Raw genomic sequence first — 169,055 nt, forward strand, 5'->3', positions numbered from 1 at the left:
GTTGTAGCATGTCTTTAACCTCGTTGGTTTGGTATTTATGGCGTCTTGACAACACATATATATCTGAATCAACGGGGTTTTTCAATGTATTTCTCTTGCAATATCCACTTTAATCGCGGATTTTGGGTTATTAACTGTCTTTGCACTGGTTTAGGTGGATTTTTTATGATGAATGATTTATGTATGCCCCGGAAAAACAAGGAGAATGATTTGAGGATACTGGCGTTGGATTACGGGGAAAGAAGAGTCGGCGTTGCCATCTGCGATGAACTCGGAATCGCGGCTCATGGCCTGGCAACAATTGTCAGGAAGAATCGTGAAACCGACATGGCCGCAATATCCGCTTTCATAAAGCGCTTTGACGTTGACCGGATCGTCATTGGGTATCCCATACGCATTGACGGCAGCGAAGGGATACAATGCGAAAAGGTAAACAGATTTATCCACCGGCTCGAAACCTGCCTTAAACTGCCGGTGACCCGCTGGGACGAAACCCTTTCCACAAAAGATGCAGAAGCCATCATGAAAAACAACGGCAAAAAGAAAAGGGGAAAGATGGATATTGATCGAGTGGCCGCGAGCGTTATCCTGCAGAGTTACCTCAATTCCCCCTCCGGCAAACTGCTGAAGACCGACGAGGAAAGCAGATAAACCCCCGAATGTTTGATTGGATTAATATGGCTTTTTTATACAGATCAAAAAAGTTTTTTTTAATTGCATTGCTCCTGTTATTTCTGGGGATAGCTTTTTTCAGGTACGCCGTTCAATCTGTTAGCGACAATGACACGGCAACAACGGTCGATATTCCCAGCGGCACGGGCTTTTTCAAGATAACAGCGATACTAAGCGATGCAAAGCTGGTTCACAATCGCCCCTTCTTCTGGGCGCTCGCCATCGGCAAGGGAGCGGCAAGACGCATCAAGGCAGGCGAATACGAATTTTCCGGCAGGCTTTCTCCTTCGGAAATCATCGACAAACTTATCCGGGGAGAGAAAAAGTATTATGATGTTTTTCTTCCCGAAGATCTTAACGCCCGGGAGTTAGCGCAACGGCTCTTATCCTTCAGGCTTATCAATGAGGAGGAATTCATGAACCTCCTGTCCGACCGAAAATTTATCACCTCCCTTGGCATAAAGGCGGAAGGCCTCGAGGGCTACCTTTATCCGGACACCTACCGCCTGGACCGGTCGATGACTACAAGGGAAATAACCCGCATCCTTGTAAACAACTTTTGGAAGAAAATAACCCCGGAAATCCGAAAACGAACGGAGGAAATGGGGATGACAATCCATCAGTTGCTTACCCTTGCCTCCATCATCGGCAAAGAGTCGGGAGTCAGCTCCGAAAAACCGCTGATCTCCGCTGTATTCCACAACCGGATGAAGCTCGGCATGAAACTCCAGAGCGATCCAACGGCAATCTATGGGTTGCCGGAAGACGTAAAAGTAGTCCTGTCAAAACACCTGAAGCTGGACAATCCCTACAACACCTACAGGATCAAAGGCCTTCCCCCCGGCCCGATTGCCAACCCCGACATAGATTCCATAAGGGCGGCATTGTACCCGGCCAAGGTTAACTACCTCTACTTTGTTGCTAAAAATGATGGAACTCACCAATTCTCAACAGATCTCGCAAGCCACAACAGAGCTATTCTAATATACCGCAATAACAAATAAAAAATAACTAAAAAATCTCTTGACAAAAATAAAAAACCCCTCTATCTTCGCCCCAAAGTGGAGCATGTTGGTTTGTAGTGGAGGAAATTCCCAAATGTCTGTCTTTCGGGGCCAGTATTACCATACGATAGATGATAAGGGTCGGATAATTTTCCCCTCCCGACTTCGGGAAGTCTTTTCCGAAAAAAAAGACAATCGAATTGTTATAACTAACTGGGAAGGTTACCTGATGGTCTTTCCCTTCGACGAGTGGCGCATCATCGAGGAAAAGGTCTCCCAGCAGCCATTGATGCGCAAAGAGGTTCGTTCTTTTCAACGTTTTTTCATGTCCGGCGCGGTAGATTGCACGATAGACAGCCATGGCCGGGTTCTTATCCCCCCCCATCTGAGAGAATACGCAAAGCTGGAAAAGGAGATCGTGCTGGCCGGCATGATCAAGATTATCGAAATATGGAGCAAGGAGCGATTCGAGATCGAAATGAAGAAATCGTCTGAAGGCATTGACTCCTTCAGCGGCTACATGGCTGATCTGGGAATATAAAAGCCACAAACCAGCCGGGCAGGATGATGATGGAAGCAGCGGACAAAGACGTTTTCCATAGGCCGGTAATGGTCGCAGAGGTGCTCGAGGCGCTTCAATGTCGTCCCGGCGGCGTCTATCTGGACGGCACGGCAGGAGGAGGCGGGCATTCTTCGGAAATCCTGAAAAACTCCGCTCCCGATGGGTTGGTTGTTGCCACGGACATCGATGGCGACGCCATTGAGGCGACAAAAAAGCGACTGGCCTCTTTCGGCAGTCGGGCTATCGTCGTGAATGACAATTTTTCTGCCATGCGCACCGTATTGACTGGACGGGGCATAAGCAAGGTGGATGGCATCCTCCTCGATCTCGGCGTTTCTTCCCATCAGTTGGACAGCGCCGTCAGGGGTTTCAGTTTTACCCTGGAAGCTCCCTTGGACATGCGGATGGATAAAAGCAGGGGACCCAGCGCCTATGATCTTATCCATTCCCTTTCCCGGGAAGAACTGGAGAAAATCATCAGGGAGTATGGCGAGGAAAAAACGGCGCGGCGAATTGCCACAGCGATAACAAGAAGAAGAGCTATTTCAAAGATTCGCACAACAACAGAACTGGCAGCCATTGTAGCCGGGGCATTTCCTAAAATAAGGACGGCATCCAGAATACACCCGGCAACCCGGACTTTTCAGGCCATAAGGATCGCCGTAAACAATGAACTGCGCAACCTTAAACTGGCCATGGAAGACGGCGTAGGACTTCTCCGGAGCGGCGGACGCTTCTGCGTCATATCGTTCCATTCGCTGGAGGACAGGATCGTGAAAAATAGTTTCAGCGAACAGGCGAAAGGGTGCATCTGCCCCCCGGATTTACCCCTTTGCGCCTGCGGCCGAAAGCCTACGCTGAAAATCATAACAAAAAAACCCCTTGTTCCCAATGAAACCGAGATTAACGAAAACCCAAGGGCAAGAAGCGCAAAACTAAGAGCGGCTCAGAGAATCTGATTATGCAGGCAACAGAGGTTTTAAGACATAACATCCCCCACGAGAACGACTCCTCCGCGGCGAGGATTGGCTATTCCACCTGGGTATTTGTCGCCTCCGTGATTATGGCGGTCGCACTAATTTATGTATGGAGTCATATCCATATGACGGAGCTGGAATATCGGATTGCCGGGGAGATCACCAGCCGGGAACGGCTTGTTGAGGATCAAAAAAGGTTAAAACTCGAACTCGCGACGCTTAAATCCCCACAGAGGATAGAATCCATCGCCCGGGAAAAATTGCAGATGATATATCCGGTAAAAGAACAGGTGATATTGCTGAAATGACATCTGAATCGAGAAAATGGATGAAATTCAGAATCGCCACCCTGCTGGGCTTGGCGCTGCTCATGTTTACAGCGCTGTTCTGGCGCGCCTTCGACCTGCAGATAATCTCGGCAAAAAAACTGAACAATCTTGCTCGCAAGCAGCATACCCAGACCCTGATGTTGCAACCGGAAAGGGGAATTATCTTGGACCGCAGCGGCGAGAAACTGGCAGCGACAATAATGACTGACTCTGTCTGCGCCGATCCTTCCAAAGTTAAGAATCCTCTTGAAACCGCCGGCAGGCTCGCCGCGATTCTCAACGTTGACAAAAAAGTCCTTGTAAAAAGGCTTTCCACGGAAAAAAATTTCTGCTGGATTGGCAGAAAAATTGCGCCCGAGCAGGCTAACCTCGTGCGCAGTCTAAAGATGGCGGGAATATTTACCGTCAAGGAACCCATGCGCTATTACCCTGCAGGCGAGCTTGCCGGGCACCTTGTGGGATTCGTCGGAATGGACGCCAAGGGCTTGGACGGACTGGAATTTCAATATGAAAACTACCTGCGGGGAGCTCCTCAAAAGCTGCTCTGGAACAGAGACGCCAAAGGAAAAAGGCTCTATCCCCAGATGGCAGCAAACGAAACCATTGATAACTACAGAAACAGCGATGCCCATAACTACAGTCTCGTTTTGACAATAGACAAACGTATCCAGCATCTTGTCGAATCCCATCTGAAAAAGGCCGTCCTCGAAAAAGGCGCGAAGGGCGGCTATGCGATAGTCATGGATCCCCGCACGGGTGAAATCGTTGCCCTGGCCAATGAAATGGCCTTTGACCCTAATAATTTCAAGACTATTGCCCCGGAGTCAAGACAAAACAGGGCCATCGCCGATGCCTGGGACCCTGGTTCAACATTCAAACCTTTTATGGTTGCCGCCGCTCTCAATGAGGGGGTTGCCCAGCCAACAGATATGTTTTACTGTGAAGATGGCCACTATGCAGTCGCTAACCGCACCATCCACGAGGCAAACCGGAAGCGTCACGGCATGCTTTCACTGCACGACATTATAAAATATTCAAGCAATATCGGCTCCGCAAAGGTTGCCGAAAAGCTCGGCAAAGAGAAGTTTTACGAGTATATAAAAAAATTCGGATTCGGCGCTAAAACTGGCATCGATCTCCCCGGCGAGGCAAAAGGGCTGCTCCGGCCTGTCGAACGGTGGACCAAAGTGGACACGGCAACCATCGCGTTCGGACAGGGAATATCGGTGACAGGCATTCAGCTCATAACCGCGCTCTCCAGCATCGCCAACGACGGCATCCTCATGAAACCTTTTATGGTCAGGGCCATGCTGGGCAAGAACGGAGAAATTGTTCAGAACTTTCACCCCACCCAGGTACGCCGGGTGATCTCCTCGGAAACGGCAAAAAAAATGACTTCAATCTTAACCGACGTGGTCGGCATGGAAGACGGCACCGGGAAAAACGCACGGATCGCCAACATTTCGGTGGCGGGAAAAACCGGCACGGCCCAGAAATTCGACTTTAAAGCGGGCGCTTACTCCTCGCAAAAAGTGCGAACGTCCTTTATGGGGTTTTTCCCCGCCGAAGCTCCCCAGATCGCGATGCTGATCGTCCTGGACGAACCGCAGAAGGATCGCTGGGGAGGGGTCGCCGCTGCGCCCGTTTTTAAAAATATTGGCGAACAACTCCTCACTGCCTTTAAAACAAACATTCGTCGCAACCCCGAACCGGAAGAAATCAATCCGCTCGATAATAACCTCGGCCTCAAATTCGTTTCCGCACCAGCAACGCTTGCCAATGCGGCGGACACCGAGACCGAAGAAGGGATAATGCCCAATTTCAGCGGTATGACTATCCGAGAGGCGCTAAGAAAGGCAAGAGAAAGGGGGCTTGACATCCGTGTCGTTGGCAGCGGCTGGGCGGCAGGGCAGACGCCGGCAGCGGGGATGCCCTTGCCGGAGAATAGCATCTGTACGGTTACCTTTAGGGCAGGTTCGTGAGCCATTGCGATGCAACTTTCACAAATTTTAAAAGAAGTCGAAATTCTCGACGGGGCAGAAGAACCAAGCGGAAATTTCGCAAGAGATGATGTCCTCTCAATCTGCTACGATTCAAGCAAGTGTAAGCAAGGGAGCCTCTTCGTCGCCATCGCCGGCCTGCAGACTGATGGCCATCGGTTTATTGAAAACGCGATAAAAAATGGCGCCTGTTTTATTGTTCATGAGCGGCCCTTCGCTTCCCCCGCCGGCATAACCGCAATCCGCGTCAGGGACAGCCGCCGCGCCCTCGGGCAAATCGGACGTAATTTCTTTGGCGATCCCTCTGCAGCCCTCTGCCTCATTGCCGTTGTCGGCACCAACGGAAAAACCACCACGACCTACCTGCTGGAGTCAATCCTGCAAAACGCGGGATGCTCCGTCGGGGTTCTCGGCACGATAAACTACCGTTACGGGAAAAACATTTTTCCTGCCCCGAACACCACCCCGGAATCCTTCGAAATGCAGAGGATCCTCCGGGAAATGGCGGACAATGGAGTTACCCACTGCATAGCCGAGGTCTCCTCCCATGCCATCGCCCTTCACCGCGTTGACGACTGCGCATTTGACATGGGAATTTTCACCAACCTTACCCAGGACCACCTTGACTACCACAAAACCATGGAAAACTACTTTCACGCCAAACAACGGTTTTTTTCGGAGGTACTGCCCGCCGGAGCAAAGAAGGGAACCGGCGCCATGGTCATAAACGGCGACGATCCCTGGGGACAGAGAATCATCCGGGAAGCGGCAGGCAAATATACAACGTACGGCCTAAACAATGCTTGCCATATATCAGCAAAAAAAGCCCATTTTTCCCTTGAGGGGATCACCGCAAAAATCACCTCCAAGAATGAAGAATTTGCAATAGCCGCGCCGCTTATGGGGAAATTCAATCTCTACAATATCCTGGCGGCGGTTGCTGCCTCTCTGGAATTGGGGATTCCGGCGGAGGCTATCCAAAAAGGGCTTGCCCTGCTCCCCCAGGTGCCGGGACGGCTGGAAAAAGTTAATATTCCCGGTCAACCCTCAGTTTTTGTTGATTACGCACATACCGACGATGCACTGAGACGGGTGCTCGAAAACCTGACCGTCTTTCGGCGGGGAAGGCTGATTACCGTTTTCGGATGCGGCGGCGACCGGGATCGGGGCAAAAGACCCCTTATGGGAGAGGCCGCCGCCCTCTACAGCGATTTGACAATTGTGACCTCTGATAACCCGCGCAGCGAGGATCCGGCAGAGATAATAAAGGATATTGAAAGGGGAATTAATCTGCCGAAAATGGGATCTGACGTAACTGAACCCGCCTCTGTTCGCGCCTCTTTCGAAAACAACATGGGAAAGAAATACATCGTCATCCCCGACCGAAGCGAAGCCATCCTTGCGGCAATTGCGCTTGCCGAAAAAGAGGACATCGTCCTGATTGCGGGGAAGGGCCATGAGGATTATCAAATCATCGGCGACCGGCGGTTTCCGTTTGACGACCGTGATATTGCCCGCAAGGCATTGGCAAGCCGCCGCGACGAGGAGAAGACCGTATGAACGTTGCCTTGCCTGCCTTCTCCGCTATGGAACTGCTTGAATCAACCGGGGGTACGCTGCTCCGGGGAGGAATTCGGTGGGAATGCCACGGCATTTCCACCGATACCCGCACACTGGAGGCGGGGAATCTTTTCGTGGCCCTGCAGGGGGAGAATTTCGACGGCAGCGACTACCTGACCAAGGCTGTACAAAAAGGGGCAGCGGGACTGCTCATCCAGATTGATCGGCAAAGCAAGCTCGCTGCCGTGCCGGAGAATGTGCCGGCGCTTGCGGTCGAGAGCGCATTGCAGGCTTATGGGGCAATAGCCAGCCGCTGGCGGAAAAATTTTACTATCCCTCTCGTCGCGGTCACGGGTAGTTCCGGCAAGACCACAACCAAAGAGATGCTCGCGGCGATCGTGTCCCGAACAATGAAGACTCTGAAAACTGAAGGCAATCTTAACAATCAGATCGGCCTTCCGCTCACCCTGCTCAAACTTCGGAAAGAACATCAGCTTGCCGTTGTGGAAATGGGCACAAACAGTCCGGGAGAAATCGCAAAGCTTGCCGCGATAGCAACGCCGGACATCGGTCTGATTACCAACATAGGACCGGCGCATCTCGAAGGATTCGGTTCCCTGCAGGCAATCGCTGAGGAGAAAGGTTCGCTCTGGGTGATGATGGCCGGAAAAGGCACGGCAATCATCAATAACGATGATCCGGCGGTTGCCTCCCTCGCCCTTCGCTGGGGGGGAAAGCGCCTTTCCTTCGGCCTTGACGATGGCGCCGATATCACTGCCCGCAATATTGGAAACGCTGGAGAAGAAGGGGCCCATTTCGATCTTTGCCTCGACGGGATCGCCGTTCCTGTTTTTCTTGCCGCCACTGGCAGGCATAACGTCAAAAACGCCCTGGCCGCCGCGGCAACGGCATGGGCGCTCGGTCTTGGCCGTGCAGAAATAGCGGCAGGGCTTGGCGACTTCCGCCCGGTCTCCGGCAGGACCGAAATCTGCAAACTTGCAAACGGGGCGCATCTGATCATTGACACATATAACGCCAATCCCGGCTCTGTAGCGGAGGCATTAAGAAATTTGCAGGAGCTGCAGCAAACGGGAAAGGCGGTAGCGATCCTGGGCGACATGCTGGAACTTGGCAAAGCATCGGAAAAGTGGCATAGGGAGATCGGGACGATCGTGGCAGCGGGAACGATCAATTCCCTCTTTCTCAAGGGAGAACTGACGAAAGCGCTTGCGGAAGCGGCGATAAAGGATGGTTTTCCCGCAGATAATATCACATTTTTCGAAAAGCCGGAGGAGGTTGTTTCCCGCCTCCGGCCCATCCTGAAAAAAGGCGACTGGGTGCTTGTCAAGGGCTCAAGAAGGATGAAAATGGAGACAGTTGCAGAAGGAATCATCAAGGCGGCGGGCGGAATCGCTCAACCGGCAAAATAAAGAACAGTGCAGGTTTGACAACAACAAAAGGAATAGCAAATGCTTTTTCATCTTTTATATCCGCTGCATACGGCATACTCATATTTTAACGTCTTTCGCTATATCACCTTCCGGACGATCTACGCGGCGATCACGGCGCTGCTGATCTGTTTTGTTTTCGGCCCATGGATGATCCGCAAACTGCAGGAGCTTCAAATCGGGCAGACCATCCGCGAAGACGGCCCCGAATCCCATCTTGTCAAGCAGGGAACCCCGACGATGGGCGGCATCCTGATCATCTTCGCCGTGATCATCTCGACGCTGCTTTGGGCCAACCTCTCGGTCGTTTCCATCTGGATCGCGGTGATGGTAACTGTCGGGTTTGGTTTGATCGGGTTTATCGACGATTACCGAAAAATATCCCAAAAAAACAGCCGGGGTCTGCCGGGCAGCGTCCGCCTGACGGCGGAAATCGCCATAGCGCTTTTTGTCAGCATCGTCATGTATTTCAAAACCGGGTTCAGCCCCAATGTCACTATCCCCTTTTTCAAGACGGCGCTTCCGAATTTAGGCTGGGGATACATCATCCTTTCCACCTTCATCATCGTCGGCGCGGCCAACGCGGTCAACCTGACCGACGGCCTGGACGGCCTCGCGATCAGCCCGGTCATAACCTGTTTCATGACCTACCTGCTGTTTGCCTACTTTACCGGCAATATCAAAATTTCTTCCTATCTCCAGATACCCTATGTTGCGGGCGCCGGTGAACTGTCGATCTTCTGCGGGGCGGTTGTCGGCGCCGGATTGGGATTTCTCTGGTACAACACCTATCCGGCACAGGTATTTATGGGCGACGTCGGCTCCCTTGCCTTGGGAGGCGCCCTCGGGGTTACGGCCATTATGACAAAACAGGAAATCCTGCTGGCAATCGTCGGGGGAGTTTTCGTGCTGGAAACATTCTCGGTAATTTTTCAGGTAGGCTGGTTCAAGCTCTCCGGGGGTAAAAGGATCTTCAGAATGGCGCCCATCCATCACCATTTTGAACTGAAGGGCTGGGCGGAACCCAAGGTGATAGTTCGTTTCTGGATCATCTCCATCCTGCTGGCCTTAGTTGCCATCAGCACCCTGAAACTAAGGTAAGAAAAAATGCATGTAAAAAAAGCCGCCATTATCGGCATCGGAAAAACGGGATTGGCAACAGCCGCCTTCCTTGCGAAACAAGGAATCGACATCGCAGTTACCGACGAAAAACCGCCTGCACAGTGGGGCGACGCCCTGACCTTTTTGAAAAATCTCCCTGTCGAACTGACCATCGCCCCTTATGGACCGGAGATTCTCGCCGATGTCGATCTCGTTGTTCCCTCTCCGGGAGTTTATCCTGGAAATCCGATACTTGCGGAGGCCGTGCGCTCTGGCATTGACGTTTTGAGCGAGCTGGAGCTCGCCTCTCGCTTTCTCAAAACCCCGATGATCGCCATTACCGGCACCAATGGAAAAACAACTACCACCTCGTTGCTCGGGGCAATCCTCCGCCAAGCGGGGAAAAAGGTCTTCGTCGGGGGGAACATCGGCGAGCCGCTGATCGGCTATGTCGCCGGGCCCCAGGACGCAGACTGGGCCGTGATCGAGGTGAGCAGCTTCCAGCTGCAGTGGGTAAGAGAGTTTCATCCGGCAATTGCGCTCCTGCTGAACGTTACCCCCGATCATCTCGACTACCACGGAAATCTCACCGGTTATCGGGAAATAAAAGAAAGAATCTTTGCCCGACAGACCTCCGAGGATTTGGCGATCCTGAATGGAACCGAAGCCGCTTTGGTTGCTCTTGGCAAGCGCCTGACGGCACAAACCGAGTTTTTTTGTTACGACGATTCCTTTAAAAATAATGCTTCTGAACCTGGAACCGTCGCCTCGCAAGCGGTCATTAGCGGGATGTTCCGAGACAAAAATATTCTCGTCCACATCCTGCCGGACGGGAAGCGGGAAGAATACCCCGTCGGCATGATCAAAATACCCGGAAAGCACAACCTCGAAAACGTTATGGCGGCGATAATGGCGGCCAGGGGTTGCGGCTGCCCTTCCTCTGACATCATAACGGCAGTAAAGGAATTCCGTGGCCTGCCCCACCGCATTGAGTACATCCTTGAAAAGAACGGCATCCGGTTTTACGACGATTCCAAAGGAACAAATGTTGACGCGGTTTTACGGGCGATAGAGAGTTTTTCCGAGCCGCTTATCCTGCTTTTGGGAGGACGGGACAAAGAGGGGGATTTTGAGACGCTGATCCCTTCCCTAAGAAAAAATGTAAAGGAAACCGTTCTTTTCGGAGAGGCTAGCGAGAAGATTAATCGCCTGATCGGTAAAAAAGTTAAAACAACTATGCAAAAAACATTAAATGCAGCTCTGCTGGCGGCATTTGAACACGCGGCGCCCGGCGATGTCGTCCTGCTTTCCCCCGGATGCGCCAGTTTTGATGAATTCAAAAACTATAAAGACCGCGGAAATCGCTTTCAGGAATGGGTAAAACAACTCTGATATGAAAAAGCAAAATGCGACAGAGAAAAAACCTGACTTGCTTCTCCTTTTGGCGACACTGCTGCTGGCGACAATCGGCACGGTCATGATCTACAGCGCCAGTTCCATCCTTGCCATGGAACGCTTTCACGACGGCCAGTTCTTTCTGAAGAAACAGCTCCTTTTCCTGGCTCTCGGTTTGGCAGGCATGGCTTTTTCAACGCGAGTTCACTATTATAAACTCCAGAAACTGGCTTGGCCAGGCATCATTTTCTCGGCGTTCCTGCTTGTCCTGCTCAAGGTTCCCCATATGGGAATCAAAGCGGGCGGCGCAGTCCGCTGGCTCAACCTTGGCATCTTCTCCTTTCAGGTTTCCGAGATGGTCAAGATCGTCTTGATAATCTTTTTGGCCAGTTATCTTGCCCAAGCCGCAGGACACGTCCGGGAGTTCAAAAAGGGGATACTTCTTCCGCTTGGCGTAACCGTGGTTATGATCGGACTGATTTTTTCCCAGCCAGATTTCGGCACAGCGGCGATTCTATCCGGGATCGCTTTCATTATGATTTACCTGGCGGGGGGGCGGATCATTCATCTGGCCGGCCTCGTTTCCCTTTTTATCCCCGTGGCTCTTTGGATGCTTTTTCACCAAAAATATCGCATCGCCCGGTGGACCGCCTTTCTCGACCCCTGGAAAGACCCTCAGGGCTCCGGCTTTCAAATTATCCAATCCATGATCTCCTTCGGCTCGGGCGGCGTCTTTGGCGTCGGGATCGGCGACAGCATGCAAAAGCTTTTTTATCTTCCCGAACCCCATACCGACTTCATTCTTTCGGTAATCGCCGAAGAGGGCGGGTTTTTGGGGGTAGCCGCAATCCTTTTGCTCTATATAATTATAATATTGAGGGGTTTCAAAATAGCATTAAAGGCGCCGGACGTGTTCGGCAATCTTTTAGCGGCGGGCTTGACCATGCTAATCGCCCTGGAGGCCTTTATCAACATTGCGGGGGTCATGGGGATCGTGCCTCTGAAAGGGCTCGCCCTCCCCTTTCTCAGCTACGGAGGCACTTCCCTGATCATGTCCCTCATACTGGTGGGGATACTCCTGAATATTTCGTCGTATGAGGATTGAGCAACCGGGGGCGGGTAAATTTTGAACATTAGAGCCAATTGCAAAACTATTTGTCATTCCCGAAAGCGGAGCTTAATGTACACAATGCTTCTATCGGGAATACGGTTTTTCAAGCAGTTAGAACCAGATTATGAACATTAAACTTCGTTTTCCCGCTTAAAATCATTGCGGGAATGACAGAATGTGAGAGTTTTGCAATTGCCTCATTATTTTTTACAACGCAATTACCGGGGTTGAATTTGCGATGACCAGACAGGCAATAGCCATGACAATTGCAGGCGGCGGAACCGGCGGGCACCTTTTCCCGGGAATTGCCATCGCCGAGGAGCTGCTGAAGCGCAATCCTGCCAATCGCGTCCTTTTCATCGGCACAAACCGGGGGCTTGAAAAAAAAATCCTGGGCGAACTCGGGTTCGCGCTGGAGACGATAAACGTCGAAGGGCTCAAGGGACGAGGCCCCCTGAGGGTTTTTGCATCCCTGTTGAAAATACCGGGCAGTCTGCTGGACTCATTGCGGATAATCCGCAGCTTCAAGCCTGACATCGTGGTCGGCGTGGGCGGGTACGCCTCCGGTCCCGCGGTCCTGGCCGCCCGGATTATGGGAATAAAAACGGTCATTGCCGAACAAAACGCCGTTCCCGGTCTGACCAACCGAATTCTCGGGCATTTCGTCGAGCGCATCTTTGTGACCTTTGCCAAATCGCAAACGTTGTTTCCCGCAGGCAAGACGGTTGTCACCGGGAATCCCATAAGAACAGCGTTTCTCGCCGGGGGAAAAGCCGCAAGGAAAGAGGGACAGCCATTTACGGTCCTGATCTTCGGCGGCTCTCAGGGTGCCGGCGCAATTAACAAGATGGTCATGGATTCCTTAGACAGCCTGGCTCATCTACGCGAAAAGATTTGTTTTATTCATCAGACCGGGGAACGTGATCGGCAGGCTGTTGAACAGGCTTACCAAAAAAAAGGATTTACGGCGGAGGTCCACCCCTTCATCATCGAAATGGCGGCAGCCTACAAGCGGGCCGATTTGCTTGTGTGCCGCGCCGGCGCTACCTCGATCGCGGAGATAACAGCCGTGGGAAAGGCGGCTATTTTGATCCCGCTCCCCTCGGCCGCGGGCGATCATCAGACAAAAAACGCTGCTCTTCTTGCAGATGCGGGAGCGGCGGAAATGCTCTCGGAGAAGGATCTTGATGGGAACAGACTCGCATCAGCAATAGAAAGGTTGTATATGGATCCGGACGCACTCAGGAAAATGGAAGTTGCCTCGGCAGAACTGGGCAATAAGAACGCGGCAGCGGCGATTATAAACATTATTTTTGACGAAATTTTAAACAGACGTTGATCGCCAATCAGTTGCGAAGGAATTGTAAAATGAAAGCAAAGCTTAATGTCAATAGATACATCAGCACAACAAGCAGTATGGAACGCAATATCCGGAGGATTCATTTCGTCGGCATCGGCGGGATAGGGATGAGCGGCATCGCCGAGGTGCTCCTGAACCTTGGCTACGAAGTAAGCGGTTCGGATTTGACCCCTTCCGACACAACCAGCCGTCTTGATAACCTCGGGGCCGCAATTCACATCGGCCACGCAGCTTCCAATATAGGCAATACCGATGTGGTAGTTACTTCCACTGCCGTTCGGCCTGAGAATCCGGAGGTCATCGAGGCCCACCAAAGAAATATACCGGTTATCCCGCGCGCCGAAATGCTCGCCGAACTGCTCAAAATGAAATTTTCGATAGCCATTTCCGGCAGCCACGGCAAGACCACCACAACCTCCATGGTTGCAACCGTCCTGGCCCGGGGCGGGCTGGATCCGACTATGGTGATAGGGGGCAAGCTTGCCAGTATCGGCGGCAACGCCCGCCTGGGCGACGGAGCGACAATCGTGGCGGAGGCTGACGAAAGTGACGGCTCTTTCCTGAAATTGAGCCCCTGCCTGGCGGTTATTACCAATATAGACCGGGAACACCTCGATCACTACCAAGACATCGAAGAAATCAGAGCGGCTTTTCTGCAGTTCGCAAATATTGTGCCCTTCTACGGCGCCACGATCCTCTGCGCCGACGACCAGAACGTTCAGCAGATTCTTCCTCTGATCAAAAGACGGATGCTCACCTATGGTCTGTCGCCTGCAAACGATTATCGCGCTGCGGAAATATCTTTTTCCGGAGGCGCCACCGTTTATTCGCTCTACGAAAGGGATGTCCTGCTGGGAACAATAAAGCTTCATGTTCTCGGCACTTTCAACGTATATAACTCCCTTGCGGCCGTTGCCGTCGCCCGGGAAATGGATATTTCCTTTCCGGTCATCAAGAAAGCGCTGGGGGAATTTGCCGGCGTTCACCGCCGCCTCGAGGTCAGGGGGAAGGAGCGGGGCATTACCGTCGTCGACGATTACGGCCATCATCCGACAGAGATCAGGGCAACGCTCTCGGCAGCCCGGCAACTGTGGAAGGAGCGGCTGATCGTGGTCTTTCAGCCCCACCGCTACACCAGAACAAAGGCGCTTTTCAAAGAGTTTTTAACCGCTTTTGCGGAAGCCGACATGCTGATTGTCACCGACATCTACGCGGCAAGCGAAGAACCTATCTGCGGGGTAACGGCGGAGGTATTGTGTGAAGGAATAAGACAATCCGGGCTAAAAGATGTCATCCATATTTCCGACTTTGACCGTATTGTGGATCATCTGGTAGAGGTGGCCCGTCCTTCTGATGTCATACTGACTCAAGGGGCAGGCAATATCTGGAAGATCGGGGATGCTTTTATGAAACGCCTCGCGGAGAAGCAGAAAAATGAGCTGGTCTGAAGCGGTTCGCAACGAATTGCGTCTTAAATTTACCGGCCTGGCTCTTTTTGACGAACCGGCGGCGGCCCATGCCTGGATCCGCGCCGGCGGGAAAATAGACGCCCTCGTTTTCCCGGAAAATATCAGCGAACTCGCGACCTTACTCGAGTTTGTGCACAGCCGGAATCTACCGTTCCTGCCTGTCGGCAACTGGACCAATCTCCTCGTCCGGGATGGGGGTTTCCGGGGGGCTTTTATCTCCTTGTCGCGGCTGCGCAAGCTGAGTTTGAGATATCAGGGGGAAGCCGCCCTTATCCTTGCCGAAGCAGGCTGCCCGCTGGCAGACCTGGTAAAAATGGCGGCGGCAGAATCGCTCTCCGGGATGGAGTTTTCAGCAGGCATACCCGGCAGTGTCGGCGGGGCGATCCGGATGAACGCCGGCGCCTATGGCGGAGAGATAAAGGATATTGTCGAAGAGCTCAGGATTATGGATTTAGCAGGGGAAATCAGTACCGTGACAAGTGAAGAGTTAAAATCGCCATTTAGCGTTTATAAATTTTCTTACAGAAATTTTGCCTTGCCTGCAGATTCGCTTATTCTGGCGGGGATGTTTCTCCTCCGCCGTGGCAAGACTGAAGAGATTTCGACGAAAATAGCGGAGATCCTCAAGGCAAGAAGAGAAAAACACCCGCTGGAATTGCCGAACGCCGGCTCTATTTTTAAAAACCCCGCCGATTGCCCTGCGGGCAGGATGATCGAAGCATCCGGCCTTAAAGGAAGCAGAATCGGCGACGCCCAGATTTCTGAAAAGCATGGCAATTTCATAGTTAACCGGGGGCAGGCAACAGCGAGCGAAATTATTGACCTGATCACAATGGTCAGGGAAATCGTTTTTCAAAAAACCGGCCGCCTCTTGGAAACAGAGGTAAAGATAGTGGGAGAATCATGAAACCGGATGTTAATGTCCATAAACCGAAGTTTAATGTGCATAAGGAGTCATTGCGTTTGCACATGGAGGTTAAAAAAAACCGCCTAAAAAGACATGCTGGCGATATTGCAAAAGAAATAGGAACGAGTGCCCTGATGCTTGCATTAGTAATATTGGTTACAGCCGCGCTATTGTTTGGTTGCGATCTCGTTCTCCGCGCTTCTTTTTTTTCAGTTCAGGAAACATTGGTAAAAGGCTGCAGCGAGTTAACGGAAAAAGACGTCCTTTCTTTGGCCAAGGTAAGCTCCGGGGCAAACCTGCTGACAATCAACAAAGAGGCAATTATCCGCCGGATCAGCGGGAATTCATGGGTAAAGGATGTCTTTGTGGGGCGAGAATTCCCCAATCGCCTGGTAATCTGGGTGCAAGAAAGAAATGCCGTCGCCTTGATTGAGAAGGAAAGCATGCTTTATCTGATTGACAGCAAAGGAGAAATATTCAAGAAACTCGAATCCGACGAAAAAGCTGACCTTCCTGTTCTCACTGGATTTTTTTCAGAAAATATTTTAAACAGGGAACTGGTTAGCAAGTCGCTTGCCCTCCTGAACCATTTAAAGGAGGCAAAAGAAATACCCGACATCGGCATGGTTTCCGAGGTTCATGGAAATGAAACCTTCGGTTTTTCTCTGTTTACAAACAAGGGTCTTTGTCTGCAGCTTGGGTTTGAAGGCTATGAAGCAAAACTGAAGCGGCTATCCTTGGTAATGGATGACATGAAGAGAAAGAATCTTCAACTCGGTCTCATGCTGATAGATTTGAGCAATCCCGAGAAAATAAATGTGCAATCGCGAACGGCGCTTCACCCGGCAGGGGCGGGAATGCCGATGGCTAAAGGGGAAAAGCTAAGGATTTAGAACTATTAAAGAGTCACCAAGACTGGAGCATTAATATCCATGGGTAAAAAGGAAAACGTTATCGTCGGGCTTGATATCGGAACAACAAAAACATGCGTGGTTGTTGCCGAGTTGCGCGAAACGGGAATAGAAATCATGGGCGTCGGCTCACATCCCTCGGAAGGTCTTCGCAAGGGCGTCGTCGTCAATATCGAAAGCACTGTGGAATCTATAAAAGGGGCGGTGGAAGAGGCCGAGCGCTCCGCCGGCTGCGAAATCAGTTCGGTTTACGTGGGGATCGCCGGGGCGCATATTCATGGTCAGAACAGCCTGGGCATTGTCCCTGTCAAGGGCCGGGAGGTGCGCAACGAAGATGTGGAACGGGCCATCGAAGCGGCGAGGGCCATTGCAATTCCTCTTGACCGGCAGATCCTCCACACCATTCCCCAATACTATCTCGTTGATGAACAGGATGGAATTATCGATCCGGTGGGAATGGCCGGTGTCCGTCTCGAGGCAAAGGCGCACATAGTAACCGGCGCCGTAACCTCTATTCAAAATGTCATAAAATCGATAAACAGGGTTGGACTGGAGGTAAAAGAACTGGTATTGGAACAGCTTGCCGCGAGCGAGGCGGTGCTCAGCAATGATGAAAAGGCGCTCGGCGTAGCCCTGATCGACATCGGCGGCGGCACGACCGATATCGCCGTTTTCTCGGAGGGAAGCATCAAACACACCGCCGTGCTGCCCGTCGGCGGCCAGTACGTTACCAGTGATATATCCACAGGACTCAGAACCCCGATCGCCGCAGCCGAGAAGATAAAAATAGAATACGGATGCGCCTATATGCCGCTGATCGCCAAAGACGAGATGATCGAGGTGCCCAGCGTGGGAGGCAGGGAACCCAGGGATGTTTCCCGGCAAATCCTCGGCCGGATAATAGAGCCGCGCATGGATGAGATTCTGGTAATGGCGCAAAAAGAGATCAGCCGCTCCGGATGCGAAGACATCCTCGCCGCCGGCATTGTCCTTACAGGTGGAGGATCCATTCTCGAAGGCATCACCGAACTGGCCGAACAGATCTTCAATATGCCGGTCCGCAGGGGGCTGCCGCTGGGAATTGGCGGGCTGACCGACATCGTCAACTCTCCGCAATACGCAACCGGAGTGGGGTTGGTCCTGTACGCCAGCCGCAATATAGCCAGGCAGAACCTTATACGGATGGAAGGAAATTATATGAACCGCCTTTACCGGCGGTTGCGACAGTGGCTTCTTGATTTCTTTTAGCGGGGGGAGGAAATTATGTTTCAATTAGCGGAGAAAGATTTTATGAAAACTGCCAAAATCAGGGTTATCGGGATAGGCGGAGCCGGGGGAAACGCAGTCAATACCATGATTGCGGATAACCTGCAGGGGGTTGACTTTATAACTGCCAATACCGACGCCCAGGCGCTTACCGCGTCATACTCCCCCATCAAGATACAGCTTGGCGCGGAACTCACCAGGGGGCTGGGCGCCGGCTCCGATCCGGAAATCGGCCGACAGGCAGCCGTTGAATCAACCGAACAGCTTAGGAAAAACCTGGAAGGGTCCGATATGATCTTTATCGCCACGGGCCTGGGCGGCGGCACCGGCACCGGCGGAGCGCCAATAGTCGCTGAGATCGCCAAAGAGCTGGGCGCCCTGACCGTGGCGGTGGTGACAAAACCGTTCCAGTTTGAAGGGAAAAAACGGAACGATCAGGCGGCAACCGGGATCTCCGACCTTCGCAAGACAGTGGATTCCCTGATCATCGTCCCCAATCAGCGACTACTGAGCGTGGGAGGGACTGATCTTTCTTTTATAGACGCCTTCCGCAAGGCGGATGACATCCTCTACCACGCCGTAAAAGGGATCTCCGATCTGATCATGGTTCCCGGACTGATCAATCTCGACTTCGCCGATGTAAAGAAAATAATGTCGCAGATGGGCATTGCCCTCATGGGAACCGGAGCAGCGGAAGGGGCCAACCGGGCGGTTGAGGCAGCCCAAAGGGCGATCTCTTCCCCCCTGCTCGAAGACAACACGATCCAGGGAGCGCGCGGCATCCTTTTGAACATAACCGGGGGCCCGGGAATGACCCTCGTTGAGATCAACGAGGCATCTTCGATGATTCAGCAGGAGGCGCATGAGGACGCAAACATCATCTTCGGCACAGTCATCGAAGAAAATATGGGCGATACAATACGGATAACGGTAATCGCCACCGGTTTTGAAACGGGCGAGTCCAGGGCCAAAGGGAATGTTACCCAGTTTCCCGGCTTGCGACGCGGCAGCAATATCTCGATTCCTACATTCATCAGGGATGAAAAATCGGCAGACATGTTGTTCGACAAAGAAGAAAAAACCGAATCCGACGACGTGGATGATCTGGAAATCCCCACCTTCCTCAGACGCCAGGCTGATTAGAGACGCAAGACGTCCTTCGTGAGGGATTAGTCGAATATCTGAAAGTCAAAGAAATTTGTGAGGCGCAGGATGTCCTGGAAACAAAAAAAACGAATCCTTGACCTCCTGGCCGCGGAAGAGGGATGCACACAAAAACTTTGGGGAAATACCCTGAGCGTCTGCCTCGTCTATCCGAACCTCTATCGCATCGGCATGTCCAACCTTGGCTTTCAGGCTGTTTACCGGCTGATCAACAACCACCCGGCTTGCCTGTGCGAACGGGCGTTTTATCCTGAGCCTGACGACTTGTCTGAAACAACCGAGGGCTTTTCCCTGCTCAGCGTCGAATCCCAGAGGCAGCTTACAGAGTTCGACATCGTTGCCTTTTCCCTCTCCTTCGAAAACGACTATCCCCATATTCTGCAGATTTTGGAGTTGGGAGGAATCCCCCTGGCAACGGAAAACAGGAATGAAATGTATCCGCTAATCCTGGGCGGGGGCATTGCCGTTGCGCTAAATCCCGAGCCCCTGGCCGACTTCTTCGATCTGTTTCTCGTGGGCGAGGGAGAAGTTATTATTCCCCCTTTTCTTGATCTTATCGTCTCTCTGCGCGGAAAGCTGGAACGCGAAGAGCTGCTTTCCGAAATCCAGAAGCGGATCGCCGGCGCTTATGTACCCCGCTTCTACCAAGTCGCAAGAGGAGAAACCGGACAAATCATTTCCCGGAAATCCGTCAACGTCGAGTTTCCCCGAAAGATAGTGCGCATGCGTTCCCCGAATATTGACGCATTTACAACGGAGCAGGAAATTATCACTAAAAACACGGAGCTGGGCAACATGTACCTCGTCGAGGTCAGCCGGGGATGCGGCCGGGGATGCCGTTTTTGCGCCGCCGGCTTTGCCTGCCGCCCAGTGCGTTTCCGCAGTTTCGAGGTGCTCCGGCCCTCCTTTGAAAGGGCGCTGCAAAAGAAAAAAACGATCGGCCTTTTGGGAACGGCTGTCTCCGACCATCCGGACCTTGTCCAGCTTTGCCGCTTTGTGCTCGATGCCGGTGGTAAGGTGGCCATAGGCTCACTCCGCATGGACCGCCTCAGTCGGGAAACGGCTGCCATTTTGAAGGAAACAGGGGTGGAAACCGCCACCTTCGGACCGGAGGCCGGTTCCCAAAGACTGCGCGAAGCAATCAACAAAGGGATAAATGAAGACGACATCCTTTCCGCGGTTGATATCCTGATGGAATATGATATAGAGAAAATCAAGCTTTACTTCATGGTTGGACTGCCCACGGAAACGGATCAGGATATCGAGGCGATCATTGATCTGGTAAAAAAAATGCAGTGCCGCGCCCATGCCTCGTCGCCAGGGAAGAAAGGGTTTCGCTTGATCACTCTGAGCGTCAATCAGTTTATCCCCAAGGCGGCTACCCCTTTTCAGTGGCATCCGCTCGTGAATATCGCCGTAGTCCGGAAGCGTATCCGCCGTCTTGAACAGGGCCTGCGTGATGAAAAATCGGTGCGCGTCACCCACAAATTGCCGAAATGGAATTATATCCAGGCTCTGCTGGCACTCGGCGGCCGCGAGGTCGGAAAACTTCTGCTTGCCGCCCACAAGCTGGACGGCAACTGGGCGCAAGCCTTTCACGAAACCAATATTGACGCCGATTTCCATGTGTATCGGAGAAAAAAAACCGATGAAATACTGCCGTGGGATTTCATCGAGCAAGATATTCCCAAGTCCTCTCTAATCAGGGAGTACGATAAAGCGGCGCTCAGCCATTCGCTGCCTGCCGAAAACACAGAAAGGGAGAACAGAAAATGACTCCAATTAGCACCTCCAGTCAGCAATCCGGGCAGAAGATAGGGATCGCTGTGGTTGTCGCCGCCATGGTTTTATTCCTGATGTTGACAAAGATTATCTCGCTTGTAACCGATTGGCTCTGGTTTCAGGAAGTCGGCTATCAGACGGTATTCAGCGTGACCATCCTGGCAAAGCTCAAGGCCGGGGCAAGCTTCGGGATCCTTTTCTTCCTCATCGTTTATATAAATTTCAGAGTCGCGCTGCGCCTCTCGGAAAAGCCCCTTTTTGCCGATCCCGCCGGCGGCTTTCCCCTCCCCTTCCGGGACATTGAAGCAGGCGCCCTGAAGGCGCTGCTTTTGTCCGGCGCCCTGCTGCTGGCCATCTTTGCCGCCCTCAACGGCGCCTCTCAATCGGAAAACCTGCTGCTCTTTCTGAACGCCTCCCCCTTCGGCCTTTCCGACCCGCTTTTCGAAAAAGACATAAGCTTCTATGTCTTTAAGATTCCCCTGCTGCTTTACATAAGGGGCTGGTTGAGTTTCATTCTCATCCTGACTATCGCTGCGACCGGCTTCCTCTACCTGCTGCGCAAATCGTTCCTCTTCATTCCGCCGCGCATCTGGCGCATGTCCCCAGCGGCCCGCACCCATCTTTCGCTGCTTGCCGCCATCTTTTTTTTCTGGGGAATATTCGGCGCCTGGCTTGACCTGAATGAACTTCTCTTCGCCAAACGGGGGGTAGTCTTCGGCCCCGGCTACACAGACGTAACCACCCAGGTGTGGATTCTCAAGCTGATGATGATTCTCTACGCGCTCGCCGGCCTGGCGATGCTCATCTACGCCTTTCGCCCGGACTGGCGGATTCCGGCAGCCGCAGTTGTTCTTTTAATCGCCGTTTCCTTTCTGGGACGGGGGATATACCCCACGCTGGTGCAGAAATTCCAGGTCATTCCTAACGAGATTGCGGCAGAAACCCCGTATCTCGAAAAAAACATCCGGTTTACCCGTTTTGCCTACGGCCTTGACAACATAGAAGAGAAGGAATTCCCCACCGAGGACAGCCTGACGGCGCAGGACATCATCAACAACAACCTCACCATCAAGAACATCCGGCTCTGGAATCATGGGCCGCTCCTGCAAACCTACAGCCAGCTTCAGGAAATGAGAACCTATTACAAATTTACCGGCGTTGACAACGACCGTTACACTATCAACGGCGAATACCGGCAGGTTATGCTCTCCCCCCGGGAAATATCCTACAAGGCTCTCCCCTCCCGCACCTGGGTAAACGAACATCTGACCTACACCCATGGCTACGGGGCGGTTATGGGACCGGTGAACAGCATCTCCCCCGAGGGACTCCCGGATTTTTTCATCAAGGACATCCCGCCCGTCGCAACCGCCTCTATCCGCATTACCCGCCCGGAGATTTATTTCGGAGAAAACTCCAACGAATTCGTTTTTGTCAAGGCGAAGGCGCCTGAATTCGACTATCCGGTGGGCGACAAAAATGTTTACAACCGTTACGAAGGCAAGGGGGGAGTGCCCCTCTCCTTTTTCAAAAAGGTCCTGTTTTCAATCCGTTTTGGCTCAGCCACCATGCTTTTATCAGACGACATAACCTCCACAAGCCGTGTGCTGTACCACCGCAACGTCCTGGAAAGGGCCGCGATGATTGCGCCTTTTGCCCGCTTTGACGATGACCCGTATCTCGTAATCTCGCCGGAGGGGCGTCTATTGTGGTTTATTGACGGCTACACGACCACCAACCGTTTCCCCTATTCGGAACCGATCCCGGCTATCGGAAACTATATCCGCAATTCTCTCAAGGCCGTCGTCGATGCGTATGATGGGACAATCAATCTCTATATCAGCGACCCGGCCGATCCGATCCTCAAAACATACAGCAGGATTTTCCCGGGCATCTTCAAGCCGATGAACGAACTGCCGGCGGAACTGCGGAGTCATATCCGCTATCCGGCGGGGATGATGTCGATCCAGGCCAGCATGTACCGCGCCTACCACATGCAGGACCCGCGGGTATTCTACAACAAGGAAGACCTTTGGTCCATCCCCGGCAAAAAGACCTCCGGCAGCAGCAAAGCCATGGATCCCTACTACACGATCATGAAACTCCCGGATGCCGTCAAAGAAGAGTTTGTCCTCCTGTCGCCCTTTACCCCCAGTCTGAAAGACAATATGTCCGCCTGGATGGCCGCCCGCTGCGATGAACCCAACTACGGCAAGGTAATAGTCTATAAATTCCCGAAGCAGAAACTCGTTTACGGCCCCAGCCAGATTGAGGCCCGAATTGATCAGGACGCGGTAATCTCGCAACAGCTTTCCCTCTGGCATCAGCGGGGGTCAAACGTCATCAGGGGGAGCCTGCTGGCTATTCCCATCGAAAAATCAATACTGTATGTTGAATCTCTCTACCTCTCCGCCGAAAACGGCCAGCTCCCGGAACTGAAACGGGTAATCGTCGCCAACGGCAACAACATCGCCATGGAGGAGACGCTCGATGCCGCCCTGCGGAAGATCTTCGGGGGAGGAGTGGCAAAGGACAAAAAAGCATCCCCGGAAACAACCAAACCGGAGGCAGCAGGCGACAGGACTTACCGGCAACTCGCCGCTGAGGCGCTCGGTCATTTCCTGAAGGCGCAGGAACTGCTCCGCCAGGGAAATTGGGCGGCCTTCGGCGAGGAACTGAAAAAAACCGGCGAACTTCTCAAAAACCTGGAGAAAAAATAGCGACAGCATATTAAAAAAGGAGTGATCCATGAAGAACGTAGAGATGAAGGTTGAAGGCAACGTCCTTACCATTAAAGTTGATTTGTCAAAAGATTTTGGCCCGTCATCGTCAGGAAAAACCGTCATTATTGCCTCTACAGAGGGAAATATCTCTGTTGACGGGCACGAAGAGGCCAAGGTCGGGTTGAACGTTTACCGGAAAAAATAGCCTTGGGGCGTTGCTTTCGGGTTGAAACGTGCAATTTCGGGATGATGATTTTTCAGATGAGCGAAAGCAAGGGCAACTTCCTAGAAGTCCACAAATAAGTAACATCGAAGAAAATGTTTGGTTTCAATTGATTATCAATAACTTGTTACTCCGTTACCTTTGATAATTGCAGAAGATAAAATCCCATGGTATGGTCGTACTGAAATTATGGAGGTGTTTTATGCACAACACAGAGGACATCCTTCAAGAGGCCACCTCGCTCCCGGTGGAAGAGCGCATCATAGTGATTGACTCCCTTCTTCGCACCTTGAATATGCCAGACCCGGACATTGATAAGGAATGGGCAGTGGTTGCCAAACGTCGGCTTGCCGAACTCCGGTCCGGACGAGTCAATCCTGTTCCAGGTGATCAAGTTTTTGCGCGAATCAGAGAACGGTTCGGACGATGACGTTTGATTTTCATCCAGAAGTGAAACTGAATTCCTTGAGGCCATCGAATATTACGAAAGCTGCTCACCGGGACTTGGAGAAGATTTTTTTCTGGAGGTCAATTCCACAGCACAGAACATCCTATCCTATACGTACGCGTGGCCAATTGTGGAAGATGATATCCGCAGATGTTTAACCAATCGCTTTCCATACGGTGTTCTATACAGCATTGAGTCCGATCGCATCTACATCCTTGCGGTCATGCATCTTCATCGGCACCCGGACTACTGGAAGTCCAGACGATAGCGTTGAAGTAAGGACAACTTCCTGAAGTCAGTAAACCGTCGCCCTTGAAAAAAATGCTTGATTACGACCGGAAATAGCGGGTCTTGTTCTTTTCAAAAGGAGGGTACGACGATTTGCGTATAGCTTCCTGAAGTCAATAAAGCGTCGCTCTTGGCAGAAATGCATGTTTCCAAACGGTATTCATCGATTTAAAATGCCTTGAATTTTGTCCTTGTCAAATATACAAAAACTTATATAATGCCTCCATGAAGATAAAGCCGCTGAAATTTATCGCATCAAGCCTCGATGATCTTAGTAACTTTCCTGATGAAGCGAGACGTGCTGCGGGTTTTGATCTTTACGCGATTCAGTCAGGACTTGAGCCGAGTGACTGGAAGCCGATGCAAATTGTAGGAGCCGGTGTAAAGGAAATTCGTATCCACATACTTGGAGAGTGGCGGGTTCTCTATGTTGCGAAGCATCACGAGGCGGTTTATGTGCTTCATGCATTTCAAAAAAAATCGAAACAAACGAGTAAACAAGAAATTGATTTGGCTCGCCAACGTTACAAGCAAATAGGAGGATAATCTATGAGCGAGACAATTATTAAGTCATCCGGCAATGTATTTATTGATCTTGGATATGCTCCGGAAGAGGCGGCAATTCTCCAGATGCGTGCTGATCTTATGGCCAATCTCCGCAAGTTCATTGAAACCAAGAAACTTACGCAGGCCAATGCTGCGAAAATTCTGTGTGTCAGCCAATCGAGAATATCGGACCTGATTAGAGGAAAATGGGAGAGGTTCAGCCTTGAAATGCTTGTCACTCTTGCCACGAGGGCAGGCATGCATGTCAGACTGAAAACGGCGGCGTGAAATAGGAAGGCCGGCGCAGAGAGATTGCCTCATGGTCATTGACTTCGGGATGAATCATGTAAAAACTTGACGGCTCATTTCGTGGTCGGGTAAGGTGTAGGCGTGCTTCCTGAAAGGACGTATGTCCTGCATTCCGAGGGGATGCACGCTTTCAAACGGCATTCATTTTTTTGATGCACGAATTTTGCCATATTTTACCAACTCGGTACATTAATTGTTGGCTCTCACCTTGTAGGTGTTAGACACTAATCAGGAAATTCCATTTTTCCGGGAACAGTTCTGTTCGCTTCCAACTGAAAGCTACAATAAAAGCGTCTTTATGAATTTTTAAGTGCGAGGCGTGTCTATGCTCCCTGCTCATTAGAAGAACAGTTTGTATTGACAACCAATCCCGTTCTACCTATAACGAGTTCGCTGTTTGTTACAGACATGGGGTTTTGCGGATGGACCATCGGGATAGCCCGCGGCGGATTCGTTTCGCGAAAATTCCCGACAGTGAATAAATCAAGCAACTGGAGGCTACGAATGATGATCGATAATAATGTCCCCGCTTCTGCGGCCCGCAATAAAAACCGGAAAGGCAGTTATATCTTGTTCGCCATCCTTTTCGGGATGACTCTGCTAACCGGTTGTGCGCCGAAAATATACAATGTTGATCTGCGCTATCAGCCAACCAGGCAGCTTGTCCCGGCCGTGACGGATGGTCGGAAATTCAGCGTTACCGTTGCAAACTTCATTGATCGCAGAAAGATTGACGACACCCTGCTGCTCGGCCGGGTAATTCGCTCCGGCGCCTCCTCCATCCCGGTTCTGCCGAGATACGTCAAAGCGCCGGACGCGGTGGCCGAGGCCCTGCGCAAGCTGCTTGCGCAATCCGGGTTCAATGTCTCTCCGGAAAAGACCGCCTGGGATCAGAGTGAAAAAACTATTCTGCCGGGCTGGGGAACCATCCTCGTCGGCGGCGCCATCGACGAACTGGACGTCACCTGTCTGGACAACGTACCGATAAAAAAATACTCCGCGAAGGCGCGGATCAGCCTTGTTTTTGCAGACGTTCAAAAGAAAAAAATCTTCTACCGCGTCAGTTCGGAAAGCAGTTCCTCGCTGGAACACGTTGTTTTCTCGGAGGGAAAGCTGGAAGATCAAATCAACGGCGTTCTTGCCGAGGCGATGGAGAAGATATTCGAAGGCCCGCAGACAGTTAGACAAATAAGGGAAGCGCTGAAACAATAACTTCCCCTAGCAGACCGACCCTAAGCAAAAGGATGCAGTGCGTATGACGGCTGAAATAGAGCAAACCGTGGATTTTCTTCATGCCAAAGGGATTAAAGATCCTGAAATAGGCATTGTATTAGGCACCGGACTGGGTAAATTATTGAACTTCATCGAGGTTGAATCAGAAATAAATTACGGGGAAATCCCTAACTTTGTGAAGTCAACGGTTGAATTTCACAAAGGAATACTTTTCTGCGGCGCCCTTTGCGGAAAAAGGGTCATCGCCATGCAGGGCCGTTTCCATTATTATGAAGGCTATTCGATGCCGCAGATTACCTTCCCCATAAGGGTCATGAAAGCTCTGGGCGTCAAGCATCTGCTGCTTTCCAATGTTGCGGGGGCAATAAACCTGAATTTTAAAAAGGGAACGCTCCTGCTTATTGAGGATCATATAAACCTCTTGCCCGAAAATCCCCTGCGGGGGGAAAACGATGAAAAACAGGGGCCCCGGTTTCCCGACATGAGCAGACCCTATTCCAGCAAAATGAATGAAATTATTATAAAAATAGCCAAAGAAAAGAAGATCGTTTTACATCAGGGTGTTTATGCAGCGGTGCAGGGGCCGAATCTGGAAACGAGAGCCGAATACCGTTATCTGAAATCCATTGGCGCAGATGCTGTCGGCATGTCCACTGCCCCCGAGGTCATTGTTGCCAATCACGTTGGCCTGCCCTGCGCCGCGCTTTCCATAATCACCGATGAATGCGACCCCGATCACCTGGAACCCATTGACGTAAACGACATCATTGCTGTTGCGGTAAAAGCGGAAGACAACCTTGTTGAAATATTTACTGAACTGGTAAGGCAATTGTAATTTGAGCAGGCAGGCTGAGGTAATTGCAAAACTCCGTGTCATGCCCGAGTGCTTTTGTCGGGCATCCATGATTTCAAATAGTAAAAAAATGGATTCCCGCCCAGAAGCGTTGCGGGAATGACAGCGTTGGGAGTTTTGCAATTGGCTCAGGCTTTTAAAAAAACAACCAGGTACGCGGGAAAATCCATAAAAATAAAATCGGCGTTGACAAGTTGCGTTGCATTTTATATAGGAAACGCAAAAGATATATGGACATACAAGGCCCGCTGCTTGGGTCGGGCACAACGAACGCGGGAAATGAATGGACACGCTCCGCAACGTCCGCGGGTCCCAAAAGTGCCATGATGTAAGATACAGATATTGTTTATACAAATTCCATTTTCCCATAAGTGTAGGGAGCAATCTAAGTGAGTTATTCATTGCAATTATTTACCCCGTTAATATGAGGCGCTGAAAGAGGACCCGGGCGGTCCTTCGAAAAACGCTGCTCTGCCGTCTCTCCCCCCTGACCCCTTGTCCCCCTGAGGGTCATACCCGCGGAGACCGCGGCATGACTAATTCAGGAGGCAACATTGGTCAACCTGTCTTCAAAAAAATCGAACCCTTCCCAAAAAATCAGGGATATTTCCCTTCAGGCGCCGGTCTATCTTCTGCCCTGCTGGATTGTCCACATGGGAAGCGACCCCTCTCACCTTGTTCCCTTCCATCCCGGGCGGACGGCATCCTCATGAAAAAGAAAAAAAATAAAGGGCGGCTGTCCATGGCCAGAACATAAATAATTATAAGCAACTATTCAAACACTATCAGGAGGCATAACATGTCGGATTACACAAAAATGTGGTCGGAACTCGGTCTTGATCTTAAGGGTCATGACGCGCTCCTTTCCTTTCTTGGAGAGGCATATGCGAATATTTTTCTTTCGCAAAAGAACCGCCCGGAGGGAATGAAGTACTTTGATTTCGTCATGAGTGAAGTGCATGGCCTGCGCATCAAGGAGCTTATGGACGCGAAAGCGCAGGGCCGGAAAGTAATAGGTTCGTTCTGCGTTTTCGTTCCCGAAGAGTTGATTCTTGCGGTGGATGGAGTTTCGGTCGGATTATGCACCGGGGCGGAATTCAATTTTGAAGGCGCCGAAACGCTGTTGCCCCGAAATACATGCTCACTCATCAAATCTGCTTTCGGCTTCAAGCTTGGGAAGGTATGTCCCTATATGGAATCAAGCGACGTCATTGTAGGAGAAACTACCTGCGACGGCAAGAAAAAGTCGTATGAGCTTCTGGCCCCGCTGGTCAAAGACCTGTACATCATGGACATGCCCCAGATGAAAACCGCTATGGGCAAGGCTTTGCTGAAGGAAGAATACCGCAAGTTCATCGAAAAACTTGAAGAGGTAAGCGGTAAAAAAATAACCGTTGAATCGCTGAGAAAGGGGATTGAAGTCGTTAATGCAAAACGAAATGCCGTTAAAAGACTCGCCGCGATCCGCGCCGCCGACCCGGCACCGATATCCGGTCTGGACGCTTTGCTCGTGAATCAGGTGTTTTTCTATGATGACCCAATTCGCTTTACCGACTCGGTCAATAAACTTTGCGACGAGTTGGAAGACCGCGTGAAAAAAGGAACTGGCGTTTTCGCGAAGGGGACAACCCGTCTGCTGGTTTCCGGATGTCCAATGGCCGTTCCCAACTGGAAACTGCCCATGCTCATTGAAGCAAGCAACGCGGTCATTGTGGGCGAGGAATCCTGCGTGGGCGAACGCGGCGTGCGCTGGCTGACGGAGCCCACGGGGAAAACGGTGGAAGAGATCCTTGATTCAATCACCGAACGATATTTCAATATCGACTGCGCTGTTTTTACGCCGAACCCGTCGCGGGTCGAGTACGTAAAGGAAATGACGAAAAAACTCGGGTCGCATGGCGTCATTCATTATAGCCTGCAATTCTGTCAGCCTTACATCATGGAAAGCGGTCCCGTGGAAAAAGAGCTGGAAACATCGGGCGTGCCGACGTTGCGTCTGGAAACCGATTACAGCCAGGAAGACGCGGGCCAGCTAAAGACAAGGCTTGAGGCCTTTGTCGAGCGGTTGAAGAAAAAATGAGATATGCAGGCATTGATATAGGATCACGGACGATCAAGCTTGCCGTGCTTGAACGCGGCAAGCTTGTCCTTTCCCGTAAATCATTAACGTCGCACAACCCGCTGGAAACGGCGCAGGAACTTATGAACGGCGTCGCCTTCGATGTCATCGCCGCCACCGGATACGGCCGCCATCTGCTCGGAGGACACCTTAACTGTCCGGTGATCAGCGAGATCACTGCCTTCGCCTCGGGCGCCCGCTTTTTTTCGAGCGGCTGCAGGTCAATCCTTGACATCGGAGGACAGGACACGAAGGCCATTTCGCTGGATGACGAAGGCCGCATGAATAAATTCGAAATGAACGACAAGTGCGCTGCCGGGACAGGCCGTTTCCTTGAGATCATGGCAACTGCGCTCGGTTTCACACTTGATGAATTCTCAAAGGCGGCTCTTTCAGCCGGTAAAGCCGTGAAGATCAACAGCATGTGCACTGTCTTTGCCGAATCCGAGGTTGTGTCTCTGACTTCACAGGGCGCGATGCGCGACGAGGTGGCGCTGGGTATTCACAAGGCTATCGTCAGCCGTTCGGCGGGCCTCCTGAAAAGAATTGCGCAGCCGGGGAAAATATTTTTTGCCGGCGGCGTTGCGCTGAACGATTGCATGAGAATTATTCTCGAAAACGAAATGGGCAGACCCGTTTTTGTGCCACCCGACCCTCAGATTGTGGGAGCTATCGGGGCCGCGTTGAGCGCATCAGCCGATATATAGATTCACACCCCATTGGAAGAGGGTCTCTACGTTCCTTTTGATATTCTACAACCGTTATTCACTGACCCGCCGGTCAGTCGAAGCAAAAATCAGTGGAAAGAGGCAATTGCAAAACTCTCACATTCTGTCATTGCCGCAATGATTTTAAGCGGGAAAACGAAGTTTAATGTTCATAATCTGGTTCTAACTGCTTGAAAAACCGTATTCCCGATAGAAGCATTGTGTACATTAAGCTCCGCTTTCGGGAATGACAAATAGTTTTGCAATTGGCTCGAAAGAAAAAAGAAATTGTGATTGTTCCGTACTGTATAAACCCAAAAGGAGGCTGGAAAATATGAAGAAAACCATTGACGCTCGCGGGCTTGCCTGCCCGCAGCCCGTGCTGTTGGCAAAAAAGGCGCTTGAGGAAAACGCCGAAGTGACCGTCCTGGTGGACGATGACATTGCCGTCGAGAACATCAGCCGCTTGGCCGCCAAAACGGCCTGCAGCATCTGTGTGACTAAAAAGGAGGGAGGAGTTCGGGAGATAGAGCTGACGAGGACTGGCGCTGCTGCCCCTCCCCCCGTGGACGACGCCGCTCTCGCCGCAGAGCTGACCTGCGCAGTTTTGCCGAAAAAGGAAGCCGGCCCCTTCGTGGTGGTCCTTTCCGACAACCGCATGGGGCGCGGAGACGACGTCCTTGGGGATGTCCTGATCCGGGCCTTCCTCCACACCCTCGGGCAGCTCAAACCGTTGCCGGCGAAGATCATCTGCTACAACGCCGGGGTAAAGCTCGCAGTGCAGGATTCGGCGGTTCTCGATGACCTGCAGCAACTGGCGCAGGCCGGGGTGGACATCCTCGTCTGCGGAACCTGCGTGAACTATTTCGGGCTAGGCGAGCAGATCGCGGCGGGACGTATTTCCAATATGTACGAAATCCTCGAAACGATGGCGGACGCCGCCCAACTGGTGCGCCCGTGATGGAAGCGCCGCCGTACGCCGTATTTCTGTTTCCTTCGGTTAACCATGCGCTGAAGGCGGAGAAGATTCTCAAGGAACAGGGGATCGTCCATAAATTGATCCCCGTTCCTCGCCAGATCAGTTCTGACTGCGGCGTCTGCCTCCGTGTTTTCGTGGAGCAGCAGGGACTTGTGGCAGAAACATTGAAGAATTTGGTGACCTGGGAAAGAACGGTGCTTCTATAACCCCCTTGCCCGGAGCGGGCGCAACGGACGATCAAAGCGAAGCTTAATTTTCATAAAGCAAAGCTTGATGCCCTCGTCAAACTGGAGGGACGCGCTTTGTCGCTTCCGGTGCGGTTGCCTAAAGCACCAAAAACACTCGCAATGTAACACAGCGATATTGTTAATACAAATTCTATTTTAATCTACACAGGAGGCGAATGATGCAACCCGCTTCGAGAGAAAACCGGCTTATCTATTTTGATAACGCCGCCACTACCTGGCCCAAACCACCAGAAATGATTGCGGCGATGGGCCATTGCAACGAAATGGCCGGCGGCAGTCCCGGTCGGTCCGGTCACCAGCGCTCGCTTGCTGCGGGGCGAATCATCCTGGAGGCCCGGGAGGCGCTGGCGGAGCTTTTCGGAATCGGGGATTCACTCCGAATCGTCCTCACCAAAAATGCCACGGAAGCGCTGAATATCGCCCTGCTGGGGCTCCTCCATCCGGGCGATCATGTCATAACCTCCAGCATGGAGCACAATTCCGTCATGCGGCCCCTGCGCTTTTTAGAGAAGCAGGGGGTGAGCCTGTCTGTCGTTGCCTGCTCAAGGGCAGGAAGGCTGAATCCCGAGGATGTCCGCGCCGCGATTCGGCCACAGACCCGCCTGCTGGTTGTCGCCCACGCCTCGAATGTCACGGGAACCGTCCAGCCCCTTGCCGAGCTGGGACAAATATCCCGGGAACAGGGACTGCTGTTTTGCGTGGATGCTGCCCAGACGGCAGGAGCATTGCCCATCCATGTTGAAGACATGGCGATCGACCTGCTGGCTTTTTCCGGCCACAAGTCCCTCTTCGGGCCTCAGGGAACGGGCGGGCTTTACATCCGGGAGGGAATGGAAAAGCAGCTCCCGCCTTTAATGATGGGCGGAACGGGAAGCCGCTCGGAGTTCGAAGCGCAGCCAGATTTCCTGCCCGACAAATACGAGTCGGGCACCCCGAACACCATCGGAATCGCAGGCCTGGGCGCCGGGGTTAGTTTTGTCCTCGCGACGGGGATAGAGGCAATCCGCCGCAAAGAAGAAAGACTGACGCAGAAATTTCTACAGGGACTTGCTTCTCTCAAAGGCATCACCGTTTACGGGCCGCCCGACGCCGCGAACCGCACAGCCGTCGTCGCTTTCAACATCGCCGGCGTTTCTCCCTCCGAGGCGGCGCTTGAACTCGATGAACGTTTCGGCATCCTCTGCCGGCCCGGGCTGCAATGCGCCCCTGCCGCGCACCGGACAATCGGCACCTTCTCCCAGGGAACAATCCGCTTCGGCTTCGGCTACTTCAACGAGGACGAGGAAATTTATCTCGCCCTGGAGGCGATTCGCTCTCTGGCGGCGGGAACTTGACATTCACGGATAGAGGGTAATAAGCATGCAAATCAATGATTTAATACAGAAGTCCCTGGATGGAGGGAATTTCTCCAAGAAAGAGCTGGTAGAGCTGTTGAGTTATCCCCCTGCTTCCGGGGCAACCTATCAGATCATGGCGGAAGCCAATCGCCTCTCAAAGGAACTTACGGGAGGCAAGGCGGAAGTGCATGGCCCAGATCACCGCCGTCACGCGTCTCGGAACGCCCAGGGATGTTCCGGGAAACTGCATCCACGAACCCTGCACACTGGGGGCTATTGCCGGCGCCAACCTCTTCTGGGCAGAAATGGGAGCAAATCCACGCGATACGGCGGAACGAACCGAATCGGGGCGAGGAAATGACGCTCAAAAATGCCGCACCCTGTTTCAGGAAAACGATTGGGATATCCTCGCGGGTCCGTCCCGATTCTATCGAGGCATCACTGCGGAATAATCCTATCCCCGTTCGGCGCTTCAATTTTTTTAAAAACCGCACGGTTTCGTCCCTGCCGTTTTGCCTCATACAGAGCGGCGTCGGCTGCGCTAAACAGCGCCCCGGCAGTAAGTTCAATCTTTACCGGCGGCTCAATTTGCGCTATCCCCAGACTAAGAGTAACGCAGGAGGCGGCTGGCGAATCTTCATGAGGAAGGCAGTATTTCTCGACAGAAGTGCGAATCTTTTCGGCGAGATGAACAGCTCCCGCTGCCTTCGTCCCCGGCAGAATGACGGCAAATTCCTCTCCCCCGTAACGCGCCACAAAATCGCCCGGCCGCACGGCCAGCGGCGGCTGGTCAAGGCGTTTCGGATCGCCGGGCGGCAGGCGCCCATCCACCAACTCCTCACAGATGCGGCCGCTCATATAAACCTGCGACAGGGCCGCCCCCCCCTTTTACCAGCTCTCGCCAATGCGCGTGAGAGCCGCAACAATAACACTCTCCACAAGCTCCAGCGGTATCAGTTGCTTTGCGGCATGGGCTACAAGTTTTCTTGCCTGCAGGCGATCAAGGGATAAAAGGGCCTGCTCAAATTCCCGGGAAAGGTCAGTCATAAGTCCTCCTCCGCCATTGTAAATATCTACTGAATATTATTCATCTCAGAAGTCCGATTATCTGTCTCATTCCAAAATCATGCCTGCTGTCTGCCTGCCGGCGACACAGGGGCGCCTTTTCCGACAAAGATGACCGAGGGGCTCAGACCGATCCTGGTTCCGACATCATCGAGCATCTTTTGCAACTCCTCCCGGCTCACGACAATGCCCTTTCCCCCCTTCGGGGGATACGGGTCGTTCAAGACTACCCGAGCATCTCCGATATCCGTCACCACAACCCAATGAGGGATATCCAACTGATGCACCACCCCCATGTGCACCAGCGCTAGCGGGATTAGACCTTCGCGGCACCCCCGGACTACCCGCTCCACCGTCAATCGCCCCTGCTCCACGGTCAGACCGCGGCCCAGGGCACGTTTTCTATTCTCGGCAATCCCGAAAAAAGCCAATTCCTCCTCTTCCGGGGTAAATTCACTTTCCTGCAGCCGTCGTCTCCACAAATCAGCGTCGATCATCCGCCTGCGTTGCGTCGCGAGGTGCACACGGTAACCGGCATTCAGCAACGGAACGCTCATTCCGAAAGGGTCGGCACCTCTTATCCCTATCATGTTGCACTGCCGCCACACCTCAAACTCCAGGGAGCGGTTCAGCTTCAGATGGGGGTCAAAATGCTTTAAAATCATCAACACACAGGCGGGGCCGCAGGTAAATTCGGCGCTTTGGGCGTAGTAAGGTATTTTGAACATCATAAAATGCTTTCCTTTGTTCCGAGATCAAGGATCAATTTTTATTAACATTGGAAAAGGAGACTTTTGCGCCCGTCACCAGTGCGCCTGATTGCCGATGCGGTTTCCCATGACCTCCGCGGTATCGGAAATAACGACAAAGGCTTCAGCATCCTCCTGCCGGACTATGTTCTTCAGAACGGATAGCTCCTGAAAGGTAACAACCGTGTAGAGGATCCTCTTTTCCCTTTCCGAATACGCCCCCTGACCGTGCAGAATGGTAATTCCCCGCCCGATTTCCGCCAGGATTCGGGCTTCTACCTTCTCCCAGCACGGCGTAACGATAAAAACCGCCTTTCTCTGGCTCAAACCGGTAACAACGAGATCGACAATCTTCGTCACGACATAGAGATAAAGCATCGTGTAAAGCGCATCTTCCAGAGAAAATAAAAATGCGGCAGCGCCCAGAATGAGAGAGTTGAAGCTCAGAATGGTCGTTCCCAGGCGGATGGAAAAGCGGTTGTGAAGGATGACCGACAGGATGTCCGTGCCTCCGGCTGATCCCTGTGATTTCAGGATAATCCCGGAACCAAGGCCCTGAATCAGCCCGGCCAGCAACGCGGCAAGCAGTTTGTCATAGACCGGAACCGAGATTTGGACGAGAGAAACGGCCGTCGTGAAGATAATCATCCCGATTATGCTGTAGAGAAAAAACCGGCGGTTGACAAAGAACCAGCCGGCTATGAACAGGGGAATATTCAGCAGAAAATAGATGGCGGCTACCGATAAAACCGGCCAGAGGTAGTGGCTCAGGATCGAAAAACCCACCACACCGCCGCTGACAAAACCGCGGGGAATCAGTATCCCGTTGATCGCAATGCCGCAAAGGATGCCGCCTGCCGCCATCAGCAAAAGGTTCCAACCGGCGGTCTTCAAAAATGACCAGCTCGCCTGCCAGGAAAGACTCTTCATTGCCATTTTCTCCCAATTGCCCGACGGATAAGATACCCTCGCTATCTGTGAAAATCTTTTAGCATCATGCAAAGCCTTTTTCAACGATATTGACGACAATCGGAAAAGGGATGTTTTGAAAGTCATTGACATAGCACAACAAGACGTATAGAAATGAGCCAGGGTTATCGAGCAACTTCACAAAAGGCGCTCACCGATGAATGACCACCCCCATGGGCACAGGTCGTCGATAAATAACAAGGAGGATAGAAAGATATGCAGGCTCTCTTCACATTAACATCTTCGGAAGCAAAAAGGCTGATTGGCAAGGCGGTTGCAGCTCTGCCGGAAATTCAGCAGGCGAAAGGAAACGGGTATCTTGTTGTCTCCCGCGGTTCGACAAACGCCTTCATCCTCGAAGAACTGCTCGGGGAAAAAATCGCAAAGGAACGATACGCGGCAGGGATGGTTATAAAGGGGGTGCTTTGCGTTCTGGGACAGGGGCTGCGAACAAAACCCGTCGTCTTTCATAAAGGTGAAATACTGAACGTGGACCCGGGCGCCGTTATAGAAAAGATGACCCCCGGCGATCTCCTCTTGAAAGGAGCCAATGCGGTCGATCCCTACGGGAATGTCGGCGTTGCGATGGCGGGCAAGGGAGGTGGGACGATGGGGCAGTTTTACATGGCGCTGAAGGCGATGGGTGTGGAAACGATCTACCCGGTCGGCCTGGAGAAGCTTATCCCCTCGGTGCCCGAAGCGGCCAAATACGGAGGAACGCTGAACCTGGATAAATCCATAGGCGCCGTTGTCGGCATGGCCTGCGTCTCCGACAGTCGCATCTTTACCGAAATCGAAGCGCTCGATTCTCTCTTCGGCGTCGAGGCGATTCCTTTTGCCGCCGGCGGATGGGGGGGAGCAGAAGGCGCCGTTACGCTGATTGTCGAAGGGACCGATGATGACGTAAACGCCTGCATGGAGTTCATAAGCGGCATCAAAGGAGAGCCGCCGCTTGCCGCCGTCAAGGGGGCCTGCAAGGATTGCGGCATAAAGTGCAGCTTTGCCGGTCTCGCAGACGATAAACTGCCTTCCTGGTTGAGATAAGGAAAGAACAACACAATGGGATCCTTTAAGGTCGCCACCTACAACGTTAACTCCATCAGGAGCCGTCTGCACATTGTCATTCCGTGGCTCCGGGAAAATTCTCCCGACGTCTTGTGCATGCAGGAAACGAAGGTGGCAGACAGCCAGTTTCCCGTTTCCGCCTTTGAGGAGGCTGGCTACCAGGTGGTCTTCCGGGGCGCCAAAAGGTACAACGGCGTTGCTATCGCCTCCCGAATCCCTCCCGACGAGGTCATTCATGGCCTTGGCGATGACGGCCCCCCGGACGACGACCGGCTGGTCGCCGCCCGCTTTTCCGGGATTGTCGTCGTAAATTCCTACGTCCCGCAGGGCCGGGAAAAGGAATCCGTCCATTTCCGCTACAAGCTGGAATGGTTCAAACGGCTGGGAATTTTTTTTAACCGCCGCTGGTCGCCGGATACTCCGCTTCTCTGGTGCGGCGATTTGAACGTTGCCCCTGAGGATATCGACGTTCACGATCCCAAGCGGCTTCTCGGCCATGTCTGCTTCACCCCCGAGGTATGGGAGGCGTACGGCGCCGTCCGGTCGTGGGGGCTGGAAGACATTTACAGACGACATCATCCCGGCGAGGCGGGCCGCTACACCTTCTTCGATTATCGGGTACCGAACGCAGTGCAACGCGGTCTGGGCTGGCGGATAGACCAAATTCTCGCTACCTCGCAGCTTGCCGCCCGTTCACTTTCCTGTGAGATAGACCTGAGTCCCCGCACCGCCGAAAAACCCTCCGACCACACGATCCTGGTGGCGGAATTTGCAAAAACATAGGAACGGCTAATGGACAATATTGATATCCTGAATATGAATAACGAAATAGCCATCAAATTCAGTAAATTGGAGAAGGATATCGTTGCCTGTGAAGGGCTCGGGGAGCTCTTCGCAAAACTGGTTTTCGACAGCGCCGCGGCCTTCGACATACCGGCCGTCTGGATATCGCTTTTGCGCCTCCCCGAAACCTGGCCGATCGTCTATGCCCTGAATAACGAACCGGCGCTGAAAGACCGCCTGAACGTGATCGAACAGGCGTCTTTTTCCGAGCTCTGTCCGGAGGGTCCCACCCCTCTGCTTGCCTTTGCCGATGTCAGGGCCTTCTATCGCCTGATGCCGCCCAGGTTGAAGTTCATCATCCGCTCCATCGCCGTGGCGCCGATCAATTTGCACGGCTATACAATCGGAAGCATCAACCACGGGGATCCGTCCCCGGAACGCTACCATCCCGGCATGGATACCACGATGCTCGAACAGCTTATGGCCGTATTTTCACAGAGGCTTTCCGAACTCCTCATGCGGTAAATTAACATCAATCCCAGGAAACTAAATGCCCCCAAAAACAGACAACAGAAACACCCCGCAAAAAAAGCCGGTTTTTCACTCCAGAAAACGTCGGGAAGAGTCCTCCCGCCGTTTGGGCCATGAAAGGCCGCATCCCCGGATGAAACCGGAGGCAGAGCCGCTTTTGAAACCTATCTTTGCCAAAATAGGCAAGCCCCCTGCCGCCGAATTCCGCCCCGACCCCTTTCAACGGGAGGCAATCGAGGCGATCCGGGAGGCGGACTGCCTCGTTGCCGCCCCGACCGGCTCCGGAAAAACATGGATCGCCACCGAGGCGATGCGCACCGTGTTCGCAAACGGCCGCCGCTCCTGGTACGCCTCCCCTTTGAAGGCGCTCAGCAATTCCAAATGGGTGGAATTCGGCGAGCTTTTCGGAATGGAAAACGTCGGGATCGTAACCGGCGATACCAAGGAAAATACCGCCGCCCCCGTTATTGTCGGCACCACCGAAATACTGCGCAACCAGCTCTACGACGCAATGCACAGCGGGAAGGACCTCAATTTCGACCTCGTCATCCTCGATGAGGCCCATTTCCTCGGCGATCGCGACCGGGGGGTCGTCTGGGAAGAGATCATGATCTACCTTCCTTCGCGCATCAACCTGTTATTGCTTTCCGCAACGATCGGCAACGCTGAAGAAATAGCCGGCTGGCTGTCCTCCATCAGAAACAAACCCTGTCGCGTGATCCGGGAGGTCAAGCGGCCGGTTCCGCTCTATCCTCTTTTTCTGCACCCCTCCGGCCGTCTGATGCCGCTCATCGAGGGAAATCGACTTTTCGCCAAGATCGATGAATTCGTCAACCAGCGCCATGGACGTTGGGGGCGGGGTCTGCCGAGTTTTGGCGAGATGCTGGAGGTGCTCGAACATCACCATCTGTTGCCGGCGATATTTTTCCTTAAATCACGTTCCGAATGTGACGCCGCCCTCGCAATGTGTTCCCCCGCGACCGACTCGTCCGCTGATTTCGAGCGCGACCTCGCCGCCAGTCTTGAGGGCGCTCCCTACCTTCAGAACCATCAACAGCTCCATGAGCTCAAAACGGCCCGCGTCGCCGCCCATCATGGCGGGCAGCTCCCCGCCTGGAAATTTTTTGTCGAAACAATGATGAAAAACGGTCACCTGCGGGCGATTTTTGCGACATCAACGGTCGCCGCAGGGGTAAATTTCCCCGCCCGGACGATTGTCCTGCTGAACTCTGACCTCTTCAACGGCAGCGAGTTTTCCCCGCTGAGCGGCACGGAATTTCACCAGATGACCGGGCGGGCCGGAAGGCGCGGCCAGGACCGAATCGGCTTCATGCTGACCATTCCCGGACGCTTCATGGACATGATCCACGTGCGCAAGCTACTCTTTCGCGAACCGGAGGCAATCGCAAGCCAGTTGCGCAGTGACTTCTCGATGGCTCTGAATCTGCTGCTTTCCCAGACGCCTGAGGACATTCGCAATATCTTTTCTCACTCCTTCGCCGCGTATCAGCGGAAACAGGGGAGAAAAGAACAAGGCGAACAAACTGATCTCTGGAGCGACTTCCAGCGCCACCTGAAGATGCTTAAGGATGAAGGGTTCGTCGGCGGCGATGAGCGCCTGACTGAAAACGGAGTCTGGGCCTCCAAATTGCGGCTCGACCAACCGCTCTTGATCGCCGAATGCCTGCGGCAGGGAGTCCTGCCGCGGAACGACGTGTATCTCTTTGCCGCCGCCATTGCCCCGTTCGTCTATGATGGCGATCAGGAGGCAACGTTAATAAAAAAGGATCTCCCCGGCCGGCTGACCCGCGCCTGCAACCGTGTTTTCAAGGCCGTTTCGCCCCTCTCGGAACGTCTGAAGGAGCGCGATTTTCCTGTATCTACGCTGACGCTCTGGCCGGCGGTGATCATTTATGAATGGGCAATGGGCGGCGCCTGGGACAGAATAGTCAAGAGAACGGGGATCGCCGAAGGAGACCTGGCGATGCTGATCCTGCGGACAGCCGACAACCTCCGCCAGTTGATGTCGCTGCGCGAGACACACCCGGAAATCGCGGCGCTCGCAGCGGGGGCAAGGGAGGCTATTCTCCGCGAACCGGTAATTTTTTAATTTGTCGCTTGACATCTCCCTGAAGTGCATTGTATAAGCCCCGCTTTCCGGACGGCTGCGGATGGTCGGGTTAAATTAATGAGACCAAGCCGATAAAGATAGATTGTCCCCATCGTCTAGAGGCCTAGGACATCAGCCTTTCACGCCGGTAACCGGGGTTCGAATCCCCGTGGGGACGCCAATATGTGCGGGGGGTTATAAACATAACCCCTCACCTTTTCACCCGGACGCAAGTCCGGACGCAAAACGCCCCCGAAGATGCCCTCTCCGGGGTTTTTTATCTCTTTGATTTTGCCGCTATCCAAAATGCAGTTCCGTAAGTCAAAAGAGAGGGCAGGCCCTGACATGAGAAAAACCTTACCGTCCATCATCCTCTTCCTTCTCATGTTCGTTCCCGGTGCCGATGCAGGCTTCCATGAGGAACTCCGCATGGAAAACAGCCATTTCGTCATCCGTTACACGGCGGGCGACGAAGGGCTTGCCGGGAAGCTGAAGCGCGAATCCCTCCGCATCCGGGAGAGGGTCATCGCTGATATCGGCAGGGATTTTACTGAAAAGACGGAGATACTTCTCTGCCCTACGCTGGAAACATTTCGGGAAGTCCAGCCGGGCGGGGCCTCGGTTCCGCTCTGGAGCATTGGGGTTGCCTATTTTGCGGAGAATGTCATTGTCCTGCTTTCGCCTCGGGCAATCAAGGGGAGCAGGATCGACCCCGTCGCTGTCTTTGCCCACGAGTTTAGCCACATAGCGCTGGGACGAGCCCTCGCGGGGGTGACTGTTCCGACGTGGCTGAACGAGGGACTGGCGATGTACGAGGCAAGGGAGTGGACCTTTTCCCGAACCTCTGTCCTGACAAGAGCCGCCCTGATGGGCCGGCTCATACCGCTGCGTACTCTCACCCTGTCGTTTCCCTCTGAGCAGGAGCCGGCAGAGCTGGCCTATGCGGAGGGCTTCATGTTTGTATCCTTTCTCATCAACAAGTTGGGGCAGGAGGCATTCCAGCGGCTGATCCGGGACTACACCCGCTACGGGGATCTGGAGGGGGCGCTCCGGCGGGGGACCGGAATGGACATCGCCACGCTGGAGGAACGTTGGTTAGTCTATCTGAAACTCCGCGTCTCCTGGATCCCGATCATCACGAGCGTTTCGACGTTCTGGTTCATTGCGGCGCTCATCTTCGTTTACGGGTACGCACGGAAAAAGCGACAGGCAAAACTGCGCCTGAAAGAAATGGAAGAGGAAGAGGAATCAGAAGAGTGGCCTCCCGGCGGCTGAGCAACGAGCCTCAATTGCAGTTACTGCTCAATCTCCATGATCTTTATGCCCTTGCTCCAACCTGCTTTGCCAGTTCTGACATTTCTGCAGGACTGGCTATGCTGGAGCTGGAAGACAATCTTTCCCTGATATTCGCCATCCGGCTGAATCCTGTATCCGAGTATTGTTCCTCCATAAAACGATGGCTCCTGACGCTTTTTGTGAAAATAGATTTTGCCGCCAACCAATTTTTTCGCTTGCTCATCAGCCACTCCCCACGAACCGCTTTCCCATACGTCGTCTTTCAGCTTTACAAAGTGATTCAACGGTTCAACCAAATGGATATTCATTTCACCCTCCTTCACAAACCGATACAAAAGCCAATGCCCGTCATTTTCCTCCGTCAAAAAACGAAAAGCCCCGTCACATCATAAGAGACAGGGCCTGGAAGTCATTTTCACTTCCCTATTTGGGAAGCACTATTATTCAGCATTATTAGCCAATCAGTATGTTGACTGAAGCGTACTCCCATTCTAAACAAAGTCAAGGAATATTATCCTCATCAGTGTCCTGATTCTTCAGGGGTAAATCTTGATAGATATACAAAATTATTTCTTTAAAAGTTTCAGGCGCCATAACAACGCCCCAACCCTTCTGGGCTTGATAGATTCCATCGTATGCTGAATCGTGATAGCTCTTGATGCGATGAGGAATGTCTCGCTCGGCAAGAATGGAATCGAGAAGCTTTGCTTCAATTTCGTTATCCAAGATCAAAATCTTCTTAAACTGTTCCATCAATAGCTCCGTCAGATTGCCATTGTTAGAGTATCGGCCGATTCACACAACGATTTGTTCATATCATTATTACAGTCCTTTCCGCAATTATTCTTTCTCTATTCTTTCGTTTTATGCTATTGGTGAGTCGGCAAGGTTTTAAGCGCCATGACAAAGTCGGAGAGCCAAGCGGCAAAAGTGAAAGCCATCAAGCTAAATTATCGGGGGAAACAGGCCTGCTTGCCTAAAAAATATGACCAGCCTCTCTGAGATGCACAAACGCCTCGCGAGCGTCGCCGGGCTCCTCGTCTTCACCCTCTTGGCCGGAACAGCCGGATACAGAATCATCGAGGACTGGGCGCCTTTCGATGCGTTCTACATGACGGTGATCACCCTCGCCACAGTGGGCTACGGGGAAACGCACCCCCTCACCCCCGCAGGCCGGGTTTTCACCTTGTTTCTTATCTTAAGCGGCGTGAGCATCGTCGCCTACGCGTTTTCGACGCTCACCTCCATCATCGTGGAGGGGCAGCTGTCCGTTGTGCTAAAAAGGAGGCGTATGGAGAGGGAAATCGCAAAGCTTTCCGGTCACTACATCGTTTGCGGCGCGAGCCATTCCGCTCGGGTGATCATGGATGAACTGGGAAAAACGGGGAGAACTTTCGTCGTGGTTGAACAGGACAGGGAGACCGCAGAGAGGCTAATCGCTGACGGCATCAAGGTTGTGGAAGGGGATGCGACGGAGGAGGAAACCCTGAAGCGCGCCGGGGTGATGAAGGCGACCGGAATCTTCGCTGTGCTGTCCACTGACCAGTACAACGCCTTTTTGGCGCTAACCGCCAAGGGCCTCAATCCCAATATCCGGGTAGTCAGCACCCAGAGAGAGCTGACGGTGCGTCACCAGCTCCTGCGGAGCGGCGCCGACAATGTCATCAATCCCCAGTACATCGGCGGACTGCGCATGGTTTCCGAGATGGTCCGCCCGGCAACGGTCGGCTTTCTGGATGCCATGATGCGGGAACGGAACAGCGTCGTCCGCTTCGATGAGGTTGCCGTCCCGGAAGGCTCTCCCTTTGTGGGAAGGCCAGTCCGCGACGTGAAGGGAGCCGAGGGCCATGCCCCCCTCCTTGTGGCGGTGTTGGAACAAGCGACAGGCAAGTACGATATCAATCCGGACTCCGAACGCCCCATCAAGGCAGGCGACCGGCTCGTCATGATCGGAGAGTCGGCGCAGCTCTTCGAGCTGAGGAAGCGTTTCGGCTAAAAAGGTGACAGATTAATTTTTATCTATACTTTGACCGTGAACAGGAAACGAAGAAAAAAGGACTGCGTGCCTCAATGCTAAGAAGACGCAACACGAAGAAATTTCTGGTGGCGCTTTCCCTCTGTTTGGCCTTCGCGACAGGCTGCGACACGCTGGAAACAACGGCTCCGCCAAGGCCCCTTCAGGGAGAGGCTCTCAACATCGGGCTGCTTCCCGAACACAACATCTTCAAGCAGATCAGGCGATACGAACCCGTCACCAACTATCTGGCAAAAAAAACAGGCGTCCCTATCCGGCTGAGGGTTCTCACGTACCGCGGCAATGTCATCGAAAACTTCCAGTTTTTGAAACTCGACGGCGCCTTTTTCGGGAGTTTCAGCTATTTGCTGGCACACGCGCAACTGGGCGTTACAGTCCTCGCCCGACCGGAATACCCCGACGGGACATCCTCTTATAATGGGCTCATCTTCGTCCGGAAGGACAGCGGCATACGCACGGTCCGGCAGATGCAGGGGAAACGGCTCGCCTTGGTGGCACGGGCAACCACTGCCGGGTATCTTTTCCCGTCGGTTTTCCTGAAGAGAGCAGGGGTCCGCAACCAAGCCGCCTTTTTCAAGGAAATCTACAATGCCGGAACCCATGAAGGAACGATCGACGACATCCTCGATCGCAAGGCGGACGTCGGGGTATCGAAAAATACCGTCTATCAACGGTTCGCCGCGGAGAATCCGCGGGTACACCGTGAACTGTTGATCCTGGAAAAATCCGACGATGTGCCGGAAAATGCGTTGGCCCTGCGGCAGGGGATCGCAGACTCCTTGAAAAAAAAGCTTGTTGACGCGCTGCTTGCCATGCACGCCGATCCGGAAGGGGCTAAAGTGCTCAAGGCCTTCGGGGCACGCCGATTCATCGTGACTACCGATGCCGACTACAAACCTGTAATGACATACGCGAGCGAACTGGGGATTGACCTCGCAGGCTTCAAATTTCCCGCAGAAGAATGAAGAAGCGAATACTTATTGGACTGGGGATCGGATCGCTCCTTTTCATGTTGCTCGGCGCCTACATCATCGTCACCGTCGAAAGGGCAACCTCGCGACTCGACCAACTGGTCCAATTGCATCAAGTCGAAATACTGCGGGAGCATCTGCTGCTGCAAATCAAACGGGTGCAGACCGACCTTGCCTGGCGCGGCACCCGCTACGCCAGTGGCGTCAACACCATCGTTGCACACGGCATCCAGATGGGAAAGATGGTCGACCGTTGCTTCCAATGCCACCACTCGCCGCAGGTCATGGAAGATCTGGTCGGCCTGAAGGGTCAAACGGAGCAATATGAGGACTTTCTGAGCCACGTTCTGACGCTCGACGCGAGCCGCGCCCGGCGGGAAGCGGAGCAGGACGAGGCTGTCCGGAGGGGCCGGGAACTGATCGCAAAGGTTAACGGCATCATCGCCTTGACGAGCAGAAACCTTGAGTCGAGCACCCGGGAGGTATTCCACCAGATCGCGATTACCAAAGCCATGCTCTTCATCCTGATCGCCATGGCCCCCCTCATCCTGATGACCCTTGGTTTTCTCTTCGTTCGGGCGCTGACCAGCCCTTTGAACATCTTGCTGGCTGCCGTACGGCATCTGAAGGGCGGCTCTTTGGACCATAGAATCGATGGTTTGAAGGACGAATTCGGAGAACTGGCGACCTCCTTCAACGAGATGGCGGGCTCACTCAAGGAGCAGATGCAGAAGATGCAGCGAACGGAGCAGATGGTGGTCGTGGGAGAGTTGGCGGCGGGGTTCGGTCACGAGGTCAGGAATCCCCTGGCGGGGATCAAGGCGGCGGTGAACCTGCTCTCGGAGGAATTGGTTCTGAACGAGGAGGACCGGGACATGTTCGCCCAGATTGTGGAGCAGGTAGGAAAGTTGGATACCCTGATGAAGGGCTTCCTGAACTTTACCAAACCTCCCAAACCGCAATGGGAGATGGTGAGTATCAACGGAGTTATGGAAATGACCATTGATTTTTATCTGGTTTCGCACGGCCCTTCCTCGCCGGCATCCTGCGGTATTGACATACGAAAGAGCATGGGAGATTGTCTTCCCCAGACAATGGCCGATCCAGTCAAGTTGCAGCAGGTATTTTTGAATCTGTTCCTGAATGCGGGCGACGCAATGCCGCAGGGAGGAACCTTGGCGGTGAGAACTCGGTACGATGCGTCCAGTGATTCGATCTGCATCGATATCAAGGATACGGGCAGGGGGATCGAACCGGAGATGTCGGCGCGGATATTCAGCCCCTTCGTAACGACTAAAGCTAAAGGCACCGGGCTCGGACTGGCGATCTGCAAGCAGATCATCGAGCAGCACGGCGGCGCCATTTACGCACAGAACGATCCCGCGGGAGGCGCCCTCTTTTGCATCGTCCTGCCCGTCAGGAAAGGTGAGGAGGAGGTGCGGGCGACATGGCAGTGAAGGGGAAGTTATTGATCATAGACGACGACGGCCTGATTCTCTCAGCCCTCACACGGTCGTTGAAGAAGCAGGGGTACGAAATCCTTGCCGACCAGCGGGGCCAGGACGCATTGGCCCTGGCCAAATCCTTCCAACCCGACGTAGTCCTGCTGGACATTAAACTCCCCGGTAAAAACGGGATTGAGATTCTGCAGGAGTTCACCGAAAACCGGATCACTGCGCAGGTCATAATGCTGACATCCGACGACACCGCCGAGACGGCAATCAAGGCGATGAAGCTCGGCGCCGTGGACTATCTGACCAAACCCTTCGACCTCGAGGAGGTTGAGATCGTTGTCCACAAAGCCATCGAAAAGGATCGGCTCGAACGGGAAGTCCAATGCCTCCGGCTGGCCAGCTCCGATTTTTCCGATAACCATTTCATCGGAAACGCAATTGCCATACAAGAGATCAAGGCGGAGGCAGCGAAAATGGCGGCCGCCAAGGTTTCCACGCTGCTGATCACCGGGGAAAGCGGCACAGGGAAGGAGGTTCTCGCCCGCCATATCCATCGGCTCCGTCACGGGGAGGAGGGAGCGCGTTGCGCCCCGTTTCTCCCGATAAATTGCAGCGCCCTGCCTGAATCCCTCCTGGAGAGCGAACTTTTTGGATATGAAAAGGGCGCCTTTACCGATGCCAAAGCCGAGAAAAAAGGCGTGTTCGAGCTGGCGAACAAGGGATCGATCCTGCTCGACGAAATCGGCGACATGAAGCAGGATCTCCAAAGCAAACTGCTGCGGATCGTCGAGCGAAAGGCGGTCCGGCGCATTGGCGGCGGGATGGAAATACCCGTCGATGTCACGGTTATGGCAACTACGAACCGGGATTTGACCAGGGCAATCGCGGCGCAGGAGTTTCGAATGGATCTCTATTACCGCCTGAATGCCTTTTCCATCCACCTTCCTCCCTTGCGGGAAAGAAAAGAGGACATCCCGGCGCTGGCCGGGCATTTCCTTTCCTGGTTCTGCAGGCGCTACAACAATACCTCTTTGAAAGGATTTTCGCGAGAAGCCGAGGAGCTGATGAAGGACTATCGTTGGCCCGGCAACGTACGGGAGCTGAGAAACGTGATCGAACGGTTCGTCGTGCTGGAAAAATCAGAGCTGATAAGGCCTGAGCAACTGCCTCAGGACATGATTCGACCTGCGGCAGCGGCAGAAGATCGCACAAAAGCAGCGTTTAGGCTGCCCGAAGGAGGAATTTCCCTCGACGATGTGGAAAAAGATTTCATCATCCAGGCACTGGAACGGGGAAACCGGAACAAGGTTGTCGCCGCGAAACTCCTGAACATCACGTATCAGTCCTTACGCTATCAGATTCAGAAATTTGGACTGGAGTGAGTTTTCTTTCCGCCCGGAGAGCAGGAGGGCGGCTATTGCCCTGGCAGAACCGCTGCGAGCGCTGTCATCAACTCTGCGCTGTCGAAAGGTTTCTCCATGAACCTCAGGGCGCCCGCCGCGAGCGCCCGCCGAACATTATCTTCCGACCCGTCCGAACTGATAATGACCACCTTCGTGCCCGGCGAGATCCTCCGGATTTCCTGCATCAGATCAAGACCGTTCGCATCCGGCAAGTGGATGTCCAGGAAAACGAGATCGTAAAAGGTTGCGCGCAGCTCAGCCAGCGCGTTCTTGCCGTCCTCTGCGATCTGATGGGCAACGTTCCTCTTTTCGAGCATCCGCCCCATCCCCCAGCATAACAGTTTATTGTCGTCCACGATCAGGACCTTCAGGGAAGCCATGAAGGTGATGACGCAATTACCATGCCGCCCTTGTCATCTCCTTTTCGATACTCTCTCCAGTCCAACCGACAACTGCATCCATCACGCAAACGCTATAACGTCGCTTGTTGAAATCAGCAAGTTGCTGGTTCATTTCAACAGGTAAAAAGCGGCGGTGACGACATCCATTTATGAACATCAGGTTTCGCTTTCAGAAACTGGCGTATAACCGACCGCTTCTTGACATCTTTGCATAGAGAGAAAACTGGCACGCCGGATGCATTGAGGGCCTTGATGTCGTTTGAGGTGGAGCGTCCACCGTCAGCGCAAAACTAAGATGAGGAGAATAATTATGAAAAGAAGAATGGCATTTTTTATCGCTATTGTGGGTATCTTCCTTGTAACCTCCACTTATACCGCCTGCACAATGGTAGCGAAATCCGATTCTGCCGCACCCGCGCCTTCCGCAAACGCCAAGTGCTTCGCCTGTCACAGCAACAAGAATCTGGCCATGAAAGTCGGCAGCGAAAGCGTGCCGCTTTACGTGGATGCGGCCGCCTACGCCGCGGGGAAGCACGGCAAGGCCGAATGCCTCTCCTGTCACACGGGAATGAAACCTACGCCGCCGCACAACGCCAAGCGCACTTACGGCAGTTGGGCGCGCTTCAGCGCCAAGAATGCGGACACGACCAAGACGCGCAATTTCTACGTCGTTGATGGCAGCGCCTGTCTCGCGTGCCATAAGGATGCCCGCTACGCGGCCTTCATGAAGAGCGAACATGCGACCATCAAGGATATGATATTCGAGGCGGACGGCAAGCCGCGCGTCGCGCAAAAAATCAAGGGTACGGACGGCAAGGTTTATACCATTAACGAAACCTTTGCCGGCAACGAAGCCGACTGCAGTCGCTGCCATATTCGGACCAATTGCGGCACCTGCCACTGGAAAACTCAGATCAAGCAAAAGAAGGCAGGCAACGTCATCGATCTGTGGACAAAGTACGACAAGGAAAGCGACACTGCCAAAGCCGCGATGACCGAATCGGCAATGGACTGGACCGTGAATGTCGCCTCGCATGAATTCCTCGGCAAGGCCGCGCTGACCAAATCCAACGACATCTGCGCCGCGTGCCATGTCGGCTACTACCAGGGCGACAAAACCAAGGCCGCAATTGGCGTCCACGGCACAGGCATCCGCCGCCACCCGCAGGTGCCGGAGTTGCAACTTTCAGCCAAACGCGGGGTGCATAAATCCATGCAACTCTGCACGGATTGCCATACCGAACTGCACGATATCCTGCTCAAGAATACGGAACAGGGCGGCCGAACGGGCGGCAAGACGCAGTGCGTGAACTGCCACGCGGACAAGGCAATGAAAACCCTCCACAAGGATGTTACTTGCGCGGGGTGCCATGACGCGGAGTTGGGCGTCCAACGCGACGCTGAAACTAAGATGGTTGTCCCGATGGCGGTCAAACACCTGGTAATGGAGTCGTGGCCTTCCCACAATCTGACCAGAGAGGTCAATTGCCAGAAGTGCCATGTTGCCGGCAACAAGGTCGGCGCATCACAGAAAGTAAGTCCGATTAAGATACACTGAGCGCTTTGTATTTTATAAAGGCGAATGGCATCAACCCCACGGGGCGGGGGAGAACTCCTGCCCCGTGGGGTTTTACCGACGGCGCGAAAAAGGGATCATATTTGTTATTATCCCGCTGACGTAAAAAACGGAAATTAAAAGTTCCTCTTGCGCCTCCGCTCGCATCACTGATTTTTCTCCTCGGCATCATCCAAAAGGAGATCGGTTGCATCCGCCGTTGGCATAACCTCCACATCCTTAAGCTTTCTTCCGATCGCCCTCGACCGCGTCTGCGCCTGCTCGATCGTCTCCGACGCCTCGTGGATCTTCTTTTGCACCCGGGACAGTATCTCCCCGTATTTAGACCACTCCGTCTTTACCGCCGCGAGCAGTCGCCAAACCTCCGCCGAGCGCTGCTGGATCGCCAGCGTTCGGAAACCCGCCTGCAGGCTGCTGAGGAGTCCCCAGAGGGTGGTCGGGCCGGCAATCGCCACCCGGAATTCCCGCTGCAACTGTTCGACAAGGCCGCCCCGGCGGATCACCTCGGCAAAGAGCCCCTCCGTCGGCAGAAACATGATTGCAAAATCGGTCGTTTGCGGCGGATTCAGATACTTTCCCGCAATGTCGGCGGCGCAGCGCCGGACGCTGCTTTCCAATTGCTTTCCGGCAGCTTCTGCGGCTTCGGCGTTGCCCTCCTGCTGGGCGTCAACAAGTCGCTGGTAGTCCTCAAGGGGAAATTTCGCATCGATCGGAAGCCAGACAATCTCATTTTTGTCAGCGCTTTGCCCGGGCAGCCTGATTGCGAATTCGACCCGTTCGCCTCCGCCTTTTGTGGCCACATTGGCTGAGTACTGATTCGGGGCGAGCGCCTGCTCCAGCATCGCCCCCAACTGCACCTCGCCCCACGTCCCCCGCACCTTGACGTTCGTCAGTGCCCTTTTCAAATCGCCGACGCCGGCGGCCAGGGACTGCATCTCGCCCAAACCCCGGGAGACCTGTTCGAGACGCTCTCCCACCTGCTTGAATGACTCGCCCAGCCTCTTTTCCAGGGTTCCCTGGAGCTTTTCGTCCACTGTTTCCCGCATCCGCTCAAGCTGCCGGGCGTTGTCCTCCTGAATTGTCCCCAAGCGCCTCTCCACCACTTCCCGGAGCAGCGTGAGCTTCTGCTCGGTTGTCCGAGTTAACGTGTCGAAATGACCATACAGCGTATCTCCGACCCCTTTGAGCGTGCCCGCCATCTCCTCCCGCGCCTGCCGAAGCGCCAGGAGCGTCTCCTCGCGATTTCGACCGAGCTCGACGCCTACGGCCCGCTCGGCCCGCTCCGACAACTGTGAAAGCAGGAGGAGTTCCTGTCTGAGACTGACAATTTCTCCCGAGACTTTACGAAAAAGCAGAAAAAACAAAACGAGGATGATTAAAAACAACCCCGCGCCGCTTGTGAGCATCAAATCCTCCATAATCTCTTCATCACCGCCGTTTTAATGAATTCTCTAACTGCAATCCCCGACTAAGCAAGGGGGAAAGCCAGGTTATTTTCAATCTGCCGGTCGGGCCGGCGCCTCGCCTGGCCTGTTTTCACACTTCTTTGTGACGGCGCACCACCGTGGCTGTTTCATCGTTTCGTCATGCGCCGCACTGCCCAGCGGACAAGAAATGCCAGGGCAACCAAGATAAAGGCAAATAATGCGACGGCGCTTACGGTGATCCAGCCGGCGCCCTCCAGGAGGCGGACGGGGTTCCACGACGGCGCAGAAACGCCCCGCCGGTCGGGATTCCGGTATTCTCTCGGCAGCTCCCCTACCCCGTCTTTGTTGCTGTCCGGCAGCGATTGGAAATAGGAAGTCAGAGCCGCCCATTCTTTCAGTTCCTGAACGCCGGTTTTTTCGGCATCTGCGTCTATTCTCAGCAGTTTCATATCGGATACCGGCTTTCCGGCTGCGTCCTTCGGCGTCAGTTTTATCAAACCGTGCGACGCCCGGGTCACAAACCCGAGCATTCCCGCCGTATAGGCATTCACGCAGATGCGGTAGAGCTTGTCGGCAACGAGCGGAACGAAAGCGCCGTTTTCGTCCTGGACGGCGATCGAGACTACGCGGTCAAAGGGAACGCGGTGCGGATTCCAGGAAAACCGGACGCCGGCGACCTGCATATAGGCGTCGGGCTTCAGCGACGCTATCGTCGGCTGCACCTCGAGCATGCTGGCGATCTCTTTTCCGGTCAGATAAACCGACAAAAGCGGGTAGCCGGGCCGGCCATCCATCCCCAGTCCCAGGGGCAAAACCTTGAAGACATCGGCAACACTGATTTTTCCTGCCAGAAAAGTATCCCTGATCTGGCCGTCGGTGGTCAGCGCGATATCAATATGCCGGTAATCTTTACCCTCCGCCTGCCGCACCGCAAAACGAAAGGCGTCCGCGATCATGTTCCCGATCCCGTTTTCCTGAAGCCTTGTCTGGTGATAGGCGGGAGAGGCCATATCGTAAGCGGTTTCGGCAACTATCTGGTCATGACTAAAATTGAACGAAGCGAAATACCGCTGATCGACCAGTTTTTTAAATATCTCAATTTTTCCGGCAATCGCCTTGTCTTCCGGAATCTCGGCGGAAGTTTTCTCCAAACGATAGGAAGAGACGACGACGCCCGTTTCCCGGGAAATGTCCAGATCAAGCGCCCCGAGATAGGCGCCGGAACTCCCTGACGAGACTATGACCGTCTTGCCGACGACTATCGGTTGCGGCAGGGTCGTATGGGTGTGACCGCTGATGACGACATCAATCCCGGGAACCTTTTCCGGCAGGAGCTCGTCCTCGGAATGCGACTTCACGGACTTTGTCCCGGAGTGGGAGAGGCAGACGACCAAATCAACCTTTTCCCTGGTGCGGAGAAGTTCAACCATTGCCCGGCTGCGCTCCACCGGGTCGGCGAAAGAGACAGGCTTCGCAAAGGGCATGTCATCCGCGGCGTCGCGCCCCATTATCGCGAAAAATCCAATCCGGATTCCGTTTATTTCCAAAACATTGTACCCGGAAACGGGGTATTCGCCAAAGGCAGCCTGCAGACTGTCATCCCGGTTGTCATCCTTGGCAAACGCCACATTGGAGGCGACAAGCGCCGGGAGCCGGCTTCCTTTCGCGCGGGCTGACCGGAGCATCGCGGCCAGCCCCGCCGGGCGAAAGTCGTAGTCGTGATTGCCCAGCGCGACGACATCGTATCCCATCTCCCCCATCAGGCGCAGCTCCAGGGCCTCCTCGCGAAACTCCGTATGAAAAGCCGTCCCCATCGAGAAATCACCCGCATCAACAAGAATGCTGCGCCCGGCCGCCTTTCCCCGTTCGCGCCCGATCAGGCTTGCCAGACGCGCGTAGCCGCCCTGCTTTTTGCGGCCGCCGTTTTCAGGAACAATATCAGGGAGAAAATGGGAATGGAGATCATGGGTAAACAGGAAGGTAAGCTTCTTTGCCTCTTTGCCCGGCAACCCGGCATCCCCGTAAAGCGCGCCGGGGAAAAATGACGGGACAAGAAACAAAACCAACAGGACGATCAAGAAACCGAATCTTTTCATGGCTTTTCTCTTTTCTGCAAATAATTGCCGCAAGATAACTTGCTCAGGTTGTTTGGACTGATAGCGCAACTTCCTTAGGGATGCAACTGCGATTTTAAGAAAACGGCGGAACTCTGAGTTTTGTGTGATCTCGCGTAGTTATTCACCGCCATCCCCCTAACCGCCTACAAAATGCCCATCTTCGCAGTTAAAAATCTCTTTTCGTACATCCCTTTGTCATTGACAGAACTTAACAGCAACCATATAGTACATTGGTTTTTTACGAAAGAGGGAAAGTCCGGACGGATGCGTGCAGGATGAACCAGAAAATTTTTAACCGGAGGAGCCAATTGCAAAACTCCCACATTCTGTCATTCCCGCAATGATTTTAAGCGGGAAAACGAAGTTTAATGTTCATAATCTGGTTCTAACTGCTTGAAAAACCGTATTCCCGATAGAAGCATTGTGTACATTAAGCTCCGCTTTCGGGAATGACAAATAGTTTTGCAATTGCCTCAGGGGAAAACGAGATACAGCATGATAGATTTTCTTTTCAATTTTATCGACCTCTTCCTGCACTTAGACAGGCATCTGGCCGATGTCCTGCAGTATTTCGGGGGCTGGACATACCTTGTCATCTTTCTTATCATCTTCTGCGAGACCGGCCTGGTCGTGACGCCGATACTTCCCGGCGACTCGCTGCTCTTCGGCCTCGGCGCCTTCGCCGCCAACCCCTACCTGAAGGGACCTCTGGGAGTGGAACTGCTCTTTATCGTCCTTTCCCTCGCCGCAATCGCCGGCGATTCAGTGAATTATGCAATCGGCCACTACCTTGGGCCGAAGGTGTTTCAGAAAGAGGACGGCCGTTTCTTCAAGAAAGCTTATCTCGAAAAGACCCATCAGTTTTATGAAAAACACGGAGGAAAAACGATCATCATCGCCCGCTTCATGCCGATTATCCGAACCTTTGCCCCGTTCGTCGCGGGCATCGGGCGGATGAGCTATTCCCGCTTCATCTCCTATAACGTAATCGGCGGCATCTCGTGGATTTCGCTGTTTATTTTCGGGGGCTATTTCTTTGGAAACATCTCTTTTGTAAAAGACAACTTCACGCTGGTTATAATCTCGATAATCATCATCTCCGTACTGCCCGGGGCAATTGAGTATTTCCGGCAGCGGCGCAAAACAGCATGAAAAATAAATATGAGGCTGCCTTCATGACAATCAAGACCAATCTTCAACGCGCCTTTTTTTTGCTGCTTGTCTTAGCGACGATGCTGTTTGTTACAGCGCCCGCCTTTGCCGCCAACGACAAAAGCGTCATCCGCCTCGGCAAAGACATCACGATAGAAAAAGGGGAGAAAGTCAGGCGGATTATAGCAATCATGGGTCAGATCACCGTAAAAGGCACGGTTGACGACAGCGTCCTGGCAATTGGCGGTTCGGTCGTACTCACAAAAACGGCTGTCGTAAAAGGAGATGTCGCCTCCGTCGGCGGTGTGATAGTAGTGGCAAAAGATGCCGAAATCGGCGGCAATCTGACGGAAATCAACTCCACAAACATCTACGAAACATTAATAAATTCAATAAACAGCCAATGGGATGGCTGGTCCTGGGTCTTCGCGCTCATTTCGCTTTCCATGCTGACTGTCATCCTGTGCATGGCGCTGCTGACGGCCGCGCTCTTGCCAAAGCAGGTAATAATGGTTTCGGAGGCAATCAGCGAAAACACCCTCAAGGTCATCCTGACCGGAGTTCTTGCCCTGATTGCGATCGCCCCGCTGGCGCTGCTTCTGACCATCTCGGTCATCGGCATCGCGCTGATTCCGCTGGAGGTGATCCTGGTCGTACTGACGGCCTTGCTCGGCTTCATTGCCGTAAGCCGTCTCATCGGCGCCTGGGCGCTGCGCCTCGCCGGCAAGGGAGACGCGGGCGTTGTCCGGCAGACATTCTGGGGCCTCGTTATTATCTGGATTATCGGCTGGATCCCCTATTTGGGCTGGATGATAAAGGCGATCTCCATCGTGATCGGGCTGGGGGCGGCATTGATAACCCGCTTTGGCACCCATCAGGGCTGGAAGGGCTTGCCCCAAAACTAAAAAAAAGCGCCTTTCGTAAGAAGGGGCGATAACTTTATAAGTTACTTAATTGAAAGGAGATTTCTTATGACAACAACTTTAAAGAACGAGGAAACAGCACGTCTTCCCAGGGGGGTTGCCCTGCTCCGGGAGCCAATGCTGAACAAGGGAACATCCTTCACCGCGGCAGAACGCGAAACTTTCGGGCTGCGGGGGCTGCTGCCGCCGAAGATTTTCACCCAGCAAGAAAGGGTTGACCAGGTGCTGGACCGTCTCCGAAAGAAACCCAATGATCTGGAAAAATACCTGTGCATTTCCGATCTCCGGGACCGTGACGAGCAACTGTTCTACCAAACCCTCATCAATCATGTCGAAGAAATTGCCCCCCTCGTTTACACGCCGACCGTGGGCCTCGCCTGCCAGGAATTCAGCAATATTTTTAGTTCCCCCCGCGGCATATACCTTACAAAATACGACCGCGGCCAAATCAAGAAGGTCCTTCAGAACTGGTATCGCGCCGTGCGGGTAATAGTCGTAACCGACGGCGAGCGCATCCTCGGCCTCGGCGATCTGGGGGCGAACGGCATGGGAATCCCGATCGGCAAATTGTCGCTTTACACGGGGTACGCCGGCATAGATCCCGACGGCTGCCTGCCGATTACCATCGACGTCGGCACAAACAACCAGGAACTCCTGCAATCGCCAAACTATATCGGGCTTCAGGAACCCCGCCTGCGGGGAGCAGCCTATGACGAACTGATCGATGAATTCATGGCGGCCGCGCACGAGGTTTTTCCGGAGGCTTTAATCCAGATGGAAGATTTCGGAAACGTTAACGCCTTTCGCCTGCTGCAAAAATACCGCGACCAATACCCCTTTTTCAACGACGACATTCAGGGAACGGCTTCCGTTGCGCTGGCTGGCGTTCTCTCTTCTCTGAAGATAACTGGGGGAAAATTAAAGGAACAGCGCCTGCTTTTTCTCGGCGCGGGAGAAGCGGGAATCGGCATGGGCAGCCTTATTGCCTCGGCAATGGCCCTGGAAGGAATGTCCGAGGAGGAAGCCCGGCGCAACTGCTGGTTTGTCGATTCCCATGGACTGGTCGTCAAGAGCCGCCATGATTTGGCCGAGCACAAGCTTCTGTTCGCGCATGACTATCCTTTCCAGCCGGATCTGCGGTCGGCTATCGAGTCGCTCCGGCCGACGGCGCTCATTGGCGCTTCCGCTCAAGCAGGCGCTTTCACGGAGGAAATTCTGCGCCTCATGGCAAAAATCAATGAAAGGCCGATTATCTTCGCGCTTTCCAACCCCACATCCAAGTCGGAATGCACCGCCGAGACGGCCTATCGTTGCACGGACAAACGCGCCGTTTTTGCAAGCGGAAGTCCCTTTCCACCTGTCGTGATCGATGGCCAGACATTCGTCTCGGGACAGTCCAATAACGCCTACATTTTCCCCGGAGCGGGCCTCGGCATCGTCGCCTCGCGGGCCACCTCCGTCACCGACGAAATGTTTGCCGCGGCAGCGCGTTCGCTGACCGACCAGGTCACGCAGGCGGACCTGGACATGGGACGTATCTTTCCCTCCCTGGCGCTTATCCGCGAGGTGTCGTTCAATATCGCAGTGGCCGTCGCGAAAATCGTCTTTGCCCGCGGCCTGACTAAAATGAAGGAACCGGATGACCTGGGCGGCTTCATCAGGGCCTCGATGTACGATCCGACTTACCGGCAGTACGCATAGAAAGAGAACAGGCACAAGCGCATGAGCAAACTTTTCGGCACCGACGGCATTCGGGGGGTGGCAAACAAAGCGCCGATGACGGCGGAGATGGCGCTGAATATTGGCCGCGCCGTCGCCCATCTGCTTGACAGGGAAGGACATGCGCCCCGCATTGTCATCGGCAGGGACACCCGCATTTCCGGGGACATGCTGGAAAATGCGCTTGTCGCCGGGCTCTGCTCCATGGGCGCGGATGCAATAGTCGCCGGGATTCTTCCCACCCCGGGGGTAGCTTTTCTTGCCGGCAGTCTCCGCGCCGCTGCGGGAATTGTCATCTCTGCTTCCCATAACCCCTACGAAGACAATGGGATAAAGATATTCGGCAAGGGCGGGTTCAAGCTTCCCGACGAAACGGAGGCGGCGCTCGAGGAGCTGGTATCCGCCGAAAAAATCCCGGCCCTCGTCCCCTCCCCCGCCAAACTTGGCAGGGTCTCCCGAATGGACGATGCACCCGGCCGCTATACGGCCTTTCTGAAACAATCCTTTCCCCGCGAACATTCGCTCGCGGGGATGAAGCTGGTTCTGGACTGTGCAAACGGGGCCGCTCATCGCGTTGCGCCTGACGTCTTTTCCGAACTGGGCGCCACAACGACAACCCTGTTCAACACGCCGGACGGCAAAAACATCAACCTCCGCTGCGGCTCCCAGCACCCGGAAAAACTGGCGAAAAAGGTAGTGGAAGAGGGCGCCGACGCCGGGTTTGCCTTCGACGGCGACGGCGATCGCGTGATTGCGGTGGACGAAAAAGGCCATGTTCTCACCGGGGACCGCATGCTCGCGATCTGCGCCAAGGTCATGAAGAATGAGGGAAAATTGACCAATAATATCGTCGTTCGGACGGTGATGAGCAATACCGGTCTGCGGATCGCCTTGGAATCCTTGGGGATAGACTCCGTCATCACCGGGGTCGGCGATCGGCTCGTTATCGAGGCGATGAAAGCGAAAGGGGCAGCGCTGGGGGGAGAGGATTCCGGCCATCTGATCTTTCTCGAACACCACACAACCGGCGACGGGATTATCACCGCCCTGCAGGTGGCGGCGGCAATGAAAAAGGCAGACCAACCCCTCTCCCTGCTTGCTGAAATAATGCATGTATTTCCCCAGGTTCTCGTCAATGTGCATGTAAAATCCAGACCTGAACTAGAAACAGTCCCGGCGATCGCCGCCGCGATCCGCCAGGCGGAGGAGCGTCTCAGGGATCAGGGCCGCGTGCTTGTCCGCTACTCCGGCACGCAGCATATCTGCCGGATCATGGCAGAGGGGCCAACCCAGGAAGAAACCGAGCAGATCTGCCGCACGCTCGCCGCCGTGATTGACCAAAGCCTGAACGTTTGACTCCGGAATCCCTCCGGGGTGCATTTCCAACTTGAAGAAGCAGTTTCATCTTTCCCCGTCGCCCACAGTATTTTATTGGCAGCGGGCATATCTTATGCCTGGAAATATCGGAAAAGCGATGAGCAAAGGGGAAAATTGTCAAAGATTAATGCGGGCTAATTAGCGTAAGGAACCAGCCATGAAGGAAGCACTGAACGCACAACAGCGACACTGGGACAAGACATTTTCCGAGACAGCCGACATGTTCGGGGCCAAGGCCAGTGAACCGGCACAAGATACCGCAGAGCTTTTAAAAAAAGAAGGGAAGCAAAGAATCCTCGAATTAGGCGGAGGCCAAGGCAGAGATACCCTCTTCTTCGCCGGAAATGGTTTTCACGTGGATGTCCTCGATTATTCCGAGGCCGGCGTAAATGCCATCATGGACAAAGCCGCTCAGTCAGGCTTATCCGCGCTCGTTTTCGCCCAAAGCCACGATGTCCGCAAACCTCTCCCCTTTGCCGACGAGACATTCGATGCCTGCTACTCGCACATGCTTTATTGCATGGCGCTTACAACCTCCGAACTCGAAGCTTTATCCGGCGAAGTGCTGCGAGTGCTGCGCCCGAATGGGCTTCATGTCTATACGGTGCGCAACACGAACGATTTTCATTATGGCAAAGGCATTCACCGGGGCGAGGATCTGTACGAAGTTGGGGGTTTCACAGTCCATTTCTTCAGTATGCAGAAGGTTGAGCAATTGGCGAAGGGCTATGAACTGCTCAACGTTACTGAATTCGAGGAAGGAGCCCTTCCCCGCAAGCTTTTCCGCGTAACGCTCAGAAAGGGGTAACGTTCTATTTGTTTTTTGCCCTCCCATCTGATATTGAAAACGCGTTTTTGAATGAACCAAAAACAGACGAAAAACGGGGTTTGAACATGCTCAACCGCATCGAGATTGGTTTTAAAAACGGGATCCGGGAAGCCCTCGGCGAGAAGATAAAAGAGAGAATTATCAGCCACCTGAGGATAGACGTCGCCTCGGTGCGGACGTTCGAGATCTACACGCTCGACGGCGAGCTGGACCAGGAAGAGCTCGAAAAAGCGGCGGGCGGCCCCCTGTCTGATCCGGTAGTTCAGAATTATGCGATCAACAGCTCAAAAACAGCCGGCTGCGACTGGTTCATCGAGGTCGGCTTCCGTCCCGGCGTCACCGACAATGTCGGGAAGACCGCCGGCGAGGCGCTTGCCGTTCTCACCGGCAAAAAGGTGCGAGTCTATACGTCGCGACTGTACGCAATCAGCGGAGTCCCCCTGTCCGCTCTTTCCCAAAAAGACGCCGCCAGGATTGCCTCGGAACTCCTCGCCAACGACCTCATCCAGCGTTACGATATCTACCCCGGGACGGCCGGAGAACCAGGCGCCCGGATAAAGCCCTATATCCCGCAGGTAATAGGCGCCGACCTTCCCGGAACGACGGAGATAGACCTGAACATTTCCGACAGCGAATTGGCGAAGCTCAGTCAGGAACGGCTCCTGGCGCTCTCGCTTGAAGAGATGAAAATCATCCAGCGCCATCTGCAAGACGAGACCTTTGTCGCCCGCCGGGAGGCATTGGGACTCTCCGGCAAAATAACCGACGCGGAGCTGGAGTGTCTGGCGCAGACCTGGTCCGAGCACTGCAAGCACAAGATATTCAACGCCAAAATTATCTATGATGACGGAAGCGGCGCGCCCCGGGAGATAAATTCCCTTTTCAACACCTGCATCAAGGGCTCGACCAACGAGATCAGAAAACGGATGGGCGCAAACGACTGGTGCCTCTCCGTCTTTTCCGACAACGCCGGGATCATCCGCTTCAATGACGACTGGAACCTCGTCTTCAAGGTTGAGACGCATAATTCCCCCTCCGCCCTCGATCCGTACGGCGGGGCGCTCACCGGCATCGTCGGGGTAAATCGCGACCCGTTCGGCGCCGGCCGGGGGGCAAAGCTGATCTTCAATACCGACGTCTTCTGTTTCGCCCCGCCCGAATACGAAAAACCCCTGCCGGCCCGGATCCTTCACCCGCGCCGGATCTTCGAGGGGGTGCGCGAAGGCGTCGAGCACGGCGGCAACAAAAGCGGCATCCCGACCGTCAACGGCTGCATCGTTTTCGACGAGCGCTACCTCGGAAAACCGCTGGTCTATTGCGGCACGGGGGGAATCATGCCGGCCCGGATCCAGGGGGAATTGAGTCATCTGAAGACAATCCTGCCCGGCGACATCATCGTGATGACCGGCGGCCGCATCGGCAAGGACGGCATCCACGGGGCCACCTTCTCCTCCGAGGAACTGCACGAGGGCTCCCCGGTAACGGCGGTGCAGATCGGCGACCCGATTACCCAGAAAAAGATGACCGACTTTCTGCTTATCGCCCGGGATCGCAGCCTCTATCGGGCGATCACCGACAACGGCGCGGGGGGGCTTTCCTCCTCCGTGGGCGAAACGGCGGGAATCTCCGGCGGCTGCGAGCTCGACCTGGCCCGGGCGCCTCTCAAGTACCCGGGACTCGCCCCGTGGGAGATTTTGATCTCCGAATCCCAGGAACGGATGACGCTCGCCGTGTCGCCTGAAACAATTGATGAATTTCTCGCCCTGGCCCGGAAAATGGACGTCGAAGCCACGCCGCTCGGGCGCTACACCGATTCGGGATGGTTCCATGTCCGTTACGGGGAAAAGACCGTCGCCCTGATCGAGCTCCCCTTTCTTCACGACGGCCTGCCGCAGATGAACCTCCGGGCCGCCTGGAGGGCGCCGCGGCATCCGGACCCGGATTTCCCGCTCCCGGAGAATTTGGGCGCGGAATTGCGGAAAATGCTGTCGCGGCTGAACATCTGCTCGAAGGAGTTTGTTATCCGTCAGTACGACCATGAGGTGCAGGGGGGAAGCGTGGTCAAGCCGCTGACCGGCGTCTGCAACGACGGCCCCAGCGACGCCGCGGTTATCCGACCCCTGCTGGACTCCTTTGAGGGGATTGTCGTCGCCAACGGCATCTGCCCCCGCTACAGCGATCTCGACGCGTACGCCATGGCGGCGGCGGCCATCGACGAGGCGGTCAGAAACGCCGTCGCAACCGGCGCCTCGCTCGACATGCTGGCCGGCCTGGACAACTTCTGCTGGTGCGACCCGGTGCAGACCGCAAAGAATCCCGACGGGGACTACAAACTCGCCCAGCTCATTCGGGCCAACGAGGCGCTCTACGAACTGACTACGGCCTACGGCGTCCCCTGCATCTCGGGCAAGGACAGCATGAAAAACGACTACCAGATCGGGGATGTGCGCATTTCCGTTCCGCCGACGCTCCTTTTCTCGACGCTGGGGAAGATCGCCGATGTTCGCCAGGCCGTGACGATGGATGTCAAGAAACCGGGCGATCTGGTCTATATTTTGGGGAAAACGTATCGGGAGCTGGGCGGCTCGGAATGGTACGCCCAGCATGGGGCAATCGGCAACAGCGTCCCGCAGGTAAGGCCAAAAACGGCAAAATTGCTGTACCGGAGGCTGAGCCTGGCCATCCGGGAAGGACTGGTCGCCTCCTGCCACGACTGTTCGGACGGCGGTCTCGGCGTGGCGCTCGCCGAATCGGCTTTCGCGGGAGGTTTGGGTATTGACCTCGAGCTGGCAAAAGTTCCCGCAGAGGGGATCAGCCGCGACGATGAACTCCTTTTTTCCGAATCCCAGAGCCGCTTCGTTACGACCATCCATCCGGAGCAGCAAGAGGCCTTCGAAGCCATTTTGGGGGATTCCATCTTCGCCCTGATCGGGAAGGTTGCCGGGCAGGAACTGTTGACGATCAAGGGACTGACCGGAAACGCCATCGTGGAGGAAAAACTCTCCGTTCTGAAGGAGGCCTGGCAACAGCCGCTTGCCTCTTGACGGCCAGATCCTCCGAATGGCTGCACAATTCATCCGCCAAACGGAAACGACAGGCAGTTTGGCGTTTATAAATGACTTATTTACCCGAAAGGAAATTATAAAATATGCCCCGGCAAATAAAGGCTATCGTTATTACCGGCAATGGAACCAATTGCGAGATGGAAACGTCCCGCGCCTGCCGGCTGGCCGGCTTCGACACGGTTGAGATCGTCCATATCAGCGACCTTCTGACCGGCGCCAAACGACTCGACGATTATCATTTTCTGAATTTGCCAGGCGGCTTTCTCGACGGCGACGACCTCGGTTCCGCCAAGGCCGGCGCCAACCGGATTCTCCACGCCCGGGTATCCGGGAATGGCGAGCGGCTGTACGATCAACTCCAGCGTTTCATAGAAGCGGGAAAACTGATTCTGGGAATCTGCAACGGCTTTCAGCTCCTCGTCAAGCTGGGAGTTCTGCCCGGACTGGACGGCGACTACGAGCGGCAAACAGCAACGCTTACCCACAACGATTCCGGCCGCTTCGAGGATCGCTGGGTTTACCTGCGCGGCAATGCGGCCTCGCCTTGCATCTTTACCCGCGGCCTCTCCGGCATCTACCTGCCGGTACGGCACGGGGAAGGCAAGTTTATAACTGACAACGAAACAACCCTGAAAACAATCAAAAGGAAAAATCTGATCGCCCTGCAGTACAGCGATCAGACCTGCCGGGATGCAGCAAGGGACTATCCGGCGAATCCGAACGGCTCAATAGACGCAATTGCCGGGATATGCAATGAAACGGGCCGCATCTTCGGCCTGATGCCCCATCCCGAGGCCTATCTGCACCGGACGAACCACCCCCGCTGGACGAGGGAGGAACTCCCCGAAGAGGGCATGGGGCTTTTGCTGTTCCGTAACGCCGCCGCCTTCCTGCGCAGCGAGGAATTCTCTTAAAAATTTTTATCCACCAAGATGAGGCGAAAAAATGGCAAATGTTATAAAAGTCCTGGGGATCTATGGGAGCCCCCGCAAGGGAGGAAATACCGACGTTCTGCTTGCTGAGGCGCTTCAAGGGGCTAAAGCGGCAGGCGCAAGGGTCGATTCGCTGCGGGTCAGCGACTTTAAAATCACCCCGTGCCGGGGCTGCCACGACTGCACCCGGGAGGGAATATGCCGAATCAAAGACGACATGCAGGAGATCTATCCGCGCCTGCTTGATGCGGATATCGTCATCCTCGCATCACCGATATACTTTTACGGGGTAACCGGCTGGACCAAGGCGCTGATCGATCGCTCCCAGGCGCTCTGGGAGCGAAAATATACGCTTCACGACCCGGCGCTGGGCGATACGGCGCAAAAGAAAAAGGGGTTTTTCATCTCCGTCGGGGGAACAAAGGGGCAGAAGCTCTTCGAGGGAACCTCCTTGACGGTAAAATACTTTTTTGACGCCTTCAACGCCGCCTACACCGGCGATCTTCTCTTTCGCAAGGTTGACGCAAGCGGAGACATCCACAAGTATCCGGAAGCCTTTCCCCGGGCTTACGCCGCCGGCCAAAAGCTGGTTGCCGATTTCGCCTCGGAGAAATGATGATCAGCCAATGAAAAAATTTAACCTGAAGATCCTGCTGCTGCTTTCGTTGGGGCACCTGGTCACCGACATCTACCAGGGGGCGCTGCCGACCATACTGCCCTTCTTGAAGGAAAACCTGTCCCTTTCCTACACCATGACCGGCGTCATCCTGATGGCGGCGAATTTCACATCCTCCTTTATTCAGCCCCTCTTTGGCTATTTTTCCGATATAAAAGAAAAACCGTTTCTTCTGCCTGCCGGCTGTCTCTGCGCCGGCCTCGGATTCTCCTTGTTGTCCTTGCCGTCAATTTACTGGATAGTGTTGGTGCTGGTGGGCCTAAGCGGCCTCGGCGTCGCCTCGTTCCATCCTGAGGGGTACAAGACCGCGGCCGGTTTCACCGGGGAAAAACCGGTCATGGGCATGGCGATATTTTCGGTGGGAGGAAATCTCGGCTTTGCCCTGGGGCCGATAATTGCCGTTTTCATCATCAAATACGGCGGTTTTTCGTCATTGCCGTTCATCATCATCCCTTCTTTACTGGCTACCGGAATCATCCTGTTTTACTGGGGAGAAATCACTACCGGCCAGGCCGCCCGCAAAGCCGTAAAGGATTCCTCCTACAAGATTTCGCGCACTACTTACATCTCGGTGATTCTGCTGATCGGCATCGTCATGATGCGCTCCTGGATACAAATGGGCCTGATGACCTACATCCCCTTTTATTACATTAATTATCTCAAGGGTGATCCCCTTTACGCAAGCGCCCTGGTGTCCGTCTTTCTTCTGGGCGGGGTACTGGGAACGTTAGGCGGCGCCTCTGTCGCCGACAGAATGGGCCACAAACGCTATCTAACCTTTGCCATGTTTCTGACGGCGCTTACGCTGCCGCTGATTTTCTTTGTCCACGGCACGGCTTTATTCCTGGTTCTGGGAGTGCTGGGCATGATCGTGGTTTCCACCTTCACCGTCACCATTGTCATGGTGCAGCGCCTGCTTCCCCATAACCTCGGCATCGCCTCCGGGCTGATGGTCGGCTTCGCCATCGGGGCAGGCGGCATTTGCGTAACGCTGCTGGGGGTGCTGGCCGACCATTTCGGCGTGCCGTTCGCCCTGAAGTCGATAGCGGTTCTGCCCTTCCTTGGTCTTATCCTGAGCCTGCTTCTGCGCTACCCGGAACATAGTATGCCCGAGGAACCTTCTCCAGCCGATAATTAAGTAGCCAATATCGCTAATTCCTCAGCACCCTTTTATTGCGAGTTCCTCTTCTGCAAGCGGCAATCTTTCCCCCTGTTGAGCGCTTTGAAAGGATTTCGCCTGTCAACCATGAATAAACGCGAAAATACAAAGCCGAAAAAGCGCCGTTCTTCAAAAAACAAAACACGTGAAAACAATTTTGTGAAAAGCAGGCAAGTGGTTATTGACAGCAAGGCGCAAAAAAGGATAGTTTACCTACAATAGGGGTAGCGCGTACGGATTCTTTAAAAAAAGACTTAAGCGGGGCAAAAACCTGAACGAAAAATTCATCAAGGTGTTGGCAACCGGTTTGGGAAGCGGGTTTGCGCCTTTTATGCCGGGAACCTTCGGAACGTTTGTCGGGATTCCTCTTTATCTGGTTTTTTCGTCCCTGTCCTGGCCAATCTGGCTGGTTACGACTCTGGCCTTCTGCTTTCTTGCCTGGTATGTCGCAAACGAGGCGGAGAGGCTTTTTGGACAAAAGGACGCCCAATGCATCGTGATTGACGAAATAGCCGGCCTCCAGTGGACGCTGTTTCTCGTTGCGCCGACGTTATCCCATATAGCCATAGGCTTTGTTTTGTTCAGGATTTTTGATATAACCAAGCCGTTTCCCGCGCGGTTTTTTCAGGACAGGCTCCAAGGCGGCGGCGGGATAGTGGCGGATGACCTGGCCGCGGGGGTTTATGGAAATATCGTCCTGCAGCTTCTGATTTATTGGTTCAAATTATAGGAAAGGCAATGGATGAAGGTCGGCATACTGACAATCGGCAACGAATTGACAAGCGGCAAGATACAGGACACTAACTCCGCGATGATCGCCCGGGCGATCCAGCTCCAGGGCTGGGTACTGATGCGGATGATGTCCGTCGGAGACGACAACGACGCGATTCATGACGCGCTTTCCTACATGCTTTCCCATGTCGAGGCGCTGGTCGTAACCGGCGGCCTGGGACCGACCGCCGACGACATTACCACCGCCGCCGTCGCCAGCTCCTTCGGCCTGGAATTGCAGACCGATGAAGCCGTTCTTGCCTATGTCCGGAGCATTTTTGCCAACCGGGGGCTGCGCTGGACCGAAAACAACGCCAAACAGGCGGTCTTCCCGGCGGGAGCAAGGATCATCGCCAACCCCTCCGGAACCGCGGCCGGCTTCGCCCTTTACCGGGCAGGAAAGATCATCGCCGTTATTCCCGGCGTTCCCCGCGAAGCCCAAAAGATGCTCTTCGAGGGGGTAATCCCCCTTTTTCGGGAAACCTTTCCCGGTTCCTCACTCCATGTAAAAACAAGCATCTTCCGGCTCTCCGGGATTGCCGAATCGGCCGTTGATGAAGCGATTGTTGGCGATAATCTGGCCGAAGCAGGAATCGGCGTGGGATTCTATCCCAATTTCCCCGAAAACCAACTGGTGCTGACGGTGCGGGAAAAATCGGCGGAGGCGGCATCGGAAAAACTCGCAGCCGCCTGCAAAACGGTGGAAATGAGGCTGGGGAAATACATCTTCGCGCGGGGCGAGGAGTCGCTTGCCGGAAACATTGCGAAAATATTGACAGAAAAAAAACTTACGCTTTCCACAGCCGAATCATGCACCGGGGGACTGATCGCGAACCGGCTGACGGACATCCCCGGCAGCTCCGTGTTTTTCGAGCGCGGCGCAGTTTCCTACAGTAATGAGTCCAAAGTCGCCCTGCTGGGTGTCCCGGAGGGGGTGATCAACGCCCAAGGTGCGGTAAGCGAGGAAACGGCGCGCCTGATGGCCGAGGGAATCCGCCGGTCGGCGGGAACCGATCTGGGGCTGTCCGTGACGGGGATCGCCGGTCCCGACGGCGGTACAGTGGAAAAGCCCGTCGGCACAACCTTTATCGCCCTGGCAACCGGCGACCAGACCTTTTGCCGTCATTACGCCTTCCGCTGGGACAGAAGGCGCAACCGAACAATCGCCTCCGAATCCGCCCTGTTGATGCTCTGGCGATATCTGACGGGGGGGCTCGGCGATGCGGGATAATGGGACATTGCGCCTCTTTCTGGCAATCGTTCCGCCGGACGGGCTCAACCGGGAAATCGCGCGGCTTCAAGGACGTTTGCAAAGAATCGTCACCGGGAATATCCGGTGGGTAAAGCCGGAAGGCCTGCACCTGACGCTGAAATTTTTTGGCGATGTCTCCGCAATGGCGGTTGAGCAGATATCCACGGCAGGCAAGCAGGCGGCGGACGCGGACGCTCCCTTCACCCTTTCGCTTTGCGGACTGGGGACGTTCCCCTCGGCTAAACGTCCCCGAGTTGTCTATCTGGAAATGGAGGGTGATACAAAGCGGCTGACAGTGTTTCAAGCCAAACTCGAAAAGAAGCTTGCGGAAATGGGCTTCCCCGGGGAGGAGCGCCCGTTTTTGCCGCACCTGACCCTGGCCCGGATAAAAACCTTGGCGGAACCGGAAAGTCTTCTCAGGGAGTTATCGGCAAGCAGCGCTTACGAGGCAAGACAGTTTACCGCCTCCGAACTCTGTCTGTTTAAAAGCGACCTTGGCCCCGGCGGGGCGCTTTACACAAAACTTGCCGCCTACCCGTTCGCCGGAAGCGCGGGGGAAAGCCTTGCCATTTGAAGTTGCAATTTTAGAGTGGATTAGCGGAGCTTAATGTTCATAAATGGAGAAACAATAACCAATAGGGGAATATCATTGATAAAGGAAAAAAAGGAGGCGTCTATGGCAGCAGATACGGAACGGGCACGGGCGGTTGATCTGGCGATCTCGCAGATTGAAAAGCAGTTTGGCAAGGGAGCGATCATGCGGTTGGGGGGAAACGAGGTGATATCCGATATCCCCGCCATCCCGACGGGTTCGATCAGCCTCGATATCGCCCTGGGCACGGGCGGCGTCCCCCGGGGGCGGATCATCGAGATATTCGGCCCCGAGTCCGGCGGAAAGACAACCCTCGCGCTGCACATCATCGCCGAGGCGCAGAAACTGGGCGGGCTGGCGGCGTTCATTGACGCCGAGCACGCCCTCGACGTCGTCTATGCGCGCAAGATCGGGGTAAATACCGACGATCTGTTGATTTCGCAACCCGACACGGGGGAGCAGGCACTGGAAATTTGTGAGACCCTCGTCCGCAGCGGGGCGCTCGATATTCTGGTTGTCGATTCAGTCGCCGCGCTGGTGCCGAAGGCGGAGATCGAAGGGGAAATGGGCGACGCCCAGATGGGCCTTCAGGCGCGGCTGATGTCGCAGGCGCTCAGAAAATTGACCGGCAGCATCAGCAAGTCAAAAACAACCGTGATCTTCATCAACCAGCTCCGGATGAAGATCGGCGTCTTCTTCGGCAACCCGGAAACGACGACCGGCGGGAACGCGCTCAAATTCTACTCCACGATGCGCCTTGACATCCGCAAGGTAACCGCGCTCAAATCCGGGCAGGACGTCATCGGCTTCCGCACCCGCGTCAAGGTGGTTAAAAACAAGGTTGCCCCGCCGTTCCGGGAAACGGAATTTGACATCATTTTCGGGGAGGGAATCTCGAAAGAGGGAGACTTGATCGATCTCGCGTCCGACAAGGGAATCATCGAAAAAAGCGGCGCCTGGTACTCCTACAAGGGTGACAGACTCGGCCAGGGAAGGGATAACACCCGCACCTTCCTGAAGGAAAACACAGACATGATGAGCAAAATAGAAACCGAATTATTAGAGAAGCTCGGCATCGGACCTAAAAAAGCGGGCGTCGGGGAAAGCGCCAAATAAGAATGGACGAAGAGCGCGAGTTCGCAAAGGCCAAAGAAAAGGCCTTCCGACTATTGGGAATCCGGGCTCACAGCGAAAGGGAACTGCGCCTGAAACTGAAGTCGGGGAATTTTGCTCCGGCCGTGGTCGAGGACGTAATCGTTAGATGCCGGGAACTTGGCTATATCAGTGACGGGGAGTTCGCCCGGCAGCGGGCAAGGGCGCTGGCGACAAACCGGCTGGCCGGAAATCGCCGGATAGCCTTCGACCTGCAGGAAAAGGGTGTCGCCGCTGATCTCCGGGCAGCGGCAATCGCTGCGGTTGACGAAGAGCTGGACGAAGCAAAACGAATCAGGCGCATACTGGAGAAACGTCCCTCGGAACGAATGACCGGGAAGTCGGACGAAAAGGAAAAGGCACGATTAATCAGGAACTTGATGGGCAAGGGGTTTCCCCTGGAGCTTATCCTGCGCACAATCAACGAACAGGAGGAAGAAGCGGTTCATGACGATGACGGGCAATGAAATACGGGACAGTTATCTGCAATTCTTTAAAAGCAAGGGGCACACGATAGTCGGCAGTTCCCCGCTTGTCCCCAGGGACGATCCGACCCTCCTTTTTACAAACGCCGGGATGGTGCAGTTCAAAAACAGTTTTCTGGGGCTGGAGGAGCGGGGCTACACCCGGACGGCCACCTCGCAGAAATGCGTACGGGCGGGCGGAAAACATAACGACCTGGAAAATGTCGGCGTAACAGCCCGTCATCACACATTTTTTGAAATGCTGGGGAACTTTTCGTTCGGGGATTACTTCAAAAAAGAGGCGCTCGCCTGGGCGTGGGAATACCTGACCGAGGTGATCGGACTGGACAAGGAAAAACTTTGGGTGACGGTCTATCAGGATGACGAAGAGGCGCGGCTGATCTGGCGCGACGACCTGGGGGTCCCCGAAACGCGGATCGTCCGGATGGGGGAAAAAACCAATTTCTGGACAATGGGGGATACCGGCCCCTGCGGCCCCTGCTCCGAGATCATCTACGACCAGGGCGAAGGCGCCGGGTGCGGCCGGCCGGAGTGCGACATCTACTGCGAATGCGACCGCCACCTCGAGCTCTGGAACCTTGTTTTCACCCAGTTCGACCGCGACCAGTCCGGGGCACTCACCCCGCTGCCGCGGCCCAATATCGACACCGGCATGGGGCTCGAACGGCTCGCGGCGGTCGCCCAGGGGGTAAAAAGCAACTACGATTCCGACCTCTTTGCCGGCATCATCCGCTTCATCGCCAAAATCAGCGGCCGCACTTACGGCAGCAACGAGGAGTCCGACATCTCGCTCCGCGTCATCGCCGACCACAGCCGTGCCGTTGCCTTTTTGATCGGCGACGGGGTCATCCCCAGCAATGAGGGACGGGGCTACGTCCTGAGACGAATCCTCCGCCGGGCGGCGCGCCACGGAAAACTAATCGGCATGAACCGCCCGTTTTTACACGAGGTATGCGGGGCAGTTATTGACGAGATGCAGGGAGCCTACCCCGATTTGCTGGCCAGGGCATCGTATATCCGGAAGGTAGTTGAAAGCGAGGAGCAGCGATTCATCGAAACCCTCGATGCCGGCCTCCGCATCCTCCAGGAGGAGACAGCCGCCCTCAAAACGGCTGGCAAAGTTATAATCCCCGGCGAGGTAGTTTTCAAACTTTACGACACCTACGGTTTTCCCGTTGACCTGACAGAGGATATCGTCCGCCGCGACGGCCTTTCGCTCGACATGGAGGGTTTCGAACAGGCGATGAACCTCCAGCGAAAAAAGGCCCGCGAGTCGTGGAAGGGAAGCGGCGAAGCGGCCATTTCCGACATATATCGTCAACTTACACTGGAGGGAATCGTGTCGGAATTCTCCGGCTACGAGGGCGTGACAACGGGGCGCTCCGCAATCAGCGCCATCCTGGTCGCCGGCCAGAGGGTGGAAGAAATAGCTGAAGGAACGGAGGCGGAGCTCATTGCCGCGCAAACGCCTTTCTACGGGGAGGTCGGTGGGCAAATCGGCGACACGGGGCTCATCACGGGGGAAGGATTCGAATTTGCCGTGACCGATACAAAAAGACCGCTCGACAACCTGGTCAGCCATGTCGGCCGGGTCGTCAAGGGCAAGATAAAAATCGGGGATCAGGCCGATATGCTCGTAGATGCGGCAAAAAGAAGGGATACGGAGGCCAACCACTCCGGAACCCACCTGCTCCAGTCTGCCCTGAAAGAGGTGCTGGGGGAACACGTAAAGCAGTCCGGGTCGCTCGTCAGCCCGGAGCGGCTGCGCTTCGACTTCACCCATTTTTCGCGGATTTCCGAGGCAGAACTGGGCCGGGTGGAGGAGCGGGTAAACGCGATGATCCGGGCAAATGTCCCGGTGGAAACCCGGGTGCTGCCGCTTGCTGAAGCCATCAAGACCGGGGCGACCGCGGTCTTCGACGAAAAGTACGGCGACCGGGTCCGGGTTCTCCAGATGGGCGCCTTCAGCCGGGAGCTCTGCGGCGGCACGCATGTGGCCCGAACCGGCGATATCGGATTTTTCAAGATCATCCACGAATCGTCCGTTGCGGCCGGGGTGCGCCGGGTTGAAGCCCTGACCGGACGGGGCGCTGCGGCTTATGCCGGACGCCTCGAGGAGGAACTCCGCCGGTCGGCGGCTCTTTTGAAATGCAGCCCCTTCGAAACGGCGGAAAAGACTGAAAAACTCCTGCACATTCAGCGTGATCTGGAAAAAGAAAGGGATGCGTTGAAGGCCAAAATGGCGGCGCAGGATTCCGGAGAGCTGCTGGAAAAAGTCCGGCAGGTAAACGGGATCAACATGCTTGCGGCTGTCGTGAATGCCTCCGATGCGAAGGCGCTCCGCGATTTCGGCGACAAGCTCAGGGATCGCCTCCGCTCGGGGGTAATCCTGCTCGGCAGCCGGGTTGACGATAAGGCAATGCTGCTGTGCCTCGTCACCAAGGACCTGGTCGAACGTTGCCACGCAGGCCGGATCATCGGGCAGATCGCCCCCACCGTCGGCGGCCGGGGCGGCGGCCGTCCCGACATGGCGCAGGCCGGCGGCCCCCACCCGGAATTTCTGGAACAGGCGCTGGAAAAGCTGGCCGGACTGCTGTAACGAAGCGGACGGACTGGCTTTTAATAAACGCCCCGTTTTGTCATTTCCGTAAAAGCAGTAATCCGCAAGCTCATACAAGTTCCAAAACTCCAAATGATTGCGGTAGATGAAAATTCGGTTTTGAAGAGCAATGGAGGTAAGAGTTGATAAAATTTAAGAATCTCAGGCTGATGCAAATAGTTGCTATCGGCATCGGGATTATTTTTCTTATCGGGGCTTCAGCAATTATCCTGATGGTCCAGCGCACCATGAAAGAGGAATCCTTGCATGAAGCGGAGTCCAAGGCGCGGCTGCTGCTTGACCGCAACCTGGCCACTCATATGTATTTTTCGCAAAATTTGAAGCCCAGGCTTTTTGAATATACAGCCCCTTTTAGCTCCAAGGATTATTTTGAGCCTTCCTGGATGTCCTCAACCTATGCCAATCGGGAAATCAATAAATATTTCCAATCGCTTAATCCCTTCGGATATTACATAAAAGATGCCGCGAGCGATGCAAGAAATCCCGAAAACGAGGCCGATGCCTACGAGCTGGATTTTCTCGCAAAAATGAAAAAAGATAAAAAGCTCAATGCCCATTCAGATGTTCAGATAATTGCCGGCAAACCCTATCTTGTTGTTTTGAAAAGGGGAGAAGTCATTGAAGGCGCCTGTCTGCGCTGCCACGGCGAACCGGGGGCTGCGCCGGCCGGCATGTTGCGGCTGTACGGCGTGGATAAGGCGTTTCACCGCAAGCTTGATGATTTAGTAAGCATCATCTCCATCCGGATACCCCTCGCCGAAGCTTATAAAGGGGCATCGAATCTCTCGCTTAAATTATCTATTATGCTCGTCGCCGTTCTGGCAATTGTCCTGGCGGTTCTCTTTGTTCTGTATCGTCACTTTGTCGTCGCCCCTATCGGGGCAATCAGCGCCAAGGCGCGGGAGCTCTCCGGAATGGAAGGGCGTCTCGGGGAAACCATTCCTCAACAGGGCAGTCGGGAATTAAATGAATTATGCGCTGCGTTCAATGAGCTGTCTCAGAAATTGCGGATTGACAGGGATGGCCTCGAAAAACGCGTACAGGAGCGCACCCGCGAACTTGAAACCGCCAACGAACAGCTCGCCCGGGAGATCGTCGAACACAAACTGGCCACTGAGGCGCTAACCAAAAGCGAGGATAAATTCCGCAGGGCCTTCTATATCAGCCCCGATGCCGTGAATATTAACCGCCTCGCAGACGGCATGTACGTCTCAATCAATGCGGGATTCACCAAGATCATGGGATATACAAAAGAGGATATTATCGGCAAGACCTCCATAGAATATGATATCTGGGACAATATTGAAGACCGGCAAAGGTTGGTCGCCGGATTGAGAAAAAATGGAGAGGCAACCAATCTTGAAGCCGCTTTTCGAACGAAGGACGGTAAGCTCCGGTACGGGTTAATGTCGGCCTCTGTGCTCACTCTTGACGGGGCGCCCCATATTCTCAGCATAACCCGCGACATCACCGAGCGCAAGCAGGCGGAGGCGGAAAAGAAACTTCTGGAAGAGAAGCTGCAGCATGCCGACAAGATGGAGGCCATCGGAACGCTGGCCGGCGGCATCGCCCACGACTTCAACAACCTGCTTATGGGGATTCAGGGGTACGCTTCCCTGCTGTTGATGCACATCGATTCCTCGCATCCCCATTATGAGAAGCTCAAGCGGATTGAGGAGCAGGTGGGGCGAGGTGCGGATTTAGCCAAACAGTTGCTGGGTTTTGCCCGGGGGGGACGCTATGAGATAAAGCCTACCGATATGAACGACCTCCTCGAAAAGAGCTCCTCCCTGTTCGGCAGAACCAAGAAGGAAATCTCCATCTCCCGGAAATATGAAGAAAATCTCCTGCCGGTCGAGGTTGATCGGGGGCAGATGGAGCAGGTGTTCCTGAATCTCTATGTGAATGCCTGGCAGGCCATGCCGGGGGGCGGGGAGCTCTATATAGAGACCGGGAATGTTTTCTTTGATGATGCCCAAGCGGCGATCTCTGCGGTCACGCCGGGAAAATATGTGAAAATAACAATTGCCGATACCGGCATCGGGATGGACGAGAAAATCCGGGCGAGGATTTTCGAACCATTTTTCACAACGAAGGCCATGGGAAGGGGAACGGGGCTGGGGCTGGCGATGGTCTATGGAATCATCAAGGGTCACAAGGGCGCAATCACCGTGGACAGCAAACCCGGTCAGGGAACTACTTTCACCATCTATCTGCCCGCTTCGGAGCAGGAAGCGGCAAAGGAAAAGGCGGCAATCAAAACAATCGCCAGAGGCACGGAGACGATCCTGCTTGTGGATGATGAACAGATGATTCTGAAGGTGAACAGGGAACTGCTGGAATTCCTGGGCTACCGGGTCTATGCGGCGGGCAGCGGCCAGGAGGCGCTCGCCGTTTACATGGAAAAGCAGAAGGAGATTGATCTGGTCATTCTGGACATGATCCTGCCGGGGATCTCGGGGGGAGAAACCTTCGATCGCCTGCGGGGCTTCAATCCCGCTCTCAAGGTTCTTCTGGCCAGCGGTTACAGCATTAAAGGCGAAGCCCAAGCAATCATGGAGCGCGGCTGCAACGGTTTTATCCAGAAGCCCTTTCGTCTGGAGATCCTCTCCCGGAAGATCAGGGAAATGCTGGACTGAATCCGCAAGATTAAAAGGCAAAGCAGAATTATGCCGCCTCCCGGCGCTTAAAACAATCCGGGGTTCTTTACAAAATCAGCGGACTGCAACCGTGCTTTTTGTGATATCTCGAGTTATCATGGCGGCATGATAAAGGATGGGTAGGAAAAACGTAGGGTGAAATGCTGATTTGCCCGGTTCGGATCAAGCAAATCAGTACCCGTCCCCGATATTGCCTAATTCTCTTTCTTCTGCACTTGTTTTGCTTTTTTTTGACGTGCAGGTTCAATAGAAGCAGCCGCAGAACTGGCATTCCAAATCATCTCGTCGCCGGCGATGTTCCGGAACTTGATGCGGAAATTGCTGGTCGGCAAGGCGTAGCGGCCTTTGATCTTTTCCTTCGGGCCGGCCTTGTCTTCCAGCGCGGGATTGCTGACCCACACGCCGTCGTCCCGAAGCGCGGTATCGAATTGAATGGCTTCGATGAGTTCCAGGCCGGTATCGCTGATTTTCACTGCATGGAAGGGGACAGATGGTTTGGCGGTCTGCCCGCCGTTCGTGTCGCTCTCGCCGTTTCCATTTCCGTTCTCGCCGCCGTTGCCGTTTCCGTTCTCGCCGCCGTTGCCGTTTTCCTCCAGCAGATTCATGCCGCTGCGTTTGCCACGCTTGGCGTTAAACTCGTCAATCTTGGCCTTGAGATAGGGGCTGAAATACTGTTTCACGTTGACTTCCCAGCGGCCTCTACCGACGGGTTGGACCTCCACAACGGCACTGTCCGGGGTGAAGAGGCTGGCGGCCTTCTTGTCGAGGAGCTGGTTGAGACTGACCAACTCCACCTTGAGTTGCGTCTTCCCGCTTTCCCGAAGCCGTTTATCGACGCACCCCTGATCCACTTCCAGGTCGCGGTGGGCATAGAGAATCCGCACACCCTCGGCGCGGTCGTCGGATTCGAGCTGATAGATCTCCTCCAGGTACACGTCCAGCAGCGCGGGCGTGAGGCGTTCGTGGAGGCCGACGAACTTGAGCGGGATGTAGCGCCCCGACGCTCCCGGCAAGCCGCCGTCCCAGAACTCGCCAAGCTCCAGTTCCTCGCGCTTTTTGAACCCTTCGACGAGACTGAATATCTTCGCCATTGTCTGCGCCGGGTTGCGGAAAAGGCGAATGCCATCCTGAATTTTCAGGATGTCGAAAGATGCGCCGGCGGCAACAAGTCGGTCGCGGGTCGTCTGAATGGCATTGAGGCCAATGTCGCAGGCGATAAAACGGCGGCCCAGTTTGTGCGCTACGGCCGCGGTGGTGCCGCTGCCGCTGAAGAAGTCCGCCACGGTCATGCCGGAGTTGGAAGATGCGTTGATGATCCGTTCCAGCAAAGCCTCGGGTTTTTGCGTTGTGTAATCGTAACGTTCGTCTGCTTGTGAGTTCACTGAATCAATATCTGTCCACAAACTGTGAACTGCAATTCCGGGCAACTCATCAAGGTATCGTTTCACCCTTGGCATACCGGTTCCCGTGAAAACAATGCGCCCTTCCTCCATGAACTTATTAACGTTTGCCTGGCTGTAGCGCCACATAGCTCCGGATGGAGGCGCAATCACTTTATCTCCAAATTTGAGAGGCTGGCCTTCGTGGCCATGAGCAGGAGCGGTCGGGTTGTCTAAACTGAAAATCCGGTTGTCTGGGTCACGCCCGGTGAAATGACTGTCAATATAGGATTGTGGAATAGGTGTGTGGATTTTGTTGAAAAGATAGTCTTCTCCGCAGGCATAGAGAAAGATGCTTTCGTGAACAATACCGAACTTGTTCGCGTCTGCATGAAAGTTAAATCGTTTCCATACGATTTCGTTAAGGAAATTGTCTTCGCCAAGCACCTCATCCAATAGAACCTTCACGTAGTGTCCGATATGCCAATCGAGATGGACATAGATGGACGCTGTTTCGTTCATCACCTCGCGCATGGCCAGCAGACGTTCGTAAAGCCAGTTGAGGTAATCCTCCTTCTGCCAGATGTCCCCATACATGATTTCTTCGCCGATGGCGCTATCGCTGCCATCGACTGCGGTCTCACCGTTTTTCTTCCCGTTCCGCAAGAATATTTTCTTCGCATAGTTCGCGCCGCTGGCGAAGGGCGGGTCAATGTAGAAAAGGTCCACCTTGATGTTGTTGGCCTTCAGGTAAGCGCAGGCGGAAAGTGCGTCGCCGTGCAGGAGGAGATTCGGGCCGACAACGGTCGAAACCTGCTCCATGCCGGGGAGCAGCTCGCTGGAGGCCGGACGGACTTCCTCCACCGCAACTGTCTCATAGAGCGGCAGATGATCGGGCATGCGGCGGCCCGGGAAACTGAGCAGCGCCTGTCCGCGCGCCGGGCTGATGGTGTATGGCAGGGGTTGATAGGGTGGCTTGATCATAGGTTCCATATCTCCTTCTTCACGTCCTCAAGGTGGCGGGAAAAGTTGTTGTCGTCATCGTCCACAAAACAGCGATACCGAAAGTGCGGGTTGTGCTTCAGGAAGACGTCGTTGACGAACTTTTCCTTGGCTTTGAAGTCCGCGTCGTAGAACTTCTTTCCCTTCGTTTCGAGGATCAGGACGCGGTCAATCCGGCCGGCGTCCGCGTCCGGGGCATAGTCCGGCTGCCGGCGGTAGGGCTTAGCCTGGTTGCGCTTGAGAATGAGAAAATCAGGCGTGTAGTTCCCGTAGGGGGTGCGAATCACCAAAGACTGAAGCGCGCCGCTGCGGTAACCGTTATAGTAAAACTCCAACCCGCGCAGGTCGGCGAGTTTCGTCAGGTCGCGCAGCGCCGCCGCTTCGTACCGGGAAGCGAAGTCATAGGGCGCGTAGTTGAAGGTTACGTCGCCGGGGTCAAGCGAATAATCCTCGATCCGGTCTTCGAGGTAGTTGGGCCGTTTGTTCAGCGTGGGCAACTCGGCGGCGGTGAACGACGGCAGAAACAGGCCGCCCGCGTAAGGGATGGATGGGGGCGGGTCCATGCGCCAGTCGAGTAGTTCGATTTCGACTTCTTCTTCCACATCTTCGTGGGTGACGCGGATATCTTCCATCAGGAGAGAGGCGGTAAAGGCCATGACTTCGTCCAGCGCCAGGGTGGGATGGAGCGCGAGCCACCCGAGTTGGTCCCGAATCTGGGCGCAAATGCCGCGTAAGGCGGCGTCGTGCTTCTCGGTCAAGTCGGCTTCGGAGAATCGGCCCCAGGAGGCGCGGGCCAGTGCGGCCAGGAAATCACCATACCCGAACGGGTGCTGAACGGCGGCAGCGTCAAGGATGTCGGTGCGTTCGTTCGACAGTCCGCGTTTGCCAACCGAGGCTTCCGTGACGGTCGGCGTAAAGGGATAACGGGTCTTGAACATCCCGAAATCGAAACTGTCTAATTGAGCGGCGCTGTCTCCCGCCCGCTCTTCCCGGACAATGGTGTAACGGCGGCGAATGTTCCGGAAGCGAACCCGGCCCAGCCGCGGTTTGCGGATAAGAACGTTGATCGCCTGTTCGGCATGGATCTGCAGGTCGGCGATGGAAAGCGCGTAGTTCTCCTTCAATTCCTTGTCGAGCGTCTCGTAGTTCCCTTCGCCGAGGGCGATGAGGGCGGTTTCGTCCTTTGCCGATACCACTTCACGCAGACAGCGGCAGGTGGTCTGTAGAACAAAGTTCTTGGTCGTTTCGCGGCGCGGCAGGGCAACGGCGGTCAGGCTCTTGCAGTCCCAGCCCTCCGTGCCGATCGCGACCAGAAGAATAACCCGCTTGCCGATATGGGGCTGATCCAGATTGTGGAAGATCGCCTCCGAGTCTTTCGGGAGAGCCCATTGCTTCTGCGTCTTCTTCACACCCCGGTAGAAACGGAAAATCTCCGCGTCTTCACGGCCGGGCCGGTGGGCGGCGTACCAGGCGTCCACGGCGGGCAGGATCTCGGTATTCAACTTCTCAATGCTCGGGCAATAGAAGGCGATCTTGCTGGGCGTGCCGCCGGGATAGATGCGGTCGTAATCGTTGAAAAAACTCGTCAGGGCGGCGCTGACAAACTGGTCGCCTGCCATGTTCTGCCCGATGACCCGGGGCGCCTTCAGGAAACGGCCGATGCCGTCGGCGAGGGAATAGTGATAGACGATAAGCTGGATCTGACTGAGTTTCACTTTTGAATCGGCAAAAGGCACTTGATGTTTGAGGTAGGGGGTGCCGGAGAATCCCAGTACGGTGCAGACATGACCGTGCTGGTTGAGTATATCCACCGCCAGTTTCAGCTTTTTTTCGTCATCGCCGGAACTGCTGAAGAAGTGATGCGCTTCATCGAGGATGACCGAAAGCCCGGGAATCTGTGAGAGTTTTTCGCGAAGGGCGTTGATCTTGACGACTTCTGTCGCCTTCTTCTCGTCGTAGAACAGGCTGCTTGGGTCGGCTGTCTGCTGGTCTTCCGGAGAGAGTTTCTCCATGACGACTTTTTCGGCGTTGGTGATGAATATCAACCCGAAATCGCTGGTTTGCGTAAGGCGATTTACCTTCTCCAGATTGGGGTTGTTGCCGTGGAGTTTGTCCCGGCGCTTGGAGCTCTGGCTGTCCAGAATCTCGAAATGCACATGGCGGCGCAATTCGGCGGCATCACTGGCGGGCAGAACCCATGACGGATCAAAGTTCCGTATGGTTTGCAGGGACGGCAGGATCGCTGTTTTCGACGCTTGCGGGGCGAAGACAACGAAGTTGCGGGAGAATCGGGGATCATGGGGATGCAGTCGCGCAAAGTGCAAATCCAGATAAATGAACGCGGCCATCAGGTACGTCTTTCCGGCGCCCATCGGCAAGCTGAACAGGTAGTTCGGGTACGTAAAATCGTGGAGCAAGGCATTGAGAAAAACGTCCCAGTTCGTTCGGCAACTGAGGGGATCGTCCTTCACCATTGCGGCAAGCTTCGGCAATTCATTGACTTGGGCAAACCGGTAGAGAACCTCGGCGGTGGCGTTTCCGCACAGAGCCGGCTGTGGTTCGGCGAGACTCTGAAGCGCGCCGGAGCGAACAATGTCGCCCAAAGAGCGATTGCGGCCGACAAACTTAAGCCATAGGAAGACTTCAATCGCCTGGCGTTGCGGCAGGCGAAGCTTGCCGTTCCTTTCGAGATGCGTGGCAATCTGGCCGGGCAACGACTGAGTATTGGCTTTCTCCTGCGCGATCCACGCGAAGGCAGCCTGTTCAACAAGGTCGTGCAGATTCAGCAAGGTGGACGGGGCGACGGCACTCCCGCGTGTGATGTTTATCTTTTTGTTTCTATTTGCCATTCTTCATTAAATCCGGAATTGTCACTTAAACTCGCCGGGATTTCCAGCAGGCCAGAAGACCTTGCACCAGGGCCATCTGGTTAAAATTTCCCCGCTGGAGGTTCTCGAACAAAGGCGGCAAGAGAGCATCCCGCTGCCTTGGGAGCTTAGGAATCACCCGGCTTGATGAACAGATAATAAAGACTCCCCTCGCGGTATGTCCCGCCGGCAAGTTCTCCGGCCTTGTCGCCGACCCCCATATAGACATCGCAGCGGCCCGCGGCCCGGATCGCCCCGCCTGTATCCTGATCCAGAACAAACCCGACGGGACTGTCCAGCTCAACCGCGGCAAAGGCAAACATCGCCCGCGGGTAAATGGATTTATCCGTCGCAATCGTGCGGAAGGGGATTACCGGCTCATTGAGCGAACCCCGGGGCTCGCTTTCCTGAGACCGGAAGAAGACAAAGCGGGGGTTTTTATTTACATACTTATCAATTTCCTCAGGATGGGTCTTAAAATAATCAATCATCGCCTTGAGGTTGATATTTTTATTGGCAAACTTGCCATCGGCCATCATTTTCTGCACGATCCCCTGGTATTCCCAGCCGTTATGAGCGGCATAGGCAACCGTCTCGATCTGGCCGTCCGGGAGGCGAATTTTGGCTGAACCCTGCACATGCACTATATAAACCTCAAACGGGTCGCCGAGCCAGACCAGCTCATTGCCGGCCATGATATTGGACTTTTGTATCTCTTCCCTGCTTGGATATTTCCGGAACTGGCCATCCGGAGTCCTTTGGCCCAGAATTGTCCCGTCAGCCCCTTTTACCAGATCGGCCGGCGGCTTATATAAGGGATACCGGAAACGGTCGGTGCGCACCGGCGAACCGTCAAAAATAGGCGTATAATACCCCGTAAACAGTACGGTTCCCTGGTCATCGCAGCCGACCGAAATATACGTGTCGAATCGCTCCCGCAAAACCGCGTTCATCTGCTGCGGAGACAATCTCGCCGCAATCAGCTTTTTCAGCTCCTGCAGGCTGCTTTTCGCCTGGTCGTAGGTAATGTCGCCATAAGGATAGAACTTTTTGCTGGAAGGCTTTGCCAGATAGTTCAGACTGTTGGCGATTGCTTCCTGCAGACGGTCGGTATCAGAGCAGGCCCGCGTGTAGTCGGGAATCTGGCCGGGATCGGTAATCTTTCGCAGGGCCAGCTCCCCGGGCGGCAAGAGACGATAGTAATCCCTGGGGGGGGTTGGCTGCACCGTCAGCACTGCGGGGGTGCGTTTCTGGCAGCCGGCAAGAACCAGAAAAGCAATCAACAATAGCAATAAAGAAATAATTTTGGTTTTCATGGCGGGTTTATAAGACAAGCGACTCTCCTCTGTCAAAGAAAATTTTGCGGCAAGAACGTTTAAGCAAGGCGCCGTCCGCATATTCCCTCCCTCAATCAGCCTCTGCCTTTAGCAACAGCCCCGGACGCGACAAAGCACGTCCCTCCAAATTTGCTGAACATTAAGCTCCGCTTTCATCGTTCGTTGCGCCTTGCAAGGCATGGGGATTTATCCAGAATAAAGTTTATCGGATGAGCGATTCGGAAATGAAGGTCAATTAATCTACATTCCCATCTTTTTCTCTATATTCTCTATCTCTTTGCTGAGCTCTGCCCGCTCATCGCCGCCGAGATCGGCCTGATTCAGTCTTCTTTTGAGGCCGAGCAGAATCATCTCTTCCCGATAATCACGGCAGGTGTATTTCCCTTTTTTTGAGTTCATAGTTTAAGTTCTTGATAGTTTAAGATTTGGGCCGCGGCCTTGGCGGCGGTTACATCAGACCGTATTTTTTTAGTTTTTTATGGAGAGTTCTCCTGGTAATCTGCAATCTGCGGGCTGCCTCGCTCTTGTTCCCGCCCGCGGCGGCAAGCGTCCGCAGGATCATCTCCCGCTCCACATCCTCCAGGGGCGACGTCCCTTCGGCAAAGCTGCCCGCGCTGTTTTCTTCCGTTTCCCCCGTATTCATAATTCCGACAGCACCGTCTTGTCCCGGTGCGCCGGATGTCCGTTTGGGCATATTCTCCTCAAGCAAAACCGCTTCATCCGGCCTGCGGGCAGCAGGAGCCGATATCGACGCCGCATCGCCATAACCAAGGTAAGCCCCCCCCACGCGCTGTCCATTCTCGGCAAAGTTGAGCAGGGAAATATCTCCCTCATCGAGGCAATCCCCGCGGGAAAGGACCACGCCCCGCTCGATCGCGTTCATTAGTTCGCGGACGTTTCCCGGCCAGGGATGACGCAGCAGACGATCCATCGCTCTTGGTGTGAAACCGCTGATATTTTTATGATTTTTCTCGGAAAACCGCAGGAGGAATTCCTGGGCAAGCAGCGGAATATCCTCCACCCTTTCTCGGAGCGGCGGGATGACGAGGCTTACGACGTTCAGCCGGTAGAAAAGATCCTCCCGGAAGCGTCCCGAGGCTACTTCTCTGAACAAATCCCGGTTTGTCGCCGCTATCATGCGCACATCGATCGGCAAAACATCCTCGCCGCCGACGCGGGTAAGCTCGCGCTCCTGCAATACCCGCAGCAGTTTTACCTGCATTGTCAGCGGCATCTCCCCGACCTCGTCCAGAAAAAGGCTGCCGCCGTTTGCCTGGAGAAACTTCCCCTCCTTGCGCCGGTCGGCCCCGGTGAAGGCGCCCCGCTCGTGGCCGAACAGTTCCGACTCCAGCAGGTTTTCCGGTATAGCGGCGCAATTCAGTTTGACAAAGGTTTTTTCCCGGCGCGGGCTGTTGAAATGGATCAACTCGGCGATCAGCTCCTTGCCGGTTCCGGACTCCCCGGCCACAAGAACGGTAGCTTCCGATTGCGCCACCTGCGACGCGGTTTCAAGCAGGCGGCTCATTGCCAGGGAGCGTCCGACAAGATTTTTCCGGTCGAAGCGGTCGCCCAGTTTTTCCCTGAGCATCCGGTTTTCCTCCTTCAAACTGCGGTGTTCCATGGCCCGCTCCATGGTCAGGCGCAGCTCGTCGAAATCAAGCGGCTTCGTCAGGTAGTCGTAAGCCCCCTTCTTCAGCGCCTCAACCGCCGTTTCGACCGAGGCATAGGCCGTCATGATAATGATCGGCAAGGCGGGATTGAAATCCCTTATCCCTGCCAGAGCCTCCAGACCGGACATCTTGATCATCCGGACATCCATCAGGATCAGATCGAACGGCCGGCTGCGCGCCAGGGCGACGGCGCTCCCGCCGTCATCCGCCTCCGCAATCTCGTATCCCCAGTCGCCAAGCAGGGTCTTCAACATCGTTCGATGGGAAACATCGTCATCCACTACCAGGACATTGCGTTTTTCTTTAATCATTTTCTATAATTTCTTTCATTTTTCGTCATCAACAACCGTTCCGGACGCGAAGGAACGCCGGGGAAGAATCAGGACAACCTTCGTGCCTTTTCCCGCCTCGCTCTCCAAAAATATCTCTCCATGGTGCGCCTCGACTATCTTGTGACAGATTGCCAGTCCCAAGCCCGTCCCCGCCGCGCGGGTGGTAAAATACGGGTCGAAGACCCGGGGAAGATCAGCCGCGGGGATGCCTCTGCCGGTATCGGCAATCGTTACCCGGATCGCCTTTTCTTCCTGTCCAAAGAGCGATACCCGCAGCTCCCCGCCCGTCTCCATTGCCTCCAGCGCATTCAGGAACAGGTTGAGAAAAACCTGGGTCATCCGGTCGGCATCGATGGATATTTCCCATTTCCCGGCTGGCACTTCGGTTTGAACGGCCACCCCCTTTTTCGCGGCCTCATTTTCAATCAACGCAAGCGCCTGGCGAATCACCACCGGCAATGAAACCGGAACAATATTCATCTTCAAGGGTCTGGCCAATTCAATCAGTTGCGTAATCACCCGATTTATTCGGTCAACCTCGCGAATCATCACCTCTGCCGCCTCGCGCTCGCCCGGGGCGTCCACAAATCTCTCCCGGAAGTGCGTTGCGAAACCCTTGATCGAGCTTAAGGGATTTCTGATTTCGTGAGCGACTCCGGCGGCAAGACCCCCCAACGACGCAAGTCGCCTGCTCCGCTCCACCTCCGCCTCAAGCCGCTTGATCTCAGTAATATCCCTGAAAAGCAGGATGCTCCCCAGAAAGCTGTCTTCCTGCTCAAACAGCGGCGCGGCGACAACTTCCAGCGTCATTGTTGCGCCCTCCTTCATGGCACAGGGCACTTCCTTGTCAAGCAGCAGCGCCGTTTTGTCCCTTGGCATGCTAAAATCGCCTAATTCCGGCGGCATAACATCAACCGCCCGCTTCCCGACGGACTCGCCGGGAACCAGACGCAGGATCTCCTCCGCCGTCCGATTGCAGGCCGTCAGGATTCCCCCGGCATCGATCGCAATCAGCCCCATTGGCATGTTCTCGACCAGACTGTCGGAAAAAACCCTGATTCGGGCAAGGGAACTCCGCGCCTCCTGGTAGCCGTGAGCGAGCATCAGCGAAACAATCCCGGCCAAGCCAATGAGCAGGAAAAGCACCGCGCTCCATATCGTCCGGAAGATATCCTGCCTGCGGGCTTCCTCGATCGGCGACATATCCAGGCCTGCAAAAACGACAAGGCCCCGGGGAGAAACATTTTTTTCAGTTGGCTCCAGTTGTTCGCCGCACTGATTGGTGAATTCGTACCCGGACACCGCCGTCGGCGAAAGCCCTCGATAAACCTCAAAGGTATCCCCGCCCTGACTGTTTTCAACCAGGCGCCATGACAGCTTTTTCGAAACGGCGATCTGCCCCATTTCCAGATTTGTCTCATAGACGGCCCCGATGCGCAGAGGATCGCTGTCAGCCAGGATCATTCCGCTGGCATCGGCAACGATCAGATAATCGATATCCGCCTGTTCGGCAGTTTCCATCAGGAGTTTCTGGAGCTGGAATTCTCCCCAGTGCATGCCGATCCCTGTCCGGGCACCCGCTTCAAAAGAGCGGATGATGGCCTCGCCTTTTGCGACAAGCAGCCGTTCAGTCTGCTCTTTCTGGCGGCTTATCGCATCCATCGTCATGATGATGAAAACAGGGACGAGAATTGCAACGGCCCCGATGATAAGCCAGGGGGGAACGACAATAAACCGTTTTTTATTTTTGTGAAAGCTGGTCAAACCAAGCCTCGCAGGTGGATACTTTAAAAGACGGCGGCGGCTCTTCCGATAATCGGGCTCGCCGCCGCCAGCTTCTTTCATTCGGCATCAATGGAAAACCTGCCTGCACGCACAGCCAAAAAAGCGGCTACATAATGGATAATCAGGGCTTTACGACCCGGACGCCGCTTGCAAAAAGTATCTCATCAAAGGTGCGGTTCAAGGTCTTGCTCGTAAACTTTACCATCACCGGCGATTCGGGAATTTCAACAATATCGCCTTTTTTGACCTCTGCCTGCATGACGGCTACCCAGAGCTTTTTCCCCTTTTCCTCTACCTCCAGATAGGAATAGCCGGCGGCATCGATCTTCTGCAACACCTTTCCCTTATGAGCGACCCCACCCTTGGTAAATTCCGCCGCCGGCAAGCCCGCATGCGGATCGCCCCCTGCTTTCGGCGCTGCGGCCTGCGACGTCCACGGATTGGGAGCAGCCGGCTGCGTAAGAGCGCCCTGGGGAGAAGCCGGCGCCGGCTTCTCTTCCTTCTTTTGGCAGCCAACCGCGAAAATCAGCGCCAATGCTGTAATCAATAATATTTTTTTCTTCACAATCATCCTCCTTGTTGTAGTTTTTGCGCTTCTATCATGCCTTTTTTTATTTGCAAAGGGGTTTTTGAAAATTACGCCCCCCTCTGAACTTATTGACCTCCATCAGGTGGAACGGATCTCCTGCCTCATAAAGACCGCATAGCAGATTCCAAAGCAGGCAAATGTTATCGCCGCCAGTGAAACCAGAAAGGGCATAACAATAACGATGCTCTGACCAAGCGGCAGCGGATTCTGGAAACGGGAAAGAGAAATCCTCTCCAGTGGTCCCAAAATAATAAAGGAACGCGGCGTCCGGCGGAGCGGATCCAGAATCGTCGCCGTAGCGTCTGCATAAAGCGTCGCCGGGGAGAAAAATGAGACGGCCCGCTGAACCTCTGCATTTCTGATAAGGGCATCCTGGGCCTGGTAAGTGTCCGCGGTGTCTTTTATCGGCGAAATCGCATCGGCAAGCAGGCTCCCACCCAGGCCAACAAAGAACGACAAGCCAATCCATACGGCAAGGGACGCCAGCGCCGAGGTGGCAGTGCTCCGAAAAACAACGGAAAAGAGGAGCGCCGCGCCCAGCCAGAAAGAGATGTAGAGTATCCCCAATGCGAGGTATATGAAGAGCCGCCAGATTTCCTCCGGACCAGGCACTACCCCGACCAGCGTGATGCCAAGTCCGGAGATAACCAGCGCCAGCGATACCATTACTATCGAAATCATTGTCACGCCGGCCAGAAATTTCCCGTTGATGATCGCATCCCGATAAATCGGCTGGGCTGCCAGCTTGCTGAGCGTCCGACCGGTCCGCTCGCGGCTGATTGCGTCAAAACCGAGAATGATCCCGAGCAGCGGCCCGAAAAAACCAATGAACTGCACAAAAGAAAAGAGCTTCCCGGTCGAGGTGAACAAAAGCAGGAAGATAAAGTCCGGTTTTGCCATCCCCCTGAGTTCGTCCCGCATCGCCATTCCGGAAAGGGACGCGATAATCACCCCGACCATGAAAATCAGCGCCGTGATCAAAAGAAACCGGGTGGAGCTGAAATGATCCTCCATCTCCTTGCGGTAGATCGTCAATACCCCGTGCAAAATTACGCCTCCCTGAAATATTTCATATAGATGTCTTCCAGCGTGAACAGCTCGCCTTCCTTGACGCCAAGCCCTTTTTCGGCAAGTTCGGCGAGCGGGCCGACAGCAACGAGCTTCCCGCCGATCATGATCCCGACCCGATCGGAAATGCGCTGCACCTGCTCCAATAGGTGGGATGAAAAAAAGATCGTCATGCCCTGCTTGCGGCTGAGATTCCTTACCATCTCGAGCATCCGGTTTGTTCCCTCCGGATCGAGACCAACCGTCGGTTCATCGAGAAAGGCAAGGCGCGGTTCCTTGATCAGCACCTCGGCGATGCCGAGGCGCTGCTTCATCCCCTTAGAATAGCTCCCCACCTTCTTGTCCGCCTCTTTTGCCAAATCCACCTCTGCAAGCAGGCGATCTATCCTTTCCGCAGAGACCCTGTCCGGGATGTTATTCAGACGGGCGATGAACCGCAGGTTGGCGCGCGCATCCATGTCCTCGTAAAAACCGACATTTTCCGGAAGATACCCGATCACCTCCTTGACCTTCAGCGCCTCGCGCGCCGGATCGAAACCGCAGACCCTGACCATTCCGGAAGTCGGCTCCGTCAGACCTAGCATCATCAGCATTGTCGTGGTTTTACCCGCTCCGTTCGGTCCGAGAAATCCGAAAACCTCTCCCTCCGTCACCTCGAGATTCAGGTTGCTCACCGCCACCTGAGTCCCGTAACGCTTGGTAAGATTCTCTATCTGGATAATGGCCTGTCGCTCCACGTCAGCGTCTCCCCATCTTCACGAACAGTAAAGCCAGCCCGGCAATAACCAGGACAATGAGCCCGATCCCGATCCACCCCCAGGCGGAGGAGGCATTGACCGTCACCCTCATCTCCACCGTTTTCTCCGCCTTTTCCCCACTGGTCAGCACGCCCACGGAATAATCGCCGACCAGCGTCTGCTGCCCGGGTTTTATCGTTACTTCGACCTGCTTCATCTCGCCGGGGGCCAGAACATCGATCTTTTCCGGTTTGAAGGTTGTTCCCCAATTCTCCGGCTTGAACGAGGAAAAGGCAATGTTGCGGTTGGGGGCGGAGCCGTTGTTCTTCACAAAAAGCGAAAAGGAAACTGTCTTGCCGGGAGACGCCTCCAGCGAGAGAATCCCGTTGGGCGTCCCCGCGTCGAGCCGGTAGGTGCCGGTCAGAACAGCCGTCAGCTTCGCCTCGGCGCTGCTCTCCTTGGCGCTGACCCGCACGACGACAGGGTATTCCCCTGCCCCGGCGCCCGGCTTCGGAGAAACCTCCACGGCTATCGTCTGACTCTGTCCCTCCTTCACCCGAATTGTCGAGATCTGTTTGGGCTCATAGGCGGGCTTGAAATTTATCTCCCATCCCTCCGGACCGACCGCAGAGAGATTAAAAGAACGTTCCATCTCGCTTTTATTGAGCACGTCTATGGAAAATTCGAACTTGGAATCGGTCTGCCCGCGGAGCACCGGATAGGCGGCATTTAGCTGGATATTGTCCAGCCCCACCTTCCTTCCCTGTACGCTTACATTCAGGGTATGCGTCGAACTGAATTTGCCATCCGCCGTTTTCGCGTCAAAGCGGAAGGAGTAGTTGCCGGGGCCGCTGCCCTTTTCCGGTTCGAGGTTCAGGGAAAGGGTTTTTGTTTTTCCGGCCGGCACATACACCCCGGTCACCTGATAGCGGGCGCCCTTCAAGGTTGCCTTCCATCCCCGGGCAACCTCCGCCAGCGCCACAGCGATATTTTCGTCCGCTTTCCCCTTGTTCTCCAGGGTAAGTTCCATCTGCACGCTTTCCCCCGTTGCCACCGCGATGCCGGAGTAGTCAGTATAGACAGCAATCCCTCGCGCGGGGCGGTCATCCGGATTATTGCCCTCCGCCGCAAAGCCCGCCGCCGCAATCATCAAAAACAAAAATGAAAAACAGACAAAGGCCCCTGTAAATAATTTTTTCATTCGTTTCCCGCCAACCATTGCAACCTCCTCGATTATTCCTTACTCTTTGTTGGACGCTATTCTTTCCAATTCTCTATCTTCAGGTTTTTAATTCTTATAAATTCGTTCGTATTGTTGGTAACAAGGATGAGATTGTGCGCAACTGCCTGAGCTGCGATGAGCATGTCGTAAGGGCCGATAAGATTTCCTTCTTTTTTTAGCTGTGCTCTTATAATTCCAAATTGTTCAGCGTCGGTATTGCCAAAATCGATAATTACAAAGGGAGTCAGAAATTCAGTTAAGGATATTCTGTTTTTCTGGATGTTTTGACTGTTGTAAACGCCAAATTGCAATTCTGCTACCGTGATGCTGGATAAATAAACGGTTTGTTCGAGTACATTGTGCAATCTTTCCAGGACATGCAGCGGCTTCCTGTTCTTGATAAAAATACAGATATTTGTATCAAGCAAATACATTACAGATCCTTTCGCTCCTGCATTTGCGGCTGTTCTCTCCCGTTTTCCATGAAATCATCGGTAAACCCATTGAGGCCATGGAGAAATATTTCCCACACGCGATTTTTAGGAAAGAGAATGACAGAATCGCCAATCTTTTGAATTAGCACATCTGTCCCTTCAAAATTGTATTCTTTGGGCAGACGAACCGCTTGACTGCGTCCATTCTGAAATAATTTAGCTGTTTGCATGTTGCACCTCCACAATTGATATATATCTTGGTATATATCTTGTCAAGCTGCAAAATCATCTCCCCCAGATGCTATTTTTTTAGGTTGCACCAACGAAAAAATCAGCCAGAGCGGAGGGAGAATCAGGAGTGAGCTGCTTAACTCGCGCGTTCCCCCCGGAGCGTAGGGGGGCAACGCCAGATATCGCCGGAAGACCGGCTTTATGGCCGATCCGGTGGATGCCGCAGTTATGCAAGTTTCTTTTGCCTTCTAATGATTTCCACCAGCGATCTCAGTGCCTGATTCACTGAATCATGACCTTCGCAACGTCTGGCTCGATGACTACAACGTTCGTGCCTTCCGCATATCTCTTTGCGTATTTGCCCTGAACGCCTTTGCTGAAATCGTACTCTTCAAGCATGTCCGGATTTTTTTGCATTCTCTTCATATTGGTTCCTTTCTTTTTTTGATGCCTTTCTTGCGCTAATCAGTCTGATGTTGTCGACTCTTTCCGTGTAAACAACTACCATAAGACGGTCTTTGTTAGAGTTTCCAATCAAGACGAATTTTACAACAGAGCGGATTCTCGTCATGCAACGAAAAAGATGAGTGGAGGCGGCCAGGGATTTTGCCGCGAAGCGCCACCGCCCGCTTTCCGCCGTCCACTCAAGCGCCTGATTCGGCGGTTTTTGCCGTCATTCTTGATAACCTCGTCAAAAGTCAGAATTGGCCATTTCGATGTTTGTAAATATATGAATTTGTTGACTGCAAATATTAAAAAAGGGCAATTTGGCGACTTTTGACGAACGCATCATTCTTAGAAAAAAATAAATCTCTCCCCTTTTCTCCCTTAATTTTTTTACGCAAGAGCTAATTGCAAAACTCTCACATTCTGTCATTCCCGCAATGATTTTAAGCGGGAAAACGAAGTTTAATGTTCATAATCTGGTTCTAACTGCTTGAAAAACCGTATTCCCGATAGAAGCATTGTGTACATTAAGCTCCGCTTTCGGGAATGACAAATAGTTTTGCAATTACCTCGAAATTATTTCATTTAGCCCTTCTATGGCCTGATTCAACTCTTCCATAGATGCTTCACCAATGACTTTACCAATCCGCTCAATAGACAATGTTCGGATTTGACTGATTTTGAGCCATGATTTCTTGGGTAAATTGGGAGATTTCAGTTCAAGAGTTAACGGGAATCCAGCCGTTTGTGGCTGGCTTGCAATAGCCACAGCGATAACTGTACCTGATCGTTCATTGAAAATATCGTGGCTTAAAATGAGCACGGGGCGCAAGCCGGCCTGCTCATTCCCCCGCACGGGATTCAAATCCGCCCACCGAATTTCACCTCTCAATATTCTGGCCATTGGCTCACATCCTCAGCTAATCCTTCTTCCGCAATAGCTTTTTCAAATTTCGGATCGAGTTTTGCACATTCCATCGATAGCCGACTACGCTTCATCCGGGCGAGTCATTCATAAAATTAAGCTCGTACACTTGCGCCAGTATCCGCACAAGCCCTGCCTGCACATCACGGTAATTTTCTGCTGTCCGCAACAAGCGGGAAATAGCGCGTTTTCAACTTCAATCCTTCATTTAAAATCAGGTACTTGCATGGAGAACAAAATCACCGTGGCCGGCACATATTTCCCTCTGTACATTTCAAAAAGCTTATCGTATAAACCCCCATCCCGTTTGTTCTGTAAATTGGCAGCCATTGAAATAGCGAAACAGAGGGGTGTAAATCATTAACTTAAGTTTTGCCTGACTTGGGTACAAAGCCGGGCTCAGGCCAACTGAAAAAATAAAAAGGGGGGAATTTATGTCGTTATGTTTTGAGCTTTCACCGGAACAGAAAATGCTTGAAGATACCGTCTGGCGCTGGGCCTCGTCCTGGCTGGAACCGCAGATGGAGAAGCTCTACGAGGAGGACCGGATGCCGCCGGATCTCTTCCGGGAACTCGGCAAAATAGGGGTAAACGGCATAGCCTATGAGGAAAAATACGGAGGCGCCGGCCTGGGGTATGTGGACACGCTGCTTTTATATGAAACCATTGCCCGGGTCAGCAACGCCTTGGCGATGACCGTCGGCGCCAGCCAGACCCTCTGCTTCGATAATTTCCGCCGGAATGCGACAGAAGAGCAGAGAATGGAGATCCTTCCCAAAGCTTGCAGCGGCGAATATATCGGCTGTCTGGGGATCACCGAACCCAATGCCGGCTCCGACGCCATGGGGATGACAACAAGGGCGCTCAAGGTGGGCGACCGCTACGTAATCAACGGAAGCAAAATCTTCATCACCAATGGACCAGTTGCCGATTTGATGGTCTTCTACGCCAAAACCAAGCCTGTCCTCGGGGCCCACGGAATATCGGCATTTTATTTTCTGACCAAGGATGTGAAGGGTTTTTACCGGGAAAAAATCCACAAATGGGGGATGAAAAGCTCTCCGACCGGACTGCTCACCTTTGACAATATGGAAATACCGGAGGAGAATCTGATCGGCGGCTTGAATCAGGGGGTTTCGGTACTGACCAACGGGCTTTGCACGGAACGGATAACCTTGAGCGGCTGTTCGCTCGGCTCCCAGCGGGCCTGTCTGGAACTCAGCATCAAATACGCCAAGGAGCGGGTGCAGTTCGGAAAGGCCCTCGCCTCGTTCCAGTTTATCCAGGGAAAACTTGCCGACATGTACACAGGATACAATGCCTCAAAATGGATGGCTTACAGCGCCGCATCCTACTGTGATTCACTCCTGGTAAAGATCGGCGGCAAGGGAACCGAACTTGATCGCAAGGCGGCGGCGGCCCTCCTTTTCTGCGGGGAGATGGGGACGAAGATTGCCGACGCCGCTGTGCAGATTCACGGAGGATATGGGTATTGCAGTGAATACCCGGTTTCCCGTCACTATCTTGACCAGAAGCTCTGGGATGTGGGTGCCGGAACAGCGGAGATCCGCAGGATTATCATCGCCCGGGAACTGCTGCGCGATAATTTCCAGAGTGGTCAATAACGAACAATCGGCCTGCGGACCTCCCGGACAGGACGGGGCGCGTCCCGTACATATTTTGTGAACATCAAGCCCCGCTTTCATCATTCGTTGTGCCTCCCGGGGCATGGGGGTTTATAGAGAAATGCCGGGCTAAAAAAGGAAAGTCTATGAAAAGTCGCGCTTGCCCGCTCACTGCTGGAAACAACCAAAGCAGCGGCCAGGGGAAAACCGCCCAAAAGCATGGATTTCACAAAAGAACCGGGCTGCCGGGCAGGGGATCTTTAATTATTTTTCTCCTGCTTCTTCTTGCCTTTTTACCCTCGTCTTTCCTCGATGCCAGACAGGACGGCGCCCGCTTGAGTTTTCAAAAAACCATCGGCAGAGGCGCCGGTAAAATCCATGTGGTCAAAAAAGGCGAGTCTCTCCTCGCAATCCTCAAAAAAATACCCGGCGGCAAACCGGTTTCCCTGTCCCTGGTTAGACGTTTGAATCCCGGATTGCGGGATATCAATAAAATATATCCCGGCCAAAAGATCGTTCTGCCGTCATCCGAACAAGCCGACTTTCCCTTGGCAAACACACACCCAAAACAACAGAACGGCCAGAAACTGTCGCCCTATTTGATCAAGGAAAACGACTCTATCAGCAGGATACTCCTTGCCGAACTGAAACCGGAAGGCAATGGCCGCCCGTTGACGCCGGAGGAGATAATTGAGACATACCGCAAAATCCTCAAATCAAATCCCGGTATAGCGGATATGAATAATCTCCCGGCCGGACAGACGCTGCTTTTGCCCGCCGAGATGATCAGGGCTGAAGGAGCGGAATCCAAGCAATCTGCCCAAGAAACGCCCGCTGCCAAAACCCATCCGGCCCTGCAGGCGCTTCTGCTCGAGATTAAACCGGTAATAGAGGGGATTAACGGCTCTCTCAACACTGCGGGAAGTTATTTCATTCCGCTACCGGGCGCCACTCAGATAAGCATCGACTCCTCGCTGATTCCTTCTGTAGAACTTGATGATGGAACAATAGTTTTTCTCGACTATGAAAACATACTGCCTAATGAAGTCAGGCAGTTGATCCACCAGTACTGGCGCAGCCATTATTTTCTGACAAACCTGGAAATGCAGAACCCAGCCGAAACATTGCGGGGAATCATCGGCCATGCGCAGAATTACCGGATGACGCGCGTGGAAAAACCCTTGCTGGTGACAGCCAAGCCGGAGATCGCCGTCTTTCCCGACTGGCTCATCTCCGGCAACAGAAAAACGGATGGCGGCAGCTACCGTCAGGGTATTTTCCTGCTCGCTTTGGGCGAGCCGCCCTTGCCCGAAGCGGCAAAACTTTTTCTCGAACAAAACGGCCTTGCCGTCACACAGATCGCCAAAGAGAAAATCCTGCCTCATAGTCCCCCCGATAATTTACAGATAATCCGGGAAGATTTAAGCGGTCTTCAGGGGATCGCCCTTGCGGAGAGACTGCTAAAGGCTCTGGGAGAGCCAACCCAGCGCAAGGCAGAGGTGGCAATCTTCAAACAGGCCGAAAACGGCTTCAATCTTTTCATAACGGCAGATCTTCTGCTGCGCAAAGGCGAGCAAAAGCTGATATTGCATCCCCAAAAACTGCCCGACCAGTTCATGAAAATCCTCAAAAATTCAGGATTTGAGCTTCTTACAATCGGAGAAAACGACAAGGGCCGGTCTCTTATCGAAGCGATGCTCCGGGGGGCGGGGCTGCCTGCCTCCTTCGGCTATTTTTCTTCCCGAATCCCCATGGAGGGGGTGAAAAGCCGGCTCAACATTTCGTTTTCCGCCATCAGCAGCGTAAAAGATGGCGAACAAATATATCTGACGGATTTCGACTTGCCTGCCTGGATCTTGCCGATAATCTATAGCGGCCCCAAGGTTCTGGTCATCCGCTATTAAAAACAAATTTTAATCTTCATGAAAGGAACTGACAGCTTGAGCACAAAGGCAATTTTACTTTTCTCCGGGGGCTTAGACAGCATCCTTGCCAGCAGGATCATCGCCGACCAGGGAATAGAGGTCACCGGACTGACCTTCGAAACCCCTTTTTTCAGCGCCGCCCGGGCCAAGGCAACCGCCCTTCGGCTCGGCATCCCTCACGTGATTATGAACATAACGCAAGCGCATCTTGACATGCTCCACGCACCGCGTCACGGCTACGGCAAGAATATGAACCCCTGCATCGACTGCCATACACTTATGTTGAAAATCGCCGGACAGTTAATGGAAGAGACCGGGGCGAACTTTCTGTTCACCGGGGAGGTTGTGGGGCAAAGACCCATGTCCCAGGGGAAACAAACCCTCATCATGATAGCCAAAAACGCCGGTCTTTCCGGCCGCCTGCTTCGCCCCCTGTCTGCAAAGCTCCTTCCGGAAACGGAACCGGAACTTACCGGCAAGGTGGATCGCAACCGTCTTCTTGATTTCCAGGGAAGAGGCCGCAAACGGCAGATCGAGCTGGCCAACAGTTTAGGCATCGCCTCCTGGCCGTCGCCGGCCGGGGGCTGCCTGCTGACAGACCCGATATTCTCCAAGCGGCTGCGCGACCTTTTCGCGCATGCTCCCCAATACCGCATCCGGGACATAGAACTGCTGAAAACTGGCCGGCACCTGCGGCTGCGCGACAATATAAAGGCCATAGTCGGCAGAAATTCAAGCGAAAACGATCTGATCGAGGGTATGGCGGAACCGGAAGACGCGCTCATCCGCGTAAATGACTTTCCGGGGCCTACCGTCCTTGTACCCTACGGAGGCGATGCAGAAACGCGCTCCCTCGCCGGTCGGATTTGCCTCCGCTACAGCGATGCGCCTCGCAACCAGGAGATTTTCGTCACCTGCCTGCAAAATGGAATTTCATCGTCGTTAAAGTCAATCGCCCTGCCGCCGGAGGCCTCGGCAGGGATGATGATCTGATCTTCCGCAATCATTCAGCAGACGGCTGATGGGAGGGGCGGAGCAGATCCCTGACCCTTTTAATCGGGGCAAACGTGGCTGGTGGGACCTCGAGAAAAATTGTATTCCAGAAGGCCATGGAACCATTCCAGAGTCCCGGTCTTTCCAATGCAAGAATGTCCCTTCCCTTCTCCGCTTTTCTGGTGATAATGGATGTTTCCTGATCGACAAAATCGGCCAGCCTGAATTTGCGCCCCCGGTAATCACGCAGTCCGCAGACGAGGTCCACCGGATTAAAATGGGTTGAGGAAGACCAGACAGCCAACTGTTCTTGATCCTCCCTGTCTATCTGCACCTCTTCCACAATTTGCAAGGAAGGAACGCAGGCGCCTCCCCGGCTTTCCACCCAAAAAGGGCCGCCGCCCGGTTCGCCCTCGTTTTTTACCATCCCGCAGACACGCAGCGGCCGGTTTAATTTATCGAACAGGAAATGGCGTTTTTCGCCCTCCGTCAGACTCCCGAAAACAGACGGCAGGGGGATATTCAACTTTTCCCGGCAGAATTCTGCGATCCCGGGAATTTCTTTCCCGGCAGGATTGGGATTTTCGAGAACCAGCAAATTGTGGAACAACTCCGCCTGCACAGTAAGCAAGTAACCGGCCAGCAATTTTTTCCAGAGAACCGTCTCTTCCTTATAACGGTCAACTACGACATTATCGATATTTTTTATGAAGACGATATCCGCATCCAGGCTGTCGAGATTCATCAACAGCGCCCCGTGCCCCGACGGCCTGAAGAGAAGCTCCCCTTTTTCATCACGAAAAGGGCGCCCGGCAAGATCGACGGCAAGCGTGTTGGTGGCAGGATTCTGTATGGAGATATCAAAATCAAACACCGTGTCAAAGCGGACCTCGTAATCCCGGATGACCTGCAGAAGTCTTTCCCGCACCATCTTTTCGTGGTCGCCGGAGACGGTGAAATGGATGCGGGCGATCCTGTTCTCATCCCGCACATACAGAGCCGCCTCGACTAAGTGTTCCTCGATGGCGGTTCTTGTGCAATCGGGGTAATGGTGAAATTTGAGGAGGGCCTTGGGAAGGCTCCCCAAATTCAACCCCTTGTCAGTCAGGATGCAGTCAAGTAACTCCGCATACCGGCAGCTTGTAATCATTTGCGCAAGGGACATGCCTATATCGGCAAGAACTTTTTCCAGATCCGAAGAAAACGCGTAACTGTTGAGGGAGAGACGAAAGTTTTCCTCTTCCTCTCGCTCCCCAAACCCCCCCTTCGCCAATGCTGCGTGCCACTCATGAAACATCCGGCTTGCCGCCCCGGAGGCAGGCACAAACTTCAACAGGCGGCCATCTTCCCGCGCCGCTTCGCAGACCTCCATTAGCCGGGGACGCCCTTCATCGGCAAGGACAGCGATCCCGTCTCCTATGGTGCAGGGCCTGAGCAAACGCACCGGGGAGACCCCTTCGCGAAAGATTGCGAGCTGCCTTTCGACCGCTTCAATGGTAAGCCCCGCAGAGGCAATTGCCCCCCGGTCCTTCTCTGACCAGCCGCCGCTCCTCTGTTCTCCGGTCATTTTTCCCCCTTTGCCCTTTTCCTGCAATTTTTTCCGCTACCGACCAGTTCTGACGGCGGCGCCCATTGCCCGATCCAACCGCGCCTTCGCCATGTTAAGATCGCCGAGATAGTTCTGATAATCGGACAGGGCCGCAGTCAGAATGGTCTGGGCGTCTATCACATCCGTGGCGGTTCCTACCTGCTCGCTGTACCTTTCCGTGTTGATCCGAAAGTTTTCTTCCGCCTGCTCGATCGCTTTTTTTGCCACCGGCAACTGTTTTTGCGCCTCGCCGAATAAAAGATAACTGCTTTTTACCTCCAGGGCTATCTGCTCCCGCAGACCGGCAAGCAGATCAGCGGCCTGATTTTCACGACTTTTCCCGGCGTCAACGCGGTCTTTGGTTTTTCCCCACTCCCAGAAAGTCCAGTTCGCAACCGCCATGACGTACCAGTTTTCCTGATCGCGGTAGTCGCTCCCTGCCACCCCCGGCGTGTCCCCGTACCGTGCGTAATTTCCCGAAAGAGATAGATTCGGGTAGTATTCGCTTTTGGCCTGTTTTACCAGAATTTTCGCCTGATTCCACCTGAGTTGATAAGCTTGTATCTCCGGACGGCGCGCCAAGGCGGCGGCTATGCAGGCATCAAGGGGTTCAACGGCAACGGCTTTTGTCAAGCTGTCCTCGATAGTTGCCGGGGAGTTGATCTTCCTCCTGAGCAAGGTGTTGAATCTTGCTTTCGCCAACTCCACGCCGTTTTCTGCCCGCAGCAGGGATTGTCTGCCCGCCGCCAGTTCAACCTCCGCCCGCAGCAGATCGTTGCGGGGAATAATTCCGGTCTCGTAAAAAGCGCTGGCGGCGTCACGATGGGCGGTCAACCTTTTAAGCGCCTGGACCGCAACCTCCACCGCCCGCTGAGCCTTCAGGATGTTGAAGTAGGCGATCCTTACCTCGTAAACGACATCCAGAATCGTCTGCTGCTCGTTCAGGCGGGCTATTTCAGCGCCGACCTGACTGGCCTCGTAACCGGCAGCAATCCCTCCCCCCGCGTAAAGAGGTTGCCTGACCTCAACGTTCCAGTTGTAATTGTTTTTCGTGCCGGTGGCAAGTCTCTGGGCAGGCGGCGCGCCGGGCAGGGTGAAGGAAAGGTCCGGGAAAAGAAAACTTGGCTCTTCGTTTAACCTTGTATAGCTGTAAGAAGTGCTGAACTTCGGAAGAAACCCGGTAAAAGCCTCCCTCTGCACAGCCTCGGCCCCGAACACCCCTTCCTTGGCCGAGTTGACTCGCAGGCTTTGCTTTATGGCGATTTCAACGCTTTCGGAAAGCGTCATGAATCCGGCGTCAGCCGCGTCAGCAATACCGCTCGTCAATGCGACAAACACGATATAAATAATGGTTCTCCCCCAAAAACAGCAGCTCCGCATCTTTTCTGTTCCCCTCAAAAACGTGATTGCCTATAACGCACGGGTTTTTCATGCGTTCAAAACATTTTTTTGTCAAGCTGAAAAACTGATGAAATTTTTGCTTGACAAGACGATAACCTTCGGTGTAGCAAGGCACCGCTTTCAGGTGGGAGCAGCCGCTCCTGATGATTGGGAAAAAGCGATGGTCTCAAGCAATCGCCTTTCTGTCATCCGCGACCTGAGATATGCGATGAAAACCCGTCCGGCGCCAGTTCGATATTTCCTGCGCTGAACTTTTACAAAAGGGGTTCTAAAGCATGGCCGATTATATTCCAATTCTGATAATTATCGTTTTTGCACTTCTGATCGCATGCCTCATTGTCGGCGCTTCCTTCATCCTGGGAAACAAAATCTCTCAAAAAACAAAACTTGACACATATGAATGCGGAATGCGGACAGTCGGGCCGACCCGCATGAAGATGAATATCCGTTATTATCTGACCGCAATGCTGTTTTTGATCTTCGATATCGAAATCATGTTTCTTTATCCCTGGGCCTTGGTTACAGGGAGTCTCAAGCTGTTCGGATTTCTGGAGATGCTGTTTTTTGTAGTCATTCTCCTCGTCGGTTATCTGTATGTATGGAAGAAAGGGGCCTTGGAATGGGAGTAGAAGTTGCCGCGCCCGCCACTGTGCAAGAAGTTATCAACTGGGCAAGGAAAAATTCAATCTGGCCGGTTACGTTCGGGCTCGCTTGCTGCGCCCTCGAAATGATGGTTGCCAGTTCCGCCACCTATGACATCTCCCGCTTCGGCGCCGAGGTTTTTCGCCCCTCCCCCCGCCAGACGGACCTGATGATCGTCGCCGGAACACTAACCAAGAAGATGGCGCCGATTCTGAGGCGGATTTACGAACAGATGCCGGAGCCCAAGTGGGTCATAGCGTACGGCGCATGCGCCTGCAGCGGCGGGATATTTCAGTCCTACAGTGTTGTGCAGGGGGTCGATCAGATTGTCCCCGTCGATGTTTATGTGCCCGGCTGTCCGCCCCGCCCGGAGGGATTGCTGAAGGCAATAATCGAACTGCAGAAAAAGATAGCTGTGGAACCAGCCGGACAGAGAAATCTGGTCAGCTTGCCTTGGGGGAACAATGGATAGTCGCTCAGCCGGTAATCTGTTAAAGGAAAAATTCCCGCAGGCAGTCGCGGGAATCGAGGAGTTCAGGGGGGAAACAACCGTTACTGTTGAAGCGCCAAATCTCTTCGAGGTCATGACGTTTCTCCGGGAAAATACCGAGCTTGCCTATGACATGCTCATCGACCAGGCGGGGGTTGATTTTCCCGGCCAGAGTCCCCGTTTCACCATTGCCTACCTGCTGCACAGCATGAAGTTCAATAACAGGCTCCGGATAAAAATAAAAGTAGCCGCAGACGTTGCAGTTGATTCAGTCAGCGCTATCTGGAAGGCGGCAAACTGGATGGAACGCGAAACAGCGGAGATGTTCGGAATAACATTCAAAAATCATCCCAATCCGCAGCATATCTTATTGCCCGATGACTTTGTCGGCTACCCTTTACGGAAGGATTACGACGTCAAGGGGCCCAATTTCGATCAACCGTTCCAGGTCTGTTTGGACGAATAAAAAGAGACTTTTTGAGGACATCAAAGCGATGGCTGAATCACGCACCATGACAATCAATATGGGACCGCAGCATCCTGCAACCCACGGCGTGCTGAGGGTGCTTGTGGAGCTTGACGGGGAGAACGTCGCCAAGTCGGAACCTCACATCGGGTATCTGCACCGGGGAATCGAGAAGCTCTTCGAAACGATGACCTGGCGTCAGGGACTGCCGCTCACGGACCGGCTGGACTACACCAGCGGCATCTCCAACAATCTCGCCTATTGCCTCGCAGTAGAAAAACTCCTTGACATCAAGATTCCCCCAAGAGCCCAGTATTTAAGGGTGATGATGGCCGAGCTGCAGCGAATCGCCGCTCATCTGCTGTGGCTGGGAACTCACGCCCTTGACCTCGGGGCCATGACTGTACTTTTCTATACATTCCGGGAACGGGAGACCGTCCTGGAGATCCTGGAACTGGCAACCGGCGCGCGCATAACGCCGAGTTTTATCCGCATCGGCGGGCTTGCCGACGACATTCCCGATGACTTTCTTCCCCGCGTGACGGCGTTCATCGAGGAATTGCCGAAACGGATCGATGATTACGAAACCCTGCTGACCAAAAACCCGATCTGGAAGCGGCGGACGATGAATGTCGCGGCGATGTCGGCAGAGGATTGCATCAACTACGGGGTGACCGGCCCGGTGCTGCGGGCCTCCGGCGTCAACTACGACGTCAGAAAGGCCTATCCCTATTCGAGTTACGAGGATTTCGACTTCGAAGTGCCGCTGGGGAAAAACGGCGACGTCTATGACCGCTATCTGGTAAGGCTCATCGAGATGCGTCAGTCAGGGCGGATCGTCAAGCAGGCCGTCGAGAGACTCCCCGCCGGCCCTGTCGGCGCCGTGGACGCGCTTCAGATCGTTCCCCCCGCCAAACAGGATGTGCAAACTGATATAGCGTCTCTCATCAGACACTTCAAGATCATGCAGGAGGGCTTTGAACCGCCTCCCGGAGAGGTTTATGCATCCATTGAATCATCGAAGGGCGAGCTGGGCTTTTACGTTGTCAGCGATGGCTCCAACAAACCCTGCCGGGTAAGGATAAGGCCGCCTTCCTTTATCAATCTCGCCGCCCTGCCGAAGATGATCGACGGGGTTCTGGTAGCGGATATTGTCGCCGCCATCGGCAGCATTGACATCGTTTTGGGTGAGATCGACCGGTAGGGCGTAATAACGGGTTCGCTACCGTAAAGCTTCGTATTTTGAGAGAGCAATGACTATGGCAGACGTAATTTTCAGTTCCTGGCAGGACGAAGTGATCGACAACCGCGGAGTCGCGGCGGACGCTAAGGCGTCTGCAAAGACCAAGCTTCTCGACGAATTCAGCCCGGGAGAGCCGATAAAAGCCTTCCTCGGCTGGGATGGAATCGTCATTCGCGATGCTGACGTTGACATTGTCGGCATGTGCGCCAGGTACGCCCGGGCCGTCCAGAGCGAATCCTGCGGCAAATGCTTTCCCTGCCGGGTAGGAACCGGCATCATCAGCGACATGTTAAAAAAGATAGCCGCCGGCGAAGGCACGCATGCGGATATCGATAAAATAAAGGAACTGGCGCCCTCGATCCGGGATGGTTCCAAGTGCTCCATCGGCCAGACCGGCCTGATTCCCATCCTGCACGCTCTCCAGTATTTTCCCCGGGCCTTTGCCGAGGCAATTGCCGGCAAGAAGAAGTCGCCGGACGCAAATTACCGCTATTCTGTCACCGCCCCCTGCCTGAGCGTCTGTCCGAGCGGGCTTGATATCCCCGCTTATATTGAGGAGATCAGCGAGCAGCGTTTCACCCAGTCGCTGGCCACCATCCGCAAGAGCATCTGCCTTCCCGGGACGTTGGGACGGGTTTGCGTGCGCCCCTGCGAATCAAGCTGCCGCCGGGCCAATGTGGATGACTCCCTGTCAATAAAATATCTGAAGCGGTTTGTCGCCGATTACGAAATAGACACGAACCGCCATCAGGAAATCCCCACCGCGGCAAAATCAGGCAAAAAGGTTGCAATAATCGGGGCCGGTCCCGCCGGCGTCTCCTGCGCCAACTATCTGATCCAGATGGGGCATCAGGCAACGATCTTTGAGCGGCACCCCGAGCCGGGCGGAATGGCGGCAATGGGAATCCCCGATTACCGCCTGCCGAGGGATATCCTTCATCGCGAGGTGGAACTGGTGCAGGAGTCGGGGGTGGAAATCCGCTATAATGTTCAGGTCGGCAAGGATATCTCCTTCGCCAAGCTTCGCGAGGATTACGATGCCGTCTTCATCGGCGTCGGCGCCCAGGGCAGCATGCCGATGGGGGTGGAAGGCGAGGATCAGAATTACGACGGTTATATCCCGGGTATAAAGTACCTGCTGGACATCAATCTCGGTCGCGATCCCTATCCGGCAGGCAAGAAAGTGGTCGTTGTCGGCGGCGGCAATGTGGCAATCGACTGCGTGCGCTCCTCCTTCCGCATCGGAAAGCCGGATGTAAACCTGGTTTACCGCCGTTCCAAGGCGGAAATGCCGGCTGATCCCGTGGAAATCAAGGATGCCGAGGATGAAGAGGTAAAATTCCACTACCTCTGCAACCCCACAAAAATCATTGCCCAAGAAGGAAAGGTTGTCGGGGTTGAGCTTATTCGGATGGAACTGGGCGAGCCTGACCAGAGCGGCCGGCGCAGGCCTGTTCCGGTAAAGGGTTCCGAGTTTGTTATTGATGCAGACATCGTCATTCCGGCAATCGGGCAGCAGCTTGATTTGTCATTCCTGAACGAAGCCGATGGCATAAAGGCCACAAAGCGCAACACCGTAGTTGTTGATCCCGAAATCTTTGAGACGTCGCAGCCAGGCGTTTTTTCCGCCGGCGACTGCGTCACTGGCCCGGACGTTTTGGTCAGGGCAACCGGCAACGGCAAGCGGGCCGCGGAAAAGATCGACCTCTATCTAAAAGGGGAGAAGGCGGCGCCCTCTGCGAACGAAAATTTCCGCAACCTCTTTGCCACGTTAGGCGTTTACAATGAAAAGGAACATATCGGTATAATCGGCGGGTTGCACAAGTCTCACCTGCCGATGCTTGACCCTCTGGAAAGAAAGTGGAACTTCGCCGAAGTGGAGGATGGTTACACAACGGATGTAGCCATAAAAGAGGCCGCCCGTTGTCTGCGCTGCTACAGAATAGGCATGATCGCCCTGGGATAAACGGTAAGGAAAAGACATGATTAGCTTGATTATAGATGGAAAAGAAGTTTTTACCGAGGAGGGGAAGACGATCCTCGAGGCGGCTCGCGCAAGCGGCATCTACATACCTACCTTCTGTTTTCATGAAAAGCTCTCTCCCATCGGCTCCTGCCGCCTTTGCCTCGTCGAGGTGGACGGCTGCGACAAGCCGATGACCGCCTGTACAACCCCCGCGCTTGCCGGCATCAAGGTTACGACCCAATCCGATAAGCTTCTCCGAATGAGGCGGCAGTTTTTGCAACTGATCCTCACCTCGCACCCGCTCGACTGCCCCCAGTGCGACAAGGGCGGGGAATGTCAGCTTCAGAACATCTCCTATGAACATAAAATCGAAAAAGCCGAGTACGAAGCCGTTCGCAAGGAGCACCGGGAAGAATACGCGACGCCGCTTATCCGCTACTGGGAGGCGCGGTGCGTCCTGTGCGGCCGCTGCTTCAACGCCTGCCGGGAGGTATCGGGACGGGCGGCAATCGATATCGTCGGGAACGGCTTTGAAGCGAGGATCGCGGCCAGCAACGCGGGCGACTGCATCTCCTGCGGGGAGTGCCTCTCGGTCTGTCCGGTCGGCGCCCTGACCGAAAAACTGAGCCCCGTTAAAGCAAGAACATGGCAAAGCCAGCGGGTTGAGACAACCTGTCCCCACTGCGGCTTTGGCTGTCAGTTGACATTGAACGTCCTGGACGGAAAGATCATAACCAAGGTCGTAACCGAGAAAAACCTCCCGCCCAATCACGATTCGCTTTGCGTAAGAGGGCGTTTTGGTTATGATTTCGTCAACAGCGACCAGCGGCTCCGGGAACCCTCGCAGGGCAATCAGAAAAAGACGCTCACCAAAGAAGAGGCGTTGAGCTATACAGCGGAAAACATGAAGAAACTCTCTGCGGAAGGCAAGGGCGTCGGGTTTATCGTTTCTCCCCGGGCCACCAACGAAGAGCTGTTTCTCATCTCCCAAATCGCCTCTACGCTCAAAAATTCCCGGATCGCTTCGGCTGCGGTTTATCATACCGGGAAAATCGCCTCCGCCTTTGCGCGCATGGGGATAAGCCCGGTTTATGATTACGAAAAGATCAAGAGCTGCAAAACAATCGTCGTTGCCGGCGCCGATTTGCTGATCAACAACCATCTGCTCGCCAACAAGGTCAGAGAGGCGGTAAAATTGACCGGCGCCCGGATTGTGAGCATCGACCCCCTTGACAATTCGCTCGCCCGCATTGCCAGCGCCCATCTGCAACCGCTTCCGGGGAGTGACGCCGGGGTTTTCAACGCACTTTCCGCCCGGCTCCTCAAGGACGGCAAACACGATAAAGCTGCCGAAGCATTTGCCGGTTTTGCAGAATTAAAACAGTCGCTTTCCGGGATTTCGGCAGAAGCATTGCAGACCCCGGCCGGCGTCGACGCCGGCCTGCTCGATAAGGCGTATCAGCTTATTGCCGATGCCGACAGCGTCTGTGTAATTTTCGCCTCCGGGATCACCGACAATGAGGCGAGTCTGACTGCGCTTTTGAATTTCTGCCTGCTGAAGGGCCTCCCGGAACGGGGACTCGTCATGGCGACAGCCCTTCAGGCAAACGCCCTCGGCGCCGTTTCGCTGCTGAAGGAAATGGCCGCCCCGGACAGTCTCCTGGACGATTCCGGCATCTCCGGAATCTTTCTCTATGAAGACGACCCCTTCCAGTATCTGAACGGCAAAATGGTGAAAAAATCCCTCGCCCGGCAAGAGTTTGTAGCCGTTTGCGATATATTGCCGACCAGGGTTATGGAGGGCGCCAGCATCGTCATCCCTTCCGCCGGCTTTGCCGAAAAGGATGGCTCCTTCATCTCGGGAAACGGCGCCGTAAGCACTGTGCATAAGGCTTGCAGCGGGCCCTCCGCCGGGTTTGACTTCTTAAGCAGCCTGCTGGGGCTGCTGGGCGGGAAGAGTTATGAGAATTCCCCAAGCGTTACCGCGGAAATTCGCCAAACCGGTCTGTTTGCAAAAGGTGGGGACGGGGTTGAAACGCTGGCTGTAAAAACCGACAAACCGGCCTTTGCCAAATTTGGCAGTGGAGAGGCCAACCAGCCTGCTCATAAAGAAACCGGCAGGTACAAGCTGATCCTCCGCGATCTGTTCATGAATCACCAGCTTGCCGACGTGACGGTTTATGGAGAAGGCGTTGGGCAAACTCAGACCGATCTGTTGCGGATCTCCCCCGAGGATGCAGCGGAACTGAATGTTTCGACCGGAGATGTCGTCGCGCTCGCGGGCGACGCCGGGGCAGCGACCAGCCCGGTTGTCGTCAAAAAGGGCATCCGGAAGGGTTCGCTGGAGTGCATTCTTTTCAGTAAACATGTTGAAATGATTTCCCTCTTTGCGCGACCGGCCAAGGTAAACGATGTTACCGTAAAAAAGGCTTGATTGTGAAGAAAAAAGAAGTTTCTGAACATAAAAAAAGCTCCCTCGCCAGGCAAGACAACAGGCTCGTTGTTCCTGGGCGGCGGACGCAACTCTTTTCCAAGGGCTGAAAATGGAACCTTACTACTACACCCTCGAATCTCTGATAAAAATCGTGGTGGTCGTGACCATCCTCATGCTGTGCGTCGCCTACCTGACCTTGGTCGAACGCAAGTTCCTCGGTTACCTTCAGGTCAGGGTCGGCCCCAACCGGGTAGGCCCCTGGGGCCTGCTGCAGCCGATCGCGGACGGGATAAAATCCTTTGTCAAAGAGGACATTATTCCCACAAACGCCGACAAGACGGTTTATGTGCTCGCCCCGATGATTACGTTCGTCACAGCCCTTTCGATGTTCGCCGTCATCCCTTTCGGCGACAGCGTAACCATCTGGGGCCGCGAAGTTAAACTGGTCATTGCCGACATTGACATCGGCCTTCTCTACATCTTCGCGCTGGGCACCCTGGGAGAGTACGGCATTGTCCTCGGCGGCTGGGCTTCGAGCAACAAGTACGCCGTATTGGGCTCGCTCCGGGCTGCGGCGCAGATGATCAGCTACGAGGTAGCCCTGGGGCTAATCCTCATCGGCACGATCATCCTTGCCGGTTCGCTCAGGCTGACGCAGATTGTCGAAGCGCAGAGGGATGGCTGGTTCATTCTCTACCAGCCGTTCGCGTTTCTGCTGTACGTTGTCGCGGCGCTGGCCGAGATCAACCGTACGCCGTTCGACATGCCGGAATCGGAAAGCGAGCTTGCCTGCGGCTTCAACATCGAGTACAGCTCCATGAAGTTCGCCATGTTCATGATCGCCGAGTACGCGCATATTGTCACGGTTTCCGCCCTGACGATTACCCTCTTCTTTGGCGGCTGGCTCGGCCCATTTCTGCCGGGCCCGGTGTGGTTCATCGGAAAAACATTTGCGATGGTGTTTATCTTCATCTGGATCAGGGGCACCTTCCCGCGGATGAGGTATGACCATATCATGAAGCTGGGCTGGAAGTTCCTTTTCCCGGCGGCGCTCGCCAATGTCGTCGTCACCGCTTTAATTGTAGCGCTTAGATAGATGAGGCAATTTTTATGATAATTCCGTTGCTGAAAGGTCTCAAGTTAACGTTAAAGGTCTTTTTCTCGAAGTCGGTGACGATCCGCTACCCGGAAGAGAAAAGGGCTGTCTCGCCGCGCTGGCGGGGCATGCACTATTTCGAAAAGAACGATCAGGGAGAAACGGCGTGCGTCGCCTGCGGCCTGTGCGTCGCCGTCTGCCCTTCTCACTGCATCAAGCTGGAAATCAGGGAGCGGGAGGATGGCACGCGCTACCCGGGGAGCTATGATATTGACGCCCTGCGGTGCGTCTTTTGCGGATTCTGCCAGGAGGCGTGTCCGGTAAACGCGATCAGACTGGGCGGGGATTACGAATTCATACACTATTCACGGGCTGATTTTAAACTGACGAAAGAGAGCCTGCTTTCCGCAAAAAGGATAGGATGATGGGTGCAATAAGTTTCAAATTGATTGTTTTTTTCGTTGCGGCGCTTGTGGTTATCGTCTCGTCCCTACTGATGACGACAAGAAAAAATCCCATCCACAGCGCCCTGTGGATGATCCTGACCTTCTTCGCGATGGCCGTCATTTACCTGCTTCTGAATGCCCAGTTCATCGCGGTGGCGCAGGTTATGGTTTATGCCGGCGCGATCATGATGCTGATCCTCTTTGTCATCATGATGGTCAGCCTCGATAACGGCGCGCAGAGCGAACAGAAAAAAATATCCATGAACTTCACGAAAAAGGCAGCCTGGTCATTGGCGGTGATAATTCTTCTGCTCGAACTGATCTTCGGCGCCCTTTTTTATCAGACCACAGCGAAAATCGGCTCTTACCCGGCAGAGGCGGTGACCAGCCTGGGAAACGCAAAAACAGTCGGAACCCTGCTTTACGGTCAGTACCTTTTCCCGTTCGAGATCGCCTCGATTCTTCTACTGGTAGGGATTATCGGGGCCGTTGTTCTTTCCCGGAAAAGCAAATGAGGCACGGGATGACTTGGGGGCGCCGTTCATAATCAAACATACCGACAGGAGTTAGACATGTTGCAGGAAATTCCAGCAAGTTACTGTTACATCTTAAGCGCCATCGTCTTTGTAATCGGGGCAATCGGCGCCATTACCCGCAAAAACGCGATCGTCATTTTCATGTCGATAGAGCTGATGCTCAACGCCGTCAACCTGGTTTTCATCTCCTCCGGCAATGCCTTTTCCTCAATGGACGGCTCGGTGTTTGTTTTTTTCGTGATGACGGTAGCTGCCGTCGAGGCAGCGGTTGGTCTGGCCATTTTTGTAATGCTCTTCCGGATCAAGGGCGCCGTCAATGCTGATGAGGCAAGCCTCCTGAAGGGCTGAACGGGCATTGCCGGCTGGAATGAGAAGGACTGCGGGAGTAAAATTTTTTAACAACGCTTTTTAAAGAAGGAAAGATAAATGGCTGACTACATCTGGCTGATACCACTTTTCCCGGCAATCGGATTCATTTTCAATGGTTTTTTCGGCGCCAGAATGTCCAAGGGCGCAGTTTCCTGGATCGCCTGCCTGGCGGTGTTTCTCTCCTTTCTCACCGCCGTCGCCATCTTTATCGAATTTCTGCAGATGCCCGCGGCAGCGAGGATCTTCGAAATCAATATCTACAACTGGATATCCTCCGGTGAGCTTTACATCCCGCTGGGATTCAAAATTGACGCGCTTTCCCTGGTCATGTCCCTGACCGTCACCGGCGTCGGCTTTCTTATCCACGTTTATTCGATAGGCTACATGGCGCACGATCCCGGCATCAAGCGGTTCTTCGTCGAACTCAACCTGTTTGTCTTCATGATGCTCGTGCTGGTTACCGGCAACAACCTGCTGATGATGTTTGTCGGCTGGGAGGGGGTCGGGCTCTCCTCATATCTGCTGATCGGCTTCTGGTATGAGAAGGACTCCGCGTCGGATGCCGGCAAAAAGGCATTTATTGTCAACAGGATCGGCGACTTCGGCTTTCTTTTGGGGATCTTCCTGCTTTTTTTGAGCCTCGGCGCCCAAGGCGTCTGGACGCTTAATTTCGGAGAAATAAAGACTAACGCCCACCTCCTCAACGGGAGCTTGGTCAGTATAATAACCTTCCTGTTTTTTGTCGGCGCCGTGGGCAAGTCCGCGCAGCTTCCCCTTTATGTCTGGCTCCCGGACGCAATGGAAGGCCCTACGCCGGTGAGCTCCCTCATCCATGCGGCAACGATGGTGACCGCCGGGGTCTATATGATCGCCCGTCTCAATTTTCTCTACAGCATGGCCCCCGACACGATGATGATCGTCGCAATAATCGGCGTTTTGACTGCGTTTTTCGCGGCAACGATCGGCTTTGCCCAGTACGACATCAAGAAGGTGCTTGCCTACTCGACGATCAGTCAGCTCGGCTACATGTTTGTCGCAGTCGGCGTCGGCGCTTATTCCGCCGGCATCTTCCACCTGATGACCCACGCCTTCTTCAAAGGTCTGCTCTTCCTCGGAGCCGGCAGCATCATGCACGCGATGAGCGGCGAGCTGGACATGCGCAAGATGGGCGGACTGAGAAAAAAGATTCCTGTCACCTTCTGGACATTCTTTATCGCCTGCCTGGCGATCGCCGGGATCCCGGGCTTTTCCGGCTTTTTCAGCAAGGATGAAATCCTCTGGAAGGCCTTCAGCTCCCCGCACGGCCACATCCTGATCTGGTTTCTGGCCGCGCTTACAGCCGGAATGACGGCATTTTACATGTTCCGCCTTCTCTTCAGGGTTTTCTACGGCGAAAGCCACGTCCCGGAGGAGATCAAGCACCACATTCATGAATCGCCCAAGGTGATGACGGTTCCGCTGATGATCCTGGCCTTTTTGGCCATTGCCGGCGGTTATGTCGGGATACCCCATGTCCTGGGTGGAACCAATCTTTTCGACCAGTTCCTTGCCCCGGTCTTGGGCGGAGGTACAGCCCATTCGGGAGCGGCAGCCGCCAGCTTCAGTCTCATTAGCAGCGCCTGGGCTTCCGGAGCGGAGGCGGCAGGCGAAGCCTCTCTGGAAATTACCCTCATGGTCGCCTCGGTTGTAACCGCGCTGATCGGCATCCTCATCGCCTATTGGCTCTATGTCAGCAATACGAAACTCCCCGAAAAGTTCACGGCGGCGTTTCCGGGCCTCTTCAAGGTTGTCAATAACAAATACTACGTTGATGAACTCTACGATTTTGTGTTTGTCCGCGGGATCCTGAAAGCGGGGGCGTTCCTCCTGAAGGTCGTGGATATCGGGATCATCGAAGGAATCGTCAACGGTACGGGCAGTTTCCTGCAATGGGCTGGCGGTCATTTGCGTAAGTTTGAATCCGGCGTCGTGCAGCAGTATGCGTTCGGCATGATTCTCGGGGCGATTATCGTCGTCGGCTATATCGTCTTTGCGCCACTTTTTTAAGGCGTTTGGTCAACATTGAACAGATGTTTTTTTATTTTATTACACTGGATTGGTGAATGAACATGACATATCCCCTTTTGAGCGTACTCATTTTTCTCCCACTGGCCGGGGCCATCGTCGTAATGCTGCTGCCGCGAAACAACCCCGCGCTTGCCAAGGGATTGACGCTTGTCTGGACGATCATCGAATTTGCGCTTTCTCTGCCGCTCTTTTTCAGTTTTGACGAAACGACCGCCGGGATGCAGTTCACGGAAAACGTCTCGTGGTTTCCGGAGCTGGGCATCAGCTATAACCTGGGAATCGATGGGTTCAGCATGCTGCTGGTGATGCTCACCACGTTCCTGACGGTGATTTGCGTACTGTCATCCTGGGATGCCATCAAAGACAAGGTAAAGGAGTACTACTTCGCTTTTTTGATTTTGGAAACGGCGCTGGTCGGGGCGCTCTGCGCGCTTGATCTCGTACTTTTCTACATATTCTGGGAACTGATGCTGGTGCCGATGTATCTGCTGATCGGCGTCTGGGGCGGGCCTCGCCGGATCTACGCGGCGGTAAAGTTTTTCCTCTACACGATGGCGGGCAGCGTGCTGATGCTGCTGGCGATCATGGCTCTCTATTTCCATTACGGCGCCGAGTCCGGTTCCTACACCTTCAACCTGTTTGAACTCTACAAGGCAAATATTCCGCTTGCCAAACAGTACTGGCTTTTTGCCGCCTTCGCCCTTTCCTTTGCGATCAAGGTGCCGATGTTCCCGTTTCACACCTGGCTGCCGGACGCCCATACCGAGGCGCCGACTGCCGGCAGCGTGATCCTGGCCGGGGTCATGCTGAAGATGGGAACTTACGGATTTCTGAGATTCGCCATTCCGCTGTTCCCGCAGGCAGCCTTTGCCGCGGCGCCGATCCTCTCCACACTTGCCCTCATCGGGATCGTTTATGGGGCGATCATGTGCATCATGCAGAGCGACTTGAAGAGGCTCATCGCCTATTCCTCGGTCAGCCATCTCGGCTACGTGATGCTTGGCCTCTTTGCCTTCAACATGCAGGGTCTGGAGGGCGGCATGTACCAGATGCTGAACCACGGGATCAGCACCGGCGGCCTCTTCCTCGCGGTAGGCATGATCTATGAAAGAAGACATACGCGGATGATCGCCGAGTTCGGCGGACTTGCCAAAACCATGCCGATCTTTGCCGTATCCTTCCTGATCATCACCCTGTCCTCGATCGCCCTGCCGGGCACAAACGGCTTTGTCGGCGAGTTTCTCATCTTGCTGGGGACCTTTCGCAGCAACGTGAGCTTCGGCGTTATCGCAACTACCGGGGTCGTTCTTAGCGCCGTATATATGCTCTGGATGTTTCAGCGCGTCATGTACGGGGAGATAAAGAAAGAGGAAAATCGGAAATTAAAGGATGTCAACAAGCGCGAAATAACCATTCTCGTGCTGATAATTTTTTTCATCTTCTTCATGGGCATTTACTCCCAGCCGTTTTTCAAGAAGATGGACGTCTCGGCGACTAATTATCTTCAGTATATTCATGCCAAAGCCGCTGCTCCCGCCATATCGGTAAAGGCTCAGTAAAATGAACGGATTTCATAAAGTTTTTTCGACTAATACGAAAAGGTAGGAAATTATGGTTGTACAGATACCTGAAATGGACTTTGGATGGCTCATCCCGGAGATCGTCATCACCGTCTTCGCGATCGCCACGCTCCTTTTGACCCTGTTGCGCAAGAAGAACGGCACCTGGTTTCTGGTGGAGGCCATGCCGCTTATCGGGGCCATCATCGCGCTTTATTACACATTTCAGTTATGGAACGGCAATCTGGACATCTTCAATCATCTTTACACGATCGACAATTTCGGGGTATTTTTCCGGGGAGTCGTTCTTGCGATCCTGATCCTCGTCACCCTGCTTTCCTATCGCTATGTTGACCGGGAGGATATGGCCCGGGGGGAATATTACACCCTGCTTCTCTTCGGAACGCTCGGAATGATGATCATGGTGTCATCGAACAACTTTATCACCATCTTTATCGGGTTGGAGTTGATGTCAATCTCCATCTATATCCTCTGCGGTCTGATGGGCGGGAACGCCAAATCCGTGGAAGCCTCCCTCAAATATTTCCTGCTCGGCGCCTTTGCCACCGCCTTTCTTCTGTACGGCATGGCCCTGATTTACGGGACTACCGGCATGCTCGATATCCGGGAAATCGCCGGATATTTGAACAGCGGCAACTTTATGGCGACGCCCACCTTCATGGCGGGTCTGGCCCTTTTGATTGTCGGTTTCGGCTTCAAAACAGCCTCCGTGCCTTTTCACATGTGGACGCCTGACGTCTATGAGGGGGCGCCGACCTCGATCACCGCCTATATGGCAACCGGCGTCAAGGCCGCCGCGTTCGGCGCGTTTTTGAGGGTGCTGTACACGGCTTTTCATCCCTTTCTGCCCGGCTGGACATTCATGTTATGGATTCTCGCCGTCGCCACGATGACTTTGGGAAACCTGACCGCACTGCGCCAAAACGACGTCAAAAGAATGCTCGCCTATTCGAGCATCGCCCACGCCGGATACATCCTGATCGCCATGACCGTAGGCGACCGCTCCCTTTCCTCCACTGTTCTGTATTATCTGCTTGTCTATAGCTTCATGACGATCGGCGCCTTTGCGATTGTAATGATCCTGGGACGCAAGGGCTTTCCGAACACCGGCATCGAATCCTACGCCGGTCTCGCCGGCAGACATCCGGTGATTGCAGCGGCAATGGCTGTCTTTCTCCTCTCCCTGGCAGGCATTCCCCCGCTGGCCGGCTTCATGGGCAAGTTCTATGTCCTGACCGACGCGATCCGTTCCGGTTATTACTGGCTTGCGGTAATCGGGGTGCTCAACAGCGTGGTGGCCGTCTATTACTACCTGCGGGTCATCATGTACATGTACTTCAAGGAACCGGAAGCGGAGATCGGCATCCCCGATTTTTCCATCGGCTCCACGGTTGCCATCGCCATCAGCGTTGCGGCGGTTTTCTATCTCGGCATATTCCCACGCGTGTTTCTAATGATTGCGCACAGCTCGACCAATATTTTCATGTAAGCAGGAAGCCGAAGATAAACGCGCGCGCCCGAGTCAGTCATTGGCAAGACGAGTTGCGTCTCAAACGGGCATTTATAGGGTTTCAGGCTTTATAAGTGTGATGTAGGCCATGGTCCTGGCTTGCCTGCATTGCGTCGGCCATCTCGCCGACCATGGGCACGCCGTTCCGGTATTGGAACGGCCACATGCTCCGGGGATCAAAAAAGGCCACACGGTCGCCGTCGCCCAAAACGTGGTTCAAATCCGGCTGCAGACCGGGCATGGCGCTCAACTTGCCGTTGATGAACGTAATCCCCCGCTCCGCGGTCGGCATTTTCAGGCGGGCCATTAAATCATTAACCGTGCTTCCCGAAGGCAGGCGCACCTGCAGGTTGGCGTAGCTCCTCCCCTTGCCCGACTCTCCGCCGTAAAGCGCCAAAGCGCCATAGAGCCAGGCATCTATTGCAACCTCCACGCTATCCCCCTCCAATCAGCGGAAATATCCCGACTTCACTGCCGGCTTCCAGCGGCCAATCCACAGGCCGGGCACGGGCATTGACGTAAACCATCTTCACTTCTTCAGCAGGCACGTCCAACTGACGGAGCAAATCCGCTACGGTAGCTCCCTCGGCCAAGTCAACTTCAAAGGGACGTCCCGGCGCGCCGGGAGCGTAATGGCGCAAGGTGGCAAAAAGTTTCGCTTGAACGCGCATATTCGCCTCATGAGCATCTGACAATCGCGCTCGTCCAGCCAGTATTCCCGGTGGGCGGCAAGGCGGCGGCGTTTGATAAAATCTTCGGGCAGAGCCAACCGGCAGTTGCTATCGGTTATAATTCTGGGCATCTTGCCTCGGAAGCAAACGGGCAGGGCAGTTGTTGACCCGCCCGTACTTATGCTGCAATCTGCTACAGCTCTGCAAAGACCGAATCCAGGGCGCTGGCCGGCACATCAAAGACCTGATTGTGCGGCGGCAACGGCTCCATTGTCATGAACTCGGGGACACGGTCGGCGGCCTTGCCGATGCCGGCTGCCTCGTTAAACGCGCGCTCCTTCTTCAAGATGGAAACGCCCAGGGCAAGGATGTCGTCCGCGCTCCAGTTGGTGCCCAAAACGCCGTTGGTCTCTTCGACCATGCCTTCATAGCCACTGGCAATGTCGAGAATGGCGAAGGCGATGAATAAACAGTGGCCGCTGGAATCAATGAAGGCCGTGGTCGCCTGAAACGCGCGACTCAACGCGGCTTTGCCCTCCGGGCTGAGCGGGTCCTGCTTGCCCATGACGCCCAGAATTTCGGGCGCGACGGTATAGCCGGCGGTGTGGTCGGCGCCCATGGTGGTGGTGGCGTAGGTTACGCCCATGCCCTTGACGGCGCGCGGCTCATAGGCAGGCATGCTCTGACCCTTGACCGTGGGCACATGGATCACGCCCAACGCCTTGCCGGCAAGCTCCGTACCGCCGCCCAGGATCCGGCCCATCGGGGTCGCTTTGCCCATCTCCTCTACCAAGTTGATCGCCCCCTTGCCGTCGCCAAACTTGAGCACGCCGCCCTCCATCGCAACAGCGATGGCAGTGCCGGTTTCGATCGTGTCCAGACCATAGGCATTGCACAGATGAACCATCTCCGCCACATCGTCCAGATTGTCGATGCCGCAGTCGGCGCCCAACGCCCAGGCCGACTCGTACTCGACGCAGGAGGTGTGCTCCGTGCCATCGGGTTTGTACCAGGTGTTCGAGCACTGGATCACGCAGCCGGGGCTGCAGCCATGGTTGTACGTTTCCTTGCCGGTACGTTCCTTGACCCCATCAAAGATGGCCTCGCCCGCGATGCTGCCGGCGCCTTCAAAGCGGCCGCTGGAAAAATTGCGAGTGGGCAGACCGCCGGCCTCGTTGAGAACATTGATCAAAGCCGCCGTGCCGTAAGTGTTCAGGGTGCCTTTGGGCTTGGTGATGTCGTGGGTCAAAAGGGCATTCACCAGCTTCTTCCGTCCCTGATCAAACAGGGACTTGTCGGCAATGGACACGCCGGGAGCTCCGTCGTTGTTGATGACGATCAGTTTGAGTCCCTTGCCGGCCATGACAGCGCCCAAACCGCCGCGCCCGGAATAACGGCTGGGACGGCGGAATTCATCGTTATAAGCTATGCCCGAGTTAGCGTAGCCATATTCACCCGCCACGCCGCATCCGGCGATGACAACCTTGTTCCCGAACCGTTCGTAAACCTTCGGGAATACCTCGTACAGATTCTTGCCTGCATATTCAGCCGCGTCGAAGAACTCAACTTCAGGCTTGCCCGCCGTTGCGTCCCAGGCAAGATGGACGCCCCAGAACTTGTCTTTTCCCTTGGGCTGGCCCTCGACCACAATAGCCTTGACCTGCAGCTTCGCCAGGTCGCGCGCCCACGAGGTGCCGGCATTGGACTCCTTGATGCCGCCGGTCAGGGGCGACTTTGCCCCGGCCGAGACGCGAGCCGACGTGGGCGCAACCGTGCCCGTCACCATGCCCGGCGCAAAGACGAGCTTGTTGTTGGGGCCGAGGGGATGGCACAGCGGCGGAACCTCGTCGGCGACAATGGACGAAGTCAGTCCGCGCCCACCCAGATTCTTGTAGGCTTCCGGGACGTCTTCGACGCGATAGGTCAGATCGGTCATGTTGATGCGCAAAATACAAGCTGTCATGATGATTCTCCTTTCTTTGATTTGTGAGTTAAGTGAACTGTTTCGTCCGGTTCCGGCGTGCGGGGCTGATGGTTGTTCCTATTTGTGCAGCCACAATGAATGGTTATGTTTTTTCTACGCTGATAAATACCGGCTGTCAAGACCTTTGTAGGAGCCTTTGTAGGAGCCTTAGATATGCCTTGACAGACAAAAACAGCCCTCATATACTCCCTCAGCCAAGGAAGGAATTTGCGTCAGCTCGAAATCATGCAAATTATGAAAACAAGTTTAAATATCTAACAGTAAAACTCTACCAAGCGAAAAGGAGAAGAAGGTTATGGCAATTTTTGAATATGGCAAGTATGACAGCACATTCGAAGCCCCGGACAATTTGGTGGAGATTTTTGAAAACAGCGCCGCCAAGTTTGCCAACAACCCGCTGATCGGCGAGAAAAACGCAGCGGGAGTTTATCAATGGGCAACATATAGTCAAATTGCAACAAGAGTGGATAATTTGCGGGCGGGATTAGCGGCGATCGGCGTCAAGCGGGGGGACAAAATCGGGATTATTGCCAATAACCGGAGGGAATGGCTGATCGGCGAGATCGCCGTCCAGGGAATGGGCGCCGCCTATGTGCCGATGTACGAAAAAGAGCTGGTTTCGATGTGGAAGTATATTGTCAAGGATGCCGGGATAAAGGTTCTGCTTGTATCGAAACCGGAAGTTATGGCGAAAATCAAGGATTTTCCGTCAGAAATTCCCACTCTGGAAAAAATTTTCCTGCTTGAGGGTTCCGGCGAAAACTCACTGGAGGCACTGGAGAAAAAAGGGGCGGCCAGACCGGTTGCCTCGCTTCGTCCGAAACCAACCGAGCTTGCGGTATTGATATACACATCCGGAACAACCGGAGAGCCCAAGGGGGTGCTTCTTTCTCATGGAAATCTGGCCGAAAATGTCAAGGCAGGTCTGGCCTGGTTTCCAAATCTTAGCGAGAAGAGCCGCTGCATATCGATGCTGCCGTGGGCGCATACTTTTGGAATGACCGCCGACCTGCACGCCTTCATGCTGCGGGGAGGCTCCATCGGCATCATGGGGTCGGTAGAAACGCTGATCGACGATCTTCCCAAGGTGCAGCCCTCCTTCATGATTACCGTGCCGCGCATTTTCAACAAGGTCTATAACGGGGTCTGGGCCAAAATGAGGGAGGAAGGCGGATTGAAGCTGGCCCTCTTTGAAAAGGCCCTCGAGGCAGCAAAAATTAAACGGGAAACGGGCAAGGCGGGCTTGAAATACAAAATCCTCGATGCCCTCGTCCTGAAAAAAATCCGCGCCCGTTTTGGCGGGTGTCTCGAAAATGCCGTCACGGGAAGCGCCCCGATGAACATTGAGATAGCCAAATTCTTCATCGATGTCGGCATCCCCACCTATGACGCCTATGGTCTAAGTGAAACATCTCCCGCAATCACCATCAATTCCCCGATGATGGGAAATCGTCTTGGTTCGGTAGGCAAACCGATCAATAAAACAAAAGTAGTGATCGATCGTTCCCGGACAGGCGAGCAAAGCGACGATGGCGAGATCCTCTGTTTCGGACCGCAGTGCATGCTTGGCTATCACAACAAGCCGGAAAAAACGGCCGAAGTAATTGTCGAGCTGAATGGGATGAGGGGGGTGCGCACGGGTGATCGGGGCCGCCTGGACGATGACGGATTCTTGTTTATAACCGGCCGTTTCAAGGAGGAATACAAACTGGCCAACGGAAAGTATATCCATCCGGAGACCATTGAGCTCGAAATGAAGGTGATGCCCTGGATTTTAAATGCGGTCATCTCCGGGGCCGGGCATGACTACAATGTCGGACTGATTGTGCCCGACATGAAATTATTGAAGAATTTGGCCGCGGAGCTGAATTTGTCGGTCGAGCCGAAAGACCTTTTTGAGCCAACCTCTGCCGCCGGGCAAAAATTCAGGGAACTGTTAACCGCCGAGGTGCAGAACCATCTCAAAAAGACCATCGGTTCCTACGAAATTCCCCGTAAGTTCGTTTTTATTCTGGATGATTTTACTCTGGATAACGGCATGCTCACCCAAACCATGAAACTCAAGCGCCTGCTGGTCATGGAAAAATATGGAGACCTGCTGGAAAACCTCTACAAAAAATGAGTCGCAAGGAAAGAAAGCAGCCGATATCTTATAAGGGAATATTACATGCCAGTCTATGAATTTGATGGAAAAATACCGCGCATCTCCGCTGCGGCTTTTGTTCATCCCGAGGCCGTGATCATCGGCGACGTCGTTGTCGGAGAAAGTTGTTTCATCGGCCCGGGGGCTGTGCTCAGGGGGGATTTAGGCCCCATAACCCTCGGCGAGGGGGTGAGCTTTCAGGACAACGCCGTCATCCATGTCGATATCGGATCCGAGGTTGTGATCGAAAACGACGTCATTGTCGGGCATGGGGCGCTGCTGCACGACGTACATATCCTGCCGCGCACGATAATCGGCATGGGGGCGGTGCTGATGTTTCATGTGATCTGCGAGGAAGACTCTTTCGTTGCGGCGGGTTCGGTAGTTCTTCAGGGAATGAGGGTTCCCGCCGGAACAATCGTCGGCGGCAATCCGGCAAAAATCATCAAGAAGGCCTCCGCAAAAAATATCATCGCTACCGCTGAAGGCGTCATCCTCTACAGGGAACTCGCCGAGAAATATCGAAAGACGATGAAAAAGCTTGCCTGATGGGAAAATCCTTGCGCTTCCGTCTAAATGACGGGATTGCCTGATGTAAAATTGTCTTGACAACAGGGCCGGCTTCTTTTAACATCCATTCGCCTCTGCACGTGTCCCACAGTCAGGGGGCTGCAAAAGGGAAGCATAACCCATCCAATAACAAAATCAGGAGGTTGCCATGCGCGTACAACACATCATGTCTACACCCGTAGTGACCGTTACCAGCGATACCCCGGTGCTGGAAGCGGCCAAACTCATGAAGGAAAGAAAGATCGAACGACTTCCGGTAGTTGACAAGGGGAAGCTCAAGGGTATCGTCACCAAGGACCGGGTGCTTCATTCCTCGCCGTCCATGGCGACAAGCCTGAGCATTGGAGAAATCCACTACCTTTTCGCCAGGTTGACGGTAAATGACATCATGCAGAAGGATGTGGCCACCGTCACCCCCGAAACGACGATAGAAAATGCCGTCCGCCTGGCTCAGGACAGGCATGTCGGCGCCCTGCCCGTCATGGAGGACGGCAAGGTCGTGGGCATCGTCACTACCAATGACTTTTTCTATATGATTCTGAACCCGATTCTGGGAATCGGCGAGGAGGGATCGCGACTGATTGTACGCCATTGCGAATCAACGGGGCAGATCGCCAACGCCTTCCGTTGCGTGGCTGATAGCGGTCTGCACGTATTGAACGCCTCCTACATAAGGAGCCGCAGGGGCTCGGAGAAGGACCTCATCATCCACGTGACAGAAGAAGACACCGGCAAACTTTCCGTGTGTTTGCATGAAAAGTGCCAACTGGATGTGGAGCCCCGCGAAAGGTAGGTTTCCTAGATAATCCAACAAGCGAGAATTATGTTGCAGGCGACAGGTTTTCCTGCAAACGGAGATAGACTGAAAAATCAGCAGTTAAGCTGCTCCAGATGCCCCTCCCTCTTGGCACAGGGGGCGTCTGGATGCTTTTAATCGCAAGGCCCGTTTTGTTTCCACTCGCCCGGTTGCCCGAAGTGAATTTTTCGAAAAACTGCTGTTTATTGTCACAACGGCAAAAGCCCGATCGTAGAACATGATGCGGCAAGAGGGGATAGTCTGCATTGCAGAATTAATGCTTTGAAGCATACGGCCCCGTTTCCCACACAAAAAAATAAATGACTCGCCAAGCTATGGATGCCTGGAACAAAAGCGCTTGAGGTTTAAACATGATTCTTACGGACTCATTAAAGAAAGCCTGTCTGTTTTTCCCCGAAAAAAAGGCCGTCGTCTGCGGAAACAATAGCTGGACCTACCGGGAATTTTTTGCTCGCCTCCGCAGTATTTCCGCTTTCATGCAGGCGGAGGGCATAAAAAAAGGCGACCGGGTAGCCATTTTGCACCCCAATTGCCATTATTACCTTGAATCCTACTACGCCATCGCCCTCATCGGGGCAATCGCCGTCCCGCTAAACTACCGGCTGTCCGCCGCCGAACTCGCCTTCATCCTGAATGACGCCGGCGCAAAGCTCCTTATTGCCGCTCCGCAGTTCGCAAAAACAGTTGAGCAAATCAGCGGCAATATTTCCTCGCTGGGAAAGATTGTCTGGACCGGCAATGCGTCCGGCGGGTTTCCGGAAGGGAAAAACGACCGCTCGTATGAAAAACTTGTTTCTGACAAAGACGCCTTCTGCGCAGATGTTGCGGTAACGGAGGATGATATCGCTCAGATCTACTACACGAGCGGGACGACGGGGCGTCCGAAGGGGGTAATCCTTACCCACAAGAATGTTACGGTTCATGCCCTCGGAACAATCGCCGAGTTGCAGCTCACCGACCGGGATGTCTGGCTCCATGCCGCGCCCCTGTTTCATCTGGCGGATGCCTGGGCAAGCTGGGCGATAACCTGGGTCGGGGGCACGCACGTTCTTGTCGGCGAATTTTCTCCGCCGCTGGTTTTGTCGGCTCTGGAAGAAAAGAAGGTCACACTGACCAATCTCATCCCCACGATGCTCAACATGCTGATCAATTATCCGGGGGTCAAAAAATACGACTTCCGCAGCCTGCGGGTGCTGCTCAGCGGCGGCGCCCCGATCGCCCCGGAGGTTGTCCGCCGGATCGTGGAAACCTTCGGGTGCGACTACATCCAGACCTACGGAATGACCGAGACGTGCCCCTACCTGACCTTTTCCCTCCTCAAGGAGCACCTGCGACAACTGCCGCCCGAAGAACAGCTCCGCTTCAAATCAAAAACCGGCAGGGAGTTCATCGCCGTCGCTCTGAAGGTGGTAACCGATGCCGGCGGTGAGGTCAAAAAGGATGAAAAAGAGGTCGGCGAAATAATTGTGCGGGGTGATACCGTGACTCCCGGCTACTGGCAGCTCCCGGAAGAAACGGCCAAGGCCATCCGCGACGGCTGGCTCTATACCGGCGACATGGCCGTGATGGACGAAGAAGGCTACGTAACGATCGTGGATCGGAAGAAAGACATGATCGTAACCGGCGGCGAAAACGTCTATTCCACGGAGGTCGAAAATGCCCTCTACATGCACAAGGCCGTTCTGGAATGCGCCGTAGTGGGCGTCCCCGATGAAAAGTGGGGCGAAACGGTCCATGCTATTGTTGTTTTGAAATCGGGGATGGATGCAACGGCGGACGAGCTGATCTCGTTTTGCAAGGAGCAGATAGCGCGTTACAAAGCACCTAAATCAGTAGAATTTTTACCGTCGCTCCCCAAGACAGGTTCCGGAAAAATCGAAAAGAAAAAGTTGCGGGAGCGCTACTGGACCGATGAGCGGAAGAAAATCTGACGTCAAGAGCAGGCGCTGCACAATCCCGGCCGATGTCCAAACTGTCAAAATGAGACATATTGTTGTTGACAAAGGCTGCCCCGTTGTTTTAGAGGTCGCCTATACCTGATCTACGCATAAACAACCTCCCGGGTGAGGCATATTCCTCCCAGAAAGGTAAAAACGCATGCACGACGAGCCAATCAGCCAGGAAGACAACCTGGGGCGATTTGTCATCAAGCCCCTGCTGGTAATCGCCAGTATCTACAGCTTGTATCTGGTTATCCATCCCCATACGCCCTTTTCCGGATTGTCTATAGGCATCCTCGATTTAACCGAGCTGCAGCGCTCCACTCACGTTTTATTTCTGCTTTTGACCGGCTACCTTATCTCCTCCCAGCGCCTTCCCGGAAGGGCCGGAGTCGGGGCCTTCGTGTTTGCGCTCATGGCCGCCTTTCCGCTTTATTCCTTCTGGAAAATTGGTCTGGACATTAAATTCAACCTTGCCGCGACAATCTTCTGGATGGCGGCGGTGCTGCCTACTATTTATCCCCGTTCCAGCAAAATAGCCGACAAGCTGGCGGCGCTGCTGGTGATCATTCCCTATGTCTATCATGTTGTTTATTTTCATGACATTATTGATCGGGCGATGATACCCGAAGCATGGGATCTGGTGCTGAGCTTCGGACTTACGCTGCTGCTGCTCGGCCAGGTGTACCGCTACATCGGGGCTATCCTGCCGTGCCTGGTACTAACCTTTCTTATCTACAATCTGCACGGGGACCTGCTGGGAGGCGTATTTTCCCACGCCGTTTTCGGCTTCGATTTGCTGCTCGCCAAGCTCTTCAGTGAGACGGAGGCCGGACTTTTCGGAATGATTACCGGTGTCTCCGCCAAATATCTCGTTTATTTCACGATCATGGGCGGGATTATCGGTGTTTTGAACCTGGGAAAAATCATTGCCAATATCGCCTCGCTCGCCTCCCGCGGCCGGGCGGACGGCCCCGGGATCGTGACGACGCTCGCCTCCATCTTCATGGGTATGTTCAGCGGCTCCGGCGCCGCCGACACCCAGTTCGTCTCGACCATCAGCAAACCGATGTACGAAAAAAGCGGGTATGACAAGTACACCGCCGCCGGAATCGCCGCCACCTCGGGCACGATCGCGATGATCACCCCCCCGGTGCTGGGATCACTCGCCTTCGTCATGGTGGAAATCCTCTCCATTCCCTACCTGTGGGTATGCATTATGGCGATTGGCCCCATGTTGCTCTATCTGATCGCGATTCTCGCCTACAACTATTTTTACGTCAAAAAGATGGGGCTCAAGCCGATTGAACACGGCCAGAATTACGGCTGGGAATATTTCCGGCGCTATTCCTATATCTTTCTGCCCCTTTTAATCATCGTGGGCTTTATCTACTGGGGATATTCAATCAGCCTTGCCGTCGTTCTGGCGATTTTTCTCTTCGTCATTCTGGCTTACATAGACCGGACGATCCGCCCCAAAAGCCCGAAGGTGCTGTTAAACGGATTGGCAAAAGGATTTTCCTCTCTTATCCCAATAGGTTCTGCTGTTGTCTGCGCAAACCTGATTTTGACCTTGATGGTAATGACCGGTCTCTCCAGCAAATTTGCCCAGCTCCTGTCGATGATTTCCGGCACAAGCATCCTTGTCGCCTCGCTTTTTACTGCCGTCTTCACACTGATTCTCGGAATGGGAATCCCGCCTACGGCCTCTTATGTGGTGGCATCATCGCTAACGGCCCCGGCCATTCTGAGCATCGCCATGGCCAATGGCATTCCGCAGCAGGCCGCGCTGCTTTCTGCGCATATGTTTCTTATGTACTACGCCATCCTCGCCGACGTTACGCCGCCGGTGGCGCTTTCCGCCTACGCTTCGGCTTCGGTTTTTATGACCGATCCACTCAAGACAGGCATCTACGCCGCAAAGGTCGCGCTTCCCAAATACCTGCTTGGGTTTTCCTTCATCCTGACCTACCAGGGAACATCCCTGCTGATTATCCCGATGTGGACCACCACCAGCGCCACCATGGCCATCTCGGGATTTCTCATCCGGCTGGCGGAGGTGTCGATCGGGGCGATCGCCATGGCTGCAGCAACGGCAGGCTATGCCCGGCGGCCGCTGCGCAAATGGGAATCCTGGGTTCTGGGGATATTTTCGGTGGGGCTGTTCATCCCCAATTACTGGTTCGATCTGGCAGCCCTGCCGGTCTTGATCTGGTTTTTTCTCATCAGTAAAACCAAAGCGCCGCTTAATTTCGATGCATCAGGCGGCAAGGCTTAAGAAATGGCGTTTTTTAGAAGGCAAATCATTAACTATGGAGGTATGAAAATGAAGAAGCTCATCGGTATTATGTTGGCTGTTTTTCTGTTATCGGCGGGAACCGCGTTTGCCGAGGAAAAACCTAAAATCATCATTACCACGGGCGGCCTGGGCGGGGTTTATTTCTATTACGGGACAACCATGGCCGAAATCCTGACGAAACACGCCGGGGTTGACGCGACCGCCATTCAGACGGCCGCCTCGGTGGATAACCTGCTTTTGATCCAGCGCCGCACCGACCCTTCCAAAAACACCTACTACATGGGCCTGGTTCTTCCCGATTCCGCATATCTTGCCTATACCGGCAAGCATAAGCGTTTTGCGGATAGACCGGCAAAAGAGACCCGCATCATGTGGACAATGTATCCCAATTACCTTCACCTGATCACCGCCTCGGGGTCAGGGATAAAAACCGTTGCCGATCTGAAAGGGAAACGGGTCTCCACTGCCGCGCCCGGGTCCGGCACCGAGGTTGAGGCGTTTCTGGTACTGGATGCCGCCGGGATTAAAGCCTCCGACTTCGCCAAGCAGGAGCGTCTGGGCGCCGCAGAGTCGGCAGAAGCGCTTTCCCAGGGGACGATTGACGCCTATTTCTGGTCCGGCGGCCTCCCGACGGGTTCGGTTGTCGAGCTATCGACAACCCTGGCGCGCAAGGGTAAAAAGATCGAATTCGTTGACATGGATCCCCAGAGCGCCCTAGTCAAGGAGCTGCTTAAAAAGTTTACCGGGGTAATGAATTCAGGCGCCATTCCCAAGAATGTTTACAACACTGAAAAAGACGTAAATACGCTGGTTTTCTGGAATCTTTTCATGGGCCCGGAAAGCCTGCCGGAGAAATACTCCTACGCAATCACCAAGGCGCTGTTTGAAAATGTCAGCCAACTCCAAACTGCCGTTAAGGCGGCAAAGGATACAAACCTCGGCAATGCGACAAAGTCTTACGGCGGAGTCATCCCCTACGATCCGGGCGCATTGAAATATTACAAGGAAAAGGGCGCTATAAAATAACGCCTCGCTGTTTTCTTGCCGGAAGCGGCGGTTAGACAGTTTTTTCGGGCTGCCGCTTTCGGCATGTTTTTCCCTGCACTTCTTCCGCAACGACTAAGCTCGGCAAAAGGGAGCGGGTTGCTTGCCTGCTTAAACACAAACATGCGAGCCAATTGCAAAACTATTTGTCATTCCCGAAAGCGGAGCTTAATGTACACAATGCTTCTATCAGGAATACGGTTTTTCAAGCAGTTAGAACCAGATTATGAACATTAAACTTCGTTTTCCCGCTTAAAATCATTGCGGGAATGACAGAATGTGAGAGTTTTGCAATTGCCTCATACTTTAAAAAATTATACCCGGCGGATTTATGACCAAAGTTGGTTGGGCGAAGATTTCATTGGCGTTGCTGATTGTTGTTCTCTTTTTTTTGGCCACCTTTATCCGCCCCGTCAGAATCGCCACTGAAAGGGGCAACTCCACCCTCCTTCTCTGGGCCTGGCAAAAAGGGCGGATCGAATTCATAAACTCCATAACCGGCCATCCGGTTGTGATGCGCTTCTCTGTGCCCTGGCGTTTCTCCGGCTTCTTTGCCCGGACCGACGCCGGAACAGAGGAGTACTACACAATGGGACTCTATCGCTGGAACGATCAGTTGGCAAAGGAGAGCACCCGCAATATCAACTACTGCTCCGAAGTCGGGGTTGCTATCACCTTCGGCAAACAAATCATCCGCACCCAAGGCGGCTGCATCCGCGCCGCCCTCCTCTGGCCTCCCTCGTAGCGCCCGGGAAAGCCATGTTCCTGCCCTGAATAAAATAAATGGGGATAATCTTGTTTATACAAGACGCAGTACTTGCCTTGCGGGATTGGCCTATCCTTCTTTTTGACTTCCATCCATTTTCCCATCCTTGGCGGCGACAGGATTTTTGGGGTTGATGGAAGCGAGTTCTGAATTCATCCGTTTGGTTAATTGGTGGAAGGCGACCAGCATTGGTTCGGATATCGCTGCGCTGCGCGGAATCTTAATTGACATTGGATTGATCGGCCGGTCATCGATCCTCATTTCGTAATGCAGGTGGGGACCTGTGGCAAGCCCGGTTGCGCCGACATATCCGATAACCATGCCCTGGCTTACCTGCGCGCCGCTCTTTACACCCTTGCCGATCTTCGATAAATGCCCGTAATAGGTGTCGTACCCGTTTCGATGTCTGATGATTACCAGTTTTCCGTATTGTCCCTTGCTCCCGGCAAAGCGCACCTTTCCGTCACCGGCAGCAGAAACGGGTGTTCCCTTAGCCGCAGCATAATCGATGCCTTGATGGGGACGCCGGATTTTCAGGATCGGATGATACCGTCCCCCGGAAAAACCCGAGCTGATGCGCCTGAAACTAAGCGGCGACTTCAAGAAGCTCTTTTGGAGGGATTTTCCGTCTTCGTCATAATAATGTATTTTGCCATTCTGTTCAAAGGCATAAGCCCGATAGACGGCGCCGGCGCTTGTGAACTCGGAGGCAAGAATCGCCCCGAATTTTTTGAATTGGCCATCACGGTAGAGTCCCTCAACAACGATTTTGAATGAATCGTTGTTCCTTAGATCGGTCGTAAAATCGATGTCCCAAGCAAAGATGTCGGAGAGTTGAAGGGCCAAAAGAAGATTTTCATTGCCCTCGCCCAAAGAAGCGATCAGATTGTTTTTAATCGTTCCCCCGAGACGGAGGATTCTCTTTTCATAAAGGACGGGAACCTTTTCGGCGCGGTATCCCTCGTTCGTCCGGTTGATGCTCAGAAAGGAGTCGTCATCGATCCCGTAAGCAAAGGAATGAATCTGCGAACCCTCGCCGAGAACAATCTTGTAGGGGCGCCCCGGATATAGTTCCCGTAATCGGTGGATGTTCGCAGAGGCCTCGCGTATTTTGTACAACTCACTGATATCAAGTTTGTATGTTTTGAAGATGTCAAAGAGCGTTTCGCCCTTTTTGATCTTGCCGCTGATTTCGCGAAACTGCTGATTTTGGGGTTGCGGCGCCTCCTCGGTATTGGTGAAGAAACTCACAGAACCGACAAGGACAATAAGAGCAGCGACCACCATCGCGGTCTTTAAAGAAGCCATCTTTATCAAATTTTTCCCTTTTGATTCAAGCCTGAAGCTCTGTTACATTTCAATTTTTGGCGCGATATCTATCACAGGCGCCCTTTTCTTGTCAATAAAACTTGATCATGAACCGCACCTTCATTCCGCTTGAATCGTTGTTCCTTTCATGCTACCGGGGGCGGCATGAAGGCATTTATAATGAAATTTCTGCACACATCAAGCCCCGCGTTCGGGCGCCTGAAGACCTTATTGAATTCCACCGATAACCATGTTAATTATTTGCCCACATTACTGCGTCTGCTTCTCGTATTTGCCATAATCTTCGCCGTCGCAATTTTTGATCCGAAAACGATCTCCAATCCGGCCGCCTTGCCGGAGGACAAGGCCAATGAAGACCTGAGCCGGTACGAATATCCCAGCATCAGGGAAATAGGATGGAAGGGACACTTTGTCCGGCCGCAGGAAAGTCTGGAGAGGCTCTTCGGCAAAGACTGGCTCGCCATTGCCCGCTTCAACCGGATAGACCGCCGCCACGTTTACCCCGGCATGACGATAAAAGTCCCTGAAAACATAGACAAGATTAAAGATTACACCCCGATGCCCGCCCAATATGAAAAGGCAAAAACGCACGCAAAATACATCCTGCTCGACATAACGGAGCAATGGATCGGGGCCTACGAATATGGCCGCCTCGTTTTTTCGATGCCGGCGGCAACCGGAATGGAGGGGCACCTTACCCCGGTCGGAATGTTCAGCATTAATGCGTACCATCGGAAGCACACATCGTCGCTTTATAAAACCGACACAGGAACACAGCAGTACCCGATGGACTACGCCCTGCTTTTTCATATCGATAAAGAAAACGTATTATATTGGCTGCACGCCCGCGATTTGCCCGGGCGGCCGGCCTCTCACGGCTGCGTCGGCCTTTCCGACGAAGATATGCAGTTGCGCACCTACGGCGTCCCCGAGAAGCCTTTGATTAATGACGCAAAAAAGCTTTACGCCTGGACGATCGGCGAGGAACTTTTCGCCCTTGACAACGGAAGCGCCCACCCACTTGCCGACAAGGCGCTGCTGGAAATTTTCGGCGACCTGCCGAAGAAGCTTCCCCATACCCGTTCATGGGAAAACTAAATGTATCTACTTAAGGTGGATAGTCCGCTGACAGCTAAAAATCATTGGCATTGCAGAATGAAATATTATAAAGATACCGATCTTTTAAAGGAGGCAGTAAAAAGAATATGGACAATGACCAACAATTCAAAGGATCTTCAAAATATGTACTTGACGACGAACTTGCCAAGATCGTCAATGTTTCAATGGCGCTGGAAATGCCGCTCTTGCTGAAGGGCGAACCGGGCACCGGGAAAACGATGCTCGCCCACGCGATCGCCGAAAACCTCGGCATGCCGCTGATCGTCCTGAACGTCAAATCAAGCATGAAGCTCCTCGACGCGCTTTACCTTTACGACACGCTGACCCGCTTAAACGACAGCCGTTTTGGTGATTCCAAGCGGGATGTCAGCGATATCGGGGAGTATATCCGAATGGGCAAGATCGGCCAGGCCTTCGTCGCCGAAAACAGGACGGTGCTCCTGATCGACGAAATCGACAAGGCCGACACGGACTTCCAGGACGACATGCTCGACGTCCTCGACCAGATGCAGTTTGACATCATGGAGATAGACAAAACCATCACCGCCCGGAACCGCCCGGTGATCATCATCACCTCCAACGCCAAAAAGGATCTCTCCGATCCCTTCCTCGGACGCTGCAATTTCCACCATATCGCCTTTCCCGATCCGGATATGATGCGGATGATTCTCAACGTTCATTTCCCTGCTCTCTCCGAAGAACTGGCAAGGGCGGCGCTTACGACCTTCTACCGCCTCCGGGAACTGCGGGGAATCGAGAAGAAACCGGCCACGCGGGAGCTGATCAACTGGGTGCGCGCCCTCAAGCTGGATCCGGATTTCAATATAGAGAATCTCGAACGAAGCCGGGAGATACCTTTCCTCGGCATTCTCTTCAAAAAGAGTTTGGATTTGAACACCGCCCTTCAGCAGACGGGAAAAAACCCGCGGCAACCGAGATCCTGAATTGCCGGCAGAGGGTTTCTCGAAGCTCGCTGCCAATAATTTGCAAGGAAGAATGATTGTTTATCAATTTTTTCTATATGCTCAAGGAAAAGGGGGCGCCCGTCTCCCCCACCTCGTTTCTGCGCCTGCACCAGGCGCTTTCCCTCGGCCTGATCGACACCCTTGACGATTTTTACACCACGGCCCGTTCCATCCTTATCAAAAGCGAACGCTATTTCGACATCTACGATCAGGTATTTGCCAACTATTTCAAGGGAGTGTCCATACCGGAAGGAGAAGACGCCGAAATTAACGAGGTCATGAAGGCGCTGCTTGAAGAATGGCTTAAAAACCCCAGGGAACTCGCCGATATGCTCGGCATCGATGAAAAGGAGCTGGAACGCTTTACGCCGGAGGAGCTGCTCAAGTACTTCATGGACCGCCTGAAGGAGCAGACAGAGGCCCATCATGGCGGCCGCAAATGGATCGGAACGGGCGGCACATCCCCCGTGGGGCACTCCGGGTATCACCCGGGCGGAATGCGCGTGGGCGGGGTTTCCCGGAACAAATCCGCGATAAAAGTGGCAATGGAGCGGCGCTATAAGGATTATAATCAGGAAGGCCCGATCACCGAGCTGCAGATGAATGAGGCCCTCAAGAAGCTCCGGATGATGCTTCCCCACGGACCGCGCGACGTCGTCAACGTTGATAAAACCATCTACGAAACAATGAGAAACGGCGGCGAGATAACCCTTGTCTTTGACCGCCGCCTGACCGACCGCCTGAAAATCGTGTTGATGATCGACAACGGCGGTTGGTCGATGGACCCCTATATCGAGATCATCCAGACATTGTTCACCTATGCCCGCTCCCAGTTCAAGGAGCTGAATATCTACTTTTTTCACAACACCATCTACAGCCACGTCTGGTCAGACCCCCAGCGTCACCTCCGGCCGGAGTCGCTCGAGGAGCTCGCGCGGCTCGATCCGGAGACCAGGCTGATTATCGTCGGCGACGCGGCGATGGCCCCCTCGGAGCTTTCCTGGGCCAATGGCGCCCTCTATATCGACCAGCATGAAAACCGCAGCAGCGAGGAGCGGCTGAATCTGCTCGCCCGCACCTTTCGCCACTCCGTCTGGCTGAACCCCCAGGAGGAAGCGAGCTGGGGCTATACCTGGACGATCGGCAAAATCGCCAACATCTTCCCCATGTTCGAGCTTACCCTGGACGGCTTGGACAAGGCGGTGCAACACCTGATGAAACGCAACTAAAAGGCTTATGGAAAACAAGGAATATCTGGATCTTAAGGCCATCGCCATTCTGCTTGCCCTGACGCTGCTGTGGGGTTTGAATTACCCTGTCATCAAATATACAAACCAGGGAATATCTCCGGTTTTTTCCTCGGCCATCCGGTCGGTCATTGCCTCCCTCTTTGGCATCGCCTACTGCATTCGGAAAAAAGAAACGCTGTTCCACACCGACATCAGACTTTTTCATGGGTTCATGGTGGGGCTGCTGTTCGGGCTGGAATTTGCGTGCGTTTATTTTGGGATGCTCTACACCGATGCGGTCCGTTCGGTGCTCTTTGTTTATCTGAGCCCCTTCGTGGTGGCCGCCGGCGCCCATTTCCTTCTCAAGGGGGATCGTCTCACCTTTTTAAAAACCGCGGGACTGCTGCTGGCCTTTGCCGGCGTTTTCGCCGTTTTCTGGGGAAAACCCAAAACTGCCCGGCCAACAATGCTCCTCGGAGACATTTTAGAGATCACCGCCGGTTTTTTTTGGGGGGCAACCACCTTGTACATCAAAAAATTCATGGCCCAGAAGGTCGAGCCGATCAACACCTTCCTGTACCAGCTCTTCTTTTCGATTCCGATTCTCTTCCTGGTGAGCCTCATCCTGGAGCCCAGATGGATTTACAAAATCGACTTTTTCATCATCCTGGCCCTCTTTTTTCAGTCGTTTATCGTTGCCTTCATCTCCTACCTGATCTGGTTCAAACTCATCCACCAGTATTCGGTAAGCAGACTTTCCGCCTTCACCTTTTTCACCCCCCTGTTCGGGGTGCTCTTCGGGGTGATCTTTCTCAATGAAGAATTGACGCCTTCTTTGATGATCGGGCTGCCGCTGGTTTCGCTGGGAATCTTTTTGGTCAACTGGAGAAGGCGAACGGTTTAAAGAAGCGTTTTTTAGACGATCCGCTGAAATAGCTATTGACACCTCATACAGATTGTCTTATGGAAAACAAAAGTTTACTTGTTAACTGATTCCTTTAAAAGATTGGTTTGCACCATGATTCCCTATCAAAAAGAAAAAATCGAAAACGCGATTTGCTTTTTCGCCGGCGAACACCAGAAGAAGACCAAGCATCCTCTTTATCAGACATTTTTATATAAATATCTTGCCTTCCTTGATTTTGAAATCCTGAGCGCAACCGGAAGGCCCTGCCTCGGACTGTCCTATAAGGCCATGGAGCGCGGGCCCGTCCCTATGGAAATCTACGGTCAACGCGATAAAATAAAATCACCCCTCTTTGAATTCAGAAGCGTTCAGGATGACGTATATAGTATCCATCCTAAAGGAAAACCCGATCTTGCCTACTTTTCAAAAAGAGAAATACAGCAAATGCAGAGGCTTATTGAAATTTACGCAAAGGATTATATCCCTGCCAAACTGATCAGCGACGCCACTCATGAAGCTGTCCTGGCTTGGAGAAAGACATGGAAGAGTCATCCCAACGGCATGATCGATTACAAATCAGAATTCGATCATGGTCTGTTGAATAAAAAAGAGGAAGATCTGACTTATCCTGAAGAAAGTTACCTGATCTATAGGGCGCTGGAAACTTGACGCTTGAAATCGGCACGGTGTTCAGATGGGACAATTTCCCGTTGCCGCGATACGGCGATGAAACAAAAGCGCGCTGGTTTATCTATCTTGGAGAAACCGGGCCATTTGCACAAATAGCCATTATTTATCTTGTCACAACGACTACCCAGACAGCCCATTTTCAGCCCGGCGGCAATCGGTACGGTCATAGTCATTTCCAGTTTGAAGCCCGACAATTCCCGGCATTTGAGAAAGACTGCATTATCGACTTTAACGACCCTCCCTATCCTATTGAAAAGGCAAGGTTTGCAAATAAACAAAGCGATCTGTCTGTCAAAGGCAAGCTGAGAGAAGACGCAATGAGAATGATTTACAATAGATTTCTTCAGGCAGGTTCCTGCTCTAAAATGGTCATGCTGGATATTCACGAAAGTTTCAATAAGGCTGGCATTGCCGCTTTGAAGAAACCGAAATGAATGCAATCCTTTTCCTATACGAAGATCTTTTGAAACAATTCCGCCGGCCAATCCTCCTGATCCTCCAGAAACAAAACATGGTTTGCCTTGAATTCTTCTTTGGGTTCGGCTGAGGTTCGATCTTTTTTAATAGACTCGTAAGAAGTCTTCGACAGAATAAATGAATCCAAGGTTATTTTCCTGTCTCCAAGCTTTTTTTCCAGTTGCTTAATATCCTTTGACAACTGTATTTTCTGATTGTCTAATGATTTATCATGCTCCAGCCCATGAGGATCAAGGAACACGATACGCTGCCTGTCTTTGCTCTTTATCCACATAATGAAATCCGGATAGAAATTGCTTAGATTGAAAAAGCCCACCCCCGTTTTCGGAAAATTCCTTAATAAATAGATTTCACAACCCCTGAATTTCTTTTTTTTATCTTCAAGGTATTGCTTCAAATTCACAAGGAAATCCTTTTCGCTCTCCTCCAAGCCGGCCGGGGATATTTTATCGATCTTCCTGTTTATGCCTTTCAGAAGGATGGGCAGATACAGGTGGCGATCAAAATAGACCCTGGGCAGGATCTTCTTCTCCTCCTGCTTGAGAAGCTTCTCGAGATCCTCCTTGAGTTTTTTCACGTCCTCGATGAGTTTTGTCTCTTTCTTGTCAATCTGGACCGTATAAGCATATTGATTTTCACCCTTTTCGAAGAGAGGCAGCGCGGTCTGCCGTTTCATCATCTCATAACGCATATATTTGGTTTCATAGCGTTTTCTGTGATGCACATAAAACTGGTCTATGTATTTCTTGAGAAGCAGACAGGCAATGCTATCGATCCTTTCCAGATCAGGTCTGGTCTTTATGACCAATGTATCGGCAAGGGCAATAATCCTATACCGATTGGACAAAAGAATATTTTTTAACCCTTCGATGCTGAAAACCAGATTCCAATAATTTTTTGAAGCCTTGAATTCCTGGATTTCTTCAAAGATTTTCTTCCAGTTGAGCAGCGAGATTTCATTATCAGATAACCTTCTTTGGGTGTCCTCGGCTTTCATCTCGTGAATCTTAACGGCGTCGGCTTTGTCCCTTTCTTTCCCCACAAACAGCGTTACTCTGGGCAAAAGATTCAGGGAGACATGAATGTTTGTATTGAAAGCCAATGGCAATATAACGTCTTCTTCAAATCTCTTGCTTTCATCTTTGGACAGCCACCAGAGCTGTCGCCATTTTTCCTCATGCTGAAGCGCCACAGGAATATCGATACTCTCGAATTCCACTTCTTCTTTTTTAATGGCCGCCAAAAAACGGCTTAGATAATCCGCCTTCATGCCATAGATATGCAGCATCTCCAGATATTTCACCGGCCCCTTGTCAGCGCTCCTCTTGAGGGAGTAATCCTTGCCCTTCAGCCGGATGCCTCTGCCAAAGAGCTGAATGATCTGCGGACCCTGGCCGGTTCCAATGTTCAACAACCCCATGCTGGAGACGCGCCACGTATCCCAGCCTTCAATGAACTTTTTCGATCCAATCAGAACCTGGATGGGCGATCCTTCCTTCTTGATGGCGTCAAACAGGGAAGGGCTGACGGCATCCGGTTCGACGGAGATCCCTTTCTTAACTAATTCGTTCTTGAATGCGGAGACATCGCCGATATTGACGACCCCGAAGTAGTCGTTTTCCCCCACCCGCAAGCCAAACTCGCCATCGGCGTTCTTGATCTCATGGACGCGGAATTGCCCCCGTCCACCGAAAACCTTCTTGTAAAGGTCATCCATGTTCAAGCCTGATTCAGTAATGAAATCGTAAGAATCGCTGAAGGCATCCCCTTCATTCTCGTCTTTCAGACCCGACTCCCCGCTCAGGACTGCATCGGCCTTTGTGCGCACCCATTGTTCGTCATCTAAAAGCCTTTTGAAGAAAGCGACGATCTGAATGACATCCGATTCTTCCTCCCTGCCTGTCACGGTTGTGCCCACGAAGATCCACAGGGGCTTTTCGAGATTGTATTGCCGGGCCAATGGCTGGTGCTGCTCATAAATCAGCATTTGCTGGAAATAGGACAGAAGATTGGCCACGAACATCATTTCCTGGAATACCTGTTCCCCAACACCGCCCTGCTTAACATTCAGGACTGTAAAATCCTTACCGTAGCCGTCCAGATAGAAATAGCGATAGGAATAATCAAAAATGATGGACTTGGCGTATTCTTGAAGTGTTTCTTCTTGCTTTTCACTGAGAATCTGTCCGAAAGTGGCGCTATATTCAAAGGTAAAACCTGTTACCGCAAGCTTATTTCTGAGCTTCGCCCATTTCTGCTCTTCCGACCTTTTCCCCTTGTGGCCTTCGTCCACAAAAATGAGATTCCGGCCTTCAAATACCTCAATGGGCAGCGTGACGCCGCCACCTTTCTTTTCTTCCACCAGTTTCGTCATCTCGATAATCAGGATGGGCTCCTCGCCGGGCAGGTTTCCGGTATTCCCGAGATTCCCGGCGTATAGCCGGCAGGGGATGCCGCTTTTCTGGAGTTCTTCGAAATGCTGTCTGGAAAGGCCCTCATTGGGCGTGATCAGGAGAATATTATCGGGAGAAAAAAGCTTGTAGCGCTGGAATTGGTGGTAATTGATATGCATCAGAAGGGTTTTGCCGGAACCTGTGGCCATCCAGAAGGCGATTTTCCTCAGGTTGTCTTCGGTAAATTCGTCAAGCAGGTCAATATCGTGTCCCTGCTTATAGGCTTTCAGGAATTCGTTCAGATCGTGGAGAAATTCAGCCTTGCGATTCTTCAATGCATCGAGGACGATCTCCGTAAAAAGGAGTGCGAGGTACTGGAAGTATTTCAAGACAATTTTCGGCTCACGCCGGTGATTGATCTTACCGACGCAGATGCGGATTTGCTCATCATACTCAAGTAACCTGTCTTCAGGCAGTCGGCTTTGCTTCAAACCGTCCAGGGCGCAAAGGACTTCGACAAAGTAACTCCTCCCCTCGGGGTCGTAACCCACACGCTTATCCGCCAAAGCATTCTGGAGTTTCTTGAATTCATCGACGCCGAAAAGAGACAGGAGATACCTGTTGAGGACAAGATATTTCTCGATCTTCATCAGGCGTTCACCATTCGTTTCCTGAATTCCGGCTCAATGGCCAGAATATCTGTGGTGTGACTGCCTATTTGGGGAGTGAGGGCGCTTTGACCGTTGACATAGACAACCTGAGGCGCCCAGGCCTCAATCTCCTGAATGATGAACTCCTTGTCCCGCTTGAAGTCCCTTTCGGCCCATGCGTCATCGTACTCGCGCCAGACGACGGCGACATTCCGGCCCTCTTTTTCGCCCAGGGTGAAAAGGTATCTTCTGCCTTTATCCTCGCGAACCTTGATCTTTTTGGCCTTCAGACCGAGGAGATAATGGAAGGTTTCCGGCAGATCGACGACGGCCTCCTGAGGTTCACCCACCTCCTCGTAATTGACCTTGAGCCGGTAGGAAAAGGGCTGTTTGAATTGTTCGAAATTCACCCAGGCGGCATCGTCCTGAGTCTCGAAATCCAGGAAGTATTTCAGGAGATAATCGCTGCCGAAAAGGTTCAGGGCATTGCCGTTCTCTTTGAGTTCCAGATTGTCGAGGGTATCCTCATATTGTTCAAGAACCTGGTATTTGAAGAAAACACCACTCCCGCCGCTGTCCTGCGGTTTCCCGTCTTTCCAGTTAAAGGAATAGGCCACTTTCTTGATCCGGGGGATGATGACGGTATCGAAATAATTGGCCATTTCGATGAGGATGAACTTGCGCTTGCCGCCGTCTTCGTTATTCAGATTCATAACCGCATGAGCTGTGGTGCCGGAACCGCCGAAGAAGTCGAGGGCGATATCTTTGTCACTCGATTCTCTCAGCGATATGCAATGCTCGACAACTGCACAAGGCTTTGCTGTATAAAATGTTTTTTCACCGAATAAAGATTTCAGCTCTGATGTTGCAGTTGCAGAACTACCGCACTTGTCAAGAATGTTGGAAGGGGCCGAGACTGTCACAGCCCCTTCCCGAATCTTACGGTAAACAGTAATTTCTCCGGGCGCAGGATCATTCAAAAAATCAAGATCTCCGGCAGCCAGCATTCGTCCTACGTTTTCTCTGTTTGCACGCCAGCAACCGTCCGAACCGTCTGGTCTCTTCGGATACACTTCGGTGCCAAAGGGCGTGGGTATCGCGAAATAGAGCGTGGGGCGTTCCTCCCGACGATCATGTTGTCCGCCCCATTGACGCAATTGCTCCCTACGATATGGACCTTTTTCATCGCTGTAACGGCAGTTCTCTACTCTTTTTTCGATCAGCTTTACCTTGAAATCGGCTGCAGATTTGCATGCAGATTCTATGCTTTCATGGGCCACCTGAATGCGTCTTTCCGTAACGGCCTTACCTGTACGCGCAAGCCACACAAACGGTGCCAAATAATTCTCTTCGCCCATAACCTCAATAATTAAGTGTGTTAGCCTGTAGTGTTCCCTCTCATCTATGTGAATGAACATAGCGCCATTTGCTGACATCATCCACTTGGCAAGGCAGAGACGCTCATACATCATAGCCATCCAGGAGCTATGTTGATAACTGTCTCTGTAAATGAACTCGTCTTGTCCCGTGTTGTATGGTGGATCAATACAGACAGAACCTATCTTCTCCCGGTATTTCTCCACCAGCACATTCAACGCCTGCCAGTTCTCGCTCCTGATCAGCAACCCATCGAGAAGCTCATCCAAATCTGAATTTTCCGTAAGCCGCTCCAGCAGCCTTTCTTTGAAATCGCAGGCGAAATGCCTCGTATCAATGGGCAGCTTCCTTTCTTTAAGCTCCGCCTTCGACGGCGCCGCGCCGAATCCCAGGGCCTTCCATTCTTCTGTCTGCTTCTTGTTCTTCAGGATTTCCTGATGAAAATCATCAGGCACACGGTCTGTCGTAATGACGTACTCCGTACTGAGAACGAATTTTTGCTTCTCCCACAGCTTCTTCTGGAAATCCTCAATCTGCGCCAGAAAAGCGATGATCCTTTCCCCGATCTCACGGACCGCCTTGGCGCGCGTGATGTGTTTGTCCAGAAACCGCTCCTTCTCCAGGGTTTCGATGGAAATGACATCGGCCTTGATGAAATAGTCGAGTTGGCCGGAGAGAAATGTTTTCAGATTCTTATGGATGAAGAAATCCCGGCTGTTCTTGGCGCTGAAGCGGGAAAGCTGATAGAGCAGAAGCGGCTTGTCATTCTTGTATTCTCGTCCCAGGGAGGTTTTAAGGCCGGGATCTCTTATTTCTTTGAGGACGGTTGCATGGATATATTGATTAATCTTCTCCTGTTTTGCCGCATTGCTGCCGCCGCCGGCCTCGAATTTTCTCACTTCCTCGGCAGTCAACTCCCGATGTTGGAAGCGGATCACCAGGGTTTTCTCATCGCTTAACTCCGAGGGCTTTTCATCATCCAGGACAAAGAAGCGGGTTTTGGTTGCCTTGTTGGAACCGAGTTCGTCCCTGGCGGCGACGGTGCGGAAAATGATTTTGCAGGACTTGGCAGGGTCGGTGAAAAAGGCGTAATCGCGGAAGAGGATGCCCGCTTTTACGTAGTACTGGTCGCTGTTAGCCCAGTAGAGCTTCACTTCTTCGCCGTTGTAAGGGATGGCGTATTTGTGGCCCCTGACGGAGTAACGATATTGCGGCGCAAAGTCGCCCTCGTCATAATACCGGGAGAAGAAGTTGTAGAGGTCGTTGAAGACCTGCAGCTTGATTTCCTCGATAGCCGCCGCCTCGTCCTTTCGCGCCCGAATCGCCAGATAATCGCGCCCCACGGGCGTATCGCGGAATTCCTCTTTCAGGTCTCCCGTTGGCAGGAAGGCGCCGGCGCTCAGGTTCTGGACAATCTTCAGCCTTGCCTCTTCAAAGAGCTGCCCGATATTGTCCAGCCGTTCATCCCGGTATTTGGCAAAAGCTTCGTCGGCGATCCGGCCAAGGTCTTCGTGAATGAAATTCCGGATCTGCTCCCGTTTGACATTCAGAATTCGGTAGATGCCGAAGTCCAGATCAGCGGCGTTAAATTGAAAAAGTTCTTCAAGGAGTCCCTGAAATTTCTTAAGGTTGTCCATTTTCACCTCTTTTAGTGGATTCATCCTGCAAACCTGATGGCTGTTTTATGTCAATCTCAAGTTGAATGCAAACACTTACTCAACGGTTGTTTTATTTTTTTATTGGGATCTGATATCTGCCGCCCGCAAGCTCCCAACCCCCTACTGAAGGCGCTTTTGGACAAAAAAACCGCCCGGGCGCTTGGGAAAAATGGCCGGGCGGCAGTACAGACGGACTAAATGCTAATTGACGATCAGTGATGATCGGAGGGCACCTCCCCTCCGCAACGGGATATCTATCTTACGAAAACTGTTTTCCAGCGCCTTACAGGACCGATGAAACAGCGGCGGGAACATTTCCCAACGCTCCGCTGCCGTTCATTGCCATAATCGGCTTCACTACGCCGCGGAAGGCCTGCGCCGCTTCAGTTTCGCTAAAATGGGAAACAAACGGTTCCCCGTTGTCCGAGGTCTCGACGATGCGCGGGTCAAGCGGGATCGTTCCCAAAAACGGCACACCCATTTCGTGAGCCATCTTTTCTCCGCCCCCGGTTTTGAAGACGTTGATAAGCTTGTTGCAGTGCGGACAGATGAGGCCGCTCATATTCTCGACGACTCCGGTCACCGGAACCTTTACCTGCCTGCAGAAATTTATGCATTTTCGGACGTCATTGAGGGACAGATTCTGCGGGGTCGTAACAATGACGGCGCCGTCAATGCCGGGAATAATCTGCGCGACGGACAGGGGTTCATCCCCTGTTCCCGGGGGGAAATCCACTATCAGGTAATCCAGTTTCCCCCATTCCACGTCAGTAAGAAGCTGTTTGATGACGCCCATCTTCATCGGCCCCCGCCAGATTACCGCATCATCCCTGTTCGGGACGAGCAAGCCTATAGACATTACCGACAGGTTCTCGCCGTACGGAACCGGCAGCATCTTTTCCCCCTTCACCTCCGGAACGACGCCCTCAAGCTTCAGCAGGGTCGGGATGCTCGGCCCGTGAAAATCGGTATCCAGCAGGCCCACCTTCTGCCCCTCCATTGCCAGCGCCACCGCGATATTGGCGGCGACCGTGCTCTTGCCGACCCCGCCCTTCCCGGAAAGCACCATGATCTTGTGCTTTATCTTATTCAAGCTGGTATTGAGCTCCATTGATTCTGTAAGCGACTTGAGGCTGTCTGCTCCCTGGCTGTTTTCTTCACTCATTTATTCTGTCCTTTCATAATTTTTTGGTTTCCGCCCTTCTTTATTCCTGTGAGGCAATATAGATATCGTGACACGGAAAAGCAAGCATGAAAAATAAAAAAACGGCTTTTGTGCGTTTCCCGCCCTCACATCCAGACCTCTTCTCAGATAGCGCTTTGCCTAAGGGCCTGTCCACAAATAATCTGGGCAAGATTGCGCTCAGATTTGGGTTGGATTTGGTTGCGGCGATTGAACAAAACCGCAAACGTAGCAGCGCTACGTTGAGGATTTTGTGATTGAGCCACAGCCAAAGATGGCCCAAAGATGAGATGCAAGATGTTCAGGTTATTGGTGGACAGGCCCTAAGCTTGAAGACAAACCGCAACCATTCGGGGAAGCGCGGCTCTTTGATCTCCGGATAGATCCCCGCGTATGGTTTTATGTCTATTATCGGGCTGCCGTCAACCGCTTCGAGCCCCTTCACCCTCAAAATGTTGCCGGCGCTTATTCCTCCTTAATATCCAGGCGGGCAATAAGCAAAAGGCTCGCCAGCACGGCGCAGCCGACAATGATAAAGGCCAGTCCGAACCTGCCCGCATCGCCGAATATTCCCAGGAAAACAGGGATCAGCCCGGCGCCGACCAGGTTGGCAATAAATACGGTAATCGCGACGGCCAGACTGCGGGCGTTTACGGGGACTATCCGCGAGAGGGCGGCAAATCCCGCCGGGAAGAAGCCCCCTGCAAGCGCCGGCTGCAGGAAAACCATTGGGGCAACCCATCTTCCCGGAATGATGCCCAGGAGGATCACTGCCAGTCCGTTAAAAAAAATTACGAAGGCCATCGTCGGCTTGGCGCCAAACCGATCGACTATCCAGCCGGTAAAAAGGGCCGCCGGGATGGCAGACATCCGGGACAGCCCCGCCAAAGCGTTCGCTGCCTCCCTGTCCATGCCCCTTTCCGCCGTCAAATAAAGCGGCAGCATATTGTAGATGCCGACGCTGATGGTAAGCGCCGCACAAAAAAGGGGAACCATCCTCCAGAAATCCCTGTTGCCAACTACCAGGCGGATGTTGCCAAACGTCGGGGCGTCTCCTTTGAAGTTGCCGCCCGGAGAAAAACGGGGGAAAATCAAACCCATGACCATTACGGCAATCCCGATAAAGACAAGGATAACCCTCCAGGGCAGTATCAAAAGCAGGCCTTCGGCCAGAAGCGGAACGGCAATGAAGGCAAGGATCGGGGCAAATTCGTGGACGGCAAGCGCCTTGCCCCAGTGCCTTGACTCAAATGACGAGGTGACTGTTGTGATTCCGGAGGGGAGGTAAAAACCGGTAAATATCCCGACAAGAAACAATCCCCCGCGGATCATCCACAACTCGCGACTGGCGGCGATCAACAGCAACGCGCAACCGGTGATAATTGCGGACAGAGAAATGGTGCGTCGATGCGTCAACCGCGAAGAGACCAGCCCGGAAACCATAAGCCCAATCGAATAACCAATGGCAAGCATCAGAAAGAAAAATCCGGCGCCGGAGTGACCAAAACCCAGTTCCTTCTCAATCACCGGCATCAGTGGCGCAGAGATAAGGCGGGAGACAAAATTGGCAAAAAACATCCCCGCCAAAAAAAATAAGGGAAAAATCTTCGCTTTAACTGAAGTGGGAGCAGTTGTCATGAGATGTCCTTATTGCGCTTTTGCCTTTTGCAGGCATTGATCAAGAGCGGAAGGAAGAGCAGCAGATCCTCAACGATGCAGACATCCGCCGCCTGGAAGATGGCGGCGCGGGGATCGCTGTTGACGGCGACTATAAACTGCGAGCCGCGCATCCCCGCCAGGTGCTGAAGGGCGCCGGAAATTCCGCAGGCGATATAGAGGCGGGGCGTTACGGTCCTTCCGGTCTGCCCAATCTGCAGGCGGGTGGGAAGCCAGCCCGCATCGCACACCGTTCGGGAGCCGCCGACAGCGGAACGGGAAAAAAGCGACGCCAGATCGCGAACAAGGGACAGATTCTCCTCTTTTCCAATGCCCCGCCCGGCGGCAACAACCACCTCCGCCGCGGCAAGGTCGGCATCCTGCTCCGGCGCCGCCAAAAGGCCAAGGGGACGGCTCGCAAGCGCCATCTCCAAAACGGGACTGATCTTTGCCTGCACGGCCAGCAACCGCCCCTCGCTTAACACATCCTCCGGCTTCTGTGTTGCCAGGCCAGCGTCCCGGCAACGGTACGCCCCGGGAAGAAGTGTGAGCACTGTAGTTTCCGCCCGCGAAATTACCTCTGCCGTTATTTTACCGTTGAGCAGCGACCGGCGGAAGATTACATCCTCCCCCTCAACCCGGGCGCTTTCGCCCGCCGTGATGCAGCCGGCGCCCAGACGGACGGCAAGCCCCGGAGCAAAGTCAGCGCCATTTGCATTGTGGGCAATGCAGACAAAACGGGGTTTCATCTCAGCGAGAAGCGGGGCCAGAACGCCCTTCCACGCCTCGGCGCTGTAAGCGGCGAGGGAAGCTCCGGAAAAGCCGACAACGGCAACAGCGGGAATTGCGGAAAGCAGGGCGACGGCTTTTGTTATCCCCTCTCCGAGGACAAAGACGCGAACCGGGACGGTCTGATCGCTACGGAGGGCTTTTGCAAAAGCGATCAGCTCGATCGTGACCGGAGCGGGGAGACCGGCGGCAAGTTCGGCAACAACAACTATTTCCTGAGTCTTCATTTTACAACCTGATAAAAATTTAAACGCCGATTAAACTGTTAAACCCTACAGAAACGCCCGTTCGCGGAATATTTCGGCCAGACGCTCCGCCTTCCCTGCTGCCGTTCCTTCCAAAAAGAATGACTTGCCCGACGGCGCGGGCCAAGACAGGTGCAAAAGCTCTTCGCGCCGGGACGCTTTCGGCAGGGTGTCAGCCGGGATGACAAGCAAGGGCTGGGTGCGCGACCGCAAAACGTGGGAGAGGGCGGGATAACGCGGACGGTTGATCCCCGACTGAACAGTGAGCAAGGCCGGAAGGGGCAGCTCCAGCCCTTCCCGAAGCCCGCCTTCCAGTTCCCGCTCAACCCTCAAACGATCATTTTCCGAAGACAGCCGCTCTTCCACGACGGCTGTCGCACAGGGGATGCCCAGCAGTTCCGCAAGCATAGCTCCTGTCTGCCCGTACATCGCATCCTCCGACATCACCCCGGCCAAAATAAGGTCATAACATCGCTCACGGACAAAAGCTGCAATCAAAAAGGCCGTCTCACTGGGGAAGAGTTCCTGCTTTTCTTCGTAAAGAATATGAATCGCCGCGTCAGCCCCCATTGCCAGGGCTCGGCGCAAAACTGCGGCAACGCGGGGGGGGCCAACCGAAACCGCTTCCACAGAGCTTTCCGGCAACGCCTCGCGTATCCTCAGCGCCTCCTCTACCGCAAACTCGTCGAAACGGTTCATCCGCCAGTCATTTTCCCCCACTATAAGACAAGAACCATCTTCGGAAATTCCGATATCCGCCTCGCCAGCGGGAGTTTGTTTCACCAGAACCAGTATTTTCATGATCAATACCCCCGGAAAACAAAGGTCTCACGACAAAAAAATGCGCCCGGAAATGCGTGCATAATCAGAAAAACGCTACGGCCGCGCCGGAGCGCGGCCCTCCCTTTCATGAACATTGAACTGCGCATCACCTGAAAATACGATCTCAACTTATTGAAACCATTACACCCAGTTTTCCTCCCCGGCAAGGGTGGCGCAACGTCATTCCCGTGCCGTTACGGGCCGGTTCATCGCCAGGAGTTTCCTGCCCTCACGAAAGAGCACCTCCATTTTATCCATCGTCGTTGACTCGACAAAGCCGCGGCCAAAGTGGGGGTGCGCGATGACGTCCCCCTGCTCGTAGAGCTCAGTCATGCCATAATCCCAGACGGCCACATCCTGACCAAGTGCGGCATTTTTTAACTCCCACAGCCTGTTTGCCTCCGGGCGAACCGGTTTCTGAACAGGCGCAAGCCATCCCCGTATCCTCCTTATCTCGGAAATCTCCTTCTTTTTTACCGGCGCCGGCCCATGATGACGATGTTCGGAGCCACAAGTCCGGCACTTAACCCCGGAAACCACCTCGTTCACCTCGAAAAGAACGACATGAGCCAACGTCAAACGACAGCGCGTACAATAGGAATCAATAAATTTTCCAACCAGAGTAGCCAAAATAACCTCCCCCTTTTTCTTATCCGCGCCGCCTTTACCACGATGGGAACCATTTGCAAACCTGATTTTCGCGACGGCCAAAATGCAGAACACCCACTGAATCACCTCGTTCACCAAGGGATTCAGGGGGCGTTCGTATTTTGTTATCAATATCTTGCGGAAAACTATTGCGTAGCTGCGTTTCCGTCCGCCGGGACTTGCAACCTCGCTATTTGACTACCCCCGCCGCCGTGCCGGAGAAGGTTCCAGTGGTCGTTGTCGTAGCGCTGATGCTGCCGGCCGCGCCTCCCTGGAAGTTGAGACCTGTGGTTGCCGCATTGGGATAGGTAAAGGTTACTGTGTTGGCCGGCACGGAACCGCTCGTCACCGTGGCGCCCCACTTCGTTGCATCCCAGCTCTGAATATTGAAAGTGGCGGTGATCCCATTGGCCACCCCCGTCCCGACCTGGTACCCGGCAAGAGACACGCTGGTGCTTCCCGGCTCCGGGGTTGTTGTATAGGCGCCGTTCACATTTCCCGACGCCCAGAGCTGGGGCCGGCCTCCCGTGGAGGCGGCAAGGAACGTGGCGTTGACAATTCCCCTGCTGGCATCGCTTACGCCCATATCTATTACACTTCCCTGCCCCCGCAGATCCGTCGTCCCCACGGTGAAAGCGGGGATTTTCGTTGCATCATAAAATGCCTGTTTCTGCGCGTCATTCATGCTGCTGACCTTAGTGAGGAAGGCCTTCGTTTCCATCCCCGTCAGCAGGGCGGCCGCCCGCCAGGTCGCGGTCACGGGGTCGAAAGAGCCCTTCACGACACCGCCGGCGATGCTGGTGAACCCGCCATTCCCCTCGTCCGGAACGATCCGGGCCGCGGCAGTGGTCGCGGTGAATAGTTTATTCGCCTCATCCACCCCGGTAATCTCCGTAACGTCATATCTGAAGCCATCAGCCTGATTGAACCTGGCCCCCGCCTCGGGCGGAACAACGCTCTTGTAGCCGCCGCCGGTCAGCTCGGCCACCACCGTCAGGTCAGACAAATCCGCAATCCTCATCTCTCTGGCATGCCTCTCCCATAACTTCCAATACCCATTTGTCATCTTCTCGGTAATCTCTGCCGATAAGTTGGAGTTGTCAAACATCCCGATGGCGTTGTCGCTCAACACCGGATCCGCGGTGAAACTAAGCCCGCTGAAAAGGGAATAGGCCTGCAGTTTTGTTTTCGGGGCAAGCTCCCACATGCCATTGACGTCGGCTACCCCCATGTAGTCAAGGTTGGGGTGGGGATAGAGGTTTGCCATTGCGCCGCTCCCGACAGAGAGAACCCCCAGTTCATATTTCCCGTCGTCGGGATTCTTTTTCCAGTACAACCCGCCCATGTTGCCGGCGAGCGACGTCGGCACACCATCGGCATCGAAAAGATTGACGCCGCTGAAGAAGAGGACATTGCCATTGGTTGCGACTGTTTCATCTATCATATTTTTCCCATTAAACCTGGCAAGGAAAAGGGGAAACTTCTCTGAATTGCCGTAGATTCCGATCCCGGCCAAGGTTACTGCCGGATAATTTCCGAGGGCGGCGTCGAAGGACCCGAACAGCGTATCCGTCCCGCCGATCAGACCCTGTAAAAATCCCTGGCTCATCAATTGCCCGCCGTAGGTGAGTGAATCCAAAGGAGGATCTTCGGGATACCCGGGATACCGGTATTGCCAAAAGGCGGAGGACCAACTGTCTTCCTCGCCGCCAAAGGCCAGCGGCGTTCCGCTCCAGCTCCCGAGAGAAACCGCCTGCCAGGTGTCATCCGCCGTGTTGTAAGTCCCCAGCAGATCGCCGGTTATGCCTGTGCCGAAAAGTGCGCCCGCCGTCACAGACGCGTTGCCCATCTTGGTCCGGGTGATAAATCTGCCGTTTACCGTCCCCGTCAGTTTGTTCCCCTCCGCCTTGCCGTCCGTAATCTCGGCCAGCCAGTAACCTTCGTCAGGATCGTGGACGCCATTCTTGCTCTCACTTTCAAGAGTGGCGTTCAAAGGATCTTCCGCTGTCCTTATAGAGGACAATCCCGCGTCAGGAAACCCTGTGCCCGTAACAACTTCTGTCGGATAATAGTCGATACCTCCGATCTCGGGCACTTCGCCATAGGTGTAATAGATCTTCATGTAAGAGCCATCGTGATTGTAGGTAATCTCATAACTTGTGATCGCTGGATCAGGTATCATGTAGGCAACATGCCCTGAACGGTTGTCTGTATAATAATTGTAGGAGTAGGATCCGCCGTCCGTGTAACCGTAACTGCCATAATAATTATTGGCAGCATTGTAGGCCCCGAAATTCCCCCGGCCGCCCGCCTTTGCCGCCCACGCTGTCCACGCGGCCGGCGCTTCCAAGAGACCGCTCATCCCCAAACCGTAGATCCCCCACGGCTCCGCCCTGTTCATCTCATGGTTCACCAGCGACATCGTCTGGAAACCGCTCTCATAGCTGTAATTGCTGTCGCTGACGATCTTGCCGCCCGTATCGAAGGCCCCCGCGAGCCCGATATCGTAATAAGAATAATAACCGCTCTCAGTCAAATGGCTGACCATCTCCCCGGGAGCAATTCCCGGATCGGCTGTCATCTGCGTCGGATAGGCGCTGCCATCCATCGCCAACATGCCGATCTCCGGATAGGCAGTGCCGGCAAGCGCCCCCTTTAAATAACCCGCATTGCCCGCCGGGTCTATGTAAAGCGCAACCAGTCGGGCATCCATCGCCCTGTTAATCTCGGTGCCCGCCAAGTAGCCTGTGTAGGCTCCCCCGTCATAAGTGACGCCGCTGTCATTCATGTAATTGCGGCTGGCTATGTTGCCGTAGCCGTAACCGCCGCCCCAAATGTGCGGCAGAGCGCTTGCCGAGGAATATGTCCCCATCATCGTGAGCTTCGCCGGTGTTGCCTGCGCGGCAGTCCAAAGCGTATCGGTTCCACCCAGGAGGGCAGTCAAACTGCCGTCATTATATTGGTATGGATAATTGTTGCTCGATGCTGAAGCATAATTGGCATCCGCCGCCGCAGCAATGAAGGAAATGTCTGTGCCCTGGGTCAATGTCCCAGTTTCCGTACCCGTCGCAGTATAACCGGAAGCAATGCTATAACTATATAGCGTTTTTGTCCAGGTACCATCCTGATTGTAAGTAACGTCATAGCTTGTTATCCCTGGATCGGGTCTCCGGTAGTAAATATGTCCGTAATGATTATCGGTGTAGTAATCGTAAGAGTAATAACCATTATCCTCATACGAATAGCTGCCCGTATAATGCCTTGTCTGTGCCATCAGCCCGGAATAAAAATCACTGACATGGCTCAGTTCCGTCCCCGTCCAGGTCCCCAGGGAAACCGCTTCCCAGGTGTTGTCCCCCGTGTTGTAGGCGCCAAGCAGATCGCCGGCCATTGTTCCTGCCTTTGCATGAGTGAGGAATCTTCCGTCCACTGCACCGGAAATTTTGCCATCCGCCCAGGCGCCGTCATTAATTGTTGAAAGGGAGTAGCCCCAATCTCCATCAAGCAAGGGATAGGTTGTCCCCGCGGAAGTGTACGGATAGGCGCCAAACGCCCCCTCGCCTCCCATGCGCGCCCCCCAAACTGCCGCAGGGGTTTCATAGCTGCCATAGAGGGTCAGTCCGTAGATGCCCCAGTTCTGGGCCACGTTCGTTGTCCAGTTGGCGATGGCAAATGTTTCGGAATAATTATTACTGGCCGTCAGAGAACCAACGTAGGCGGAACCGTCTTGAAAAATTCCCCCCAAGGATGCATTCATGTATCCCCAATACTTGCTGTTCATCAATTCAGATGCTGCCACCCCGACTTCGGCAGCCGGCTTGATCTGCTCGCGTGCGAGAGAACCATCCATTGCAAACATGCCTATCGCCGGATAGGCGTTCCCTGTCATATTTCCCTTCAGATATCCGGCATTGCCCAAAGGATCTATATACAGGGCAAGCAGTCTGCCTGCCAGCAACCGGCTGCTCTCAGCCGCTGAGGAAGTTTCTGTCCCGCCCATCAATCCCAGATATGATCCGCCGTCGGAAATTGTATTGGTGGCGCTTTCGTAGTTGTAGCTGTTCAGTACACTTGTCGAGTACCAAATGTTGTTTGCCGGATTTTCGACCTCTAAAGCATGCTCGTAAGTCCCCATGACTCGGAAAGGCATTCCCGTCTTGCTTGCCCCAATCGTTGCGCCGTCGGCATCATACCAGAGGGATTGGGTTCCCCCGATCAGGATATCCCAAAGATCGCCTATATGGTCCGCATATGCAGCCTCGGAATAGGTCGTTTTATACCGGCCGGCATCGTCAAGATAACTCACAAATGCCAGGGGTGTTTGCGCATAGCTCCCGATTCCGATATCGGAAAGCTGATAGTTGCCAGCGTCGTCGTATGTCCCGGTTATCGTTCCGGCGCCGGAACCAAGCCGTGTTTTTGAAAGATAATCCAACTGCGAGGTTCCCGAGAGGGTCTCGGCGCCGGCATCAGCGCTGACGGAGGCGATACCAAGCCAGTAGCCGCTTTCTGCATTTCCGCCGCCGGCGTAGATATTTCCCGTTTCATTCGGCGGGGGATTTCCACTGCCGGTCATGGCAATATTCCAGCCGCCCCAGTTATCGCCGGCAACTCCCACGGCATCGCCAGCGGCAGTTCCGGAAACACTGCCCGAGAAACCGGTAATTGTGCCGTCAAGGGAATAAATATCCAAAGTAAAGGAAACATCTTTTGAACTCTCATTGCCCGCCGCATCCGTTGCCGTCACGAGCAAGGTATGGGGCCCCTCGCTCAGGGCGGTCAAAGCGGTAGAAGCTACCACAACTCCGTCAAGTATGTAGGTGGTGGCTGTAACGGCGCTTGCGTCCGTCGTCGCTACGCCTATGTTCGCCGCCTTGATAGTCGAAAGGGCAGCCGGCGTTCCCGAAAGGGTAATTGTCGGCGCCGTGTAATCCGTCGTCCATGCATATTCCTTGGTTCCGGTGTTGCCCGCCGCATCCGTCGCCGTCACAACGAGGGTGTGAGACCCTTCGCTCAAACCGGTCAAATCAGCCGACGCCACTGGTTTTCCATCAAGCTGATAAGTGGTGGCAACGGCGCTTGCATCAGCCACCGCCACGCCGATGTTCGCCGCCGCTGCATTGGTCAGGGCCGCGGGCGTTCCCGAAAGCGTGATCGTCGGCGCCGTGTAGTCTGTAGTCCAGGCATATTCCTTGGTTCCGATATTGCCCGCCGCATCCGTCGCCGTCACCAGCAGGGTGTGAGGGCCTTCGCTCACGGCAGTCAAATTGGTCGACGTTACCAAAGCTCCGTCAAGCTGGTAGGTGGCTGTAACGGCGCTTGCGTCCGTCGTCGTCACGCCGATGTTGGCCGCCGCTGCATTGGTCAGGGCCGCGGGCGTTCCCGAAAGCGTGATCGTCGGCGCCGTGTAATCCGTCGTCCAACTGTAAGTCTGGGTCGCAACATTCCCCGCCGCGTCCGTCGCCGTCACCAGCAGGGTGTGAGCCTTCTCGCTCAGGGCAGTCAAGTCGGTCGAAGTTACCGAAACCCCGTCAAGCTGGTAGGTGGTTGTAACGGCGCTTGCGTCCGCCACCGCCACGCCGATGTTCGCCGCATTCACTTTGGTTACGGCTGAAGGCGTTCCCGAAAAAGTGATTGTCGGCGCCGTGTAATCCGTGGCCCAAGCATATTCTTTGGAGGCAGAGTTGCCCGCCGCATCCGTCGCCGTCACAACGAGGGTGTGAGACCCTTCGCTCAAACCGGTCAAAGCGGATGACGCGATCGCAACCCCGTCAAGTCTGTAGGTAGTTGTGACGGCGCTTGCGTCCGCCACCGCCACGCCGATGTTCGCCGCCGCTGCATTGGTCAGGACCGCGGGCGTTCCCGAAAGCGTGATCGTCGGCGCCGTGTAATCCGTTGCCCAGGAGTACTCCTTCGTTGCGGTGTTCCCCGCCTCATCCCTTGCCTCCACGATCAGCGCGTGGGCCTTTTCCGCAAGAGTCTGAAGATTGACGACAAATTCCGTATCGTACTTGGTATCTTCAACCCATCCCCCATCATCAACGCGATATTTAATGGCAGCCTTCTCATCCGTTTTAAAAATGAAGGTCGCCGAATTGTCGTTTGTAAATTTGTCCGGATTCACCGTCATTGTGATCACGGGCGGGGCAGCGTCTGCTATTGGCGGCACAATTGGCACATCCGGGATCGTCGGCACCGGCATTGGGGCAAGTGTCGGCTGTAGAAATGACGAAGCCGTGGAAGTCTCGTTCGTAGTCCGCCCAACAATATCTACGATCGCCGACTGCTCTCTCTGAGCTGCGTTATCCGAAGCTAAAACGATCTTGGGCGCCTCTTCCGTCGGTTTATTCGCCTCCGGCGCGGGTGTACCCGCCCCAAGCGGTTGGGAGTCTTTTTGAGTCGTGCTTTCCTCCGCTTTTGTCTCTAAAGGCTCATCCGCTGCCTTGGTCTCGGCGGGCTTCTCATCCGCCTTTGCCTCGGGTTTCTGTTCTTCCTTCTTTTCCTCTTGCTTTGCCTCTTCTTTCTTCCCCTCTCCCGTCTTGGCAGCTAACTCCTCCGGCTTCTTCTCTTCATCCTTTTTTGCTTCTTCCTTTGCCTTTTCCGCCGGTTTGGTATCTTTTTGATGTTGTTCAACCTCTTTCGGCGTGGCTTTTCGCACCGTCGGCGGCGTATTGGCATCCTTCACGACCATCGCCTGACCGACGCCGATCATTCGCACCTCGCCCGGCTTGTTGGAACTGTAGGCATAGACCGTCCCCTCCGTCACCACCGCCCCGCTCACCCCCGACTGATAGTAGGTATAAAACTGGGTGCCGCGGACGCCGCACACGGCGGTCGGGGTGCGAACTTCGTATTTCGACTGGCCGCCTACCGCTTTGACGATGTTATGCACCTTTCCCCGAAAGAGATCGACGGTCGCGTTCCTTTTTTCCTTTTCCTGGGAAAATTCCGTAACGCGCAAACGACTGCTTTCGGCAAGGCGCAGAATGCTCCCGTCCATGAAGGTGATTTCGCACTTGGACTTGCTTTTCGTGCGGATGATATCCCCCACATTCAAAGGGTCTCCCATATTGGCCTTTACCGCCGCCTTTCCCGGAGTTGTCACATCGACATTGCCCTCTATGCTGGTAAACTTGGCGACTGGAGCTGCCTGGGCGAAACCGGGCAACACAACCAGTAAGGCCAAAAGTGACAGGATCACGGATATTCTTTTCATGGCGCTACCTCCCGCTGTTTGCTTGTCAAGTGCTGTTAATACCTGAACTCGCAACCAAGCGCATATTGGTCGCGGTTGTATTCGTACATCCAGACGTTCGAGTCGCTTTGCGTTCTCGTATATTGGGCGATCAGACTGGCGTATTTCCAAAACCGCCAGGTCAGGCCTGCGGAGGCGGTATAAACATTGTCGCTCCTCGTCTCCAACGGCGGCCAATTAATTTCATAGCTGTACCGCTGAAAATAGGCGCTGCCGGTAAGCTGCAGCGTGATTGGGCCGAGACGTTTGCCCAGCTCTTCCGAAGTGACCGGCAAACTGAGATTTAACGTGAGGCGATGGCCGTTGTTGTCCCATTTCCGCCCGTCGGCATGTTCCCTGGCGAAGTCGTAACGGAGATTGAGGAAGGAGTTCTCCTTGAAGAGCCAAATCCAACTTACGTACTCCCTTAAGCCCACGGTGTCGCGTTCGTCGTCGGGCAGATTAACAGTCTGGTGGTGGTAATTCTTTTTGTCGTAACCGAAAAATACTTCAAGGATATGCTCTTGATTCATAAAATAGCGGAAGGCCGGTCCTACTGAAAGGTAATCCAGATATCTCTTATAGCCCGGGCTGCTCCTTTCCGGGTCAAGATACATGTACGGGTCGGTCCGCAACAGGACGTTTGTGTAACTCGCGTTCAGATTAAAGGCGAAGCGGCCGAAATTGTATCCCGGAGAGACGGAAAAACTGTTGGCCAGCGAATCATGGGAATGGGTGAACTTGGAATATACCGTGGAAGCGGCGGAATACTGGGCGTTGAAAAGCCATGGTTCCGTAAGCCTTGGGGTATAATCGAGACGCACGTTCGAGGAGAGATACTCCCCTTTCGCGTCCGTAACATTTACAGCCGCCGGAGAATCAAGAGGGTTCGAAGCGATGTTGGTGTCATAGCCGCCCATTACGCCCACGGTCAAATGCAGAGGCCTTTCCTGATAGAGTCGCTCTTCCACCATGGCCTGGTACTGGCGGGCAAAGCCAGCCAAATCGGACAGCGGATCCTGCAGGATGATTGCCTGAAAGCGGGCCTTGGCTTTTTCCAGTTTTCTCTCCTTGATGTTGATAATCCCTATCTGAAAATCTGCGGCCTGCGCAAGAATCGGTTCAAGCTGCTTGGATTTTTCAAAGGCTGTAATGGCTTCCTGGTTGTTGTTCGCCTTGGCAAGGATGAGGCCTTTCAAGAAAGCCACGCGGGGAGGGGAAACGCCAGCGCTTTCCGCCGTCCCGACCCATTTTTTGGCCTCGGCCAGTTGGTCTATCTGGTAGAGGGCGTCGATAAGATCAACCAGCGCCTCTTTGACCGGCGGCGCGAGGGTGGCCGCATCCCGCAAATGGCCGACGGCTTTTTGATAGTCCAGCACCTGTTTATAGGCCATCCCCAGGAAAAAAGCCGCCCGGGATGATGCCGGTTCCTGTCGGCGCGCCTCGGTAAAAAGCTCTATCGCCTCTTCATAGTTTTCCTGCTGGTATTGGTCGCTCCCCTGCTGAAGCGCCGCTTTTCCTTCAGCATGAGCCAAGGAAAACAGCGATGAAAGGAGCAGGCAAAAACAGAAAATGACCGTTTTTCTCATGATTTTCCCTCACAGACTGAATTTTGTTGCAACAGGGATAAAATAATTAGCGCTGACAATTGAGCCCTTTGTAATTATTTCAGGTTGTTGACTTACAGCCGCTCTTCTCCATAAAAAGCAAGATTCGCGTTTCGGTTATGATGAACTCGCAACCAAAAGTCAAGAATATTTTCAGCTCCCCAAAAAAAGCTTGACTATCGCAAATGATGAGTGATAACTAACGACCATCTTTTTCGCTTTTATGTACAACTCATCCAAACGGCAGAGGCCACGGATATGCGTCGGAAAACGCTTTATCTTTCCTTCATCTATCACAGCCACTATGCACCGTGTTTCTTTCGGGGCTTTTTCCAGACAAACACCTACCATGGAAAGGAGAAAAACACAATGAAAAGAGCTACTTGGATAGGAAGTATTGTACTCTCAGCGTTTCTGGTCATCACGCTGGCATTTCCCGTTGGGGCGCGCACCATCAAAATCGGCGTCATCGGGCCGATGAATTTCGTTCAGGGCAAGGGGCATTGGAACGGCGCCATAATGGGAGCTGAGGAAATCAACGCCAAAGGAGGCGTGCAGGTCGGCAAGGAAAAGATGAAAATCGAATTGGTAAAAGCCGATTCCAATGAATTTTTAAGCCTGACCGATGCCACGAACGCCATTGAAAGGCTGATCACCAGCGACAAGGTCGATTTTATCGTCGGCGGCTTTAGGACGGAGGCGGTGCTGGCAATGCAGGACATCGCCATGGACTATAAAAAAATATTCATGAGCGCCGGGGCCGCCCATCCCGAGCTCTGTACAAGGGTTGCAAAAGACTATAACCGCTACAAATACTTTTTCCGCGTAACCCCCTTCAACTCCTCGTATCTGGTCAGAACCAGCTTTGCCCATATGGGATATGTCGGAGCGATCCTGAAAAAGGAGCTGCAATTGCCGAAGGTGAAAGTGGCAATCGTCGCCGAAAAGGCGGTATGGGTTGATCCGATGATTGCGGCGGCCCAAAGCGTCATCCCCAAAATGGGCATGGACGTCGTTGGGATATGGCGCCCCTCGGCGGTTGCCACGGACGTCACCGCGGAGCTCGCCGCCATTCAGAAAAGCGGCGCCAATTTAATCTTTACAATCTTTTCCTCCTCCGTCGGGATTCCGTTTGCCCGCCAGGCCGGGGAATTAAAAATACCGGCAGTTCAAGTGGGAATAAATGTTGAGGCCCAGAAGGATGGCTTCTGGGAGGCCACCAAAGGCATGGGAAATTATGTTTTTACAACCAACACCTACGTCCGGGGGGTGGAATACAACAATCTGACGGCGCCCTTCGTTGAGGCCTATTACAAGCGCTTTGGAGAAGTCCCCACTTATACTGCAGACACCCACACGGCAATCGTGCAAGGCCTTGTCCCCTCCATTGAGGCCGTAGGAAGCCTCGATGCCGACAAGATCGTCGCCCACCTGGAAAACCGGGAATACCTTGTCCCCAGCGGCAAGGTGAAATACGAAAAAGACGCCCAGGGCCGCCCCACCCATGATCTCACCTGGGGTCCCGGGTATCTGACCAGCTTGGGCGTTCAATGGCAGGACGGCAAACTCGTCGGGGTATGGCCCAATAAATGGGTTGCCGCCCCCGGTGCGCCCGAGATCACCTATAAGGGAATCGTTCCTTACAAAATACCTCCCTGGATGAAATAATAACACTGTCTTCCGGCCTGTCCCGCCCCTCCGCAGGGGCGGGGAGGTCTGTCCTCTAACCCTTTTTCAAAGGCGCTGCGAGGTCTTATGAATATTATCATCACCGGTCTTATCACTGGCAGCATGCTGGCTTTGCTCTCTATAGGCTTTTCTCTGATCTTCGGCGTTGCCCGCATCGTCAACATCGCCCACACGGCCTTTTACATGATCGCCGGTTACGGCATCTATTTTTTGTGCGTCCGCCTCGGCCTCAGCCCCGTGCCGGGCATGCTGATTTCCGTTTGTGCCGTCACCCTGCTGGGCTTGCTGGTTTACACATTCCTGATAGACAAAATCCGCGAGCACGAAGCCGCGGTGCTGATCGCCACCATCGCCCTGGCAATGATCTTTCAGGAGGCGATGATGCTGATCTTCACAGGGGATTATCTTACCGTATCGCCCCTCGTTAAGGGCTACTTTTCCCTGTTCGGGGTCAAAGTCTTCAACCAGCAGGTGCTGAGTTTCGTCGTGGCTTTGCTGCTGATGTTTATTCTCTGGCTGCTTTTGATGAAGACCCGGCTTGGTCTCGCAATCCGTTCCATTGCCGAGGACCGGGAGGTCGCCAATCTGATGGGGATGAACGACAGCCTGCTTGCCATGATCACGATGGGCATTTCGGTTGCGCTTGCCGGCTTTACCGGAGCGGTCATCGCCCCCCTGATGGTGCTTAGCCCCTACATGTGGATGGAACCCCTGATCATGATGATGGCAGTGGTCGTCCTGGGAGGATTGGGCAGCATCAAGGGAAGCTTTATCGCCTCGTATATTCTCGGGTTTACCGAGGCCCTGGTGGTCTTCCTGATCCCCAAAGGCGCGTTTCTGAAAGGGTCGGTCGCCTTGATTATCATGATCCTGGTGCTGCTGCTGCGGCCGGAAGGACTGTTCGGCGTTTCTTTTGAGGAAGAAAGGTAGGCATGTTGACCGTCGGCTTGTATCTGAAAAGGTTTTATACGCTCATCCATGAAGAGGTATTGGTGCTTCCCAGCCGGATCATTGTCGCCCTTTTTTTCTTGACGCTCCTGGGAATTCCCCTTGTAAGCCAGAACCCCTATCTGATCCGGGTGATCATCCTGACCAGCATCTTTGCCATTCTGGCGGCAAGCTGGGATTTGCTGTCCGGGTTTACCGGTCAGATGAACTTTGGCCATGCCCTTTTCTTCGGCGTCGGCGCCTACACCTCGGCGCTCCTGAATATTCGCCTCCATATCCCCCCCTGGGGATGCGTACCCTTGGGTGCCGCGGCCGCGGTTCTGGCGGGGCTTCTGGTCGGGATACCCTGCCTGCGGTTGAAGAAAACCTACCTGGCCCTGACCACGCTTGCGTTTCCCATAATCCTGATGGGCATCGTTTTTGCACTGCCCGATTTAACCGGCGGCGAATTGGGAATCTCCGGTCTGAAGCGCCTCACCAATTCCCTTGTCGGCAATTACTATATCCATGTTGTCCTGATGCTTGCCCTGTGCTTTATCATGTGGAAAATTACCGATTCCAATACCGGCATCATTTTTCATGCCATCCGCGAGGATGAACTGGCAGTCAAGGCTTCGGGGATCAACACCACCCGCTACAAGCTGCTGGCCTTCTGCCTGAGCGGCTTTTTTGCCGGTCTGGCCGGCGGTCTCTACGCGCATTACATGAGAATAGCCGGGCCTTCCACGCTCGAGGTTTCCATGTCCTTCACGGTGGTGATCTGGGGTGTTTTCGGCGGCATTGCAACCATTTACGGCCCCGTGGCGGCGGTGTTTATCCTTTTTCCACTTCTGGAGTTCGTCCGTTTCTGGCCCGAATACCGGACGCTCATTTTTGCCGTCATCGTTCTGGTGATCCTGCTGTACATGCCGGAGGGTCTGGCGCCCTGGATAAGGGACAAGATCGAAAAGGAGTGCCCCCGCTGCAAGGTGAAAAGCATCGCCACCCGGAAAACATGCCGAATTTGCGATGCTTCGCTGGATTGACCGGCGCTGGGGAAGGCGCTGCGAGAAAGGAACGCCCGTCTTCGTCAGCAGCTACTCTAACCCCATCAACAAATCAAAGGATGCAATTATGAACCATAAAGAGGCATATCTTTCCAAACCGTGGTTGAAGAGCTATCCGGAAGAAGTTCCTGCCCAAATTGACATTCCCGAGATCTCCGTACCGGGTCTCTTCGATGAGATCGTTGAAAAATACGGAAACCGCCCGGCTTTGATCTTTTACGGTAAAAGGATAAACTACCGCGAGCTCAAGGAACGGGTGGACCGGATGGCCACCGCCCTGGCTGATCTGGGGATCCGCAAGGGAGACACCGTGGCCCTGCATCTTTTGAACAGCCCTCAATACGTCATTTCCTATTTCGCCTCGCTGAGGCTGGGCGCCAAGGTAACGCCGATCAGCCCGGTCTATACGAGCATCGAGGTGAAACACCAGCTCGAGGACAGCGAGGCGAAAATCGTCATCTGCCAGGATATCCTCTTCGAAAACGTTGACAAGGCAGGCTTCAGTGCGGAACGGGTTATTTTGACCAGCATTAACGAGTATCTTCCCGCCTTGAAAAAAATCTTCGCCGGCGGCAACCGGAACGCTTCCGGTAAATCCGGCCTTTCAATAGAAACGCTCAAAAAAAGGGGCATTAAATCCTTTCAGGACCTGTTGAAAAAATATCCCCCCGAGCCGCCGGCCGTCGCGATTGACCCCTGGAAGGACCTTGCCGCACTGCCCTACACGGGGGGCACCACCGGCCTTCCGAAGGCGGCCATGCTGACTCACCGGAACATCGTCGCGCTGCAGGCACAGACCCGGGCCTTCTGGCCGATCTTTGAAGAGGGAAAAGAGGTGATCATGGCCTTTTTGCCGCTGTTCCACATATACGGGCAGGTGGTTGTAATGATTGCGGGACTGGCCTCCGGGGCAACCCTTGTGCTCTTCACCACCCCCGATATCGATGAAATCCTCTCGGCAATGGAACGTTATCAGGCCTCCGCATTCTACGGGGTGCCCACCCTGTTTGAATATCTGAAGGAGTATGAAAAAACCAACCGGGTTAACTGGAAACGCCTGAAACTGATTGTCTGCGGGGCCGATACGCTGCACGAATCAACGATCGACGGCTGGGAAAAAAGGACCGGATCGCAGATCCTCGAGGGGTACGGAATGACGGAAACCACTTCCGCCAGCCACAGTTCGCCGATGAACCGCTACAAGAAGGGCTCGTTCGGGGTGCCCCTGCCGAATGTCGGGGCGGCAATCATCGCTCCGGAGGGAACTGAATTTCTCCCCGTCGGCGAAGTCGGCGAGATGATTTTATCCGGGCCCAACATCATGCAGGGTTATTGGAAAAGACCGGAGAGCACGCAGGAGATCATGTTCGAAATGGACGGGGTCGCCTGGCTGCGCACCGGGGATCTGGTCAGCATGGATGCAGAGGGATATTTTCATTTCTTCGACCGCAAGCGGGATCTGATAAAATATAAAGGGTATTCCGTCTTCGCCCGGCATGTGGAGGAAGTCCTCTATCAACATCCCCGGATAAAGGCCGCGGGAGTGGTCGGCGTTCCTGATCCCGCGTTCGGAAACCTGATCAAGGCCTATGTGGTTCTCGAAAGCGAGGCCCGGGGCAAGATTTCGGAGGAGGAGATCGTAGATTTTTGTCGTGAGCGGCTGGCCCATTACAAGGTGCCGAAGATCGTCGAGTTCCGGGGCGAGTTGCCGAAAACCGATGTCGGCAAGGTCTCGCGGCGGGAGTTGCGAGAGGAAAACGAGGAGTGCTGAGATGACCGTGCCGCTTCTGGAGGTAGAAGGATTAACGAAGAGTTTCGGCGGTCTGCATGCGGTCAACGACATCAGGCTGCGGATGGAGCAAAAGGAAATCATCGGCCTCATCGGTCCGAACGGCGCCGGTAAAACCACCCTGCTGCGGCTTCTCACCGGAATATTGAAACCTAATGCGGGAAGCGTTGTTTTCAAGGGAAAACAGATCATTGGCATGAAGATCTGGGACATCGTCAACTTGGGAATAGCGGGCACCTTTCAAAATATGAGGCCGTTTCGCCGCCTTCCCATTATCGCCAATGTGATGGTTTCCTGCCTCTCCCCCCGGGTCATGAAAAAAGGGGAGTGGGTGAAGGTTGTGGAGGCAAAGGCCATGGACGCCCTCGAATTTGCAGGCATTTCTGACATGGCGTTGGAAAAGGCCTCCACGCTGTCGCAGGGGGACTTGAAGAGGCTGGAAGTGGCGCGGGCGGTGGCGACGGAGCCGGAATTGCTGCTCCTGGATGAACCATTCGGCGGACTCAGCCCGGCAGAGACGGAGTTGATGGCAAAATCCATCCACCGGCTCCACAAGGGCGGACGCTTTGGACGTCTGCACAGCGAGGGACCAGCGATGATCATCGTGGAGCATAAATTACAGCAGCTTATGAAGATAGTGGATCGAATCATTGTCCTTAACTTCGGCCAGATTCTTGCCGAGGGAACCCCGGACGAGGTGGTGAATAATCCGCTGGTAATCGAGGCCTATCTGGGGAAAGGGGGAGGACAATAGCCATGCTCCTCGAAGTCTCCCATTTAAGCGTGCGGTACGACAAGGCCGTTTTGGTAAATGATGTCAGCCTTTTTGTGGAAAAAGGGGAACTGGTTGCCTTGGTCGGGCCCAACGGCGCAGGGAAATCCACGACGCTTCGGGCGATCAGCGGTCTGGTTGCCTGGGAAAGGGAGATCAAGCGCCGTTCGACCGAGGGAGACATCTCCATAGAAGGGACAATCGCTTTCAAAAGCGAATACATCGATCAAATTCCCGCCTACGCCATAGTTCAGCGGGGGCTTGTTCTGTGCCCCGAAAGGAGACGTCCCTTTCGGGAAATGAGCGTGCTCGAAAATTTAAAAGCGGGCTCGTATCTCCAGAAAGACAAGAAAAAAATTCATGATATCCTGCAAAAAGTTTATGATCTCTTTCCGGTTCTCGAGAAACGCGCGGCGCAGATTTCCGGAACCCTTTCCGGCGGCGAACAGCAGATGCTGGCTATTGGCCGGGCCTTCATGTCTGACCCGGAACTCCTCTGCATTGACGAACCATCCACCGGTCTGGCGCCGCTGATCCGTCAGGAGGTTTTTGAAAAAATATCCGAAATCAACCGCATGGGGATAACTGTCCTGCTGGTGGAGCAGGAGGTGAGCGCCGTCTTCAAAATGTCCACCCGCAATTACGTGCTTTCCTCGGGGAAAATCATTGCGCAGGGAACCGCGGAGGAGCTGCTCCAGAACGAAGTCCTGCGCAAGAGTTATCTGGGGCTGTAGAAAACTGGCAAACCCTTTGAGCGGGCTTCTTACAGCAGCTCTCGCAAAAACCGGCCGGTATGGGAATTTTTTGCCTTTGCAACCTCTTCCGGCGTTCCCGTGGCAACGATGCGGCCGCCGCCGGGACCGCCTTCCGGCCCAAGATCGATGATGTAATCGGCTGACTTGACCATGTCGAGGTTGTGCTCGATCAGGATGACGGTGTTTCCCATGTCCACGAGGCGCATCAAAACGTCAAGCAGCTTCTGGATGTCGGAAAAGTGGAGGCCGATCGTCGGTTCGTCGAGGATGTAGAGGGTGTTGCTGTTGGCCCGTTTCCCCAGTTCGCGGGAGAGTTTGATCCGCTGCGCCTCGCCGCCGGAGAGGGTCGTCGCCGACTGGCCGAGATGGATGTACCCCAGGCCCACATCGTACAAAAGCTGAAGCTTCTCGCGGATCGACAGGATATGCTCGAAAAAGGAGAGCGCCTGCTCGACGGTCATCTCCAGGATTTCGGCGATGTTTTTGCCTTTGTAGCGGATCTCGAGGGTGTCTGGATTGAACCGTCGGCCATGACAGGTGTCGCAGGTCACATACACGTCCGGCAGGAAGTGCATCTCGATCTTGATCAGACCGTTCCCCTCGCACGCCTCGCACCGCCCGCCCTTGACGTTGAAGCTGAAGCGTCCCGCCTTGTAGCCGCGGAGTCTCGCCTCGGGAAGACCGGTGAAAAGTTCCCGGATGTGGGAAAAAATGCCGGTATAGGTAACAGGGTTCGAACGCGGCGTCCGTCCGATCGGCTGCTGGTTCATCAGGATGACCCGCTCGATGCCGCCGAAATCGGCAATGCGTCGCACCTTGCCGCCGCCCATGCGCTCCTGGTTGATTCTCCGGGCCAGCGCCTTGTAGAGGGTTTCGATCACCATCGTGCTTTTCCCGGAGCCGGAAACCCCGGTCACCGCGGTGAAGATGCCGACCGGGATTCTTATGTCAATATTTTGCAGATTATGCTCATTAGCCCCCTCCAAAACAATAAAACGTTCCGGAAGCGGCCTTCTTTTATGAGGAACAGGGATCGACTTCCGGCCGGAAAGGTACTGTCCGGTCAGCGAATTTTCCGAACGGCAGATCTCCTCCGCCGTCCCCTGAAAGATAACCTCGCCCCCGAACATTCCCGCCCCCGGGCCAATGTCAATAATCTGATCCGCTTCCATCATCATGTCCCGGTCGTGCTCGACGACAAGGACGGTGTTGCCCATATCGCGCAGCCGCTTCAAGGTTGCAATCAGGCGGATATTGTCCCGCTGGTGCAAACCGACGGTCGGCTCATCCAGGACGTAGAGAACCCCGACCAGCCCCGAACCGATCTGGGTGGCCAGGCGGATTCTCTGTCCCTCCCCCCCGGAGAGGCTGCCCGCCGCCCGCTCCAGGGTCAGGTAATCCATCCCGACATCGAGCAGGAAGCCCAGTCGCGTCTTGATCTCCTTCATCACCCGCTCGGTGATCTGGAACTCCTGCAGAGAAAACGAAATCGCCGCCACAAACTCCCGGCATTCGCGAAGGGAAAGGCAGCACAGCTCGTGGATATTTTTTCCGCCGACGGTTACCGCCAGGCTCTCCGGTTTCAGGCGGGCGCCGTGGCAGGTCGGACACTCCCGGAGGTTGATGAAGCGGGACAGATCCATCCGCACATGCAGCGACGTGGTCTCCTTGTACCTGCGGTCGAGCTCATTGAGTATCCCCTCGAACGGACGGGTGTGAAAAAAACGTCGGCCGCTACGATCGGCGTAGAAGCGAATATTCTCCTCCCCGGAACCATAGAGCAGCACCGCCGTGATTTTCTCCGGCAGATCCTGAAAGGGCGTGTTGATATCGAAGCCAAAATGGCTGGAAAGCGCATCGATCATGTTAAAATAATGGAGATAGTGACGCCCCGACCAGGGAACGATCGCCCCCTCGCGAATCGAAAGACTGCGATCAGGAACGACAAGCTCTTCATCAAAATACATCCGGGTTCCCAACCCGCTGCAATCGGGACACGCCCCATAGGGGGTGTTGAACGAAAACATCCGCGGGGAGAGCTCCGGCATGCTGACGCTGCAATCAGGACAGGCATAGCGTTCGCTGAAGAGGACATCCTTCCCGCCCGCGAGACCGATGCGCACCAGTCCGTCGGAAAGACCGGCCGCGGCTTCCAGCGATTCGCGAAGCCTCCCTCTGATTCCCTCCTTGATGACAAGGCGATCGATGATAACGTCAATCTCTTGCTTGCGGTTCTTGTCGAGGACAATATCTTCGGAAAGTTCCTTGAGCTCGCCATTGACGCGGACACGGGTGTAACCGTCCTTCAGCAGCTTTTTGAACTCCTTTTGAAATTCACCCTTGCGGCCGCGGACAAGGGGTGCCGAGATCGTCACCCGGGCGTTTGCCGGATAGGCAAGAACCGTCTCCAGCATGGCGTCGATCGTCTGGGCCTTGATCTCCCGACCGCATTTCGGGCAGTGGGGAATGCCCGCCCTGGCAAAAAGCAGCCTCAAATAATCGTAAATCTCCGTCACCGTCCCCACGGTGGAGCGGGGATTGTGGGAGGTCATCCGCTGCTCGATCGCAATGGCGGGGGAAAGCCCCTCGATGGACTCCACATCCGGTTTGTCCATCTGACCGATGAACTGCCGGGCGTAGGTGGAAAGGGACTCCACGTAGCGCCGCTGACCCTCGGCATAAATGGTGTCGAACGCCAGGGATGATTTTCCGGAACCGCTAACCCCGGTGATCACAACTAAGCAATCCCTGGGAATGTCAATATTTATGTGTTTCAGATTGTGCTGGGATGCGCCCCGTACCTTGATAAAATTCATTACAGCCTGATCTCGACATTATATTTTTCCCGCAACTCCTTCAGCCACTCCTCGAACCTTTTTTCCATTTTCTCCTTTTCCAACTTCGCCTTGATTTCCTCACGAACAAGCTCTATGGTTTTGGCGCCTGCCCCCCGGCGATCCGTTATCTGGATGATGTGAAAACCAGCGGGTGACTCTATGACGTCGCTGATTTTGTTCAGCGGCAGAGCAAACGCAACCGACTCTATCTCGGGAAGAATCGCGCCTTTTTCTATATAGCCGATGTCGCCCCCCTCTTCGGCGCCCGGCCCCTGGGAAAACTTTGCGCACAACTCCTCGAAAGATTCTCCCTTGAGCAGTCGCTGGCGGATGGCTTCAAGATCAGCGCGAATTTTAGCCTTAGCCTCGGGGCTCGCTTCCTTGGGGATGAAAAGGAGTATCTGCCGGACCCGAACGGATTCCTTGCCATCGTATTCTTCGCGATGCTGGCGGTAGTAATCGCCGATTTCCCCTTCCGTCGCCACAACCTTTGACCTGATGTCCCGTCCGATAAGCTGCATTCTCATCATTTGCCGTCGGACATCCTTTCTGTACGTCTCCGGCGTTAGCTTTTCCTGTTCCAGAAGCTTTCGGAACTGATCTTCCGATAAATTACGCTGTTTCTTGATATCGGCGATTGCCGCATCGATCTCCCCCTCCGGAACGGAGATCCCCGTCTTTTTGGCCTCCTGCTCCATCAGCATATTATCGATCATACTGTTGAGGATGCTTCTTTTTGCTTCGTCCAGAGCTTTATCCCGCTCATTGCCGCGATAGCCGGCTTCAAACCTCGCCATAAACGGCTCAAAGGCCCTGTTCAAATCAGAAAGGGTAATTACCTCATCATTCACGACGGCCACAATCCTATCGGCTACCCCGGCTTCCGCCGCCGCGCCGATGAAAACAACAACTACCACCATTAAAATATCACAAAAGCAACGCTTCAGCTTACCTGTTTCATAAACATTAATCTTCGCTTGCACCGTTCTTATCCTCCTTATCCCCTCAATTCCCCTATCAACTCCCGCGCCCGGGACAATATCTCGGACCCTGCAATCCCCGGCATGGAGATCGTCAACTTGTTGTCGGGGGTAAGGTGCACCCCCCGACGCTTGCCGCGGTACAGCTTCATGATCAGGGCTGGCTCAATCGGACTATTGTCCTGCAATAACAAAGACATGTCCTTGCCATCGTAGCCCATTTTCCTTCCCCTTACCGTCTTGAGAAGGTTGCGGATTTCAATCACCCCCATGAGGTTGTCAACCTCGGCCGGGACATTCCCGTAACAATCGCGCAATTCCTGACGGATTGCATACAATTCTTCTTCCGTCAAAGCGAGCGAAATCTTCTTGTACCAGACAAGCCGCTGGTGTTCGTCAGCCATATAGGTCTCGGGAATGAAAGCGGGAATGCCCAAATTTATTTCCGGCCGGAGCTCCTCCTCCGGCGCCGGCGCCCCCTTAATCTCCCGAATCGCATCTTCCATCATCTCGGTGTAAAGCTCGTAGCCGACGGCGGATACGTGCCCGGACTGAGACGTTCCCAGCATATTTCCCGCCCCCCTGATTTCGAGGTCATTGGAGGCAATCCGGTAACCGGAACCTGCTTCGGTAAAGTCCATGATGACCTGCAACCGCTTCTGGGCGTCGCGGGAGAGCATCGCCCCCTGGGGAACGAGCAGCCAGGCGAAAGCCTCTTCCTTCGAACGGCCGACCCGCCCCCTTATCTGGTAGAGCTGGGAAAGCCCGAAACGATCGGCCCGGTTGATGATAATCGTGTTCGCCGACGGGATATCCAGGCCGGCCCCGATGATCGTCGTGCAGACCAGGACATTGTCTTCCCCGCGGATGAACCGCTTCATCGCGCCCTCGATAGCCGAGGGCTTCATCTGCCCGTGGACAATCCCGATATTTGCCTCGGGAACAAGCTTCTGGATGAGGCGGGCCATCGTAAAGATGGAGCGGACCCGATCGTGGAGAAAAAAGACCCGGCCGCCGCGGGCAAGCTCCCCGCGGATCGCATCTGTAATTATTTCCTCATTGAATTCTATTACATAAGTCTTGACAGGCAGACGGCTCTCCGGCGGCGTGTTCATGATCGAAAGATCCCGGATTCCCACGAGCGACAGATGCAGCGTCCGCGGAATCGGGGTGGCCGAGAGGGTAACGACATCCACCAGCTTGCGGAGCTTTTTGAGCTTCTCCTTGTCGGCGACCCCGAACCGCTGCTCCTCATCGACAATTACCAGTCCCAGATCCCGAAAATTGACATCCTTCTGCAAAAGGCGGTGGGTGCCGATTACGATGTCCACCGTCCCCTTGGCCAGACCTTCGCTGATCTCCTTCTGTTCCGCCTTGCTCCGGAAGCGGTTAAGGACCTCCACGCGCAGCGGATAATTTTTCATCCGCCCGGAAAAGGTCTGATAATGCTGCTCGGCAAGGATGGTCGTCGGCACAAGCATCGCCACCTGTTTGCCGTTCAGCGCCGCCCGAAACGAAGCCCGCATCGCCACTTCCGTTTTTCCGAACCCGGCGTCGCCGCAGATCAAACGATCCATCGGTTTTGCGCCATTCATGTCAAGATGGATATCTTCGATCGCCTTTGCCTGGTCCGGGGTTTCATCAAATTCAAATGCAGCGCAAAACTCCTCATAGAGGCGATCCGGCGGGGCAAAAGGTTCCCTTTCCATCGTCTCGCGGGCGGCGTAAATGGCCACAAGCTCCTCTGCCATCTCGCGAACCGACTCCCGAACCTTTTCCTTCATCGTCTCCCAGGATATCCCGCCCAGTTTATCGACCTTGGGCACGAACCCTTCGGCGCCGATATAGCGCTGGAGCTGATCTATCCGGTCAACCGGGATGTAGAGCCGATCGTTTCCCTGATATTCGATCAAAAGAAAATCGTTTTCCACGCCGCCCGCGGCCAGTTTCTGCAAGCCCTGGTAGCGACCGATGCCGTGTTCGGTATGAACGACAAAATCCCCTTCGGAGAGTTCCCCGAACGATTTGAGAAAATATCCCTCCCTTACCCGCCGGGCGGGGCGCCTTAATGCCTTTTTTCCGAATATCTCTTCCTCGGAAAGCACAATCAGTTTCATCCCGGGAAGGTGAAATCCGCCACTGATCCTCCCCTCCAGGATGGTCACAACCCCCGCCGGGCCCGCCGCCTCAATCGACTCAATGAATCGACCTTTAGTCTTTCGGGTAGGAACGTCGTATCTACCGAGCAACTGCGCTGTCCGCTCAACGCCCTCCTGCCCGCTGCAGATAAAGGCAACGGCGTTCCCCTCGTCCAGCCACCCGCGCATCTTCTGCGCAAGCGGGAAAAGAACGCCTTCATCCTCAGCAGCCCTTTGCGCTTCCGGCCTGCCCGCAGAGATATCTTCCTCGAGGTGAAACAGGATCGGGAAATTGCCTTCAGCTTCGGCGCCCAGCGCAAGGCCGGTAAAATAGAGCTGCGTCAGCGCCAGCCTTCTGCCGGAGACATCCACCGCTGACAGATATGCCGCCTCCTTTTCCAGATAGAACCGCCCCTGCTCGCGCGCCTTCAGGAAAAACCCGTCGAGATCGTTTTCGATCTTTTCTTGCAGCAGAGAGTCGGCAAGGGGGTCGTCAAGCATAAGGATTCCCCCGGGGGGCAGGTAGTCGAAGAGCGTTCCCATCCCCTCGTCGCCAGGCCCTTCATCCCCGGATTCGTTATAGAAAAGTGAATAAAATAGAGGATTTGTAGAAACACCGAGGCCGGTTGCAATAATCTCGGCCAGCTTCTCCTTCGTAGTCCGGGGAAGCCCCAGCTCATTCGAACGCCGACGGATAGCGCGGACGGCGCGCTCGCGCCTTCCCTTCGTGATAATCAGCTCCGCGGCGGGAAAAAGCGTAAAGTCGGCAATTTCCTCAATGGAACGCTGCGTTGCTTCGTCAAACAGACGAATTGATTCTATCTCGTCGCCGAAAAACTCCAGGCGCAGGGGGTGAGCCGCATGGGGAGGAAAGATATCCAAAATATCTCCGCGAACGCTGAACTCTCCCTTTCCTTCCACCAGCGACTCGCGCACATATCCGCCTTCGCTCAGCTTCGCCGTGAGCTCATCGCGCCCGCGCAAATCGCCGATCGAGATCGTTTCTACATAGCCTTCCAGAATGTCGCGCGGAACGGTCTTTTGCATCAAGGCGGAAACAGGCATGACAACAACTGCCGGGACGCCATAGGCATAGCGTTGCAATGCCTCCATCCGGGCAAGTTCCGTTTCGCGCTGGAAGGCAAACATATCCGTTGTCACCAGCTCCCACGGCGGCAGCATCAGCGCCTGCTCTTCTCCCAGGAAAAATGTCAAATCCCGGAGGCATTTTTCCGCCTCCTTCCGGTCAGGCCGGATTACCGTAATCGGGCAGCCGAGATGCCGGAAGAGCATCGCCGTCACAAAGGCGCGCGCCGCTCCATCCAGACCTTGCACAATGAGTTTGTCCTCCCTGCGAGCCAATCTCTCGATCAACTCCCGCAGAGAGTTATCAATTATCCTTTTTCTAACTTCCACTATTTTGCGCAAAGTCATTCCTTGAACTCAACCAACATCAAGTTTTAATGTGATTGGAGCGACCACTATATTATTTCAGACTATTATTCAAGCGGCAAAAACAAATGTGGCACAAATGTGCTTTTTGTTGACAAACAAAGTGCATCTACGATATCGTTTTACAAAATTATCAAGGGGAATGGGAAAAAATGATCAGTGTTGAAGATGCCCTGCAAAATATTTTGGCTTCCGTTGCCGTTTTGGGAATGGAAAAATCGGACATTCTCTCCGCCCTGGGCAGGGTAATCGGCGAGGATATTTATTCCGGAAGAAACATTCCGCCGAAGGATAATTCGGCAATGGACGGCTATGCGGTGCGCTCCGCAGACACCTTCGGCGCTTCCGATAAAAAACCCGTCCTGCTGGAGGTCATCGAGGAGCTTCCCGCCGGCTCGACATCCCAAAAAACGGTTGGCAAGGGACAGGCCGCACGGATAATGACCGGCGCCTTCATTCCCGAGGGAGCTGATGCGGTGATCCCGGTGGAATACACTAAAAAGGAAAACGACCGGGCTGCAATATTCGTAAGCGTCCAGGCAGGCAGGGACATCCGCTTTGCCGGCGAGGATGTAAAACTCGGAGAGAAGGTTATTGCAAAAGGTGAAATCCTTTTTCCCGCCCATATCGGAATGCTGGCATCGCTGGGGCGCTCGTTTGTTCTCGTGCATCAAAAACCGCTGATCGCAATCGTCTCATCAGGCGATGAGCTCGCGGATATTGACGAACCTCCGTCCTTGAAAATAGTCAGCTCGAACAGCTACTCGCTTGCCGCCCTTGTTCTGGAATGCGGCGCGATCCCGATGCAGATGGGCATTGCCAAAGATCGGCGCGAGGATTTGCTCGAAAAATTCCGGGACGCGATGCGGGCCGATCTGATCATCTCCTCCGGGGGCGTCTCCGTTGGCGATTTCGACCTCGTCAAAAATGTTATGAAACAGGAGGGAAACCGGATGCAGTTCTGGCAGGTTGCGATGAAGCCGGGGAAACCGCTTGCCTTCGGCGCCCTTGAAGATGTCCCGATCATCGGCCTTCCGGGAAATCCCGTCTCCTCGATGATCTCCTTCGAACAATTCGCCCGTCCCGCCATCCTTAAAATGATGGGGCACAAAAATCTCTTTCGGAAAACAATCCAGGTGCGTTTAAACGAGGATATAAACAAGAAACCTGGCAAGCGCCATTTTATTCGAGCGATTATCGAGCAAACCGCCGACGGATACACGGCCAGAACAACCGGCGATCAGGGCTCGGGAATCCTGACCTCGATGGTCCAGGCCAATGGTCTTATCATCATGCCTCCCGAAAGCGCCAAGGCCAAAGCGGGCGAGTTCGCAACGGTTCAGCCCCTCGACAATTCGCTGCAGATGGCGGCTGATCCCGGCTATCCGCAATCTTGACTTTTCATCAGAGAAAAGGTGTGTTATAGACCGCAACGGAAGTGCTTAGGTCGCTGGTGGGCCTCCCGGACTTCAAATCCGGTGTGAGGGGCTAATACCTCCTCAGGTGGGTTCGATTCCCATGCACTTCCGCCATTTTACAAAGTTCACCAGTTTTCGTTTTTTTTCATTTTGACACATTGTGACACATTGCGTGACACAAACAAAAAAAAGGGGAGCCGAAGCCCCCCTTTTATAAGTCTAACTACTTTGATTCCTCTTTCGGTATGAAACTCACACAAGCAGGAAGTTCATGCGGAACACCGGATGCGGATGATTTGCCTTCCAGCACACCCGCTTTATCCAATGACCCGGCAACACCTGCCGCTGCCTGTCCTGCCACCGCCGCCGTTCCGTAGCCGAACGCCGTTGCCGCCGATCCGATGCCCGCTATTGCGGGGGCTGCTATTCCACCGACTATAGGCAATGCCAACGCCGCTACACTCAGAACTGTCGTCACAGGGTTCATGCTATTGTCGATTGACATACCCAGGCGATTGCTGACACCTGAAGGTATATCCTTTTGCTCCACGATAGACCGGCAGAAAACAGTTTCGTTTTCGTTCCCCATAAAAGTCTTCTGGACAAAGGACGGAAGGGCTTTTTGTAAACCAATCCCGGCAACTGTAGTATCTCCGACGGGAATCTTTGCCCCTTCAAAAGAACTTACACTGCCTTTTAAGTCTTCCGGATTATCCTTCCAGTCAAACCAAATCAAGCTCCATTTGGCATCCAGACCGTTCTTTTCAGGTTTCACAACGATAATATTGAACATATCAGGTTGCTTGTCTTGCTTATACTTTTTCGGAATATAAGCAATCCTCATGCGTTTCTCCGAACCGTTTGGAGCCTGAACCATAAATCCCTCAAACAGCACCTTCTTCTCCATTGCTTCGTCCTTCCACATTTCCGGGACCTTGAGTTTCTTGGCTTCCTCCGTGTTCACGTAGGACGGGGCGGATTCAACCGCCTTCTTTGCCTTCTGGTAAGCCGGATCGAGATTCTCAACCAAGGTTGCCGTGCAACCACTCAGGGCCGCCAAACACACCATACCAATCATAATAACTGCCATGCTCTTTTTCATCTTTTTTTCTCCTTTCAAATCAAATATTCTGGTCAACGGTGGCCCAGTATCCCGTAATGTCGTCGGGAAGAGTGCAGGAGTAATCAGCCTCGTTGTAATACGGAATACCCGGAAACATTATGCCCCTATGATAATCGGCTACAGCCGACATTGCAGAGTAGTCCTTGT

General features: G+C 54.0%; 138 protein-coding genes, 2 tRNA genes and 1 pseudogene. 97 read left to right on the plus strand and 44 right to left on the minus strand.

Annotation, left to right across the window (positions count from 1 at the left end):
- The first annotated feature begins 165 nt into the window (after nucleotides 1-165).
- The 31 genes from ruvX to K0B01_00155 all read left to right on the plus strand — a co-directional run bounded on the left by ruvX (nucleotide 166) and on the right by K0B01_00155 (nucleotide 33,483).
- Nucleotides 166-651 (plus strand): Holliday junction resolvase RuvX, encoded by a 486-nt coding sequence (gene ruvX / locus K0B01_00005; protein ID MBW6484524.1) that lies wholly within the window; start codon nucleotides 166-168, stop codon nucleotides 649-651.
- Nucleotides 652-719: 68 nt separating this feature from the next.
- Nucleotides 720-1,676: an endolytic transglycosylase MltG gene (mltG, locus tag K0B01_00010; protein MBW6484525.1), complete on the plus strand. Its 957-nt coding sequence runs from the start codon at nucleotides 720-722 to the stop codon at nucleotides 1,674-1,676.
- A gap of 94 nt (nucleotides 1,677-1,770) precedes the next feature.
- Nucleotides 1,771-2,217, plus strand: a complete 447-nt coding sequence (gene mraZ, locus K0B01_00015) for a division/cell wall cluster transcriptional repressor MraZ (GenBank protein ID MBW6484526.1) — start codon at nucleotides 1,771-1,773, stop codon at nucleotides 2,215-2,217.
- Nucleotides 2,218-2,246: 29 nt separating this feature from the next.
- Nucleotides 2,247-3,197: a 16S rRNA (cytosine(1402)-N(4))-methyltransferase RsmH gene (gene rsmH, locus K0B01_00020; GenBank protein ID MBW6484527.1), complete on the plus strand. Its 951-nt coding sequence runs from the start codon at nucleotides 2,247-2,249 to the stop codon at nucleotides 3,195-3,197.
- 2 nt (nucleotides 3,198-3,199) lie between these two features.
- Nucleotides 3,200-3,523 (plus strand): cell division protein FtsL, encoded by a 324-nt coding sequence (gene ftsL, locus K0B01_00025; protein MBW6484528.1) that lies wholly within the window; start codon nucleotides 3,200-3,202, stop codon nucleotides 3,521-3,523.
- On the plus strand, nucleotides 3,520-5,526 hold the full coding sequence (locus K0B01_00030; GenBank protein MBW6484529.1) for a PASTA domain-containing protein: 2,007 nt from the start codon (nucleotides 3,520-3,522) through the stop codon (nucleotides 5,524-5,526). Before ftsL ends, K0B01_00030 begins: the two co-directional genes overlap by 4 nt.
- Nucleotides 5,527-5,535: 9 nt before the next feature.
- Nucleotides 5,536-7,104 (plus strand): UDP-N-acetylmuramoyl-L-alanyl-D-glutamate--2,6-diaminopimelate ligase, encoded by a 1,569-nt coding sequence (locus K0B01_00035; protein MBW6484530.1) that lies wholly within the window; start codon nucleotides 5,536-5,538, stop codon nucleotides 7,102-7,104.
- A complete protein-coding gene (locus tag K0B01_00040) occupies nucleotides 7,101-8,534 on the plus strand; it encodes a UDP-N-acetylmuramoyl-tripeptide--D-alanyl-D-alanine ligase (GenBank protein MBW6484531.1) in 1,434 nt (477 codons plus the stop codon). Before K0B01_00035 ends, K0B01_00040 begins: the two co-directional genes overlap by 4 nt.
- A gap of 39 nt (nucleotides 8,535-8,573) precedes the next feature.
- Nucleotides 8,574-9,653, plus strand: coding sequence for a phospho-N-acetylmuramoyl-pentapeptide-transferase (mraY, locus tag K0B01_00045; protein ID MBW6484532.1), 1,080 nt, complete (start codon nucleotides 8,574-8,576; stop codon nucleotides 9,651-9,653).
- Between the two features lie 6 nt (nucleotides 9,654-9,659).
- Entirely contained in the window at nucleotides 9,660-11,045 is a 1,386-nt protein-coding gene (murD, locus tag K0B01_00050; protein ID MBW6484533.1) for a UDP-N-acetylmuramoyl-L-alanine--D-glutamate ligase, read from the plus strand.
- Nucleotide 11,046: 1 nt separating this feature from the next.
- Complete coding sequence (gene ftsW / locus K0B01_00055; GenBank protein MBW6484534.1) at nucleotides 11,047-12,153, plus strand: putative lipid II flippase FtsW; 1,107 nt, start codon at nucleotides 11,047-11,049, stop codon at nucleotides 12,151-12,153.
- A 265-nt stretch (nucleotides 12,154-12,418) separates the two neighbouring features.
- On the plus strand, nucleotides 12,419-13,498 hold the full coding sequence (gene murG / locus K0B01_00060; GenBank protein ID MBW6484535.1) for an undecaprenyldiphospho-muramoylpentapeptide beta-N-acetylglucosaminyltransferase: 1,080 nt from the start codon (nucleotides 12,419-12,421) through the stop codon (nucleotides 13,496-13,498).
- A gap of 77 nt (nucleotides 13,499-13,575) precedes the next feature.
- Nucleotides 13,576-14,967, plus strand: a complete 1,392-nt coding sequence (gene murC / locus K0B01_00065) for a UDP-N-acetylmuramate--L-alanine ligase (GenBank protein ID MBW6484536.1) — start codon at nucleotides 13,576-13,578, stop codon at nucleotides 14,965-14,967.
- Nucleotides 14,954-15,895: a UDP-N-acetylmuramate dehydrogenase gene (gene murB / locus K0B01_00070; GenBank protein ID MBW6484537.1), complete on the plus strand. Its 942-nt coding sequence runs from the start codon at nucleotides 14,954-14,956 to the stop codon at nucleotides 15,893-15,895. Before murC ends, murB begins: the two co-directional genes overlap by 14 nt.
- Nucleotides 15,896-16,029: 134 nt before the next feature.
- The gene (locus tag K0B01_00075; protein ID MBW6484538.1) at nucleotides 16,030-16,788 is read left to right on the plus strand and encodes an FtsQ-type POTRA domain-containing protein; all 759 of its coding nucleotides are present in this window, start codon (nucleotides 16,030-16,032) and stop codon (nucleotides 16,786-16,788) included.
- Nucleotides 16,789-16,827: 39 nt separating this feature from the next.
- The gene (gene ftsA / locus K0B01_00080; protein ID MBW6484539.1) at nucleotides 16,828-18,054 is read left to right on the plus strand and encodes a cell division protein FtsA; all 1,227 of its coding nucleotides are present in this window, start codon (nucleotides 16,828-16,830) and stop codon (nucleotides 18,052-18,054) included.
- A gap of 15 nt (nucleotides 18,055-18,069) precedes the next feature.
- Nucleotides 18,070-19,215: a cell division protein FtsZ gene (gene ftsZ, locus K0B01_00085; protein MBW6484540.1), complete on the plus strand. Its 1,146-nt coding sequence runs from the start codon at nucleotides 18,070-18,072 to the stop codon at nucleotides 19,213-19,215.
- Between the two features lie 69 nt (nucleotides 19,216-19,284).
- Entirely contained in the window at nucleotides 19,285-21,012 is a 1,728-nt protein-coding gene (locus K0B01_00090) for a radical SAM protein (protein ID MBW6484541.1), read from the plus strand.
- Complete coding sequence (locus K0B01_00095) at nucleotides 21,009-23,738, plus strand: UPF0182 family protein (GenBank protein MBW6484542.1); 2,730 nt, start codon at nucleotides 21,009-21,011, stop codon at nucleotides 23,736-23,738. The genes K0B01_00090 and K0B01_00095 overlap by 4 nt, the downstream gene beginning before the upstream one ends.
- Nucleotides 23,739-23,766: 28 nt before the next feature.
- On the plus strand, nucleotides 23,767-23,946 hold the full coding sequence (locus tag K0B01_00100) for a hypothetical protein (protein ID MBW6484543.1): 180 nt from the start codon (nucleotides 23,767-23,769) through the stop codon (nucleotides 23,944-23,946).
- Nucleotides 23,947-24,166: 220 nt separating this feature from the next.
- Nucleotides 24,167-24,394, plus strand: coding sequence for an addiction module protein (locus tag K0B01_00105; GenBank protein MBW6484544.1), 228 nt, complete (start codon nucleotides 24,167-24,169; stop codon nucleotides 24,392-24,394).
- Nucleotides 24,395-24,925: 531 nt separating this feature from the next.
- Nucleotides 24,926-25,246: a type II toxin-antitoxin system RelE/ParE family toxin gene (locus K0B01_00110; protein MBW6484545.1), complete on the plus strand. Its 321-nt coding sequence runs from the start codon at nucleotides 24,926-24,928 to the stop codon at nucleotides 25,244-25,246.
- Between the two features lie 3 nt (nucleotides 25,247-25,249).
- On the plus strand, nucleotides 25,250-25,534 hold the full coding sequence (locus K0B01_00115) for a helix-turn-helix domain-containing protein (GenBank protein MBW6484546.1): 285 nt from the start codon (nucleotides 25,250-25,252) through the stop codon (nucleotides 25,532-25,534).
- Between the two features lie 525 nt (nucleotides 25,535-26,059).
- On the plus strand, nucleotides 26,060-26,767 hold the full coding sequence (locus K0B01_00120) for a hypothetical protein (GenBank protein ID MBW6484547.1): 708 nt from the start codon (nucleotides 26,060-26,062) through the stop codon (nucleotides 26,765-26,767).
- A gap of 43 nt (nucleotides 26,768-26,810) precedes the next feature.
- Nucleotides 26,811-27,623: a purine-nucleoside phosphorylase gene (locus tag K0B01_00125; GenBank protein MBW6484548.1), complete on the plus strand. Its 813-nt coding sequence runs from the start codon at nucleotides 26,811-26,813 to the stop codon at nucleotides 27,621-27,623.
- Between the two features lie 817 nt (nucleotides 27,624-28,440).
- A complete protein-coding gene (locus tag K0B01_00130; GenBank protein MBW6484549.1) occupies nucleotides 28,441-29,721 on the plus strand; it encodes a 2-hydroxyacyl-CoA dehydratase family protein in 1,281 nt (426 codons plus the stop codon).
- Complete coding sequence (locus K0B01_00135; GenBank protein MBW6484550.1) at nucleotides 29,718-30,467, plus strand: 3-hydroxyacyl-ACP dehydratase; 750 nt, start codon at nucleotides 29,718-29,720, stop codon at nucleotides 30,465-30,467. The genes K0B01_00130 and K0B01_00135 overlap by 4 nt, the downstream gene beginning before the upstream one ends.
- Before the next feature lie 334 nt (nucleotides 30,468-30,801).
- Nucleotides 30,802-31,428 (plus strand): sulfurtransferase-like selenium metabolism protein YedF, encoded by a 627-nt coding sequence (gene yedF / locus K0B01_00140; GenBank protein MBW6484551.1) that lies wholly within the window; start codon nucleotides 30,802-30,804, stop codon nucleotides 31,426-31,428.
- Entirely contained in the window at nucleotides 31,428-31,652 is a 225-nt protein-coding gene (locus K0B01_00145; protein ID MBW6484552.1) for a DUF3343 domain-containing protein, read from the plus strand. Before yedF ends, K0B01_00145 begins: the two co-directional genes overlap by 1 nt.
- Before the next feature lie 200 nt (nucleotides 31,653-31,852).
- Nucleotides 31,853-33,028, plus strand: a complete 1,176-nt coding sequence (locus tag K0B01_00150; protein ID MBW6484553.1) for an aminotransferase class V-fold PLP-dependent enzyme — start codon at nucleotides 31,853-31,855, stop codon at nucleotides 33,026-33,028.
- Nucleotides 33,029-33,219: 191 nt separating this feature from the next.
- Nucleotides 33,220-33,483, plus strand: a complete 264-nt coding sequence (locus tag K0B01_00155; GenBank protein ID MBW6484554.1) for a hypothetical protein — start codon at nucleotides 33,220-33,222, stop codon at nucleotides 33,481-33,483.
- On the opposite strand, the gene K0B01_00160 is transcribed toward K0B01_00155, so the two are convergent.
- The 4 genes from K0B01_00160 to K0B01_00175 all read right to left on the minus strand — a co-directional run bounded on the left by K0B01_00160 (nucleotide 33,470) and on the right by K0B01_00175 (nucleotide 35,775).
- The gene (locus tag K0B01_00160) at nucleotides 33,470-33,889 is read right to left on the minus strand and encodes a GGDEF domain-containing protein (GenBank protein MBW6484555.1); all 420 of its coding nucleotides are present in this window, start codon (nucleotides 33,887-33,889) and stop codon (nucleotides 33,470-33,472) included. The genes K0B01_00155 and K0B01_00160 overlap by 14 nt on opposite strands.
- A 30-nt stretch (nucleotides 33,890-33,919) precedes the next feature.
- Nucleotides 33,920-34,078 (minus strand): hypothetical protein, encoded by a 159-nt coding sequence (locus tag K0B01_00165; protein MBW6484556.1) that lies wholly within the window; start codon nucleotides 34,076-34,078, stop codon nucleotides 33,920-33,922.
- A gap of 77 nt (nucleotides 34,079-34,155) precedes the next feature.
- A complete protein-coding gene (locus K0B01_00170; protein MBW6484557.1) occupies nucleotides 34,156-34,827 on the minus strand; it encodes a peptidase C39 family protein in 672 nt (223 codons plus the stop codon).
- A gap of 72 nt (nucleotides 34,828-34,899) precedes the next feature.
- Nucleotides 34,900-35,775, minus strand: a complete 876-nt coding sequence (locus K0B01_00175; GenBank protein MBW6484558.1) for a YitT family protein — start codon at nucleotides 35,773-35,775, stop codon at nucleotides 34,900-34,902.
- A gap of 255 nt (nucleotides 35,776-36,030) precedes the next feature.
- On the opposite strand from K0B01_00175, the gene K0B01_00180 reads away from it, so the two are divergent.
- The 6 genes from K0B01_00180 (at nucleotide 36,031) to K0B01_00205 (ending at nucleotide 41,578) form a co-directional block, all read left to right on the plus strand.
- Nucleotides 36,031-36,858, plus strand: a complete 828-nt coding sequence (locus K0B01_00180; protein MBW6484559.1) for a hypothetical protein — start codon at nucleotides 36,031-36,033, stop codon at nucleotides 36,856-36,858.
- A gap of 15 nt (nucleotides 36,859-36,873) precedes the next feature.
- Nucleotides 36,874-37,662 (plus strand): exodeoxyribonuclease III, encoded by a 789-nt coding sequence (gene xth / locus K0B01_00185; GenBank protein MBW6484560.1) that lies wholly within the window; start codon nucleotides 36,874-36,876, stop codon nucleotides 37,660-37,662.
- Nucleotides 37,663-37,671: 9 nt separating this feature from the next.
- Entirely contained in the window at nucleotides 37,672-38,187 is a 516-nt protein-coding gene (locus tag K0B01_00190) for a hypothetical protein (protein MBW6484561.1), read from the plus strand.
- A 25-nt stretch (nucleotides 38,188-38,212) separates the two neighbouring features.
- A complete protein-coding gene (locus tag K0B01_00195) occupies nucleotides 38,213-40,303 on the plus strand; it encodes a DEAD/DEAH box helicase (protein ID MBW6484562.1) in 2,091 nt (696 codons plus the stop codon).
- 105 nt (nucleotides 40,304-40,408) lie between these two features.
- Nucleotides 40,409-40,484, plus strand: a tRNA-Glu gene (locus K0B01_00200).
- Between the two features lie 164 nt (nucleotides 40,485-40,648).
- Nucleotides 40,649-41,578 carry a hypothetical protein gene (locus K0B01_00205; GenBank protein MBW6484563.1) on the plus strand — a complete coding sequence of 310 codons (930 nt, stop codon included), beginning with the start codon at nucleotides 40,649-40,651 and terminating at the stop codon, nucleotides 41,576-41,578.
- Between the two features lie 20 nt (nucleotides 41,579-41,598).
- Here the strand turns inward: K0B01_00205 and K0B01_00210 are convergent, their stop codons facing one another.
- A complete protein-coding gene (locus K0B01_00210) occupies nucleotides 41,599-41,907 on the minus strand; it encodes a hypothetical protein (GenBank protein MBW6484564.1) in 309 nt (102 codons plus the stop codon).
- Between the two features lie 193 nt (nucleotides 41,908-42,100).
- On the minus strand, nucleotides 42,101-42,352 hold the full coding sequence (locus K0B01_00215) for a hypothetical protein (protein ID MBW6484565.1): 252 nt from the start codon (nucleotides 42,350-42,352) through the stop codon (nucleotides 42,101-42,103).
- A gap of 232 nt (nucleotides 42,353-42,584) precedes the next feature.
- Between K0B01_00215 and K0B01_00220 the strand changes: the two genes are divergently transcribed.
- The 4 genes from K0B01_00220 (at nucleotide 42,585) to K0B01_00235 (ending at nucleotide 47,441) form a co-directional block, all read left to right on the plus strand.
- The gene (locus tag K0B01_00220; protein MBW6484566.1) at nucleotides 42,585-43,595 is read left to right on the plus strand and encodes a potassium channel protein; all 1,011 of its coding nucleotides are present in this window, start codon (nucleotides 42,585-42,587) and stop codon (nucleotides 43,593-43,595) included.
- Between the two features lie 74 nt (nucleotides 43,596-43,669).
- Nucleotides 43,670-44,599 (plus strand): phosphate/phosphite/phosphonate ABC transporter substrate-binding protein, encoded by a 930-nt coding sequence (locus K0B01_00225; protein ID MBW6484567.1) that lies wholly within the window; start codon nucleotides 43,670-43,672, stop codon nucleotides 44,597-44,599.
- On the plus strand, nucleotides 44,596-46,062 hold the full coding sequence (locus K0B01_00230) for a HAMP domain-containing protein (protein ID MBW6484568.1): 1,467 nt from the start codon (nucleotides 44,596-44,598) through the stop codon (nucleotides 46,060-46,062). The genes K0B01_00225 and K0B01_00230 overlap by 4 nt, the downstream gene beginning before the upstream one ends.
- Nucleotides 46,053-47,441 (plus strand): sigma-54 dependent transcriptional regulator, encoded by a 1,389-nt coding sequence (locus tag K0B01_00235; GenBank protein MBW6484569.1) that lies wholly within the window; start codon nucleotides 46,053-46,055, stop codon nucleotides 47,439-47,441. Before K0B01_00230 ends, K0B01_00235 begins: the two co-directional genes overlap by 10 nt.
- A gap of 32 nt (nucleotides 47,442-47,473) precedes the next feature.
- Here the strand turns inward: K0B01_00235 and K0B01_00240 are convergent, their stop codons facing one another.
- On the minus strand, nucleotides 47,474-47,842 hold the full coding sequence (locus tag K0B01_00240; GenBank protein ID MBW6484570.1) for a response regulator: 369 nt from the start codon (nucleotides 47,840-47,842) through the stop codon (nucleotides 47,474-47,476).
- A gap of 331 nt (nucleotides 47,843-48,173) precedes the next feature.
- Between K0B01_00240 and K0B01_00245 the strand changes: the two genes are divergently transcribed.
- Nucleotides 48,174-49,421, plus strand: a complete 1,248-nt coding sequence (locus tag K0B01_00245; GenBank protein ID MBW6484571.1) for a cytochrome c3 family protein — start codon at nucleotides 48,174-48,176, stop codon at nucleotides 49,419-49,421.
- Between the two features lie 164 nt (nucleotides 49,422-49,585).
- Here the strand turns inward: K0B01_00245 and rmuC are convergent, their stop codons facing one another.
- Both rmuC and K0B01_00255 read right to left on the minus strand, forming a co-directional pair.
- Nucleotides 49,586-50,857: a DNA recombination protein RmuC gene (gene rmuC, locus K0B01_00250; protein ID MBW6484572.1), complete on the minus strand. Its 1,272-nt coding sequence runs from the start codon at nucleotides 50,855-50,857 to the stop codon at nucleotides 49,586-49,588.
- A 155-nt stretch (nucleotides 50,858-51,012) separates the two neighbouring features.
- Nucleotides 51,013-52,962: a bifunctional metallophosphatase/5'-nucleotidase gene (locus K0B01_00255; GenBank protein ID MBW6484573.1), complete on the minus strand. Its 1,950-nt coding sequence runs from the start codon at nucleotides 52,960-52,962 to the stop codon at nucleotides 51,013-51,015.
- Between the two features lie 516 nt (nucleotides 52,963-53,478).
- Between K0B01_00255 and K0B01_00260 the strand changes: the two genes are divergently transcribed.
- The 16 genes from K0B01_00260 to K0B01_00335 all read left to right on the plus strand — a co-directional run bounded on the left by K0B01_00260 (nucleotide 53,479) and on the right by K0B01_00335 (nucleotide 74,326).
- Nucleotides 53,479-54,135, plus strand: a complete 657-nt coding sequence (locus K0B01_00260) for a DedA family protein (GenBank protein ID MBW6484574.1) — start codon at nucleotides 53,479-53,481, stop codon at nucleotides 54,133-54,135.
- On the plus strand, nucleotides 54,132-55,040 hold the full coding sequence (locus tag K0B01_00265) for a hypothetical protein (protein MBW6484575.1): 909 nt from the start codon (nucleotides 54,132-54,134) through the stop codon (nucleotides 55,038-55,040). The genes K0B01_00260 and K0B01_00265 overlap by 4 nt, the downstream gene beginning before the upstream one ends.
- 66 nt (nucleotides 55,041-55,106) lie before the next feature.
- Nucleotides 55,107-56,759: an NAD-dependent malic enzyme gene (locus K0B01_00270; GenBank protein ID MBW6484576.1), complete on the plus strand. Its 1,653-nt coding sequence runs from the start codon at nucleotides 55,107-55,109 to the stop codon at nucleotides 56,757-56,759.
- Between the two features lie 21 nt (nucleotides 56,760-56,780).
- A complete protein-coding gene (gene glmM / locus K0B01_00275; protein ID MBW6484577.1) occupies nucleotides 56,781-58,133 on the plus strand; it encodes a phosphoglucosamine mutase in 1,353 nt (450 codons plus the stop codon).
- Between the two features lie 178 nt (nucleotides 58,134-58,311).
- Nucleotides 58,312-58,962 carry a class I SAM-dependent methyltransferase gene (locus tag K0B01_00280; GenBank protein MBW6484578.1) on the plus strand — a complete coding sequence of 217 codons (651 nt, stop codon included), beginning with the start codon at nucleotides 58,312-58,314 and terminating at the stop codon, nucleotides 58,960-58,962.
- A gap of 86 nt (nucleotides 58,963-59,048) precedes the next feature.
- Nucleotides 59,049-62,027, plus strand: a complete 2,979-nt coding sequence (locus tag K0B01_00285) for a phosphoribosylformylglycinamidine synthase (GenBank protein MBW6484579.1) — start codon at nucleotides 59,049-59,051, stop codon at nucleotides 62,025-62,027.
- Between the two features lie 104 nt (nucleotides 62,028-62,131).
- Nucleotides 62,132-62,962, plus strand: coding sequence for a phosphoribosylformylglycinamidine synthase subunit PurQ (locus K0B01_00290; GenBank protein MBW6484580.1), 831 nt, complete (start codon nucleotides 62,132-62,134; stop codon nucleotides 62,960-62,962).
- A gap of 31 nt (nucleotides 62,963-62,993) precedes the next feature.
- The gene (locus tag K0B01_00295; protein ID MBW6484581.1) at nucleotides 62,994-63,596 is read left to right on the plus strand and encodes a flavodoxin family protein; all 603 of its coding nucleotides are present in this window, start codon (nucleotides 62,994-62,996) and stop codon (nucleotides 63,594-63,596) included.
- Between the two features lie 10 nt (nucleotides 63,597-63,606).
- The gene (locus tag K0B01_00300; protein MBW6484582.1) at nucleotides 63,607-64,794 is read left to right on the plus strand and encodes an MFS transporter; all 1,188 of its coding nucleotides are present in this window, start codon (nucleotides 63,607-63,609) and stop codon (nucleotides 64,792-64,794) included.
- A 328-nt stretch (nucleotides 64,795-65,122) separates the two neighbouring features.
- On the plus strand, nucleotides 65,123-65,545 hold the full coding sequence (locus K0B01_00305; protein MBW6484583.1) for a phosphatidylglycerophosphatase A: 423 nt from the start codon (nucleotides 65,123-65,125) through the stop codon (nucleotides 65,543-65,545).
- A 12-nt stretch (nucleotides 65,546-65,557) separates the two neighbouring features.
- The gene (locus tag K0B01_00310) at nucleotides 65,558-66,817 is read left to right on the plus strand and encodes a CinA family nicotinamide mononucleotide deamidase-related protein (protein ID MBW6484584.1); all 1,260 of its coding nucleotides are present in this window, start codon (nucleotides 65,558-65,560) and stop codon (nucleotides 66,815-66,817) included.
- Nucleotides 66,807-67,412, plus strand: coding sequence for an RNA 2',3'-cyclic phosphodiesterase (gene thpR, locus K0B01_00315; protein ID MBW6484585.1), 606 nt, complete (start codon nucleotides 66,807-66,809; stop codon nucleotides 67,410-67,412). Before K0B01_00310 ends, thpR begins: the two co-directional genes overlap by 11 nt.
- Before the next feature lie 102 nt (nucleotides 67,413-67,514).
- The gene (gene recA, locus K0B01_00320; GenBank protein ID MBW6484586.1) at nucleotides 67,515-68,546 is read left to right on the plus strand and encodes a recombinase RecA; all 1,032 of its coding nucleotides are present in this window, start codon (nucleotides 67,515-67,517) and stop codon (nucleotides 68,544-68,546) included.
- 2 nt (nucleotides 68,547-68,548) lie between these two features.
- Nucleotides 68,549-69,049, plus strand: coding sequence for a recombination regulator RecX (locus K0B01_00325; protein ID MBW6484587.1), 501 nt, complete (start codon nucleotides 68,549-68,551; stop codon nucleotides 69,047-69,049).
- Nucleotides 69,030-71,666 carry an alanine--tRNA ligase gene (alaS, locus tag K0B01_00330; GenBank protein MBW6484588.1) on the plus strand — a complete coding sequence of 879 codons (2,637 nt, stop codon included), beginning with the start codon at nucleotides 69,030-69,032 and terminating at the stop codon, nucleotides 71,664-71,666. The genes K0B01_00325 and alaS overlap by 20 nt, the downstream gene beginning before the upstream one ends.
- Before the next feature lie 143 nt (nucleotides 71,667-71,809).
- Nucleotides 71,810-74,326, plus strand: coding sequence for a DUF3365 domain-containing protein (locus K0B01_00335; protein ID MBW6484589.1), 2,517 nt, complete (start codon nucleotides 71,810-71,812; stop codon nucleotides 74,324-74,326).
- A 215-nt stretch (nucleotides 74,327-74,541) separates the two neighbouring features.
- Here K0B01_00335 and K0B01_00340 read toward each other — a convergent pair whose 3' ends face one another.
- From K0B01_00340 to K0B01_00410, 15 genes and pseudogenes are all read right to left on the minus strand, one after another.
- On the minus strand, nucleotides 74,542-76,710 hold the full coding sequence (locus K0B01_00340) for a site-specific DNA-methyltransferase (GenBank protein ID MBW6484590.1): 2,169 nt from the start codon (nucleotides 76,708-76,710) through the stop codon (nucleotides 74,542-74,544).
- Complete coding sequence (locus K0B01_00345) at nucleotides 76,707-79,577, minus strand: DEAD/DEAH box helicase family protein (GenBank protein MBW6484591.1); 2,871 nt, start codon at nucleotides 79,575-79,577, stop codon at nucleotides 76,707-76,709. The genes K0B01_00340 and K0B01_00345 overlap by 4 nt, the downstream gene beginning before the upstream one ends.
- Nucleotides 79,578-79,723: 146 nt before the next feature.
- Entirely contained in the window at nucleotides 79,724-80,929 is a 1,206-nt protein-coding gene (locus K0B01_00350; protein MBW6484592.1) for an MltA domain-containing protein, read from the minus strand.
- Nucleotides 80,930-81,172: 243 nt separating this feature from the next.
- Entirely contained in the window at nucleotides 81,173-81,331 is a 159-nt protein-coding gene (locus tag K0B01_00355; protein ID MBW6484593.1) for a hypothetical protein, read from the minus strand.
- Nucleotides 81,332-81,749: 418 nt separating this feature from the next.
- A pseudogene (locus tag K0B01_00360) lies at nucleotides 81,750-82,910 on the minus strand (sigma-54 dependent transcriptional regulator).
- An 18-nt stretch (nucleotides 82,911-82,928) separates the two neighbouring features.
- Nucleotides 82,929-84,779: a PAS domain S-box protein gene (locus K0B01_00365; GenBank protein MBW6484594.1), complete on the minus strand. Its 1,851-nt coding sequence runs from the start codon at nucleotides 84,777-84,779 to the stop codon at nucleotides 82,929-82,931.
- 61 nt (nucleotides 84,780-84,840) lie between these two features.
- Nucleotides 84,841-85,284, minus strand: a complete 444-nt coding sequence (locus K0B01_00370; protein ID MBW6484595.1) for a hypothetical protein — start codon at nucleotides 85,282-85,284, stop codon at nucleotides 84,841-84,843.
- Nucleotides 85,285-85,386: 102 nt separating this feature from the next.
- Nucleotides 85,387-86,355: an ABC transporter permease gene (locus K0B01_00375; GenBank protein MBW6484596.1), complete on the minus strand. Its 969-nt coding sequence runs from the start codon at nucleotides 86,353-86,355 to the stop codon at nucleotides 85,387-85,389.
- A 2-nt stretch (nucleotides 86,356-86,357) separates the two neighbouring features.
- On the minus strand, nucleotides 86,358-87,113 hold the full coding sequence (locus tag K0B01_00380) for an ABC transporter ATP-binding protein (GenBank protein MBW6484597.1): 756 nt from the start codon (nucleotides 87,111-87,113) through the stop codon (nucleotides 86,358-86,360).
- A 1-nt stretch (nucleotide 87,114) separates the two neighbouring features.
- The gene (locus K0B01_00385; protein ID MBW6484598.1) at nucleotides 87,115-88,314 is read right to left on the minus strand and encodes a hypothetical protein; all 1,200 of its coding nucleotides are present in this window, start codon (nucleotides 88,312-88,314) and stop codon (nucleotides 87,115-87,117) included.
- Between the two features lie 56 nt (nucleotides 88,315-88,370).
- On the minus strand, nucleotides 88,371-88,769 hold the full coding sequence (locus K0B01_00390; protein ID MBW6484599.1) for a type II toxin-antitoxin system VapC family toxin: 399 nt from the start codon (nucleotides 88,767-88,769) through the stop codon (nucleotides 88,371-88,373).
- Nucleotides 88,769-88,999: an antitoxin gene (locus K0B01_00395; protein MBW6484600.1), complete on the minus strand. Its 231-nt coding sequence runs from the start codon at nucleotides 88,997-88,999 to the stop codon at nucleotides 88,769-88,771. The genes K0B01_00390 and K0B01_00395 overlap by 1 nt, the downstream gene beginning before the upstream one ends.
- A 283-nt stretch (nucleotides 89,000-89,282) precedes the next feature.
- The gene (locus K0B01_00400) at nucleotides 89,283-89,426 is read right to left on the minus strand and encodes a hypothetical protein (protein MBW6484601.1); all 144 of its coding nucleotides are present in this window, start codon (nucleotides 89,424-89,426) and stop codon (nucleotides 89,283-89,285) included.
- Nucleotides 89,392-89,538 carry a BrnT family toxin gene (locus K0B01_00405; GenBank protein MBW6484602.1) on the minus strand — a complete coding sequence of 49 codons (147 nt, stop codon included), beginning with the start codon at nucleotides 89,536-89,538 and terminating at the stop codon, nucleotides 89,392-89,394. The genes K0B01_00400 and K0B01_00405 overlap by 35 nt, the downstream gene beginning before the upstream one ends.
- 474 nt (nucleotides 89,539-90,012) lie before the next feature.
- A complete protein-coding gene (locus K0B01_00410; protein ID MBW6484603.1) occupies nucleotides 90,013-90,351 on the minus strand; it encodes a type II toxin-antitoxin system PemK/MazF family toxin in 339 nt (112 codons plus the stop codon).
- A 455-nt stretch (nucleotides 90,352-90,806) separates the two neighbouring features.
- On the opposite strand from K0B01_00410, the gene K0B01_00415 reads away from it, so the two are divergent.
- The 3 genes from K0B01_00415 (at nucleotide 90,807) to K0B01_00425 (ending at nucleotide 94,915) form a co-directional block, all read left to right on the plus strand.
- A complete protein-coding gene (locus K0B01_00415; protein ID MBW6484604.1) occupies nucleotides 90,807-91,997 on the plus strand; it encodes an acyl-CoA dehydrogenase family protein in 1,191 nt (396 codons plus the stop codon).
- A gap of 146 nt (nucleotides 91,998-92,143) precedes the next feature.
- Complete coding sequence (locus K0B01_00420; protein MBW6484605.1) at nucleotides 92,144-93,901, plus strand: LysM peptidoglycan-binding domain-containing protein; 1,758 nt, start codon at nucleotides 92,144-92,146, stop codon at nucleotides 93,899-93,901.
- 18 nt (nucleotides 93,902-93,919) lie between these two features.
- Nucleotides 93,920-94,915, plus strand: coding sequence for a tRNA 4-thiouridine(8) synthase ThiI (locus K0B01_00425; GenBank protein ID MBW6484606.1), 996 nt, complete (start codon nucleotides 93,920-93,922; stop codon nucleotides 94,913-94,915).
- Between the two features lie 10 nt (nucleotides 94,916-94,925).
- On the opposite strand, the gene K0B01_00430 is transcribed toward K0B01_00425, so the two are convergent.
- Together K0B01_00430 and K0B01_00435 are read right to left on the minus strand one after the other, a co-directional pair.
- Entirely contained in the window at nucleotides 94,926-96,482 is a 1,557-nt protein-coding gene (locus K0B01_00430) for a DUF4301 family protein (GenBank protein MBW6484607.1), read from the minus strand.
- A 36-nt stretch (nucleotides 96,483-96,518) separates the two neighbouring features.
- Complete coding sequence (locus K0B01_00435; protein MBW6484608.1) at nucleotides 96,519-97,883, minus strand: TolC family protein; 1,365 nt, start codon at nucleotides 97,881-97,883, stop codon at nucleotides 96,519-96,521.
- Nucleotides 97,884-97,971: 88 nt separating this feature from the next.
- On the opposite strand from K0B01_00435, the gene K0B01_00440 reads away from it, so the two are divergent.
- The 14 genes from K0B01_00440 to K0B01_00505 all read left to right on the plus strand — a co-directional run bounded on the left by K0B01_00440 (nucleotide 97,972) and on the right by K0B01_00505 (nucleotide 112,728).
- Complete coding sequence (locus K0B01_00440) at nucleotides 97,972-98,154, plus strand: hypothetical protein (GenBank protein ID MBW6484609.1); 183 nt, start codon at nucleotides 97,972-97,974, stop codon at nucleotides 98,152-98,154.
- 25 nt (nucleotides 98,155-98,179) lie between these two features.
- The gene (ndhC, locus tag K0B01_00445) at nucleotides 98,180-98,533 is read left to right on the plus strand and encodes an NADH-quinone oxidoreductase subunit A (GenBank protein ID MBW6484610.1); all 354 of its coding nucleotides are present in this window, start codon (nucleotides 98,180-98,182) and stop codon (nucleotides 98,531-98,533) included.
- The gene (locus tag K0B01_00450) at nucleotides 98,524-99,018 is read left to right on the plus strand and encodes an NADH-quinone oxidoreductase subunit B (protein ID MBW6484611.1); all 495 of its coding nucleotides are present in this window, start codon (nucleotides 98,524-98,526) and stop codon (nucleotides 99,016-99,018) included. Before ndhC ends, K0B01_00450 begins: the two co-directional genes overlap by 10 nt.
- Nucleotides 99,011-99,502 (plus strand): NADH-quinone oxidoreductase subunit C, encoded by a 492-nt coding sequence (locus tag K0B01_00455; GenBank protein ID MBW6484612.1) that lies wholly within the window; start codon nucleotides 99,011-99,013, stop codon nucleotides 99,500-99,502. The genes K0B01_00450 and K0B01_00455 overlap by 8 nt, the downstream gene beginning before the upstream one ends.
- A 28-nt stretch (nucleotides 99,503-99,530) precedes the next feature.
- Nucleotides 99,531-100,706 carry an NADH-quinone oxidoreductase subunit D gene (locus tag K0B01_00460; GenBank protein ID MBW6484613.1) on the plus strand — a complete coding sequence of 392 codons (1,176 nt, stop codon included), beginning with the start codon at nucleotides 99,531-99,533 and terminating at the stop codon, nucleotides 100,704-100,706.
- Between the two features lie 55 nt (nucleotides 100,707-100,761).
- Nucleotides 100,762-102,711, plus strand: coding sequence for an FAD-dependent oxidoreductase (locus K0B01_00465; protein MBW6484614.1), 1,950 nt, complete (start codon nucleotides 100,762-100,764; stop codon nucleotides 102,709-102,711).
- A 16-nt stretch (nucleotides 102,712-102,727) separates the two neighbouring features.
- Complete coding sequence (locus K0B01_00470; protein MBW6484615.1) at nucleotides 102,728-105,145, plus strand: molybdopterin-dependent oxidoreductase; 2,418 nt, start codon at nucleotides 102,728-102,730, stop codon at nucleotides 105,143-105,145.
- 109 nt (nucleotides 105,146-105,254) lie between these two features.
- On the plus strand, nucleotides 105,255-106,241 hold the full coding sequence (nuoH, locus tag K0B01_00475; protein MBW6484616.1) for an NADH-quinone oxidoreductase subunit NuoH: 987 nt from the start codon (nucleotides 105,255-105,257) through the stop codon (nucleotides 106,239-106,241).
- 14 nt (nucleotides 106,242-106,255) lie between these two features.
- Nucleotides 106,256-106,666 (plus strand): NADH-quinone oxidoreductase subunit NuoI, encoded by a 411-nt coding sequence (nuoI, locus tag K0B01_00480; GenBank protein ID MBW6484617.1) that lies wholly within the window; start codon nucleotides 106,256-106,258, stop codon nucleotides 106,664-106,666.
- Complete coding sequence (locus K0B01_00485) at nucleotides 106,663-107,202, plus strand: NADH-quinone oxidoreductase subunit J (protein MBW6484618.1); 540 nt, start codon at nucleotides 106,663-106,665, stop codon at nucleotides 107,200-107,202. The genes nuoI and K0B01_00485 overlap by 4 nt, the downstream gene beginning before the upstream one ends.
- A gap of 57 nt (nucleotides 107,203-107,259) precedes the next feature.
- A complete protein-coding gene (gene nuoK / locus K0B01_00490) occupies nucleotides 107,260-107,571 on the plus strand; it encodes an NADH-quinone oxidoreductase subunit NuoK (GenBank protein MBW6484619.1) in 312 nt (103 codons plus the stop codon).
- A gap of 78 nt (nucleotides 107,572-107,649) precedes the next feature.
- Nucleotides 107,650-109,638 carry an NADH-quinone oxidoreductase subunit L gene (gene nuoL / locus K0B01_00495; protein ID MBW6484620.1) on the plus strand — a complete coding sequence of 663 codons (1,989 nt, stop codon included), beginning with the start codon at nucleotides 107,650-107,652 and terminating at the stop codon, nucleotides 109,636-109,638.
- A gap of 62 nt (nucleotides 109,639-109,700) precedes the next feature.
- Nucleotides 109,701-111,218 (plus strand): NADH-quinone oxidoreductase subunit M, encoded by a 1,518-nt coding sequence (locus K0B01_00500; protein ID MBW6484621.1) that lies wholly within the window; start codon nucleotides 109,701-109,703, stop codon nucleotides 111,216-111,218.
- A 52-nt stretch (nucleotides 111,219-111,270) separates the two neighbouring features.
- The gene (locus tag K0B01_00505; protein ID MBW6484622.1) at nucleotides 111,271-112,728 is read left to right on the plus strand and encodes an NADH-quinone oxidoreductase subunit N; all 1,458 of its coding nucleotides are present in this window, start codon (nucleotides 111,271-111,273) and stop codon (nucleotides 112,726-112,728) included.
- 82 nt (nucleotides 112,729-112,810) lie between these two features.
- Here K0B01_00505 and K0B01_00510 read toward each other — a convergent pair whose 3' ends face one another.
- The 3 genes from K0B01_00510 to K0B01_00520 form a co-directional block, all read right to left on the minus strand.
- Complete coding sequence (locus K0B01_00510) at nucleotides 112,811-113,182, minus strand: MoaD/ThiS family protein (GenBank protein ID MBW6484623.1); 372 nt, start codon at nucleotides 113,180-113,182, stop codon at nucleotides 112,811-112,813.
- A 1-nt stretch (nucleotide 113,183) separates the two neighbouring features.
- Nucleotides 113,184-113,420 (minus strand): MoaD/ThiS family protein, encoded by a 237-nt coding sequence (locus tag K0B01_00515; GenBank protein ID MBW6484624.1) that lies wholly within the window; start codon nucleotides 113,418-113,420, stop codon nucleotides 113,184-113,186.
- Nucleotides 113,421-113,613: 193 nt separating this feature from the next.
- Nucleotides 113,614-115,383, minus strand: coding sequence for an aldehyde ferredoxin oxidoreductase (locus tag K0B01_00520; protein MBW6484625.1), 1,770 nt, complete (start codon nucleotides 115,381-115,383; stop codon nucleotides 113,614-113,616).
- 316 nt (nucleotides 115,384-115,699) lie between these two features.
- Here K0B01_00520 and K0B01_00525 point away from each other — a divergent pair, with 316 nt between their 5' ends.
- The 7 genes from K0B01_00525 to K0B01_00555 all read left to right on the plus strand — a co-directional run bounded on the left by K0B01_00525 (nucleotide 115,700) and on the right by K0B01_00555 (nucleotide 124,962).
- Complete coding sequence (locus K0B01_00525) at nucleotides 115,700-117,526, plus strand: AMP-binding protein (GenBank protein MBW6484626.1); 1,827 nt, start codon at nucleotides 115,700-115,702, stop codon at nucleotides 117,524-117,526.
- 45 nt (nucleotides 117,527-117,571) lie between these two features.
- Nucleotides 117,572-118,096 (plus strand): gamma carbonic anhydrase family protein, encoded by a 525-nt coding sequence (locus tag K0B01_00530; protein ID MBW6484627.1) that lies wholly within the window; start codon nucleotides 117,572-117,574, stop codon nucleotides 118,094-118,096.
- Nucleotides 118,097-118,265: 169 nt separating this feature from the next.
- Nucleotides 118,266-118,910 (plus strand): CBS domain-containing protein, encoded by a 645-nt coding sequence (locus K0B01_00535; GenBank protein ID MBW6484628.1) that lies wholly within the window; start codon nucleotides 118,266-118,268, stop codon nucleotides 118,908-118,910.
- Between the two features lie 374 nt (nucleotides 118,911-119,284).
- A complete protein-coding gene (locus K0B01_00540) occupies nucleotides 119,285-120,865 on the plus strand; it encodes a long-chain-fatty-acid--CoA ligase (GenBank protein ID MBW6484629.1) in 1,581 nt (526 codons plus the stop codon).
- A gap of 166 nt (nucleotides 120,866-121,031) precedes the next feature.
- Nucleotides 121,032-123,152, plus strand: a complete 2,121-nt coding sequence (locus K0B01_00545) for a TRAP transporter fused permease subunit (GenBank protein MBW6484630.1) — start codon at nucleotides 121,032-121,034, stop codon at nucleotides 123,150-123,152.
- A 48-nt stretch (nucleotides 123,153-123,200) separates the two neighbouring features.
- A complete protein-coding gene (locus tag K0B01_00550; protein ID MBW6484631.1) occupies nucleotides 123,201-124,199 on the plus strand; it encodes a TAXI family TRAP transporter solute-binding subunit in 999 nt (332 codons plus the stop codon).
- Nucleotides 124,200-124,548: 349 nt separating this feature from the next.
- Nucleotides 124,549-124,962 carry a hypothetical protein gene (locus K0B01_00555; protein MBW6484632.1) on the plus strand — a complete coding sequence of 138 codons (414 nt, stop codon included), beginning with the start codon at nucleotides 124,549-124,551 and terminating at the stop codon, nucleotides 124,960-124,962.
- Between the two features lie 90 nt (nucleotides 124,963-125,052).
- Here K0B01_00555 and K0B01_00560 read toward each other — a convergent pair whose 3' ends face one another.
- Nucleotides 125,053-126,291: a M23 family metallopeptidase gene (locus K0B01_00560; protein ID MBW6484633.1), complete on the minus strand. Its 1,239-nt coding sequence runs from the start codon at nucleotides 126,289-126,291 to the stop codon at nucleotides 125,053-125,055.
- A gap of 165 nt (nucleotides 126,292-126,456) precedes the next feature.
- Here K0B01_00560 and K0B01_00565 point away from each other — a divergent pair, with 165 nt between their 5' ends.
- The 6 genes from K0B01_00565 (at nucleotide 126,457) to K0B01_00590 (ending at nucleotide 131,656) form a co-directional block, all read left to right on the plus strand.
- On the plus strand, nucleotides 126,457-127,410 hold the full coding sequence (locus tag K0B01_00565) for a L,D-transpeptidase family protein (protein ID MBW6484634.1): 954 nt from the start codon (nucleotides 126,457-126,459) through the stop codon (nucleotides 127,408-127,410).
- Nucleotides 127,411-127,517: 107 nt separating this feature from the next.
- A complete protein-coding gene (locus K0B01_00570) occupies nucleotides 127,518-128,375 on the plus strand; it encodes a MoxR family ATPase (protein MBW6484635.1) in 858 nt (285 codons plus the stop codon).
- Between the two features lie 56 nt (nucleotides 128,376-128,431).
- Entirely contained in the window at nucleotides 128,432-129,625 is a 1,194-nt protein-coding gene (locus K0B01_00575) for a hypothetical protein (GenBank protein MBW6484636.1), read from the plus strand.
- A gap of 7 nt (nucleotides 129,626-129,632) precedes the next feature.
- Nucleotides 129,633-130,529, plus strand: a complete 897-nt coding sequence (locus tag K0B01_00580; GenBank protein MBW6484637.1) for a DMT family transporter — start codon at nucleotides 129,633-129,635, stop codon at nucleotides 130,527-130,529.
- 114 nt (nucleotides 130,530-130,643) lie between these two features.
- Nucleotides 130,644-131,201 carry a SocA family protein gene (locus K0B01_00585; protein ID MBW6484638.1) on the plus strand — a complete coding sequence of 186 codons (558 nt, stop codon included), beginning with the start codon at nucleotides 130,644-130,646 and terminating at the stop codon, nucleotides 131,199-131,201.
- Entirely contained in the window at nucleotides 131,198-131,656 is a 459-nt protein-coding gene (locus tag K0B01_00590) for a hypothetical protein (protein MBW6484639.1), read from the plus strand. The genes K0B01_00585 and K0B01_00590 overlap by 4 nt, the downstream gene beginning before the upstream one ends.
- A 14-nt stretch (nucleotides 131,657-131,670) precedes the next feature.
- Here the strand turns inward: K0B01_00590 and K0B01_00595 are convergent, their stop codons facing one another.
- The 3 genes from K0B01_00595 to K0B01_00605 form a co-directional block, all read right to left on the minus strand.
- Entirely contained in the window at nucleotides 131,671-134,742 is a 3,072-nt protein-coding gene (locus tag K0B01_00595) for a DEAD/DEAH box helicase family protein (protein ID MBW6484640.1), read from the minus strand.
- Nucleotides 134,742-137,756 carry a site-specific DNA-methyltransferase gene (locus K0B01_00600; protein ID MBW6484641.1) on the minus strand — a complete coding sequence of 1,005 codons (3,015 nt, stop codon included), beginning with the start codon at nucleotides 137,754-137,756 and terminating at the stop codon, nucleotides 134,742-134,744. Before K0B01_00600 ends, K0B01_00595 begins: the two co-directional genes overlap by 1 nt.
- Before the next feature lie 304 nt (nucleotides 137,757-138,060).
- The gene (locus K0B01_00605) at nucleotides 138,061-138,942 is read right to left on the minus strand and encodes an Mrp/NBP35 family ATP-binding protein (protein MBW6484642.1); all 882 of its coding nucleotides are present in this window, start codon (nucleotides 138,940-138,942) and stop codon (nucleotides 138,061-138,063) included.
- An 86-nt stretch (nucleotides 138,943-139,028) separates the two neighbouring features.
- Between K0B01_00605 and K0B01_00610 the strand changes: the two genes are divergently transcribed.
- Nucleotides 139,029-139,217: a hypothetical protein gene (locus K0B01_00610; protein MBW6484643.1), complete on the plus strand. Its 189-nt coding sequence runs from the start codon at nucleotides 139,029-139,031 to the stop codon at nucleotides 139,215-139,217.
- A gap of 44 nt (nucleotides 139,218-139,261) precedes the next feature.
- Here K0B01_00610 and K0B01_00615 read toward each other — a convergent pair whose 3' ends face one another.
- The 7 genes from K0B01_00615 to K0B01_00645 all read right to left on the minus strand — a co-directional run bounded on the left by K0B01_00615 (nucleotide 139,262) and on the right by K0B01_00645 (nucleotide 151,943).
- On the minus strand, nucleotides 139,262-139,411 hold the full coding sequence (locus tag K0B01_00615) for a hypothetical protein (GenBank protein ID MBW6484644.1): 150 nt from the start codon (nucleotides 139,409-139,411) through the stop codon (nucleotides 139,262-139,264).
- 14 nt (nucleotides 139,412-139,425) lie between these two features.
- Nucleotides 139,426-140,538: an MFS transporter gene (locus K0B01_00620; GenBank protein ID MBW6484645.1), complete on the minus strand. Its 1,113-nt coding sequence runs from the start codon at nucleotides 140,536-140,538 to the stop codon at nucleotides 139,426-139,428.
- 56 nt (nucleotides 140,539-140,594) lie between these two features.
- A complete protein-coding gene (locus K0B01_00625) occupies nucleotides 140,595-141,632 on the minus strand; it encodes an electron transfer flavoprotein subunit alpha/FixB family protein (GenBank protein MBW6484646.1) in 1,038 nt (345 codons plus the stop codon).
- Nucleotides 141,633-141,677: 45 nt separating this feature from the next.
- A complete protein-coding gene (locus K0B01_00630; GenBank protein ID MBW6484647.1) occupies nucleotides 141,678-142,451 on the minus strand; it encodes an electron transfer flavoprotein subunit beta/FixA family protein in 774 nt (257 codons plus the stop codon).
- A 201-nt stretch (nucleotides 142,452-142,652) separates the two neighbouring features.
- The gene (locus K0B01_00635; protein MBW6484648.1) at nucleotides 142,653-143,102 is read right to left on the minus strand and encodes a hypothetical protein; all 450 of its coding nucleotides are present in this window, start codon (nucleotides 143,100-143,102) and stop codon (nucleotides 142,653-142,655) included.
- 208 nt (nucleotides 143,103-143,310) lie between these two features.
- A complete protein-coding gene (locus tag K0B01_00640; GenBank protein MBW6484649.1) occupies nucleotides 143,311-150,336 on the minus strand; it encodes a FecR domain-containing protein in 7,026 nt (2,341 codons plus the stop codon).
- A 35-nt stretch (nucleotides 150,337-150,371) separates the two neighbouring features.
- Nucleotides 150,372-151,943, minus strand: a complete 1,572-nt coding sequence (locus tag K0B01_00645) for a tetratricopeptide repeat protein (protein MBW6484650.1) — start codon at nucleotides 151,941-151,943, stop codon at nucleotides 150,372-150,374.
- A gap of 387 nt (nucleotides 151,944-152,330) precedes the next feature.
- Between K0B01_00645 and K0B01_00650 the strand changes: the two genes are divergently transcribed.
- From K0B01_00650 to K0B01_00675, 6 genes are all read left to right on the plus strand, one after another.
- Entirely contained in the window at nucleotides 152,331-153,629 is a 1,299-nt protein-coding gene (locus K0B01_00650) for an ABC transporter substrate-binding protein (GenBank protein MBW6484651.1), read from the plus strand.
- Between the two features lie 87 nt (nucleotides 153,630-153,716).
- Nucleotides 153,717-154,580, plus strand: a complete 864-nt coding sequence (locus K0B01_00655) for a branched-chain amino acid ABC transporter permease (protein MBW6484652.1) — start codon at nucleotides 153,717-153,719, stop codon at nucleotides 154,578-154,580.
- 2 nt (nucleotides 154,581-154,582) lie between these two features.
- Nucleotides 154,583-155,623: a hypothetical protein gene (locus tag K0B01_00660; protein MBW6484653.1), complete on the plus strand. Its 1,041-nt coding sequence runs from the start codon at nucleotides 154,583-154,585 to the stop codon at nucleotides 155,621-155,623.
- Nucleotides 155,607-157,415: a long-chain fatty acid--CoA ligase gene (locus K0B01_00665; GenBank protein ID MBW6484654.1), complete on the plus strand. Its 1,809-nt coding sequence runs from the start codon at nucleotides 155,607-155,609 to the stop codon at nucleotides 157,413-157,415. The genes K0B01_00660 and K0B01_00665 overlap by 17 nt, the downstream gene beginning before the upstream one ends.
- A 1-nt stretch (nucleotide 157,416) precedes the next feature.
- Nucleotides 157,417-158,187 (plus strand): ABC transporter ATP-binding protein, encoded by a 771-nt coding sequence (locus K0B01_00670; protein ID MBW6484655.1) that lies wholly within the window; start codon nucleotides 157,417-157,419, stop codon nucleotides 158,185-158,187.
- A 2-nt stretch (nucleotides 158,188-158,189) separates the two neighbouring features.
- Nucleotides 158,190-158,939: an ABC transporter ATP-binding protein gene (locus K0B01_00675; protein MBW6484656.1), complete on the plus strand. Its 750-nt coding sequence runs from the start codon at nucleotides 158,190-158,192 to the stop codon at nucleotides 158,937-158,939.
- A gap of 29 nt (nucleotides 158,940-158,968) precedes the next feature.
- Here K0B01_00675 and uvrA read toward each other — a convergent pair whose 3' ends face one another.
- From uvrA to mfd, 3 genes are read right to left on the minus strand one after another with little or no spacing between them, the layout of a single operon-like run.
- On the minus strand, nucleotides 158,969-161,776 hold the full coding sequence (gene uvrA, locus K0B01_00680) for an excinuclease ABC subunit UvrA (GenBank protein MBW6484657.1): 2,808 nt from the start codon (nucleotides 161,774-161,776) through the stop codon (nucleotides 158,969-158,971).
- Nucleotides 161,776-162,780: a SurA N-terminal domain-containing protein gene (locus K0B01_00685; protein MBW6484658.1), complete on the minus strand. Its 1,005-nt coding sequence runs from the start codon at nucleotides 162,778-162,780 to the stop codon at nucleotides 161,776-161,778. The genes uvrA and K0B01_00685 overlap by 1 nt, the downstream gene beginning before the upstream one ends.
- Before the next feature lie 14 nt (nucleotides 162,781-162,794).
- Complete coding sequence (gene mfd / locus K0B01_00690; protein ID MBW6484659.1) at nucleotides 162,795-166,349, minus strand: transcription-repair coupling factor; 3,555 nt, start codon at nucleotides 166,347-166,349, stop codon at nucleotides 162,795-162,797.
- A 170-nt stretch (nucleotides 166,350-166,519) separates the two neighbouring features.
- Between mfd and K0B01_00695 the strand changes: the two genes are divergently transcribed.
- Complete coding sequence (locus tag K0B01_00695) at nucleotides 166,520-167,764, plus strand: molybdopterin molybdotransferase MoeA (GenBank protein MBW6484660.1); 1,245 nt, start codon at nucleotides 166,520-166,522, stop codon at nucleotides 167,762-167,764.
- A 37-nt stretch (nucleotides 167,765-167,801) separates the two neighbouring features.
- Nucleotides 167,802-167,899: transfer RNA gene (locus K0B01_00700), tRNA-Sec, on the plus strand.
- Nucleotides 167,900-168,008: 109 nt separating this feature from the next.
- Here the strand turns inward: K0B01_00700 and K0B01_00705 are convergent.
- Nucleotides 168,009-168,887: a hypothetical protein gene (locus K0B01_00705; GenBank protein ID MBW6484661.1), complete on the minus strand. Its 879-nt coding sequence runs from the start codon at nucleotides 168,885-168,887 to the stop codon at nucleotides 168,009-168,011.
- Between the last annotated feature and the right edge of the window lie 168 nt (nucleotides 168,888-169,055).

Source organism: Syntrophobacterales bacterium (assembly GCA_019429105.1).
Lineage (GTDB): Bacteria > Desulfobacterota > Syntrophia > Syntrophales > UBA5619 > DYTH01.

Bases quoted from the DNA above. Each gene is read 5' to 3' on its own strand.
- ruvX (MBW6484524.1), top strand. From the start codon at position 166: ATGATGAATGATTTATGTATGCCCCGGAAAAACAAGGAGAATGATTTG.
- mraZ (MBW6484526.1), top strand. From the start codon at position 1,771: ATGTCTGTCTTTCGGGGCCAGTATTACCATACGATAGATGATAAGGGT.
- rsmH (MBW6484527.1), top strand. From the start codon at position 2,247: ATGGAAGCAGCGGACAAAGACGTTTTCCATAGGCCGGTAATGGTCGCA.
- ftsL (MBW6484528.1), top strand. From the start codon at position 3,200: ATGCAGGCAACAGAGGTTTTAAGACATAACATCCCCCACGAGAACGAC.
- K0B01_00030 (MBW6484529.1), top strand. From the start codon at position 3,520: ATGACATCTGAATCGAGAAAATGGATGAAATTCAGAATCGCCACCCTG.
- K0B01_00035 (MBW6484530.1), top strand. From the start codon at position 5,536: ATGCAACTTTCACAAATTTTAAAAGAAGTCGAAATTCTCGACGGGGCA.
- K0B01_00040 (MBW6484531.1), top strand. From the start codon at position 7,101: ATGAACGTTGCCTTGCCTGCCTTCTCCGCTATGGAACTGCTTGAATCA.
- mraY (MBW6484532.1), top strand. From the start codon at position 8,574: ATGCTTTTTCATCTTTTATATCCGCTGCATACGGCATACTCATATTTT.
- murD (MBW6484533.1), top strand. From the start codon at position 9,660: ATGCATGTAAAAAAAGCCGCCATTATCGGCATCGGAAAAACGGGATTG.
- ftsW (MBW6484534.1), top strand. From the start codon at position 11,047: ATGAAAAAGCAAAATGCGACAGAGAAAAAACCTGACTTGCTTCTCCTT.
- murG (MBW6484535.1), top strand. From the start codon at position 12,419: ATGACAATTGCAGGCGGCGGAACCGGCGGGCACCTTTTCCCGGGAATT.
- murC (MBW6484536.1), top strand. From the start codon at position 13,576: ATGGAACGCAATATCCGGAGGATTCATTTCGTCGGCATCGGCGGGATA.
- murB (MBW6484537.1), top strand. From the start codon at position 14,954: ATGAGCTGGTCTGAAGCGGTTCGCAACGAATTGCGTCTTAAATTTACC.
- K0B01_00075 (MBW6484538.1), top strand. From the start codon at position 16,030: ATGCTTGCATTAGTAATATTGGTTACAGCCGCGCTATTGTTTGGTTGC.
- ftsA (MBW6484539.1), top strand. From the start codon at position 16,828: ATGGGTAAAAAGGAAAACGTTATCGTCGGGCTTGATATCGGAACAACA.
- ftsZ (MBW6484540.1), top strand. From the start codon at position 18,070: ATGTTTCAATTAGCGGAGAAAGATTTTATGAAAACTGCCAAAATCAGG.
- K0B01_00090 (MBW6484541.1), top strand. From the start codon at position 19,285: ATGTCCTGGAAACAAAAAAAACGAATCCTTGACCTCCTGGCCGCGGAA.
- K0B01_00095 (MBW6484542.1), top strand. From the start codon at position 21,009: ATGACTCCAATTAGCACCTCCAGTCAGCAATCCGGGCAGAAGATAGGG.
- K0B01_00100 (MBW6484543.1), top strand. From the start codon at position 23,767: ATGAAGAACGTAGAGATGAAGGTTGAAGGCAACGTCCTTACCATTAAA.
- K0B01_00105 (MBW6484544.1), top strand. From the start codon at position 24,167: ATGCACAACACAGAGGACATCCTTCAAGAGGCCACCTCGCTCCCGGTG.
- K0B01_00110 (MBW6484545.1), top strand. From the start codon at position 24,926: ATGAAGATAAAGCCGCTGAAATTTATCGCATCAAGCCTCGATGATCTT.
- K0B01_00115 (MBW6484546.1), top strand. From the start codon at position 25,250: ATGAGCGAGACAATTATTAAGTCATCCGGCAATGTATTTATTGATCTT.
- K0B01_00120 (MBW6484547.1), top strand. From the start codon at position 26,060: ATGATGATCGATAATAATGTCCCCGCTTCTGCGGCCCGCAATAAAAAC.
- K0B01_00125 (MBW6484548.1), top strand. From the start codon at position 26,811: ATGACGGCTGAAATAGAGCAAACCGTGGATTTTCTTCATGCCAAAGGG.
- K0B01_00130 (MBW6484549.1), top strand. From the start codon at position 28,441: ATGTCGGATTACACAAAAATGTGGTCGGAACTCGGTCTTGATCTTAAG.
- K0B01_00135 (MBW6484550.1), top strand. From the start codon at position 29,718: ATGAGATATGCAGGCATTGATATAGGATCACGGACGATCAAGCTTGCC.
- yedF (MBW6484551.1), top strand. From the start codon at position 30,802: ATGAAGAAAACCATTGACGCTCGCGGGCTTGCCTGCCCGCAGCCCGTG.
- K0B01_00145 (MBW6484552.1), top strand. From the start codon at position 31,428: ATGGAAGCGCCGCCGTACGCCGTATTTCTGTTTCCTTCGGTTAACCAT.
- K0B01_00150 (MBW6484553.1), top strand. From the start codon at position 31,853: ATGCAACCCGCTTCGAGAGAAAACCGGCTTATCTATTTTGATAACGCC.
- K0B01_00155 (MBW6484554.1), top strand. From the start codon at position 33,220: ATGGCCCAGATCACCGCCGTCACGCGTCTCGGAACGCCCAGGGATGTT.
- K0B01_00160 (MBW6484555.1), bottom strand. From the start codon at position 33,889: ATGAGCGGCCGCATCTGTGAGGAGTTGGTGGATGGGCGCCTGCCGCCC.
- K0B01_00165 (MBW6484556.1), bottom strand. From the start codon at position 34,078: ATGACTGACCTTTCCCGGGAATTTGAGCAGGCCCTTTTATCCCTTGAT.
- K0B01_00170 (MBW6484557.1), bottom strand. From the start codon at position 34,827: ATGATGTTCAAAATACCTTACTACGCCCAAAGCGCCGAATTTACCTGC.
- K0B01_00175 (MBW6484558.1), bottom strand. From the start codon at position 35,775: ATGAAGAGTCTTTCCTGGCAGGCGAGCTGGTCATTTTTGAAGACCGCC.
- K0B01_00180 (MBW6484559.1), top strand. From the start codon at position 36,031: ATGCAGGCTCTCTTCACATTAACATCTTCGGAAGCAAAAAGGCTGATT.
- xth (MBW6484560.1), top strand. From the start codon at position 36,874: ATGGGATCCTTTAAGGTCGCCACCTACAACGTTAACTCCATCAGGAGC.
- K0B01_00190 (MBW6484561.1), top strand. From the start codon at position 37,672: ATGGACAATATTGATATCCTGAATATGAATAACGAAATAGCCATCAAA.
- K0B01_00195 (MBW6484562.1), top strand. From the start codon at position 38,213: ATGCCCCCAAAAACAGACAACAGAAACACCCCGCAAAAAAAGCCGGTT.
- K0B01_00205 (MBW6484563.1), top strand. From the start codon at position 40,649: ATGAGAAAAACCTTACCGTCCATCATCCTCTTCCTTCTCATGTTCGTT.
- K0B01_00210 (MBW6484564.1), bottom strand. From the start codon at position 41,907: ATGAATATCCATTTGGTTGAACCGTTGAATCACTTTGTAAAGCTGAAA.
- K0B01_00215 (MBW6484565.1), bottom strand. From the start codon at position 42,352: ATGGAACAGTTTAAGAAGATTTTGATCTTGGATAACGAAATTGAAGCA.
- K0B01_00220 (MBW6484566.1), top strand. From the start codon at position 42,585: ATGACCAGCCTCTCTGAGATGCACAAACGCCTCGCGAGCGTCGCCGGG.
- K0B01_00225 (MBW6484567.1), top strand. From the start codon at position 43,670: ATGCTAAGAAGACGCAACACGAAGAAATTTCTGGTGGCGCTTTCCCTC.
- K0B01_00230 (MBW6484568.1), top strand. From the start codon at position 44,596: ATGAAGAAGCGAATACTTATTGGACTGGGGATCGGATCGCTCCTTTTC.
- K0B01_00235 (MBW6484569.1), top strand. From the start codon at position 46,053: ATGGCAGTGAAGGGGAAGTTATTGATCATAGACGACGACGGCCTGATT.
- K0B01_00240 (MBW6484570.1), bottom strand. From the start codon at position 47,842: ATGGCTTCCCTGAAGGTCCTGATCGTGGACGACAATAAACTGTTATGC.
- K0B01_00245 (MBW6484571.1), top strand. From the start codon at position 48,174: ATGAAAAGAAGAATGGCATTTTTTATCGCTATTGTGGGTATCTTCCTT.
- rmuC (MBW6484572.1), bottom strand. From the start codon at position 50,857: ATGGAGGATTTGATGCTCACAAGCGGCGCGGGGTTGTTTTTAATCATC.
- K0B01_00255 (MBW6484573.1), bottom strand. From the start codon at position 52,962: ATGAAAAGATTCGGTTTCTTGATCGTCCTGTTGGTTTTGTTTCTTGTC.
- K0B01_00260 (MBW6484574.1), top strand. From the start codon at position 53,479: ATGATAGATTTTCTTTTCAATTTTATCGACCTCTTCCTGCACTTAGAC.
- K0B01_00265 (MBW6484575.1), top strand. From the start codon at position 54,132: ATGAAAAATAAATATGAGGCTGCCTTCATGACAATCAAGACCAATCTT.
- K0B01_00270 (MBW6484576.1), top strand. From the start codon at position 55,107: ATGACAACAACTTTAAAGAACGAGGAAACAGCACGTCTTCCCAGGGGG.
- glmM (MBW6484577.1), top strand. From the start codon at position 56,781: ATGAGCAAACTTTTCGGCACCGACGGCATTCGGGGGGTGGCAAACAAA.
- K0B01_00280 (MBW6484578.1), top strand. From the start codon at position 58,312: ATGAAGGAAGCACTGAACGCACAACAGCGACACTGGGACAAGACATTT.
- K0B01_00285 (MBW6484579.1), top strand. From the start codon at position 59,049: ATGCTCAACCGCATCGAGATTGGTTTTAAAAACGGGATCCGGGAAGCC.
- K0B01_00290 (MBW6484580.1), top strand. From the start codon at position 62,132: ATGCCCCGGCAAATAAAGGCTATCGTTATTACCGGCAATGGAACCAAT.
- K0B01_00295 (MBW6484581.1), top strand. From the start codon at position 62,994: ATGGCAAATGTTATAAAAGTCCTGGGGATCTATGGGAGCCCCCGCAAG.
- K0B01_00300 (MBW6484582.1), top strand. From the start codon at position 63,607: ATGAAAAAATTTAACCTGAAGATCCTGCTGCTGCTTTCGTTGGGGCAC.
- K0B01_00310 (MBW6484584.1), top strand. From the start codon at position 65,558: ATGAAGGTCGGCATACTGACAATCGGCAACGAATTGACAAGCGGCAAG.
- thpR (MBW6484585.1), top strand. From the start codon at position 66,807: ATGCGGGATAATGGGACATTGCGCCTCTTTCTGGCAATCGTTCCGCCG.
- recA (MBW6484586.1), top strand. From the start codon at position 67,515: ATGGCAGCAGATACGGAACGGGCACGGGCGGTTGATCTGGCGATCTCG.
- K0B01_00325 (MBW6484587.1), top strand. From the start codon at position 68,549: ATGGACGAAGAGCGCGAGTTCGCAAAGGCCAAAGAAAAGGCCTTCCGA.
- alaS (MBW6484588.1), top strand. From the start codon at position 69,030: ATGACGATGACGGGCAATGAAATACGGGACAGTTATCTGCAATTCTTT.
- K0B01_00340 (MBW6484590.1), bottom strand. From the start codon at position 76,710: ATGATCAAGCCACCCTATCAACCCCTGCCATACACCATCAGCCCGGCG.
- K0B01_00345 (MBW6484591.1), bottom strand. From the start codon at position 79,577: ATGGCAAATAGAAACAAAAAGATAAACATCACACGCGGGAGTGCCGTC.
- K0B01_00355 (MBW6484593.1), bottom strand. From the start codon at position 81,331: ATGAACTCAAAAAAAGGGAAATACACCTGCCGTGATTATCGGGAAGAG.
- K0B01_00365 (MBW6484594.1), bottom strand. From the start codon at position 84,779: ATGAAAGAAGCTGGCGGCGGCGAGCCCGATTATCGGAAGAGCCGCCGC.
- K0B01_00385 (MBW6484598.1), bottom strand. From the start codon at position 88,314: ATGAAAAAATTATTTACAGGGGCCTTTGTCTGTTTTTCATTTTTGTTT.
- K0B01_00390 (MBW6484599.1), bottom strand. From the start codon at position 88,769: ATGTATTTGCTTGATACAAATATCTGTATTTTTATCAAGAACAGGAAG.
- K0B01_00395 (MBW6484600.1), bottom strand. From the start codon at position 88,999: ATGCAAACAGCTAAATTATTTCAGAATGGACGCAGTCAAGCGGTTCGT.
- K0B01_00400 (MBW6484601.1), bottom strand. From the start codon at position 89,426: ATGAAGAGAATGCAAAAAAATCCGGACATGCTTGAAGAGTACGATTTC.
- K0B01_00410 (MBW6484603.1), bottom strand. From the start codon at position 90,351: ATGGCCAGAATATTGAGAGGTGAAATTCGGTGGGCGGATTTGAATCCC.
- K0B01_00415 (MBW6484604.1), top strand. From the start codon at position 90,807: ATGTCGTTATGTTTTGAGCTTTCACCGGAACAGAAAATGCTTGAAGAT.
- K0B01_00420 (MBW6484605.1), top strand. From the start codon at position 92,144: ATGAAAAGTCGCGCTTGCCCGCTCACTGCTGGAAACAACCAAAGCAGC.
- K0B01_00425 (MBW6484606.1), top strand. From the start codon at position 93,920: ATGAAAGGAACTGACAGCTTGAGCACAAAGGCAATTTTACTTTTCTCC.
- K0B01_00430 (MBW6484607.1), bottom strand. From the start codon at position 96,482: ATGACCGGAGAACAGAGGAGCGGCGGCTGGTCAGAGAAGGACCGGGGG.
- K0B01_00435 (MBW6484608.1), bottom strand. From the start codon at position 97,883: ATGCGGAGCTGCTGTTTTTGGGGGAGAACCATTATTTATATCGTGTTT.
- K0B01_00440 (MBW6484609.1), top strand. From the start codon at position 97,972: ATGAAATTTTTGCTTGACAAGACGATAACCTTCGGTGTAGCAAGGCAC.
- ndhC (MBW6484610.1), top strand. From the start codon at position 98,180: ATGGCCGATTATATTCCAATTCTGATAATTATCGTTTTTGCACTTCTG.
- K0B01_00450 (MBW6484611.1), top strand. From the start codon at position 98,524: ATGGGAGTAGAAGTTGCCGCGCCCGCCACTGTGCAAGAAGTTATCAAC.
- K0B01_00455 (MBW6484612.1), top strand. From the start codon at position 99,011: ATGGATAGTCGCTCAGCCGGTAATCTGTTAAAGGAAAAATTCCCGCAG.
- K0B01_00460 (MBW6484613.1), top strand. From the start codon at position 99,531: ATGGCTGAATCACGCACCATGACAATCAATATGGGACCGCAGCATCCT.
- K0B01_00465 (MBW6484614.1), top strand. From the start codon at position 100,762: ATGGCAGACGTAATTTTCAGTTCCTGGCAGGACGAAGTGATCGACAAC.
- K0B01_00470 (MBW6484615.1), top strand. From the start codon at position 102,728: ATGATTAGCTTGATTATAGATGGAAAAGAAGTTTTTACCGAGGAGGGG.
- nuoH (MBW6484616.1), top strand. From the start codon at position 105,255: ATGGAACCTTACTACTACACCCTCGAATCTCTGATAAAAATCGTGGTG.
- nuoI (MBW6484617.1), top strand. From the start codon at position 106,256: ATGATAATTCCGTTGCTGAAAGGTCTCAAGTTAACGTTAAAGGTCTTT.
- K0B01_00485 (MBW6484618.1), top strand. From the start codon at position 106,663: ATGATGGGTGCAATAAGTTTCAAATTGATTGTTTTTTTCGTTGCGGCG.
- nuoK (MBW6484619.1), top strand. From the start codon at position 107,260: ATGTTGCAGGAAATTCCAGCAAGTTACTGTTACATCTTAAGCGCCATC.
- nuoL (MBW6484620.1), top strand. From the start codon at position 107,650: ATGGCTGACTACATCTGGCTGATACCACTTTTCCCGGCAATCGGATTC.
- K0B01_00500 (MBW6484621.1), top strand. From the start codon at position 109,701: ATGACATATCCCCTTTTGAGCGTACTCATTTTTCTCCCACTGGCCGGG.
- K0B01_00505 (MBW6484622.1), top strand. From the start codon at position 111,271: ATGGTTGTACAGATACCTGAAATGGACTTTGGATGGCTCATCCCGGAG.
- K0B01_00515 (MBW6484624.1), bottom strand. From the start codon at position 113,420: ATGCGCGTTCAAGCGAAACTTTTTGCCACCTTGCGCCATTACGCTCCC.
- K0B01_00520 (MBW6484625.1), bottom strand. From the start codon at position 115,383: ATGACAGCTTGTATTTTGCGCATCAACATGACCGATCTGACCTATCGC.
- K0B01_00525 (MBW6484626.1), top strand. From the start codon at position 115,700: ATGGCAATTTTTGAATATGGCAAGTATGACAGCACATTCGAAGCCCCG.
- K0B01_00530 (MBW6484627.1), top strand. From the start codon at position 117,572: ATGCCAGTCTATGAATTTGATGGAAAAATACCGCGCATCTCCGCTGCG.
- K0B01_00535 (MBW6484628.1), top strand. From the start codon at position 118,266: ATGCGCGTACAACACATCATGTCTACACCCGTAGTGACCGTTACCAGC.
- K0B01_00540 (MBW6484629.1), top strand. From the start codon at position 119,285: ATGATTCTTACGGACTCATTAAAGAAAGCCTGTCTGTTTTTCCCCGAA.
- K0B01_00545 (MBW6484630.1), top strand. From the start codon at position 121,032: ATGCACGACGAGCCAATCAGCCAGGAAGACAACCTGGGGCGATTTGTC.
- K0B01_00550 (MBW6484631.1), top strand. From the start codon at position 123,201: ATGAAGAAGCTCATCGGTATTATGTTGGCTGTTTTTCTGTTATCGGCG.
- K0B01_00555 (MBW6484632.1), top strand. From the start codon at position 124,549: ATGACCAAAGTTGGTTGGGCGAAGATTTCATTGGCGTTGCTGATTGTT.
- K0B01_00560 (MBW6484633.1), bottom strand. From the start codon at position 126,291: ATGGCTTCTTTAAAGACCGCGATGGTGGTCGCTGCTCTTATTGTCCTT.
- K0B01_00565 (MBW6484634.1), top strand. From the start codon at position 126,457: ATGAAGGCATTTATAATGAAATTTCTGCACACATCAAGCCCCGCGTTC.
- K0B01_00570 (MBW6484635.1), top strand. From the start codon at position 127,518: ATGGACAATGACCAACAATTCAAAGGATCTTCAAAATATGTACTTGAC.
- K0B01_00580 (MBW6484637.1), top strand. From the start codon at position 129,633: ATGGAAAACAAGGAATATCTGGATCTTAAGGCCATCGCCATTCTGCTT.
- K0B01_00585 (MBW6484638.1), top strand. From the start codon at position 130,644: ATGATTCCCTATCAAAAAGAAAAAATCGAAAACGCGATTTGCTTTTTC.
- K0B01_00595 (MBW6484640.1), bottom strand. From the start codon at position 134,742: ATGAAGATCGAGAAATATCTTGTCCTCAACAGGTATCTCCTGTCTCTT.
- K0B01_00600 (MBW6484641.1), bottom strand. From the start codon at position 137,756: ATGGACAACCTTAAGAAATTTCAGGGACTCCTTGAAGAACTTTTTCAA.
- K0B01_00605 (MBW6484642.1), bottom strand. From the start codon at position 138,942: ATGAGTGAAGAAAACAGCCAGGGAGCAGACAGCCTCAAGTCGCTTACA.
- K0B01_00610 (MBW6484643.1), top strand. From the start codon at position 139,029: ATGAAAAATAAAAAAACGGCTTTTGTGCGTTTCCCGCCCTCACATCCA.
- K0B01_00620 (MBW6484645.1), bottom strand. From the start codon at position 140,538: ATGTTTTTTGCCAATTTTGTCTCCCGCCTTATCTCTGCGCCACTGATG.
- K0B01_00625 (MBW6484646.1), bottom strand. From the start codon at position 141,632: ATGAAGACTCAGGAAATAGTTGTTGTTGCCGAACTTGCCGCCGGTCTC.
- K0B01_00630 (MBW6484647.1), bottom strand. From the start codon at position 142,451: ATGAAAATACTGGTTCTGGTGAAACAAACTCCCGCTGGCGAGGCGGAT.
- K0B01_00640 (MBW6484649.1), bottom strand. From the start codon at position 150,336: ATGAAAAGAATATCCGTGATCCTGTCACTTTTGGCCTTACTGGTTGTG.
- K0B01_00645 (MBW6484650.1), bottom strand. From the start codon at position 151,943: ATGAGAAAAACGGTCATTTTCTGTTTTTGCCTGCTCCTTTCATCGCTG.
- K0B01_00650 (MBW6484651.1), top strand. From the start codon at position 152,331: ATGAAAAGAGCTACTTGGATAGGAAGTATTGTACTCTCAGCGTTTCTG.
- K0B01_00655 (MBW6484652.1), top strand. From the start codon at position 153,717: ATGAATATTATCATCACCGGTCTTATCACTGGCAGCATGCTGGCTTTG.
- K0B01_00660 (MBW6484653.1), top strand. From the start codon at position 154,583: ATGTTGACCGTCGGCTTGTATCTGAAAAGGTTTTATACGCTCATCCAT.
- K0B01_00665 (MBW6484654.1), top strand. From the start codon at position 155,607: ATGCTTCGCTGGATTGACCGGCGCTGGGGAAGGCGCTGCGAGAAAGGA.
- K0B01_00670 (MBW6484655.1), top strand. From the start codon at position 157,417: ATGACCGTGCCGCTTCTGGAGGTAGAAGGATTAACGAAGAGTTTCGGC.
- K0B01_00675 (MBW6484656.1), top strand. From the start codon at position 158,190: ATGCTCCTCGAAGTCTCCCATTTAAGCGTGCGGTACGACAAGGCCGTT.
- uvrA (MBW6484657.1), bottom strand. From the start codon at position 161,776: ATGAATTTTATCAAGGTACGGGGCGCATCCCAGCACAATCTGAAACAC.
- mfd (MBW6484659.1), bottom strand. From the start codon at position 166,349: ATGACTTTGCGCAAAATAGTGGAAGTTAGAAAAAGGATAATTGATAAC.
- K0B01_00695 (MBW6484660.1), top strand. From the start codon at position 166,520: ATGATCAGTGTTGAAGATGCCCTGCAAAATATTTTGGCTTCCGTTGCC.
- K0B01_00705 (MBW6484661.1), bottom strand. From the start codon at position 168,887: ATGAAAAAGAGCATGGCAGTTATTATGATTGGTATGGTGTGTTTGGCG.